We start from the raw sequence: 225,300 nt of genomic DNA on the forward strand, positions 1-225,300 counted from the left end.
CACCCGAACGCGCGAAAGCCCTCCCACCGCAGGTGGGAGGGCTCTCGGCCGGAGCACCGCTCAGCCGAAGCGACCCGAGATGTAGTCCTCGGTCGCCTTCTGGCTGGGGTTGCTGAAGATCTTCTCCGTGTCGTCCACCTCGATCAGCCGCCCGGGCTGGCCGACACCCAGCAGGTTGAAGAACGCGGTCTGGTCGGAGACCCGCGCCGCCTGCTGCATGTTGTGGGTCACGATGACGATCGTGTACTCCTTCTTCAGCTCGGTGATCAGGTCCTCGATCGCCAGCGTGGAGATCGGGTCCAGCGCCGAGCACGGCTCGTCCATCAGCAGCACGTCGGGCTGCACGGCGATGGCGCGGGCGATGCAGAGGCGCTGCTGCTGACCACCGGACAGCCCGCCGCCCGGGCGGTCGAGGCGGTCCTTGACCTCGTTCCAGAGGTTGGCGCCGCGCAGCGAGCGCTCGGCCACCTCGTCGAGCTTCTTCTTGTTCCGCTCGCCCGCGAGCTTCAGGCCCGCCACGACGTTGTCGCGGATCGACATCGTCGGGAACGGGTTGGGCCGCTGGAACACCATGCCGATGGTCCGGCGCACCTGCACCGGGTCGATGGACGAGGCGTAGATGTCCTCGCCGTCCAGCAGCACCTTGCCCTCGACGCGGGCTCCCGGCGCCACCTCGTGCATGCGGTTCAGCGACCGCAGCACGGTGGACTTGCCGCAACCGGAGGGCCCGATGAACGCGGTCACGTTCTTCGGCGGCACGGCCAGGGAGACCCCGTCGACGGCGTGGAACTTGCCGTAGAAGAGGTTGAGGTCCTTCACGTCGATGCGCTTGGCCATGACCGCCCGCTCACTTCGTCTTCGGAGCCAGCCACCGCGAGATCACGGTCGCCAGCAGGTTGAACAGCGTGATGATGAGCACGAGGGTGATCGCCGCGCCCCAGATGCGCTCGAAACCGGCCTGGGTCGGGTTGTTGCGCTCGGACGTCATGAGCAGCGGCAGCGACGCCATCGGGCCGTCGAACAGGTTGTAGTTGATGTACGGCGCGTACGCGGCGAGCACCAGGACCGGCGCGGTCTCGCCCATGACACGGGCGAGGGCCAGCATGATGCCGGTCACGATGCCGGACAGCGCGGTGGGGACGACGACCTTCACGATCGTCTTCCACTTCGGGATGCCCAGCGCGTAGGAGGCCTCGCGCAGCTCGTCGGGGACGATCTTGAGCATCTCCTCGGTGGTCCGCACGATCACCGGCACCATGAGCAGCACCAGCGCGAGGGACACCGCGAACCCGCTGCGGCCGAAGCCGAAGTAGGTGATCCACAGCGTGTAGACGAACAGCGCGGCCACGATCGACGGCACGCCGGTGAGGATGTCCACCATGAACGTGGTGGCCTTGGCCAGCTTCGACCGGCCGCCGTACTCCACGAGGTAGACGGCGACGAACAGGCCGATGGGCACCGAGATGATGCCGCAGACGAGGCCCTGCACCAGGGTGCCGTAGATGGCGTGGTAGACGCCGCCGCCCTGCTGCCGCGACAGCAGCCCGGACAGCGACTTCTGCCACCAGTCGGCGTCGAGGATGACCGGGAAGCCGCGCTGGATGACGACGTACAGCACCCAGACCAGCGGCACGATGGCGATCAGGAACGCCGCGTAGACCAGGGTGGTGGCGACGGCGTTCTTGAACTTGCGCGAGCCGCTGACGCTCTGGAACGTCGGCGGCGTCGCGAGGCGGTCGAGGTCGGCCGCCGTGTCGGTCGTCGTCATTCGTACTCCTTGTGACCGGCGACGATGGACCGGGCGATGGCGTTGACGCCGAACGTGAGCACGAACAGCACGAGACCCGCCGCGATGTAGGCGCCCGCGATGCGCGGGTCGTTGAACTCCGGGGCGGCCAGCGCGATCTTGGACGCGAACGTCGCGCCGCCGTCGAACAGGCTCCACCCGAACATCGCGGCGGTGCCGCTGAGGATGATCGTCAGCGCGATGGTCTCGCCGAGCGCGCGGCCGAGGCCGAGCATGGACGCGCTGACGTAGCCGGCCTTGCCGAACGGCAGCACGGTGGTCCTGACGACCTCCCACTTGGTGGCGCCGAGCGCGATGGCGCCCTCGACGTGGGTGGGGGGCGTGCGGTCGAACACCTCGCGGCTGACCGCGGTGATGATCGGCAGGATCATGACGGCGAGCACGATGCCGGCGGTGAAGATCGTGCCGCCGATCTCGATGCTGACGTTGCCCTCGGCGAACAGGAAGATCCAGCCCAGCTTCGCGGTGAGCCACTCGCCGACGGGCGTGAGCACCGGGCCGAGCACCAGCAGGCCCCACAGGCCGAAGATGATCGACGGCACGGCGGCCAGCAGGTCGATGACGTAGGCGAACGGCCGGGCCAGGCGGCGCGGCGCGTACTGGGTGAGGAACAGCGCGATGCCCAGGGCGATGGGCATGGCGATGACCAGCGCGAACGCTGCCGACACCACGGTCACCAGAAGCAGGTCCAGGATGCCGTAGCGCATGTTGTTGACGTCGCTGGTGGACCACTCGCGGCTGGTCAGGAAGTTGACCTTGTCGAGCCCCAGGGAGGGGATGGCCTGGATCAGCAGGAAGATGCCGATGGCCCCGATCAGGACCACGATGAAGATGCCCGACCCGGTGGCGAGACCGGCGAAGATCCGGTCACCCGGCCGGACGTGCTTTGTGTTCTCGGCTTCCGCGGTCGGGGGAATCGGAGCCTCCGAGTCGGGTCGAGCGGCCGGGACGCCCCCGCGGGCACCGCTGTCAGCGGTGCCCGCGGAGCGCTCGACCACGGTTCGGTCGTTCATCGCCTTGGTGCCTGCGCGGAGTCTGCCGGCCGGATCAGGCGATGGCCTGGATGGCGGTCAGGATCTTGTCCTGGAACGCCTTGGGGAGCGGAGCGTAACCCGCGTCCGCCAGGCCGGCCTGACCGTCGGTCGCCGCGACCGTGAGGAACGCCTTGACGGCCTTCGCGGTGTCGGCGTCGTAGCCCTTCGAGCAGACGATCTCGTAGGTGGCGAGCAGCAGCGGGTAGGCGCCCGCGGTGGTGGAGGCGTAGATGGAGTTCAGGTCGAGGACCAGGTCGTTGCCGCTGCCCTTGATGGTGGCGCCGTCGATGGCCTTGCCGACCGTCTCGTTCGTCAGCTCGACCGGGCCGGAGCCGTTGTCGATCTTCGCGATGGACAGCTTGTTGTCCTGCGCGAAGGACAGCTCGACGTAGGTGATGGCGCCGTCGATGGAGCCCGCCGCCTGCGCGACGCCCGCCGACTTCTCCTTGCCCTCGCCGATGCCGCCCTTGAACTGCTTGCCGGCGCCCTGGGTCCACGCGCCCTTCGAGGCGGCCTGGAGGTAGAGCTGGAAGTTGTCCGTGGTGCCCGACTCGTCGGAGCGGTAGACGACCTTGATGTCCTTGTCGGGCAGCGACGCGCCGGAGTTCAGCGCGGCGATGGCCGGGTCGTTCCACTTCACGACGGTGCCGTTGAAGATCTTGGCGGCGACCTCGCCGCTCAGCGTGAGGTCGGTGACGCCGTCCAGCTTGTAACCGAGCGCGACCGGGCCGAAGACCAGCGGCAGGTTCCAGGCCGGGTTGCCCTGGCAGCGCTCGGCGGCCGCGGCCACCTCGCCCTTGCTCTCGGACAGCGGCGAGTCCGAGCCGCCGAAGTCGACCTGGCCGGCGTTGAAGTTCTTCACGCCCGCGCCGGAGCCGGAGGCGTTGTAGGCCACGTCGGCGCCCGAGCACTTCTGCTGGTACGCCTGGATGAACGTGTCGATCGCGTTCTTCTGCGCGGAGGAGCCCTCTGCGTTCAGCTTGGACTTGCCGCCGCACTCGACGGGCGTGGACGACTCACCGGTCGTCGGCGCCGCGCCCGAGGGGGCGTTCTCGTCGCTGCCACATGCGGTGAGCAGAAGCGCACCGGCCGCGATCAGGCCGAGTACGGCGCCGTGTCGCTTGGTCTTCACCTGGGTCCTCCAGCTGCGAAGCGGATGTCGCGGCGAACCCCCGCCGCTCGACACGGACGGTAGGCAGCGAGGGTGGACAGGCACCCAGGACAGGGTTAACGCAAGGTGAACTCCACACGGGAGGTGACTAGGGACACCGCCTTGTGGGTGATCCCGTGACCTGCACGTATGCAGGGCGTGATGGGTTTGTCACTACCGGGCGTACTGGGCGTCCGAATCCCATCGGGTGAAGCCCAGCCGGTCGTACACGGCCAGTGCCGCGGCGTTGTCGGACTCGACGTACAGCATCACCTCGGTGAGCCCGGCGGCGCGCAGGTGCGCCAGACCGGCGAGGGTGAGGGCCTTGCCCAGGCCACCGCCCTGCGCGTCGGGGTCGACGCCCACCACGTACACCTCGCCGAGGGTCGCCGAGTGCACCTTCGTCCAGTGGAAGCCGAGCAGCCGCTCCTCGGCGTCGACGGCGAGGAGGAAGCCGGTGGCGTCGAACCACGCCTCCCCCTCCTTGTCCCGGAGGTCCTCGATGCTCATGGCGCCCTGCTCGGGGTGCCAGGCGAACGCGCGGTGGTTGACGTAGACGACGGCCGCCTCGTCCCGGCCGGGCATGAACGAGCGCAGCCGGACGCCCTCGGGCAGGACCGGTGACGGCAGGTCGGCGTCGAGGGGGCGGCGCAGCCGCAGCAGCTCGCGGACCTTGCGGTAGCCGAGCTTCGCGGCCAGGGCCTCCTGCTCGGGCCTGCCGCCGTGCGCCCAGACGCGCAGGGGCTCGGCGCGCTCGGCCACGGCGGCGAGCAGCGCGGCGCCGTGGCCGCGACGGCGGTGCGCGGGGTGGACGGCCAGCTCGGCGACCTTGTTGCCGTCGGCGTCGCCGAAGACGTCCAGGTGCAGGTACCCGACCAGCGCGCCGTCGACCCGGGCCAGCAGGTGCGCGCTGCCGCGCGCGCCGGGGCGCAGGCGCAGCACGACGGCCTCGCCCACGGGGGCGACGCCGTCGGCGTCCTGGGCGGCGCGGAGCAGGCCGGTGACCTCGTCGACCTGCGCGGGGGACAGCTCCTCGAACCAGCTCGATTCCACGCCGTGAAACCTACCGGCCACCGAAGCCCCTTCGCGCCGGGTCGACCGCAACCGACCCGCGAGGGGGCACCCCGCGGGCCACTCGCGCAGGCCGACCTCCACGGGCCAACTCCCGCGGGGTGGCCGCGCCGAAGGCGCGGCCACCGAATCCGAGGCGCGGCGATCAGATCCGGTAGCTCAGCTCCGCGTCGTCGATCCGCGGCTCCGGCGCGTCCACGTGCTCCACGCGGCGGGCGCTGCCGGGGCGCGGCGGGCGGACGAACTTGTAGCCCACGTTGCGCACGGTGCCGATGAGCGACTCGTGCTCGGGGCCGAGCTTGGCGCGCAGGCGCCGGACGTGCACGTCGACCGTGCGGGTGCCGCCGAAGAAGTCGTAGCCCCAGACCTCCTGGAGCAGCTGGGCGCGGGTGAAGACCCGGCCCGCGTGCTGCGCGAGGTACTTGAGCAGCTCGAACTCCTTGTAGGTCAGGTCGAGGGGACGACCGCGCAGGCGCGCGGTGTAGGTCGCCTCGTCGATGACCAGCTCGCCGAGCTGGAGGGAGCCGTCGCCACCGGGCTGCTGGGCGCCGCGCCGCGAGCGCACCAGGCGCAGGCGGGCGTCCACCTCGGCGGGGCCGGAGGTCGGCAGCAGGATCTCGTCCACGCTCCAGTCGGAGTTGACCGCGACCAGGCCGCCCTCGGTGACGACCGCCACCACGGGGACGTCCACGCCGCTGGAGTCGAGCAGCCGGCACAGGCTGCGCGCGGCGGCCAGGTCGGTCCTGGCGTCGACCAGGACGACGTCGTGCGGGCCGGCTTCCAGCAGCGCCGAGACCTCCGGGCGCAGCGGGCGGACCTCGTGCGGGAGGAGCGAGAGCGCGGGGAGGACCGCCTCGGGATCGGAGTCGGTGGTCAGCAGCAGCACGTCGATGCTCATCGCGGCACCCTCTCGTTCGGCCGGTGTGCGGTCACCGACCAGGCAGCGCGAAGTACGGTGACCGGGGCCCCGTTGCCTGCGGATGACGGAGACGATACCGGTGCGAGCCACGAAAAACCCAGGTCAGCAGGTCAGAGTCACAGTTGTTTCCACAAGCGTCACGCCTGTTACATCCATGTCACACGACGCCGTCCCCCTGCACGGCGTGCACGTGAGGTCGACACCGCCCGTGGCGGACCTGGCGTTCGTGGTGGGCCACGGCTTCACCAACCACGTGCGCAAGCCGTTCGTGGCACGGGTGCTGCGCCGCTTCGCGCGGCACGGCGGGGTCGTCGCGCTGGACTTCCGCGGCCACGGCCGCTCGGGCGGCGCGTCCACGGTCGGCGGCGACGAGGTGCACGACCTCGCGGCCGGGGTTTCGCTGGCCCGGCGGCTGGGGTACCGACGCGTGGTGACCGTCGGGTTCTCCATGGGCGCCTCGATCGCCCTGCGGCACGCCGGTCTGCACGAGGACCCGCCGGACGCCGTGGCGGCGGTCAGCGCGCCCTCTCGCTGGTGGGTGCGGGAGACCCCGGCGATGCGCCGGGTGCACTGGCTGCTGGAGCAGCCGCACGGCCGCCTCGCCGCCCGCGCGCTGGGCGTCCGCCTCGGCGCCCCGTGGACGACGCCCCCGGAGAGCCCGCTGGAGGTGGTGCACCGCATCACGCCGACCCCGCTGCTCATCGTGCACGGTGAGCAGGACCACTACTTCGGCCCCGCGCACGCCGTGGCGCTGCACCGCGCGGCCGGTGGCGACGCCGAGCTGTGGCTGGAACCCGGCGTCCGGCACGCCGAGTCGGCCATGACGCCGGTCCTGGTGGACCGGATCGCAACCTGGCTGGACCGCCGCACGTCCTCCGAACCCGAGCACCACGCGACAGCAGAAGAAGGACGATGACCGCGACCGAGACCAAGCGCCGCCCCACGCGCGGGCGCAAGCTGATCATCGCCGCCCTGGTGGTCGGCGGGTTGCTGGTCGCCGCCGACTTCGGGTTGGCGGCGGCGGGCGAGTACCAGGTCGCGCAGAAGATGCGGGACAAGTTCCAGCTGAGCGAGGACCCCTCGGTCCGCATCAACGGCTTCCCGTTCATCACCCAGGCGCTGGCCGGGGACTACCGGGACGTCGAGATCAGCGCGTCCGGCGTGCCGGTGGCCGACCAGCTGCGCGACCTGGAGATCCGGGCCAACCTCTACCACGTGCGCATCGGCCTGTCCGACCTGCTGTCGGGCAACACGCGCGACGCCAAGATCGACCAGGTGCGCGGCAGCGTGAAGATCCAGGCGGCCGACCTGAACCGGCTGGTCGACCAGGTGACGCCGTTCTCCGACATGGCGATCGAGCCGGACCGGCGCACCGAGCAGCCCGCGGGTCGGCAGGCGGACCCGACGCGGGCCGCGGTGAAGCTGTCGGGCACCACGACGGTCGCGAGCCGCCAGATCCGGATCGCCGCCTACGGCACGGTGTCCCTGGTCAACGGCCAGGTCGCCATCGCGATCAACGACGTCGAGCTGGACGACACCGCGCTGGCCGGCCTGGACGCCGTGCTGGGCGTGGTGCGCGAGGCGCTGAGCGTCACCATCGACCCGGGCGTGCTGCCCTTCACCGTGACGCCGACCGCGGTGAAGGTGGAGAGCGGCGCGTTCACCGTGGAGGGCACGATCCGCGACATCCCGCTGGACCGGTGATGACCGGCGTCTGGGCCCTGTTGGGCGCGGTGCTGGCGGTGGCCCTGGTCGGCGTGCTGCTGAAGCGGCGCGACGGCCGGGTCCGCACCACCGCCGGCGCCCGTCCCGAGCTGCCCGGGCCGGTGCGCGACCTGCTCGTCCCGGGCACGCCGGTGACCCTGCTCCAGGTCTCCACGTCGTTCTGCGCGGCGTGCCGGCGCGCGGGGGCGCTCCTGGGCGACCTCGCGGACCGGACCGAGGGCCTGCGGCACGTCGAGCTGGACGTGACCGGCCTGCCGGAGGTCGCGAAGGCCCTCGGCGTGCTGCGGGCGCCCACGACCCTCGCGCTGGACGCGTCCGGCGCGGAACTCCTGCGGGTCGGCGGCGTCCCGGAACCGGACGCGCTCACTGCGGCTTTGCGCCCACACCTTCCTGGGCCGAACGGGTGAACCGAGCTTTTTCCCACCAGTTGGGCGGCACTCCCGACCACAGGGACGAGCGGTTACCCTCGCAGCCATGACCACGCTGCTGACCAAGCGACTCGCGGTGGACCTGTGCCGCGTCCGCAGCAGCCTGTGTCGCGCGACGAGCTGACCGGGCGGTTGCCGGCGGTCCGCGCGGCTTGACGCGCGCGCCACCGCGCTCTACCACCGCCTGAGACGGACTACCCGGTCTTGTCCCCGTCAGGAGGTCGTCGCCGTGTCGAAGGATGCCCCAGTTGACCCGCGCGGTCCGCGCTTCAGCGCCTGGATCACCACCGCGATCCTCGCGGTCGTCCTGCTGACCGGCTCGTGGCGGTTGCTCGCCGCGCAGACGGTGCTGTTCGGCCTGTGCGCGTTCATCTCGCTCAAGCTCAACCCGTGGGGCCACGTCTACCGGTACGCCGTCCAGCCGAGGATCACGCCGACGAGCGAGCGCGAGGAGGCCGCCCCGCTGCGGTTCGCGCAGGGCGTCGGCTTCGTGTTCGCGCTGGTCGGCACGATCGGCTACGCCACCGGGCTCACCGCGCTCGGAGTCGCCGCCACCTCCGCCGCACTGGTCGCCGCGCTGCTCAACGCCGCGCTCGGCCTGTGCCTCGGCTGCGAGGTGTTCCTGCTCCTCCGCCGCGTCGCACCCGCCCTCGCCCGACCTCAGTAGCACGAACGAATGAAGATGGAGCAGCTCGATGAGCCGTGAAGAAGTCCTGGTCTCGGCCGCGTGGTCCGAGGAGAACCTCGACACGCCCGGTGTGGTGTTCGTGGAGGTCGACGAGGACACGACCGCCTACGACGGTGGCCACATCCCGGGCGCGGTGAAGATCGACTGGAAGACCGAGCTCCAGGACCCGGTCCGCCGCGACTTCGTCGACCGCGCCGGTTTCGAGGAGCTGCTGTCGGCCAAGGGCATCGCCAACTCGGACACGGTGGTCCTCTACGGCGGCAACAACAACTGGTTCGCGGCCTACGCGTACTGGTACTTCAAGCTCTACGGCCACGACTCGGTGAAGCTGCTCGACGGCGGTCGCAAGAAGTGGGAGCTCGACGGCCGCCCGCTGGACAAGGACGTGGTGCGGCGCGAGCCCACCACGTACACCGCGCAGGACCAGGACCTGACGATCCGCGCGTTCCGCGACGAGGTCGTCGAGGCGATCGGCAACGACAACCTGGTCGACGTGCGCTCGCCCGACGAGTTCTCCGGCAAGCTGCTCGCCCCCGCCCACCTGCCGCAGGAGCAGGCGCAGCGCGGCGGCCACATCCCGAGCGCGATCAACGTGCCGTGGAGCAAGGCGGCCAACGAGGACGGCACGTTCAAGTCGAACGACGAGCTGGACCGGATCTACGGCGAGGCCGGGTTCGACGGCTCGCGCAAGACGATCGCGTACTGCCGCATCGGCGAGCGCTCGTCGCACACGTGGTTCGCGCTGCACGAGCTGCTGGGCCACGGCGACGTGAAGAACTACGACGGTTCGTGGACGGAGTACGGCTCGCTGATCGGCGTGCCGATCGAGCTGGGCGACGGCAAGGGGAACTGACGATGAGCCTGGACGGTTGCGGTGCGCCCCAGCAGGGCGTCGACATCGCGGTGGGTGCGAACGAGGTCGTGCTGAGCGGCAAGGTCAAGTCGGCGGGCGAGCCGGTCGGCGGCGCGTTCGTGCGGCTGCTGGACTCGACCGGCGAGTTCACCGCCGAGGTCGTGTCCTCCCCGGAGGGCGACTTCCGGTTCTTCGCCGCGCCCGGCACGTGGACGGTCCGCGCCCTGCACCGCTCGGGCAACGGGCAGTCGTCGGTCAGCGCGGACGGGCCGGGCGTCCACCCGGTCGAGGTCGCGGTGGCCTGACCCGCGTCCCGCGGGGCTGTTCCCCCGCCGGTCCCGGTGGCGTTCGCCACCGGGACCGGCGGGGTCCGGGGCCGTGGCGATAAACTCGGCTGGTGGAACACTTCTTCACAGGGCTCCTGGTGCTCGTGTCCCTGCTCGTCGTGTGGTTCGCCGGGTACGTCGTGTACCGGCTGTTCTCCGACCAGCGGTGACCGGCCCCCGGATGAACGGCGGGACGCCCGCGCCGGGCAGTGGTGACGCGGCCGTGCAGGCCGCCGCGGCGCGCGCGTCGGTGACCGGTGCGCGCAACCTGCCGCAGTTCGACGACCTGCCGGTGCCGGCGGACACGGCGAACCTGCGCGAGGGCCCTTCGCTGCACGACGCGTGCCTGGCGCTGCTGCCGCTGGTCGGCGTGTGGCGCGGTGAGGGCGAGGTCGTCTACCCGACGATCGACGGCCCGTACCGGTTCGGGCAGCAGGTCACGTTCGCGCACGACGGCCGGCCGTTCCTGTACTACGAGGCGCGGTCGTGGCTGCTCGACGAGGACGGCGGCGTGATCCGGCAGGCGGCCCGGGAGACCGGGTTCTGGCGCCCGCAGCCGGACGACACGATCGAGGTGCTGGTGACGCACAACACCGGGATCGTGGAGCTGTACTACGGCAAGCCGCGCAACCAGACGTCGTGGGAGCTGGGCACCGACGCGGTGATCCGGACGGCGACCGCGAAGGACGTCACCGGCGCGCAGCGGCTGTACGGCATCGTCAACGGCGGCGACCTCGCGTACGTCGAGGAGCGGGCGATGGTGGGCCAACCGCTCCAGCCGCACACGTCCGCGCACCTCAAGCGGATCGTGGGCTGATCACGGCCTGATCGTCGGACGTCCCGCGCGGTGGGACGCCCTCCACTCGGATTGTTCAACAATCCTCATGTAGGACGTAAGCTGTGCCCATGCGGCTGCGGCGTTGCGGCACCAACGCGGTGCTCGTCGAGGTGGACTCGCCCGGCGAGGTGGAGGCGGTGCGCGCCGCGCTGGCGGCGGCCGACCTCCCGGACGTGGTCGAGCTGGTCCCGGCCGCGCGGACGGTGCTGGTCGAGACCCGGCCGGGCGGCCTCGGGGCGGTGCGCGCCGCGCTGGCCGGCGTCGACCCGGACCACCGGGCCGCGACGACGTCCCACGAGGTGGTGATCCCGGTCCGCTACGACGGGCCGGACCTGGACCTGGTCGCCGAGACCGCGGGGCTCACCCCCGACGAGGTGGTCGACCTGCACTCCGGCGCCGAGTACCGGGTGGCGTTCTGCGGGTTCGCGCCCGGGTTCGCCTACCTGGTCGGCCTGCCCGGACCGCTGCGCCAGCCCCGGCTGGACTCCCCGCGCACCAGGGTCCCGGCGGGCTCGGTGGCCGTGGCCGGCGAGTACACCGCCGCCTACCCGAGGGCGACCCCCGGCGGCTGGCGGCTGATCGGCAGCACCGACGCACCCCTCTTCGACCCCCGGCGCCCGGAACCGGCCCTGCTCGCCCCCGGCCACCGCGTCCGCTTCGAGGTCGTCCGGTGACCCGCGCCGTCACCGTCCTGGCCACCGGGCCGCAGGCCCTCGTGCAGGACCTCGGCCGCCCCGGCAACGCGCACCTCGGCGTGCCGCCGTCCGGGGCGCTCGACCCGCCGTCCCTCGCCCTGGCCAACCGGCTGGTCGGCAACCCCGGCGGCGCGGCGGGCCTCGAAGTGCTGCTCGGCGGGCTGGTGCTGCGCGCCGAGACCTCGTGCTCGGTCGCGGTCACCGGACCGGCCACGCCCGCGCTGGTGGACGGCGTGCCGCGCGACTCCCCGCTGCACCTGGCGCCCGGCGACGTGCTCGCCCTGGGCACGCCGGTCGGCGGGCTGCGGTGCTACGTCGCCCTGTCCGGCGGCGTCGACGTGCCCGCCGAGCTGGGCAGCCGGTCCGCGGACCTGCTCTCCGGCCTCGGCCCGGCGCCGCTCGCCCCCGGTGACGTGCTGCCCCTCGGCACGCCGACCGGCGTCCCGGTGGGCGTGGACGTGCTGGTGCCGGTCCGCGTGCCGGACGTGCTGGTCGTGCCGGTGCTGCTCGGGCCGCGCGACGACTGGTTCACCGATCCGGCGGGGCAGCTGCGGGCCGGGCGCTGGACGGTGTCGGACCGCGGCAACCGGGTCGGCGTCCGGCTCACCGGGACCGCGCTGGAGCGCGAGCCCGGCCGGGTGGGGCGGGAGCTGCCGAGCGAGGGGCTGGTCACGGGGGCGGTGCAGGTGCCGGCCGACGGCGCGCCCGTGGTGTTCCTCGCCGACCACCCGACGACCGGCGGTTACCCGGTGATCGGCGTGGTCCCGCCCGACGCCCTGCCGCTGCTCGGCCAGGCGCCACCGGGCACCCCGCTGGTCTTCGCACCGGGCACGCCGGGCCCGGAGCGGCCCGGAGCGGCCCGGTACTCCGACTCGTAGAGCCCGTCCAGCACGGCGTGCAGCCCGGTCGAGTCCGGCAGGGCCTTGCCGTCCAGGGTGTGCACGCGGGTGATCTTGCGGACGCTCGACACGAGGAACACGCCGTCCGCCGGGTACAGCTCCGCCACGTCGACCGGCGCGACCTCGACCGACCACCCCGCGCGCTCGGCGGCCCGGAACAGCGCGGCCTGCGTGGTACCCGGCAGGATGCCCAGCGTCGACGGGGGCGTGGTCAGGGTCCGGCCGCGCGCCATGACCAGCGTGGACGTCGGCCCCTCCAGCACCGAGCCGGACGAGGTGGTGAACACGACCTCGTCGGCGCCGCGCCGTTCCGCCTCGCGCAGCGCGGCCATGTTGACCGCGTAGGACAGCGACTTGGCGCCGAGCAGCAGCCACGGCGCGCGCTCCGCCAGGCCGGGCTCGATCCCCCGCTCCAGGGTGACCGCGGAGATGCCCCCGGCGCGCTGGGCGATCACCTTGGGGGAGATGTCCATGCCGAGCGCGAACCCGGTGGGCGTGCCGTCGCCGCCCTCCACCCCGCGCGTGAAGACCAGCTTCACGGCGATCTCGGGGCCGCCGGACCAGGTGTCGAGCACGAGGTCCACGGCGCGCCGGAACGCCGCGAGGTCCGGTTCGGGCATGTCGAGCATCGCCGCCGAACGCGCCAGCCGGTCCAGGTGGGGCCCCAGCTCGCGGGGCTCGCCGCCGACGACGAGGATCGTCTCGAAGACGCCGTCGCCGCGCAGGAGGCCCAGGTCGTCGACCCGGATCAGCGGGGCGTCGGGGTCGGCCGGTGTTCCGTCCAGCAGTGCCAGCACGCGCATACCGCGAGCCTACTCACGTCCTAACATGGCCTTCGTGGACACCGTCAGCGGCCCCGAAGCCCTGCGCGAGACGCTGCACGACCGCGGCATGCGCATGACGCCCCAGCGCCAGCTCGTGCTCGACGCGGTGCGCGAACTCGGCCACGCGACCCCCGAGGAGATCTGCCGGCGCGTGCGGGTCACCGCGCCCGCGGTGAACATCACCACGGTCTACCGCACGCTCGACCTGCTCGACCGGCTCGGCATGGTCCGGCACACCCACCTCGGGCACGGGGCGCCGAACTACTCGGTCCACGCGCACGAGCACGTGCACCTGGTGTGCCACCGGTGCGGGCGGGTGGACGAGATCCCGTGCGAGCTGATGTCCCCGCTGGGGGGAACACTGGAGGCCGAGTACGGGTTCGAGCTTGATGCGAGCCACCTCGCGCTGTCCGGCACGTGCCGCGAGTGCCTCGCCGCCGGTGGACCGGCCGGCGGACGACCAGAGGAGTCCGAGTGAACTCACCGCTGCTGACCGCGCCCGGCGCCGTCGCGCCGTTCGACGGCAACCCCGACCAGGGCGTGCCGTGGCACTTCGGCGACCCGTTCGCCGAGCAGCGGGCGGCGGTGCGGTCGGCGGTGGTCGTCGACCGGTCGAACCGGGCCGTGCTCGCGGTGTCCGGCGAGGACCGGCTGACCTGGCTGCACTCGCTGACCAGCCAGCACTTCGAGGCGCTCGGCGAGGACCGGGCCACCGAGATGCTGATCCTCGACGTGCAGGGGCGGGTCGAGCACCACGCCGCGGCGGCGAACGTCGGCGGCGCGGTGTACCTCGACACCGGGTCCGAGCGCGCGGGCGACCTGCTGGGCTACCTCACCAAGATGGTGTTCTGGTCCAAGGTGGAGGTGCGCGACGCGTCCGCCGACCTGGCGCTGCTGACGGTGCTCGGCCCGGAGGCCGCCGGTGTCCTCGCCGCGGTGGGCGTGACCGCGCCCGACGCGCCGCACGGCGTGGTGGCGCTGGAGGGCGGCGGGTTCGCCCGGCGCGCGTCGTGGCCCGGTGGGCACGCGGTCGACCTGCTGGTCCCGCGCTCCGAGCTCGCCGACAGGTGGGGCCGGCTGACCGGCGCGGGGGCGCGACCGGCGGGCAGCTGGGCGTTCGAGGCGCTGCGCGTGGAGTCCCTGCGCCCCAGGCTGGGCGTGGACACCGACGAGAAGACCATCCCGCACGAGGCCAACTGGATCGACGAGGCGGTCCACCTGAACAAGGGCTGCTACCGCGGCCAGGAGACCGTCTCCAAGGTCCACAACGTGGGCCGGCCGCCCCGCCGGCTGCTGCTGCTGCACCTCGACGGCTCCCGCGAGGTGCAGCCGGAGACCGGCGACCCGGTCCTGGTCGACGACCGGGTCGTGGGCCGCGTCGGCACCGTCGCCCTGCACCACGAGCTGGGCACGGTCGCGCTGGCGCTCGTGAAGCGCTCGGTGCCGCCGGAGACCGAGCTGCTGGTGGGCGCCGAGGACCGCCGCGTGCAGGCAGCCGTGGACCCCGACTCGGTGCCGCCGGACACCCCCGGCCTGGGCAGGCAGGCCGCGCGCAACCTGGGCCGCTGACCTCGGGCCGTCCGGCACCCGGGCCGGCGCCGGGCGGTGCCGGTGCCGGACGGGTGTCCGGTCCGGAAAACCGGTAACACCCCCGACCTGCGCCGGAGCCGATCGCCGACCCCGCCGGCACGCTGGTCCGGACGGGTTCTGTGCCAGGATCACGGGCATGTCCCGACCCGGTTCCCACGGCACGCTGCTCACCGTCGCCCCCACCGGGGCCGAGCACGCCAAGGCCGACGTGCCCCGGCTCCCCGTCACCCTGGACGAACTGGTCGCCACCGCGCAGGCGTGCGAGCAGGTCGGCGCCGCGATGGTCCACGTCCACATCCGCGACGCGGAGGCGCGCCCGACGCTGGACCTCGGCCTGCTCAAGGAGACCGTGGCCGCGCTGCGGGAGCGCACGGACCTGATCGTGCAGCTGTCCACGGGCGGCGCGGTGACCGACCCGGAGGCCGACCGGCTGCGCGTGCTCGACGCGCTGCCCGACTCGGCGTCCTGCACGATGGGCACGGTCAACTTCGGCGACGACGTGTTCCTGAACCGCTGGGAGTTCATCGTCGCCCTGCACGAGGGCATGCGGGAACGCGAGATCGTCCCCGAGTACGAGATCTTCGACCTCGGCCAGCTCGCCACCCTGCGCAGGCTGCTCGACCGGCACGGCCTCCCCGCCGGCGGCAAGGTGCACGTGGACCTGGTGATGGGTGTGCCGGGAGGCATGCCCGGCGACGCCGAGACGCTCACCGCCGCCCTGCGGCTCCTGCCGGAGGGCGCGTCGTTCTCCGCGACCGGCATCGGGCGGACGTCACTCCCCGTGATGTTGACCGCGCTCGCCACCGGCGGCCACCTCCGGGTGGGAATGGAGGACACCATTTCCTACGCGAAAGGGCAGCCGGTCCGCGACAACGCCCAGTTGGTCGCCCGTGCGGCCGGGTTGGCGAAGATCGCGCAACGCCCGCCGATGCACAGTGCAGATGCACGTGCACTTTTGGGCGTGCGCAGTCCGGTACAGGTTTGAAACAACTTTGGAAGCAGGTTTGTGTTGGCGGGTGGGCAGGAACTACCTCAGGATGAGTACGTGATCGAGGTGCGTCCTGGCGGGCGCCGCCGTATCGACCGGGTGCTCGCCCCCGACTACGCCGAGGGGGTCGAGCGGCTCCCGCTCGCCGACGTGCGGGCGCTGCGCGACGAAGCGGCGCAGGAGGAGACCGACCTGTCGTACTTGCGGCGGCTGCTGCACGCGCGGATCGACATCGTGCGGGCCGAGCAGGAGCGCCGGATCTCGGGCGGCTCGGCCGTGGTGGACCAGCTGGCGACGATCCTGTCGTCGAACGCCGTGGGGCCGGCGACCGGCCTGGGCCGCTACCAGACGCAGGAGCCGTCCCGGGCGGAGGCGCACCGGCGGCACGTCGAGGCGCTGGTTTCGGACGTGGACCTGTCGGACGTGAGCGCGCTGTCGGACGACAAGCTGGGCCTGGCCCTGCGGGTGTTCATCAGCGAGGAGGCGTCGGTCTCGACGCGGCGGCGCGAGGTGCAGGCCGTGGTCGACCGGCTCAACGCCGAGATCGCGGGCCGCTACCAGAGCGGGAGCGCGTCGGTGGACGAGCTGCTGGCCGCCGAGCGCGGGTGGCCGAACAACCCGGGACGTTCCAAGGAGTAGGAAAAGACTCCCGCCATCCGGACGGGCCGCCTAACGTGGCCGGTTGATGGCACAGAGCGGTTCGTCGATCGCCCCCACCCGGTACCGCTGGGTGGTGCTGGCGGTCGGCGCGCTGGCCCAGGGCACCAACGCCGCGGTGTTCCTGGGGCTCCCGGCGATCTCGCCGCAGCTGCGCGACCACTTCGGGCTGTCGCTGCCCCGGGTCGGCCTGCTGCTCGGCGCGGTCAACCTGGGCACCATGCTCACCCTCGTGCCGTGGGGCGCGGCGGCCGACCGCCGCGGCGAGCGGCTCGTGATGACCGTCGGCGGGGTCGGCGCGGCGCTGTGCCTCGCGTCGGCGGCGTTCGACGGGGCCGTGGTCGCCGGGCTGGCGCTGGTCGGCGTGGGGATGTTCGGCGCGAGCGTCAACGCGGCGAGCGGCCGGGCCGTGCTGACGTGGTTCCCGCCGGACCGGCGGGGGCTGGCCATGGGGCTGCGGCAGACCGCCACCCCCCTGGGCGCCGCGCTGGCGGCCGTCGTCCTCCCGGTACTGGCGGTGGGGGCCGGAGTACCGGCGGCGTTCCTCGCCCTGGCCGGGTTCACCGGGTTCGTCGCGCTCGCCGTCGCCGCCCTGGTGCGCGAACCGCCGTGGAACGTGCGGTCGACCGGGCGCGGGCACGGCCTCGTGCTGGGGGACCGCGCCCTGATCCGGCTCTCCGCCGCCAGCGGGCTGCTGGTCGTGCCCCAGTTCACCGCCGCCGCGCTGATGGTCGAGCTGCTGCACGAGCACCGCGGGGTGGCCGTGGGCGTGGCCGCCGGGCTGTTCGCCGCCGCGCAGGTCGCCGGCGGCCTCGGCCGGCTCGCGGTCGGCGCCTGGTCGGACCGCACGCCCACCCGGATCGGGCCGTTGAAGCTGATCAGCGTGCTGGTGGCGGTCGGGTTCGCGCTGTGCGCGGCGCTGGACCGGGCCCCGGTGCCGGTCCTGGTCGCGGCCCTCCTGCCCACGGCGGCGCTGGCGCTGTGCTGGAACGGCGTCGCCATCACCGCCGCGGGGGAGCTCGCGCCGACCGGTCGCACGGGCACCGCGCTCGGCATGCAGAACACCGCCAACTACCTGGCGGCGACCGTGACACCCCCGCTCGCGGGCTGGGTGGCCGTCACGATCGGGTGGTCTTGGGCGCTCCTGCTGGCCGCCGCGGCGGCGGTGGGCGCGCGCCTGCTGCTAACCGTGCCGTTCGCGCCGCGCGAGCTCGCCCCAGAACTCGCGTAGCCGCTCGTAGCGCAGCGCGACCTCCTCCGCGTCCCCCGCCTCCAGGGCGTCCACGATGGCGTTCACGTCCACCGCCGAGGTGTCCTCCAGCAGGTCCTCGTCCTCGACGAGCTGCACCAGGCCGCCGTAGTCCAGCTCCACGGCCGAGTCGGGCGCGAAGTGGTCGAGCCACCGGCCGGTGTCGGCGAGGACCTTGGCGGGCCCCTCGTCGCCCAGGGAGGCGGACACCACGCGGTGCGCCCGCGCCACCCTGGCGCGGGCGTCGGGCATCGCGACCCGCCACGACACCTGACGCTCGGGGTCGTCCCGGGGCGCCAGGACGATCCGCCTCGCCTCCGGCTCGACCAGCGCGAACCACGGCAGCGGCACCGTCCAGGTGGTGGAGATGACGTGCACCGCCCCGCCGGTCAGCTCCGCCATCACGGCCGACGCGCGGGTGCGGACGGCATCCGGTTCCACGGCCACCGCCTCGTCCTGGAGGGGGCCGGTGGAGGTGGCCAGGAAGCCGACCAGGGCGGCGGCCGAGCGGGCGCGGAGGTCCAGCGGGCAGACCAGGGGTCCCGGGCCGACCTCGCCCGGCACCTCGGCGGGGCTGATGGTCATCACGTCGAACGGCGCGTCGGGCGCGGCGCTGCCGTCCGACCGCTCACCGGGCAGGAGGCGGCGCGGCCGGGCGAGTTGTGATCGCAACCACAGCTCCCGTTCGCGCGCGCCGACGTCCGCCCGGCTCAAAGGCCCGTTTTCCAGGGCTTTCCGCACCTTGTCCGCCAACGGTGCGTCAAGAGCCGACAGCGGTTCGTACACCCTGAGGTAGGCGACGAACGGTCTAGGCACCCGCGCATCCTCCCATGGTGAGATTTGGCGGCACGTGTCACGCCTACCGCGTCGCGAGGAACCCCTTCGACACGGTACGGTAGTTACCAGGAACTAGTTGTCGAGACGAGTGGGGCCGCCGTTCCCCCGGCCGCCCCCGTCCCTGTGCGAGGGGGTCGAGCCATGGGGCGCGGCCGAGCGAAGGCCAAGCAGACCAAGGTGGCGAGGGAGCTCAAATACAGCTCTCACAACATCGACGTCGACGCCTTGCAACGCGAGCTGTCCAGCGGCGAGTCCGCCGCGGGTCGCCGAAGCGAAGAACGCTTCGACGACCCGTCGGACGACGAATACGACGACTACCGTCGCTGACGCGTCACAACACCCGCTGCTGAAGTTCGGGCTGCCGGAACACCACCGGCAGCCCGAACTTTGGCACGGACACCTAGAACGCCCTGGCGTACTGCCGTGGCGGGTTGGTCCGCACCCCGAGCTGCCGCGCCGCGTGCAGCGGCCAGTACGGGTCGCGGAGCAGCTCACGCGCCAGCAGCACCAGGTCGGCTGAGCCATCGGCGAGGACCTGCTCCGCCTGCCGGGCGTCGGTGATGAGACCGACCGCCCCGGTGGGCACGTCGGCCTTCCGCCGCACGGTCTCGGCGAACGGCACCTGGTACCCGGGTCCGGTCGGGATGTCGGCCCGCGGCACGTTGCCGCCGGTGGACACGTCGACCAGGTCCGCACCGAGGGCCGCGAGGTCGCGTGCGAGCACGACGCTGTCCTCCGCGGTCCAGCCGCCCTCGACCCAGTCGGTGGCGGAGATGCGCACGAGCACCGGCACGTCCTGGCCCACGGCCTCCCGGACGGCGGCGGTGACCTCGCGGGTGAGCCGGGTGCGGTTCTCCAGCGGACCGCCGTAGGCGTCCGCGCGGTGGTTGCTGAGCGGCGAGAGGAACTCGTGCAGGAGGTAGCCGTGCGCGGCGTGCACCTCGACGACCTGGAAGCCGGCCTCGACCGCGCGGCGCGCCGCGGCGGCGAAGTCGGCCACCACCTGCGCGATCCCGTCGGCGTCCAGGGCCTCCGGCCGGCGGTAGGACTCGTGGAACGCCTCCGCGCTCGGCGCGACGGGCGTCCAGCCGCCGTCGGCGTCGGCCACCCCGCCGCGCCGCTCGGCGAACGGGGCGTAGGTGGAGGCCTTGCGCCCGGCGTGGGCCAGTTGCACGCCCGCGACCGCGCCGTTGGCCTTGACGAACTCGACGATCGGCCGCCACGCCGCGGTGTGCGCGTCGCTCCACAGGCCGGTGTCCTCGGGCGAGATCCGGCCGACGGCCTGCACGGCGGTCGCCTCGGTGAGCACCAGGCCCGCCCCGCCGACCGCCCGCGAGCCGAGGTGCACGAGGTGCCACTCGTTCGGCAGGCCGTCCCGGGCCGAGTACTGGCACATCGGGCTGACCGCGATGCGGTTGGGCAGCGTGACCGATCGGAGGGTCAGCGGGCTGAACAGCTGGCTCACGTGCGGCTCCCTGGGTGGCGCGGGGGCGACGGGCCGTTCGGCGCGTCTACAGGTCCAAGGTCCCGGATCGGACAGGTTGTTCCCGCCTGTGGCGACCGTCCCACCTCGCGGGAGCTGCGCAATTCCATTCGAATCGGTATTGCGCGCGCATTCGCAGGTGATCTTCGAGAGGGGGTCGCTCGGCAAAACGCCGGACAAGAGGGGGCCAGTTACGCCCATTCGGGTGTACTGTCCGCATCAGGTTCGGGGAGACCATCACTTGCCGCCTGACGCAGGTCGGCCCATTCGAAGTCCCGCCGGTGACGACAGTAACAGGACCCCCATGCTGCCCATGCCGACCACCACGTTGACACATGATCCAGCGTGGCCCAGCAACAGCTTGCTGGGTCGCCTACGAGAGAACACCCGCCAGGAGCTGCTGAACATCGGCACGGTCGTGCGGTACACGGCCGACCGCGAGGTCATCGAGCAGGACGCGAAGGACACTCACGTCCTTCTGCTGCTCGACGGCGTGGTCAAGGTGCAGACCACGGACGAGACGGGTGACACCGCACTGCTCGCCATCAGGGTCGCGGGCGACCTCGTCGGCGAGATGGCCGCACTCGACCAGAAACCGCGTTCGGCCACCGTGGTCACGTGCGGCGACGTGGTCGCCAAACTGATCACCAGCGGTGAGCTGATGAGCTTCCTGCACCGCCGGAACGACGTTTTCGTCGAATTGATCGGGATGATCAACGACCGGCTCCGCTGGGCGAACCAACGGCGCCGCGATTTTCTCTCGCACCCCGCCGCGGAACGGGTGGCGCGGGTGCTGGCCGAATTGGTGCAGACCTACGGCCGGGAAGAAGCGCACGGGTGGACGCTGGGAATTCCGCTCACGAAGGTCGAGCTCGCCTCGATCGCGGGAATGAAACCGAGGACCGCCGAGAAGGCGTTCTCCGATCTGCGGAAAGCGGGGGTGGTGGTCAGTCACCTGAGGCGTGACGTGCTGGTGCCGGATCTGGCGAGCTTGCGGAAATTCGCGGGTATCTGAGGCCGGACCGCAGTTCTGCGGTATTGACGCCGATGTCGTACTCCACAGTGACTCTGCGCAGCCGCGTGCACGGTGGCGCCCGTCCCCTGTCCGCTCGTCGAAAGGGCCGAACCCATGAGCCTCCAGCGCGGTCTGCTGGTCTGCTGTGACCTGAAGAGCTACAGCTCGGCCGACGACCGGCTCCAGCGGGAGCTGCAAGAGCTGCTGGTCCGCACCCTGGACCGGGCGGGCGAGGCCGCCGGGCTCGACCGGTCGCAGTGGGTGCGGCAGCCGAAGGGCGACGAGGAGTGGGCCGTGCTGCCCGCGACCACGCCGGAGCACGACGTGGTCGACCGGTACGTGCGCGCCCTGGCCGCCGAGCTGGAGCACGTCAACGCCTACCGCGTGCCGCACGCCCGGTTGCGGATGCGGATGGCGATCCACTTCGGCGTCACCACCGAGGGCGCGAACGGCTACCCCGGGTCCGACGCGGTGCTGGTCAGCAGGCTGCTGGACAGCGAAGCCGCCCGCGCGGGCCTGGAGCAGACCGGGGCCGACCTGGTCGTGGTGCTGTCGGAGGCGGTCTACACGTCGCTCGTGCGGGGCGGCTACACGACGCTGCGGCCCGCCGACTTCCGGCGCGTCGACGTGCGGGTGAAGACCTTCAGCGGGCACGGGTGGATGTGGATCCCGCAGGGCGACGCGCACGCCGTGCGGCTGGAGGACGAGGACGCCACCCCCGTCCCCGCCGCCGCCCCGCCGGCCCACTCGTCCCCGCCCGCCCCGCGGGGCGGGATCACCCAGAACGCGACGGCCGACAACGGCTCGACGGTCGTCCAGGCCGGCCGGGACGCGCACGCGCCGACGCAGCGCGCCGACGTGATCCAGAACTTCGACCGCAACGACCAGCGGGCCTCCCACTTCGGCCCGGTCTACCGCGGGGACGACAGGTCGTGAGGAGCGCGAGGAACCGCTGAGGCTGCTCGCCGGGGCGACCGCGGGCGCACCGGCCGGGGCCGTGGGCACCGGGCTGTGGCCCGGCCTGCGCGCGAGTGGTGCTGCACGACGCGGGTCCCGGCCTGCCCCGGACGGGCTCGCCCGATCACCCCAGGTAGCGGACCCTCCGCGCCCTCCCCTCCACCAGTTCGCCGTGCGCGGCGGCGATCTCCGGGCGGTGGGCGACCTCGGGCACGCCGACCTCCCACCACGCGCCGGCCTCCGTCCAGGCGGACGGGTCCGTGCGGATGACGACGACGGCCGGTCGGTGCCCGGTCGCGGCGGCCTCGCGGGCGGCGCGGTAGGCGGCGCGCAGGTCGTCGAGGGTGTCGGCGCGGAACACGGCGCAGCCCAGGGCCCCGGCGTGGGCCGCGAAGTCGGTGCGCGGCGGCTCCGCGTGGCGGGTGCGGACGTCGGGGTAGAGGTTGTTGAACGCGGCGCCGCCCTGGCCGGTCTGGAGGCGGTCGATCACGGCGTAACCGTCGTTGTCGCAGACCACGGCCACGAAGCCGTGCCCGGCGAACGCGGCCGAGAACAGCTCGGAGTTCAGCATCAGGTACGAGCCGTCGCCGAGCAGGGTGGTGACCACGCCCTCCGCGCGCACGATGGCCGCGCCCCACGCGCCCGCCAGCTCGTAGCCCATGCAGCTGAACCCGTACTCGACGTCCATGGTGGCCTCGCCGACCGCGCGCCAGCCGCCGATCAGCTCGCCCGGCAGGCCACCGGACGCCGTCATCACGTAGTCGGCCGGGCCGGACAGGTCGTTGACCACGCCCACGACCTGCGCGTACGTGGGCGTGCCGGACGGGGCGCGGAGGCGGTCGACGTGCGCGTCCCACGTCGCGCGTTCCCGTGACGCCCGCGCCGCCCAGGCGGGGTCGGCCCGCCAGTCGCCCAGCACGTCGGTCAGCTCGCGCAGGCCCTCGTCGGCGTCGGCGACCAGGCCGAGCGCGCCGTGCTTGACGGCGTCGAAGCGGGCGGCGTTGAGCGCGACGAGCGCGCAGCCGGGGGCGAACACCGTCCACGAGGCGGTGGTGAAGTCCTGGAGCCTGGTGCCCGCGGCGAGCACCGCGTCCGCCTCGGCGGCCAGGGCGTTCGCCGAGGTCGAGCCGGTGACGCCGAGCGGGCCGGCGTGCAGCGGGTGGTCGTGCGGCACGAGGGTGCGGCCGGCGGTGGTCTCCACGACGGGGACGCCGTGCCGCTCGGCGAAGCGCACCGCCCGGCCCGCGGCGCGCGAGTACCGGACGCCGCCGCCGAGGACGAGCAGCGGCCGTTCGGCGCCGCGCAGGACGGCCGCGGCCTCGTGCAGGGCGCGGGTGTCGGGGCGCGGTCGGAGCGGGCGGTGGGTGGTCGTGGCGAACAGGGCGTCGGGGAAGTCGAACGCCTCCGCCTGCACGTCCTGCGGCAGGGCGAGGGTGACGGGGCCGCAGTCGGCCGGGTCGGTGAGGACGCGGGCGACCTGCGGGAGGGTGCCGAGGAGCTGCTCGGGGCGGGTGACGCGGTCGAAGTAGCGGCTGACCGGGCGGAACGCGTCGTTGACCGTGGCGCCGGGGTCGCCGAAGTGCTCGACCTGCTGGAGCACCGGGTCGGGCGCGCGGCTGGTGAACGTGTCGCCGGGCAGCAGGAGCAGCGGCAGGCGGTTGGCGTGCGCGACGCCGGCGGCCGTGACCATGTTGAGCGCGCCGGGGCCGAGTGAGGACGTGGCGACGCCGACCTGGCGGCGGTGGGTGGCCTTGGCGATGCCGACGGCGGCCAGCGCCATTCCCTGCTCGTTGTGCCCGCGCCACACGCGCAGGTGATCCTTGACCTCCTCCAGGGCGTTGCCGAGGCCGAGCACGTTGCCGTGGCCGAAGATCGCGAAGACGCCGGGGAACAGCGGGGCCGCGGTGCCGTCGTCGAGTTCGGTGCGCTGGGCGAGCAGCCAGCGGACCAGGGCCTGGGCGGTGGTGAGCCTCATCCGCGCCTCCCGTCGGCGGTGGTGACGGGGCAGCGCGGGTCCCGGTCCCGGTCCCGCCAGGTGTCGCGGACCCAGCCGTGGGCGGGGTCGTCGCAGAACGCCATGGACCTCTCCGGACCGGGTCCGGCCAGCACGTTCAGGTAGTACAGGGGGTAGCCGGGGGCTGCGACGCACGGACCGTGGTAGCCGCGCGGGACGAGGAAGACGTCGCCGTCGCGGACGACCACGTCCTCGTCGATCGCCCCGTCGTCGGTGTAGGTGCGGTGGAGGGCGAACCCCTCGCGCGACGGCGTGACCTGGTCGCGGCCGGCGACGCGGAAGTAGTAGACCTCCTCGTTGACGACGTCGCAGGTGTCGTCGTGCTTGTGGGGCGGGTAGGACGACCAGTTGCCGTCCGGGGTGATCAGCTCGCAGGCCATCAGCCGGTCGGCGTGGTCCCAGGCGCCGGGGACGCCGAAGTTGGTGACCTGGCGGGTGGCGCCGCCCGCGCCGCGGACCTCGACCGGGACGTCCTCCGCCGGGCCGTAGCGGGGCGGCAGCGCCCGTTCGCAACGGGCCATGGGCAGGGCGACCTCGGCGCCGTCCCGGGTGGACAGCCTCAGCTCGGAGTCCCGGCCGACGTACGCGAAGTCGCTCACCCTGGTGAACACGGACTCCCGCCCGGACAGCTCGAACCGCTCGGTGCCGCTCCCGTGGGCGACGTCGACCGCGCAGTCGCCCGACAGGGGCAGGACGAACGCCTCGAACCCGCCCGTGCGCACGGTCACGACCTCGCCCGGGCGGACCGCCACGACCCGCAGCGCGACCCTCTCCCACCCCGCGTCCGCGGGGGTCAGCCCGATGGGGTGTTCGTCGTCCGCCAGGCTCCCCGCCGGTCGGTGCAGCGTCACGCGTGGACCTCCTCGTCGGTCGGGGACCGCTCGCCCCGGTGGGCGGAGCGGCTCACAGGCGTTCCTCGATCTCCCGGGCGGTGGGCATGGCGTCCGCGCACGCCAACCGGCCCGCGACGACGGCCCCGGCGACGTTGGCGTACCGGGCTGTCCGCTCCGGCTCCCAGCCCGACAGCAGGCCGTGGACCAGGGCCCCGCCGAACGCGTCGCCCGCGCCGAGGCCGCACACCACGTCCACCGGGTGCGGTGGCACGGTCCAGGCGCCCTCGCGGGTCGCGACCAGCACGCCCTCCGCGCCCTTCTTCACCACGGCCAGCTCCACGCCCCGGTCCAGCAGGCGCGCGGCGGCCTCGTCGGGGTCCGCGGTGCCGACCGCCACCTCCACCTCGGCCCGGTTGCCCACGGCGACCGTGACGTGGTCGAGCATCCAGCCGATCTCGCGGCGGGCGGACCCGTCGTCCGGCCAGAACGCCGGGCGGTGGTCCAGGTCCAGCACGGTGTGCGCCCGGCGGGCCCGGTGGCGGAGCACGGCGCGCTGGGTGGAGCGGGCCGGTTCGGCGGCGACGCCCGTGCCGGTCACCCAGAGCAGCGGCACGTCCGCCACCACGTCCCACGGGACGTCGGACGGTTCCAGCGCCAGGTCGGGCGCCAGGGGTTCGCGGTAGAACAGCAGCGGCGGGTCCTCGGGCGGGTCCAGGGCGCAGAACACGACCGGGGTGCGCAGGTGGGGCGCGGTGCCGACGAACTCCGGCGACACGCCGAACGAGGTGAGCGCGGAGCGGACGTACGGGCCGAAGCCGTCCGGGCCGACCTTCGTCAGCACGGCGCTGCGCCTGCCCAGGCGGGCCGCGGCGACGGCGACGTTGGTGGCGGTCCCGCCGAGGGACTTCGCGAACGTGCGCACCTCGGCCAGCGGCACGCCGCTCTGCTCCGGGTAGAGGTCCACGCCGACCCGGCCGACGGTGAGCACGTCCAGCCCGGTCATCCGGTCGCGCCCCGCAGCTCGTGCTCCAGCGCCTCCAACTCGGCGCCGCCCGCCATCTGCCGGGTCAGCTCGTCCAGGCCGATGTCGGCCTTCTCGTGCGACCCGAGCGACCGCCCCCGCTTGAGCAGCAGGAACCGGTCGCCGACGGGGTGGGCGTGGTGCGGGTTGTGGGTGACCAGCACGATGCCGAGACCGCGGTCGCGGGCCTGGGCGACGTACCGGAGCACGACGCCCGCCTGCTTCACGCCCAGCGCGGCGGTGGGCTCGTCGAGGATGAGCACCTTCGCGCCGAAGTGGATGGCGCGGGCGATGGCGACGCACTGGCGCTCGCCGCCGGACAGGGTGCCGACGGGCTGCTCGACGTCGCGCAGGTCGATGCCGAGGTCGGCGAGCGCGCTCCTGGTGGCGGCGCGCGCCCGGCGGCGGTCGAGGAAGCGGAACGGGCCGACGCCGGTGGTGGGCTCGGAGCCGAGGAAGAAGTTGCGCCACACGCTCATCAACGGCACGACGGCCAGGTCCTGGTGGACGGTGGCGATGCCCAGGTCGAGGGCCTCGCGCGGCGAGCCGAACCGCACGGGCTCGCCGGACACGAGGAGTTCGCCGCTGTCGTGCCGGTGCACGCCCGCGAGGACCTTGATCAGGGTGGACTTGCCCGCCCCGTTGTCGCCGAGCACGCAGGTGACCTCGCCGGCGGCGACGGTGGTGGACACGTCGTGCAGGGCGACGACGCTGCCGTGGGTCTTGCCGACGCCGCGGACCTCGATCAGGGGGTGGTCGCTCATCGCCGCACCCTTTCCGCCCGGCGCCGCAGGGCGTTGTTGACGAGCACGGCGGCGAGCAGCATCACGCCGAGGAACAGTTGGAACCAGTCGGAGTTCCAGTTCGCGTAGACGATGCCCTGCCGGGCCATGCCGAAGATGAGGGCGCCGACGGCGGCCCCGACCGCCGAGCCGAACCCGCCGGTGAGCAGGCACCCGCCGATGACGGCCGCGATGATGTACTGGAACTCCAGGCCGATGCCCTGGTTGGCCTGCACGCTGGTGAACCGCAGGATGTTGATCGACCCGACGAGCCACGCGGCGAACGCGGTGGTGGCGAACAGCGCGACCTTCGTGCGGAACACCGGCACGCCGACCGCCCGCGCGGCGGGCGCCGAGCCGCCGACCGCGAAGGTCCAGTTCCCGAAGCGGGTGCGCAGCAGGACCACCGAGGCGACGACCGTGACCAGCACCCACCACAGGATCGACACGTGGAACGCCGTGCCGCCGATCGTGAACGTCGAGGCGAACAGGAACCCGGCGGACGCGTAGCCCTCCGCCGAGCGTATCCCGGACACTTGGACGGTGCCGGTCACCAGGCGCGTCACGCCGAGGTTGAGCCCCTGGAGCGCGAGGAACGTGCCGAGGGTGACGATGAAGCTGGGCAGCCCGGTGCGCATGACCAGCCACCCGTTGAGCACGCCGACGGCGAGCGCGAAGGCCAGCGACGCGAGCAGGGCGAGCCACACGTTCCAGCCGAGCCGGGTGGCGAGGATCGCGGTGACCAGCGCGGTGGACGCGGTCAGCACGCCGGCCGACAGGTCGAACTCGCCGCCGACCATGAGCAGCGCGACGGCGACGGCCATGATCCCGAGCGTGGACGCGTCGTCCAGCCAGGTGGCGACGCCCCCGGTGCTGAGGAACCGCTCGGTCACCACCGAGAAGAACGCGAACACCAGCAGCGCGCCGAGCAGCGAGCCGATCTCGGGGCGGAGGACGAGCCGGTCGAGCAGCCCCGGTGACCCGAGGCGCTCGTCGGTCGCGGCGGGCGCGGTCGTCACCGGGTGCCGCGCTCGGCGTACTCGGCGACCTCGTCCACGTTGGACCGGTCCACGAACCCGGGTCCGGTGAGGACGGGCTTGCCGCCGCCGACCGTGTTGGCGTTGTCGCGGTAGAGCTTGAGCATCACGATCGGCAGGTAGCCCTGCTCGTACTGCTGCTGGTCGACGGCGAACAGCACGTCGCCCGACTTGATCGCGCCGGTGACGTCGGCGTTGAGGTCGAACGTGGCGACGGCCGCCGCCGAGGACGCGCCCTTCACGGCGTTGACGGCGGACACCGCGACCTGCGGGTTGAGCGCGAGGACGGCGTCGACGGAGGTGTCGGTCTGGAGGGCGCCCTTGATGCGGGCCTCCACGTCGGTGGGGTTGTTGATGTCCACCTGGAGCGTGCTGACGGTGCCGCCGAACCCGGTGCGGGCGCCGTCGCAGCGCTGGTTGAGGCCGATGTTGCCGGCCTCGTGGATGACGCACAGCAGCGTGGCCTTGCCCGCGTCCCTGAGCTTCGCGCCGGCCTGCTCGCCGGCGATGCTCTCCTCCTGGCCGACGTGGCCGAGCGCGCCGAACGCGGCGGACCGCTCGGAGCCGGAGTTGATGGTGATGACGGGGATGCCCGCCTTGACGGCGTTCTCCACGGAGGTCTTGAGCGCGTCCGGGTTGGCCATGGACACGACGATGCCGCCGACCCCCTGCGACACCGCGTTGTCGACGAGCGTGGCCTGGCGGCCCGGGTCGCCGTCGGAGTTGTAGTCGACGGTGACGCCGAGCTGCCGGCCCGCGTCGGTCGCCCCGTTCTTCACCACGTTCCAGAAGGCGTCGCCCGCGGTGCCGTGGGAGATGACGGCGACGCGCAGGTCGCCGGTCGGGGCCTGGGCCGCGCCGGTGCCCGTGCCGTCGGCGTTCGTGCTGTCGGTGTTCGTGGCGGTGGGGCCGCTGCACGCGGCCAGCAGCGCGAGCCCGGCCAGGGCCAGGCCGGCGCGCACGGCCGTTCGGGGGGACGTCATCGTCGCTCCAGTTCGGGGATCAGGGTGGTCAGGTGCGCGAGGCTGCGCGCGGCGTCGCGCAGCGGGCCGTCCGCGGGGCCGTCCGGGTCGAGCGCGGTGTCCTGCTCCAGGACGAACCAGCCGTCGTAGCCGGCGTCCCGGAGGGTGGTGACGAGGGCCGCGACGTCCACGTCGCCGTCGCCCAGCGGCACGTACAGGCCCTGGCGGACGGCGGCGGCGTAGGTGGTGGCGCCGGAGCGCACGGTGGCGGCCACGTCGGCCCGCACGTCCTTGAGGTGCACGTGCCCGATGCGGCCGGGGTGGCGGCGGGCGAGGTCGACGGGGTCGGCGCCGCCGATGAGGAGGTGGCCGGTGTCGAGGCAGAGCGGCAGGTCGGAGTCGGCGAGGAACCGCTCGACCTCGGCCTCCCGCTCGACGTGCGTGCCGACGTGCGGGTGCAGCGCGGTGCGCAGGCCGTGCCCTGCGGCCCGGTCGCGGACCAGGGCGGCGGTGGCCACGAGCGTGCGCCACTCGTGGTCGGTGAGGTCGGGGCGGTCGTCGTAGCCGTCGAGGCCGGTGGCGGCGGCCAGCACCAGCACCTCGGCGCCGGCGGCGGCGAGCAGGGCGGCCACCCGGTCCGCCTCGTCGGCGGCGGTCCGGTCGCCGGTGTGCAGCGGCAGGGCGAGGAACCCGCCGGCGAGGGCGAGGCCGTGCCCCACCAGGAGTCCTCTCAGGACGTCCGGGTCGCCCGGCAGGTAGTCGGGCGGGCCGAGTTCGGTGGCGCGCAGGCCGAGCGCGGACATCTGGGCCAGCACGGTGCCCGGGTCGAGCACGCGGCCCCAGCCGGGGACCTCGCACACGCCCCAGGAGATCGGTGCCCCGGCGAGCTTCACGCGACCGCCTCCCGCTCCGGCCGCACGGGCGCGCCGGACCGCCGCGACCGCTCGCACGCCTCGGCGAGCCGGAGGCTGACCAGGCTGTCCCGAACCGGTGACGGGTTGGCCGCCGCGCCCGCCACGACCTGCGTGAACACGGCCACCTCGTTGAGGTAGGCGCGGTGGAAGCGCTCGGCGAAGCCGGGGTAGGCGTCGGCGGCGGCCTTCGGCCCGTCGGGTTCGAGCGAGGTGAGCGGGGTGCGCGGGTCGAGGCCGGCGGTCAGCGAGTCGCGGCTGCCGAGCACCTCGATGCGGTGGTCGTAGCCGACGGGGTCGTGCCGACCGCCCGCCAGCACGGCGTGCGCGCCGCCCGCGAACGTCAGCAGCACCACGGCGTTGTCCACGTCGTCGGCCGCCGCGAACGCCTGGTGCACCAGCACGGACCCGGACGCGTAGACCTCGACCACGGGTTCGCCGACCAGCCACGGCACGGCGTCCAGGTCGTGGATGAGCAGGTCGCGGAAGATGCCGCCGGACTGCGGCAGGTAGGACGGGTCGGGCGGCCGGGCGTCGTTGCCGAGCGCGCGCACCAGGTAGACGTCGCCGACCTCGCCCGCGCGGACCCGCCGGTGCAGCTCGGACACGGCCGGGTCGAAGCGGCGCTGGAAGCCGACCAGCACCTCCACCCCGGACGCCTCCACGTCGGCGACCAGCGCGGCCATCTCGTCGAGGTCGCTCGCGATGGGCTTCTCGCACAGGGCGGGCACGCCCGCCGCGAGGGCCGCGCGCAGCAGCGCCGGGTGCGTGGTGGTGGGCGTCGCCAACAGGACGCCCTCACTCAGGGTCAACAGCGCGTCGAGGTCGTCCACGCTCCGGGTGCCGGGCAGGAGCGCCGAGGCGCGGGCCGCGCGGCCGGGGACGGGGTCGAACAGCAGCACCTCGTGGACGTCGTCGAGGGTGGCCAGGTTCGTGGCGTGCATGGTGCCGATCCGTCCGACTCCGGCAACTCCGATCCGCATCCCGATGCTCTCCGTCCTGGTAGACGCGATCTACCGTTAGAGCGCTCTAATGGCTGGAGCGCCCCCATGCTGTAGCGTGCGTCACACTGGTGTCAAGGCCGTGTTTCCCCCGGCAGGCACGGCGCCGAGGAGGCACCCGTGGCAAGACCCACCATGGAGGACGTCGCCGCCCGTGCCGGGGTGTCCCGCGCGCTGGTCTCGCTCGTCATGCGAGGCTCACCGAGGGTGAGCGACCAACGTCGCGCGGCGGTGCTCCGGGCGGCCCGGGAGCTGGGCTACTCGCCGCACGCCATGGCCCGCTCGCTGGCCAGCCGCACCTCGCACGTGCTCGGCGTGATGGTGTCCGACCTGCACAACCCGTTCTTCGCGGAGGTGGTGGACGGCCTGGACGAGGTGGCCCGGGACCGCGGTTTCGACCTGATCATCAACACCGGTGGCCGCAGCCCGGCGCGGGAGCGGCGCGCGCTGGACAGCCTGCTGTCGTTCCGGCCGGCGGGCCTGGCGCTGCTGTCGCCGGTGGTGCCGTCGGCCGACCTGGGCCGGGCCGCGGACCAGGCGCCGGTGGTGCTCGTCGCCCGCTCGTCCCGGCTGGCCACCGTGGACACCGTGAACGACGACGGCCGGCGCGGCATCGCGTTGGCCGTGGACCACCTGGTGTCGCTGGGGCACCGCGCGATCGCGCACCTGGACGGCGGCGAGGGCACCCAGGCGTCACCGCGGCGGCGCGGCTACCTGGCGGCGATGGCGGCGCACGGCCTGCCGCCGAGGGTGGTGACCAGCGAGTACACCGACGCGGCGGGCGCGCGGGCGGTGCGGGGACTGCTGGCCGACCCGCCCACCGCGATCGTGGCGTGCAACGACCTCAACGCGGTCGGCGCGATCTCCGCGCTGGAGGAGGCCGGGTTGCGGGTGCCCCGGGACGTGTCGGTGGTCGGCTACGACAACACGTCGCTGGCCGCGCTGCGGCACGTGTCGCTGACGACGGTCGACCAGCCGCGCAACGAGTTCGGCCGGCTCGCGGCCGAGGCGCTGCTCCAGCGGGTGCGGGGCGAGCGGGAGGAACCGGTGCGGCACCTGCTGCACCCGTCCCTCGTCGTCCGCTCGACCACCGCGCCCCCGCCGTGACCCGGTGGCGAGGTCGGGCGTCGGGGGCGGACGTCGGGGGCGGACGTCGGGGGCGGACGTCGGGGGCGGGCGCCGCCCTTCGGTCGCCGCAAACGCTTGCGGCGTGCCTCTCGCGGATCACCGGGGGTGCTTTCGTCAGCCGGTCCGGCGGTCAGCCGGTCCGGCGGTCAGTCCCAGTTGCCGCCGCGCCCGCGTCCCTGCTTGGTCTGCGCCCGCCGCTTCTTCTCCGCGATCCGGCGCTCCTGCGACCCCCTCGTCGGCTTGGTCGCCCGGCGCGCCGGGGGCGGCGCGGCGGCGGCGTCGCGCAGGATGCGCGCGAGCCGCTCCCGCGCCGCCGCCCGGTTCTGCAACTGCGCCCGGTGCTCGCCGGCGACCACCGTGAGCACGCCGTCCACCAGGCGTTTCCCCAACCGGCCGAGCATGCGGTCCTTGAGCCGGTCGGGCACCGACGGCGACGACGCCAGGTCGAACGACAGCTCGACCCGGCTGTCCGCCGTGTTCACGCCCTGGCCGCCGGGGCCGGAGGAGCGCGAGAACCGCTCGCTCAACTCGACCGCCGGCACCACCAGCGTCCGCGTCACGACCAGGTCCTCGGGCATGCGTCCAGGTTAGGAGGTCGACCGGGGCCGGGTCGCCCGGTTTACCGGCTCGTCCAGGCCGAGCAGGGGATTCCCGGGTGCCCCGGCACGGGTGGGTTGGCGGCGTTCCGTTCTCACTTCAACCGATGGCGGTAACGGCGTTTCCGTACGTGTTCGGGCCGTTGTTCACCCGATCGTGAGACCGGTTGCGCTGTCGCCGCAGGTCGAGCGCGTTCAGAACCGCGGGTGGTCGCCGACCAGGGAAGCCCGGGGCTCGTCGCCCTCGGCGCGGACCACGTCGCCCAGCACCCAGGCGGGCACGTGGCGGGCGGTCAGGACGGCCAGCGCGCGGTCGACGTCCTCGGGGGCGACGACCGCCACCATGCCGATGCCCATGTTGAAGGTCTTCTCCATCTCCTCGCGCTCGACGCGACCGCGCTGGGCGATGAGGGCGAAGACCGGGGCGGGCGTCCAGGTGTTCCGGTTCAGGTGGGCGCGCAGGCCCTCCGGCAGGACCCGGGCCAGGTTGGCGGCCAGGCCACCGCCGGTGACGTGGGCGAACGTGCGGACCTCGGTCTCGGCGACCAGGGCCAGGCAGTCCTTGGCGTAGATGCGGGTCGGCTCCAGCATCTCCTCGCCCAGGGTGCGGCCGAACTCCTCGACGTGGCCCTCCAGCGGCATGCGGCCGATCTCCAGCAGCACGTGCCGCGCCAGGGAGTACCCGTTGGAGTGGAGGCCGGACGAGCCCATGGCGATCACGACGTCACCGGCGCGCACGCGGTCGGGGCCGAGCATCGCCGACGCCTCGACCACGCCGACGCCCGTGCCGGAGATGTCGTAGTCGTTCGCGCCCATCAGGCCCGGGTGCTCGGCGGTCTCGCCGCCCAGCAGGGCGCACCCGGCCTGCACGCAGCCCGCCGCGATGCCCTCGACCAGCGCCGCGATCTTGTCCGGCACGACCTGGCCGATGGCGATGTAGTCCTGCATGAACAGCGGTTCGGCGCCGCACACCACGAGGTCGTCCACGACCATCGCGACCAGGTCGATGCCGATCGTGTTGTGCTTGTCCATGGCCTGCGCGACGGCGATCTTCGTGCCGACGCCGTCGGTCGAGGAGGCGAGCACCGGCTCCTTCCAGCGGTCGAGCTTCAGCTGGAAGAGGCCCGCGAAGCCGCCGATGCCGCCGAGCACCTCGGGACGCTGCGCCTTCGCCGCCCACGGCTTGAGCTTCTCCACCGCCTCGTCGCCGGCTTCGATGCTTACCCCAGCTGCGGCGTAGGTCGCCTTGGCGCTGTCCGTCACTTCTCTGTGCTCCATGGTGTCGCGGGGTCGGCGTGGCGACGTCCGCGGTCGGCTCGTGGGCTGGTCGTCGGCTGGTCGTCGGCCCGGTCGGACCCGGTCAGGGCCGGCGCAGGGCGTCCTCGGCACCGTACCCGTTCGTCAGAACGGGAGTGGCCGAGCCCGAGACACCGCGGATGCCCTCCAGGAGGTGCTTGCCGATCAGCGCGTCCTCGGGCAGCGGGATCGGGTAGTCGCCGTCGAAGCACGCCGTGCACAGCCGGGTCTTCGGCTGCTCGCTGGCGGCGATCAGCTGCTCCAGCGACACGTAGCCGAGGCTGTCGGCGCCGACCGACCGGCGGATGCCGTCGTTGTCGAGGCCGTTGGCGATCAGCTCGGCGCGCGAGGCGAAGTCGATGCCGTAGAAGCACGGCCACTTCACGGGCGGCGACGCGATCCGGACGTGCACCTCCAGCGCGCCGGCCTCGCGGAGCATGCGGACCAGCGCGCGCTGCGTGTTGCCGCGCACGATCGAGTCGTCGACGACGACCAGGCGCTTGCCGCGGATCACGTCGCGCAGCGGGTTCAGCTTCAGCCGGATGCCGAGCTGGCGGATCGTCTGCGACGGCTGGATGAACGTGCGGCCTACGTAGGCGTTCTTCACCAGGCCCGAGCCGTACGGGATGCCGCTGGCCTGGGCGTAGCCGATCGCGGCGGGGGTGCCGGACTCGGGCACCGGGATGACCAGGTCGGCCTCGACCGGGTGCTCCAGCGCGAGGCGGCGGCCGATCTCGACGCGCGTGGCGTGCACCGAGCGGCCGGCGATCGTGGTGTCCGGGCGGGCCAGGTAGACGTACTCGAAGATGCAGCCCTTGGGCTCGGGGTTGGCGAACCGGCTGGACCGCAGGCCGTTCTCGTCGATCGCGATCAGCTCGCCCGGCTCGACCTCGCGGACGAACGACGCGCCCACGATGTCCAGCGCCGCCGTCTCGCTCGCCACGACCCAGCCGCGTTCGAGCCGGCCGAGCACCAGCGGGCGCACGCCCTGCGGGTCGCGGGCCGCGTACAGCGTCGACTCGTCGGAGAACGTCAGGCAGAACGCGCCGCGCAGCGTCGGCAGCAGCTCCAGGGCCGCCTGCTCGATGCCGATGTCGGCGGCGTGGGCGGCGAGCAGGCCGCACACGAGGTCCGAGTCGGTGGTCGCGCCGTGCTTGGTGTCGACGCCGGCTTCGCGGGCCTTGACCAGCAGCTCGGCGGTGTTCACGAGGTTGCCGTTGTGGCCGAGCGACAGGCCGGAGCCGGTGGCCGTGGTGCGGAACGTCGGCTGCGCGTTCTCCCACGTGGTGGAGCCGGTGGTCGAGTAGCGGCAGTGGCCGACGGCGACGTGGCCGCGCAGGCTGGACAGCACCTGCTCGTCGAACACCTGGCTGACCAGCCCGAGGTCCTTGAAGACGACCACCTGGCTGCCGTCGCCGACCGAGATGCCGGCCGCTTCCTGGCCTCGGTGCTGGAGGGCGTACAGGCCGTAGTAGGTCATCTTCGCGACCTCTTCGCCAGGAGCCCAGACGCCGAACACACCGCATTCCTCGCGGGGTTCGCGCTCTTCCTGTGCTTCGTGGTCGGTGCGGCCGGTTGCGGACTGGTCGGTGACCACCGAGTGCTCCCTAGCGACGAGGTCGGGCTGCACGACCGAGTGTACGGCGAACGGCGGCCCATCCAGGCCCGTCAGGACCCCGGTGACGTGATGAAACGCACCCTCAATCCATCTTGAGGGCGAACCAGATCTGCTCCTCTCCGGTGCGCTTGACCGGCAACCGGCCCCACAGCCCGTAGTGCACGAGCTGCGCTTCACCCGTGATCCTGAGGTCGGTCTCCTCCCCCGGCCACGCCGCGCGCACCTCCGGCACCAGGCCCGGTGTAAACGTCACCACCCACGCCTCGGGAACATCGGTGAGCTGCACCAGGGCGGTGCCCTTGGCGGTCGGCGGCACGTCGGTCGAGTACTTCGCGGCGAGCAGGGTGGTCAGCACCTCGTCGATGCCGTCCACCGCGAAGTCGGCGTCGCCCACGACCAGTTCGCGCAGTGCGGCCTGCGCGTCCCAGCGGCGCAGGTCGATCTTGTGGGCGATCCGCCGGTGCCACACCCAGGCCAGGTCGGGTGCGGCGGGCGAGAACGTCCAGGCGGTCCGGTTGCCGGGGGTCGCCGGCAGCAGCTCGGCGGCCTTCGCCAGCTGCGCGTCGAGGTACTCCAGCGGCGCCACCCCGGCGGGCGGCGGGGGCAGCCGCAGCTGCACGGTGCTCCCGGTGCGCAGGTACTCCAGGGACGTCTCCAGGAATCGCCCGACGTGCAGGGTCAGGTCCGTGAACGTCCAGCCGGGGCAGCTGGGCACCGCGGCGGCGGGGTCGGCCTTGCCGACCGCCGCTCGGAACATCGCCGCCTGCTCGGTGAACACCTCGGTCCACCGCTGGGTGGTCCAACCTCCGGGCACGTCCCGCCTCCCCGCCTCTGTCTCGCCGCTTGCCGTCGCCCGCCGCTGTCGTCGGTAGGCCGGTCGTTCGGTGGGCCAATCGTGCCGCACCACCCGGACCGCCCGCGCCCGAAGCCGCACATTCATGTCGATGCGGAGGGGAACGACGCGAAGAGGACGGATCGCGCAGCAGGACCGGGCCGACTGGGCGTTGTGTGCACACAACGCCGGACAGAGCGGACCGGACGTGACGACGTCCGGTGACGACCCTGGCCAACGGAGGGAATCGAGGACCGCGCAGGGTGCGGGCGCGCTGGGCCACGGCCGCCTCGACAGCGCCAAGCGGGTCGGGAGAGCTGCGGGCTCGCGTAGCCGTTAGCCGGCTCCCACGGTCCGACCTCCCGACCACGCCAGCGCCGGCCGGTGCGCGGGTCGCCTTCGGTTCGGGGCGACGAACAGAGCCAATCGGGTGATGCGCACACGCAACGCTCGGCCGAGCAGAACCGGGCGCGACGGCGCTCGATGCCGACCTCCTGGCGACGGACACAGCAGGTAGAAGGCGTGTGCCAACAGGAAGCGCATTTCCAGGTGGAACGTGCGGAAGGAGGTGGCGCGGCGGTGCTTGGGTCGGGTCATATTCCTATCGTCGAACGAATGTTCGACATGGGCAAGATCACGATCGAGTGATTCCACCTGGGGGAGACACGCGGGTTCCGGATTCACCCGCCTGGCCCCCTGCTCGGCGGGAACCGGCGAAGATGACGGTGCGTCGCACTTCCAGCGGCCGGCGGCACGAAGGGTGGGGAACCGTGTTCGGTGTGCAACCGGAGACGTTGCGCGCGGCGTCCAAGCAGTTCCACGAGGGTGCGGACGCGACGGGCGACGGTGCTGAGCTGATCTCCATGCTCAGGCTGGAGGCGGACGCGCTGGGCCAGGTGCCCGCCGCCGCCGAGTTCGTGGACGCGCTGGCCAGGTGGGCCGGCGAGCAGTCGGACGACCTGCGCCGGGGCAGCGCCTGGTACCGCGACGCGGGCGACGGCCTCAACGAGAACGCCGACTCCTACCAGCGCGCGGACGACGATTCGAACGCCTCGTTCCGCGGTATCGAAGGGGGCATGGCGTGAGCTACACCGACCCCGAGGTCCTGTACGGGCGGCTGGCGAGCGGTGACGCCGGGCGCGTCGCCGCGGCGGCCGACCCCATCACCGGCGCGCGCAGCGCGGTCGGCCGCGCGGGCGACTCCGTGACGGCGGGCGGTTCCACGGCCGGCTCGACGTGGCAGGGCGGCTCCGCCGACCGGTTCCGCGCACGGGCCGAGCTGTCCACGAAGGCCGCGGCCGTCGCGGGCGAGCGCCTCGCCGCCGGTTCGGACATCGTGCAGGCCGCGTCGCGCGCGTACGCCCAGATGCGCGGCAGCGCCGACCAGCTGATCGACTTCTGGCGCGGCCGCTCGCCCGCCCTGGACGAGGCGCAGACCCGGGACCTGGCCAACCGGGTCAACGCGCAGCTCGACAACGTCAAGTCCGGCTACGAGAACGTCCTGCGCAGTTACGCGGGCGCGCTGGCCAAGGTCCGCCCGGGGTTCGAGGAGACGGCGGGCAGGGACGCGGGCTGGGGCACCGCCGTCGCGACCATGCGCACCACGGCCGCCGTGCCGGGGCCGGGGACCGACCCGAAGCAGGTCGCGGCCTGGTGGAAGTCGCTGACCAAGGAGCAGCAGGACGAGCTGCTGCGGACGAGGTTCCAGGAGCTGGGACAGCTCCGCGGCCTCCCGTCCGGTGTCCTGGACCAGGCCAACCGGATGCGCATCGACGACGACGTCCAGAGGTTCGGGGCGCAGCGCGACCAGCTCGACGCGCAGATGCGGGAGCGGGCGCGGGAGCTGGGCCTCGACCCGGACGACTCCGGCGACATGACCAGGCTGCTCAACGACCCGCGGTACGCCTCCCTGCGCGACCAGTGGCAGGAGGCGTCGACCAAGGCCGAGAACGCGCAGAAGGCCCAGGGCAGCCTCGCCCAGGCGATCGACATCGCCGGGAAGAAGGGCTGGCAGGAGAGCGACGTCCGCGTCCTCGCCTACGACCCGTACGGCCCGCGCGGCGACGGCGGCATCGCGGTCGCGTTCGGCGACCCGGACACCGCGGGCAACCTGGCCGTGTGCGTCCCGGGCACGGGGTCGGACATGGGCAGCTTCGGCCTGGACCAGGCCGCCAACCTGCGCGAGCAGATGGGGCCGAACGGCAACGCCACGATCCAGTGGCTCGGCTACGACGCGCCGGGCTGGGCGATCGGCGAGGTCGACAACCCCGCGCAGGCGCGCGAGGGCGGCGCGAACCTGGTCGCCGACGTGAACGGCTACCGGGCCGCCGCCGAGGCGGCGGGCAACCGCCAGCACCTGACGGTGATCGGCCACTCCTACGGCTCCACGACCGTCGGCTACGCGGGCATGAACGGCCTGGCCGCCGACGACATCGCGTTCATCGGCTCGCCGGGTGTCGGCGCGTCGAACGTCGACCAGCTCTCGGTGGGCCCCGGCCACGTGTACGTGGGCGCGACCGAGCACGACCCGGTGGTCCAGGGCACCAGCAACAGCTGGTTCACCGAGGACGGGTCGTCGGTCGGCCCGTACGACGACCGGTTCGGCGCGAAGGTGTTCGGCACGGCCGACTCGTCGATGATCGGCCACGCGCACTCGGCCTACTACGACAGGGGCACCGAGTCGGTGCAGAACCTGGCGCGCATCGCGACCGGCGACGGCGGCTCGGTGACCGGGCAGAAGTGGTACGACGACCCGCTCGGCCCCTCGCTGCCCGGTTCGCACATCCCGGTCGTCGGACCGGTGGTGGACGTGGTCAGCGGCACGGTGGCGGGTGCGGCGGACCTGGTCGGGGACGCCGGGACCGGCCTCTACAACGCCGGCCGCGAGGCCTGGAACGGCAACTGGTCCGAGGCGGGCACCGGTCTGCTCGACACCGGCAAGGAGATCGTCAGCGACGGTCTCGACGTGGTGGTCGGCGGGGTCGGCGACGTGGTCGAGTTCGGGCGCGACGCCGTCGAGGGCGTCGGCAGCGCGTGGGACAAGACCGTCGGTTCGTGGTTCTAGGCGGCGCGGCAGGGACCGACGTCGGTGGTGAGACCGACGCCGTCGAGGCTGTTGTCGTCCCACTGCCGCACCTTGCACACCAGCACGTCGCCGACCGCGGCCCCCTCGGGGGCCTGGTCGGCGGCCACGGACTCGGTGGAGATCTCGGTGACGGAATCCGGCTTCTCCTGGTCGATCTCCAGGATCAGGCGCGGGCCGGTCGTGGTGCCGGGGGTCACCTGCGTCTCGGGGGTGACGCGGGCGACCTTGAACCGGACGTCGTCCTCCCACTCGCTGCCGCAGCCGACGAGCAGGGAACCCACCGCGAGGACGGCGACACACGCCTTCAGCGCCTTCACCCGACCGAGCTTAGCTAGAAGCGCAGCAGCGGGAGGAGGTTCGAGAGGTCTGCCCTGCTGCCGGAGGCGTTGACCTTCGCGCCGGCGAGCGCGTCCACCCAGGACAGACGGCCCACGGCCAGTTCCAGCCAGGTCCGGGGGTCGGTCTCGACCACGTTGGGCGGGGTGCCGCGGGTGTGCCGGGGCCCCTCCACGCACTGCACGGCGGCGAACGGGGGCACGCGAACCTCCACGCTGCGGCCCGGGGCGGCGCGCTCCAGGGTCCGCAGGGTGAGGCGCACCGCGGCGGCCAACTCCGGGCGGGCCGGCGGATCGGCCTCGCCGGTCAGCCAGGGCAGCACGGCTTCCACCGCGGCGCGCACCTCGTGGGGGTCTACGGGCTTGGACGGCACGCCGCCCAGGCTAGCGCCGGGGGTCAGGGCTGCTTCGCGGCCCGCACGGCTTCCCCGAGCAGCTCCTCCACCTGGTGCACGAGCCGGCGCGAGTCGGTGGGGGTGAACGTCGACCACGGCTCGGACCCGTTGGACGCCCGCCGCTGCTGGAGGTAGCGGCCGTCCTCGGTGTCGAAGAACGCGACCACGCGGTCGGGCCGGCAGCGCTTGCCGTACTTGTCCCGGGCCGCCGCGCCGAAGTTCCCGGTGTGCACGAGACCGGTGAACATCTTCACCAGGGTCGTCGCGTCCTCCTGGCGCACGCCGTGCTCGCGCAGCGAGTTCTCCAGCGACTTGGGCGAGCCGTCGGACTTCTTCACGGCCGCTTCGAGGTCGGCGCTGGGCATGGTGACCGAGTGGCCGGACCCGGCGGGGTGCGCGGGCAGCGCGCCCAGCACGGCGGCCGGCAGGCCGGAACCCGCGGCGTGCCGCAGGGTGAGCCGCGAGTCGGTCAGCGTGGCCAGCACGCCGTGGTCGCCGTTCGCCGCGGCCAGCAGGCGCACGCTCCTGCCGATCCACACCCGGCCGTCGACCTCGCGCTCCGGGCGGGAGAGCAGCCGCAGCAGGTAGTCCAGTTCCGGGGCCAGGCCCCGAGGTCCGCCGAGGCCCCGCGCGGCGAGGCCGTCCCACGCGCGCCGCTCCAGGTCGGCCCGCTCCGCGTGCGTCTTCCCCGGCGAGGGCACCTTGACGACCAGTGGCATCTGCCCCAGGTCCAGGCGCTCCCAGAGCACGTCGAACTCCTCGGCGGAGAGCGTGATCGGCTCCCGCTCCGCCGACCCCCCGAAAAAGGTCACCGCGATCCCCGTCCTCGAAGTCGGGCACGGGCCCGCGCCGTGGACGGCGCGGGCCCGTGCACCTCGACCACCACGCTACTGCTGGGGCACTTCCCCGATCACGGGCGGCGCGACGAGCCGGTCGTCGCCGAACACGTCGTTCGTCTCGACCAGGTAGTCGGCTGCCTTGTGCTCGATGTCGTCCTCGCCGTTGGCGCCCTGCCCGCCGACCATGCCACCGGCCACACCGGCGCCACGACCACCCGCGCCGGGAGCGCCGGGCGCACCGGGACGACCGCCCGCCGGACCGCCGGGGCCGCCGGGGCCGAAGCCGCCGGGCATGCCCGGACCACCGGGGCGACCGGCCGCGCCGGGCCCGTGGGGACCGCCGGGCATCCCGCCGGGGCCGCCCGGGACACCGGGCATCCCGCCGGGGCCGCCGGGCATGCCGCGGAACTGGCCGGGGCCGCCGGGCATGCCACCGCGCGGACCGCCGCCGGGACCACCGGGAACGCCGGGACCGGGCAGGCCGGGGCGACCGCCCGTGGGCGGCAGGCCGGGCCGGACACCCGGACCGCCGGGGCCACCGGGCCCCTTGGGCGGGACCGGAACACCGTTGCCGGGCGGCTTCGGCGGGGTCCAGCCGGGCGGGAACGGGCCGCCGACGGGCGGCTTGGCGCCGGGCGGCGGGGTGGGCAGCGACGGCGGCGGCGTCGGCACGGGGTTCGGCGTCGGGTTCGCCCAGGACGGGTTGGTGGTGCCGCCCGTGGGCGGCTGGCCCGGAACCGGGTTGACCGGCGCGACGGGCGTGCCGGTCGACGGCGGCGCCCACGACGCGTGCGTGGTGCCGCCGCCCTGCTCGGGCGGCGTCCACGTCGGCGTGCTGCGGTACCCGGCGCTGGAGCTGTTGAACTCGCCCGCGCCCGCCGGCGGCGGCGTGTCGATGACGACCTTCGGCGGCGGCACGAACTCGCCCAGCGAGCCGCTGTTCCACTCGCTGTTGGACTGGTAGTTGTTCATCACCTCGACGGCCTTGGCCTCGGCGTTGTCCTGCGCCGCTTCCTGCCGCTCGTGGTCCTGCTGCTGCTGGATGACGTGCATCATCCCGATCGGGCCGGTCAGCGCGCCGAGGAGCTTGTCCCCGGTGGACGGGGCCTCGGTGGTCACCGGGACGGGCTCCGGCATCTCCTTGCGGGCGTCCGCGATGTACTCGCCCTGGAGCTGCGCGGACGTCTTCATCACGTCGGAGCCGCGCTGCGCGTCGGTGGCCCACTCGCCCAGCGGCGACAGGGCCGCCCGGGTCTCGGTCGCGCTGGAGCCCTCCCAGCTCGCGCCGAGCTTCTCCAGGCCCTGGTGGATCGACGTGTCGATCTCGCCGAGCGCCTCGGACAGCGCCTTCCACTTGTCCTCGATGGGACGGGAGGCCGCCACGCCCGGACCGGAGTTGATCATGTTGTACAGCTCGGGGTGCGCGTAACCGCGCCAGCGGTGGTCACCCATGGTGCTCGCTCCCCTCGGGTGCGTTGGTCACGGTGTTCACTGGTTCTCGACGCGTCCCCAGGACGCGGTGTTGTCGCCCTCGACGCGGCGGTAGTCGGCCTCGATGGCGGTCAGCTGGTCCACGACGCCCCGCAGCTGCTCGCGGTAGGCCAGGATCGCGGTCAGCGCGGCCGAGTCGCCCGCCTCGAAGGTGTCCTGGTTGAACTTGTCCGCCGTCTCCTGGCTCACCGGGTCGCCTGCCCAGCGACGCGCGCGCAGCGCCGGCTTGGCGTCCTGCAACTGGGCGTCGAGGCGGTCCAGCGCGTCCGTGAACACCTTGCGGGCTTCCGGGATCGCCGAGGGCTGGATGCTCAGCTTCTGCTGCGTCCCGCTGTAGTCCGGGAGCGACTGCGTCGAACCCCCGCCACCACCATCCGCGATGAACACGACTCACCCTCCTCAGTGCCGCACACACCCCACCGTGTGCATTCGGGACGACTCTAGCTCTGATGCGTGACGCCGGTACGCGGTTCCGCCTCCGGAGGGAGTAGTCCTACCCGTTCACGAGCGTCTCGACGACGGCCCCGGCGACCTGCGGCGCGAGCCGGCACAGCTCCTCCTGGGGCGTGCCCTCGAAGCCGGCGACCTGGACGTCGGCCATCTGCCCGTCGGAGACGTCCACCCCCAGGTAGCAGGTCTGGGGGTCCTCCGGCGAGCTGCCGAGCACGGCGGGGAAGCCCGCGACCTGGAGCTCCTGCGCCTCCACGTCGAAGCTGCCGTCGGTGTACCAGGCGATGCCGGTGGTCGTGACGGCGGTGACGCGCACGCCGTACTTCCGGTCCCCGCGCAGGAAGTCGCAGGTCGGCGACTGGTAGACGGTGGACGTGCTCGCCCGCGGCGGGCGGTCGAGGCCGAACGCGGCGCGCTGCGCCTCGGTCAGCAGCGCGCACGGGTCGGACTTCCCGAGGTCGATCGCCTTCGGCCGGTCGGCGGGCTTCCCGGCGCTCGACCCGGAGGTCGGGGCGGCCGAGGTCGGGGCGGTCGAGCCCGACGCGCTCGTCGGGGTGGGGCCGCCGGCGGTCCCGGAACCGCCCGTGGTCTCGGAGCAGCCCGTGAGCAGGGCCAGGGCGGCGAGCAGCGGCACGACACGGCGCATGGGCCGAACGTAGCGGATCGGCGTCACCCACGAGGTCCACTCCCGCCGGTCCCGCTCAGCGGCAGCCCGCGTAGCGGCACGCCACGACGGCCGGCCGCTCGACCGGCGCGCCCGCGTCGATCGACCACGCCAGCCGCACGTACTGGGCGTGCGTCCAGGCCAGCGGTGTGGCCGACGTCGTCCCGCGCCCGCGCCACACCTGCTCGGGCAGCATCCGGCCGGCGTTGGCGGCGGTGGCCATGTCGGCGAGGCGGCCCCGGGCCGCGCGGTGGTCGCCCGCGAGCAGCTCGTACTCGCCGCGCTCGCCCGCGAAGATCGGCCACGTGCGGCCGTACGTGCGGGTGCCGTCCGAATGGATGTTCCACGGGCCGCCGTCGGCGCGCTCGCCGTACCCGTCACCGTTGTAGCGGTGCCAGAAGCGGCCCACCTTCAGCTGCTCGTCGACGACCCGCACGGTGTTGCGCACGACCGGGTCGTCGTGCGGGCGGACGCCGAGGCGCACCAGTTCGAGGAAGCTCGGGTCCACGGCGGCCCGCTGGTCGATCTCCACCGGGTGGTTGTCGCCGGGGTTGTAGGTGGTGCCCGCGTCGGGCTCGCCGTCCTTGGTGAGCCGCAGGTAGTAGGGCTTCGCGGAGAACGGCCCGGTGCGCGTCACCGTCCACTCCTCCACGCGGCGCTCCCACTCGTCGGCGATGCCGAGGTACCGCGCGGCACGCGGGTCGCCCGCCCGCCGGAGCAGGTCGGCCAGGCACACCAGGCCGGCGATCTCGGCGGCGATCGTGCCGGGCGAGTAGCCGCTCTGGTTCTCCCAGCGCTCCTGCTGCGTGAACGGGGCGTCCGGTTGGGACACCATGAACTCCGCCGCCCTCACGAGTCCGTCCAGTGTGGACCGGTCGGTGCGGCCGAGCAGGTGGGCCAGCAGCATCGGCGCGGCCTGCTCGTCCTGCTGGACGTTCGTCCAGTAGGGCTCGCCGGTGACGCGGGTGTTCTGCGGGAGGTGGCCGTCGGGCTGCTGCTGGACCCGCAGCATGAAGTCGAGGGCGCGGTCGGCGGCGGCGCGGTCGCCGGCGGCGAGCAGCGCGCTCGCCACCTGGTACTGGTCGCGCGGCCAGACCAGCGCGTAGGAGCCGAACTCGGGCGCGATCCCCCGGTCGAAGCCGAACGCCCACGGGAAGCCGGGGGAGGCGACGAACGCGCCGGGGTTGCGCTTGTCCTCGGTGGCGGCGAGCACGAGCACCGACGTGTCGTAGAGCGCGCGGTCGGCGGACCTCGGCCGCGCCAGGGACCCGAGGTAGTCCTCCCAGCCCCGGTCGTAGCGGCGGGCGTGCCGGGCGAAGCCCTCCGCCAGCGACGACCGGGCGGTGCCCAGCGCCTCCCGCGGCGTGGTCCCGAACCCCAGGGACAGGGTGGTGCGCCGGTCGCGGACGCCGTCGACGCGCAGGTCGCCGGTCTGGATGACGTTGCCGGTGGTGGACCCGCGCGGGGTGATGCCCTCGTCGGACACCAGGGCGCCGGCGGCGTGGTCGTCCCGGGCGACCAGCGCGTCCGGCTGGTCCACGGCCGAGTCGTCGTCGCCGTCGCGCGACAGGTTCGGGTCGAACACGACCTGCGCGGTGACGGGCCGGTCGGCGTGCAGCTCCACGTCCGCCAGCACCGCGGCGCGGCCCGGGTCGGTGGTCCAGGTGAACGACGCCCGCCACCCCTCGCCCCGGAAGACCTGCCGGAAGCGCAGCCTGCCGACGGGTTCGGTGCGCGGGTCGGCCGCCTCCCGCCCATCGACCACCAGCTTCAGGTCGCGCGTCGCCGGCGTGCTCAGGTCGGGGTAGAAGACCTCGGTGAGGCCCGTGCGGCCGAGGGTGAACCACACCGGGCTCCCGGCCTGGCGGGCCGTGCCGAAGCCCACTTTGTCGGCCGGCGCGTAGGTGGCCGGTGGACCGGGGACGGTCAGCGCGGTGGCCAGCAGCGCCGCGATCGTCGGCGTCACGCCTAACGGGGTCATGGGGGTGGGGTGCGCAGCACCGAGCGCGCTCAAACGGGTGACCGTAACCTCGGCGGCGTGACGGACACGGGACCTGGGCTGATCGAGGACTACGCGCTGCTGTCGGACCTGCGGACCGCCGCCCTGGTGGGGCGCGACGGGTCGATCGACTGGTTGTGCATGCCGCGGTTCGACTCGCCGTCGTGCTTCTCGCGGCTGCTGGGCACGGAGGACGACGGCCACTGGCGGATCACGCCGACGGGCGAGGTCCGGTCGGTGACGCGGTCCTACCGCGACGGCAGCCTCGTGCTGGAGACGGTGTTCGAGACGGTCGACGGCGTGGTCAGGCTGATCGACACGATGCCGCCCGAGCAGGACCACTGGGACGCCGACACGCGTGTCGTGCGCGTGCTGGAGGGCGTGTCCGGGCAGGTCGAGATGACGTTCCGGTGGGTTCTGCGGTTCGCGTACGGCGACTCGGTGCCGTGGGTGCGGCGCGGCGAGCGGGACGGGCAGGAGTGCGTCGTCGCGCTCGCCGGGCCGTCCGCCGTGGCGCTGTACGGCGACCGCCTGCCGTACCGGGTGCCGGGGGTGCGCGCCCACGAGGCCGTGTTCACGGTCTCCGCCGGCGAGCGGCTGTCGTGGGTGATGGAGTTCGCCTACTCGCCGGACGAGCCGCCCGCGCCGGTCGACCCGGTCGCCGAGGTCGCGCGGTCCGAGGCGTTCTGGCTGGACTGGTCCTCGCGCATCGCCTACGACGGGCCGCACGCGGACGCCGTGCGCCGGTCGCTGATCACGCTGAAGGGCCTGTCGTACGCGCCGACCGGCGGGATCGTGGCCGCGCCGACCACGTCGCTGCCCGAGACGCTCGGCGGCGGGCGGAACTGGGACTACCGGTACTGCTGGCTGCGCGACGCCACGTTCACGCTGCTCGCGCTGGACAACTTCGGCTGCACCGACGAGGCGCTGGCGTGGCGGAAGTGGCTGCTGCGCGCCGTGGCGGGCGACCCGGCGGACCTCCAGATCATGTACGGCCTCGGCGGTGAGCGGCACCTCGTCGAGTGGGAGGTCGACTGGCTGTCCGGGTACCAGGGCGCGCGGCCCGTGCGGATCGGCAACGCCGCGTACCGGCAGCTCCAGCTCGACGTGTACGGCGAGGTCATGGACGCCCTGCACCTGGCGCGCGAGCGCGGGCTGGGCGAGACGCCGGACTCGTGGGCCATGCAGCGCGGCATGATGCGGCACCTGGAGACGGTGTGGCAGATGCCCGACAAGGGGCTGTGGGAGGTGCGCGGGCCGGACCGGCACTTCACCCACTCGCGGGTGATGCTGTGGGTGGCGTTCGACCGGGCCGTGCGGGCGGTCGAGGAGTTCGGCCTGCCGGGTCCGGTGGACCGGTGGCGGGAGCTGCGCGACGAGGTCCGCGACGAGGTGCTGGCCAAGGGCTGGAACGCCTCGCTGGGCTCGTTCACCCAGTACTACGGCGGCACGGAGCTGGACGCGGCGACGCTGCTGATCCCGGCCGTCGGGTTCCTGCCCGGCGACGACCCGAGGGTGCTCGGCACGCTGGAGGCGGTGGCGCGGGTGCTCAAGCGCGGCGACCTCGTGGACCGGTACGAGACCGGGCCGGGTGAGTCCGAAGTGGACGGCCTGGCGGGTGTCGAGGGAAGCTTCCTGGCGTGCTCGTTCTGGTACGTCGACGCGCTCGCGTTGGCCGGGCGGCGCGAGGAGGCGCAGGCGATGTTCGACCGCTTGGTGGGGTTGGCGAACGACGTGGGGCTGCTGGCCGAGGAGTACGACTCCTCGTCGGGGCGGATGACCGGGAACTTCCCGCAGGCGTTCAGCCACCTGGCGCTGGTCAACAGCGCGGCCGTGCTGTTCGGCGGGCACACCCGCGAGGAGCGCGACCGCGGCGGCGTCGCGTGAGGGCGGCGGAGGTCGTGCCGGGCGAGCCCGACGAGTCGCGGGTCGTCGACCGGCCGGAACCGGAGGCGGCGGGCGACCTGCTCGTCGAGGGCCTGCTGGCGGGCGTGTGCGGCACGGACGTGGAGATCGTCCGCGACGGCTTCGGCACGCTGCCGCCCGGTCGGGACCGGATGGTGCCGTTCCACGAGTCGCTCGGCCGGGTGATCAGCAGCCCGACGCCGGACTTCGCGCCCGGAGACCTGGTGGTGGGCGTGGTGCGGCGGCCCGACCCCGAGCCGTGCCCGGCGTGCGCGGTGGACGCCTGGGACTTCTGCCGCAACGGCCGCTACACCGAGCGCGGCATCAAGGAGCTGGACGGCTACGGCGCGCAGCGCTGGACCGTGCCGCCGAAGTTCGCGATCGCGCTCGACGCCGGGCTCGGCGACGCGGGCGTCCTCACCGAACCGGCGTCCGTGGTGGCCAAGGCGTGGGCGCAGGCCGAGGCCGCCGCCGCGCGCGCCCACCTGCCGGTCCGCACCGCGCTGATCACCGGCGCCGGCCCGATCGGCCTGCTCGCCGCGCTGCTCGGCGTGCAGCGGGGGCTCGACGTGCACGTGGTGGACCGCGTCACCGACGGCCGCAAGCCCGACCTCGTCACCGCCCTGGGCGCCACCTACCACCCCGACGTCGACCGGGTCGGCGTCGACGTGGACGTGGCGGTCGAGTGCACCGGCGTGGCCCCGCTGGTCTGGGAGTGCGCCCGCCGCGCCTCGGTCACCGTGCTGGCGGGCATCGCGGGCGAGCACGACCCCGTGCCGCTGGACCCGCACGTGTTCGACGAGGTGGTGCTGGGCAACAAGGCGCTGGTCGGCACCGTCAACGCGGGCCTGCCGGACTACCGGGCGGCGGCCGACGCGCTGGCCGACGCGCCGGCGGCGTGGCTGAACGGCCTGATCACCCGCCGCGTGCCGCTGGAGCGCTTCACCGAGGCGTTCGAGAAGGGCGAGGACGACGTGAAGGTGGTCGTGGACCTGGCCTGAACCGGTCCGGCCCGGCGGTTACCGGCGCAGCAGGTCGTCGATCTCCTCGGGCTTCATCGGCTTGGCGAAGAACCAGCCCTGGCCGGTGTCGCAGCCGATCCGGTGCAGTCGCTTGGCCTGCGCCGGCGTCTCCACGCCCTCCGCCGTGACGCCCAGCTGGAGCGCGTGCGCCAACTGGACGAGGGTGGAGACGATCTGCGCGTCGACCGCGTCCTCCTCGTCGGCCGCGCGCAGCCCCTCCATGAACGAGCCGGCGATCTTCAGCTCGTGCACGGGCAGGTGCTTGAGGTAGGCGAGGTTCGAGTAGCCGGTGCCGAAGTCGTCGATGGCGATGCGCACGCCCATGTCCGACAGCGCGCGCAGCGCCTCCAGCGGCTCGTCGGCGGTGCCCATGATCGCGCTCTCGGTCAGCTCCAGCTGGAGGTGGTGCGGCGGCAGGGCGCACTCGTCGAGGATGCGCTTGACGTCGCGCACCAGCTCGGGGTCGCGGGACTGGCGGACGGCGAGGTTCACCGACACGAACGGCGCGGCCTCGCCGAACTCGTCCAGCCAGCGGCGGGCCTGCTCGCACGCCTTGCGCAGCACCCAGCGGCCCAGCGGGACGATCAGGCCGGTCTCCTCGGCCAGCTCGATGAACCGGTCGGGCGCGAGCCGGCCGAACTCCGGGTGCTGCCAGCGCACGAGGGCTTCCACGCCGACGACCGTGCTGTCCTCCAGCCGCACCAGGGGCTGGTAGTCCACGTAGAACTCGTCGCGCTCCAGCGCCGCGGGCATGGTCGCGGACAGCGTGAAGCGGGCGACCTCCTTGGCGTTGCGGTCCGGGTCGTAGAGCGCCCAGCGGGACTTGCCGTCGGCCTTCGCCCAGTACAGCGTGATGTCGGCGTCGCGCATCAGGTCGGCCGCGGTGGTGCCGGACAGGGTGCGCTCGACGATGCCGATGGACGCGGACACGGTCAGCTCGTGGCCGCCGATGCGGATCGGCGACTCCAGCTCGCGCAGCACGCGGTCGGCGACGTCGACGATGTCCTGCGTGTCCCGCGAGCCCTCCACCAGGATCACGAACTCGTCGCCGCCCATCCGGGCCACCAGCTTGCCCTCGCCGGACACCGACAGGTCGAGCCGGCGACCGACCTCGACGAGCAGCTGGTCGCCGATGTCGTGGCCGAGGCTGTCGTTGATCACCTTGAACCCGTCGAGGTCCAGGTAGCACAGGCCGGCGCGCAGCCGGGCGCGGTTGTTGAACACCCGGCCGAGGCGCTCCAGGAACAGGGCGCGGTTGGGCAGGCCGGTCAGCGGGTCGTGCAGCGCCTGGTAGCGCAGGCGGTTCTGGAGCAGGTGGCGGTCGGTGACGTCCTCGATCATCGCCACCTGGTACTGCGGGTCGCCGTGGTCGTCGCGCACCAGCGACAGCGTCAGGTGCGTCCACACCTGCTCGCCGTCGGCGCGGCGGAACCGCTTCTCGGCCCGGTAGTGGTCGCACTCGCCCGCGGTGAGCTGGTCGTACAGCCGCCAGACGCTGCCACCGTCCTCCGGGTGCATCAGGTCGCGGATGTTGTACTGCCGCATCTCCTCGACGCTGAAGCCCAGCATGTCCTGCAACGCCTGGTTCACGTCGAGGATGCGGCCCTCGATGTCGGCGATGCCGATGCCGATGGCCGCCTCGGTGAACATCGCGCGGAACCGGGCCTCGGACGCGCGCAGCGCCGCCTCGGCCTGGTCGCGGGCGTCCAGCACGGCGGCGCGGATCGCCTCCTGCTCGGCGAGCGTGCGCTCGCGCAACGCGCGGGCGTACCCGGCGGCCAGCGCGCCCTGGAGCGCGGCGAGGCGGGAGCGCACCAGCTCGTCGGGCACGACGCCCAGCTCGGTCAGCAGGTCGTCGCCGAGCAGCTGGACCGTGCGGCCCAGCGTGTCGGTGCCGGTGAAGTGCGCCTCGACCAGCCGCGCGCCGATCTCGTAGCCCGGCGCGGTGCGGAACGGGGTCGCGTGCAGCGCGTGCACCAGGACCTCGGTCAGCGCTTGCAGGTGCTCGGCGACCTCGGTCCGGGTCATCGGGACGTAGCTGCTGCCGATGACCGCCGTGGCCCAGGTCCGCGCGAACGACTCCGCCCCGGCCTGTACGGCGGGGTCGAGGTTCGATCGGCCCGGTGCTGCCACCCGATGGTCAACCTGTTCCGTCATGTCCGCCGGCCTACCGCCACACCCGCAGAGGATACGGCCGGTCGCCGACCGGAGTCGACAACACGGTCGGGTGTGCCTTCACCCGTCGGCGCTTCACCCGACGGGGTTACCCCCGCGGCGGCCCCGTCCCCCGGTCCGGCGTCCATCAGGGCTTCCGCCCCACCGCGCCGAAGCCGATGAAGTTGTCGGCGCCCCCGTGCACGTCGTCGGGCGACTCCGGGCGCCACAGCGGCAGCCGCTCCACGCCCGGGGGGACCAGGTCGAACCCCTCGAACAACGCCTCCACCTCCCGCTTCGAGCGGTAGGTGATCTCGCTGACGCCGCGGTTGTAGGTGCTCTTGGCCTCGTCCCACACCGGGTCCCACTCGCCCTCCTCGTACCCCGCGTGCGAGAGGGCGAGGAAGCTCCCCGGCGGCACGGCGTCCCGGTAGGCGGCCACGACCCCGTGCGGGTCGTCCTCGTCCGCCATGAAGTGCAGCAGCGCGACCATGAGCACGCCGACCGGCCGGTCGAAGTCCAACTGGCGGGCCACCTCGGGCGACCGCATCACGCGGTCGACGTCCCGCACGTCGGTCCGGAGGACGCTGACCAGCGGGTTGCCGGTCAGGATGGCCCGGCTGTGCGCGACCGCGACGGGGTCCACGTCGACGTAGACCACGCGCGCGGACGGGTCCACGGTCTGCGCGATCTCGTGCACGTTGCCCACGGTCGGGATGCCGGAGCCCAGGTCGAGGAACTGGCGGACGCCCTGCGCGAGCAGGTGGCGCACCGCCCGGCGCAGGAAGGCTCGGTGGTTGAGGATCACGTTCTTGAGCACCGGCACGTCGGCGAGCACCTTGTCGGCCACCGCCCGGTCGACGGCGAAGTTGTGCGCGCCGCCGAGCCAGTAGTCGTAGACCCGCGCGATGCTGGGGCGACCCAGGTCGATGTTCCCGGGCGCCCAGGTGGGCCGCTCCACGCTCTCCAAGCCCCTGCTCCTCACGCCGCGATTCCCCGCCGTTGCGGTGACCCACACATCATGGGCCAACCCGGTGAGTCGGCACACCGCTCCTTTGCGCCGAGTTCGCGGATCGATCACCTCGCGTCCCGCCGCCGGGGAGAATGACCCCCTTGTGAGGTACCTCTGGATCGTGGGCGCGGTCGCGGTGGCCGCCGCGGCGGTGCTGCTCGTCGTCCGGCAACGCGGCAGGCACAGCCTGCTCGTCCCCACCCTGATCGGGTCGATCGGAGCGTTCCTGCTGGTCGCGGGCTGGTTGTTCGCGGTGGACCCCGGCGCGCCGAAGCACGAGGCGATCAAGACGGGCGGCCTGGCGGGCGGCGCCGTCGTCGCCCTCTACGCCCTGTGGCTCAACGACCGCAGGCGCCGGACGGACGAGGACCGGCAGGCGGTCGAGGTGCGGCGGCAGCAACTGGAGGACCAGCGCGCCGAGCACGACCGGTCCCGCGTCGCCGACGAGCGGTTCGCCCGGTCGGTCGAGCTGCTGGGCCACGAGGCCGAGCAGGTGCGGGTGGGCGCGATGCACGCCCTCGCGGGCCTGGCGCGGTCGCGGGAGGAGTACCGGCAGACCGTCCTCGACGTGCTGTGCGCCTACCTGCGCCGGCCGTTCGCCACCACCGACGCGGGGGACGCGCCGCGCGACGAGCGCGAGCTGGAGGTCCGGCTCACCGCGCAGCGGCTGGTCGCCGACCTGCTGCCGCGCGACGACGAGCCGGACGCCCGGCGCTACGACCTCGACCTGACCAGGGCCTACCTGGAGTACTTCGACATCTCGCACCGCCAGGTCGGCGACCTCGTCGTGCGCGCCGCCCACCTGGCCGAGTCGAACTCGTTCCACCACGTGGTCGTCCGCGGCGGCGCGTGGTTCACCGACTCGGTCAGCGAGGGCCGGCTGTACCTGCACGACACGACCTTCCACGGCAAGGCGTGGTTCAGCCGCTTCACCTGCCGCGACCGGGTCGACTTCGCGCGCACCCGGTTCCTCGGGCCGAACAAGTTCGCGGGCACGCGGTTCACCGCGCCGGTGGGCTTCGCGGACGCCGTGTTCGCGCGCCCCGTCGACGTCACCGGCGCCCGGTTCCTGGGCGGGGTGGACCTGCGGTCGGCCGGGTCGCAGGCCGCGGCCACGATCGGCATGTACGTGGCGCTGGACCACGAGAACGCGCTGCCGGACGGCTGGGTGGTCGAGCGCCGCCCGGACGGCACCGGCCTGGTGAGGAGCTGATGGTGCGCGGTCGCGGGTTGCTGCTGGTGAGCGTGGTCGCCGCGCTGCTGGTGACGGTGGGCACCACCGCCGTGCTGCTGCTGGTCGACCCGAAGCAGCCGAAGGCGGAGGCGATCAAGACCGGCGGCCTGGCGGGCGGCGCGGTCGTCGCGCTGTACGCGCTGTGGCTCAACGACCGCCGCCGCCGCACCGAGGAGGCGCGGCACGAGCTGGAGAGCGAGAAGGTCGCGGACGAGCGGTTCGCGCGCGCCGTGGAGCTGCTCGGCAACGAGGCCGACCAGGTCAGGCTGGGTGCGATGCACGCGCTCGCCGGGCTGGCCTCGGCCGCGCCGCGTTACAAGCAGACGGTGCTGGACGTGCTGTGCGCCTACCTGCGACGGCCGTTCCACCACCCGGCGTTCGGCAAGAGGCCCGAGGACCCGGACCGGGCGTACTCCGGCCTGTCGCACGAGAAGCGCCTGGAGGAGGTGAGCGCCGAGCACGACCTGGAACTGGTGGTGCGGCAGACCGCGCAGCGGCTGATCACCGACCTGCTGCCGTGGGGCGACGACCCCGACGACACGCCCTACCAGGTGGACCTGACGGCGGCGAGCCTCGTGTACTTCCGGCTGACGGGCCGCCGCTTCGGCCGGCTGATCGCCCGGCGCGCCCAGTTCTACGGCATGACCGAGTTCCGGGAGGTCGAGCTGTCCAAGCCCGCTCTGTTCTCCGGTGGAGCGTTCCACGGACGGGTGGACTTCCGGCACGGCAGGTTCTGCGGCGGCATCTCGTTCCAGGACGTCGCCTTCGCCCGCGAACTTGACGTCACCGGCGCGCAGGTCGCCACGTTCCTGCACGTCAGCCCCATGCCACCGGCGAAGGTGATCGGCTCGCTGGAGGCCCTGGCGGACGTCACGTACCGCGTCGCCCCCCAGGGGTGGCCGCTTACCGGCGACGGGCGACCCGCCGTCCTGCCGGACCACGTCCAGCAGGACTGACGCCGCCGCGCCCGCCGAGGGCGGCGGCCACGACCGTCCGCACGGGGGGCGCGTCCACCACCTCGACGAAGGCCACCCGCGTCGACTAGCCCGCGAACGACCGGGGGCACCAGCGCCACGCCCAGGCCGAAGCCGGCGAAGTCGAGCAGCGAGTGGACGTCGTCGACCGCGACCGCGACCCGCCGGTCCACCCCGGCGGTGGTCGGGGCGCGGTCCACCTCGTCGCGCGTGCCCCGGTCCGGGTTGAGGTCCACGAACGGCCGGCCGCACCGACCGGCGCCGCGCGAACTCCGTCCGCCGAACCGCACGCCAGGGCCAGCGGTTCGGCGGACGGGGTCGACAGCTCCAGGTCGTCACCCACCCGGGTGGACGTGACGGAGGCGAGGTCGAGCCGTCCCGCGCGGACCGGGTCCACCAGCTCGGCCGCCCCGGCCTGGCGCAGCCGGATCTCCACGCCGGGGGTGCGGCTCGCGGAACCGGGCCAGCACGGCGGGCAGGTGCACGGCGTGCAGGCACTGGACGCCGTCCGCGGCCAGCGCGCCGCGCAGCAGGTCCCGCACGGCCGCCACCGCGTCGCGGGCCGCGTCGATCGCGCCCAGCGCGCGACGTGCCCCGACCAGCAGCGCGCGGATCGACGCGGACAGCCCCGACCCGGGCGACGCGTATCCGGCGGGCGGCGCGGGTGAAGTGGCACTCCTCGGCCACCGCGACGAAGTGCTCCAGCCGGCGCAGCTCCACGATGGATCACCCGTACTGCTGAACGGCACCGGGTCCTCCTGTTGGACAGCTCACTGCGTTCGGCCCACGCTGGTGGGGAACCACAACGGCACGAAGACGCACAACGGAGGAAGGTCCACGATGTTGACTCGTCGTATCGGAGGTGTCGAGGTCAGCGCCATCGGCCTGGGCGGGATGCCGATGTCGCTGTCCGGCCGCCCCGAGCGCGACCGGGCGATCGACACGATCCGCACCGCGCTCGACAAGGGCGTGACGCTGATCGACACGGCCGACGCCTACTCGGCCGACGACACCGACTTCGGGCACAACGAGGAGCTGATCGCCGAGGCCCTCAAGGGCGTCGACGGCGTCCTGGTCGCCACCAAGGGCGGCCACACCCGCACCCCGGACGGCGGCTGGGGCCTCGACGGGCGGCCCGAGTACCTCAAGGCCGCGTGCGAGGCGTCGCTGCGCCGCCTCGGCGTCGACGCCATCGGCCTCTACCAGTTCCACCGGCCCGACCCGGACGTGCCGATCGCCGAGTCGGTGGGCGCGCTCGCCGACCTGCTCGACGAGGGCAAGATCCGGCTCGCGGGCGTGTCGAACTTCGACCCGGCGCAGATCCGCGAGGCGAACGACGTGCTCGGCGGTCGGCTGGCGAGCGTGCAGAACCAGTTCTCGCCCGCGTTCCGCTCCAGCGAGCCGGAGCTGGAGCTGTGCGCGGAGCTGGACATCGCGTTCCTGCCGTGGAGCCCGCTCGGCGGCATGGGCTCGGCCGGGCAGCTCGGCGCGAAGTTCGCGGCGTTCGCCGAGGTCGGCGAGGCGCACGGGGTGAGCCCGCAGCAGGCGTGCCTGGCCTGGATGCTCGCCAAGGCGCCGCAGGTCGTGCCGATCCCCGGCGCGTCGCGGCCCGCGAGCATCGCCGACTCGGCCGACGCCGTGCACGTCCGGCTGACCCCGGAGGAGCTGCGCCGACTGGACGGGTAGCGGCCCACCCGGTCGCGGCTGCCGGACAGCGGGCCCCGGGATCGGCTCCCGTGATGCGGGAACGGGCGAATGGCCCGACGATCTAGGCCGTACGTACCAGTACCGCCGACCGAACGGGGGCGTCGATGGCGATGCACACCCGTCCGCGCACCCCGACCGCCCGACCGGGTGCCCGACGACCACGAAGCAGCACGGGGGTCGGTGCCGCGCCGCGGCACCGACCCCCGGCACCGACCCCCGGCGTCACCCCTCCTCCCGGGACCGGGACCCGCCCGCGCGCGGGGCGGCTCGGCGGGCGTTGCTCCGTTTTCGTGACCAATTAACACGAACCCTGGTGAATTGGTTAAACGAGCGGCACACTGCCCAACGAGTCAACCCCCTGCACTGGCTCAAGGAGTCCCGATGAAGAACTTCGCCCGCTCCGCCACGACCCTGATCGCGGTCGTCGGCCTGGCCCTGTCCGGCTCGGCCCTCGCCACCGCCGCACCCACCACCTCCGACGCCAGGTCCGCCGACGCGGCACCCGTCGGCGACCACGCCATGGGCTCGCAGATCCGCAAGCACGAGGGCGGGGACGGCCGGAGCGTCGTGATCGACACCGACCCGGGCGCCCAGGCCGTCGTCTACGGCATCGACGTCAGCGGCCACCAGGGCAACGTCGACTGGGCGTACTGGTGGAACCAGGGCAAGCGGTTCGCCTACGTCAAGGCGACCGAGTCCACCAACTACCGCAACCCGTACTTCGCCCAGCAGTACAACGGCTCGTACAACATCGGCATGATCAGGGGCGCGTACCACTTCGCGCTGCCCGACCGGTCCGGTGGCGCGGCGCAGGCCGACTACTTCATCGCCAACGGCGGAGGCTGGTCGCGCGACGGCAAGACCCTGCCGGGCGCGCTCGACATGGAGTACAACCCGTACGGCTCGACCTGCTACGGCCTGAGCAAGGCCGGCATGACGTCGTGGGTCCTCTCGTTCAGCGACCGCTACCACGCCCGCACGGGCCGCTGGCCGGTCATCTACACGTCCACGAGCTGGTGGAACCAGTGCGTCGGCGGCGACTTCAGCTCCACCAACCCGCTGTGGGTGGCGCGCTACGCGACCTCGGTCGGCACCCTGCCGTACGCCTGGCCGATCTACACGATCTGGCAGTACTCGTCCTCGCCCATCGACCAGAACCAGTTCAACGGCGCCTACGACCGGTTGCAGGCGCTGGCCAACGGCTGACGGGCACGCGTTCCGCCCGCCGGTGAGGGGGTCGGCCGGGAGCTCCGCACCCGGCCGACCCCGCCGTCACCTCAGTCGAACAGCGCCGGGAGGGTGCCCTCCCACGCCTCGCGCAGCTCGTCCAGCGGCAGCGCCCCGAGGCCCTGCACCTCCAGCGAGCCGGACTCCGGGTCCACCACGCCGACCTTGCGCCACGGCAGGCCGCGCGCCGTGCACATGTCGGTGAACCGCAGCTCCTCGGTGCGCGGCACGGCCACCAGCACGCGGGCCGTGGACTCGCTGAACAGCTCGGTGAACAGGTCGCCCTCCAGGAACACCCGGGCGCCCACCTCGCCGATCAGGCAGGTCTCGACCAGCGCCTGCGCCAGGCCGCCGTCGGACAGGTCGTGCGCGGCGGACAGCATCCCGTCGCGCGAACCCGCCACCAGCACCTCGCCGAGCAGCTTCTCGCGCGCCAGGTCCACCTTCGGCGGCAGGCCGCCCAGGTGCCCGTGGACGACGTGCGCCCACTCCGAGCCGCCGAACTCCGCGCGCGTCTCGCCGAGCAGCAGCAGCGTCTCGCCGGCCTCCGCGCCGATCCCCGTGGGGATGCGGCGGCGGACGTCGTCGATCACGCCCAGCACGCCCACCACCGGCGTCGGCAGGATCGCCGTCGAACCGGTCTGGTTGTAGAAGCTGACGTTGCCGCCGGTCACCGGGATGCCCAGCTCGGCGCAGCCGTCCGCCAGCCCCTTCACGGCCTGCTCGAACTGCCACATCACGCCCGGGTCCTCGGGCGAGCCGAAGTTCAGGCAGTTCGTCACCGCGACCGGCGTGGCGCCGGACGTGGCCACGTTCCGGTACGCCTCGGCCAGCGCCAGCTGCGCGCCCGCGTACGGGTCGAGCCTGGTGTAGCGGCCGTTGCAGTCGGTGGCCAGCGCCACGCCCCGGTGCGTCGACTCGTCGATGCGGATCATGCCCGAGTCGGACGGCTGGGCGAGCACCGTGCCGCCGCGCACGTACCGGTCGTACTGCTGGGTGACCCACCGCTTCGACGCCAGGTTCGGCGACGCCGCCATGGTCTTGACCAGCTCCAGCAGCTCGCCGTCGGCCGGCTTCGGGAGCCGGTCCGGGGCGTCGGCCTGGAGGGCGTCCTGGTCGGCCGGGCGCTCGATCGGCCGCTCGTACACCGGGCCCTCGTGCGCGACCGTGCGCGGCGGGACGTCCAGCACGACCTCGTCGTGCCAGGTGATGACGAGCCGGTCGCCCTCGGTGACCTCGCCGATCTCCGTGGCGATGACGTCCCACTTGGCGCAGACCGCCATGAACGCGTCCAGGTCCTCGGGCCGCACGACCGCGCACATGCGCTCCTGCGACTCGCTGGACAGGATCTCCGCCGGCGTCATGCCGGTGGCGCGCAGCGGCACCCGCTCCAGGTACACGTGCATGCCGCCGTCACCGGCGCTGGCCAGCTCGGACGTCGCGCACGCCAGGCCGGCGCCGCCGAGGTCCTGGATGCCGACGACGATGCGCTCGGCGAACAGCTCCAGGCAGCACTCGATGAGCACCTTCTCGGTGAACGGGTCGCCCACCTGCACGCTCGGCAGCTTCTTGCGCTTGCCCGCGCCCGCCGTGTCGTCGAACGTCTCGGACGCCAGCACGGACACGCCGCCGATGCCGTCGAGGCCGGTCCGCGCGCCGAACAGGACGACCTTGTTGCCGGTGCCCGAGGCGTGCGCCAGGTGCAGGTCCTCGACCCGCATGGCCCCCACGCACAGGGCGTTGACCAGCGGGTTGCCCGCGTAGGTCGCGTCGAACACGACCTCGCCGCCGATGTTCGGCAGGCCCAGGCAGTTGCCGTAGCCGCCGACGCCCGCGACGATCCCGGGCAGCACGCGGCGGGTGTCCGGCGCGTCGGCCGGGCCGAAGCGCAGCGGGTCCATCACGGCCAGCGGACGCGCGCCCATCGCGAGGATGTCGCGCACGATGCCGCCCACGCCCGTCGCCGCGCCCTGGTACGGCTCGACGTACGACGGGTGGTTGTGGCTCTCGGCCTTGAAGGTGATCGCCCAGCCGTCGCCGATGTCGACCACGCCGGCGTTCTCGCCGATGCCCGCGAGCATCTTCTCGCGCATCTCGTCGGTGGTGGTCTCGCCGAAGTACTTCAGGTGCACCTTGGACGACTTGTAGGAGCAGTGCTCGCTCCACATCACCGAGTACATCGCCAGCTCGGCGTCCGTGGGGCGGCGGCCCAGGATCTCCTTGATGCGGGCGTACTCGTCGTCCTTCAGGCCCAGCTCCTTGTAGGGCTGCTCCTGGTCCGGCGTGCTCTCCGCGTCCTTGACGGTGTCGACCTTGGGGATCTCCGCGGTCATGCCCCCACCACCGAGTCGACGAGGGAGAGGAACATGCCCAGGCCGTCGTCGGTCGGGCCGGTGAGCGCGTCGATCGCGTGCTCCGGGTGCGGCATGAGGCCGACGACCCGCCCGTTCGCGCTGGTGATGCCCGCGATGCCGTTGCGGGAGCCGTTCGGGTTCCCGCCCGCGTAGCGGAACACCACCCGGCCCTCGCCCTCCAGCTCGTCCAGGGTGCGCTGGTCGGCCTGGTAGCCGCCCTCGCCGGACTTCAGCGGGACCAGGATCTCGGCGCCCCGGTCGTACCGGGTCGTCCAGGCGGTCTCGTTGTTCTCGACCGTCAGCCACTGGTCGCGGCACACGAAGTGCAGCTTCGAGTTGCGCACGAGCGCGCCGGGCAGCAGGTGGGCCTCGCACAGGATCTGGAAGCCGTTGCAGATGCCCAGGACCGGCATGCCCTTGTTCGCGGCCTCGACGACCTCCTGCATCACCGGGGCGAACCGGGCGATGGCGCCGCAGCGCAGGTAGTCGCCGTAGGAGAAGCCACCGGGCACGATGACCGCGTCGACGCCCTTGAGGTCGTGGTCCGCGTGCCACAGCGGAACGGCCTCGCCGTCCGCGTACCTGACCGCGCGCTCCGCGTCGACGTCGTCCAGCGTGCCCGGGAAGGTGATGACCCCGATCCTCATGCCTCGACCCGCCTCACGACCCAGTCCTCGATGACCGGGTTGGCGAGGAACGTCTCGGCGATCTTCGCGAGCGTGGCGTCGTCGACGTCGTCGGCGACCTCCAGCTCGAAGTGCTTGCCCTGGCGGACAGTGGTGATCCCGTCGAACCCGAGACGGGGCAGCGCGTTGGCCACCGCTTGTCCCTGCGGGTCGAGGATTTCGGGCTTCGGCATGACGTCGACGACGACTCGGGCCACGACAGGCTGCTCCAAGCTAGGAGGACTGGCGGTACTCGCGAAGGGTACCTGAGCTGGGTGTTCATCGAGTTCACAGGTGGCGGGGGGCACACGTTCACCTCGTTTCACCCGATCGTGATCGATATGCGGGGCCGGAGTTCCGATGACCTTGCATCAGCTTCGGCCCGTAAGCCGAGGAAGTGAGCACGGCACCCGTCCGGACGGTCGGCGGCCGTGCTTCGCGCTTCTCGGGGAAAGTCCAGCCGGATCACCGGGCCGATGATCGGCTCGACCCGACGCGCCCAGTCACCTCCCGCCCCGTGGCTCCAGGCCGCGATGTCGGCCGGCCACAGCAGCGGGTCGCCCGTGCTGTCGAAGTGCTCGTACGTCAGGCCGGCGTCCTCGGCGTGCTTGCCCAGGGCCATGCGAGTGGTGTGGACGTCGTGCTCGTCGCGCCCCGAACGGCTGTCCAGCACCAGCCTGCCGGCCTCGACGTCCAACGAGTCGCCCACCAATCGGGTCAGGCACGCCCTCCTGGTGCCCTCCTCGTCCCGGCGACACCCGGCACCGTAGATGTCGACCCGCACGTCGAGCCCGACCAGCACGGACAGGATCGCCCGACGCCGCTCGGGCTTCTCGTGCTTGAAGTGCAGCCCTCGCCGACCGGGCAGGAGCAGGCCACGCAACCGCCTCCGCAGCGCGGTCGGATGTCTCGGGTCCACCACGGCCGAAGCGAGGTAGTACGTGTCGTTGCGCCGTGCTTCGTCGACGAAGGCGTGCACTGTCACGGCCGTTCATCGGCACCCGACCGGTTGGCCTGCACGAACGCCGCCCGAACGTGTGTTCACGTGTTCGCTTTCGGCTGACCCGCTGGCGGTCGCGCCCCGGCGGTCCCAGGGTGGGGCCATGCGGATGCTGGTGCTCGGCGGCACGGTCTTCCTCGGCAGGGCGACGGCGACCGAGGCGGTGCGGCGGGGGCACGACGTGGTGTGCGCGGCGCGCGGGGAGTCCGGGGCGGTGCCCGCGGGGGCCGTGCACGTGCCCGTCGACCGGAACGCGGGGCTCGGCGAGCTGGAGGGCACGCACTTCGACGCGGTCGTGGACGTGGCCACCATGTCGGTCGGCTGGGTGCGCGGCGCGCTGTCCTCGGTGGGCGCGGACCACTGGACGTTCATCTCCAGCTGCTCGGTCTACGCCGACCACGCCACGCCCGGCAGCACGGAGACGTTCGCGCCGCTGGAGGACGACCCCCGCGCGCCGATGTCGCCCGAGCGGTACGGCGCGGTCAAGGTGGCCAGTGAGAACGCCGTCCTCGACGCCGTCGGCGACCGGGCGTTCATCGTCCGCGCCGGCCTGATCACGGGTCCCGGCGACCGGAGCGACCGGTTCGGGTACTGGCCGAACCGGCTCAGCCGGGGCGGGCGGGTGGCCGTGCCGGACGCGCCCGACCAGCCCGCGCAGCACGTGGACGTGCGCGACCTCGCGGCGTGGGTGGTGGACGCGGCCGAGCGGCGGCTCGCCGGGACCTACGACGCGGTCGGGCCGAGCAACCCGTTGAGCCTGGTCCTGGGGGAGGTCGCGGGCGCGGTGGCGCCGCCGGGCACCGAGCTGGTGCGCATCCCCGGGGAGGTCCTGGCGCGGCACGGCGTGGAGCCGTGGGCGGGGCCGCGGTCGTTGCCGCTGTGGCTGCCGGCCGACCACCGGTCGATGATGTTCCGCGACGCGGGTCCCGCGCTGGCCGCCGGGCTGCGCGTCCGGCCGACCGCCGAGACCGCCGCGGACGCCCTGGAGCACGAGCGGGGACTGGGCCTGGACCGCGACCGCCGCGCCGGCCTGCCGCCGGAGGTCGAGGACGAACTGCTGCGCGCGGTCGGCTGAACCGGGGTAGAACGGTGCGGTGAGGAGGCCCACCACGGAATCGTCCACTTCGGACACTCCTGCCTGCTGGTCGACACCGGCTCCGCGCGCGTCCTGTTCGACCCCGGCACGTTCTCGTCCGGCTTCGAGCGGGTGACCGGGCTCGACGCGGTCCTCGTCACGCACGAGCACGCCGACCACCTCGACCCCGACCGGCTGCCCGCCCTGCGCGAGGCCAACCCCGGGGCGGCGCTGTTCGCGCCGTTCGACCTGGCCGGCGCGCGACGGGCCGAGCCGGGTGCGGTGCTCGCGTTCGGCGGCACGTCCGTGCGCGTCGTCGACGCGCCGCACGAGGTCGTCCACCCGGCGATCCCGCTGCCGGCGAACGTCGGCTACCTCGTCGACGACGGCGCGTTCTACCACCCGGGCGACTCGCTGGCCGTGCCCCGGCAGCGGGTCGACGTGCTGGGCCTGCCGACGGCCGCGCCGTGGATGAAGCTGTCCGACGCGGCGGACTTCCTGGCCGCCGTCGGCCCGCGCAAGGCGGTGCCGATCCACCAGGCGGTCCTGGCCGACCCGGCGGTGTACTACCGCGTCCTGACCGGCACGGCGCCCGACGGCGTCGAGGTCGTCGTGCCGCCCAGCGGGGAGGGGTTGGCCCTGTAGGTGGTCGGCGCGGCCCCGTGGTGCAGGGCCAGGTCCACGGCCTCCAGCAGCACGGGCGCGAGCCGGTCGAGCGACGCGGCGTCCACGCCGAGCCGCACCAGGCCGCCGCGCCGGGCCGACCTGCCGACCGCGAGCAGGTGGCTCCAGTGGTCGACGGCCATCCGCACCCGGCCGGGCCGCACGTCGCCGGTGCGCAGGTCGCGCACGCCCGCCATGTCCGCGCACACCGCGAACCGGTGCCGGCGCAGCGCGACCAGCGTGCCCGGTGACGCGAGCCACGACGGCGGCGCGAACAGGTCGGTGGCCAGGCCGAGCCGCTGGAGGCCGGCGCGCGCGGCGACCAGCCGCAGGCCCGCCTCGTGCGCGGGGAGCGCGGAGAACTCGGCCCGGCGGCGCAGCGACACCGCCCGGTGCGTCGGGTCGGCGGCGTGGTCGAACCCGTGCAGCACCAGCGCGTCACCCGCGGCGACGCGCGTGCGGACCCAGTCGGGGACCGCGCCGGGCACGGCCTTGCGCGGGGCCAGGAGCAGGGACAGCGGCACGTGCCGCCGGTCCAGCGCGTCGGCCAGGTCGGCGCACCGGTCGAGCGTGTCGGAGCCGATGCCGGACAGCGAAACCACGAGGTGGGCGGCCATGGGTCCAGTGCGCCGCACCGGCGTGTCGCCCGCTTGGCGACGAGGTGACGCGCCGGTGCGGATCGGGCGAAATCACGAGTTCCGGCGTGCCCCGCTCAGGACGTGCCGGACGGCCAGTCGGCGAAGGACAGCCCGGTGATCCGCTCGTACGCCTCGACGTACCGGGCGCGGGTGGCGGCCACGACGTCGTCGGGCAGCGGGGGCGGCGGGGTGTCGGACGCGCGGTCCCAGCCCGAGGCGTCCGAGGTCAGCCAGTCGCGGACGTACTGCTTGTCGAACGACGGCTGCACGCGGCCGGGCGCGTAGCCGTCGGCGGGCCAGTAGCGCGACGAGTCGGGCGTCAGCACCTCGTCGCCGAGGACCAGCGCGCCCGAGCGGTCGAGGCCGAACTCGAACTTCGTGTCGGCCAGGACCACGCCCCGGGACCGGGCGTACTCGCGGGCCGCGCCGTAGATCGCGAGCGTCGCGTCCCGCAGCCGGCCGGCCAGGTCGGCGCCCACCTGCGCCACGACGTGCTCGAACGACACGTTCTCGTCGTGCGCGCCGATCTCGGCCTTCGTCGCCGGGGTGAAGATCGGCTCCGCCAGCTCGGACGCCTCGACCAGGCCCTCGGGCAGCTCCACGCCGCACACCGCGCCGTCCCGCCGGTACTCGACCATGCCGGACCCGGTGAGGTAGCCGCGGGCGACGCACTCCACCTGCACCATGTCGAGCCGGCGCACGAGCAGCGCCCGGCCGCGCACCTCGTCGGGGATGCGCGGGTCGTCCCACGCCACCAGGTGGTTGGGCGCGAGGTCCGCGAACCTCTCGAACCAGAACACGCTCATCGCGGTGAGCACGCGCCCCTTGTCGGGGATCTCCGTGGAGAGCACGTGGTCGTAGGCGGAGATCCGGTCGGAGGCGACGAACAGGAGCAGGTCGTCGTCCACCTCGTAGACCTGGCGGACCTTGCCTGCGGCGACCTGCCGGTAGTCGGCGAGCTTGGGCACGATCCGAAGCCTACTTCGTCCCGCTCCGTGGGCACCCCTTCCCACCTGCGGCAAGATCTCCCCCATGCGTGCACCCGGAGTGATACTCGCCGTCACCGCCCTCTTCGCGGTCACCGCCTGCGCCCCCGAGGAGCAGGCCGCGCCGCCCACCAACCAGGTCGACGGGGTCGCCTGCGACAAGGCGAACCTGGCGACGCTGACCCCGGGCAAGATCACCTTCGGCACGGACCAGCCGGTCTACGAGCCGTGGTTCGTGGACGACGACCCGACCAACGGCAAGGGCTTCGAGTCCGCGGTGGCCTACGCCCTCGCGGGTGAGCTGGGGTACTCGAAGGAGGAGGTCGTCTGGACGCGGGTCCCGTTCAACGCGGCGATCCAGCCCGGCAGGAAGACCTACGACGCCAACCTCACCGAGTTCTCCATCACCGAGGAGCGCAGGCAGGCCGTCGACTTCTCCGCGCCGTACTACGACGTGGACCAGGCCGTGATCACGCTGGAGTCGTCCAAGGCCGCCTCGGTGAAGACGCTCGCCGAGCTCAAGCAGGTCAAGGTCGGCGCCCAGGTCGGCACGACCAGCTACGACGCCGCCAAGCGCCTCCAGCCGGCGCAGGACGTGGCCGTCTACAACACCAACGACGACGCCAAGGCCGCCCTGCGCGCCGGGCAGATCGACGCGCTGGTGGTGGACCTGCCGACCGCGTTCTACATCACCTCGGCGGAGCTGGAGGACGGCGTGATCGTGGGCCAGATCCCGGCCGGCGACGGCAAGCCCGAGCAGTTCGGCATCGTGCTGGACAAGGGCAGCCCGCTCACCGCGTGCGTGTCCACCGCGGTGGAGAACCTGCGGGCCGACGGCACGCTGGCGAAGATCGAGCAGGAGTGGCTGTCGGCCGCGGGCACGGCACCCGAGCTGAAGTGACGAGCGAGCTGCAACGGGAACGCCTGGCCTACCGGCGTTCCCGCTCGCGGCGGTCCACGCTGGTCGCGCTGCTGTCCACGGTGGTGTTCGCCGCCGCGGCGGTGGCGACCACCACCACCGCGCCCGGCTGGCCGCGCGTCCGGGACTCGTTCTTCGACGTGGAGGTCGCGTGGCGGTCGCTGCCCGCGATCCTCGACGGGCTGTGGCTGAACCTGCGCGTGCTGGCCGTGTGCGGGGTGCTGATCCTCGTGCTCGCGCTGGGCGTGGCGGCGCTGCGCACCCTGCGCAGCCCGGTGTGGTTCCCGCTGCGCGCGCTGGCCACGGTGTACGTGGACCTGTTCCGCGGGCTGCCGCTGATCATCCTGCTGTACCTGGTCGGGTTCGGGTTGCCCGCGCTGCGGCTGACGGGCGTGCCGAACGACTACGTGGTGCTCGGCGGCCTGGCGCTCGTGCTCGCCTACACCGCGTACGTGGCCGAGGTGTTCCGCGCGGGCATCGAGTCGGTGCACCCGTCGCAGGTGGCGGCGGCCCGGTCGCTCGGGCTGCCGCCGCGCAAGATCATGCGGCTGGTCGTGCTGCCGCAGGCGGTGCGGCGGGTCATGCCGGCGCTGCTGAACGACTTCGTGGCGCTCCAGAAGGACTGCGGGCTGATCTCCGTGCTGGGTGCGGTGGACGCGGTGCGGGCGGCGCAGATCGAGCAGTCCCGGGCGTTCAACTTCACCCCGTACGTGGTGGCGGGGCTGCTGTTCGTGCTGCTCGCGGTGCCGACGGCCCGGTTCGCCGACGCCGTGGGCCGCCGGGTGGAACGCCGACAGGGGGGACGATGACCGAGCCTGTGCCGTCCGATCCGGTGCTGTCCGATCCGGTGCTGTCCGTGCGCGGGCTGGTGAAGCGCTACGGGGTCCGCACGGTGCTGGACGGCATCGACCTCGACGTGCGCGAGCACGAGGTGGTGGCGCTGATCGGGTCGTCGGGGTCGGGCAAGTCGACCCTGCTGCGGTGCGTGAACCTGCTGGAGGAGGTGGACGACGGCCAGGTGCTGCTCGACGGCGTGGACGTCTCCGACCCGAGGGTGGACGCCGACGTGGCGCGGCGGCGCATGGGCGTCGTGTTCCAGGCGTTCAACCTGTTCCCGCACATGACCGTGCTCGACAACGTCACGCTCGCGTCGCGCGTCGTGCACGGCGTGCCCCGGGCCGACGCGGAGCGGAGCGCGCTGGAGCTGCTGGCCCGCGTGGGCCTGGCCGACCGCGCCCGCGGTTACCCCGAGCAGCTGTCGGGCGGCCAGCAGCAACGCGTCGCGATCGCCCGCGCGCTGGCCCACGTGCCGCGCCTGCTGCTCCTGGACGAGATCACCAGCGCGCTGGACCCGGAGCTCGTCGGCGAGGTGCTGGAGCTGGTCAGGGAGCTGGCGGGGCAGGGGAGGACGATCCTGATGGCGACCCACGAGATGGGGTTCGCCCGCCAGGTGGCCGACCGGGTGGTGTTCCTCGACGGGGGGAAGCTGGTCGAGTCCGGCCCGCCCGCGCAGGTCCTGGGCGACCCGGAGCACCCGCGCACCAGGCAGTTCCTGAAGAGGATCATCGACGCGGGCAGGCTGTAGCGCTACTCCGTGCGTGCGTCCGCGACACCGCCACTTGGGGTACCGGACCCGCTACCCCTACTCTGCTCCCCGTGGTCCATCGGAAGGCGCCAGTGGCCGTCGTCGGGGGGAGCTGCCTGCTCGCCCTGCTGCTCACGGGCGCGTGCGGCAAGCCGACGGCCGTCCCGGAACCGGTGGAGGTGCCCACCGTCGCCACCAGTTCCCCGACGGCGCCCCCGTCCGTCCCGGCGGTGGCCAGCATCTCCGTGCGCCCGGTCACCACGACGCCGCCACCACCCACCGTGCGGGCGACCACCGAAGCCCCGCCCCCGCCGCCGGTCGACGTCCAGCCGCCGCCCGCGCCGGAACCCACGACCGTGGCGCCGACGACGACCGAACCCGGGTTCGACGAGGTGGCGATCGAGGGGTTCCCCTGCGAGGAGCGGGGCGCGACGGCGGTGGACCCGGCGGGGCGGGCGCTGGTCTGCGAGCCCGGCCGGCGTCAGCGCCTGCGCTGGGAGCGCGCCCGCTGAGCGGTCCGGGCGCGCTCCGCGCCGGTCAGAGGATCGGCTCCGGCACGTAGCCGGCCGCCGCCGGGAACGCCTTCAGCACGTCCTCGACCTGCGCCACCACGTCGGCCACCTGCTGCTCCGCCACGCCGGTGAACGACAGGCGGTCGGCGAGCAGGGCGTCCAGGGCGGCCCGGTCGAGCGGCAGGCGGTCGTCGGCGGCGAGGCGGTCCAGCAGGTCGTTCTCCGCCAGGCCCTGCTCGCGCATCGCGAGCGCCACCCCGACCGCGTTCTCCTTGATCGCCTCGTGCGCGGTCTCCCGGCCCACACCCGCGCGCACGGCCGCCATCAGCACCTTCGTCGTGCCGAGGAACGGCAGGTAGCGGTCCAGCTCGCGGGCCACCACGGCCGGGTAGGCGCCGAACTCGTCGAGCACCGTCAGGAACGTCTCCAGGAGCCCGTCGAGCGCGAAGAACGCGTCCGGCAGCGCGACCCGGCGCACGACCGAGCACGACACGTCGCCCTCGTTCCACTGGTCGCCCGCGAGTTCGCCGACCATCGACAGGTAGCCGCGCAGGATCACCGCGAACCCGTTGACGCGCTCGCACGAACGCGTGTTCATCTTGTGCGGCATGGCGCTGGAGCCGACCTGGCCGGGCTTGAAGCCCTCCGTCACCAGCTCGTGGCCCGCCATCAGCCGGATGGTCTTGGCCAGCGACGACGGCCCGGCCGCCAGCTGCACGAGCGTCGACACCACGTCGAAGTCGAGCGACCGCGGGTACACCTGGCCGACGCTGGTCAGCACCCGCTCGAACCCGAGGTGCCCGGCCACCGCGCGCTCCAGCCCGACCAGCTTGTCCCGGTCGCCGCCGAGCAGGTCGAGCATGTCCTGGGCGGTGCCGACGGGACCCTTGACGCCACGCAGCGGGTACCGCGCGATCAGCTCCTCCAGCCGTCGGAACGCGACGAGCACCTCGTCGGCGGCGGTCGCGAAGCGCTTGCCGAGGGTGGTGGCCTGGGCGGCGACGTTGTGGGACCGACCGGCCACGACGAGGTCGGCGTGCTCGGCGGCGCGGCGCGCGAGGCGGCCGAGGACCGCGGCGGTCTTGCCCCGCACGTGCTCCAGCGAGCGCAGGACCTGGAGCTGCTCGACGTTCTCGGTGAGGTCGCGCGAGGTCATGCCCTTGTGCACGTGCTCGTGCCCGGCGAGGGCGTTGAACTCCTCGATGCGCGCCTTCACGTCGTGCCTGGTGACCCGCTCGCGCTCGGCGATGGACGCCAGGTCGACCTGGTCGACGACCCGCTCGTAGTCGGCGACGGCCTCCGCCGGCACGTCGACGCCCAGTTCGGCCTGCGCCCGCAGCACGGCGAGCCACAACTGCCGCTCCAGCACGACCTTGTGCTCGGCGGACCACAGCGTGGCCAGCTCCGCTGAGGCGTAGCGACCGGCGAGGACATTGGCGATGCGGGGCTTGACCGTCACGTGACCAGCATATTTGCCGGCCGGCCGGGGCCGGGAACCGGGCACGTCAGAACAGGGCCACCTTCGGGTCCATGGCCAGCCGGACCAACTGCTCCGGCGACAGGGGCACGGTGCCGCGCAGCGTGCCGCCCTGCGCCGGGTCGTAGTTGTAGGCGTTGACCTGCACCACGGTGCCGTCGACGCGGAAGTGCGCCGCCGACAGCACGGCCGTGCCCTCCGGGCCGCCGTCGCCGGTGGCGACATCCACGCGGCTGCCGTCCGGCTGCTCCTGGGACATCACGCACGTGACCGTCCTGCAGAACTCGACCGGGCTCATCGCCGACGCCCCGCCGCCGAGCTGCACCGACACCCCGCTGGTGCCCTCGGCGTCGCGGAACTGGAGCAGCCCGCTGACGAACCGGGCGTCACCCTGCCCGCCGTTGTCGTCGAAGGCCACCTCGACCACCTTGGTCCCCGGCACGACCCGGCCGAACAGGGCGCCGAAGTGCTGCGCCAGGAACACCTCGGTCCCGCTGCGCCGGGGCTCCCCGGTCACGGTGGTGGCGGGCGGCCCCCACCGCGACGGCCGGAGGTCCCGGTCGCCGTCCGGCGCGACGGGCGGCGCCGTCACCGACGACGACGGGGGCGGCTGGACCGTGGTCGTCAGCACCGGTCCCCCCGAGGCCACCTCGACCGCCGCATGCCGGTCGAGCACACCCGGCAGCGACAGCACCGTCCCGGTCAACACCAGCGTCGCCGCGCCCACCGCCACCAGCGCACGACGCCTCTTCCGGGCGTGCCGGGCGCGGGCGATCAGCTCGTCCGGGTCGAAGTCCAGGGGCGGCTCGTCCCCGACCGCGGCGCGCAGCCCCTCCCTGATCTCCGCCTCGCTCACGAGGCCACCACCGCCCCCCGCTCCAGTTCCTCGACGGCGGCGCGCAGCGCCACGAGCCCGCGCGCGGTCTGGCTCTTGACCGTGCCCTCGGTGCACCCCATCGCCACCGCGACCTCGGCCACCGGCAGGTCTTCGAAGTAGCGCAGCACGAGCACGACGCGCTGCCTCGGCGGCACGTGCAGCAGCGCCGCGTGCACGAGGTCGCGCGCCCACAGCCGCTCACCGGCCCGGTCCGGGTCGGCCGACGTGTCCGCCACGTCCGGCACCTGGCCGTCGCGCTGCTCCGCCCGCCGCCACGGCCGGCGCTTCTCGTCGAGCCACGTGCGCAGCAGGACCTTGCGGGCGTAGGCCGAGGCGTTGTCGCGCCACTCGATGCGGTGCCACGCCTGGTAGAGCTTGAGCAGGCTCGCCTGCATCAGGTCCTCGGCCATGTGCCAGTCACCGCAGAACAGGTACGCCGTTCGCCGCAGTGAGGCCGCGTGCCCCACCGCGAACTCCCGGAACCCCTGCTCCTCGGCCTTGCGCATGCCATCCCCTTCCGCGCCCCCACCTCCTGAACGCGGTCGGGGGTCACCGGGGTTGCATCGACTTCTCGAGCATGCGCCGGGCGGCGGCGCGCGGGTCCGGGCTGATCTCGATCAGGGCGTTCACGACGGCGCCGTCGACCAGCGCGATGAGCTCCTCGACCCGCTCGCGGGTGACCGGCTGACCGGTGCGGGTGAAGATGTCGAACAGCAGGTCGTGCAGCTGCACGGACATCCGCCGCATCAGCGGCCGGAGGTAGGGCCGCCGGCCGGTGGCCACGAGGCGCTCGTAGCGCAGCAGCACGGCCTCCGCGTCGCCCTCGCCGACCGGCCCGAGCAGCAGGTCGAGCACCAGGTCGATGAGCGCGTCGCCGTTGCAGCCCCCCGGGTCCAGCTCGTCGAGCCGGGCCTTGCCGTAGGCCAGCTCGGCGTTGCCGTGGTGCTCCAGCGCGGCGGTGACCAGGTCCTCCAGCGAGTCGAAGTAGTACGTGGTCGAGGCCAGCGGCAGCCCCGCGCGCTCGGCGACGGCGCGGTGCCGGATCGCGTCGAAGCCACCGGTGGCCAGGAGGCCGGCGGCGGCCTCGACCAGCGCCTGGCGGCGGCGTTCGCCCTTCGGCGTAGCGGCTGTCATTGCAGGGAAGGTACTAGTGCCGCCCTAGGACCGGTCCCCGAGCCGCTGCGCCAGCGACGCCAGCTCGTCCGCGAACGGCGCGACCGCCGACCCCGCCGCCGGCTCGCTGAGCACGTACAGCTCCTCGCCGCCCGGCGTGGGCGAGCTCTGGAACCGCACCGACGGGGCCACCGCCAGGTCGGACGTGCCCGCGGGCGCGACGACGACGGACACCGTGCCGGTGGTCCCGCCGTCGCGGACCAGGTAGCTCGCGCCGCGCGCGCCCACCGGGCAGTTCGCGGCGGCCGGGGCGGGCTGGAGGCCCCGGGCGACCGGGAGCTCGTCGGCGAGGGCGACGGCGAGCTCCCGGTCCACCTCGACGCACCCACCGGGGGTGCGGCCGACCGTTGGCCGGTCGGCTGTCCCCAACGGCTCGTCCCCCTGCGTGGACGGGTCGTCGGGGACGCTCCTGGGCGGCATCCCGCCGCTCCGGTCCGGTGCGGCGTCCTCGGGCAGCGCGGGCGCCTGGGCTTCACCGAACCGGGTGACGTCAGGGGACGGGACCCCCTCCGCGGACACCGCCGCGGCGGTGTCGCCCGCGGTGTTCTCGAACAGGTTCGCCGAGACGACGACGCCGCCGAACACCAGCACGACGGCGAGCGCGGAGCCGAGCGCCACGGCCGACCTGCGCCGCGCGGTCGCCCGCGCGGACGCCGCCCGGACCTCACCCACGTCGAAGGACGCGGGCGGCGCGTCGCGGGTCGCGTCGCGGAACAGCTCCGAGAGCTTCTGCTCGTCCACCTACCTCCACCTCCCGTTCACGACGCGGGCCGCAAGTCGTCGATCGCATCGCCGAGCGCTTCGCGCAGGGCTTCCAGTCCCCGGGAGGTCTGGCTCTTGACCGTGCCCTCCGAGCACCCGAGCGCCTCCGCGGTCGCCGAGACGTCCAGGCCCTCCAGGAACCTGAGCACGAGCACCGCCCGCTGCCTGGGCGGCACCCGCCGCAAGCCCGCGACCAGGGTCTCGCGCGTCGCCACCGAGTCGGCGACCTCGCCGTCGGTCGCGGGCGTGTCCGGGACCTGGTCCACGAACCGCTCCCGCCGCCACGGCCGCCGGGACTCGTCGATCACCGCGCGCACCACGCTGCGGCGGACGTAGGCGTCCAGGGCCTGCTTGTCCCGGACCTTCCGCCACCTGCGGTGCAGCGCGACGAACGCGGTCTGCGCGAGGTCGTCCGCCCGGTGCCAGTCACCACAGAGCAGGAACGCCGTTCGGCGCACGGCCTCCCGGCGAGCCACGAAGTACTCCGCGAACTCCTGCTCGTCGCGCTGATCCACGCGGACTCTCTCCGCTCGTCGTGCTTGCACCTACCGGACGGAACCGGGACGGCCAACGGTTGCACGCCCGTCGACCGAGACTTGCGTCACCCCCCATCGTCGTACCGCCGACGCGGCTGGGTGGGGACTTGCCCGGTGTGATGTGATCCATTCGTGACCACGCTCCCGCCGCTGGACTTCCGGTCGGACACCGTGACCCAACCGGACGAGGCCATGAGACTGGCCATGTCGCGCGCCGAGGTCGCCGACGACGTCCTCGACCACGACCCGACGATGAGACTGCTGGAGGACCGCGTCGCCGAGCTGCTCGGCGTGGAGGCGGCGCTGTGGGTGCCCACGGGGTCCATGGGCAACCTCATCGCGCTCACCGTGCACCTGCGGCCGGGCGACCGGTTCCTGGCGCCGCGCGGCGCGCACGTGCTGGACAGCGAGCTGGGCACGGCCGCGTTCATCGCGGGCGGGATGCCGCACCCGCTGGAGTGCGACGCCGGTCCGGGACGCGCGTCGCCGGACGCGGTGCGCGCCGCGGCGGGCGCCTCGGGGCCGTACTACGCGCTGCGCACGACCCTGTTGTGCCTGGAGAACACGCACAACTCGGCGGGTGGCTCGGTCACCCAGCCCGACGAGCACGCGCTGCTGGTGTCGGCCGCGCGCGAGACCGGGCTGCGGGTGCACCTGGACGGCGCCCGGCTGTGGAACGCCGCCGTCGCCCTGGGCCTGCCGCCCGCGGCGCTGGCGGTCGGCGTGGACACCGTGCAGGTGTGCCTGTCCAAGGGGCTGGGCGCGCCGGTCGGGTCGGTCGTCGCCGGGTCGGCGCTGTTCGTCGCCGAGGCGCGGCGGGTGCGCAAGATGCTGGGCGGCGGCGTGCGGCAGGGCGGCGTGCTGGCCGCCGCGGGCCTGGTCGGGCTGGACCGGGTCGACGACCTCGCGCAGGACCACGCCAACGCCAAGGCGCTCGCCAAGGGCCTCGCCGAGCTGGGCTGGCAGGTGGACGAGCCGGAGACGAACATCGTGCTGGCGGGCGTGCCGGACCTGGACGTGACGCTCGCCGGGCTGCGGCACCTGGGGGTGCACGCGGGACCGATGTCGGGCAAGGTGAGGTTCGTGACGCACCGGGACGTGGGCGCGGACGACGTGGTCGAGGCGCTGCGGCGCATCGGGTCGGCGAGCTGACGTGCGCTGGGTGGTGTTCGACTACGGCGAGGTGATCTCGCAGCCGACCGGTGCGCTGCCCGAGCTGGCGTCCCTGCTCGGGGCGCCCGTCGAGGACTTCGCGGCGGCCTACTGGGAACCGCGCCACGACTACGACAGCGGCGCGCCCGACCTGGTGTACTGGCGGGCCGTGGGCGCGCTGCTGGGCGTCGAGGTGGACGAGGCGATGTCCGCGCGGTTGACGGACGTGGACGTGCGCGGCTGGCTGCGGCCGGACCCGTCGGTGCTGGAGCTGCTGGCGGACCTGGCGTCGGAGGGGGTGCCGCTGGCGCTGCTGTCGAACGCCTCGGCGACGTTCGCCCGGGTGGCCGAGCGCGAGCCGTGGACCCGGCACTTCCGGCACCTGGTGTTCTCCGGCGACCTGGGCGTGGCGAAGCCCGACCCGCGGATCTTCGCCGCGCTGGCCGAGCGGATCGGCGCGGACCCGCGCGACTGCGTGTTCTTCGACGACCGGCAGGTCAACGTGGACGGGGCGAACGCGGCGGGGCTGACGGGCGTGCTGTGGCAGGGCAGCTCACACGCCCGGTCGGTGCTCGGCCCGTAGCTCCTCGCGCAGTTCCTCGCGCAGCGCGGCCAACTCCGCCCTGACCTGGCGGAGCTCGGTCGCGGCGGCCTGCTCGGCCGCGGTGACCGACTCCTCGACGCCGCTGAGCCGCTCGACGATCCAGGACGCGATGGTGCCCGTGACGACACCGATCAGGGCGATGCCGCCGACCATGAGCAGCGCGGCGACCAGCCGTCCCTCCCAGGTCACGGGGTAGCGGTCGCCGTAGCCGACGGTGGTGATGGTGGTGAGCACCCACCACGCGGCGTCGCCGAAGGTGGTGATCGAGGCGTCGGGGTGGCGGCGCTCGGCGTCCAGGACGGCGAGCGAGGCGCACAGGCCGACCAGGGTCGTGACGGCCGCGACGTAGACGCCGATGCGCTGCCGGACCCGGCCCGCGTACCGGCGGTTGAGCAGCTTGAGCACGGTGAGCAGGCGCAGCACGCGCAACTGGCGGACCACCGGCAGCACCACCGCGAGCAGGTCGAAGAGGTGGGTGGTCACGAACCTGCGCTTGTCGACCGCGATCACGAGCCGCGCCAGGTAGTCGACCGCGAAGACGAGCCACACGAACCAGAGGACGACCTCCAGCGCGCCGTGCAGGCCGGGGGTCGCGCGGTCGTCGAGGACCTGCCAGGCGTAGGCCACCAGGAACAGCACGGCGAGGCCGGTCAGGGGCCACTCGACGCGCCGCTCCCAATGGGCGAGGCGGCGCTCATCAGTCTCCGACACCGCACCATGGTGAACGCCGGTTCGCTGTTTTACCAGTTACCGGGGAGCTACGGCCCCTTGATGCCCTTGCGGCGGTTGGTCTTGATCGCGCCGTACGCGGCGGTGCCGAGGAACAGCACGCCGCCGATCACGGCGAGCCAGAAGACGCCCTCGATGACCGCTCCGGCGATCGTGATCACGACCCAGGCGGCGAGCAGCCACAGGATTATTCGACCCATGCCACACGAACGAGCCACACCGGCCGCGAGTTCCCCCCACCGGCCGGCCCCACGGGTACAACCGTCGTCATGACGACGACAACCACCCGCCGATCCGCCGCAACGCCTCCTCGATGTCGTGGCCGGCCCCGGCGAAGGACATCCGGATGAACTCGTGCCCGCGCACGGGGTCGAAGTCGATCCCGGGCACGATCGCGACGCCCGTGTCGTCGAGCAGGCGGCGGCAGAAGTCCATCGAGTCGGTCGTGAGGTGCGAGACGTCGGCGTAGGCGTAGAAGGCGCCGTCGGCGGGGGCCACCTCGTCGATGCCGAGGTCCGCCAGGCCCTTGAGCAGCACGTCCCGGTTGAGGCGGTACCCCTCGACCAGGCGTTCGGCCTGCGCGTACGACTCGGGCTCGAACGCCGCGACGGCCGCGTGCTGGGCGAGGGCGGGCGGGCAGAGCGTGAAGTTGCCCGTGAGCCGGTCCACGGCCCGACGCAGGTCGGGCGGCAGCAGCATCCACCCCAGCCGCCAGCCGGTCATGGCGAACGCCTTGGAGAAGGAGTTGACGACGATGGTGTCCCGGGAGGTCTCCCACGAGCAGGCGAGGGGCGTGCCGTAGCTGATGCCGTGGTAGATCTCGTCGCTGACGAGCCGCACGCCGCGCCCCGCGCACCACTCGGCGAGCCCGCGCAGCTCGTCGGGGGCGAGCACGGTGCCGGTCGGGTTGGCCGGGCTGGCCACGACCAGCCCGTCGAGCCGCCCCGCCGCCTCCAGCATCGCGACGGTCGGCTGGAAGCGCGTCTCCGGCCCGCACGGCAGTTCGACGACCTCACAGCCCAGTGCCCGCAGGATGTTCCGGTAAGCGGGGTAGCCGGGTCGCGCGAGCGCCACCCGGTCACCCGCGTCGAAGGAGGCGAGGAAGGCCAACAGGAAGGCCCCGGACGAGCCGGTCGTGACGACCACGTCGTCGGGCGACACCGCGAGCCCGTACTGCCGGTCGTAGTGCCCGGCCAACGCCTCGCGCAGCTCGGCGATGCCGAGCTGCTCGGTGTAGCCCAACGGCTGCTCTCGCAAGGCCCGCTGCGCCGCCTCCAGCACGGGGGTCGGCGCGGGGCTGGACGGCTGCCCGGCGGCCAACGACACGACGTCCCCGTGCGTCCGCTGCCGACGCGCGGCGGCCGACAGCACCTCCATCACGTGGAAGGGAGGAACATCCGCACGAGCCGCGACACCCACCATGCGAGCCAGGCTAACCCCTGCCGCCCGGGGCCCTGCCATCCCAGGACCCCGGTCACACCCGCGCCCTCGGCTACTCGCGGAATTCGTCCAGCAGCCCGGCGATCCTCCGGCGCAACCCGCCGGCGTCCACCGGCCCGTGGAAGTCGACCACGTCGGTCGCCCGGCGTCGCCGCCCGGTCCGGTCGATCGCCGCGGCCCCGAACTGGCCCCGCAGGTCCGGCGCGCCGACCGTCCCGTCCGGCTGCCGGGGCAGCAGGCCGACGAGCGCGGTGGACAGGTCGTGCCCCGCCTCGCGCACGGAGAGCAGGTCCCCCCTGAGCACGGCCAGCAGCGAGCCGGTCCCCGTGGACGCGGCGAGCGCGCGCACGGCCGTGCTGCCGATCCCGAGCCGCAGGTCCACCGATCTCGGCGGGTAGGCGAGCAGTTTGAAGGCGGCCCCCAGCCACGGGTCGAGTTCCGCGCCGCGGGCCAGACCCTGCGCGGTCAGGTGGCTCCACGGTGCGGGGTCGTCCTGGACGTGCAGGACGATCGGCATGGCGCCGAGGTCGAGGTGTTCCCATGCCGTGCGGAACGCGGTAGCGCTGAGCGTAGCGTTGGTCACCGAACGTCACTCCCGAAGGACGGCGGGCAGTGCTTGGCCCCCCAGGCCCGCACCCGATTGACGTCACGTGGAACGGGGAGGTTCCACCGGACACCCCCCTGGAGCACCCCCAGTACCCCCCTGGAAGCGCTCAGACCTCCTGGAGCAGCTCCCAGACGCAGGCCGCGAGCCGGGCGTTGTCGATGGGCGTGATCGTGCTCCACTCGCGCCCGTCCGAACTGGGCCGCACCAGGTGCAGGTACCGACCGGACGGGGTGTCGTGCCACGCCACCACCCGCGAGGCCCGGACGGGGGGTCCACCGGGCCGGGCGCGTTCGGCGCCGAACTGGCCGCGCGTGCTCATCCCGTCGCACATGGCGGCCAACTCCTGCGCCTCGTGCAGCGGCAACCCGTGCCGCTCCAGCGACAGCACCAGCTTCTCGGCGTCCCGGCCGGCCTCGTCGGACGCCTTGCGCAGCACGTCGTTCGGCAGGCTGATCGACCGCCCGTACCCGGCGGGCACCTCCCCGGCGACGGACACGGCCGCCTCGGCGAGCGCACTGGCGCGCGCCTCGATCAGCCACACCTCGTCGCCGTCGACGACGGCGAGCAGCCCGTCCTCACCGGCGGACGCCGCGAGCCCCTTGATCTTGCGGCGGTCCACCCACACCCACAGGTCGATCGACACCTGCGGGTTGGCGAGCAGCGCGAACGCGTCGGCCAACTCGGGCGTCAACCGCCGGTTCGCGGCCAACCCGCGTGCGGCGAGCGACTGCCAGGCCCGGTCCACCAGCGCGGCCCGCTCGGTGTGCGTGACACCGGGACTGGGCACGTCCAGCGCGACACTGCGCCTGGCGAGCCGCTCGCCTTCCCACGCGACGTCGAACTCCAGGGTCGACAGGACGACCGTGCTCACTTCACTTCTTCTCGGGCTCGTCGCCGATGACCGACTGCACGACCATCCGCTCGTCACCGAAGACGTCGTCGGAGTCCACGCCGTACTTGCGCACGTGCTCCTCGTCCTCCTCGCCCTGACCACCCCTCGCGGTGGCGGCGGGCTGCATCATCCCCGCGCCGACGCCCTTGCCCGCGCCTGCACCCGCGCCTGCACCCGCGGCGCCGGGACGACCGGGCGCGCGCTCGTCCGGGTCGATCATGCCGATCGTGGCCGAGACACCGGGCTTGCCGGTCAACGCGCCACCGGGCACACCGGGCACACCGCCCTTCGGGACGGAGCCGGCCCCGCCGGAACCGCCCTTCCCGCCGGCCGCGCCCTCGGGCACCTTGGCCCCCGCGGGCACACCGCCGCCGGACGGGTTGCGCACGACCCGCGCCCCGCGCGCGGCACCGGCCGCCAACCCGAGCGCCGCACCACCGGCGAGGCCCAACCCGAGCCCCAGCCCGAGGTTCGACCCGCCGACCTTGCCCAGCCCGGCGGGCGGCAGCACCGCCGAGCCGCCACCGGGCACGGTGGGCGCGATCCCCGTGACAGCACCGCCGGGAAGACCACCGGGCAGGCCACCACCGGGCAGGCCACCACCGGGCAGCTGCGGCGGCAACCCGACCGTGCCACCGCCGGGCACACCGCCGACCCCGCCACCGGGCAGCGCCCCGGGCACGACCCCCGGCACACCCGCGATCCCGCCACCGGGCTGGATCGCCGGCGCCACCGGCGTGCTGACGCTGGACGCGGACGTCACGTCGAACTGCGGCGGCTTGTTCATGCCCTGGTACTGGTTGAGCGCGTCGCGGCTCGCCTCGGTGTACTGGTCGAGCCCGCGGATTGTCTGCTCGCGCGCGGCCTGGGTCGCCTTGACCTCTTTCGCGTGGTCGGTCTCGTACCCGAAGAAGCCGCCCGCGTCGTCCCAGAAGTTCGTCTCCGTGTCGCCCTGCAACGTGGCGGGCTCCGGCATGCTGTTGCGGGTCTGGCTGTAGTTGGCCCCCTGCACGGCGGTGGCCTTGGAGTTCTGCTTGGCGGCATCGGTGCCGGACGCGGCCACGTCAGCCGACACGGTGACCGCCTTCCCGGCGTTGTCACCGGCCGCACCCTGCCAGTTGATGCCGAGCTTCTTCAGCTCGTTGCGCAACGTCTCGTCGGTCTCGTCCAACGTCGCCGCGAGCTGGCGCAACGCGTGCGAGGCATCGCTGAACCGCTGGGCCGCGTCGCCGCTCTGAAACTGCTGGACCAAGCCGGCCAACGCACCGTTGCTGTATCCCTCGAAGCGGTGGTCGGTGATCTGCTTGAAGCTCATGCCTCCCCCTTACTTCAAGGTCTGCAACGTCGTCAGGGCCATTTCCGCACCCTTGGCCGCGTTCTCGCACATCTGGTCCTGAGTGAACCCCTCGCCGATGGGCAGGAACGAGACGAACAACTGCTGCCCGTCAGCCACGTCCACCGCCAAGGCGCAGTCGAACTTGGAAGTGCCTGCCAGCCGGACTTCGTAGGCACCGAACCCGGCAACGGTCTTCTGCTCGATCTCGAGATTGCTCGGGCCTTCCCAGTACCCGATACCCTCGTCGGCGATCAGCGTGACCTCGTAGCTGAACAACGGTCGGGAGTTGCCCTGGAAGCTGCACCCCGGCGAATCCTTGCCATCGATGACGTCTTGGGGCTCACTGATCGCTTCGTCGATCTTCAGCTGCTTTTGTTGTTCCGCAGTGAGTGACTGACAGGCGTCGGCAACGTCATCGAGCTTGATCTCGACCGGTCGAGCCGGAAATTCGACGGTCGGCTTCGACGAACCGGATGTCGACCCGGAGGAACCACCGGTGGGTGTCGGTTGCGGACTCGGATCACCAGGTTCTTCGGCCGTGCAGCCGGAGAGAAGCGCACCGACCGCGACGATCGCGACGAGAGCTCTACTGCTGCGATGCACCCGCTGCCCCCATAGCCGCCACCACTTCTTCTTCGGTGTGCCCGTACTGCTTCGCCGTGGCGCGCAACTGCTCCACGAGACCGCTGAGGCTGTCGATGTACATCTGAACACGCATCGCGTACGAATCATCGTGATCGACCAGTCGGTCGTTCCAGGCTTCGGCGATGTCCTTGTTCAGCTCGTCGAGGCCCCCGAGGCGAACCCTGAGGTCACGTCCGGCCGCCCGGTAACTGGTGCGCAACACATCGATCTGATCATTGATGATCTTGCCTGCCTGAAGGACCGTCTCCTTGGAGACCTCGAACTTCTGGCTGGAGCCGGGGCCCGAGGCCATCGTGTCGCTCAGGCGCTTCTCCGCCGCGAACACCTCGCCGACCGCCTTGCCGATGGCTCCGCCTATGCCGGCGACGGCACCCAGTAGGCCGTTCTCCTCTGCCACGACGTCCTACCCCCGTACGGTCGGTGACTGGTCGGTCCCGGTCCGAGGCTACCAACGACCGCGTGAACCGGGCCTGAGGTTGGACGAAGCCGCACCCCTGTCGGTTCCCGCTGGATCAGACGTCCCGGACACCGGCCTTGACGGTCTCGACAAGCCGCGCGAAGGCCGCGACCGGGACGACCAGTGTCCCGGCGGTGGGGGCTTTGCTGTCGCGGACGGCCCGACCTCCGGATACGACCGCGCACTCGACGCACTGGTTGCTGCCGCCGCTGCGACTGCTCTTGCGCCATCTCGCATCCGCCCCGGTCATCACGCCTCCAGTTCTCGCCTGATGACGCGCAACAGGTCCGCAGTGTCGCGCGGCCCCAGCGCGGCCCTGACCAACGACGCGAACACTATCCGAAACTTCTCCACGTCCGAGGGATCGTCCATGATCGCCTCACCACCCGCGTACTCCAGCCCGATGAACGGGGCGTCCAACGGATCACCGAACCGGAGGATGTTCACCGCTCCGCCCATCGTGGGGTACTCGCCGGCCCCGAAGGGGAGCACCTGGACGGTGATGTTGTCCCGCTCGGCCAACTCCAGCAGGTGGTCGACCTGCTCGGCCATCACCTCCGCGCCACCGACGACGCGTCGCACGGCGGCCTCGTCCAGTACGGCGTGCACGACCAGGGGGTCCGGCCCGGCGATGCGCCGCTGCCGCGCCACCCGCGACTCGACGAACTTCTCCGCGTCGACCACGCCGCCGATCGACGCGCCGTTCCGGGTGATCGCCAGCGCGTACCGCCGGGACTGGAGCAGGCCGGGGACGAGTGTCGGGGAGATGATGTCGAGCGCCACCGCCTCGGTCTCCATCCGCAGGTACGCCTGGAACTTCTTCGGCACCGCACCGGCCAGCGGGAGCCGCGTGCCGTCCTGCTTGGCGTCCTCCCACTTCTGGAGCGCGTGCTCCCGCTCGTCGTCCGAGGCGTTGTAGTAGGCGAGCAGCACCTCGACCTCGGCGAGGCTGGGCAGGGTCTGCCCGGACTCGGTGCGGCTGATCGTGGACTGGGCCTTGCGGATGCGTCGGGCCGCGTCCTCGGCGGAGAGGCCGGCGCGCTCGCGGAACTGCCGCAGCAGCGAGCCGACCCGTCGCTTCCGCGTCGTCTGGTACGGCACGGTGATCCTTTCCGAACGACTTCGAGCACCTTAGTGGCGTCCACCGGCCAACCATGTCACTCAATCGTGTAATACCGACTGTGGATATCCAGAGGATAAGTTCCCTTACGTGAGTGCAGAGACCACGCAGGGCGGTATGTGGGTGGCAGTGGCCGACGACGGTCCGATCACGCTCGGCGTCGAGCCGGAAGCGCGAAGGGCCGAGATCACGTTCTTCGGGTCGTTCGAGGTCAGCCTCAGCCTGAGCGAGCGGTCCATCTTCCGGTGCCAGGCCCTCTGCGCCGAAGCCCTGCGCGAGATGCGCGCCGTCGGCGACGACCCGGAGCGCTCGTGGATGCAGCCGGCCGCGCCGTCGGGGTGACGGTGGCACCTCGGAGGGGAAGGCCGTCGTTCTCGCGGCGGTCCTGGTGCCGGTGGCGGGTATCGCTCAGTCCGGACGAGCGCTGGGCCGGCACCGACCCCGACGAGTTCGGTCGGGAGTTCGCGTCCGCCGCGGAGCGCCTCGCCGACGAGGTGCGGGAACGCTTCCGACACCGCTCGATGAAGTCCGCGGATGCCTTCCCGTGCGGAGCCGATCCGCGACGCCCAGGACCTGGAAGCCTCTCTCGACGAGTCCCACACACACGAGCGCGACGAGATCCTGCTGGAAGCCGCCGAGGCGTGGCGGGCGGCGGGCCAGCACGAGCGCGCCCTGGCGTTGCTGGGCGAGGCCGTCGACCAGGGTGGTGGGAGCGGCGCCGAGGCGAGGGTCGCGCTGTTCGACCTGGGCCGGGTCGAGGAGTCCGAGGCGGCGTCGGAGGAGCTGGGATTCCTGTCGATCGCGCACGGCGTCGTCACGGGTCGACGGCGGGTCCGGGAGGCGTTGGGTCTGCCGCCGGACCGGTTGGACGAGTCCGCGACCACCTCCGACGAGGTTCCGGACGTGTTGGCGCGGCTGGCCGACCGGCTCACGCCCGCTCCGCCGCGGGCGGCGAGGTCGCCTGGCCGCCCGCGCGCAACGACAGGTGCTGGTGCGGTTCGGCCGCCGAGTACGAGAAGTGCTGCGGCCGGCCGTGACCTACGGGACCTCGACCACGCCCTCCGCCGCGCGCAGCGCGATGTCGGTCCGGTGGTGCGAACCGGTCAGGTGGACCGCCTCCACGCGCCGGTAGGCGTCGGAGCGGGCTTCGGCCAGGGTGGCGCCCGTGCCGACCACCGACAGGACCCGGCCGCCGGTGGAGACGACCGCGCCGTCCTCGCGGCGGCGGGTGCCGGCGTGGAGGACGCCCTCGGCCTCCGCCCCGCCCACCACGTCGCCGGTGCGCGGCCGGCCGGGGTAGCCCTCGGCGGCGACCACGACGGTCACCGCGTAGCCCTCGGACCAGTCCAGCGGGGGGGCCGCGGCCAGTTCGCCCACCGCGGCGGAGTGGAAGAGGCCGGCCAACGGGGTGCGCAGCAGTGCGACCACGGCCTGGGTCTCCGGGTCGCCGAAGCGGCAGTTGAACTCGATGACCTGGGGGCCCGTCGAGGTCAGGGCCAGGCCCGCGTACAGCAGGCCGGTGAACGGGGTGTCGCGACGGGCCAGTTCGTCCACGACCGGCTGCACGCAGGTCGACACGATCGTGTCGACCAGGTCGGCCTGGGCCCACGGGAGCGGGGCGTAGGCGCCCATGCCGCCGGTGTTCGGGCCGGCGTCGCCGTCACCCACCCGCTTGAAGTCCTGCGCGGGCAGCAGCGGCACCACGGTGGCACCGTCCACCAGGCAGAACAGGGACACCTCGGGGCCGTCCAGGAACGACTCCAGCAGCACCGGGTGGCCGTGGTCGAGCAGGGTCATGGCGTGGGCGCGGGCCACGGCGCGGTCGGCGGTGACGACCACGCCCTTGCCCGCGGCCAGGCCGTCGTCCTTCACGACCCACGTGGGGCCGAAGCGGTTGAGCGCCGCGTCGAGGCGGGCCGGGTTGTCGACGACCTCGGACGTCGCGGTGGGCACGCCGGCCGCGGCCATGACGTCCTTCGCGAACGCCTTCGAGCCCTCGATGCGGGCCGCCGCGGCGGACGGGCCGAAGCAGGCGATGCCCGCGGCGCGCACGGCGTCCGCCGCACCCGCCACCAGGGGCTGCTCCGGCCCGACCACGACGAGGTCGGCCTTCCACTCCTGCGCCAGCGCCGCGACGGCCGCGCCGTCGGTGACGTCGACCCCGTAGGTCTCCGCCACCCCGGCGATGCCGGCGTTGCCGGGCGCGCACGCCAAGGCGATCACCGAGGGGTCCCGCGACAAGGCGAGGACTAGGGCATGTTCACGGGCGCCAGACCCGATGACCAGGACACGCACGGTGCGGAAGCCTAGATGACCCGGCCGGTCACCCGCCCAGTGCGTCCAGCGAGCCGGGGTGCAGCGGCACGGGACCGGTCTCGCGGGCCTGGTCCCGGGAGATGTCCTTGACGGCCGGGTGCACGGCTTCCAGGTCGGCCTTCCGGTCGAACAGCAGCTTCGTCACGGCGCACGCGTCGCCCCGGGGGAAGTCCTCCCGCACGAGCAGCACGTTGGGCACCACGACCGTCGGCACGTCGGCCGGCTGCCCGTAGGCGGCGGCCGGGATGACGCCACGGTCGTACACCTCGTTGACCTCCTTGAGCGCGTCGAGCTGCGGCGTGATGTCGAGGAACCGCACGTCGTCGCCCAGCGACGTGGTCAGGTCGGTGATCTGCGCGGTCGGCAGGCCGCCGGACCAGACGAGGCCGTCGAGGCTGCCGTCCTTCATGCCGTCGGCGGTCTTGGCGAGGTCGAGGCGCTGCGCCTGCACGTCGGTGTCGATGTCGAGCCCGGCGGCCTCGAGCAGGCGGGTCGCGATGACCTCGGTGCCGGATTTCGGCGAACCGGTGGAGATCCGCTTGCCGCGCAGGTCGGCGACGGAGGAGATGCCGGCGTCGGCGCGCACCAGCACCTGCGTGTAGTTCCGGTACAGCCTGGTCAGGGCCTGCACCTTCTGCGGCTTGCCGTCGAACGCGCCCTTGCCGGCGACGGCGTCGGCGGCGGTGTCGGCGAGCGAGAACGCCACGTCGTAGTCGTTCGCGACGAGCTGCTGGATGTTCTGCACCGACGCGCCGGTCTCGGCCGCGGTGGCCTTGAGCGCGGTGTTGTCGCTGATCAGCTTGGCCAGGCCGCCGCCGACGACGTAGTACACGCCGCCGGAGTTGCCGGTGGCGATGGTGATGCGGCCGTCGCCGGCCTCGCAGGCGGCCCCGTCGGAGCCCGCCGAGGCGTCCGGGGTGCGCTTGCCGCCGCACCCGGCGACGACGAGCCCGACCGAGAGCACGCCCACGACGGTCTTGAACGCCCAGCTACGCATGCTGTTCCTTCCTCCTCCGGACGAGGTGCACCACCACCGCGGCGGCCAGGAAGCCCAGGCCGACGGCGACGGTGACCGGTTGCAGGTAGAGCAGGGCGAGTGCCCCGAGCGCGCACAGCGCGCGTTCCGGCCACCGCGCGGGGCCGAACAGCCAGCCGCCGGTGAGCACGGCGAGCGCCGCCACCCCGAGGGCCGACGCGACGAACACCCAGAGGGCGTCGAGGAGCGGGGTCCGCAGCAGCAGGCCCGCGCCGTTCTCGGTGAGCACGAACGCGAGCGGCACGAGGAACGCGGGCAGCGTGTACTTCCAGGTCCGCCACATGGTCTTCACCACGTCGCCGCCGGTGATGGCGGCGGCGGCCACGGCGGCGAGCGCGGTCGGCGGCGTCACCTCGGACAGCACCGCGTAGTAGAAGATGAACATGGCCGCTTCCTCGCGGGCCACGCCCAGTTGGGTCAGCGCGGGCCCGATCACGACCCACGCGATGATGAACGACGCGGTCACCGGCACGGCGAGCCCGAGCAGGCTCACCGCGACCGCCGCGAGCACGGCGGTGACCACCAGCACCGCGGTCGGGTTCGAGGAGATCGCGCCCGCGACGTCGACCAGCGCCGACGCCAGCACCTGGCCGAGCCCGGTCTTGGTGATGGTGGACGTGATCACGCCCGCCGCGGCGCACACGGCGATCACCGGCAGCGCGGACCGCACGCCGGTGGCCAGCGAGTCGGCCAGGTCGAGCAGCCACCCGCGCACGTCGCCGCGCCGGGCGATCAGCGCGAACGCGGCGGCCACGCCGGTGGCGTAGACGACGGCCGAGTAGACCGGGATGTCCAGGGCGAGGAACAGCACGATCACGCCGAGGGACAGGAAGTGGTAGCCGCCGCGCTTGAGCAGCACCCACGGGCCGGGGGCGTCGATCTCCACCGGCTTCGCGCCGAACCGCCGGGCGTCGACCTCCACGGCGAGCGCGATGCCCAGGTAGTACAGCAGCGTCGGCAGGATCGCCCACACCAGCACCTGGAGGTACGAGGTCTCCAGGTACTCGGCGATGATGAACGCCGCCGCGCCGAGGGTCGGCGGGGACAGGATCGCGCCGATGCCGGACGCGGCGAGCAGGCCGCCCGCGTTCTCCCTCGGGTAGCCGGCCTCGCGCAGCATCGGCCACGTCACCGCGCCGAGCGACACGGTGGTGGCGGTGCCCGAGCCGGACACGGTGCCGAGCAGGAACCCGGCGGTGGCGGCGGTGCGACCGGGCGCGGTGCGCGACTTGCGGAACGCGGAGAAGCTGATGTCGACGAAGAACGCGCCCGCGCCGGAGGCGTTGAGCACCGAGCCGTAGATGGTGAACAGCACGATGTACGTGGCGGCGACGTCGAGCGGCGTGCCGTAGAACCCGGTGGCGTCGTTGTAGAAGCCGTTGATGATCTGTCCGAAGTCGACGCCCGCGTGGGAGATCGCCCAGGACGGCGGCAGGAACCCGCCGTAGTAGGCGAACGCGATGAACGCCAGGCACACGACGGGCAGCACCCACCCGGTGGTGCGCCGGCACGCCTCCAGGACCAGGACCAGCAGCAGCGTCCCGGCGAGCACGTCGAGGTCGGTCAGCTGCCCCTGCCGGTCGAGGAACGCGTCGAAGCCCCCGAACAGCGGGTACGCGCCGACCGCGAACGCCACCGCGGCGAACGCCCAGTCGAGGGGACCCGGGTCGTCGCCGGCCGCCGGGTCGCGTCGGTCGCCGTCGCGCCGGTCGCCGTCACGTCGGGCGCCGTCACGCCGCCCGCGCGGCCGGTAGCACAGGAAGACGAGCGGCAGCGTGACCGCCAGGAACACCACCAGGTAGTACTGGCCGCCCTTGGCGAACGGCCAGAACACCTGCTTGAGCACGAGCAGCGCGACGGCGAACCCCGCCACCCGCACGCCCAGGTCCCACCGACGGGACAGGGCGCGCGACGGGCGCTCCTCGTCGTGCTCGGCGATCAGCCGGTCGACCTCTGCGGTGCCGGTGGCGGCGTCGCCCCCCGGCTGCGGCTTCGTGGACACGCGCACCCCTTCGTGTCGCGCTCGATCGAGCGCTCCCGAAGCTATCCGTGTCGCGGGTCACAGCCATAGGTCGACCGGCTAAAGGGACTGTAAAGCCGTCACACGACCCGGTTGTCCACGTAGCACCAGCGCCAGTCCTCGCCCGGCTCGAACGACCGGATCACGGGGTGGTGCTCGGCGCGGAAGTGCGCGGTCGCGTGCCGGCGCGGGCTGGAGTCGCAGCACGCCACGTGCCCGCAGCCCAGGCAGATCCGCAGGTGCGCCCAGGTGCGCTCCCCCGCGGCGAGGCAGTCCGCGCACCCGTCGGCGCTGTCCGGCGACACCTCGGCGGGCAGGTCCGACACGTGAGGACAGGTCATACGCGCCATCATCGCGCAGGATTGCGGCATGCACGGACCCGCGTTGCTCCTGTTGCTCGTCGGCGCGCTGCTGGTGACGGCGGTCGCCAAGCGGCTGGGCTGGTCGTCGCCGCTCGTCCTCGTCGGCGTCGGCCTCGCCGTGTCGTTCATCCCCGGGCTGCCGGAGTTCGCCCTGGAACCGGAGCTGATCCTGGTCCTGGTGATCCCGCCGCTGCTGTACTCGGCGGCGCTGGACAGCTCGTACCACAACTTCCGCGCGAACCTGCGGCCGATCGGGCTGCTCGCGGTGGGGCTGGTGCTGGCGACCACGCTCGCGGTCGGCTGGGTGGCGCACCTGGCGCTGCCGGGGCTGCCGCTGTGGTCGGCGCTCGCGCTGGGCGCGGTGGTCGCCCCGCCGGACGCGGTGGCGGCGGTGGCGGTCGGGCGCAGGCTGAACCTGCCGCGCCGCACCATGACCCTGCTCACCGGCGAGAGCCTGATCAACGACGCGACCGCGCTGACCGCGTACAAGGTGGCCGTCGCGGCGGCGGCCGGCGCGACGGCCACGTGGGCGTCGGGCGCCGGCACGTTCCTGGTCAGCGCGGGCGGCGGCGTGGTCGTCGGGCTGGTCGTCGGGGTGGCCGTGCGGTGGGTGCGCGACCGGTTGGACGACGGCGTGCTGGGGAGCGCGCTGGGCATGCTGGTGCCGTTCGGCGCGTACCTCCTCGCCGAGGAGCTGCACGCGTCCGGCGTGCTCGCGGTCGTCGTGGCCGGGCTCTACGTCGGGCACTACGCGCCGCGCGGCTCGTACTACACGCGCCTGCAGGACACGGCGGTGTGGCGGTCGGTGGACGTGCTGCTGGAGTCGTTCGTGTTCGCCCTGATCGGGTTGCAGCTCAAGACGGTCGTGGCCGCCGTGGACGTCACGCCCGCGCTCGTGCGGGGCGCGGCGGCGGTGCTGGGGGCGACGGTCCTCGTGCGGTTCGCCTGGATGTACCCGGCCGCGTACCTGCCCCGGTTGCTGTCGCGGCGCGTCCGGGAGCGCGAGCCCGCGCCGGGGTGGCGCGGCGTCACGGTGATCTCGTGGGCCGGGATGCGGGGCGTGGTGTCGCTGGCCGCCGCGGCGGCGCTGCCGCTGGACCTGCCGGGCCGCGACGTGATCGTGTTCTGCGCGTTCGCGGTCACCGTGGGGACGCTGCTGGCGCAGGGCACGACGCTGCCGTTGGTCATCCGCGTGCTGGGCCACCGGGGCGACGAGGCGCGGGCCGACGCGCTGGCCGAGGCGCAGGTGCAGCACGCGGCGGCGCAGGCGGCGGTGGCCCGGCTCGACGAGGTGACCGGCGACGGCGACACCGCGCCCGAGCACGTCGTGGAGCGGCTGCGGGTCATGGCCGAGCAGCGGGGCAACGCGGCGTGGGAGCGGCTCGGGCGGCAGGACGACGAGTCGCCCGCCGCGTCGTACCGGCGGCTGCGGCGGACCATGCTCGACGCCGAGCGCCGGGTGTTCGTCGAGGCCAGGGACGAGGGCCGGATCGACGACGAGGTGCTGTTCCGGGTGCTGCGCGAACTGGACCTGGAGGAGGCCGCCATCTCCCGGGAGTGACGGCGGGAGCCCGAGGCGTTCACCGTGACGTGATCTCCGGTTCGCCCTACGGTGACCGGGACGTCGCGGTGCGCGACGAGGCTGCCGCGCGTCTGGGTTCTCTACGGGAGGTCGGCGATGGTGCGGACGAGGTTCGTCGGGGCGGCGCTCGCGGCGCTGGTGGTGGCCGGGGTGGCGGCAGTGCTGCCCACCGGCTCGGCCAGTGGCGACGACCGCGTGGAGGTGTCGCGCAAGGGCCCGCTGGTGATCGGCCACCGCGGCGCGTCGGGCTACCGCCCGGAGCACACGCTGGCGGCGTACGAGCTGGCCGCGCGGATGGGCGCCGACTACGTGGAGCCGGACCTGGTCGTCACCAGGGACGGCAAGCTCGTCGCGCGGCACGAGAACGAGATCGGCGGCACCACCGACGTCGCCGCGCACCCGGAGTTCGCCGCGCGGAAGACCACCAAGGTCGTCGACGGCGTGCCGATCACCGGCTGGTTCACCGAGGACTTCACGCTCGCCGAGCTGAAGACGCTGCGCGCGGTGGAGCGCATCCCGGACGTCCGACCGCGCAACACGCTCTACGACGGCCGGTTCGAGATCCCCACCTTCGAGGAGGTGGTCGAGCTGAGCCGGCGGCTGTCCCGCGAGCTGGGGCGCGACATCGGCCTCTACCCCGAGACCAAGCACCCCACGTACTTCCAGGACATCGGCCTGCCCCTGGAGCCGCGCCTGGTCGACGTGCTCAACCGCAAGGGCCTCAACCGGCACGGCGCCAAGGTGTACGTGCAGTCCTTCGAGGTGGCCAACCTCAAGGCGCTGAAGCGCGAGCTGCGCGTGCCGCTCGTGCAGCTGGTCAGCGGCTCCGGTGCGCCGTACGACTTCGTGAAGGCCGGCGACAAGCGCACCTACGGCGACCTCGTGACCCCCGCGGGCCTGCGCGAGATCCGCACGTACGCGTCCGGCATCGGCGCGGAGAAGAGCCGCATCATCCCGCGCGACGCCGACGGCCGCCTGACGACGCCGACGACCCTGGTGCGCGACGCCCACACGCGCGGGCTGGTCGTGCACGCGTGGACGTTCCGCAACGAGAACGCGTTCCTGCCGGCCGACTTCCGCACCTCCGCCGACCCGGCCGCCTACGGCCGCGCGTTCGGCGAGTACGCGGCGTTCTACGCCACCGGCCTCGACGGGGTGTTCGCCGACAACCCGGACACCGCCGTGGAAGCCCGCAAGGGCTGACGGCCGCCCCGACGGGAGGGCCCCGGCGCACCGCCGGGGCCCTCCCGCGCTTCAGGAGCCCTCGACCGCCACCGCGCCCGCCCGGGCCGGCACGTCGACGTCCACCGGCGCGGCGCGTCCACCGGGCCGGGCGAGCAGGCCCCGCGCCGCCAGGACCGGCCGGACGCCCTCGCCGAACCAGTACGCCTCCTCCAGGTGCGGGTGGCCGGAGAGCACGAACTCGTCCACGCCGAGCGCGTGGTACTCCTCGACCAGGTCCGCGACCTCCTCGTGGCTGCCGACCAGGGCCGTGCCCGCGCCGCCGCGCACCAGGCCGATGCCGGCCCACAGGCCCGGGTGCACCTCCAGGCCCCGCACGCCCCTCGACAGGTCGCCGCCGTGCAGGGCGGCCATGCGCTGCTGCCCCACGGACCCGGAGGCGCGCAGCTGCCGCTGGGCCCGCGCCACCTGCGCCGGGTCCAGGGCCTCCAGCAGCTTCTCCGCCTCCCGCCAGGCCTCGGCGGACGTGTCGCGGCTGATCGCGTGCAGCCGGACGCCGAACCGGATGGGGCGGTCGCCCGCCAGTTCGCGGACGCGGCCGATCTTCTCCGCCACCTGCGCCGGGGGTTCGCCCCAGGTCAGGTAGACGTCGGCGCGCCGGGCGGCCACCGGCAGGGCGGCGTCGGACGAGCCGCCGAAGTAGATCGGCGGCACGGGGTCGGGCACGCCCATGACCGTGCCGCCCGCGATCCGGTAGTGCGCGCCCTCGAAGTCGACCGGCCGGCCCGACCACGCGGCGCGCACGACGTGCAGGAACTCGTCCGTGCGGGCGTAGCGCTGGTCGTGGTCGAGCCAGTCGCCGAACCGGCGCTGCTCGACCTCGTCGCCGCCGGTCACCACGTTGAGCAGCAACCTGCCCCGCGAGATCCGCTGGTAGGTCGCGGCCATCTGGGCGGCCAGGGTCGGCGAGAGGACGCCGGGCCGGAGGGCCACCAGGAACTTCAGGGTGGACGTGCGGGCGATCAGCGCGGCGGTGGTGAGCCACGCGTCCTCGCACCACGTGCCGGTGGGCGTCAGCACGCCCTCGAAGCCGTTGCGCTCGGCCGCCTGCGCGACCTCGGCCAGGTAGTCGATGTCCGGGTCGCGCTGGGCGGCGGCGGCCCCGGGCGAGCTGTTCGCGTGGAAGCGCTCGACGACCGTGCGGCCGTCACCGGACGTGGGCAGGAACCAGTGCAGTGCGACGCTCATGGCAGCTCCCCCGGGAAGCGGGTGCCCGCGAAGTCCTCGAAGTCCACCTCGCCCGGCACCGTGCCGTCCGCACGCGTGGTCGGGCGCTGATCGGCGGACCCGAGTTTTCGTCGTGCCCCGGGGGAAGTCAACGCGTCCCGGATCGTGAAAGCGCCTCCGCCCCCGATCGCTTCGGGGGCGGAGGCGCTTTTCGCGGAAGGGGATCAGATGATCCGGTGCCGCACGATGGTCTGGTCGCGGCCGGGGCCGACGCCGATCGCGGACATCCGGGCGCCGGAGATCCGCTCCAGGTGCTCGACGTACGCGCGGGCGTTCGCGGGCAGCTCCTCGAACGTCCGGCACGCGCTGATGTCCTCGAACCAGCCCGGCAGCTCCTCGTACACCGGCACGGCGTGGTGCACGTCGGTCTGCGTCATCGGCATGTCGTCGACGCGCTCGCCGTCGATCGTGTAGCCGACGCACACCGGTACCTTCTCCAGCCCGGACAGCACGTCCAGCTTGGTGAGGAAGTAGTCGGTGATGCCGTTGACCCGGGCCGCGTAGCGGGCGATCACGGCGTCGAACCAGCCGGTGCGCCGCGAGCGGCCCGTGGTGACGCCGAACTCGCCGCCGGTCTTGCGCAGGTGCTCGCCCATGTCGTCGTTCAGCTCGGTCGGGAACGGGCCCGAGCCGACGCGCGTGGTGTACGCCTTGAGGATGCCGATGACCGTGGTGATCCGGGTCGGCCCGATGCCCGAGCCCGCCGAGGCGCCGCCCGACGTCGGGTTGGACGAGGTCACGAACGGGTAGGTGCCGTGGTCGACGTCCAGCAGGGTGCCCTGCGAGCCCTCCAGCAGCACGGTCTCGCCGCGCTCCAGCGCCTGGTTGAGCAGCAGGCGGGTGTCGGCGATGCGGTTCGCGAACTTGGAGCCGTGCTCCAGCACGTTGTCCACGATCTCGTCGGCGTCGAGCGCCTTGCGGTTGTAGACCTTGACCAGCACCTGGTTCTTGAAGTCCAGGGCGGCCTCGACCTTCTGCCGCAGGATCTTCTCGTCGAGCAGGTCCTGGGCGCGCACGCCGACGCGGGCGATCTTGTCCTGGTAGCACGGGCCGATGCCGCGGCCGGTGGTGCCGATCTTGGCCTTGCCCAGGTAGCGCTCGGTGACCTTATCGATGGCCACGTGGTAGGGCATGATCAGGTGCGCGTCGGCGGAGATGATCAGGCTGCTGGTGTCCACGCCCTGCGCGTCCAGGCCGGCCAGCTCGTCCAGCAGCACGGCGGGGTCGACCACGACGCCGTTGCCGATGACGCTCGTCACACCGGGCGTGAGGATGCCGGACGGGATCAGGTGCAGGGCGAACTTCTGCCCGTCGGGCAGCACGACGGTGTGCCCGGCGTTGTTGCCGCCCTGGTAGCGCACGACCCACTGCACGCGGTCACCGAGCAGGTCCGTTGCCTTGCCCTTGCCCTCATCGCCCCACTGGGCACCGATCAGCACGACGGCCGGCATGTGAAACTCCAAGCGGTAGGACGGATGGTTTCAAGGGCAAGAGCGAATGCCGGTGCTTGAGGGTAGACCAGGAGATGAACGTGCGCGGAATCGTGCTGGCCTGCGGAAACTCGCAGTCGCCAATGATCACTGACGGTGACCGCCTGGAGGTCCGCCGTACGGCCGCACGACCGGGGAAGTCCGAGGTGGACCCGGTTGTCGCCGAACTGGGTGACGCCCGTCTCGTGGTGCACGGCACGGACGCGGACCTCAACGCGGTGGTGCTCCGACTGCTGAGGACCGAACGGCTGGCGGACACCCCGGTGGGGTACGTGCCTTCGGACCCGGCTTCGGAGGTGGCGCGGCTGTGGGGCCTCCCGACCGACCCGGGCCGGGCGCTCGACCTCGCCCTGGCCGGCGACCCCGATCGGGTGCCCCTCGTGCGCAACGACGTCGGCGGCGTGCTCGTCGGCCTCGGCTCGCTGGGCCCGGTCCGCGGCGTCGGCTACGGCGACGACACGGTCGTGCTGCGCGGGCAGGCGAGCCGGATCGAGGTGACCCCCGACCCCGACGGCGGCCTCGGCCTGCTCGTGCACGTGGTCCACAAGCGGCTGCTCACGCGCAAGGTGAGGACGACGTCCGCGCGGGCGTTCCAGCTGGGCTGCCTGCCCGTGCAGGTGGAGTCCGACGGCGTGGCGCACCCGCGCCCGATGGGCAAGTGGACGTGGTACCGCCACACGGAGGATCTCCGGCTCGTCCGCGGGGTGCGGTGACGGAGGAATTTCCCCATTCGCCGTCCGGGTGTCACGGGAAAGCGTTGTATACGGCCGACTGATTACTCCAAGGTAATTCCGACAGCTTCCACACCAGGAAGGTCGGAATTATGTCAACGGTCAAGAGAACCGCACGATTCTCGATCTTTTCCCTGCTCCTGGCGAGTGCGCTGGTCCTGGGTCTGGCGAACTCCGCGCAGGCGACGCCACCGGGTATTCCGAGCACCGGCACCGCCCTGTCGGAACTGGCCGCGCTCACGGTGGCGGCCGAGGGGTCGTCCTCGGGCTACTCGCGGGACAAGTTCCCGCACTGGACCACCGTCTCGGGCGCCTGCAACACCCGTGAGCAGGTGCTCAAGCGCGACGGCACGGGCGTGGTCACCGATTCGAGCTGCGCCGCCACGTCGGGCCGCTGGTACAGCCCGTACGACGGGGCGACCTGGACGGCGGCCTCCGACGTGGACATCGACCACGTCGTGCCGCTCGCCGAGGCGTGGCGCTCGGGCGCGTCGTCGTGGACCACGGCCAAGCGCCAGTCGTTCGCGAACGACCTGGGCGGACCGCAGCTCATCGCCGTCACGGACAACGTCAACCAGGCGAAGGGGGACCAGGACCCGGCCCGGTGGAAGCCTCCGCTGAGCTCCTACTGGTGCACCTACGCCAAGATGTGGACGCGGTCGAAGCACAAGTGGGGTTTGACGGTGGACTCCGCGGAGAAGTCTGCGTTGCAGAGCATGCTCGGCGGGTGTTGATTTCTGGGAGCTGATCCGGGTGGCCGAACGCTCGTCCCCGTTCGTGGCGGGTCCCGGTGGCGTGATGACCGACGAGGTCGGCGTCGTCACCGGTGACCTCGAACTGCGCACCACCCTGGAACGCGGCGCGCTGCGCGCCGAGGTCCGCTACGAGGGCGCGGAGGAGTGGTACGCCGTGACCGGCGCGTCGTGCCGCCTCGCGGACCCCCGCGACCACGACGCCGTGCACGCCGTCCTGCTCGGCGTGCTCGACCGACCGGAGGGCTGAGCCCGCCGCCGCCCCTGACGCGCGTCAGTCCTCGCGCGTCAGGGGCGGCAGCGACTCCACCGCCTCCGCCCGCGACAGGCCGGTGGCCTGGAGCAGGTCCACCGCGACCGACCGGACCTGGGCCAGCACCACTCTCGTGGAGAAGCCCTCGCCGCCCAGCACGTGCGTCGTGCTGCCGGCCGCCGCGCACACCGCGGTCCGGGCCCGCACCGGCTCGTCACCGCGTTGCAGCTCGTCGCGCAGCACGTCGACCGCCTCCGCGTACCGCCGCAGCACGTCGGGCAGCACGTCGGGCACGGGCTCGTCGTCGCGCAGCGCCGCCAGCGCCCGGCGGGCGAGCACGCGGGTGTTGCGCAGCGCGTAGTCCACCGGCGTCGCGGCCGTCCCGTACCGGCCCAGCTCGTGCCGCCGCCGGCGGCGGATCGGCGCGATGGTGGCGATCTCGCCACCGGTCTTGAGCGCGTCCCTGAACTCGTCCACCGCGTCCTGGCTGTCCCGCAGCCGCGCCAGCACGCCGGCGGCCCGCACCGCGTCCCGCCCGGCCACCGCGTCCGCGACGCCGCGCAGGGCGGTGGACAGCTCGCCGAGCACGACCTTCGCCTGCCGGTGCGCCACGGTCAGCGGGTTCGCGGGCAGCAGCGCCGTCACCGCGAGCCCGACGAGCCCGCCGACCAGCGCGTCCACCATCCGGTCGAGCCCGCCGCCCGCGCTGGGCGGCAGCAGCGTGGCCACCAGCACGGCCGACGACCCGGCCTGGAGCGCGATGACCGCGCCGCCGTCCAGCAGCACGGCGGCGGACATCGCCAGGGCGACGACCAGGGCGATCTGCCACGGTCCGGAGCCGATGAGCGAGATCAGCACGTCGCCGACCCCGACGCCCACCGCCACGCCCACGACCAGCTCGACGACCCGCCGCAGCCGCTGCCCCAGCGAGACGCCGAGGCAGACGACGGCGGCGATCGGCGCGAAGAACGGGCGGGGGTGGCCGACGACCTCGGTGGCGACCAGCCAGGAGAAGCCGGCGGCGAGCGCGGCCTGCGCGATCGGCAGGGCCGTGCTCCGCCACCGCCGCAGCCTGCGCGCCACCTCGTCGCGCACGGCCCCCACGCCGTCAGGCCAGGCCGAGGGCGGCGGGCGCCGCGGGGTCGCTGTCGGCCAGGAACTCCCGGCACCGCTTGTGCTCGTCGGCCTCGCCGATCTCGTCCGCGGCACGGGCCAGCGCGGCGAGGGCGCGCAGGAAGCCCTGGTTGGGGCGGTGCGACCAGGGGATGGGGCCGTGCCCCTTCCACCCGGCGCGGCGCAGCTGGTCGAGGCCGCGGTGGTAGCCGGTGCGCGCGTAGGCGTACGCGGCGACGGGGTCGCCGGTCTGCAGCGCGCGCTCCGCGAGCAGCGCCCACGCCTCGCTGAAGTCGGGGTACGCGCGGACGATCTTGGCCGGGTCGGTGCCGGCCTCGGCGGCGGCCTGCGCCTCCGGCCGGTCGGGCAGCATCGCGGGGGCGGGACCTCCGAGCAGGTTTTCCATGCGGTCAGGATAGGAACACCCGGGCGACCGCAGCGACCAGTGCCAGCACGAGCGCGGCCACGACGACCCCGGCCACGACCCTCTTGCCCATCTCGACGCTCCAGGACTCTCAGCGGGGGCACCTTCCCGTGCTGGGCCGAGCAGAGCAACGAAACTCACCTGTTAGGGTCAATTCGCGAGGGAAAGCGCAGCTCACATTCACCCCTAGGGGAAACCACCAGCATGAAACCGGGGGACAGCACCCTTCCGGCGACACCGGCCGGGCCGCATCATGGGCGGGTGAACACGGGGGTCATCGAGCGCGTCACGCAGTTCCGCGACCAGTACTGGGAGCGCGGCGAACCCGGCCGCGGCACCCCGCCGCGGCTCGCCGCGGCCCTGTACCACCTGTGGCTGGGCGGCCTGCTGCTCAAGCTGCTCGGCTCGTCGTGGGACGTGGCGTGGCACTTCAAGTGGCTGCGCGACGAGCTGGCCCCGCCGCACATGCTCAACACGGCGGGCACCGTGATCGTCGTCGCGCTCACCCTGTTCCACACCTACACGGGCTACGGCGCGGACCGCACGGCGCTGCGCCTGATGCAGTGGGGCACCGGCGTCTTCCTCGTCGCGCTGCCGATCGACCTGATCAACCACCGGGTCAACGGCCTGGACATCACGTCGTGGAGCGGCTCGCACGCCCTGCTCTACCTGGGCACCGCGATCATGCTGGCGGGCGCGATCCGCGGCTGGCTGCGGCTCTACCCGGACACCCGGTGGCGCCTGCCCGGCCTCGCCGCGCTGTGGTTCTTCTTCCTGGAGAACGCCTGGTTCCCCAACCAGCACCAGGAGTACGGCGTCCTGGAGATCGCCTCGTGGGACCGCGGCGACCCGTACGCCGAGCCGATCCTGCTCCAGTTCGCCGCCGACCAGATCGGCCGCCCGGTGGACCGCGCGTCGATCGTCCAGTTCTCGCTGCCCATCGCGGACTGGGTCTACCCGGTGTGGGGCCTGGTGGCCGCCGCGCTCGTGCTCCTCGTCGCCCGCCGCACGATCGGCAGGCGCTGGGCCGCCACCGCCGTCGCCGCGGGTTACGTGGCCTACCGCTGCCTGATCTGGCCGCTGCTGGCCGGCGCCGACTTCCCGCTGTCCGCCGTGCCGCTGTTCCTGGTCCTGATCGGCCTGGCCGTCGACGCCGCCCACCTCGGCCGCGTGCCGGCGCCGGTGGCCGCCGTCCTGGGCGCCGCCGCCGTCACCGGCCTCGGCTACGGGGGCATCTGGCTCCAGCAGTCCCTCGACGCGGCGCCGCCGATCCTCTACCCCTCGGCCTTCGCGACGTTCGCGCTGCTCGCGGCGCTGTGGGTGGCGGCGGACCGGTTCCGGGTGGGACGGGTCGCCGGAAGCCCCTCGTGACGGCCTGACCGCGCCCGACCCCGGCACCCCGACCCCGCCCGCGAACCCCGAACGGCCCCCTCCACACCGCGTGGAGGGGGCCGTTCGGGGTTCGCGGGGAGCGGTCAGCCGGCGATCATCCGACCGGACGACTTCAGGTGCTCGCACGCCTGGGCGATGCGGGCGGCCATGCCCTGCTCGGCGGCCTTGAGGTAGGAGCGCGGGTCGTAGGCCTTCTTGTTGCCGACCTCGCCGTCCACCTTGAGCACGCCGTCGTAGTTCTGGAAGAAGTGACCCACGATCGGACGGGTGAACGCGTACTGCGTGTCCGTGTCGATGTTCATCTTGATGACGCCGTAGGTCAGCGCCTCGTGGATCTCCTCCAGCAGCGAGCCGGAGCCGCCGTGGAAGACCAGGTCGAACGGCTTCGAGCCGGCCGGCAGGCCGAGCTTCTCGGCCACCACGTCCTGGCCCTGCTTGAGGATCTCCGGGCGCAGCTTCACGTTGCCCGGCTTGTAGACGCCGTGCACGTTGCCGAAGGTCGCCGCCACCAGGTAGCGGCCCTTCTCGCCGGCGCCGAGGGCCTCCACCGTCTTGAGGTAGTCCTCGGGGGACGTGTAGAGCTTCTCGTTGATCTCGTGGGCGACGCCGTCCTCCTCGCCGCCGACGACGCCCACCTCGATCTCGAGGATGATCTTCGCCTTGGCGGTGAGGTCGAGCAGCTCGGCGGCGATCTTCAGGTTCTCGTCCAGCGGCACGGCCGAGCCGTCCCACATGTGCGACTGGAACAGGGGGTTGAGGCCCTTGTCCACGCGCTCCTGGCTGATCGCGACGAGCGGGCGGACGTAGCCGTCCAGCTTGTCCTTGGGGCAGTGGTCGGTGTGCAGCGCGATGTTCACCGGGTACTTCTCGGCGACGACGTGCGCGAACTCCGCCAGCGCAACCGCGCCGGTCACCATGTCCTTGACCTTGGTGCCCGAGGCGAACTCGGCACCACCGGTCGAGACCTGGATGATCCCGTCGCTCTCGGCCTCCGCGAAGCCGCGCAGGGCCGCGTTGAGGGTCTCGGACGAGGTGACGTTGATCGCGGGGTAGGCGAACTCGTTCGCCTTCGCGCGGTCGAGCATCTCGGCGTAGACCTCGGGGGTTGCGATGGGCATCGGTGGGTCCTCCTCGGGTGCCCGGAACGCGGTGTCGGCAGCATCCTACGGGCACCGCCCGGCGAACGAAGATGATCACCGGCATAGTGGGTGCATGGCGATCGCACGGTGGAACGGCGAGATCATCGCCGAGAGCGACAAGACCGAGCTGGTGGAGGGGAACCACTACTTCCCCGCGGAGTCCGTCCACATGCAGTTCCTCCGGCCGTCGGAGACGACGTCGGTCTGCTCGTGGAAGGGCACGGCGAACTACTACACCCTGCACGTCGGGGGGCGGGACAACCCCGACGCCGCGTGGTTCTACGCGGAGCCCGGGGAGGCCGCGGCGAACATCAAGGGGCACGTCGCGTTCTGGCGCGGCGTCGAGGTGTCGGACTAGGTCCGACCCGTCGGGCTACCGCAGCGCCTCGGCGATCTCGCGGTACGCGTCCCGGCCCGGCGAGGCGCCGACCACCTGCACGGCGACGTGGTCGGCGCCCGCCAGCCGGTGCTCGCGCAGCCGGGCGGCCACCCGCTCGACCGGGCCCCAGGCGACCAGCGCGTCCACCAGGCGGTCGCTGCCGCCGTCGAGCAGGTCCTCCTCGGCGAACCCGTGGCGCAGCCAGTTGCGCGTGTAGTTCGGCAGTCGCAGGTAGGGCGACAGCGCCTCGCGCCCCAGGCCGCGCGCCGTGCCGGGGTCCTCCTCCAGCACCACGTGCTGCTCGGGCGCCAGCAGCGCGCCGGAGCCGACCGTCTCGCGGGCCCGCGCCGTGTACTCGGGCGTCACCAGGTAGGGGTGCGCGACGGACGTCCGCGCCACCGCCAGCCGCAGCACCCTCGGCCCCAGCGCGGCCAGCGCCAGCCGGTCGCGCGGCACGTCCAACTCGTCCAGGTAGTGGACCAGCTTCTGGTAGGGGCTGTGGTACACCTCACCCACGATCTCCCGGTGCCCGACGCCGATGCCGACCAGGAAGCGGTCCGTCCAGGCCAGTTCCCGGTACCCGTCGTTGACCTCGGCGGCGGGCGTCGCCCACACGTTCAGGATGCCGGTGGCCACGACCAGCTTGTCGGTGGCCGACAGCAGGTCGGCCACCGTGGCGAACACCTCCGACCCGGGCGACCCGCCGAGCCAGAGCGTCCCGTAGCCCAGCTCCTCCAGCTCACGGGCGCGCTCGCCGCCACCGACCCACCGCGGCGCCATCTCCCACACGCCGTACCCGCCCAACTCGACAGACATTTCGCCTCCCTGCGAACCAGCCCTCGAACAGCAGCAACCCCGTCCTCCCACGATTTAGTCCTGACTGGCCCGTTCGGCGCGAGTCGACCACCTGCGGTTGGGTTCGCGGCATGACGAAACTGGGAACCAGCGACCTGGACGTGTCGCGCCTCTGCCTGGGCGGGAACGTCTTCGGCTGGACCGCCGACGAGGAAGCGTCGTTCGCCGTGCTGGACGGCTTCACCCGGGCGGGTGGCAACTTCGTGGACACCGCCGACTCGTACTCGATGTGGGCCGAGGGGCACGTCGGCGGCGAGTCGGAGCGGGTCATCGGCCGGTGGCTCGCGTCCCGGGGCAACCGCGACGAGGTCGTCGTGGCCACGAAGGTGGGCATGCTGCGGGGGCTGGACGGCCTCGGGGCGGACACGGTGGAGCGCGCCGCCGAGGACTCGCTGCGCCGCCTCGGGGTCGACCACATCGACCTGTACTACGCGCACCGGGACGACCCGGGCACCCCGCAGGAGGAGACCCTGGCGGCGTTCGACCGGCTCGTGCGGGCGGGCAAGGTCCGGCACGTCGCGGCGTCGAACTACACCGCGGAGCGGCTGGCGTCGGCGCTGGAGGTGTCGCGGCGCGAGGGCCTGGCGTCGTTCGTGGCGCTCCAGCAGCCCTACAACCTCGTGGACCGCGCCTACGAGGGCCCGCTGCGCGACGTCGTGGCGTCGGCCGGCCTCTCGTCCGCGCCGTACTGGGGCCTGGCCAAGGGCTTCCTGACCGGCAAGTACCGCCCCGGCGCGACCGTCGAAGGCCCGCGCGCGGCGGCGGCGTCGAAGTACCTCGACGAGCGCGGCCTGCGCGTCCTGCGGGCACTGGACGAGGTCGCCGGGGCCCGCGGGACGACCCAGGCGGCCGTGGCCCTGGCGTGGCTCGCGGACCGGCCGACGGTCGCCGCCCCGATCGCCAGCGCCCGCAGCGCCGAGCAGCTGGAGGCCCTGCTGCCCGCGCTGGCGCTGGAGCTGACGGCCGCGGAGCGGGACGCGCTCACCGCCGCGAGTGAAGCTTAACTCTCCAGTAGCTTACTGGCGGTAAGTTGCGTTACGGTGACCTCCTCCGACCCCGAGGAGGTCACCGTGGACGTTGCGGGCAAGGTCGTCCTGATCACCGGCGCGGCGAGGGGCATCGGCGCGGAGGTCGCGCGCCGCCTGGCCGCCAAGGGCGCGAGGGTCGCCCTCGTCGGCCTGGAGGGCGAGCAGCTGCGCGAGGTCGCCGAGCAGTGCGGCGGGCGGGCCTGGGAGGCGGACGTCACCGACTGGGACGCCCTGGAGGCCGCCGTCGCCGGCGTCGTCGAGCACTTCGGCGGCATCGACGTGCTCGTGGCCAACGCGGGCGTCGCCGCCACCGGTTTCATCCGGTCGATGGACCGGGCGGCGTTCGAGCGGGTCGTCGAGGTCAACCTGCTCGGCGTGTGGCGCACCGTGCGCACGTGCCTGCCGCACCTGGTCGCGAGCCGCGGCTACTGCCTCGTGGTGTCGTCGCTGGCGGCGATCGTGCACATCCCCGGCAACGCGGCGTACTCGGCCGCCAAGGCGGGCTGCGAGGCGTTCGCCGACAGCCTGCGCGCCGAGGTCCGCCACCTCGGCGTGGACGTGGGCGTCGCGTACTTCTCGTGGATCTCCACGGACATGGTCGACAGCGCCGACGAGCACCCCGTGTTCGGCCCGCTGCGCCGGGGCATGCCGGGGCTCGCGAGCAGGAAGTACCCGGTGTCCGACGTGGGCAGGGCCGTGGTCCGCGCCGTCGAGCGGCGGTCGAAGGCCGTGCACGTCCCCGGCTGGGTGGGCGGCCTGAAGCTGTTCCGGGCGTTCGCCCCGGCCGTGGTCGCGCGGCAGACGCCGAAGTCGATGGCCGCCGCCGACCGCGAGATGGCCGCCGACGACACGTCGGGCCTGGTCGGCCCGGGCGGCACCGCGGCCGGGAAGCCCCCGGCGGGCGAGTCCTGAGCCGGGGCCCGAGCCGCGGGTCCCGAGCCGGCGGTCTAGGCCCAGGCGCCCGTCAGCGTCTGCCACTCGTGCACGCGCGTCGCGGCCACCACGCCGGCGGGCGTGTACGGGTCGGCGGCGAGCACCTCGCGCAGCTCGGCCTCGTCGGCCACCTCGTAGACCAGCAGGGCGCCGGTCTGGTCCGCCCACGGACCCGCCACGAGCAGGACGCCCTTCTCGACCAGCCCGGCCAGGTACTCGCGGTGGGCGGGCCGCACCGCCAACCGGGCCTCCTGGTCGTCCCCGAACACCAACTCGACCGCGAACCTGGCCACTGGACACCCCTCCGTTGCACGACGCCGCGCCGAAGCTACCCCGTGACGCGGTAACGTCTTTTCCGTGGTCGGTCCGGAGCAGAACAGCGGTGGCATCGCGCGCGTGCAGGACACGCTGACGAACCTGCGCATCCAGGATGGCGCGGCACCGGCGCCCGCGGGTCCGCTGACCCTGGAGGACCTCTACCGCCAGCACCGCATGCGGCTCGTGCGGCTGGCCCTGCTGCTGGTCGACGAACCCGCCACGGCGGAGGACGTGGTCCAGGAGGCGTTCACCGGCCTGCACCGCAACTGGTCCAACCTGCGGGACGCGCAGGCCGCCGTCGGCTACCTGCGCACGGCCGTGGTGAACGGTTCGCGCAGCGTGCTGCGCCGGCGCAAGACGGCCCGCGACTACACCCCGCCGCACGTGGCGAACGCCCGGTCGGCGGAGAGCCTGGCCATGCTGACCGCCGAGCACCAGGCGGTCGTCGCCGCGCTGTCCCAGCTGCCGCCGCGCCAGCGCGAGGTGCTGGTCCTGCGCTACTACGGCGACCTGTCGGAGGCCGAGATCGCCGAGGCCACCGGCATCAGCAAGGGCACGGTCAAGAGCACCGCGAGCCGCGCGCTGGACGCCCTCCAGAAGATCATGGCCGGTCGCTGACGCGATCCCACCCGCACGTCGGGCGGCCCTGCGCGCCCGCAGGTTGTTGAACAATCCGACAAGGTCAAGTCTTGGCGTCCGTCTGCCCCAATTGGGCACTTGGTATAGACCAATGGCGTCGCATGCCGCACTATCGACCCTCGTGGCGCGCACCAGACACGCAATAGCCGTCGACGTCGGCGGGACCGGGATGAAGGCCGCCCTGGTCTCCGGCACCCCGGACGGGGTCGCCCCGGTGGAGCAGCGCCGCCGCCCGACCAGGCCGGGCGGCGACGCCGTGGTCGAGGACGTGGTCGCCCTCGTGGACGAGCTGCGCGCGGTCGCCGGGCCCCCGGTCGAGGCGGTCGGCCTGGTCGTCCCCGGCATCGTCGACGAGGCCGCCGGCACCGGCGTGTACTCCGCCAACCTCGGCTGGCGCGACCACCCGTTCCGCGCCGCCGTCGAGGCCGCGACCGGCCTGCCCACCGCGTTCGGCCACGACGTGCGCGCCGGCGGCCTCGCCGAGCTGCGCCTGGGCAGCGCCCGCGACCTGACCGACGCCGTGATCATGCCCATCGGCACCGGCATCGCCGCCGCGCTCGTCCTGGGCGGTCGCGTCTCACCGGCGCCCGGCGAGGTCGGGCACGTCGACGTCGGCCACGGCGACCCGTGCGGCTGCGGCCAAAGGGGGTGCGTCGAGGCGCGCGCGAGCAGCGCCGCCATCGCCCGCCGGTACGCGGAACGCGCGAACCGCCAGGTGAGCGGTGCGGCGGAGGTGGCCCGGCTGCTCGAGGCGGGCGACCCCGACGCGGCGGTGGTCTGGGAAGAGGCGGTTGACGCCCTCGCGCGGGGCATCCTGCTGGTGGCGGCCCTGCTGGGCCCGGAGGCGGTGGTGCTGGGCGGTGGCCTGGCACTGGCGGGGCCGTTGCTGACGGACCCGCTGGGCGAGCGGCTGGACGAGCTGATCACGTTCCAGCGGCGCCCGGAACTGCGGTCGGCGGCGTTGGGCGACGAGGCCGGGTGCCTCGGCGCCGCGCTGCTGGCCATCGACATGCTGGAGGACAGATGAGCACGTGGGGTGGGCCCGTGGACGTGACCCTGACCGGTGGTCGGGTCGTCACGCCCGACGGGGTGCTCGACCGGGGCTGGGTCGCGGTGCGCGACGGCCTGATCGCCGCCGTCGGCGACGGGGCGCCGCCGGACGGCCCGACGACCGACCTGGGCGGGGGCTGGCTGGTGCCGGGCTTCGTCGACATCCACTGCCACGGCGGCGGCGGCGAGGCGTTCACCAACGCCGACCCGGCCCGCGTGACCAGGGCGGCGAACGCGCACCGCAGGCACGGCACCACCACGATCGTCGCCAGCCTGGTCTCCCGGCCCGTGCCGGAGCTCGCCGACCAGGTCCGGGCGCTGACCGAACTGGTGCAGGACGGGGTGGTGGCGGGCATCCACCTGGAGGGTCCGTTCCTGTCCGCCGCGCGCTGCGGCGCGCACGACCCGGCCATCCTGTGCCCGCCGGAGCGCGGCGCGCTCGACCTGCTCCTCGCCGCCGGCGCCGTCCCCACCGGCCGGGACGCCGTCCGGATGGTCACGATCGCCCCGGAGCTGGAGCACGGCGTGGACGCCGTCCGGCACCTGGTCGACCGGGGCGTGCTGGCCGCGATCGGCCACACCGACGCCACCGAGGCGCAGATCCGCCCGGCCGTCGAGGCCGGCGCGACCGTCGCCACGCACCTGTTCAACGGCATGCGCCCGCTGCACCACCGCGAGCCCGGCCCGATCGGCGCGCTGCTGGACGACGAGCGGGTCACCGTCGAGCTGATCTGCGACCTCGTCCACCTGCACCCGACGGCGGTGCGGCTGGCCGCCCGGCACGCGGGGCGCGACCGCACCGTCCTGGTCACCGACGCCATCGCGGCGGCGGGCGTGGGCGACGGGGTCTACGACGTCGGCGGGCTGGAGGTCCGCGTGGTGGACGGCGTGCCCACGCTGGCCGGCGGCGCGTCCCTGGCGGGCAGCACGCTCACCATGGACGCCGCCTTCCGCAACGCCGTCACCTCGTGCGGCCTGACCGTGGAGGAGGCCGTCGCCGCCACCTCCGCCCGCCCGGCGCGCCTGCTCGGCCTGGCCGACGTGACCGGCGAGCTGCGCGCGGGCCTGGCCGCCGACCTCGTCGTGCTGGACGCCGAGTTCAGGCCGCGCGACGTGATGAGCCGGGGCGCCTGGGTCAAGGACTGACACCGGGGCGGCCGCGCCGGGACCGGTGGGAGACTGGCCCCGTGCCCGAGGACCACGAGAAGCTGGTGACCGACGCCCTGCGCGCCCAGGCCACCAGCTCCGGCGCGCACCCGCACGTCCCGGCCCGGCCGGTCCGGGACGCCCTCGGCGCGGGGTGGGTGCTGCTGCTCGCCGTGCTGCTGGGTCTCGCGGCCGGAGCGGTCGTGGCGGTCATCACGCTCCGCTGAGCCTGTACGGTGGGCCGCGTGACGGTCACGCCCCTCGCCCTCGGTCCCGACTGGCTTGACCCGCAGGTCCTGCTGGCAGGACTCGGGCCGTACATGCTGGTCGGCCTCTGCTTCATCGTCTTCGCCGAGTGCGGCCTGCTGGTCGGGTTCTTCCTGCCCGGCGACTCGCTGCTGTTCACGGCGGGCATGTTCGTGGCGACCGGCCTGCTGGACTACCCGCTGTGGCTGGTGTGCGTGCTGCTCACGGCGTGCGCGATGCTCGGCAACGTCGTCGGCTACTACATCGGCTACCGGGCCGGGCCGGCGCTGTTCAGCAAGCCCGAGTCGAAGATCTTCAAGAAGGAGTACGTCGACAAGACGGAGGAGTTCTTCGACAAGTACGGCGCGCGGGCGATCGTCATGGCCCGGTTCGTGCCCATCGTGCGCACGTTCATCACCGCGATGGCGGGCGTGGGCCGGATGGACCGCCGCAAGTACTTCACCTACTCCTTCATCGGCGGCATCGCCTGGGCCGCCGGCATCACGGTCCTCGGCTACTTCCTCGGCCAGATCCCGTTCGTGCGGGACAACATCGAGATGATGCTGATCCTGATCGTGCTGATCTCGGTCGTCCCGATCGTCATCGAGGTGATCAAGGCGCGGCGCGAGAAGAAGTCGCTGCTCGCCCAGGAGGTCGAGGACGTCACGCAGGTCATCGAGCGCGTGGACGACTTCGCCGAGGAGCACCGCTTCGCCGACGACCGCACCCAGCAGATCCGGCGCATCGACTAGCGGCGCCCGCCCGGCGGGACACGCGGTAACGCCCGTCCGGTCCGTCCACGATGGACCGGACGGGCGCCGGACACGGCGCCCTCACCTGATGAGGGGTCTGCATGAAGCTGCTCCGGCGTGCCCTCGCCACGCTGCTCGTCACCGCCGTCGCCGTGCCGGTGGGGGCCACGCCCGCCCAGGCGGGTCACCGGTTGGAGAGCGTCGCCTCCACCGCGCTCTCGTACACGGACCTGCGCACGCCCTTCCAGACCCACACCGGCGGCGACGCCCCCGTCGGCGCCTGGCGCGACCAGGGCGGCCGGCTGCACGTGTCCGAGGCGTACTACCGGGTCGACCTGGCCCCGTACCGCGACGCGCACCTGTTCACCGCCACGGCCTGGGTCTCCGAGACCGCCGCGAACGACTGCGCGGTCCCCCGCTCGACCGAGCTGTGGCTGACCGAGGACGCCGACCGGCCCACGTTCGCCCGGCAGCCCCGTGAGCTGGTCCGGCACCCGTACGCGGGCAGCGCCCCCGCCTGCGTCTCGGGCTACGTCGCGTTCGACGTCACCGCGACCCTGAACGACGCCCTCGCCGCGGGCCGCACCGCGGTCACGTTCGCCCTGCGGATGCCCGGGGGCAAGCAGTGGCAGGTGCCGTTCGGCCGCCGCTACGACGACGTGCTGCACGTGAACCTGGACTTCAACCGCCCGCCCGGCGCCCCGACCGGCATCACCGCGCACGGCGCGCCGTGCGGCTCGGTGATCGGCGGAGCGGCCCCCGAGCTGACGGCGGACGTCACCGACCCGGACGACAACTGGCTCAGCGGCACGTTCTTCGTGCGCGACCTCGGCGAACCCGACGCGCCGGCACGGGAGTTCACGGTCGAGCGCGCACCCGCCCGCCAGCTCCGCCGGACCCTCCCGGCGGGCACGCTGGCCGAGAACCGCGCCTACGAGGTGACCGCGCGGACGGACGACGGCGACGCCACGTCGCCGATGAGCGCCCCGTGCCGGTTCGAGACGGACTTCACCCCGCCGCCGCGGCCGACCGTGTCGTCCACCGACTACCCGGAGGACGGCGGTTTCCCCGGCACGGGCGGCGGGGACGTCGCGGGCTCCTTCACGTTCACCGGCTCGGCGGACGTCGCCGAGTTCGAGTACCGCGGGGCGGCGACCGCCGGCCGGGTGCCGGCGGTCGGCGGCACGGCCACCGCGGTGCTCAAGCCCGGCGTCGAAGGCCCCCAGAGCCTGGAGGTGTGGGCCCTGGACCGGGCGGGCAACCGCTCGCCGGCGCGGACCTACGGGTTCCGGGTCGCCTCGACCGCGCCGTCGGTCACCGCGACGCCGTACTCGGCGGTCGCGGGCACGCCGCGCGAGGTGCTGGTGACGCCGTCGGAGCGCATCCCCGGCGTCGTCGAGTACGACCACCGGCTCGACGGCGGGGCGTGGACGACGATTCCCGCCGCACCGGACGGCACGGTCCGGTTCACCGTCCTCACCGAGGCCGTGAACCCGCACAGGGTGGACGTCCGGGGCCGCACGGCCGCCGGCGTGACGACCGGCGTGGGCAGCGCGTACTTCGTCGTCGACCCCGGTTCCACGTCCGTGACCAGCGCGGACTTCCCGGAGGAACAGGACGCCGGCGCGGTCGGCGTGCCGGGTGTGTTCGAGCTGCGGACCACGAACCCGGCCGTGGCGGCGTTCAGCTTCGAGGTGGACGGCGCGGCGCCGGTCCTCGCGCCCGCCACCGCCGGCGCGGCGTCGGTGACCTACACCCCCACCTGGTCGGGCTTCCACATGCTGGTCGTCCGGAGCCTCGACGCGCACGGCGGACAGGTCGTGGACGACGCCTACTACTTCTTCTCCGTGGCCGGCTGACCGGCCGACCGGGCCGACCGGTCAGGGCGAGAACATCGACCCCGGGTTGAACAGGTTCTCCGGGTCCAGCGCGCGCTTGACGTCGCGGTGGACCCGGAGGCCGACCGGGCCGATCTCCTTCGCCAGCCACTCGCGCTTGACCTTGCCGACGCCGTGCTCGCCGGTGACCGTGCCGCCCAGCGCCAGGCCCAGCCCCAGGATCTCGTCGAACGCCCGCTCCGCCCGCGCGAACTCGTCCTGCGACGACGGGTCGTAGACGATCGTGGGGTGCATGTTGCCGTCGCCGGCGTGCCCCACCACGGCGACCCGCAGCCCGACCTCGGCGGCGATCCGCTCGCACCCGGTGATCAGGTCGGCGATCCGCGTGCGCGGCACGCACACGTCGTCGGTCAGCCACGCCCCGTAGACCTCCAGCGCGGTGAGCACGGCCCGCCGCGCGGTCAGCAGGTCGCGACCCTCGGCCAGGTCGTCCGTCGCGTACACCAGCTCCGCGCCCGCGCCGACGCACGCCTGCTCGATCGCGGCCAGCTCGCGCCGGGCCGCCTCGCCGCCGGAGTCCGACTGGCACAGCAGCAGCGCCGCGCCCGCGTTCAGGTCGGTCCTGAGGTGCTGCTCGACCGCCCGGATCGACGTGCGGTCCATGATCTCCATCAGCGACGGCACGACGCCCTCGGCCACCACCCGGCTGACCGCCGCGCCCGCCGCCGCCGTGCTGCCGAACGTCGCCACCAGCGTCGACGGGGCCTGCGGCAGCGGGCGCAGCGCCAGGGTGGCCCGGGTGATCACGCCGAGCGTGCCCTCGCTGCCGACGAACAGCTTGGTCAGGTCGTACCCGGCCACGCCCTTCACCGTGCGCCGCCCGGTCCGCAGCAGCTCGCCGTCGGCGAGCACGACCTCCAGCCCGAGCACGGAGTCCGTGGTCACGCCGTACTTCACGCAGCACAGGCCACCCGCGTTGGTGGCCAGGTTGCCGCCGATCGTGCACCAGTCGTAGCTCGACGGGTCGGGCGGGTAGAACAGCCCGTGCTTCTCCACGGCGGCGCGCAGGTCCAGGTTGACCACGCCCGGTTCGACCACGGCGAGCCGGTTGTCCGGGTCGATCTCCAGGATCGCGTCCATCTTCGTGGTGACCAGCACCACGCAGCCCTCGACCGCGTTGGCCGCACCGGACAGCCCGCTGCCCGCGCCGCGGGGCACGATCGGCGTCCCGGCCGCCGCGCACGCCCGCACCACGGCCCGGACCTGCGCGGTGGACGACGGCAGCACGACGGCCAGCGGCTGCCCGTGCGGCGCGAGCGGCATCATGTCGCGCCGGTAGCCCGCGGTGACGTCGGCGTCGGTGAGCACCGCGCCGGCGCCGACGGCGGCGCGGAGTTCGGCGAGCAGGGACTCCATCCCCCCACGCTAACGCCGTTCGACGCGAAGGCAACGACTCCGTTGCGTAGCCACCACCCACCTCGCGGTCACCACTCCGAAGGTTCCACCACCTGTTGACCCCAAGTCGCCCGGTCGACGCCGCGGTCCCACGTACCCTGCACGGGTGGTGTTGTCCGCTTCGTCCGAAGCCATGTCGTTCGGCTCACTCGATTCCGCAGGTCCCACGGCCGTGTGGTTGATCACGCTGAGCTTCATCTTCTTCGAGTGCGCGTTCATCTTCGGGCTGTTCCTGCCCGGCGACTCCCTGCTGTTCGCCGCCGGTGTCGTGCTCGCCTCGCACGACGGCGAACTGTCGGCCTGGCTGCTGTCGCTGGCCGCGTTGATCGTGGCCGTCGTCGGCAACCAGATCGGCTACTACATCGGTCGGCACACCGGCACCAGGCTGCTCGCGCGGCGCGGTGGCAAGGTGCTGAACCGGCAGAACCTCGACAAGGCCCGGGACTTCCTGGACCGGCGCGGGTTCTGGGCGGTCGTGCTGGCCCGCTGGATACCGTGGGTGCGCACGCTGGCCCCGATGATCGCCGGCGCGGCCCGGATGGACCCGCGCAGGTTCATGCTGGCCACGACGATCGGCGCGATCGCGTGGGTGCCGACGCTGGTGCTGGCCGGCTACTACGGCGCGGGCCTGCTGTCCGCCGTGCCGTGGCTGGAGACGGTCGCGGTCGTCGTCAGCGTCGCGTTCTTCGTCGTCGGCACGGCCTACGGCGTGTACCGCTACCGGCAGGAGATGAAGAAGCCCGTGGACGAGGAGGCCTCCCTCCCCGCCGGCGGCTAGACCACCTCGCCGATCAGCAGGTCGGCCGCGCCCTTCGACGCGTTCACCATCAGCGCGTTGACGTGGTCGCTGCCGCGCAGCACCCGCTCGCGCGCCTCCTCCACCGACCGCCCGTACCGGACGTGCCGGTCGACGAGCCGCTCCACCCGCAGGTCCTCGTCGAGGTCCAGGAACCACGCCTCGTCGAGCACCAGCGCCACGTGCTTCCACCTGTCGTACTGCATCAGCAGGTAGTTGCCCTCGGTCACGACCAGCGGCACGGACGGGTCCACCGGCACCGCGCACGCCACCGGCTCCTCGATCTCGCGGCGGAACTCCGGCGCGTACACCACGTCCGGCCCGCGCGCCTTGAGCCTGGCCAGCAGGTCGACGTAGCCGGGCACGTCGAACGTGTCCGGCGCGCCCTTGCGCCCGGCGATGCCCAGCCGCTCCAGCTCCCGCTGCGCCAGGTGGAAGCCGTCCATCCCCACCAGCGCCGCGTCCGCCGGTCCCAGCGCGTCGACCAGGCGACGCGCGAGCGTCGACTTGCCCGACCCGGGCGCGCCGCCGATGCCGAGCAGCCTGCGCTCCCCGGTGTCGACCAGCAGCCGCGCCCGGTCGACCAGCTCGTCGAACCTCACCGACCGTCCCGCCACCGCCCCACCCCCTCCACCCAGTCGCCCGCTCCGTGCCGCACGCGCACCGCCGCGACCTCGTTCGCCCAGCGCACCGCCGGTCCGACCTCCTGCCCGAGGGCCAGGGCCACCGCCAGCGCGCCGTGCCACACGTCGCCCGCGCCGTTGGTGTCGCGGACCTGGACAACAGGTACCTCCTGCGAGCCCGTCGCACCACCTCGCGACCAGGTGACGGGACGCGGGCCGCGCGTGCGCACGACCAGCGGCACGCCGCGCGCGTGCAGCTCCGCCTCGGACAGCTCGAAGCCCTCGGCGCACGCCGCCACGTCCACCAGCGGCAGCAGCTCGTCCAGCACCGGTTTCCAGCTCCCGCCGTCCAGCAGCACGGGCACGCCGACCCGCCTGGCCTCGCGCGCCACCGCGACCGCCGCCGCGCCGAGGTGGCCGTCCACGAGCACCACGTCCGCCCCGGCGACCAGCGCCGGGTCCGCGGTGGACACCGCCACGTCGACGGCGTTGCGCGACACCACCGTGCGCTCCCCGTCCCGGTCCCGCACGACCACCGCGCTCACCGCGGGCCCCTCGCCGACCGAGTGCACCTCCACCGGGTGCAGCCGCTCGCGCGCGAACCCGCCCAGGTCGCCGTCCACGGCGGTCACCAGCACGGCCCGGTGGCCGAGCGCGGCCACGGCGCGCGCCGCGTTCGCCGCCGGACCGCCCGGGGTCACCTCGACGCCCAGCGACTGCACCTTCAGCCCCGGTCCGGGGAACTCGGCGACGCGCTGCGTCACGTCCACGGTCGTCAGCCCGACACACAGCACGCACACCACGGCACGTCCCCCAGACGGGTAAGGTCCCACGCAATCGCTTGCGCACAGGCCCGAACGGGGACGAGTCCATGGTCACCATGCGGGAGGTCGCCAGTCTCGCCGGCGTCTCCATCACCACGGTCTCACACGTGATCAACGAGACGAGACCCGTCGCGCCCGGCACCAGGGAACGCGTCCTCGAGGCGATCGAGGAGACCGGCTACACCGGTGACGCGATCGCCCGCTCGCTGGTCACCGGCGGCACGAAGTCGCTCGGCCTGGCCGTGTCGCTCGTGTCGCACCCGTACTTCGCCGAGCTGATCGCGGCGATCGAGGGCGAGGCCACCCGCGCCGGGTACTCGCTCGTGCTGATCGACACCCGCGGCGACGCCGAGTCCGAGCAGGCCGCCGTGCGGATGCTGCGCTCGCGCCGCGTGGACGGGGTGCTGCTCACGCCGACGTCCGGTTCGGCCGCGCTGCCCGAGCTGCGGCGGCTGGAGGTGCCGACCGTGCTGGTGGACCGGCTGACCGTCGCGCAGGACACCGACCAGGTCGGTCCGGAGAACGTGCAGGCGACGTCCACGCTGGTCCGGCACCTGGCCGAGCTGGGCCACCGGCGGATCGGCCTGGTCAGCGGCACGCCGGGCCTGGCCACCACCGACGAGCGCGTCCTGGGCTACCGCCTGGGGCTGGGCCGCGCCGGGCTGGCGTGGGACGAGTCGATCGTCGCCCCCGCGCTGGACCCGCTGCTCGGACGGGTCACCGGTGTCGTGGTGGGCGGGCACCAGGTGCTGGTGGAGGTGCTGCGCACGGCCCGCGCGCACGGCGTGCGGATCGGCTCGGAACTGGCGCTGGTCACCTACGACGAGGTGGAGTGGGCCGAGCTGGTCGACCCGCCGCTGACGACGATGGCGCAGCCGGTCGAGGAGATCGGCCGCACCGCGGTGCGGCTCCTGCTGGACCGCATCGGGGACCCGACCCGGCCGCCCCAGACGATCCGGCTGCCGCCGACCCTGCTGCACCGGCGGTCGTGCGGCTGCCACTAGCGCCGCCCGACCCCGTCGCGCTCCAGGAGGGCGGCCGCCTCCAGCGCCATCCACCCGCCCAGTTGGACGGACAGGTCGCGCTCGGGCGCGTCGCCCGCCGGCGACCGCGCGGGCCGCGCCCAGTCCGGCCCGAACACCGGGCCGCCGGCCGCCGCGGTCCGGTTCGCCCACACCGCCTCCGCGGACCGGAGCACCAGGTCCGCCGCGCGAGCCGCCTGCGGCCGGCGCAGCCGCAGCGCCGCCTGCGCCAGGTAGCGGGCCAGGATGCCGCCGAACAGCCCTCCGTCACCGCCGCCGTGCCCGCGCAGCACTCCGTCGACCGCGAGGTGGTCGGCCACCGCGTCGACGATCCGCGCCGCCCGGTCGTCGTGCGGGCCGGCCAGCTCGACGCAGGCGCCCAGCACGACGCCCTGGCAGTAGGTGTAGAGGTTGCGCTCCACCTCGCGGACCGTCCCGTCGGGGTGGACGTGCAGCCCGTCCCACAGCAGGCCGGTCCCCTCGTCGCGCAGGTGCTCCTCGATCCAGTCCACGGTGGCCGCGGCGCGGTCGGGCTCGCCGAGGCGGGCGAGGAGGATCGCGGCCGGCCCGTTCGCCGGGACGTTCTTGAAGTCGTCGTCCACCTTCCACCAGATGCCGCCGCCGGCGTGGTCGGTCCACGCCCCGCGCAGCCGCCGCGCGATGGTCGCCAGCGCGCCCGGCCGCGAGATCCCGACCTCCCGCTCGGCGCGCTGGAGCGCGAGCCCCAGCCACGCGATGTCGTCGTAGTAGTCGTTGACCCAGCCGCCCGGGTTGCGCAGCCGGATGCCGCGCACGAGCCGCCCCGCCAACGCGACCCGCCGCGCGTCCGGCGCGCGGAGCTGCGCGTCGAGGACGCAGTCGAGCAGGTGCGCCTGCCACCAGTAGCCGAACCGGACGTGCGCGCGCCCCGCCAGGCCGACCGGCCACCGGGTTACGCCGAGCGCCGTGCCCGGCAGTCCCCAGAGCCGGCGGACGTGCCGCGACAGCACGGCCCGCTCCGCCGCTCCCGCCCGTGCCGCGTGGATCTCCGCTGTGCTCACCCCACCAGGGTGCCCACTGCTCACCGATCCCGCCGGAACAGCTCCCAGTGGTAGAGGGCCATGGCCACGCTGGTGGTCAGGTTGTAGCTCGACACGCCCGGTCGCATCGGCAGCGACACCACGACGTCCGCCCGCCCCCGCACCGCGTCCGACAACCCGTGCCGCTCGGAGCCGAACGCCAGCACGGCGTCGTCGGGGACGCGGAAGTCGCGCACGTCCACCCCGCCCGCGTCGAAGGCGACGACCGGCCCGTCGACGTCCTCCAACCCACCGGTCAACCGGGCCACGGGCACCGCGAAGTGCAGCCCGGCCCCCGCCCGGACCACCGTGGGGTGCCACGGGTCCACGTCCCCGGTCGACCACACGCCACCGGCCCCGAACCCGGCGGCCACCCGCACGACCGCGCCGAGGTTGCCGAGGTTGCGCGGGTTGTCCAGCAGCACGACGGGCGCGTCCCGCCGGACCTCCGGCCCGACGGGCCCGGCGGCCACGCCGCCCACCCCGGTCGGGTGGGTCCGCCCGACGACCCGCTCGAACTCGGCCACCGGGACCACCTCGGCCGCCCCGAACACGGCGACGAGGTCGGGCGCGTGCGACCGCGCGAGGCGGAGCGCCGAGTCCCGGTCGAGCACGACCACCCGCTCCACGCGGGCCCCGAACCGGACGGCGTGCTTGACCGCGTGGAAACCCTCCAGCTTGACCTGGGGCACCCGGGGATCGTAGTCGGGTCGGCGCAGGGGCGGTGTCGGACTCCGCGCCGGCCTCCCGGTGGCCCGGCAGGCCGAGCAGACCGTCGGGCCGGTTCAGCGGCACGTCTCCGGCGTGCGCGCCGACGTGGTGTTCCCCGTGCGCCGCCTCAGGTAGTAGCCGACCCACGACGTGATCACCACGAGCGCCACCAGCACCTGCACGAGGCGGGCGGCGGAGTCGGGGTACAGCACGCCGTCGATGTAGGTGTCGATGAAGCCGCTGGCGAGCGGCGGTTGGCCGGACGCGGTGCGGAAGCCGTTCTCCAGCCACGTCAGCGGGCAGGCGATCGGGAACAGCACGACCAGCAGGCCCCACGTGGCCATCGCCAGGTGCCAGTACAGGACCCGCGGCCAGCGCCAGGCGAGGAACCCGCCGACCACGAGGAAGAGGAGCACACCGAAGTGCGCCACCATGACCAACTCGGCGAACGCGCGCGCGACCACAGCTGCACCTCCCTGCACCAGGGTAGGCCCGCGGGCGGCCGCGCGCGCGGAAAACACGAAGGGTGTTCAGCCCCTGGGCAGGGCCTGCCACGGCACGTTGCCCGCGAGGTCCAGCAGCAGGTCGGCCAAGTGGCCCAACGGCGCCTGGAGCAGCGGCGCCGGCACGGCGGCGGCCAGGGCGTGCTCGTCGAACGCGATGGCGACGCCCTGCGCGCGCGGGTCCTGGAGCAGGGCCTGGGTGAGGCCCGAGGACAGCAGCGCGCCGGCGAACGCGGGGTTGCGGCGGCGCACCTCGTACCGGGCGTCGAAGTTCGGGTCGCCCGACGGCACGAACTGCTCGAACAGGGTCCACGCGCTGTCCTCGCGCGGGCTGATCAGCACCCACGGACCGGGCATGGGGCGCGGCACGACGACGACCGAGTAGGTGCGGTACGCCGACGTGGCGACGTCGTCCGTCCGCAGCACGACCTCGACCGCCAGCACCGGCACGCCGCGCCAGTGGCCGACGAGCTGGAACTTCACCCGGCTCCGGTCCGCCTCCAGCATCCGGCCGATCTGCGGGACGCGTTCCTGGAAACCCTGGTCCTCGGCGACGAACCGCCACCCGAGGGACGCCTCCAGCGCGCGCATCCGCTGTTCCCACTCGGTCACGAACGCCTGGTCCGTGAACGGGTTCCGCTTCCGGCGCGACAACCCCACGGCGACCCCGGCACCGAGGATCGCCACGATCACCAGGAGCAGGACCAGGGCGGTCATGTCAGGCCAGGCCCAGGTCCGCGAGGTCCAGCAGGTACCGGTACGGCAGCCCCGCCTCCTCGACGACCTCGCGCGCGCCCGTGCCGCGGTCCACGACGGTGGCGACGCCGACGACGGTCGCGCCGTGCGCCTTCAACGCCTCCACGGCGGTCAGCACGCTGCCGCCGGTGGTGGAGGTGTCCTCGACCGCGAGCACGCGCCGCCCGGCGACCTCGACGCCCTCGATCTGCCGCTGCATGCCGTGCTGCTTGGCGGACTTGCGCACGACGAACGCGTCCAGCACCTCGCCGGACGCCGCGGCGGCGTGCATCATCGCGGTGGCCACCGGGTCCGCGCCCAGCGTCAGACCGCCCGCCGCGACGTAGTCCCAGTCGGCCGTGAGCTGCCGCAGCAGCCGGCCGATCAGCGGCGCGGCCGCGTGGTGGAGCGTCGCCCGGCGCAGGTCGATGTAGTAGTCGGCCTCCTTGCCGGAGGACAGCGTGACCTTGCCGTGCACCACGGCCAACTCGTTCACCAACCGCGCCAGCTCGGCCTTGGCGGCGGCGTCCAGAACCACATCAGTTCGCACGGGTCCCAAGACTGTCACACCGGGCCGTACGCTGGCACACCGTGACCCTCCCCGGCGCCCACACCCTGTTGCTGGAACAACCGTGGACGGCGCGCAGCCTGTTCCTGCGCACCCGCTTCCGGATGGACGTCCGCGACGAGCGGGGAACCCCGTTGGCGACCGTCGCCGAGCGCGCGGGCCTGGGACCGCTGCGCAGGCTGCTCCGCGCCACCGGCTTCTCCGGCCGCACCAGGTTCGACCTCGTCGTGGCCGACCGCGGGCACCCGGTGCTGCGCGTCACCAAGGGCGCCGGCCGTCCCCCGGTCCAGGTCTTCGCCCCCGACGGCGCGCTCATCGGGTCGGTCCGCAACGAGGGCCGGGGCGCGGCGGGCCTCTACGGCGCGAACGGCGACCGCCTCGCCTCGCTGGGCGACGCGGCCGGCTTCACGACCCGCCGGATCACCGAGCGGGAGGGCCGCAAGGTCCGCCGCGACACCGTCCGCCTCCGACCGGGCACCCCGGAACCCGTGCGCTCCCTGGCCATCGCCGCCGCCATCGCCCACGACGTGGTGCGCGGCGTGGGCACCAACCACGCCGGTGGCGGCCCGATCGACCTGCCGTTCTGACCGGACGGCAGGTCGGTCCGCGCTACCAGGCGTCCTCGGTGAACCTGCCGGGCTCGTCGTCGTCATCGCCCCGGCCACCGGGGCGCGGCGACCCCGCCGACACGACGTCCTCCGGGTCGTCGCCCTCCTGGATCGCGGTGTAGGCGCGCCGGAGGTCGGGGACACCGGCCTGGAGCGCCCGCTGCACGCCCTCGTCGTCGACCGCCCGCCCGGAGGCGACGTCCTCCCAGGACATCTCGCCCGCGTCCACGCGTCGCGCCAGCTCCTTCAGCTCGCGGGGCGCCCCCGGGCTGTTCGCGAACCGGGAGATCTCCGCGAAGTCGGCCTGCGTGAGGCCGCGCGAGCGCAGCTGCACCCGGCTCGCCTCGCGCGCGGTCCGCTCGACGGCCGCCATCCGCGCCTCCACGTCGGCGACGAGCCCGTCGAGCCGCGCCCGGTCGTACGGGAACGTCACTGCCCGCCACCCCCGGCGCCCGACTCGGCCGGCACCGGGGGCGGTGCCGACGGCGGCGGCTGCTGGTAGCGGCCGTTCGCCGCGGTGCCCGCCTTGCCGAGCGAGTAGGCGCCGAGCCCGACGCCGATGGCGCCGGACTTGGCGGCCGACGCGCCGTCGTCGTACTTCTGCCTGCCGTCCTGGTAGTCGTCGACCACGTCGAGCAGGTCGTTGACGTCGCGCACGTCCTTGAGCTTGGTCAGCGCGGTGCCCATGGCGACGATGCCGTCGACCATGCCCTTGACGCCCTCGATGAGCGTCTCGATGGAGATGATGATCTTGCGGATGGCGTCGACGATCTGGATGGCGTCGTAGACCATCCACACCGCGCGGCCCCAGCCGACGACGGGGATCCACGCCGTCATCGCGGCTTCCATCAGCTTGCCGACGAGCATGTCGAGCAGGGTCAGCGCCAGGCCGCACGCGGTCCGGCACGTCTGCGCGGTCGACTGGAACTGGTTGCCGATGATCCGCGCGACCTGCGAGTCGGCCTCGATGGCGACGGCCCACATCGTGCCCATGCGGGTCTCGAACGCCTGCGCGGCGTCACCCTCCCAGTGCGGCCCGAGCTGACCGACGCCCGCGCCGACGTTGTTGCGCACCGCGTCCAGCGCCTTCGCGACGCCGTCCCACGCGGTGGCGTTCGCGTCGATCTTCTCGAAGTCGCCGAGCAGCGGGTTGATCAGCGACTCGACGAGGTTCTCGCCGGTGACCTTCTCGTAGATCCAGTTGACGCCCTGGATCTTCCACCCGGCCTTCTCGATCAGCTCCCTGGTCGACTGGCGACCGGGCCGGTCCTCCGCGGCCGCGTTGAGCGCGACCGACGGGTCCTCGACGTCCGCGTAGGCGGTCACCTGCCGTCACCACCCAGCACCGGCACGGGCGAGACCTCGGCCAGCCGCTCCAGCACGCGGTCGAGGTGGCTCATCGCCATCTCCTCGCTCCGCTCGTACATGTCGGCGGCCTCGGCGAGGCCCTCGGCCTCCTTGACCATCATCCGGTTCGCGAAGTCCAGCGTCTCGCCGTAGAGGTCGGCGACCCCGGTGACGATCGGCTGGAGCAGCGAGAGCAGGCCGGTGAACCCGGAGGTGTCGCCGCCCTTGGCGATCGCGTGCTCCTTGATGGTCGCGAAGTGCTGCGCGTTGCGCGTCAGCAGCTCCCCGTACCCGCGGAGCTCTGCCGGCTCCACCTTGAACTGTTCACCCACGGACGGTTCCTCCCCTGTTCACCTCGTCGTGTCCGACGGGATGAACGGCGTCCGGGTTCCACGCGATCTAGGTGCGTCCCCGACCACCGGCCACGCGGGACGCCAGCCTGCGCAGCAGGGCGCGCGGGATCAGGCGCGCGGCCAGCGTGATGGCCTTGTACTGGGCACCGGGGATGGACAGCTGCTTGCCGGCCCGCAGGTCGGCCAGGGCGTCGTGCACGAGCCGCTCGACGTCGACGTAGAGCAGGTCGGGCGTCGTCGACATGTCGATCCGCGCCCGCTGGTGGAACTCGGTGCGCACGAACCCCGGGCACAGCGCCATCACGCGCACGCCCGTGCCCGCGGTGGCCATGCCCATGCCCTCGGAGAACGCCGTCACCCACGCCTTGTCGGCGCTGTAGGTGGTGCCGCGGCCCGGCAGGAAACCGGCCACGCTGGACACGTTGACCACCGAACCCCGGCCGCGCGCCACCATGCCCGGCAGCGCGGCCCTGGTCAGCCGCAGCACGCTGCGGACGTTCACGTCCAACTGGGACTCCAGCGCGGCCGGGTCGGCCTCCAGGAACTCGGAGGACAGCGCGAAGCCCGCGTTGTTGACCAGCAGGTCCACCTCGTGCGCGGTGAGGAAGTCGGCCACGGCGGCGCGGCCCGCGTCGGTGGCGAGGTCGGCGGGCAGCACCCGCGCCCGCACGCCGTGCGCGGCGCGCAGCTTGGCCGCCGTCTCCTCCAGCCTCGCCTCGTCGCGGGCGACGAGCACCAGGTCGTGGCCCTCGGCGGCGAGGCGGCGCGCGAACGCGGCCCCGATGCCCGAGGACGCACCCGTGACCAGGGCGGTGGGCGGTGTCACGACTTCCCCCCGAACTGCGGTCGGTGGATCTCGGCGCCGGGCTCGTCCTCGGCGTCGAACGGGTCGACGACGTCGGCCAGCTCGCCGAGGTCGCGCAGCAGCCGCTCGATGCGGGCCGGGGTCGAGCCGGGCGGCGCGGCGGCCATCACCCAGTCGTTCTCCAGCCACACGACGGTGACGTCGGCGCCGATCTCCTCGGCGGCGTCCACCAGGTCGGGGGTGATGAGCTTGCGCGCGGCGGGCAGCTCGCTCACGAACGCGTACCGCGAGCCGACCGGTCCGAGCAGGTCGGGCATCTGGTCGCGCTGGAACGGCACGCTGGGCAGCCACAGCTCGACCACCACCGGCAGCGCGCGCCGGCAGCGCACGCCGACCAGCACCGAGTTGACCTTGCCCCCGGTCTCGTGGTCGAGCACGTAGACCTGGCGGCGGCCGTCCGCGGTGAAGGTCGAGCCCGCCACCACGTCCTTGGCCACGCCCGCGCCGTAGTAGGCGATCGCGCCGCTCTCCCACCGGGTGGGCAGCACGTGGTCGGTCTCCTCGAACTGCCAGCCGCGCAGCGCCGCCCATCTGCGACGTTCACGGTTACGCGCGGTTCGTTGCGCCCGGTCGGTGGCGAGCAGGGCGAACCCCGCGACGCCCGCGACCGCGGCGACGGTGAACCAGACCCACGCCGGTATGCCCACGGTGGGAGCGTAGCGGGACGCGCCGCCAGAGCGAAGATCACCGGCGGCGCGGCACGCGCAAACGGATCAAGCTGTTACCCGGATGGCCCCACCGGGGCGTGGATCACACCCCGGTGGGGTCGGGGTCCGGTCCGGGCTCAGCCCCGGCCGACGATCAGGCCGGACTGGTCGGCGACCACGTCGACCTTGACCACGTCGCCGTCGCGCACCTCGCCGGCCAGCAGTTCCTTGGCCAGCTGGTCCCCGATCGACGACTGCACGAGCCGCCGCAGCGGGCGGGCGCCGTACACCGGGTCGAAGCCGTTGAGCGCGAGCCAGTCGCGGGCCGCCGGGGTGACCTCCAGGGTCAGCCGGCGCTGCGCCAGGCGCTGCGCGAGGCGTTCGACCTGGATGTCCACGATGGAGGTCAGCTCCTCCGTGGCCAGCGAGTGGAACACCACGACGTCGTCGAGCCGGTTGAGGAACTCGGGCTTGAAGTGGCCCCGGACCACGCCCATCACCGCGTCGTGGCGCTGCCGCTCGTCCAGGGTGACGTCGGTCAGGGCGTGCGAGCCGAGGTTCGAGGTCAGCACCAGGATGGTGTTGCGGAAGTCGACCGTGCGGCCCTGGCCGTCGGTGAGGCGGCCGTCGTCGAGCACCTGGAGCAGCACGTCGAACACGTCCGGGTGAGCTTTTTCCACCTCGTCGAGCAGCACCACGCTGTACGGGCGGCGGCGGACGGACTCGGTGAGCTGCCCGCCCTGGTCGTAGCCGACGTAGCCGGGGGGCGCGCCGACGAGCCGGGCCACCGAGTGCTTCTCGGAGTACTCGCTCATGTCGATGCGGATCATCGCCCGCTCGTCGTCGAACAGGAACTCCGCGAGCGCCTTGGCCAGCTCGGTCTTGCCGACGCCGGTCGGGCCGAGGAACAGGAACGAGCCGGTCGGGCGGTCGGGGTCGGCGACGCCCGCGCGGGTGCGGCGGACGGCGTCCGACACGACCCGCACCGCCTCGGCCTGGCCGACGACCCGCTTGCCCAGCTCGTCCTCCATGCGGAGCAGCTTCGCCGTCTCGCCCTCCAGCAGGCGGCCGGCCGGGATGCCGGTCCAGGCGGAGACCACGTCGGCCACGTCGTCCGGGCCGACCTCCTCCTTGAGCATCACGGCGGCGTCCTGCGTGGTGCGGGTCGCCTCCTCCAGCTCCTTCTCCAGGGCCGGGATGCGGCCGTAGCGCAGCTCGGCGGCACGGCCGAGGTCGCCGTCGCGCTCGGCCCGCTCGGACTCGCCGCGCAGCTGCTCCAGCTGCTCCTTGAACTCGCGGACCTTCTCGATCGAGCCCTTCTCGTTCTGCCAGCGCGCGGTCAGGCCGGCCAGGGCCTCGCGCTTCTCGGCCAGCTCGGCGCGCAGGGCGGCGAGGCGCTCGACCGAGGCCGCGTCCGACTCCTTGGCCAGCGCCATCTCCTCGATCTCCAGCCGGCGCACGGCGCGCTCGACCTCGTCGATCTCGACGGGCCGGGAGTCGATCTCCATGCGCAGCCGCGACGCGGACTCGTCGACCAGGTCGATCGCCTTGTCCGGCAGGAAGCGGGCGGTGATGTAGCGGTCGGACAGGGTCGCGGCGGCGACCAGGGCGGCGTCGGTGATGCGCACGCCGTGGTGCACCTCGTAGCGCTCCTTGAGGCCGCGCAGGATGCCGACGGTGTCCTCGACGGACGGTTCGCCGACGAAGACCTGCTGGAAGCGGCGCTCCAGGGCCGGGTCCTTCTCGATGCGCTCGCGGTACTCGTCCAGCGTGGTAGCGCCGACCATGCGCAGCTCGCCGCGCGCCAGCATCGGCTTGATCATGTTGCCCGCGTCCATGGCGGACTCGCCGGTCGCGCCGGCTCCCACGATCGTGTGGAGTTCGTCGATGAACGTGATGACCTGGCCCGCGGAGTCGGTGATCTCCTTCAGGACGGCCTTCAGCCGCTCCTCGAACTCGCCGCGGTACTTCGCGCCGGCGACCATCGCGCCCAGGTCGAGGGCGACCACGCGCTTGCCCTTCAGGGACTCGGGCACGTCGCCGGCCACGACGCGCTGCGCCAGGCCCTCGACGATCGCGGTCTTGCCGACGCCGGGCTCGCCGATCAGCACCGGGTTGTTCTTGGTGCGCCGGGACAGCACCTGCACGACGCGGCGGATCTCGGTGTCCCGACCGATGACCGGGTCCAGCTCGCCCTTGCGGGCGCGCTCGGTCAGGTCGACGCCGAACTTCTCCAGCGCCTTGTAGGTGCCCTCCGGGTCGGGGCTGGTGACCCGCGCCGAGCCGCGGACCCGGGTGAACGCCTCGCGCAGCGCGTCCGGGGTGGCGCCGTGCCGCTTGAGCAGGTCGGCGACCTGCGCGCCGTGCTGGGCCAGGCCGACCAGGAGGTGCTCGGTGGAGACGTACTCGTCGCCCATCCCGGTGGCCAGCTCCTGGGCCTTGCCCAGGACGCGGAGGGCGTCGCGCGACAGCTGCGGGGCGGTGACCGACGAGCCGCTGGCCGCGGGCAGCGACCGGGAGAGCTGCTCCAGCTCCTTGTGTACCTGCTTCGGGTCCGCGCCGACCGCGGAGAGCAGGGGCGCGGTGAGGCCGTCGCCCTGGGCGAGCAGGGCGCCGAGGAGGTGGATGGAGGTGACGTCCGGGTTGCCCCCGACGGTCGCCGCCTGCACGGCGGCGGAGACGGCCTGCTGGGTCTTCGTGGTCGGGTTGAAAGCGTCCATTCCTCACCTCGGTCGGGTGTTCCTGCGCCGGGGCCGGTGGCGCGCACCGGTTCTCATCCTGATCAACGTCAGAAAAGTTGAGCCTGTTCCGCTCAACCTAACCGAAGTGGGTGACGTGGGCCACGCCGGTAGGGCCGACCCGGAAATCCGGTGCGGCGCACGGGCACGGGCGTGATGATCTCCGCATGACCTCCCTCGTGCACCACATCACCGTCGACTGCCGGGACGCGTACGGGTTGGCCCTGTTCTGGAGCGCCGTCACCGGGCGGCCGGTGGGCGACGACGACGAGCCGGGCGACCCGGAGGCGCTGGTCGAGCTGCCGTCCGGGCCGGGGCTGCTGTTCATCCAGGTGCCGGAGGAGAAGGCGGTGAAGAACCGGCTGCACCTCGACCTCCAGCCCGACGGGCCGCGCGACGCCGAGGTCGAGCGGCTGCTGGGCCTGGGCGCGACCCTGGTCGACGACCGGCGCACGCCCGACGGCAAGGGGTGGGTCGTCCTGGCCGATCCCGAGGGCAACGAGTTCTGCGTCGAGCGCAGCGCGGCCGAGCGTGAGGACCCGGCCTGACGCGTCACCCGGATGTCGCAGGCGGTTGTCCACATCGTCACGCGATTTGTCCACAATCCGCAGGTGGGAATCCACAGGGCGGGTCGGGAACCGTGTCCGGGCGGGCCGGCTTCGGCCGGTCCGGTGATCGTCCGCGCTCCGCCCGGTCCCGCGTCCCGGCGCGGGTTCGGTGCGCGCCGCGTCCGAACCGCGCGTGAATGCCCTACCCGGAAGAGTGGGCCGGAAGCCCCGCGTTCGGTATAAGTGAGGGGGAATGGCCACCCGTTGGCCGGAGCGGTTGACGACTGTTGGTAATCGCACTGCACTCGAAGGTGGCATCAAGGAGTCAACGAGCCAGTCGACGGGTTAGGGTCCCCTCGTCGGGGATGGAAGCTTGACGAGGTAGCGCCTTGCTGGCGCCGCTGGAAACGTGGAGACTGCGCCCGGACCATGACTGCGAACGCTGTGTTGAGCCCCATCCCGAGCCCTCCGCACCGAGAACCTCCTCCTGGCGTCACCGCGATGGTGCGGATGATCCGGGAGAGCTTCGCGGTGGTGGAGCCGCGCCAGGAAGAGGTCGCGAAGTTCTTCTACGGCATGCTCTTCAGCCTGGCGCCCGCGACCCGCGAGATGTTCCCCGCGAACATGGAGGTCCAGCGGAGCCGGTTGCTGCGCGCGCTCGTCCACGTCGTGCAGATGGTGGACCGGCCGGACGACCTGATCCCGTTCCTGCGCCAACTGGGCCGTGACCACCGCAAGTTCGGTGTCGTCAACGTGCACTACGAGTCGGTCGGCACGGCGCTGCTCGCCGCGGTGAAGAAGTTCGCCGGCCCCGCGTGGACGCCGCAGGTCGAGATGGCCTGGGCCGAGGCGTACACGATCATGGCCCGCGCGATGCAGGAGGCCGCGGCGGCGGACGACGGCCCCGCGTACTGGCACGCCACCGTGCTGGAGCACCAGCGGGTGAGCTGGGACCTGGCCGTGGTGCGGCTCCAGCCGGACCACCCGGTCAACTACCGGGCCGGGCAGTACGTGAGCGTCGAGACGCCCCAGCGCGCCCGCCTGTGGCGCTACTTCACGCCCGCCAACGCGCCGCGCGACGACGGCATCATCGAGTTCCACATCCGCTCGGTCGAGGGCGGCTGGGTCAGCCGGTCCATCGTCGGCCACACCCAGCCCGGTGACGTCTGGCGCATCGGCCCGCCCATGGGTCGGCTGTCCGTCGACCGCAAGGCCGGGCGCGACGTGCTGATGGTCGCCGGCGGCACGGGGGTGGCGCCGATGCACGCGATCATCGACGAGATGGCCAAGTGGGGCGAGAACCCGCGCGTGCACCTGTTCATGGGCGGTCGGACGCGGGAGGACCTGTACGACCTGGACAACCTCCAGCGGTTCGCGATGACCAACCCGTGGTTGACCGTCGTGCCGGTGCTGGAGTCCGACCCGGGGGCGCGCGGGGTGGAGCAGGGCACGCTGGCCGATGTCGTCACCCGGTACGGGACGTGGCAGGAGCGGGACGTGCTGGTGTGCGGGTCGCCCTCGATGATCCGGGCGACGGTGTCGCGCATGCTGGTGGCCGGGACGCCGTTGGACAGGATCAAGTACGACCCGTTCACGCTGGACTGACCGGTCGGCCACGTCGGCCGGTCACGTCGGCGACCACGGGCGGGAGCCCCTGCCTCCGCGTGCCGACGGCCAGGCGGTCAGGCGGCAGGCGGTCAGGCGGTCGACGGCGGAGCGGTCGACGGCGGGCGATCCGCGGTCGAGCGGTGCGCGGTGGGGCGGCCGGGTGGTCCGTCGCGGGGTTCCTCATGTGCAACCGAGTCGCGAGACCCCCGTTCACGTACATGTCCGGGGAGATGATCACCCGATCGTGTCGCAGCCCGGGGCCTGATCAGCGCTTCCGGTTCGGCTTCCAGACCACCAGGGCCGTCTCGTGCCGGACCGGCACGAGGTCGCGCCGGTAGGAGGCGTGCACCGACGCCGCCGCGTGCTCCGCCGCCGCCAGCGCCTGGGACAGTTCCTCGGTCAGCTCCTGGACCTTCGCCCGCAGCGCGCCGACCTCGTTCTCCAGCTCGATGATCCGCTTGACGCCCGCCAGGTTGACGCCTTCCTCCTGCGACAACCTCTGCACCTCGCGCAGCAGCACGATGTCGCGCATCGAGTACCGCCGCCCGCCCCCGGACGTGCGACCGGGGGACACCAGGCCCATCCGGTCGTACGCGCGCAGGGTCTGGGCGTGCAGGCCCGACAGCTGGGCGGCCACGGAGATGACGAAGAACGGGGTGTCCTCGTCGGTGCCGGGCGGGAACGGGAAGCTCACACCGACCTCTTCTCCAACAGGGCGTTGAGCTCGGCACGGGGGTCGTGCTGGGCGGTGGCCGAGGCGTAGTTCTCCAGTGCTTCGCGGGCGGTGCCGTCCATGTTGTTGGGCACGGCCACCTGGAGCGTGATGAGCAGGTCGCCGACCTGGCCGTCGCGCCGGGCGATGCCCTTGCCCTTGGCCCGCAGCACGCGTCCGCTGGCGGTGCCGGCGGGCACCTTCAACGTCACCTTGCCGTCCAGCGTGGGCACCGTCAACGTGGTGCCGAGCGCCAGTTCCGGGAACGTGACGGGCACGGTGAGGGTCAGGTCGTTGCCGGTGCGGCCGAACACGGGGTGCGGCGTCACGTGGACGCGCACGAACAAGTCGCCCGCCGGACCGTTGTTCCGACCGGGTTCGCCCTGGCCGGCGAGCCGGATGCGCTGGCCGTCGTCGACGCCTGCCGGGATGCGGATGGTCAGGGTGCGGGTCTTGGTGCTGACGCCGTCGCCGCCGCACTCGGGGCACGGGTCGTCGATGAGCCGACCGGTGCCGCGGCAGTCGGTGCACGGCTCGCTGAACGCGAACGCGCCCTGGCTGCGGGTGACGAGGCCGGCGCCGCCGCAGTTGGTGCAGGTGCGGGGGGACGTGCCGGGGCGCGCGCCGGAACCGGCGCAGGTGCCGCAGGTGGCGGGGCTGGCGAGGCGCATGGGGACGGTGGCGCCGCGCACGGCTTCGGTGAAGTCGATGCGCACGTCGGTCTCGACGTCCTCGCCGCGCCGGGGGCGGGTGGCGGACGCGGTGCCGCTGCGGCGGTTGAACAGCCCGCCGAGGAGGTCGCCGAGGCCGCCGCCCATGCCGCCGGCCTGCTGCTGGCGGTTGAACAGGTCGCCGACGTCGAACCCGCCGCCGCCGGTGCCGAAGCCGCCGGGGAACCCGCCGCCCCCGGCGAAGAGGCGGCGGGCTTCGTCGTACTGCTTGCGCTTCGCGGCGTCGGACAGCACGCCGTACGCCTCGGAGACGGCCTTGAAGCGCGCCTCGGCCTTGGCGTCACCGGGGTTGGCGTCGGGGTGGAGTTCCCGCGCCAACTTCCGGTACGCCTTCTTGATCTCGTCGGCCGAGGCGTCGGAGGAGACGCCCAGTTCGCGGTAGAAGTCCTTCTCAATCCAGTCCCTAGCGCTCATCGGACGCCGCCCCCTTTCCTCAGTCCTGCTGCTGGTCGTCCGCGGCCGGTTCGGCCGCGGGCTCGTGGTCGGTCACCGCGACCATCGCGGGCCGCAGCACGCGCTCGCCGAAGCGGTAGCCGCGCCGGAGCACGGCGGTCACGGTGGGTCCGCCCACGTCGGGGGACGTGCTGTGCTGCACGGCCTCGTGCACGGCCGGGTCGAACTCCTCGCCCTCGTGCCCGAACGGCTCCAGGCCGGTGCCGTGCAGGGCGCTGACGAGCTTGTCGGCCACCGCCTTGAAGGCGCCGGTCAGGTCGCCGTGCGCGCCGGCCCGCTCGATGTCGTCGAGCACGGCGAGCAGTTCACCGGCCACCTGCGCCTTGGCGTTGGCGACGACCAGTTCGCGGTCGCGCTCGATGCGCTTGCGGTAGTTGGCGTACTCGGCGGTGAGCCGCTGGAGGTCGGCGGTCCGCTCGTCGAGCTGGGCCTTCAGCGCGACGGCCGGGTCGTCGGCGACGGCCTCGCCGGCCGGGGCCGTCGAGGTCTCCGGGGCCTCGGGGACCTCGGTGACGTCGGCCGCCGGGACCTCCTCGACGTCCAGGGTCCCGGACGCCGGGGCGTCCTCGGGGGCGGCGTGCCTGCCGCTCCCGGTGGACGCCTCGGCCTCGTCGGCGGCCGGGGGGCGCACCTCGCCCGTGTCGGGGTCGATGCGCCGCCGGTCGTTCACCACCACTCGGGGCTGCTCTTCGGACTGGGTCACTTCTTCTCGTCCTCGTCCACGATCTCCGCGTCGACCACGTCGTCGGCCTTGGGGGCGTCGCCGGCGGACTGGCCACCCGCGGCGCCCGCGGCACCGGCGGCGTCACCGGTGGGCGCGCTGTTGGCGTACAGGGACTGGCCGATGGCCTGCGACTCGGTGGCGAGCTTCTCCACGGCGGTGCGGACCTTGGCGATGTCCTCGCCCTTCAGGGCCTCGGTGGTCTCCGCGATGGCGGCGCTCACCTTGTCCTTGACCTCGGCCGGGATCTTGTCCTCGTTCTCCTTGAGGACCTTCTCCGTCTGGTAGACCAGCGTCTCGGCCTGGTTGCGGACCTCGGCCTCCTCGCGGCGGCGCTTGTCCTCCTCGGCGTGCGCCTCGGCGTCCTTGATCATCTGCTCGATGTCGTCCTTCGGCAGCGCGGAGCCGCCGGTGATCGTCATCCGCTGCTCCTTGCCCGTGCCCATGTCCTTGGCGGACACGTGCACGATGCCGTTCGCGTCGATGTCGAAGGTGACCTCGATCTGCGGGACGCCGCGGGGCGCGGGCGGCAGGCCGGTCAGCTCGAACATGCCGAGCTTCTTGTTGTCGGCCGCGAAGTCGCGCTCGCCCTGGAAGACCTGGATCTGCACGGACGGCTGGTTGTCGTCGGCCGTGGTGAAGATCTCGGAGCGCTTGGTGGGGATGGTCGTGTTGCGCTCGATGAGCTTGGTCATCACGCCGCCCTTGGTCTCGATGCCCAGGGACAGCGGGGTGACGTCGAGCAGCAGGACGTCCTTGACCTCGCCCTTCAGCACGCCGGCCTGGAGGGCCGCGCCGACGGCGACGACCTCGTCCGGGTTGACGCCCTTGTTGGGCTCGCGGCCACCGGTCAGCTCCTTGACCAGCTCGGCCACGGCGGGCATGCGGGTCGAGCCGCCGACGAGCACGACGTGGTCGATGTCGCCGACGCTGATGCCGGCGTCCTTGATCACGTTGTTGAACGGGGCGCGGGTGCGCTCCAGCAGGTCGTTGGTGATCCGCTGGAACTCGGCGCGGGACAGCGTCTCGTCCATGAACAGCGGGTTCTTGTCCGAGTCGACCGTGATGTAGGGCAGGTTGATGGAGGCGTTGTTCGAGCTGGACAGCTCGATCTTCGCCTTCTCCGCCGCCTCGCGGATGCGCTGCAGCGCCATCTTGTCCTTGGTCAGGTCGATGCCGTTGCTCTGCTTGAACCGGTCGACCAGCCAGTCCACGATGCGCTGGTCCCAGTCGTCGCCGCCGAGGTGGTTGTCACCGGAGGTCGCGCGGACCTCGACGACGCCGTCGCCGAGCTCCAGCAGCGAGACGTCGAACGTGCCGCCACCGAGGTCGAAGACCAGGATGGTCTGCTCCTTCTCGCCCTTGTCGAGGCCGTAGGCCAGGGCGGCGGAGGTGGGCTCGTTGACGATGCGGAGCACGTTGAGGCCCGCGATCTGGCCGGCCTCCTTGGTGGCCTGGCGCTGCGAGTCCTCGAAGTAGGCGGGGACGGTGATCACCGCGTCGGTGATCTCCTCGCCCAGGTACGCCTCGGCGTCGCGCTTGAGCTTCATCAGCACGCGCGCGCTGATCTCCTGCGGCGTGTACTGCTTGCCGTCGATGTCGGAGGTCTTCCAGTCCGTGCCGATGTGCCGCTTCACGGACCGGATCGTCCGGTCGACGTTGGTCACCGCCTGGTTCTTGGCGGGCTGACCGGTGAGCACCTCGCCGTTCTTGGCGAAGGCCACGATGGACGGGGTCGTCCGCGAGCCCTCGGAGTTGGCGATCACCGTCGGCTCGCCACCCTCGAGAACCGCGACGACGGAGTTGGTCGTCCCCAGGTCGATGCCGACCGCTCGCGCCATTTGGATTCCTCCTGGTAGTGCGTCTGTGTGAGCCCCGCATTGAGCGGTCCCGGCTCAAGTTTGCCAGGTCTCCCGGACTTGAGTCCAGTCGGCTCAACCTTCCTGCCAGTCCAACGACCGGGGCGATCCCGGTGTTCCCGCCGGGACGTGATCCGCACCACCCGCCACACCGGCGGACCACGGCGAACGGCCCCGACCGGCCGGAGCCGATCGGGGCCGGGAGGCCGGGGACCGCTACGCGGCGCGCACCGTGACGTCGCCGCTGCCGCTGCGCAGCACCAGTTCGGCCGATGCGCCCGGGTCGTCCTCCACGTCGACGGCGCGCGTGCCGCTGTCCACCTGCACGTCCACCCGGTAGGCGCCGCGCGGCACGCGGACGGTGACGTTGCCGCTGTCCGCGTCGGCGCGCACCGAAGCCACGGCCGCCATCTCCACGTCGATGTCGCCGGAGCCGTTCTCGACGGCCACCGCGCCGCGGATGCCCGACAGCCGGGCGTTGCCGGAGTCGACCGACCCGGCGAAGTCGCCGCCGATCGAGGCCGCCTCGACGTCACCGGAGCCGTTGTCCACCCGCACGGCGCCGCTGACGTCCCGCACGACGGCGTTGCCGGAGTCGACCCGGACCTCGACGGCGGCGACCCCCTCCAGCCGCACGTCGCCGGAGCCGGCGACACCGGAGACCCGGACGTCCGCCGACGGCACGAGGACCTCGTAGTCGACGCTGCACTGGTCGCCGCACCCGCCGAGGACCAGCTTCGAGCCCTCCGCGCGGTGCGTCGCGCCGCTCGGCTTGTCGGTCGTGCGCGGGTACCGCACGTGCCGCCGGACCTCGGTCTCCGACGCGCCCGGGCGGCTGCGCACGACGACGTTGCCGGAGCCGTTGTCGAAGGCGACCTCGGTGATCCCCCCGGTCACCACGTGCCGATCGTCGAAGCTCTCCTGCACGAGCCGCACGCAGGACGTGAGCGGCACGGCCGCCGCCACCGCCGCGACGGCGACCCACGCGATCCCCTTGACCACGACTCCCCCTCGGACATCACCTGTTGTTGCCACCACGCTAGGGCGGCGCGGCGGGCCGCCACACCGGGAAGACCCCCGAGGTCGTCCGGGGGTTGTCCCTACCCCGCCTCGGGGCCGGGCCGCGCTCCGGGCTCAGGCCAGGTCCTCCACGACGGCGCGCAGCGCGGGCGCGCTGCGCGCCGGGTCGCTGAGGAAGCGCTGCGAGGCGATGACGTGCGCGTCGGTCGTCCGCTCCCACACCACGCCCTGCACGGGCACCTCGGTGATCACCAGCCGGAACGGGCGGACGTGGCGGCCGAGCCGGTTCTCCACGCCGCGGACCACCTCGCCGACGGGCAGCGCGCCGCGCGTGGTGGCGTGCCGGTCGCCGTGGTCGAGCACGGCGGGGCCCAGGGCGAGCACGGCGGCGCGCAACGCGGGGCGGACCGTCAGGGACCGGCCCGCCGGGTCGGCGGGCGACTCGGCGGGCAGTTCGGCGCGCGCGTGGTCGAGGACGTCCGCCCACCAGCCCAGCCACTCCTCGGCCGCCGCGGCGCGGTCGACCCCCGACGGGACGACGACGGGCACGGACGGGTCGAGGCCGGGCAGCTCGGGCACGGTGTCGACGGAGAGCGCCAGGGTGTCGCGCAGGAACAGCGCGGTGTTGACCGCCCGGTTGGTCCCGTGGGAGACCTGCCACGACTCACGACCGGCGAACCTCATGGGCCCAGTGTGGCGCGAGGAGGTCGCCGACCGGGCATCAGAAGGGACACGACCGGCTCGAACTCCCGCGCCACCGGGGGGACCTCCGCGATCAGGCCCTGGATCAGCAGCCCGTCGAGACCGGCGAGCAGCGCCCGCAGCGCCACCGGTTCCCCCGGCCCGACCGCCTCGGCGACCAGGTCGAGCCACCGGCGCGCGGCGGGGCGCAGCTCCGGTCGCCGCGCGGCGAGCAGGTACAGCTCGTACTCGGCCATCGTCCGGCCGCGGTGCGGGCCCACGGCGTCGGCCAGGAACCGGGCGAACGCCGCCGGAGTCGGCGGCAGGCTGCGGAAACTCGAAGCCATCTCCTCGGCCGACCACGTGAGCGTCGCGATCAGCAGGTCGTCGAGGGTCGCGTAGTAGTAGGTGGCCGACGTCGCGGGCACGCCCGCCTCGCGCGCCACGGAGCGGTGGCCCACGCCCGCCACGCCGTCCCGCTCCACGACCCGCAGCGCGGCTTCGAGCAGGGCCCGCCGCCGCCGCTCGCCGCGCGCCCGCCGGCCGTCAACCACGACCGGCGCTGCCCAGCTCGATGGTGACGACGCCGGCGATGACCAGCAGCAGGCCCGCCACGACGGTCGCGTTCAGCGGCTCCCCGAACAGCACGGCGCCGACCGCGGCCACCGCGGCGATGCCGAACGCGCACCAGGTCGCGTACGCCACGGCGATCGGCATGCCCAGCTGGAGGGCCTTGCCGAGGGCGCCGAACGCCACCAGGTACCCCACGACCACCACGATCGAGGGAATCGGCTTGGAGAACCCCTCGGACAGCTTCAGGAACACCGTGGCGACCACCTCGCCGACGATCGCCACCGCGAGAGCCGCGTAGACCAGCAACGGAGCCACTCCCCGAACAAGTTGAACAAGTGTCCCAGAAGTGTAACCGCGTATGTGATGCCACACGTCCAAGTGGTTACCGGTCAGTAATCGGGCGTAGGCTGCCCAGCCAGGAGAACGGACGAGAAAGGCCGCCACCCAATGGGAGCCCTCCAGCTCACCCTCGGCGCCATCGGCGTCGCCGTCAGCGTGTACGCCTGGGGTCTGTTCGTCGCCGGTGTGATGCGGATGATCAGGATCATCCGCCTCGGCCAGCCGGACTCGACGCGCAACGGCCCGTTCTGGCCGCGCTTCAAGACGCTCGTCGTCGAGTTCGCCGCGCACACCCGCATGGCGAAGTTCCGCAAGGTCGCCCCCTGGCACTGGATGGTGATGTGGGGCTTCCTCATCGGGTCCGTCGTGCTGTTCGAGGCGTACGGCGAGGTCTTCTACCCCGGCTTCCACTGGCCCGTCATCGGCACCTGGTCCGCGTGGGCCCTGCTGATCGAACTGCTCGGCCTCGGCACCGTCGTCGGCGGCGTCGCGCTGGCGGTCATCCGGCAGCTCAACCACCCGCGCCGCGCCGACCGGCTGTCCCGCTTCGCGGGCTCCAGCTTCAAGTCCGCCTACTTCGTCGAGGCGGTCGTGATCATCGAGGGCCTCGGCATCCTCGGCGTGAAGGCGTTCAAGCAGGCCGCCGGCCTGGAGGACCCGCCGCTGTGGTCGTCCTTCGTCACCGCGCCGCTGTCGACGATCCTGCCGTCGAACCCGGACTGGGTCTCGGTCATGGCGATCATCAAGCTGCTCTCGGCGATGGTGTGGCTGGTCGTGGTGGCCAAGAACCTCACCATGGGCGTCGCCTGGCACCGGTTCAGCGCGTTCTTCAACATCTACTTCAAGCGCGAGGACGACGGCGGCGTCGCCCTGGGCGCCCTCAAGCCGATGATGAGCGGCGGCAAGGTCCTCGACCTGGAGGAGGCCGACCCCGACACGGACGTGTTCGGCGTCGGCAAGGTCGAGGACTTCTCCTGGAAGGGCTGGCTGGACTTCAGCACCTGCACCGAGTGCGGCCGCTGCCAGTCCCAGTGCCCCGCGTGGAACACCGGCAAGCCGCTGTCCCCGAAGCTCGTCATCACCCAGCTGCGCGACCACGCGTTCGCCAAGGCCCCCTACCTGATGGCCGGCGGCAGCCGCGACATGGCGGGCGACGAGGTCGGCCTGGTCGAGGACAAGTACGAGGACTACAAGAAGCGCCTGGAGTCGATCGACGTCCTGGCGATGGCCGAGTCCGAGCGCCCGCTGATCGGCGGCGTGGACGAGATGGGCGTCATCGACCCCGAGGTGCTGTGGTCCTGCACCACGTGCGGCGCGTGCGTCGAGCAGTGCCCCGTGGACATCGAGCACGTCGACCACATCGTCGACATGCGCCGCTACCAGGTGCTGATCGAGTCGAACTTCCCGTCCGAGCTGGGCGGCATGTTCAAGAACCTGGAGAACAAGGGCAACCCGTGGGGCCAGAACTCCAAGGACCGCCTCGCGTGGACCGAGGGCCTGGACTTCGACGTGCCGGTGTTCGACGGCGAGCTGGGCGACACCGAGTACCTGTTCTGGGTCGGCTGCGCGGGCGCGTTCGAGGACCGGGCGAAGAAGACCACGCGGGCCGTGGCCGAGCTGCTGCACACCGCGGGCGTCAAGTACACCGTGCTCGGCCCGGAGGAGTCCTGTTCCGGTGACCCGGCGCGGCGCGCGGGCAACGAGTTCCTGTTCCAGATGCTGGCGCAGCAGAACGTCGAGGTGCTCAACACCGTGTTCGACGGCCGCGAGCCCGGCCGGCGCAAGATCGTCGTGACGTGCGCGCACTGCTTCAACACGCTCGCCAACGAGTACCCGCAGGTCGGCGGCCAGTACGAGGTCGTGCACCACACGCAGCTGCTCAACCGCCTGGTCCGCGAGCGGCGGCTCGTGCCGGTGGCCGAGGTCGCCGAGGACGTCACCTACCACGACCCGTGCTACCTGGGCCGCCACAACAAGGTCTACGAGGCGCCGCGCGAGCTGGTCGGCGCGTCCGGCGCCACGCTGCGCGAGATGCCGCGGCACGGCGACCGGTCCATGTGCTGCGGCGCCGGTGGCGCCCGCATGTGGATGGAGGAGCGCGTCGGCAAGCGGATCAACGTCGACCGCGTGGACGAGGCGCTCGGCACCGCGCCGTCGAAGATCGCGACCGGCTGCCCGTTCTGCCGCGTGATGCTCACCGACGGCGTGACGGCCCGCCAGAACGAGGGCGTCGCCGGGCCGCACGTCGAGGTCGTGGACGTGGCCCAGCTGCTGCTGACGTCCGTGCGCCGCGGCCTGGACCGCGAGGCGCAGGACGTGCCGACGGACGAGGCCCCGTCCGGCACCCCGCTGCCGGACGAGGACAAGGCCTCGACCAACTAGTCCCGCGAACGCCGAACGCCCCCTCCCGACGCGGGAGGGGGCGTTCGGCGTTCCCGCTCAGCCGCGGTCGGCGACGCGGTCGTAGACGAGGTTCAGCACCCAGCTCGCGAGGGCCACGATGATCGCGCCGAAGAACGCGGGCCAGAAGCCGCCCACCTCGAACGGCAGGCCCAGCTCGCCCGCCAGCCAGCCGGTGAGCCAGAACAGCAGGGCGTTCACGACGAGGCCGATCAGGCCCAGCGTCACCAGGTAGAACAGGCAGCCGAAGAACTTCACCAGCGGCTTGACCACCGCGTTGACCAAGCCGAACAGCAGCGCGACGCCGATCAGCGTGCCGACCTTCGCGGGGGTCGAGGCCCCCGCGTCCAGGTCGATGCCCGGGATGACCGTGGCGACCCAGACCGCCACCGCCGTCAGCAGTACGTGCACGAGAATGCCCATGCTGCCGCAGGCTAGCGGTGGCGGTCGTCCGAACGGGTCAGGCGCGACGGCGGCGGCGTGCCGCCAGGAGGACCAGCGCACCGCCCCCGAGGAGCAGGAGGCCCGTCAGGGCGATCCCGAGCGGCGCCGCGCCCGTGCTCGCCAACCCGCTGCCGCCGGTCGCCGCCACGACCGCCGCGGCCCCCGGCGTGGTCGTGGCGCCGGGCGCGGGCGACCCCGTCGCACCGGGCCCCGGCGTGGTGGTGGGGGTCGTGGTCGCCGTCTCTCCGGGCAGGTACGCCAGGGACACGATCGCGTGGTTGTCGTCGGCGTTCACGTCGACCCGCCCGAGCTTGCTCACCGGCCGCACGAACAGGTGGATCCGCCCGATCGCCGGGTCGTCGAGCCGGTAGGTCAGGCGGACCTCGGTGGTCTCGCCCGCCCCCAGCGGCTCGCGCAACCCGAACTCGATGCCCATCGGGTCCGTGACCTCCAGGTTGTCGCTCGCGCGGACGAACTCCGGGACGTCGTCGAACACCGTGAACTCCGGCACGTCGGCCGCCTCGCCGCGGTTGGTGACCGACGCGACCAGGGTCACCTCGTCACCGATCCGGTGGGCTTCGCGCGCGGGCTCCAGGCGGACCCCGTCCACGGCGAAGTCCGCGTCCAGCCGGGTGTAGCGGACGTCGGCGCGGTGGGCGTCGGCCTCGACGACGTGGAACCACTTCTGCCGGGTCGTCGGGTCCACGTCGTGCCCACTCGCGGTCGGGGCGATCTTGAAGTCGGGCCACCGGTCCTGCGCGAGCAGCATGTGCCTGCCGAAGGCGAGGTCGTGGTACGCGTACGTGCCGTCCTCGCGCCACTCCGGCGCGCGCAGGATCACCATCGCCCCGTCGCCGTAGAACAACCGGACGGTGTCGCCGCCGGTCACGGCCTTCTCGTGGGGCTGCTTCACCCCGTCGCGGTCGGTGTCGACGAACGCCGAGCCGGTGAGCGTGCCGCCGCGCACGCCGAAGTCGTAGGTGCCGCCCCCGACGTCGTGCAACTGGTCGGGGGTGGTGGTCTCGTAGTGGGAAGCGGCGCGGTTGTAGATCGCGAACCCCGTGCCGGCGGGCAGGCCGCTGATCCGGTAGCGGCCGTCGGCGTCCGTGGTGGACTCGCCGAGCCACTGCTTGGTGCCCTCGTCGAAGACCTGGACCGCGGTCCTGCTCGACCACAGGAGGGGCGGCTCGCCCGCCTCGGGCGAGCCGTCCGCGTCGCGGTCGAACCACACGCGGCCCTCGATGGTGACGGTGCCCTCCTGCGCGTTCGCCGGGACGGCGCCCAGGACGACCGCGCCCAGGGCTAGGCAGGCGGCTGCCGCTCTTCTGGTCCTGCTCGACACGTGGAATCCCCCTGAGGTCGAATGCTCCACCTTGTCGTCGCGATGCGAGCGGTGTTCGTTTCGAGACCCCGGTCACAGCGCTGCGAGCGGGCGGGCTCGGGCCTGGCGTTCACCCCCTGCCCGAGCAGTCCGCGAAGCACGGCGGCGGGGAGAGCACGCTCATCACGCGTGCTGGCCAGGTACGGCGACCTGGAGCTCTAGCGCTCCGTCGGGGAGCGGTGGAAGTTCAGGTAGGCGCGCGACGGCGTGGGGCCGCGCTGGCCCTGGTAGCGCGACCCGGCCTGCTGCGAGCCGTACGGGAACTCGGCCGCGCTGCTCAGCCGGAACAGGCAGAGCTGCCCGATCTTCATGCCCGGCCACAGCGTGATCGGCAGGTTGGCGACGTTCGACAGCTCCAGCGTGATGTGGCCGGAGAAGCCGGGGTCGATGAAGCCCGCCGTCGAGTGCGTCAGCAGCCCGAGGCGACCGAGGGAGGACTTGCCCTCCAACCGGCCCGCCAGGTCGTCCGGCAGGGTGACCAGCTCGAACGTGGAGCCGAGCACGAACTCACCGGGGTGCAGCACGAACGGCTCGTCGTGCACGGGCTCGACCAGCGAGGTCAGGTCGTCCTGCTGGACCGAGGGGTCGATGTGCGTGTACCGGGTGTTGTTGAAGACCCGGAAGAACCGGTCCAGGCGGACGTCGATGCTGGACGGCTGCACCATGACGTCGTCGAACGGCTCCAGGACCAGACGTCCGGAGTCGACTTCCTTGCGCAGGTCGCGGTCGCTCAACAGCACGGCGACAGCCTAGGTGGGGAGACGCGGTACGCCCCGCCGGGGTGCTTGTGTATGATCGGTGACGCACCGCAGGCGGGTGTAGTTCATTGGTAGAACGACAGCTTCCCAAGCTGTAGAGGCGGGTTCGATTCCCGTCACCCGCTCAGCGAGTCGAAGGCCCAGGTCAGCGCCGGTTCAGCCGGACGACCTGGGCCTTCGTCGTAGTCGACCGGGAACGTCACCGTGCAACCGGCGTGCAACTACCCCACCGGCACCAGCGCGCCGGCCGTGCCGTCGTCGTCATGCGGCAGGAACGCCGCCCACCGTTCGGGCATGGCCGCAGCGAGCCGCCGCACGACCTCCCGCTGTTCCTCGGTGAGGTCCCACCAGAGGGACGAGGTCTCCCCGGATCGGGGACAAGCTCCCCTCCCTCTCCGAGCTGCAAACCCAGTACGGCCGCGCCGTGATGACGTTGCAGAAGGCACTCGACGTGCTGCGCGGTGAAGGGCTGGTCGTCTCCCGGCAGGGCGAGGGGACGATCATCGTCAAAAACCCGGAGCCCATGCGGAGGAGAGCGTTCCCTCACCGCATGGGCTCCGGCAGATGTTCGAGCGCATCGACAGCGCCCTGGACGATCTCAGCCAGCGTGTTTCCGCTGTCGAGGTTGAGTTGTTCGGCCCCACGTCAGACGATCCTCGATCCGGGTCGACCACCTCCCGGTGGAGTTCCGCCACGTCCGCCAAGAGGTCCGGCATCGGCAGGCCCCAGCACTTCGCAGTACATGGCCAGGCTCGCCGGACTCGCCGCGCGGCGCCCGTTCTCGACCTTGATCAGCAGCGCTTGCGACACGTCGAAGTGCGCCGCGATCCTGGCGGTCGAGACGCCCCGCCGCTCCCGCAACTTCCGCAGGTGCGCGCCCAACACCACGTGGTGGAGCGCCCGCCGCGCCGGTCGACGCCCGGTCATCCGCCGCCCGACCTCACCGGCCGCCTCGACCTCCTCACCCACGGCGGTCACCGGGCGCGCTCCTCGGTCGTGCTGGACTCGGTGAACGCCTCCGCGTCGATCGTCGACGGCTTGTCGTTCTCCCGTTCCGCCGCCTCGGCGACCTCTTCGGGAGCCGTGCCGAGCGTGGCCGCCAAGGCCTCGAAGTCCAACAGCGCGAGCCTGGTCAACGCCTCGCACCGATCGGCGAACGTTCCCGCGGCTTCCGCCAGCCGGCGCGCGAACCGGATGGCCATCTCCGCGCCACCCTCGCGCCCGGCGATCTGCACCGTCATCCGCGCATCGCCCGACGAGACCACCAAGGACGGGTGTCCCTGGGCGCGCTCGACCACGCCCGCGCCCGCGTCTTCCTCCGGCTGGAGAAGCACGTACAGCCCCATCGGCCTCACCTCCGCGTACACCTGGGACCTGCTCGTCCAGGTTCGCGCGCGGAAGATCACAGGACGGGCAGGTCTTCAGGATGGCGGGGAGCATCATCGGCCGCCGGGCCGTTCGGTGCCAGAGCGCCATCCCGACGACCTTCGAAGGACGATCACACTGCCGTTAGGGGCAAGCTCTTGCGTTCGGTGGCAGATTGCCCCTGGCGGCAGCGTGATCGGGCTGCGCCAGGTCGAGTATCACTACTGCTATAGTGCAGACCTTCCTTCTGTCTCGCCACTTATTTCATTTACCCAGGCGAGTACGCGCAGTGATCCCCTCAGTTCTTTTTGGTGTACTTGCGGTCGCACTTGAACCAATTCGCGACGGATGGCCACTGCTTCAGTGATGGCTTCCAGCGCCTCCTCACGCCGCCCGAGGCCTCCCAAATGAATCGACTGGTTGTTCAGGCTCATGGCAAGATCGGGCAGAAAGGCCTCAGGTCGCACTCGTGCCAGTTCGCGGTAGACTTCGACCGCTTCAGTGGCGACTCCCAGCGCCTCCTCACGCCGCCCAATCTCACCAAGACGACCCGACTGGTTGTTCAGGCTCATGGCAAGATCGGGCAGAAAGGCCTCAGGTCGCACTCGTGCCAGTTCGCGGTAGACCTTGACTGCTTCAGTGATGGCTTCCAGTGCCTCCTCACGCCGCCCGAGGCCTCCCAAATGAATCGACTGGTTGTTCAGGCTCATGGCGAGGTCGGGCAGGAAGGCGTCGGGTCGCGCTCGCGCCAATTCGCGGCGGATGGCCACTGCTTCAGTGACGGCTCCCAGTCCTTCCTTGTACCGCCCGAGGCCGCCCAGACGAACCGACTGGCTGTTCAGGCTCATGGCGAGGTCGGGCAGGAAGGCGTCGGGTCGCGCTCGCGCCAATTCGCGGTAGACTTCGACCGCTTCAGTGGCAACTCCCAGCGCCTCCTCACGCCGCCCGAGGCCTCCCAAATCGATGGACTGGTTGTTCAGGCTCATGGCGAGGTTGGGCAGGAAGGCGTCGGGTCGCGCTCGCGCCAGTTCGCGGTAGACTTCGACCGCTTCAGTGGCAACTCCCAGCGCCTCCTCACGCCGCCCGAGGCCTCCCAAATGAATCGACTGGTTACTCAGACTCGTAGCGAGGTCGGGCAGGAAGGCGTCGGGTCGCGCTCGCGCCAATTCGCGGTAGACCTTGACCGCTTCAGTGGCGACTCCCAGCGCCTCCTCACGCCGCCCGAGGCCTCCCAGCTGGATCGACTGGTTGTTCAGGCTCATGGCGAGGTCGGACAGGAAGGCGTCGGGTCGCGCTCGCGCCAATTCGCGGCGGATGGCCACTGCTTCAGTGACGGCTCCCAGTCCTTCCTTGTACCGCCCGAGGCCGCCCAGACGAACCGACTGATTACTCAGACTCGTAGCGAGGTCGGGCAGGAAGGTGTCGGGTCGCGCTCGTACCAGTTCGCGGTAGACCTTGACTGCTTCAGTGATGGCTTCCAGCGCCTCCTCACGCCGCCCGAGGTCACCCAGACGAATCGCCTGGTTGTTCAGACTTGTAGCGAGGTATGGCAGGAAGGTGTCAGGGTCTGTTTGCACCTGTTCGCGACTAGTGTGGAGTAAGCGCTCACCGAGTTGGGCCGCCCAATCGGCCAACCGGTGACTGAACAACGGGAGGCGGTCGTAAAGGGCGGCAAGGAGGTCGAAGCTGGTGTCGAGTGCCTCGCTGATCTGAAACAACGCCTGCAACAACGGCTGTGGGTATTCGACTTGGGTGACCACGGTGATCACGTCGCCACCCAGATGCCGGATGTGGCGGACGCACAAGGCGCTCAGACCGTCGTTCAGGAGGCCGGCGAACACCGTGTGCCCCGCGGCTCGCGAGTAAATGGTCAGCAGGCGTTCGGCTTGCTCGGGTGAGGTACCAGGTATGAGGCGGTCGGCCAGTTCTGCACGCGCTTGCAGGTGTCTGCCCACGAATCGTTCGGCCAGCCGGTCCGGTTGCGGCGCGCCGAACGGGATGCCGCCCGCTCCCGGATACAGGCTGGCGATCCACTGCACCACCGCATCACGGCGGTCCCGTTGCTGATCGGCCAGGCCTGCGATCCTGCACAGCAGCGCATCAGCCTGTTCGCGATCGTCTGCGCCGACCAGGACCGCAGCGGCCATCGCGTCGTGCAGCGTCGAGCGTGCCAGATCCAGACGTGCCGACGGCAACGCGGCAGCCTGGTCCCAGTACCGCTGCTCATGATCCAGCAGACGGTCCTCCACGTCCCCCGCCGGCGTGGGCTCATCCGGTGGCGCTCCGACATCCAACAAGTCGGCCAGCGCGGTCATATGCAGCGTCAACGCCCCCAGTTGGCCCGTCCCGGGAAGTGCTTCCCGTGACACACGCGACGCGATCTGCTCCCATGCCTGACCGGGCAGGCCCCGCACTCGCAACAGCGCTGTGGAGAAGCCCTCCACGGCTTCCCGGTAGGCATCCACTCGACCTCCGTCCTCGGACTCCAGGGGTGCCAGGGCGATCACCGGTGATCCGTCCAGCAGCAGCGAGGCGGTGCCCGACGACACGCGCAACCGCTCCCACCACTCACCGGCGGTACGGGCCAGCAGCAGCACTTTCAACGGTGTACCGCCGTCGTGGTCGGCGGCTGCCCGTACCAGCGCCTCCACCTGGCCGGTCCGGGTCTCGGCGTAGTCCACGACCACCAGCGTCGGCACCGCCGCGTCCGCGATCACGGCCAAGTCGTCCTCGGCGCGGCGGTGGTCGAGCCACACCACCGCCCAACCACCGCCCAGCTCCTGGCCGAACTGCCGGGCCAGGCGGGTCTTGCCCTGACCACCCGGACCGTGCACCAGGCACGCCCCGAACCCCTCGACCGCAGCCCACGCGCCCAACCGGTCGAGTTCACCGCGCCGCCCGCGGAACCGCACCACCTCCAACGCCGGGTGCAGCAACCAGCCCGGCGACGGCAGCAGAGCGGGCAAAGGCAGTGGGGGCTCCGCCAGCCGGGCGAACTCCACCGGCCGCAGACCTGCCGCCCCGCCACCGTGGTCGGCCAGCACGGTCCGAAAACCCTCATCGTGGTGCAGCACGTACGACGGCACCGCGACCAGCCGGGTATGACCGCTGTCCGCCTCGTCCGCCATCACCACACCGATCAGCAGACCTTCGCTGAACAACGCACCGCCCGACAGCCCACCCCACGGTGACCCGCCCTCATCAGGGCGGTGGCCCTGGACGGCCATGACGTGGCGGTTGGTGATGCGCAGGTCATCCGGGTTCAGCGTGCCCGACAACTGCCCCGTGTCCACCGGCTCACCCGGACGCTGCGCCCGCTCCGGCACGCCCCTGACCTCGCACTTCAGCCCTGGCAGCTCCGTGACCACCCGACCCCAGACCACGTCCTTGCCCGACGGCGGCAACCACGACCGGGAGTCGATCCGGACCAGCGCCGCGTCGTCACGACCGGCCGACGTCCCACACCACACCACCACGCCCTCATGCGTGTCGCTGCCGCCCGGACGGAACACCCGCACGGTCGCACCCTTGTGGCCGACCACGTGTGCCGAGGTCAACACCAGGTGTGGACCCACCACGTAACCGGAGCCGCGCTTACCCGCCGCAGTCACCGCGACCACGCGCGTTCGGACCACACCCACCCCTCACCAGTGGCAGTCGGACGGGTCAGGGCTCGATGTAGCCCGACACATCCCCCGGGCCTTCCGGATGCGGTTCCGAGCCGCTGACCAGAAGGTCCTTCCCGCTCTTGTCCTTCGGGGTCAGCGACACCCTCACCCGGTGGGTGGCCACGCGGCCCACGCCCGCTTCCACCTCGGCCGCCACCACCCACGCCTTGAACCCGCCCTTGGCCTTCGCGTCGGCCTTGAGCTCCACCCCGAACTCCAACTCGATCGGACCCACCACGAAGTTGACGTCCTGGCCGCGCCCGTAGACCACCGCCTCCAGCAGTTCGTCCCGCAGCGCCGCCACGGCCTTGGCCAGCTCGATCTCCATACCCACCCCCGTCGACCGACAGCCGCGTGCTGCTACGCCACCCGCAGCCCTACCCGAACAAGCCGGGCAGCACCCCGCACATCTGCGGAACCACGTCGAAGAAGAAGAGCAATTCGAACGATCCGCAGTCGGATGCGGACACGACACCCCAGCCCGGCAACACTGTAGGTGACCTCATTGCCGACGGTTCCGGAAGTGGACCGGTCGTTTGCTGCCACCGGCTGGACGGGGGCGCGTACGTGGAGGTCTCGACGCTCCAGGCAGGCACTCGCGGCACCGTCGACGTCCCCGGCGGTGGGACCGTCCCCCTCGATCCTGCCGACCTGATCGGCTCACGCCGCCCCAGGTCGTGATCGGGACCTGTTCCCACCGAGACGAGTCCCGAGATGGCTCCGTGCGACTTCTGTGCGACGAGCATTGGTCGACAGCGGGCTACACCCGTCCTTCAGGACCTCCCACCGCAGCAGGTCAACGCCCCGGAGCAGGGCTGGTGGGACCGGGTTCCCGAGCTGTGGGGGCGGGTTCGATTCCGGCCACCCGCCCCTGTCGTGTCGATCCGAGGGGGATCACGTGCGCGAGACCGCTGTCGCGGTGCCGTCGGACTGCCGCGAGGCGTCGGACCCGTGACGACCTACTTGCGCTTCCAGGGCACGGAACGCCACGAACGCGGGTTCTTCCCCGGGATCTTCATGCTGGTCGACAGGCTGGCGCGGGAGGGGCTGCTGACGGACGAGCAGGAGCGGTTCCGGCGGGTCGACAACGACTGGCACGACGCGGCCTGCGTGACGCCGTCGCACGTCGACCCGACCGTGTCCGACCGGGAGGTCGACCCCGGCGCGGTGGCCTGGTTCAAGGTCGACGGGGCGGGCCACCTGGTCGAGCGGATCGGCGGCTACCCGGAGATCCTGACCGCGCACGGCATCGGGTGGGAGCGGGTCGAGTCCTGCGACCCCGGCCGGGTCGTCTACGAGGACGAGCACCAGGTCGTGGTGGTGCCGCGCGATTAGCGCAGCCAGGCCCACGTGCCCGGGTCGTGCGCAGCCGCCGCACCGGGTGCGAGGCGCCCCGGTACCGGGACGTGGTCGAGCACCGTGCCGAGGTCGAACGCCCGCGCCACCGCTTCCACGGCGGGCGCGCCGGCCGAGGCCGCGTCCGGTCAGGACCCGTTTTCCGGCGTGCGCCAGACCGCCCGGTAGCGCTCCTGGTCGCGCTCGGTCCGCGCGCGCCGCACCTCGGCCGCCGCGCCGCGCGGGTAGCCGTACTTGGTCATCCGGTGGTCGGTGCTCTCGATCGCGTACGACACGCCGAAGTAGACGCCCACGATCAGGCCGAGCGAGCCGCACGCGACGGCCAGCGGCCACGGCGAGCCGAGGCCCAGCACCAGGGCCAGGGTGATCGCGATGGTCAGCGGCAGGACCTGGAGGAACATCCGCATGCCGAACCAGAGCAGCCACGACGGCTTGGTCGCCTGCTGGAAGACCCACTCGCGGTGGTGCTGGGGCAGTCGCCCGCCGAGCAGGTACCAGACCCGCAGCGGCAGCCCGGGCTTCACGTGCGCTCCGCGGCGGCGATGACGCGCGTCAGCACGCCGTGCAGGTCGCGCAGCTCGTCCAGGGACATGCCGAGCTTCGCCACGATCGCGGGCGGGATCTCCAGCGCCCGCTCGCGCAGCGCCGCGCCCTCCGGGGTCAGCGCCACGGCCAGCATCCGCTCGTCGGCCGCGTCGCGCGACCGGGTCACGTAGCCGACCGCCTCCAGCCGCTTGAGCAGCGGGGACAGCGTGGCGGGTTCGAGCGCCAGCATCCGGCTCAACTCCTTCACCGACAGGGGGGCCCGACCCCACAGGGCGAGCATCACCAGGTACTGGGGGTGCGTCAGGTTCATCGGGTCGAGCAGCGGGCGGTAGAGCGCGACCACGTTCCGCGAGGCGATGGACAGCGCGAAGCAGACCTGCCGCTCCAGGTCCAGCGGGTCCTCGGCGTTTAGTGCACTAATCATTAGTGCCCATACTACTTGGACGGATGACGTCCGGGGGTGCGACGACCACCACAGGACCTGGTCACCCGGCCTCCAGCTCGGCCCACCCGCCGCCCGCGGCGAGCAGCGCCCGCACCGACGCGGCGTGCTCGGCCACGCCCGCGAGGTCGCTGTGCAGCAGCGCGGCCCGGTCCGCGTCGACCGGCACGTGGTCGTCGCGCCACAGGTCCACGGGCAGGCCCACCACGAACACCACGGAGTCGACCAGTCGCAGCACGGCCGCCAGCGGGTCGCCGGGGTAGGTGCCGCGGATGTCGGCGCACTCGGCGAGCAGGTCGGCCAGTCCGCGCACGGCGGTCGACGGCACGCCGTCCCAGTCCGGCGCCGGCCAGACGCGCGTGCTCAGCGCCATCCAGAGCCGCCACCCGGCGTGCGACTCGGCCTCGTCCCGCGGCTGCCAGGCACCCATCCTCCCGCTGTGCGGGTGCGCGACGGCACCCGCACAGCGGAGGTGGTGCTTCACACGGATCAGGCGCGCACGGACTCGCGCTCGTCGTCGGACTGGAGCGAGTCGACGAGCGCCGCCCGGTCCGCCGACGGCTCCGGTTTGATCACCAGGCCGATGAGCAGGTACAGCACCAGCGACACGAGCAGCGGCCAGGACACGATCACCGCCTGCGTGACGAACTCGCTCTTGTTCAGCTGCATCACGTACAGCACGGCCCACGTCAGCAGGCCGCCGATGGTGGAGCTCATCGCCGCGGTCGGCCCGACCCGCTTGAACCACGGCAGCATGCCGAGCATCAGCGGGATCGCGATCGGGCCCATCGTGGCCGCCACCAGGGCGATCACCACCTTGAGCACGAAGCCCTTGGTGTCGGCGGTGAGCGCGATCGTCATGCTCAGCCCGATGAACAGGAAGGTGGTGATCCGGGCCAGTTGGAGCTGGGACGCCTCACCGAGCCTGGTCGCCCCCTTCCACAGCCTGGGCAGCATGTCCCGGGTGATGACGGCGGAGATCACGTTGGCGTCCGAGGACACCATCGCCATGGTGTGCGAGAAGAAGCCCGCCAGGACCAGGCCGACCATGCCCGCGGGGAGCATGGCCTTGCCCATCTCCACGTACGCCTGCTCGGCGTTGGCCTCCATGCCGGGCACGATCAGCGGCGCCGCCCACATCGGGAAGAACAGGATCAGCGGCCAGACCAGCCACAGGAAGCTGGACAGCAGCGCGGACCGCTTGGCCGCGGCCCCCGTCGGCGCGGCCATGTAGCGCTGCGCCAGGTTCCACATGCCGCCGTTGTACTCCAGCGTCTTGATCAGGAACAGCGCCATGAAGAAGATCATCGTGTACTGGCCGGACAGCGGGTCGGAGTGCGACTCGGGCAGCTGGTCCCAGATCTCCCACATGAAGCTGATGCCGCCGAAGTGCGCCGCGACCGCGACGAACATGGCGATGCCGGCGAGGCCCTGGATGATGAACTGGCCGAAGTCGGTGAGGGCGTCGGCCCACAGGCCGCCCATCACCGAGTAGACCATCGTGACGACGCCGACCAGCGCGATGCCGAGCCAGATCGGCACGCCCGCGAAGCCCTGGAGGAGCAGCGCGACGGCGACCCACTTGGCGGCGATGTCGACGACCTTCAGCGCCGCGCCGGCCCACGCCATGATCTGCTGCGTCGGCACGTTGTAGCGGCGGGCCAGGTACTCCAGCGGCGATTTCACGCCGTGCTTGGAGCGCAGCCTGTTCCAGGTCCCGGCCCACAGGAACGCGCCGATGCCCACGCCGACGCCGATGGTGAGCGCCCACCAGATGTAGACGGTGAGCCCGAGGCGGTACGCCTCGGCGGCGAAGGCCACGAACATGACCGCGCTGTAGCCGGACATGTGGTGCGAGATGCCGGAGAGCCACCACGGCATCCGACCGCCCGCGGTGAAGAAGTCCGCGATGTTCTTGATCCGCCCGCGTGACCAGTAGCCGATGGCCACCATCACGAAGAAGTACCCACCGACGACGACCCAGTCGAGGGTGCCCATGAGACCTCCACGAGTGCTCCGGCCCACGGGGTGGCTGCGCGATCTTGCGGGCGGCGGTGCGCGACGCCCCACATGGGTGTGTGACGTACGTCTTACGAGGGTGTTGCCCCGTGCGGAAGGTCACAGGAGGTCATTGAGTCACATTCGTGACTCTTGTTCATATATGTGACGCGGAGGAGCGCGAAGTTTTTTCATGGAACCGCGTCATAGGGGACACCCGAGCGTGTCGCATGGTCATGCGAACCGGTGTCAACGCGCGTCCGCCCTCGGCGGGTGGCGATCGGCGTGCCGCGGGACCGGGGATCGCCCTGGTCGACCCCGTGCCGCTGTACCGCGAAGGGGTGGCGGCCGTGGTCAGGCGCACGCCCGGCCTGCAGTGGCTCGGCGCGACCGGCCACCCGCACTCGGCCGTGCGCCTGCACGAGCGCCTGCGGCCGGACGTGCTGCTGATCGACTCGGTCCTCGACCCGCAGGGGCAGCTGGCGACCCTGCTGGCGGGCAACGACCCGGCGCTCGTGGTCGTCTCGCTGGTGCGCGAGCCGCACCGCACGGCGAAGTACGTGCGGGCGGCCCTGTCGGCCGGCGTGCACGGCCTCGTGCCCAGGGCGGGTGAGATCGGCGAGGTGCTGCAGGCGATCGTGCGGGCGCACGCCGAGCGCGTGTACGTGGACCCGACCCTCGCCCCGCTGGCCGCGGGCTTCACGCCGACCGCCGAGGCCGGTTCGCGGCGGTCGCTGTCGCGGCGGGAGTACGAGGTGCTCCAGCTCATCGCGGACGGGTTGGAGAACCAGGCCGTGGCGGGCGAGCTGTACGTGTCGGTCGAGACCGTGCGCACGCACGTGAAGAACATCCTGCGCAAGCTGCGGGCCCGCGACCGCACCCACGCGGTGTCGCTGGCCTACCAGGCGGGGTTGCTGGCGAGCGGGACGAACGCCCACCCCGCCGGCTGACCCCACCGGGAGTCCAACCCCCAGAACCCCTGAGTTCCACGTTCGACCACCGGGTTGGCGACCTGGACGTAGAACCCAGGGGTCCTGGGGGTTGGACTCCCGGGACCTGGGTTGGACTCCCGGGTCAGGTCAGAACGACGCCTCGTCCACGTCCATGAGCGAGTTGTCCGTCGTCTCGGTGATCCTGCGGCGCGCGGTCAGCTCGGGGAGCACGCTCTTCGCGAAGAACGACGCCACGGCGACCTTGCCCTCGTAGAACGCCTTGTCGCGCGCCGACACGGTGCCGTCCAGCTTGGCCAGCGCCACGTCGGCCTGGCGCAGCAGCAGCCAGCCGACCAGCACGTCACCGGCGGTCATCAGCAGGCGGACGCTGTTCTGGCCGACCTTGTAGAGGTTGCGCACGTCCTCCTGCGAGCTGGTCAGGAACCCGACCAGCGCGCCGAGCATGCCCTGGAGGTCCTCCAGCGCCTGCTTGAGGAGGGCGCGCTCCTCCTTGAGCCGGCCGTTGCCGCCCTCGTTGTCCAGGAACGCCTGGATCTCGCCGCTGAGGAAGCCCAGCGCCTGGCCCTTGTCCCGGATGATCTTCCGGAAGAAGAAGTCCAGCGACTGGATGGCCGTGGTGCCCTCGTACAGCGAGTCGATCTTCGAGTCCCGGATGTACTGCTCGATCGGGTACTCCTGGAGGAAGCCCGAGCCGCCCAGGGTCTGGAGCGACTGCGCGAGCTGCTCGTAGGCGCGCTCCGAGCCGACGCCCTTCACGATCGGCAGCAGCAGGTCGTTGACCTTCTCGGCCAGCTCCTTGTCGGGGCCGCCCAGGGCGATCTTGTCCTGCTGGGTCGCGGTGTAGAGGTAGACCGCGCGCAGGCCCTCGGCGTACGCCTTCTGGAGCATCAGGCTGCGGCGCACGTCCGGGTGGTTCGTGATGGTCACGCGCGGCGCGGTCTTGTCCGTCATGCGGGTCAGGTCGGCGCTCTGCACGCGCTCCTTGGCGTAGGCCAGGGCGTTGAGGTAGCCGGTGGACAGCGTGGCGATGGCCTTGGTGCCGACCATCATGCGCGCGTACTCGATGACCTGGAACATCTGCGCGATGCCGTTGTGCACCTCGCCGAGCAGCCAGCCCTTGGCCGGGACGCCGTGCTGGCCGAACGTCAGCTCGCACGTGGTCGAGACCTTGAGGCCCATCTTGTGCTCGACGTTGGTGACGAAGGCGCCGTTGCGCTCACCGGTCGACTCGCCGGTCTGCGGGTCGAAGTGCCACTTGGGCACCAGGAACAGCGACAGGCCCTTGGTGCCGGGCTTCGCCTCGATGCCGGGGCCCTCGGGCCGCGCCAGCACCAGGTGCATGATGTTCTCGGTCATGTCCTGGTCGGCGGACGTGATGAACCGCTTCACGCCGTCGATGTGCCAGGTGCCGTCCTCCTGGAGCACGGCCTTGGTGCGGCCCGCGCCCACGTCGGAGCCGGCGTCGGGCTCGGTCAGCACCATGGTGGCGCCCCAGCCGCGCTCGATCATGATCTCGGCCCAGCGCTTCTGCTGCTCGGTGCCGTTGCGGTGCACGACGGCGGCGAAGTTGGGGCCGGCCAGGTACATGTAGACGGCGGGGTTGGCACCCAGGATCAGCTCGGAGGCCGCCCACTGCACCGACGGCGGGATGCCGAAGCCGCCCAGCTCGTTGGGCAGGGACAGGCGGTACCACTCGCCGTCCCAGACCGCCTGGTAGGACTTCTTGAAGGACTCCGGCAGGGTCGCCGAGTGGGTCTTCGGGTCGAAGACCGGGGGGTTGCGGTCGGCGTCGGCGAAGGACTCCGCCAGCGGACCGACCGCCAGGTTGTTGAGCTCGGCAAGCACGCCGCGCGCGGTGTCCTCGTCGGACTGCTCGAACGGCCCCGTGCCGAGGTGGTCCTGCACGTTGAAGACCTCGAAGAGGTTGAACTCGAGGTCCCGGACGTTGCTCTTGTAGTGACCCATCTCGTCGCTCACTCCATGCTGGTCGGGGCGGTCCCCTACTGACCGGTAACAACAGGGTATTACCTGTCAGTAACCCCGGCAAGGCCGCTTGACCGGGTTGTGGCCAACCAGACGCCCCGCGGGTGCCGTCCGACCGTGGCGCGCACCCGGGAACCGGTGGCGCCCGGACCCGGTGACAGCACGGGGCCGGCGCCCAGGAGGAGGTGGGCGCCGGCCCCGATGACCTGGCGGCGGGTCAGACCTTGTGGGCCTTGGCCGCCGCGAAGCAGTAGAGGCCGAAGCCGAGGAAGCCCAGCGCGATCACGGCCAGCAGGAAGACCCCGTACGGCTGGGCCGCCAGGGTGTGCAGCGCCTTGTCCAACCCGCCGGACTCCGACGCGTCGGCGTTGAGCGCGGCCAGGCCGACCAGGACGCCGATCAGGGCGTACGCGATGCCCTTGCCGATCCAGCCGATGCGACCGGTGCGCTCGACCCACTTGCGGCTGCCCGCGGGCAGCTCGGACATGTCCAGGTCGCGCTCGAAGGACTTCTTCACGCCCTTGCGCGCCACCATGAAGCCCAGGGCGATGATCGCCAGCGCCGCGATGCCCACGATGACCTGGCCGAACGGCAGCGCGAGGAACTTCGCGGTCCACTCCTGGGACTGCTGGGTGGAGTTGCTCTGCGACGAGCCGGTCGCGTAGTTCACCGCCGCGATCCCGATCGCGGTGGCGGTGATGGCACGCCCCACCGAACCGAACCGGTGGTAGACGCGCTTGCGCTTCTCGGTCTCCCAGCTGTAGCCGGAGACGGCCATGGTGACCTGCCACACCGCGAAGGCGAACAGGCCGATCGCGATGACCCACAGCAGGAACGGGCCGAAGCCGGTCTCGGCGAGGAGGGCCACCGCGCCCTTCTGGTCGGTGCGCTCACCGGAGTCACCGAACACGACCTGCGCCGTCAACGCCGCCAAGAGCACGTGTACGACCCCGTAGCAGACCATCCCGGCGCGTCCGAGGACCTGGACGGCGGGATGTCTCCGCACTTCCGAAGCAGTGGTAGCCACGATCGGGTGACTACCCGATCGTGGCTACCGGCGAAACCCAGGGGGTCAGCCCTCGCAGATGATCTTGAACTGCGGGTCGTACCGGACCGTCCGCGACTCGCTGCGCGACTGGCCCGTGCGGCGGTCGGTGATCGTGCGGGTGTCGGTCACCGAGAAGCCGGGCGCCCCGTTGCTCGGGCTGCACGGCTTGGTCGTGACCTTCTTCTCCTGCGGCGGCGTCGGGTTGAACTCGGCGCTGGTGGAGCCCGTCACGTCGTAGTTCTTGGTGCCCCACAGGACGATCTTGATCGACGAGGGGGTCCAGATCGTCTGGATCGCCACGCCCGTCTCGTCCGGGTTGGTGAACTTGATGTCGATCAGGCTGTTGCCGGCGTTGTCCATGAACACGGTGGCCTCGCGCCCCTTCGGGTAGCGCGTGATCCAGTAGCTGTGCTCCTTGTGGCCGGCGTCCTTCATGCCCGCGTTGTAGTAGGCGTTGTAGAGCGTCGTGGCGAACTGCGAGATGCCGCCGCCGACCGCGCGGCCGGGGATGCCGTTCTCGATGATGCCCGCCTCGACGTAGCCCTGCGCCGTGCCGCGCGGCCCGGTGTAGCCGTTGAGGCTGAACGTCTCGCCCGGCTTCACGATCGCGCCGTTGACCTTCTCGGCCACCACGCGGATGTTCGTGCCGGAGTCGGGCGCGAAGCCACCGGTCTGGAACTCGCCGATGACCTCCTTGATGCCCATCTTGTTCGCCTGCTCGGTGGTGACCTTCGCGGGCGTGTGCTTGTACTCGGCCTTGATCGCGCGGTCGTCGCCGCGCTTGAGCACGTCCATGAAGGTGGCCAGGGACTTCTCCCAGTCGACGCCGAGGCCGTCGACCGACTCCTTGACGGTGGGCCGGCCGCCCTCGAACACGATCTCGGCGTCCTTGCCCTCCTTCTCGGTCTCCTTGAGCTGCGGACCGGCGTGCTCGACGACCTTGTTGTTGTCGACCTTGGCGTTCAGGCTGCCGTCGTCGGCGGGCTCGAACACCAGCACCGTGCCGAGCTGCTCGGGCGTGAGCGTCGCGTCCTTGCCCTCGCCCTTGATGATCACCGGCGCGGCGACGGCGGGCTTGGCGACCTCGTCCAGCGTCTTCTCGACGCCCTCCTTGGTCGTCTTCACCGGGGTCGTGGCCACCGGCAGCTCGACCGTGCCGCCGTCGGCCCAGGAGGCGAGCATCGCCTCCGACGCGCCGGGCACGTCGAGCTTCTGGCCCTGCTTCGGGTCGACCGCGACGGCGTTCGCGCCCTCGAAGCGGATCGTGCCCTCGGCCGGGTCGTGGTCGGTGGTGCCGCGCAGGCCCTCCAGCGCGGCGGTGAGCTTCGCGTCGTCGTTCTTGGTGGCGAAGCCGACCTCGTGCGAGGTGAAGAACGAGGTCAGGCGCGTGATCGGGGACAACGGCTGGCTGCCGGCCTGGTCGAGCGTCTTCGCCCAGTCCAGCTCCAGGCCCGCGGCCTTCGGGTCGACCTCGACCTCCACGTCGCCCGCGCGCGCCTTCACCGGCGCGGCCAGGCGCGGACCGATCTCGTCGCGCAGCTTCTGCTCGGCTTCGCCGTGGCCCATGCCGCCGACGTCCACGCCCGCGACGGTCACGCCGCGCGGCACGTTGCCGGAGGAGATCAGGATGTCCAGCCCGTAGAGGACGACCAGCACGCCGATCGCGGCGGCGGCGATGAGGCCGGTCCTGCGCAGGCGCTTGCGCTTGGCCTCGGCCTCGTCGGCCCCGGCGCGCTCGTCGACCATGACCGGGCCGTACACGCCGGAGTCGTTCGGCTCGGGCGCGGTGACCGGGGTGGCGAAGACCGTGGTCTGCTCCGACGGCGACGGCTGCCGGCCGAACCCGCCGGGCGGGGTGTGGATGGCGCGGGTCTGCTCGCCCGCCGCCGGCGGGGGCGTGACCGGCGGCGACGCCATCGCGCGCGTCTGCTCGGCCGGGATGGCCCGCGTCTGGTCGACGGGCATCGCCCGGGTCTGCTCGGCCGGGATCGCGCGGGTCTGGTCGGCCGGGATCGTCCGGGTCTGCTCGGCGGGCTTCCGGTCACCGCCGGGGTCGCGCGCCTGCTCGCCGTTCAGGTTGCGCGTGGTCTCGCCGGACAGGGCGCGGGTCACGTCGGTGGGCGGCGCCGGCCGGGTGGCGGCCGGCAGGGGCAGGCCCTTGGGCGGCGTGACGTTCCGGACCGTCGCCGCGGGATCGGGCTCGGCGTCCGGCTCGTCCTGCGGCCACGCGGCCTCCTGCACGGAGGACGCCTGGATGTGCGCCGTCCGTTCGGATGCGGTGCCCGACGGGCGGACCGGCTCCATGGCCTTGGTCCGCTCGGCGTCGTACTCCGGTCGCTGGTTCTCCGGCACCGCTCCCCCTCTTGCCTCTCCGCAAGCTCCTGGGACTGATTACCCGACCGTCGTCACGCGACGATCACGGTCGGGCGGTTCACTGGTAAAACCCGTCACAGGTAAAGCCCGGTCCCGTGGTCCGTCCGCTCGGTGGCGGTGGCGTGCACGTCCCGTTCCCTCATCACCAGGTAGGTGTTCCCCTGGACCTCGACCTCGAACTGGTCCTCGGGGTTGAACAGCACGCGGTCGCCGACCTTGACGTGCCGCACGTTCGTGCCGACCCCCAGCACGTCCCCCCAGGCCAGGCGCTTCGCCATCTGGGCGGTCGCCGGGATCACGATGCCGCCGCTGCTGCGGCGTTCGCCGTCCTCCGGCGAGATCCGCACCATCACGCGGTCGTGCAGCATCTGGATCTCGAGCTTGACATCGGGCACCAGCGGAGTCTAGATGCCCTCGTCGAGGCCACCCATCATCAGGGGTAGCCTGTCCGGTCCGCCGGTCTCGACGCGCACGGGCACCCCCCAGTCCTGGCGGGCCAGCTTGCACACCGGGTGCTCGACGGCCGGGTCGTCCGTGCAGCTCGCCGCCTGCGCGACGACGTGCAGCACGCCCTCGGCGAAGCCCTCCGCGACCACGATCCGCCGGACCAGGTCGGTGCCCGTCCCCGCCCCTTCGAGCAGCAGTCCCGGCGGGGAGCTGGTGACCTCCAGGCGGGTGGACGGGCCGAAGCGGTCGTCGAGCTTCTGGCCGGTCGGCGGGGTGAACACGACGGCCAGTTCGACCTCGCCGGGCGCGATGACCGACGGCGGGCGCTTGACCCGGTGCGCGTCGCCGCCGACCAGTCGCACGCCGGGCGCGACGGGCCGTTCCAGGCGGTGCGCGGCGGAGGCCACGACGACCAGCTCGCCGTCGACCAGGACCGCGTCGGACGGTTCGGCGACGTCGGTGACCAGGGTGGACACCTCGCCGGTGGCCGGGTCGTAGCGGCGGACCGCGCCGTTGTAGGTGTCGGCGACGGCGACCGCGCCGTCCTGCAGCACGGTGACGCCCAGCGGGTGCTGGAGCAGGGCCTGGTCGGCCGGGCCGTCGCGGTGGCCGAAGTCGAACAGGCCCTTGCCGACGACGGTGTGGACGGTGAGGTCCGCGTCCAGGTAGCGCAGCGCCGAGGTCTCGGAGTCGACCAGCCACAGCCGGTCGCCGTCGGCGGCCAGGCCGGAGGTCTGCGCGAAGAACGCCTCCGCCGCGGGGCCGTCGTGCAGGCCCTCGACGGTGGTGCCGGCGAGGCGTTCGACGCGGTCCTCCAGCGGCTTGAACAGGCCGAGGGTGTGGTTGCCGGCGAGCGCGACGACGACGCCGCCGGCGGGCTCCCACCAGGCGACGTCCCACGGGCTGGTGAGGTCGATCGCGCCGGCCGGGCCGTCCGCGTCCCCGCCGCGCCACTGCTCGCCGGTGCCGGCGACCGTGGTGACCTCGCCGGTGTCCAGGTCGAGGCCGCGCAGCAGGTGGTTGACGGTGTCGGCGACGACCGCGTGGTAGCCGACCCGGGCGGCGACGTGGTCGGGCAGCAGCGCGATGCCGGCGGGTTCGGAGAACGTGGGGCGCGGGCCGTCCGCGCGGCCGCGCGCGCCCGTGCCGATGCGGCGGAGGACGGTCTCGCCGTCGGTGTCCAGCTCGACCAGGGAGTGGTGCGCCGAGTCGCTGACCAGGAGCGTGTTCGACGGGGTCAGGACGGCCTTGGCGGGGAAGCGCAGCTCGGTCGCGGCGGGCGGCGGCGCGACGTACGGGCCGTCACCGCGGTGCAGCGTGCCCTTGGCGTCGTGCTCGGCGACGACCTCGGACACGACCTGGCGCAGCGCGTCGAGGTGACCCTCGCCGGCGGCGACGTGCACGACGTAGCCCTCGGGGTCGACCAGGACGAGCGTGGGCCACGCCTTGACGGCGTAGTTCTGCCAGGTGGTCAGCTCGGGGTCGTCCAGCACGGGGTGGTCCACCTGGTAGCGCTCGACGGCGGCTTCCAGGGAGGCGGCCTCGGCCTCGTGGGCGAACTTCGGCGAGTGCACGCCGATGGTGACCAGGACGTCGTGGAACTCGGACTCCAGGGGGCGGAGCTCGTCCAGCACGTGCAGGCAGTTGATGCAGCAGAAGGACCAGAAGTCCAGGAGCACGACCTTGCCGCGCAGGTCGCTGAGCCTGATCTCCCGGTTCCCCGTGTTGAGCCAGCCGCGCCCCACCAGCTCGGGGGCGCGGACACGGGCGCGGCGGCGTTGAGCGGTCGTCACGTCGGGAGTCAACACGACATCAGGGGCGGATTGTTTCCCCGTCCACCATGTGGATGACATACCTTTCGTTTTGTTCGTTTCGAGCTACGCTTGAGGTATGACAGCGATCATGGGAGAGCGCACGTTGCTGCCGCCTACCAGTCTGGAGAGCTTGTCGTCCTTCGTCGCGGCACTGGCCAGACCCGGTGACGGGAACGCCGCACTGCTTGCCCCGGACGGCACCCGGCTGGACCTTCCCGCCGAGGTGTTCGACGTGCTCCGCAGCGTGGTGGCCGCCATGTCACAGGGGCTGGCGATCACCGTGGCTCCTCAGCACACCGTGCTGACCACGAGCGAGGCCGCGCATCTGCTCGGCGTCTCGCGCCCCACCCTGGTGCGCCTGCTCGAAGCGAAGAAGATCCCCTACGACCAGCCGAACCGGCATCGGCGGGTGCGCCTCACCGATCTCCTCGCATACCGGGAGCGGGCTCGCCGGGCCCGGGCGACGGGCCTGGACGAGATGGTCCGGGACGGCGAGGACGACGGCCTGTACGACCTGCCCTTGGACACGCCGTTCGAGCGGATGCCGAACGACGAACACAAGTGATCCTTGTTCCCGCCTTCTCGGACACTTGCGTCCTGCTCAAGCCATACCTGTGCGACACGCCCCTGAGCATCGCCGAGTGTCGGATCCACCGGCCGCTGTGGTCCGCGAGCGTGCTCGACGAACTCGATCGCAACCCGCGCAAGCGCGGTGCGACAGCGGAAAGGCGGCCCATCGGATCGACCGGATGAGCCGCCACTTCCCCGACGCGCGGGTCTTGGGGTACGAGCATTTGATCGACTCGATGGAAACCACCCGAAGGACCGGCACGCGCTGGCCGCAGCCGTCCGAGGAGGAGCCGAGGTACTGGCCACCGAGAACCTGAGGGACTTTCCGCAGACCGCGCTCGAGCGGTATGACATCGTGGCCCTCCACCGGGACGACTTCCTGCAGGACCGACTCGAACTGTCCCCGAACGCGGTCCACTCGGCGTTGCGGCGGCAGGTTTCCCGCTACCGGCGCGCCCCGCGGTCGATGACCTGCTCGACGTGCTCGCGAGCGAGGGACATGGCCGTCCCGGGTTCGCGGAAGCCTGTCGGCGGGACTTCAGCGCGTGGAGGAGTTGACCTACCGGCAACAGAAGGGACGGGTGCGACGCGGGACCCGCCAGCGGACCGAGCGGGGGCCCACGACGGCCGCGCCCAGCGCTTCCACGCGCAGCCGCAGCGCGCGGTCCGCGGTGGCCACCGCGACCGGGCGGTCCGCGCCTTCCGCGCGGACGACCGCGACGACCTCGTCGTCGCCGTCGCCGGTGGCCGGGACCACGCGGACGCCGGGTACCGGTGCCACGTGCCTCGCCTTGCCCTCGACCACCAGGACCACTTCCAGCGGGCCTGGAAGAGATGGCAGGCCGTGTTCGGCTACACCCACGAGGTTGTCCCTCAAGCGGGTGGTGGCCCCTGCCCGGTCGCGCCACCAACCGTCGGGCACCGAGCCGACCACGTTGGCCGCGTCCACGACCAGGAGCGGGAGCCTCATCACCTCATGCCCCCAGCGGACGCGCGGAAATTGTCGGACCGCGCCGGCACGATGGTGTCGTCCATGGGGGACAAGGGAAACACAGGGGGAACAAGTGATGATCGGGCGTGCCCGCAGGGCGGACGACACCTGGAACGGTTCGGCGACGGCCAAGTAGCCGGACATGGGAAACCCCGCGGTGCTGCCAGGTCGGGGGTCCGACAGCACTGCGGGGTCATCTGGGACATCGAGACCCGATCGTGGACTGTTACATCGCCTATCGGGTGTGACGCAGATCATGTCCTGGATGTGACGAAGCCCTGCCGCGCGGGAGGTGCGGCAGGGCTTCATTCCTCCCCCTGGCCGGCGTGGACGACGGGGCGGCGCGCCCGCGTGTCGTCGGGCGGTCGTCACACGGACCGGCAGGTCCTGCGCCGCGTCAGCGGAGCGAGGTCACCTGGCTCTGGGCGATCGCGATCAGCTCGTGGCGCATCGCGGGGGTGGACGCCATGTCGATCGCTCGGGCCACGGCCTTGCGGTTGCGAGCCTCGACACGACGAGCGCGGAGCTTCGCAGTGAAGTTCACGGGGTTCATCCCTCTCAACGTCTTCTCGGTGATGTGCCTCAAGTATGCACCTTCCAGCCGCGCGATGCACCCGATTATCCGGTGAGTTGGCGCACACGCCGGCGAATCATCGGTAGCTACGCCTAAGTGTCCGACGATTCGCCTGTAGGACATCTGCTGGGCCGGACGTGGCAACGAAGACCGCCCGACCCGGCGGCGGAAGGGCGGGGCACGCCGGGCACCGCCTCCCCGCCGGTCGGGAACGGGCCCGGGGAACGGCACGGCCGGTAGCGTGGCGGTCGTGGCTGAGGTGGTGACGAAGGGTGTCGGCCGGGTCGAGCGGACCGCCGACCGGGCCGAGGTGCAGGTGAGCTTCGAGGCGACGGGCTCGACGCGCGCCGAGGCGGTGGACCGGCTGACCGGGCGGGTCGCCGCGCTGGAACCCGCGTTCGCGCGGCCGGGCGTCGAGGTGCGGTCGCGGCAGCTCACCGTCAACGACAACTGGGACGGCTCGCGCCGCTCCGGCGGCCGGGCGAGCCAGAACTACGTGGTCCGGGTCGACGACGTGACCGTGCTCGACGAGCTGCTGGCCACCGCGGTCGCCGCCGAGCCGACGTGGCTCGGCGGCCCGAACTGGCAGCTCTCGGACGACGCCGAGGCCGTGGCGGAGGCCCAGGGTGAGGCCGTGGCGGACGCGCGCCGCCGGGCCGAGGGCTACGCGCGCGCGCTGGGCGCGCGGCTGGGTCCCCTGCAACGGCTCGCCGACGGCGACGCCGAGACGCAGTGGGCGGTCGAGTCGCGCGCGGCGGTGGCCGGGTACGGCGGGTCGCCGGGCGTGCCGCCGCAGGTCGACCAGCTCTCCCTGGAGGCGCAGCGGATCACGGTGACGGTGCGGTGCACCGCCACCTGGGCGCTCCTGGACTGAGGACCCGGCTCAGCCGCTGACCCGCGGCGCCACCAGCTCCACCACCACCGACCGGTTGCGCGCCGCCGCGCCGGGCACCAGGTCGCCCGCGGTGTCGAGGTCGACGTCGAGCGGCGAGCCGAAGCCCGCACCCACCACCTCGACGAACGCCGACCGGCTCACCCCGAGGTCGACCAGCGCCGACACCACGCGCTGGGCGCGGCGCCGGGTGAGGTCCGCCGCCTGCTCCGCCGACGCGGACGTGGCCGTGCGCACGACGACCCGCGCCGTGGTGCGCCCGTCGAACTTCTCCGCCACCTGCCGCAGCACGTCCTCCGCGCCGGGTGCCAGCTCGTCGCCGCCCGCCTTGAACACCACGGAGCTGGGCACGTGCACGAGCGCGTCCCGGTTCTCCACCTGCCCCAGGTCCACCACCGGCACCTCGCCGCGCGCGATCGGCCCGCCGGCCGGAGCCGGTCCCGGGTCGTGGGTGCAGCTCGCCGCGTCGAACTCGCGGCAGATGCCCAGCCACAGCTCGACGAGCGCCTCCTGGGCGCCGGGCGGCAGCGGCGGCTGCGGGCCGGCCACCTGGCCGAGGCCGGAGAAGACGACGTCCTTCCCGGTGAGGGCGGGCAGGGCGTCGTCCGGCACGGCCGCGACCGCGGCCGCCACGTCGAGGTCGAGGCCGAGGCGGGTCAGGTCGAGCGGGTCCGTGGTCTGCAACCCGCTGCTGTGCAGCACGAGCAGCGCCGGACCGGGCGCGGCGGCCATGTCGGCGAGCACGGACAACGGGTCGAGCCGGCCGGTCGTGCCGCCGATCTGCGCGAGCTGCCCGTCGAGGCGGAACAGCCGCTCCCGCACCTCGGCGTCGTCGGCGGCCGACAGGACCTCGTCGGAGTACGCGGTGCCCGCGTCCTCGCCCTCGCGGTAGACGACGACCCGCGTCTGGCCGCGGGTGAGCGCGGCCGTGAGCCGGTCGGTCACCTGCGAGGTGAGGCCGACCCGCGGTTCGTTGGCGGAGGCGGTGACCCCGATGCGCACGGTCGTGGGGTTGCCGGAGTCCTCCCCGCAGGCAGCGCAGGCCGCCACCAGCACGACTGCGGCGAAGAGCCGTGAGTGGTTCATGTCACATGAAGCGGTAAATCGCTCCGTTCCGTTACCGATCTCACCCGTTCGGAGTAACCCGAAAGGTTCAGCGCTCCACGATCGCCGTAACGCCCTGGCCACCCGCCGCGCAGATCGAGATCAGGCCGCGCCCGGAGCCCTTCTCGGCCAGCAGCTTGGCGAGCGTCGCCACGATCCGCCCGCCGGTGGCCGCGAACGGGTGGCCCGCGGCCAGCGACGAGCCGTTGACGTTGAGCTTCGAGCGGTCGATGGCGCCCAGCGGCGCGTCCAGCCCCAGCCTGCCCTTGCAGAAGTCGGCGTCCTCCCACGCCTTGAGCGTGGCCAGCACCTGCGACGCGAACGCCTCGTGCACCTCGTAGAAGTCGAAGTCCTGGAGGGTCAGCCCGGCGCGGGCCAGCATCCGGGGCACGGCGTAGGCGGGTGCCATGAGCAGGCCCTCGCCGCCGTGCACGTAGTCGACCGCCGCCGTCTCGCTGAACGTGAGGTAGGCCAGCACCGGCAGGTTCCGGGCCGCGGCCCACTCCTCCGAGGCCAGCAGCACGGTGGACGCGCCGTCGGTGAGCGGCGTGGAGTTGCCCGCGGTCATCGTGGCGCCCTCGCCCCGGCCGAACACCGGCTGGAGCTTCGCGAGCTTCTCCACCGACGAGTCCGGCCGCAGGTTCTGGTCGCGGGTCAGGCCCTGGAACGGGGTGACCAGGTCGTCGAAGAACCCGCGGTCGTAGGCGGCGGCGAGGTTGCGGTGGCTGGCGGCGGCCAGCGCGTCCTGGTCCTCGCGGGCGATGCCCCACTCCTTCGCGGTGATCGCGGCGTGCTCGCCCATCGACAGGCCGGTGCGCGGCTCGCCGTTGCGCGGGACGGACGGCACGACGTGCCGGGGGCGCAGCTTCAGCGCGGCGCGCAGCCTGGCTCCGGCGGTCCGCGCCCGGTTGAACTCCAGCAGCACGCCCCGCAGGTCCTCGTTCACCGCGATGGGCGCGTCGCTGGTGGTGTCGACGCCACCGGCGACGCCGACCTCGATCCGGCCCAGCGCGATCTTGTCGGCCACCGCGATGACGGCCTGGAGGCCCGTGCCGCACGCCTGCTGGAGGTCGTGGCCGGGGGTCTCGGCGGACAGGGCGCTGCCCAGCACGCACTCGCGGACGAGGTTGAAGTCCCGGCTGTGCTTGAGCACCGCGCCCGCGACGACCTCGCCCAGCCGTTCGCCCTGGAGCCCGAACCGGCTGACCAGGCCGTCCAGCGCGGCGGTGAGCATGTCCTGGTTCGACGCCCCGGCGTACGGGCCGTTGGAGCGCGCGAAGGGGATGCGGTTGCCGCCGAGGATGGCAACTCGGGCCATGTCGTCCTCCAGGGTGAGGGGCGTGTCCCGCCCATCTTATCTACCGGTCAGTAGACTTACTAGCGAGTAGGGAGTGTGATGTGGGCATGGATCGGTACCAGGCGTTCGCCAACTCCGGTGTCGGGCGGTTCGTGGTGGGCAAGCTGGGCCTGCCCTCCCCGTACCCGCTGCGCAGGCACTCACCCACCCGGCCCCCGCTCGACGGCCCCGTGCTGCTCGGCGGTGGCGGGCGGCTCGTCGGCCCCCTTCGCGCGGTCCTCGGGGCCGCCGGGCTGGACGTGGCGTCCGAGCCGGCGCGCGCGGAGGAGCGGTACGGGGCGCTGGTGTTCGACGCCACCGGGATCGACTCGGTCGAGGGGCTGCGCGGGCTGCGCGCGTTCTTCCAGCCGGTGATCCGGTCGCTCGGGCCGTGCGGCCGGGTGGTCGTGCTGGGCACGCCGCCGGAGCTGACCGGGTCCACCGACGAGCGGATCGCGCAGCGCGCGCTGGAGGGGTTCACCCGGTCGGTCGGCAAGGAGCTGCGGCGCGGCGGGACGGCGCAGCTCGTGCACGTCGCGCCGGGCGCGGAGGACGCGGTCGAGTCGACGCTGCGGTTCCTGCTGTCCGGGCGGTCGGCGTACGTGTCCGGCCAGGTCGTGCGCGTCGGCCCGGCGGAGGTCGAGGCGCCGCGCGACTGGGACCGGCCGCTCGACGGGAGGGTCGCCCTGGTCACCGGGGCGTCGCGCGGCATCGGCGCGGCCATCGCCGAGGTGCTGGGCCGCGACGGCGCGCACGTGGTGTGCCTCGACGTGCCCGCGCAGGGCGAGGAGCTGTCGCAGGTCGCGAACCGGGTGCGCGGCTCGGCGCTCCAGCTCGACGTCACGGCGGCCGACGCCCCGGCGCGGATCGTCGAGCACCTCACCGGGCGCCACGGCGGCGTGGACGTCGTCGTGCACAACGCGGGCATCACGCGGGACAGGACGCTCGCCCGGATGGACGCGGACCGGTGGGACGCGGTGGTCGCGGTGAACCTGGCGTCGCAGCAGCGGGTCAACGAGGCGCTGCTCGCCGAGGGGGGCGGGGTCGGCGCGCTGCGCCCGAACGGCCGGATCGTCGGCGTGTCGTCCATCGCGGGCATCGCGGGCAACGTCGGCCAGACCAACTACGCCACCACCAAGGCGGGCGTGATCGGCATGGTCGACGCGCTGTCCGAGCGGCTCGCCGGTCGGGCCACGGTCAACGCCGTCGCGCCGGGGTTCATCGAGACGGCGATGACCGCCGCCGTGCCCCTGCTCATCCGCGAGGCGGGCCGGCGGATGAACAGCGCGTCCCAGGGCGGACTGCCGGTGGACGTCGCCGAGACCATCGCCTGGTTCGCCCACCCCGCCTCGTCCGGCGTGAACGGCAACGTCGTGCGCGTGTGCGGGCAGAGCCTGCTGGGCGCGTGATGGCCAACCTGACGCTGCTCTACGCCAAGGCCGCCCTGACCGGGTTCGCCCGGCGCGGCTCCGCGCTGCCGTCGTCGTCGCTGGACGCCGAGCTGACCGTCGACCGCGCCCACCTCGACGCCTACCGGGCGGTGTGCGGGTTCGGGGTGCGCGACGAGCTGCCGATCACCTACCCGCACGTGCTGGGCTTCCCGCTCCAGATCGGGCTGATGACCGCGCGCGACTTCCCGTTCCCGCTGCCCGGCCTGGTGCACGTGGCGAACCGGATCACGCGGACCCGGCCGCTGCTCGTCACCGACCCGCTGTCGGTGCGCGTGGAGCTGGCCGACCTGCGGCCGCACGAGCGCGGGCGGCAGTTCGACGTCGTGACGACGGTGTCGAGGGGGGGCGAGGAGGCGTGGGTCGACGTGTCGACATATCTCCGCCGCGACGGCGGCTCCGGCGGGTCCAGTGGCTCCGGCGGGTCCGGCCGGTCCGGTTCCGCCGGGAGGGGCGGGCGCGCCGAGGCGCCCGAGCCGACCGCGGTGTGGCGGCTGCCCGGCGACCTGGGGCGGCGGTACGCGGCGGTGTCCGGCGACCGCAACCCCATCCACCTGCACGCGCTGGCCGCACGGGCGTTCGGCTTCCCCCGGGCCATCGCGCACGGCATGTGGTCGAAGGCGCGGGCGGTGGCGGCGTTCGAGGGGCGCCTGCCGGACGCGTGCGAGGTCGACGTGCGGTTCAAGGCGCCGATCCCGCTGCCGGGCCGGGTCGACTTCTCGACCACGCCGACCGGTGACGGCCGGCGGTTCGCGGTCTGGTCGGATCGACCGCACCTGGAAGGCGTGATCAGGGGCTGAGCCGGACGTGAGCACCGCCACGGTGTCCACGCCCCCATTTACCTTGTGCGCAAGTTACTTGGAGGCTAGCTTTTTGGTTGTCGGCCGGACGACCCGGCCAACGCCCGAAGGAGCCCGAGATGACCGTCCTGGAGCCCGCCGCCGCGGAGTTCGCCGCCGCGACCGCCAACCCGCCGTACCTGTTCGACCTGGGTCCGGTCGAGGGCCGCAAGACCGTCGACGCCGTGCAGTCCGGCGAGGTGGCCAAGCCCGAGGTCGACGAGGAGATCGTGAACGTCGGCGAGGTGCCGGTGCGGATCGTCCGCCCCGCCGGCTCGACCGGCCCGCTGCCCGTCGTGCTCTACGTGCACGGTGCCGGCTGGGTGTTCGGCAACGCCCACACCCACGACCGCCTGGTCCGCGAACTGGCCGTCGGCACCGGCGCGGCCGTCGTGTTCCCCGACTACAGCCTCTCGCCCGAGGCCAAGTACCCCACCGCGGTCGAGGAGAGCTACGCCGTCGCGCGCTGGGTCGTCACCGAGGGCGCCGCGAAGGACCTGGACGGCTCGCGCCTGGCCGTCGCGGGCGACTCGGTCGGCGGGAACATGGCGATCGCCCTGACGCTGCTCGCCAAGGAGCGCGGCGACGTCGCGTTCGCGCAGCAGGTGCTGTTCTACCCGGTGACCGACGCGGCGTTCGACACCCCGTCCTACCACGAGTTCGCCGAGGGCTACTTCCTGCGCCGCGACGCCATGCAGTGGTTCTGGGACCAGTACACGACCGACGAGGGCGAGCGCGCGCAGATCACCGCGTCGCCGCTGCGCGCGTCGACCGGGCAGCTCGCGGGCCTGCCGCCGGCGCTCGTGATCACCGCCGAGGCCGACGTGCTGCGCGACGAGGGCGAGGCGTACGCGGACAAGCTGCGCGAGGCGGGCGTGCCGGTGACCGCCGTCCGCTACCAGGGCGTGATCCACGACTTCGTGATGCTCGACGCCCTGCGCGGCACCCACGCCGCCGAAGCCGCGATCACCCAGGCGATCGGCGTGCTGAAGAAGGCCCTGGCCCAGTCCTGACCCGAGCCGAGCCTAGTCGCCCCCCTGCTCGGTACCGACCTTCTGCTCGGCGCGCCTCGACGGCGGGTGCCACACGTCGCCCGCCACGAGGTCGCCGAACCCCATCCAGACGAGGTTCATGAGCCGGGCGGCGACGACGCCGGCCGGCTCGGCGGGGTTGTCGAGCCACCAGTCCGCGAGGGACTCGCCCGCGCCCACCAGCGCCGCGGCCAGCGACTCGGCCTCCTTGTCACCGGCCCGCGGCACGTCGCCGGAGTCCGCCGAGTGCACGAGCAGCGCCGCCACGAGGCTGATCGCCCGGCCGCGCATGTCCGCCAGCTCCTGGGCGAACGGCCCGCCCTGCGACGACGCCTGGCGGTGCAGCACCTGCCAGCTCGCGCGGTTCTCGCCGACGAACCCGAAGAACGCCCGGAGCCCGCTCCACAGCTGGACGTCCGGCGGCTCCTCGGCCTCGACGCCGTTCGCGATCGCCTCCATCATCCGGGTCGCCTCGCGTCGGATGCAGGTGGCGAACAGCTCCTCCTTGGAGCCCAGGTACGCGTACAGCATGGGTTTCGAGATGCCGGCGACCTCGGAGATCTCGTCCATCGACGCGGCGTGGAACCCCAACCGTGAGAAGACGTCCACCGCGGCGTCCATGATCTGCCGTTCGCGCACCTCGCGCGGCAGCCTCTTGGCCCGACCGGTGCGGACCGGTTGCTCTGCGTGCATCGCACCCCCTGGATTGCCGGCACAAGATTACTCCGAGGGCCTTGCCCGCTTACCTACTCGCCAGTAGATTTACCGCCGAGTAGGTATCGGAGGTGCCACCATGACCATCGACCTCACCACCGAGGCGATCGCGAAGCTCAGTCCCGGCGAGCTGATCTCAACGCTCAAGCAGGTCGATCCTGCCGATCCGGCGCTCGCCGGCGTCGACATCGACGTCATCGCGCGCGCCATCGACCCCAGGAAGCTCGGCAAGGACGAGTTCGCCGACCTGCTCGGCGCGCTCGGCGACCTCGCCGACGGTGGCGCAGACCTCGACCTGGCGACGATGGACGCGCAGAACTTCGCCCGCATCGTCTCGCGCGCCTCCAAGGACCAGATCGACGCCGTGACGTCCCGGCCCGGCCTGCGCGAGCGCGTGCTCGACGAGGTGTTCCGGCGCATGGAGGCCCACTTCCGCAGCGACCGCTCCGGCGCGACCCGCGCCGTCGTGCACTTCCGGCTCACCGGCGCCTTCACCGACTCCGGCGAGGACGTGTACGAGGCCGTCATCGAGGACTCGACGTGCACGATCAACAAGGGCGGGACCCGTGACCCGCGTGCCACTGTGACGTTGGGCCCGGTGGAGTTCCTGAAGCTGGCGACCGGCAACGCGTCGGCGCCGGTGCTGTTCATGACCGGCAAGCTCAAGGTCAAGGGCGACCTGGGGTTCGCCGCCGGGTTCATGAGCCTGTTCGACATTCCGAAGGCGTGAGGGGACCATGGGTGGTTTTTCGCTGGAGCTGAACGAGGACCAGGTCGACCTGCGGGAGTGGGTCCACGGCTTCGCGAAGGACGTGATCAGGCCGGCGGCGTCCGAGTGGGACGAGCGCGAGGAGACGCCGTGGCCGGTGATCCAGGAGGCGGCGAAGATCGGCCTGTACGGGTTCGAGTCGCTGGCCACGTGGTTCGCCGACCCGATCGGGCTGTCGCTGCCGATCGCGACCGAGGAGCTGTTCTGGGGTGACGCGGGCATCGCGCTGGCGCTGATGGGCACCGGGTTGGCGGCGGCGGGCATCTTCGCCTCCGGTGAGCCCGAGCAGCTGGCCGAGTGGGTGCCGGAGTGCTTCGGCACGGAGGACGACCCCAAGCTGGCCGCGTTCTGCGCCTCCGAGCCGCAGGCCGGGTCGGACGTCGCCGGGTACCGGACGCGGGCGGTGTACGACGAGGCGACCGACGAGTGGGTCATCAACGGCCAGAAGGCGTGGGCCACCAACGGCGGCATCGCGAACGTCCACGTCGTGACGGCGGTGGTGGACCCGGCGCTGGGGTCGCGCGGCCAGGCGGGCTTCGTCGTGCCGCCCGGGACGCCGGGCGTGTCGTCGCCGGGCAAGATCAAGAAGCACGGCATGCGGGCGTCGCACACGGCCGACGTGTTCTTCGACGACGTGCGCGTGCCGGGCCGCTGCCTGCTGGGCGGCAAGGAACGGCTGGAGAAGCGGCTGGCGCGGGCGCGCGAGGGCCTGAAGGCCGGCGGGCAGGCCGCGATGGCGACGTTCGAGACGACCCGGCCGACCGTGGGCGCGATGGCGATCGGCGTCGCGCGTGCGGCCTACGAGTACTCGCTCGAGTACGCGAAGGACCGCGAGGCGTTCGGCCGGAAGATCATCGAGAACCAGTCCATCGCGTTCGACCTGGCGAACATGAAGATGGAGATCGACGCGGCCAGGCTGCTCGTGTGGCGGGCGGCGTGGATGGGGCGCAACAACGTCCCGTTCACGGCGGGCGAGGGGTCGATGTCGAAGCTCAAGGCGGGCGAGGTGTCCGTGTGGGCGACGGAGCGCGCCATCCACATCCTGGGCGGGGCCGGGTACACGCGCGAGCACCCGGTGGAGCGCATGCACCGGGACGCGAAGATCTTCACCATCTTCGAGGGGACGTCGGAGATCCAGCGGTTGGTCGTGGCCAGGGCCATTTCCGGCATGCACATCAGGTGAGTCGGGTTCCCCGGGCCGCCGGCAGGCCGTTCGGGGCGGGGCGGGGCGGGGTCTTCCGGGACGCGGAGAAGACCCCGCCCTTCGCTTCTCGGCAGCGCACCGATCACCCCGAGAGTGGACACGCATCGTCGATTCGATCGTCGAAGACGAGTCGGAACACATCTCAACCGGAGATCGAAGCACGGTCGACCAGGTGCGCACATGCGGTTTCAGCTTGGTCCCGCTTGAACAGTTCTCGTTTGCGCGGTGACCAATCACCGACACGTTGAACCACGAAGTCGATGCTACGTTCAGGTTCCGGTGCTCGCGCCGCGAAAAATCCCGGGCGGATTCTCGATGTGAGTGAAGTGCATGATGGCCGTTTCGCCGTGTTCACTCGCCATGCACCACTCCCGTGTTCCCTTCGCCGTCATCGCGGACGCATCACGTCAGGGCACACCGACAGTCTCGGTGGGGCAGGTTCAGACGGTGGAAGCATCCGCTTCGAGGAGTTCGGTGAATACCTCGCTGGGTTTTCTCCAGTCGTGGATCTTACGGGGTCGGTCGTTGATCTCGGCGGCGATGGCGGCGAGGTAGCGGGGGTCGGACGGGATGTCGACGCCCTTGGGCAGGAACTCCCGGACGATGCGGTTGAGGTTCTCGTTGCTGCCGCGTTTCCACGGTGAGTGCGGGTGGGCGAAGAACACCGGCAGCCCGGTGGCGGTCACCTGCTCGTGCAGAGCCATCTCCGAGCCGCAGTCCCAGGTCAGGGAGCGTTTGACCGATGGAGGGAGGTCGCCGACGGCGGCGATGATCGCGTCGGTGACCGTCAGCGAGTCGCGCCCGCGCAGCGGGACCAGGACCAGGAAGCGACTGGTGCGCTCGACCAGCGTGGCCACCGCGCTGCGACCGCCCTTGCCGATCACCAGATCCCCCTCCCAGTGGCCGGGCACGGCCCGGTCGTCGGCCTCGGCGGGACGTTCGTCGAGGTAGCGGGGCTCGCGGATACGCGGCGCCGGCGCCGGACGTGGGCCGCGCCTGCCCGTGCGGCCGGTGCGCAGCGAGATCAACTCTTGCCGCAGTGTGGCGACCGGTTGGGCGTAGACCCACTGGTAGATGGCCTCGTGACTCACCTTCCCAGCGTTCCGGACCGGCCCGTCGCGTGCCAACCGGCCGGCGATCGACGCCGGTGACCAGCCCGCCCGCAACAGCCCGACCACCCGTGAGCGCAGAACCGGGTTCCGGTCCACCGCCAGTGGTTTCGGCCTCGCCCGGGCCGTCCCCGCGGCCCCGTCGGCGGCCACCGCCCGGTATCCGTCCCTGCCACCGTGACGGTTCACCTCACGGGACACGATCGAGGCATCACGCCCGATCCGGACAGCGATTTCCTTGTATCGCAACGACTCGGCCAACCCACGGGAGATCTCCTCCCGATCGGCCAAGGTCAACATCCGACGCACGGTGGGCAATCCTTCCCCACCGAACACCACGATCAGATGCTACGACCGTCTGAACCTGCCTGGCTGTGACAGTAGGTGCACGGCGGACCACCCGCGATGGCGCAGCGGTAATCCACACGTCCGGCCCGTTTCACGCGGTGACCGGTTCCCGACCCTTAAGCTCATTCGAGTGATCGGTGCGCTGCAGTGCGTCGTGGTCGACTGCCCGGAGCCGGGGGTGCTGGCCGAGTTCTACCGGCGGGTCCTCGGGGGTGAGGTGGACCGGCCGGACCGGCGGTGGTCGGTGGACGACGACTGGTCCACGCTGCACACCGGCGGCGGCGTGGTGCTGTGCTTCCAGCGGGTCGGTGACCACTCCCCTCCGGACTGGCCGGAGCCGGGGCAGCAGTTCCACCTGGACGTGGGCGTCGAGGACCTCGACGCGGCCGGGGCCGAGGTCCTCGACGCCGGTGGGCGGCTGTTGGACGGCTCGAACGAGCGGTGGTGGGTGTTCGCCGACCCGGCGGGACACCCGTTCTGCCTCGTCCGGGAGTGAGCTAGCGGCCGGCTTCGGCCAGCCAGGCGCGTTCCGCCGTGGTGTCCGGGACCTTCGGCCAGCCGTTGATCGCGGCGATCAGCGCCCAGTAGCGCTCGGCCCTCGGGTCGCCGAACTCCTCCAGGCGGCGGGCGAGCTCGGGACCGACCGGCGTGCCCGTCACCGCCGCCCACTTCTCGTCCACGCGCGCCACGACGGCCCCGGCCTCCGGCGAACGCGGGTCCACCCCGGCCTCCAGCGCCTCGCGGGCCTGGGCGACGGCGTACTGGAACGCCTCCAGCTGCCCCGGGTCGCCGGAGCCGGACAGGTCGGCACCCTCGGCCTTCATCTCCTGGTGGCGTTCGGACATGCGCCGGATCGACGCCCGGAAGCCCGGGTCGCGCACCAGGTTCGCCAGCTCGACCCACGCCTCCAGCTGCTCGGTCGTGGGATCGTCCGGCAGTTCGACCCGGACGGACCTCATGCCCTGCACGAAGCCCGGTTCCATGTCCAGCCCGCCGAAGACCTCGTCGAAGAAGTCGTCCAGGATGGCCCGCCGCTCCTCCTCGGACAGCCTGGCCAGTTCGTGCACCATCTCCACCTCCCCGTTCCGCGCCACCACGCGCAGCACGGCCCGGCGCAGCCGGAGCACGCGCATCTGCGCGTCGATGGCGTCCGCGTGCGTCCGGGCCACCTCGGCCACGGACACCTCGCTCGCCAGCACCCGGCGCGCGGTGGGCAGGTCGACGCCCAGGTCGCGCAGGGTGCGGACGAGCCGGAGACGCGCCAACCCGTCGACGTCGTAGGCGCGGAACCCGCCGACCGTCCGCCCCGCCACGGGGACGAGGCCGGAGTCGGAGTAGAACCGGATCGTCCGCGTGGACAGCCCGGTCAACCGCGCCAGGTCGCCGATCGAGTAGTGGTGCGTCACGGGACCACCTTGGGATCTCCAGTCACTGGAAGTTCAACCCGATCGACGTGCGGAGGACCGGAAAGCGGAACGCCGGGAGCCGGTGAGGGCTCCCGGCGTCCGCCGAGCGGTCGAGCCGGGGGATCAGTAGGTCATCGCCACGGCGGGGTCGGCGAGGAGCGCGCCCACGTCGGCCAGGAACTGCGAGCCCTGCTGGCCGTCGACCACGCGGTGGTCGAAGGACAGGGCCAGCTGGCAGACCTTGCGCGGCACGACCTGGCCGTCCACCACCCACGGCATGTCGCGGATCGCGCCCAGGGCCAGGATGGCGACCTCGCCCGGGTTGATGATCGGCGTGCCGGTGTCGACGCCGAAGACGCCGACGTTGGTGATGGTGAACGTGCCGCCCATCATGTCGGCCGGCGACGTCCTGCCGTCGCGGGCCGTGGTGGCCAGCTCGTCCAGGGCTACCGCGAGCTCCTTCAGCGACATGCCGTCGGCGTCGCGGACCTTGGGCACCACCAGGCCGCGCGGGGTGGCGGCGGCGATGCCCAGGTGGACGTAGTCCTTGTAGACGATCTCCTGCGCCGCCTCGTCCCACGTCGCGTTGACGTCGGGGGTGCGGCGGGCGGCGAGCAGCACGGCCTTCGCGGCGAACGCGAGGGGCGTGAGCTTGACGTCCCGGAATTGCGGGTGCGACTTCAGGCGCGCCCGCAGCTCCATCATCGGCGTCACGTCGACCGTCAGGAACTCGGTGACGTGCGGAGCCGTGAAGGCGCTGTCCACCATCGCCTGGGCGGTGGCCTTGCGGACGCCCTTGATCGGCACGCGGCGCTCCCGCGAGCCGGTGGCGACCGCCGCGGCCGGTGCGGCGGCGGGTGCCGGGGCGACCGCCCGTTCGACGTCCTCGCGGGTGATGACGCCGCCGGGGCCCGAGCCGGAGACCGCGTAGAGGTCGACGCCCAGGTCCTTGGCCAGCTTCCGCACCGGCGGCTTCGCCAGCGGCACGTAGCCGCCCCGCGAGGTGGCCGCCGGTTCGACGACCGCCGGGGCGGGCGTCGGGGCCGGGGCGGGGGTGGCCACGACCGGGGGCGGGGGCGAGGTCTGGACGGCGGCGGAAGCGGCGGGAGCGACCGGCGCGGCCTTGCGGGTGCGGCGCTTGGCCGCGCCCGACTTCGGGCCGTAGCCGACGAGGGTGGCGATCCGCCCGCCCGGCATCTCCTCGCCGATCTTGCCGTTGGTGGCGGGAGCGGCGGCGGGAGCCGGGGCGGGAGCGGTGGCGGCCCCGGACGGGTCCAGGTCGATGGTGATGATCGGCGCGCCGACCTCCACCGTCTGCCCCACCTCGGCCAGCACCTCGGTGACCACGCCGTCCCACGGGCACGGCAGCTCGACGGCCGCCTTGGCGGTCTCGATCTCGCAGATGATCTGGTTGACCTTGACCGCGTCACCGGGCTTGACGTGCCAGGTGAGGATCTCGGCCTCGGTCAGCCCCTCGGCCGTGTCGGGCAGGGGGAACTGCTTGAACTGCGGCACAGCTCTCCCCCTACCAGGCCAGCGAGCGGTCGACGGCGTGCAGCACCCGGTCGAGGTCGGGGAGGAACTCCTCCTCCAACTTCGACGGCGGGTACGGGGTGTCGAACCCGGTCACCCGCAGCACGGGCGCCTGGAGCGAGTAGAAGCACTCCTGCTGCACCTTGGCCGCGATCTCGGACGAGATGGACGACTCGGACGGCGCCTCGGTGACCACGACCAGCCGGCCGGTGCGGCGCACCGACTCGTACACCGGCGCGAGGTCCAGCGGGGACAGCGTGCGCAGGTCGATGACCTCCAGCGACTTGCCCTCCTCCTCGGCCGCCGCCGCGGCGTCGAGCGAGGTGCGCGTCATCGGGCCGTACGTCACGAGGGTGGCGTCGGTGCCGGTGCGCAGCGTGCGGGACCGGAACAGCGGTCCGGGCGCTGCGGTGGTGTCGACCTCGCCCTTCTCGTAGTAGCGGCGCTTGGGCTCGAAGAACAGCACCGGGTCGTCGCAGTCGATGGCCTGCTGGATCATCCAGTAGGCGTCGGCCGGGTTGGAGCAGGAGACGACCTTGAGGCCCGCGGTGTGCGCGAAGTACGACTCGGGGGACTCGGAGTGGTGCTCGACCGCGCCGATGCCGCCGCCGAACGGCACCCGGATGACGATGGGCAGCTTGATGCGGCCCTGGGTGCGGTAGTGCAGCTTGGCGACCTGCGACACGATCTGGTCGAAGCCGGGGAAGATGAAGCCGTCGAACTGGATCTCGCACACCGGCCGGTAGCCGCGGATCGCGAGGCCGACGGCGGTGCCGATGATGCCCGACTCGGCGAGCGGGGTGTCGAGCACGCGCTGCTCGCCGAAGTCCTTCTGGAGGCCGTCGGTGATGCGGAAGACGCCGCCGAGCTTGCCGACGTCCTCACCCATCACGATGACCTTGGGGTTGGCCTCCATCGACGCGCGCAGGCCGTTGTTCAGCGCCTTCGCGATGGTCGTCGTCTGCACCGCGGCGGGCGCGGTCGACGCGGCGCGGTCCATGGTCGGAGCGGCCATCAGTGCTCACCTCCGGCGAACCCGGCGTGGTACGCCAGGAACTCGTCGCGTTGCGCCTCCAGGACGGGGTTGCCCTCGGCGTAGACCTCGCTGAAGATCCGCTCGGCCGGCGGGTCGGGCAGGTTGACGCAGTAGTCCCGCAGTTCGACCGCGATCTGCTCGGCCTCGGCCTCGATCGACTCGAAGAAGGCCTGGTCGGCCCACTGCTGCTTGACCAGGTGCACCTTGACGCGCTCGATCGGGTCCTTGAGCTTCCACAGCTCCAGCTCGTCGGAGAGCCGGTAGCGGGACGGGTCGTCGGACGTGGTGTGCGCGTCCATGCGGTAGGTGAACGCCTCGATCAGGATGGGGCCGTTGCCCTGGCGGCACTCCTCCAGCGCCCAGCGGGTGACCGCGAGCGTGGCGAGCACGTCGTTGCCGTCGACGCGGATGCCGGGGAAGCCGTAGCCGCGGGCCCGCTGGTAGAGCGGGAGGCGCGACTGGCGCTCGGTGGGCTCGGAGATGGCCCACTGGTTGTTCTGGCAGAAGAACACGAGCGGCGCGTCGTAGACGGCGGCCCACACGAAGCCCTCGTGCACGTCGCCCTGGCTGGTGGCGCCGTCGCCGAAGAAGCAGATGGTGGCCTCGCCGTCGGCGTCGCCCACCTTGCCGTCGAACTTCTGGCCCATCGCGTAGCCGGCGGCGTTGAGGACCTGGTTGCCGATCACGATGGTGTAGGGGTGGAACCGGTGCTCGACCGGGTCCCACGTGCCCATGTCCGTGCCCCGGAAGATGCCCAGCAGGTCGGTCGGCTTGATGCCGCGCGTCCAGGCGATGCCGTGCTCGCGGTAGCTGGGGAACGCCATGTCGGTCGGGCGCAGCGCGCGGCCGGCGCCGATCTGCGCGGCCTCCTGGCCGAGCAGCGGGACCCAGATGCCGAGCTGGCCCTTGCGCTGGAGGGCGTTCGCCTCGCGGTCGACGCGGCGGACCAGGACCATGTCGCGGTACAGGCCGCGCAGCTCCTCGGCCGTGATGTCGATGTCGAAGTCCGGGTGCGTGACGCGCTCGCCCTCGGGGGTGAGCAGCTGCACCAGGTCCGCGCCGCCTTCGTCTGTCGCTCGCAAGCCGGCGATCACCTGTTCAGGGGTCGGTGTCGCACCGGTGGCCGGAGGGGCGTCCGGCCCTGGGTGCGTCCATTCTTCGGGGGACGACATGCGCCTGTCTCCTCGTCTACGAGGCCGCCCGGTCGCTCGTGACGACTCTGCGCGGCTGCACCGCCAGTCGCCGTCGCCCCTGGGTGTGGGGAATCGGCAACCGTCGGCGCTGACGGTGTGTTCTCATCCACATCCTGACATGGCCCCTGCCGTATTGGTGTGCCCCGTCCCAGTTCGTGACAGAGAGCGCAGGCCCCTCACCTGCGGTAACGGTTGGACGGCCAATCTTCGGCCGTCCGAGCACGGCGTCCGCTCACCGGACGCCCACGTCCCGGTTACCGATCGTTAACGGCCGCCCGTCGTCTTCGGGGTGCGTCCGGTCGGCGGCAACCGCCCACGTGGGGGGTGGACCGGTTCGATGGACTACCGACCATCGGGCCGACTGGGCATTTCCACCCTGCGAAACCGCCGCGCGACCGCCTGACCGCGCGGCGGGCCGTGACAGGATCGGGACGTGGACCGTTCAGCACTGACCAGCACCGTTCGCGGGCTGTGGGACGACGACATCCTCCCGAGCCTCTCCGCCCTGGTCGCGATACCCGCGATCTCCCCCGCCTTCGACCCCGCGTGGGCGACCAGCGGCCACCTGGCCGCCGCGGTCGAGCACGTGCGCGCCTGGCTCGCCACCCGCGACCTGCCGGGCACCACCGTCGAGGTCGTCCAGCTCCCCGACCGCACGCCGCTGCTATTGGTGGACGTGCCCGGCACGGCGGTGTCCGACGACACCGTCCTCATGTACGGGCACCTGGACAAGCAGCCCCCGGTCGGCGGCTGGTCGGAGGGCCTCGGCCCGTGGACCCCGGTCGTGCGCGACGGCCGCCTGTACGGGCGCGGCGCGGCCGACGACGGCTACTCGGGGTACGCGGCGGTGGCCGCGATCGAGGCTGTGCGGGCGAACGGCGGGACGCACGCGCGGTGCGTCGTGCTGCTGGAGACGGGCGAGGAGTCGGGCAGTCCCGACCTGCCCGCCTACCTGGAGCACCTGAAGCCTCGGCTGGGCGACGTGTCGCTGGTCGTGTGCCTGGACTCCGGCGGCAACGACTACGACCGGATGTGGCTGACCTCGTCCCTGCGCGGTCTCGTGCAGGCGACGATGACGGTGCGCGTGCTGGACGCCGGCCTGCACTCGGGCACGGGCAGCGGCGTCGTGCCCTCGTCGTTCCGCATCGCCCGGCAGCTGCTGGACCGGCTGGAGGACTCCGCCACCGGCGAGGTGCTGGTGCGCGAGATGCACGTGGACGTGCCGGAGCACCGGCTCGCCGAGGTGCGCGACGCGGTGACCGCCGCGCCGGGTTCCATCACCGGCCCCGTGGCGTGGGCGGGTGGCACCCGGCCGGTCGTCGAGGACGAGGTCGAGCTGGCCCTGAACTCGGGCTGGCGGCCCACCCTGTCGATCACCGGCGCGGACGGCCTGCCGTCTCCGGACGACGCGGGCAACGTGCTGCGGCCGTTCACCACGCTCGTGCTGAGCTTCCGGCTGCCGCCGACGGCCGACTCGGGCGTGGCCCTGGAGGCGGTGCGGCGGCTGCTGACGACCGACGTGCCGTACGGGGCGACCGTCGAGCTGTCCCGCGTCGAGCACGCCACCGGCTGGAACGCGCCGGCGCTCGCGCCGTGGCTGCGCGACACCCTGGACGGGGTCGGCGAGGAGGTCTTCGGCGCGCCGTGGCGGAGCATGGCGCTGGGCGGCTCGATCCCGTTCATGGGCCTGCTGGCCGAGGCGTACCCGGAGGCGCAGTTCCTGGTCACGGGCGCGGTCGGGCCGGACTCGAACTGCCACGTGCCCGACGAGTGGCTGCACCTGGAGCAGGCGGCGCGCATCACCGCGGCGGTGGCCTCGGTGCTGGACGCGCACGCCTCCCGCTAGAGGGTCAGGAGCCGGTCGACCTCCGCGGCCAGGGCGTCGCGGAGGTCGTCGTGCCGCGGGCCGAGCGCGTGGCGCGGGTCGGTCCACACCTCGGGCGGGTAGAGGTGGACGGGGTGGCCGACCCGTTCAGGTGGTTCCCACTCGTACCGGGCGCGCACGTGGGCGTGCAGGAACGGGTCGGTGTTGCCGAGGATCTCGATGTTCACCCGCCGGAACCGCTCGTCGCGGCGGGCGCACACCACCTCGACCGCCTCGGCGAGCAGCTCGACGTCCGCCAGGAACCGCAGGCGCCTGGGCCGGGGCAGGTCCGTCAGCCGCCCGACCGCCGGGTCGTCGGTGAGCAGGACGCAGTAGCCGGGCAGGAACTGGACGTCGCCGATGACGGCGAAGCCCGCGTGGAGCCGGCGCAGCACGGACGGGTTCTCGCCGCGGAGCGCCGAGCCGACGCGGTCGTCCTGCCAGGTCACGTGTCCCACCTCCGGGTGATGTCGTCGAGCAGCGCGGGGCCGGTGGTCGGGTCGGTGCCGCGGCACCGGCGCGCGCGGGCGAGCTCGTCGAAGTCCACGGTCTGCATCCTGGCCCCGTCCGGGTCGTCGGTGAAGATCTTGACAGCGGTCGGGGGAACGCGGCGCGGCCCGGCGCGCCGATCGCGATGATCACCCGTCCGTGGCCCGGACCGCCTCCCGGCGGACAGCGCGACGACCACCCGTGACGGGCAGTCCCGCGGCCCTGTCACGGCCCCGGGCGGGTGAGCGGCCGGCCGGGGTCCGCGCCGTCCGCCGACCGTGCCCCGGACGGCGCCGCGCGGTGCTCGCCGGTCGCCCCACGGGGGTGGGTCGTCCACGGAGAGTGAGCGTGACACGCCTGTGCAAGACCTTTCAGAGCTGTGACCTAACCCGCGAGTAACCGCTTTACTGGATCGATGCCGCACACTGGCCGCGTGAACGAGCACAGCCGGCAAGCCGAGCGAGCGCGACTGGCGGAGTCCGACTCCCCCACCGCTCCGTGGCGCCTGTGGGGCCCCTACCTGGCCGGACGGCAGTGGGGGACCGTTCGGGAGGACTACTCGGCGGGGGGCGACGCGTGGACGTCCTTCCCGTTCGACCACGCCCGCTCGCGGGCCTACCGGTGGGGTGAGGACGGCATCGCGGGCATCTGCGACGTGCACGGCTTCCTCAACCTCGGCGTGGCCCTGTGGAACGGCCGGGACCCGTTCCTGAAGGAGCGGTACTTCGGGCTCACCAACGACGAGGGCAACCACGGCGAGGACGTCAAGGAGCACTGGTGGGTGACCGACGGCACGCCCACCCACTCGTGGATGCAGGTCGTCTACCGGTACCCGCAGTGCGAGTTCCCCTACGCCGAGCTGCGCGAACGGGCCCGCGTCGCCGGGCGCAACGAGCGCGAGCCGGAGCTGTCGGACACCGGCGCGCTCGACGGGAACCGGTTCTTCGACGTGGCCGTGAGCTACGCGAAGGCGAGCCCGACGGACCTGTGCGTCGAGATCACCGCCACCAACCACGGCCCGGACCCGGCGCCGCTGCACCTGCTCCCGCAGCTGTGGTTCCGCAACACGTGGTCGTGGGGCCGGGACGCGCGCAAGCCGTCGCTGGTCGCCCGCACGAACGACGGCTGGCGCCGGGTCACCGCCGAGCACGGCGCGCTGGGCCGCTACACGCTGCACGTCGAGGGGACGCCGACGCTGCTGGTCACCGACAACGAGACCAACGAGGTCGAGCTGTTCGGCACCGAGCGCAACCCCGGCGAGTACACCAAGGACGGCGTCGACCGGTACGTGGTCGGGCGCGACGCGCGGGCCTGCCGGGTGGTCGGCCCGGACGACACGAGCGAGCCGGGCACGAAGGTGGCGGCCTGGTACTCGTTCGACCCGGTGGAGCCGGGCGAGTCGGTGACCGTGCGGCTGCGGCTGGTGGAGGGGGACGGGCACCTCGACGCGTTCGGCCCGAGCTTCCAGGACACCGTGCAGCAGCGCCGCTGGGAGGCCGACGAGTTCCACGCCACCGGCCTCGACCCGCGCCGGGCCGCGGTGGTGCGGCGGGCGCTGGCGGGCCTGATGTGGACCAAGCAGCACTACCGCTTCCGCACCCGCGAGTGGCTGGACGGCGACCCGGCGCAGCCCGCGGCGCCCAAGTCGCGGACCACGCCGCACGCGCGCAACGCGCACTGGCGGCACTTCGACGTGGCCGACGTGATCTCCATGCCGGACGAGTGGGAGTACCCGTGGTTCGCCGCGTGGGACCTCGCGTTCCAGGCGGTGCCGTTCGCCCGGGTGGACCCGGCGTTCGCCAAGGAGCAGCTGCTCCTGCTGTGCCGGGAGTGGCTGATGCACCCCAACGGCCAGCTCCCGGCCTACGAGTGGGAGTTCGGCGACGTGAACCCGCCGGTGCACGCCTGGGCGGCGCTCCAGGTGTACCGGTCGGAGGAGGTCCCGGACCGGAAGTTCCTGGCCAAGATCTTCCACAAGCTGCTGCTGAACTTCTCCTGGTGGGTGAACCGCAAGGACGCCGACGGCAGCTACCTGTTCGAGGGCGGCTTCCTCGGCATGGACAACATCGGTCCGGTGAACCGGTCGGAGCCGATGCTCGGCCAGTGGCGGCTGGAGCAGTCCGACGCCACGTCGTGGATGGCGGCCTACAGCCTGCACCTGATGCAGATCGCGCTGGAGCTGGCGCGGCACGACGACGCGTACGAGGACGTGGCCACGAAGTTCGTGGAGCACTTCCTGAGCATCGCGGACGCGTCCACGCAGTTCGGCTCGGGCGGGCGCGGGATCTGGGACGAGACGGACGGCTTCTGCTACGACGCGGTGACGCGGCGGCTGCCGGACGGCTCGACGGAGTCCAAGCCGGTGCGGGTGCGGTCGATGGTGGGCCTCATCCCGGTGCTGGCGTGCGCGACGCTGGAGCCGTGGGTGTTCCAGGAGCTGCCCGACTTCACCCGGCGGCTGGAGCACCTGCTGTCCAAGCGGCCGGAGCTGAAGCCGTTCGTGAGCAGGCGCGGCGACCGGGCGATGTTCAGCCTGCTGGACGAGCGCAAGCTGCGGCTGGTGCTGACCCGGATGCTCGACGAGGGCGAGTTCCTGTCCCCGCACGGCATCCGCAGCCTGTCCGCGGCGCACCGCGAGGGCCTGGAGGTGCAGGTCGCGGACCAGGAGCACCGGATGGGCTACGAGCCCGGGGAGTCGCGCACGCCGATGTTCGGCGGCAACTCGAACTGGCGCGGACCGGTGTGGTTCCCGACGAACGCGCTGCTCGTCGAGGCCCTGCGGACGGTCGAGGAGTTCCACGACGGTTCGTTCCACGTGGAACTTCCCACCCGCTCCACGCGACACGTGACGGCGGGCCAGGCGGCGGACGAGCTGGTCAGGCGGCTGGTGTCGCTGTTCCTGCCGGACCACGACGGCCGCCGCCCGGCGGACGGCAAGCGGATCGAGTCGACGGACTCGCCGCTGTGGCGCGACCACGTCACGTTCAGCGAGTACTTCGACGGCGACACGGGCGAGGGCCTCGGCGCGACGCACCAGACGGGGTGGACGGCACTGGTGGCGTCGTTGATGACGGACCGTCGCCAAACGAGCGCACCCGGTACATGAATTGTGTGACCTGACCCAACCGGCCGAACATTTTGCGGTTCCCCACCGCATGTGACACAGGAATCGTGCCCACCGAAGGTCTGTAACACGCACGTGCTGTCCACCGTGTCACCCAAGTGGCAGTATGCCGAACACTCGACCGACACAGTTACGAGGAGTGACACCGTGGCCCGTCGTACCAGGCACGCTGCGCTCGCCCTGTTCCCCGTGCTCGCCCTGGCGGCCACGATGACGGCGTGCGCGACCAAGGTGAACACCGGTTCCACGGATGCCGGCTCCGGTATCACCCTGGTCCAGAGCGGCAAGCTGGTCACCTGCACCCACCTGTCCTACAAGCCCTTCCAGTTCTCCGAGGGCGACAAGACCGTGGGCTTCGACGTCGAGCTGGTCGACCTGGTGGCGAAGGAGCTGAACGTCACCCAGGAAATCTTCGACACCCCCTTCGAGACCATCACCTCCGGCGAGGTCTTCAACACCGGCAAGTGCGACCTCGCCGCCGCGGGCATGACGATCAACGACGCCCGCAAGGAGGCCATCGACTTCTCGGAGCCGTACTTCGACGCCTCGCAGGCGCTGCTGGTCAAGAAGGACTCCGGCATCACCGGTCTGGAGAGCCTCAACGGCAAGAAGATCGGCGTCCAGCTGGAGACCACCGGCGAGGAGTACGCCAACGAGAACGCGGCGAAGTTCGGCTACACCGTCGTCCAGTTCGAGGACCTGCCGCTGATGGAGACCGCCGTGCGCACCGGCGCGGTGGACGCGGCCATCAACGACAACGGCGTGCTCTACGACTACGCCAAGGAGTTCCCGGACACCGAGGTGACGACGGAGTTCGACACCGGTGAGCAGTACGGGATCGGCGTGAAGAAGGGCAACACCGCCCTCAAGGCCAAGATCGACGAGGTCCTGAAGAAGGCCAAGGACAACGGCGAGTACGACAAGATCTACGAGAAGTGGTTCGGCAAGAAGCCGGAGTCGAAGTAACCGGCTCGACGGCGGGGCCGGTGCTCACGAAGCACCGGCCCCGCGCCTTGTCCACCCCACCCACGAGGTAACCCACACATGGCACTCTCCAAGCGACAGCGGGCGAAGGCGTTCCGCGGCGCCCAGTACGCGCTGCTGGTCGTGATCGCGGTCGTCCTGGCGCTGGTCGCCGACTGGCGCGAGATCCAGCGCAGCTTCTTCAACCTGGACATCGCCGCGGAGATGTTCCCCAACGTCATCACGGTGGCGTTGAAGAACACCCTCGTCTACACCGCGCTGGGCTTCGGCTTCGGCCTGGTGCTCGGCCTGGTGCTGGCCCTGATGAAGCTGTCGCCGGTCGCGCCCTACCGGTGGATCGCCACGATCTACATCGAGTTCTTCCGGGGCGTCCCCGCCCTGCTGGTGTTCATCGCGCTCAGCTTCGGCGTGCCGCTGGCGTTCGGCCTCCAGTTCGACATCTACTCCACGGTCATGCTGGCGCTCGGCATCGTCGGCGCCGCGTACATGGCGGAGACGATCCGCGCGGGCATCCAGGCCGTGCCGAAGGGCCAGATCGAGGCGGCCCGCTCGCTGGGCATGTCCCAGGGCCGGACCATGGTCACGGTCGTCATCCCGCAGGCATTCCGGATCATCCTGCCGCCGCTGACCAACGAGCTGATCCTGCTCACCAAGGACTCGTCGCTGATCTACATCATCGGCCTGGCCCGCGACCAGTACGAGCTGACCAAGTTCGGGCGCGAGACGCTCAGCCGGTCGCCGTCGCTGACCCCGATCCTGGTGGTCGGCCTGTGCTACCTGCTGATCACGCTGCCGCTCGGCTACCTGTCGCGGTACCTGGAGCGGCGCACGGGCGGCAAGAAGATCAGCACACCGGAGTCGACCGGGTTGGGGGTGTCCTCGTGAGCGAGGCGGTTGTCGTGGAGACCGGACCGGCGGTCGAGATCGTCGGGTTGAAGAAGTCGTTCGGCCCGCTGGAGGTGCTCAAGGGCATCGACGCGCGGGTCGAGCGCGGTGACGTGGTGTGCGTCATCGGGCCGTCCGGCTCGGGCAAGTCCACGCTGCTGCGCTGCGTGAACCTGCTGGAGGAGCCGACGGCGGGCAGGATCGTCGTCAACGGCACCGAGCTGACCGACCCGGACGTGGACATCGACGCCGCGCGCACCCGCATCGGCATGGTGTTCCAGGGCTTCAACCTGTTCTCGCACCTCAACGTGCTGAACAACCTGATGGTCGCGCAGCGCAAGGTGCTCAAGCGGGACCAGAAGACGGCGCAGGAGGTCGCGCTGCGCAACCTGGAGCGGGTCGGGCTGGGCGAGAAGGTCAACGCGATGCCGGCCCAGCTGTCCGGCGGCCAGCAGCAGCGCGTGGCCATCGCGCGGGCGCTGTCGATGGACCCGGACGTGATGCTGTTCGACGAGCCGACGTCGGCGCTGGACCCCGAGCTGGTGGGCGACGTGCTGGGCGTGATGCGGCAGCTCGCCGACGAGGGCATGACCATGCTCGTGGTGACGCACGAGATGCAGTTCGCCCGCGAGGTGGCCGACCGGGTGCTGTTCATGGACGGCGGGTACGTCGTCGAGGAGGGGCCGGCCGAGCAGGTCATCGGCGCGCCGCGGCACGAGCGCACGCAGTCGTTCCTGGCGCGCGTGCTCGACCCGACGCACCAGGGGCCCTCCGCGTAGCCCGTTTCCCCGTTCCCTTGCGCGGGGGCGCCGGGAACCCGCATTGTCGATCACATGACCGAGGTGGGGGCGCGGGGGCTGGACGTGTTCGACCCCAGCCCGCCGCGCTCCGCCCGCGTGGCGGCGGCCGACGTGCTGCGCGGCGCGGGGATCGGCGAGGCGGACGGCACGTGGCGGTTGCCGCGGCGGCGCGCGGGCGTGCCGCCGGTGGTGCGGGTGGCGGACAAGTTCGTGACCGGGGTGCTCGACCTGCGCGCGGTGGAGTTCCCGTACGTGCTGGAGTTCGTGCGCTGCCGGTTCGAGCAGCCGCCGGACCTGCGCCAGGGCAAGCTCGCCGGACTGGAGTTCGCGGGCTGCCACCTGCCCGGCCTGCTCGGGCGGAACCTGTCCGGCGCCAACGAGATCTCCCTGGCCGGCAGCACCGTCGAGGGCCTGGTCGACCTCGTGGACGCCGACATCGCCGGGTCCCTGTCGTTGCGGGACGCCGCGCTGCTCGCGCCGGGCGGCATCGCGCTCCACGCCGACCGGCTCACGCTGGCGGGCGGCCTGCTGGGGCAGCGCGTGCGGGTCACCGGCGAGCTGCGGATGGCGAGCGCCCACGTCGGCGGCTACTGCAACCTCACCGGCGGGTCGTTCGACAACCCCGAGGGCCACGCGCTCAACGGCACGGGCCTGCACGTCGGCGGCACCCTGCTGCTGGCCGGCTGCACGGTCCTCGGCACGGTGCTGCTGGCGGGCGCGCGGATCGACTCGGCGCTGACCATGCGCGGCGCCGGGGTGTCGCGGGGGCGGGCGGCCGACGACGCGCTCGACCCGCACTCCGACCCGAGCGCGACGCTGGTGTTCGACCGCCTCACCGTGGACGGCGACGTGCAGCTCGACCGCGGTTTCCGCAGCACCGGCACGGTCCGCATGGTCAACGCGGCGCTCGGCGGCACGCTGTCGCTGTCCGGCGGCGCGTTCGACGCGGGCGGCCCCGAGCTGGACGAGCCCACCGGCTACGGCCGGGCCGTGCACGGCAACGCCGAACCCACCGGGCACGGCCGGGCGCTGCACCTGGACGGCGCGCAGGTCGGCGGCGACGTCATCGGCCGCCAGTGCCGGGTGCGCGGCCAGCTCCGCATGGTGGACCTCCAGGTCAAGGGCAGCCTGATCCTGGACGGCTCGGCGCTGGACAACCCGCGCGCCGACGCCGTGCTGGGCAACCGGTCGCGCATCGGCAGCAACCTGGCCGCCCGCGAGGTCGAGGTGGCCGGCGGCCTGGAGCTGCGCGGCGTGCACGTCGGCGCGAATGTCGACCTGCGCGGCAGCCGCATCACGAAGCCGGGCCGCTACCGGCACCAGCCGGCGGGCAAGCCGTCGCTCGACGTGGGCGGCGCGGTCATCGGTCGCGACCTGATCTGCGCGCGCGGCGCCCGGGAGTTCGTCGCGCACGGCGGGGTGCGGGCGCGGCGGGCGCAGGTCGGCCGGATGGCGACGTTCGACGGGGCGGTGCTCGGCGACAAGCTCGACTCGCACGCGCTCAACGTGCTCGGCATGCAGGTCCAGGAGCTGACCCTGACCCCGGTCACCGCGCCGCGCGGCGACGTGACGCTGCGGCAGGTGCGCTGCACCTCGTTGGACGACAACGAGAACTTCTGGTCCGCGACCGGCTGGATCGACCTGGAGGAGTTCCGCTACGACTCGCTGCGGCACCCGATCGACCTGCGCGACGACGACGAGGTGGAGCGGCGGCTGCGCTGGCTGCGGCAGGCGATGCGGCGCACCTACCGGCCCGGCCCGTACGACCAGTTCGCCGAGATGCTGCGGGCGTGCGGCAACGACGAGCACGCGGCGACCGTGCTGGTGGAGAAGCAGCGGCTGCGGTACCGGACGATCGCCGAGGGCCGCCGTTGGCTGCGCCCGCTGGTGCTGCTGTGGAGCTGGTCGCAGCGCGCGATGGTGGGCTACGGCTACCGGCCGGCGCGGGCGCTGGGCTGGCTGGTGGTCACGTGGCTGCTGGGCAGCGCGTGGTTCGCCGCCGGGCCGGAGCTGGTGGAGATCAACGACGACGACCACCTGCCGTGGAACCCGTGGCTGTTCACCATCGACCTGGTGGTGCCGATCGTGGACTTCGGCAACAAGAACCGCTGGCAGACGCCGGGCGCGTCGCAGTGGATCGCGTCCGGGCTGATCGTCATGGGCTGGGTGCTGGCCACCACGGTGGCGGCCGGCCTGACCCGGATGCTCAAGCGCTGACCGGCTGCTCGATCGCGCCCCGGTGGTGACCTAACCTGATCGGGTGACGGACCTGGTGCTGGCACTGGACGTGGGCGGCACCAAGGTCGCCGGCGCCCTGGTGGAACGCGGTGGCGCGGTGCGGCGCGCGGTCCGGGCCGGGACGCCGCTCGGGGACGCCGAGGGGACGTTCGCCGCGGTGGCGTCCGTGGTGGACGAGGTGCTGGCCGGCGAACCGGTCGCCGCGGTCGGCATCGCCTGCGCGGGGCCGGTGGACGCGACCGCCGGGACGGTGAGCCCCATCAACGTGCCGGGGTGGCGGGCGTTCCCGCTGCGCGACCGGGTGGGCGCGCTGGTGCCGGGGGTGCCCGTCGAGCTGGCCGGTGACGGCACGTGCATGGCGCTCGGCGAGCACTGGCTGGGCGCGGGCCGGGGCAGCCGGTTCATGGTGGGGCTGGTGGTCAGCACCGGCGTCGGCGGCGGGCTGGTGCTCGGCGGGCGACCGTTCGGCGGGCGCACGGGCAACGCCGGGCACGTCGGGCACGTCGTGGTGGAGCCGGACGGCGAGCCGTGCACGTGCGGCGGGCGCGGCTGCGCGGAGACCGTGGCGGGCGGGCCGCGGATGGTGGCGTGGGCGCGGCAGCGGGGGTGGCAGGCGCCCCGGGGCGCGGACGCCGCGCTGCTCGCGGCGGCGGCGCAGGCCGGCGAGGACCTGCCCCGGGCCGCGTTCGAGCGGGCCGGGCGGGCGGTCGGCATGGCCATCGCGGCCACGGCGGCCGTGGTGGACCTGGACCTCGCGGTGGTGGGCGGCGGTGTGGCGCAGGCGGGCGAGCTGCTGTTCGACCCGTTGCGCCGCACCGTCGCCGAGCACTGCGGGCTGTCCTACCTGGACGGGTTGCGGGTCGAGCCCGCCCGGCTGGGTGGCCGGGCGGGTCTCGTGGGCGCCGCCGCCCTCGTCCTCGGGGGTCCGCTCGGGGATCAGTGAGCGGAGGCGACCGGCTTGACGCGCGGGTTGTCCTCGTCGACGTGGTAGTCGTCGCCGTCGGTCTCGTCGGTGCCGTTGAACCAGCGCGCCTTGCGGGCGACCAGCGTCACGAGGACCGCCACCAGCAGGTTCGCCACGACGGCGAGCGCGCCGACGTAGATCTGCACGGTGGACCCGCCGAGCGGGTGCCAGCCGAACAGCGACAGGTCGCCCAGCGGCAGCGCGGAGCCGGCGAAGTGCGCCTTGCCGACGGCCGGGTTGCCGATGCCGTAGAGCAGCCACATGCCCCAGCCCATGCCGACGACCCAGCCGGCGATCAGGCCGTACAGGTGGAACCAGCGGGTGTAGAGCGCGATGGCCACGGCGGGCAGCGTCTGGAGGATCATGACGCCGCCGATGAGCTGGAGGTCGATGGAGAACTGCGGGTCGATGAACACGATGAACGCGACCGCGCCGAACTTCACCACCAGCGACGCGAGCTTGGCCTGCTTGGCCTCCTGCGCGGGCGTGGCGCCCTTCTTGAGGTACTCCTTGTAGATGTTGCGCGTCCACAGGTTCGCCGCCGCGATCGACATGATCGCCGCCGGCACCAGGGCGCCGATGGCGATGGCCGCGTAGGCCACGCCCGCGAACCAGGCCGGGAACTCCTGGCCGAACAGCACCGGGACGATGGTGTTCGTGTCGGCGCGGCCGGTGGCCTGGTTGGTGATCGGCTTGACGCCGGCCGAGATCGCGACGAAGCCGAGCATCGCGAGCAGGCCGAGCAGCAGCGAGTACGCGGGCAGCGCCACCATGTTCCGCTTGATCACGTTGCGGCCGCGCGAGGCGAGGATGCCGGTCAGCGAGTGCGGGTACAGGAACAGCGCCAGCGCCGAGCCGAGCGCCAGCGTGGCGTACTGGAGCTGGTTGTTGGCGGTGAGCAGGATGCCGTCGGTCTTCGCGGGCGTCGCGTCGTACTTGGCCTGCGCGGTGTCGAAGATCGTGCCCCAGCCGCCGAACTTGCTCGGCAGGTAGATCACCGCGACCAGGATCACGATGTAGATCAGCGTGTCCTTGACGAACGCGATGAGCGCGGGCGCGCGGAGCCCCGACTGGTAGGTGTAGAGCGCGAGGATGACGAACGCGATGAACAGCGGCAGGTGGCCGAGGATGCCGGAGCCGTTGAGGCCCATCGTGCGCAGCACGGCCTCCAGGCCGACGAGCTGGAGCGCGATGTACGGCATCGTCGCGATGATGCCGGTGACGGCGATGATCAGTGCGAGCCAGTGCGAGCCGTAGCGGCCGCGCACGAAGTCGGCGGGCGTCACGTAGCCGTGCACGCGGGACACCGACCACATCCGCACCAGCGGCAGGAAGACGATCGGGTACAGCACGACGGTGTAGGGCAGGGCGTAGAAGCCCAGCGCGCCCGCGCCGAACACCAGGGCGGGCACCGCGACGAAGGTGTACGCGGTGTAGAGGTCGCCGCCGACGAGGAACCAGGTGATCCAGGAGCCGAACTTCCGGCCGCCGAGACCCCACTCGTCGAGGTGTTCGAGGGTGTCGCCCGCCTTCCACTTCGCCGCGACGAAGCCCAGGACGGTCACCACCAGGAACAGGAAGCTGAAGACCACCAACTCGGTCCACTGCACGGCTACTTCGCCCCCTCGTCCAGGTCGTCGACCCCGAGCAGGTCGGGCTTGCCGGTGACGACGGGCTCGTCCTTCGTCTTCACGTACACCAGGCCGACGCAGAGCACGCCGACCGGGACCCAGGCGAACTGGTACCAGTAGAAGAACGGCAGCCCGAGCACCCTCGGTCCGTCGGTGTTGAACCACGACGTGACGAGCATGAGCAGCGGGACCAGCAGCAGCAGGTTCCAGTTGCTCCAGCGGAGGCTGGATTGTCGAGCTGACGGCATTGTGCGCCCTCCGTACGGCCCTGTGACTGGTGTCGCGCGATGCTAGGCCCGGAGGACGAGCCCCGTCACCATGTCAGGTTGAGCACCTACCGGTGACGTGTCTGGATCGTGACCTCTTCACGCGCCGCGCAGGCCGGTCGTCAGCTGTTCCTCGGCGCGTTCGAGGTACGCGACGAGGGCCGCCTCGGCCCCGGGCACGTCGCGGTCGGCGTCGAGCCGGGCCACCAGCGCGCCGTGCAGCGGCAGGTAGTCGCGGTGGAACGCCTCGGGGTCGCCCATGACGTGGAAGGCGAGGCGCAGCTCGGCGAGCAGGCGCTTCATCTCCTCGTCGAGGCGGGCGCTGCCGGCGAGGGCGGTGACGGCCCGGTGGAACCCGATGTTCGCGGTGCCGACGCCGGTCCAGTCGCCGGCGGCGGCGCGTTCCCGCCCGGAGGAGACGGCGTCGCGGACGGCCTGCCTGGCGGCCTCGGGGGCGTCGTCCCACCGGCGGAGGGCGCCGCACTCGATGACCCGGCGGGCGGCGTAGAGGTCGGCGACGTCGGCCGCGTCGGGGCGGCGGACGAAGACGCCCTTGCTGTACTCGTGGACGAGCAGCCGCTCGTGGGTGAGCAGGCGGAACGCCTCGCGGAGCGTGTTGCGCGAGACGCGGAGGGCGTCGCCCAGGGCCTTCTCGTTGAGCTGCTGGCCGGGTTTGATGTCGCCGTCGAGCACGCTGGCGCGCAGCTTGTCGGCGACGCGTTCCGCCGTGCTGGAGCGGTCGATGTCCCCGCGGTCCTTGGCCAGCGCGCTCAGCCAGTCGCCGGCGTCGACGGTCGTCATGTCGAACGACCTTACTCCTCGAATGGAGTATTGTTGAACAATCGTGCCGGACGGGTGAGGTGCGCCGGGGTTGCGCGTCCGCCGCCGGACTGCCCCGGAGCACCCCGGTTCCCGTCCGCGGAGGACGGGGGCCGGTCCACGGGTTCCGCGTTCGCCCCGGGTCCGGGAGCATCCGGGTGTGATCAGACGACTCCGCACCGTGATCCCGCTCGCCCTCGGGCTGTCCCTGCTCTCGCTGCCCGCCGTGGCGCGGGCGCACCCGGTGGCCTGCTTCGACGAGAGCGCTCCCATCACCGTCGAGGAATCGCGCCTCGGCGACCGGTTGACGCCGGACGGCCCCGCCGTGGGGCCCGAACTGGCCCGCCTCGCGGGCTTCGAGGACGACGTCAGCTCGTTCACCGCCCGCCTGTGCGAGACGCGCTCCCGGAGCCGGGCGCAGCAGCTCGCCGCCACCGCGGGCACCGGGCTGTGGCGGGCCGCCGTCGACCGGGCCCGGACCGCGCAGGCGTGGGACGCCTACGACGACCGCCCCCTCTACTGGGCGCGGCTCCAGGCGACCCGGGCGCTGCGGCAGTGGACGCCCCGGTTCACGCTGTCGACGGGCGACCGGGCACGCCTGGTCGGGGCGTTCGACCTGGGCTCGCGCGGGGTGACCGACCTCGCGTTCGCCGACGGCGCGAGGCGGGTCGCGGTGACCGGCTTCGACCCGTTCCAGCTCAGCGGCACGTCGGTGCGGCGCAGCAACCCGTCCGGCGCGGCCGCGCTCCGGCTGGACGGGAAGGTCGTCGACACGCCCCAGGGGCGCGTCGTCTTCCAGGCGGCCGTGCTGCCGGTGCTGTGGGGCGCCTTCGACCAGGGGATCGTCGAGCGGTTCCACGGCGGGGCGCTGGGGCAGGGGGCGCAGGCCGTCGTCACGGTCAGCCAGGGCCGCCCCGGGCAGTTCGACGTGGAGCGGTGGGCCGGCCGGTGGCGCGGCGGGTTCCCGGACAACAACGACCTCTCGTCGGTCGGCCCTGCCCCGGACGCGGCGGGGTGGCCGCAGCCCGCGCACGAGTTCATCGAGACGACGCTGCCGCACGAGCGGATGGTCGGCGCGGGCACGACCCCGTTCCCGGTGCTGTTCAACCGGTCGTTCTGCGAGTGGCCCGTGGGCACGGTCCCCGGCGAGGGCTTCCCGGACTGCCGCTCCGACGAGCCGACGCCGGGCGCGGCGGCGGCCGAGGGCAGCGGCGGCGACTACCTGTCCAACGAGTCGATGTACCGGGCGAACCGGCTCCGCCTCGGCCTGGGCGCCACCGGCGTCGCGGGCGGCCACCTGCACACCCCCGTCCTGGGGCAGCCGGCCGACCCGACCGCGCTCACCGACGCGACCTTCGAGCGCGAGCGCCGCGCCATCGCCGACCAGGTGGTCGCCCTGGTGTCGGTAACCTGACCGGGTGAGGTGCTGGCGGGCGGCGGTCGTGGCACTGGCCGCGCTGTCGCTCGCCGCCTGCACCGCCCGCGTGGCGGGGACGCCGGACGCGCAGGTCGTCCGCCCCTCGATCACGCCGACGGTCGACGAGCTGCCGGAACCCGGCCAGTGCACGACCACCGGTGTCGAGGTGCTGGACTGCGCGCAGCGCCACGACGCCGAGGTCACCGAGGTGGGGGAGCTGCCGGAGCTGGGCTCCGCGTACCCGGACGACCGCGACCTGCGCCGCGCCGTGCTGCCGCCGTGCCGCGCCGCGCTGACCGCGTACCTGGGCAGCGCCGACCACGACGCCACCCGCCTCCAGGCGCACGCGTTCTGGCCGAGCCGCGACGGCTGGGCGCGCGGCGACCGGTGGCGGGTGTGCGCGGTGGTCGAACTGGCGCCGGACGGGTCGCGGGCGCCGCGCACGGGCAGCGCCAGGGACCTCCTGAAGGCGGCCGGGTTCAGCACGGTGCAGCTGTGCGCGGCGGCGTCGCCGGGGGTGGACCGGGACGCGGCGATCACGGGCTGCGACCAGCCGCACCGGGCCGAGGCGGTGCCCGGCGTGCTGTCCCTGGGCGCTCCCGGCGACCCCGCGCCCTCCCTCGAACAGGTGAACGCGAAGGCGGCGGACCACTGCGCGCGGGCCGTCCGGAGCTACGTGGGCGCGGATCGGCCGGACGTGTTCGCGTCGTGGCGGGCGTTCGGCAGCCAGGCGTGGTCGGAGGGCTTCACGTCGGCGGTCTGCTACGCCGAGGCGACGCGCCCGTTCACCGGGCGGCTGTGGGGCCTGGGCTCGAACCCGATGCCGGCCTGACCCTTTCGTCAGGGAGTCGTCACCCGGTCGACCCACAGGCTGTGCACAGCTTCATCCACAACCTGTGGACAACTACCTCCGGCGGAACGCCAGAACGATCAGCAGGACGCCCGCGAAGATCGGTCCGCCGCTGCCGAAGACGGGCTTGAGCACGGGCAGGAAGGCCACCGACCCCAGTTCGGCGACCACCGAGCCGGTCAGGGCGAGCACCCCGGCGGTGAGGGGCGCGGCTGGGGACAGCCTGCCGAGGCACACCAGTCCCACCAGGAGCCCCCCGAGCCCCATGGCCACCAGCCCGCGCAGCCGGACCTCGTCGAACTGGTCGATCCCGTAGCCCCAGGCGAAGACCGCGACGAGCGCGGCGAGGGCACCCAGGACGACGCCGCCCACGTGCCACCACGCCGGTACCCGTTCGCGGGGCGGTTCACACCGGTTGCCCGCCGGGTAGTGGCGGACGACACCCGCGGTGGGTCCCACCCGTGGTTCGGACGGGCGGTCGTAGTGCAGTCCACCGAGGAAGTCGTCCTGCTGGGTCACCCTTCCTTGGTACGCCCGACCGGAGGGTAAATCACGCTGGGCAACCAAAAAGAGACCCCGGTGGACGCCGTTGGCCACCGGGGTCTCGCACTGGGGGTGATCAGCCGAGGCGGAGCTTCAGCGCCTCCAGCTCGTCGCGCAGCGAGGTCGGCACCTTCTCGCCGATCTTCGCGAACCACTCCTCGATCATCGGGATCTCGGCGCGCCACTCGTCGGCGTCGAACGCCAGCGCCGCCTCGACGTCCTCGCGCGACGCGTCGAGGCCGGTCAGGTCCAGCTCGTCGGCGGTCGGCACGTGGCCGATCGGGGTCTCGACGGCCGCGGCCCTGCCCTCGATGCGCTCGACGGCCCACTTCAGCACGCGCGAGTTCTCGCCGAACCCGGGCCACAGGAAGCGCTTGTCCTCGCCGCGGCGGAACCAGTTGACGTAGAAGATCTTCGGCAGCTTGTCCGCGTCGGCCGACTTGCCGGTGTCGATCCAGTGCTGGAAGTAGTCACCGGCGTGGTAGCCGATGAACGGCAGCATCGCCATCGGGTCGCGGCGCACGACGCCGGTCTTGCCGACGGCCGCCGCCGTGGTCTCGCTGGACAGGGTGGCGCCCATGAACACGCCGTGCTGCCAGTCGCGCGACTCGGTGATCAGGGGGATGGTGGTGGCGCGGCGACCGCCGAAGAAGATCGCCGAGATCGGCACGCCCTTCGGGTCCTCCCACTCCGGCGCCTTGATGTCGCACTGGGCGATCGGCGTGCAGTAGCGGGAGTTCGGGTGCGACGACGGCTCGTCGTCGTCCGGCGTCCAGTCCTGCTTCTTCCACGAGGTCAGGTGCGCCGGGGGCTCGCCCATGCCCTCCCACCACACGTCGCCGTCGTCGGTGAGGGCGACGTTCGTGAACAGCGAGTTCCCCTTCTCGATGGTGCGCATCGCGTTGGGGTTGGTGTGGTAGTCGGTGCCGGGGGCGACGCCGAAGAAGCCGTTCTCCGGGTTCACCGCGTACAGCCGGCCGTCCTCGCCGAACCGCATCCAGGCGATGTCGTCGCCCAGGGTCTCGACCTTCCAGCCGGGGATGGTCGGCTCCAGCATCGCGAGGTTGGTCTTGCCGCAGGCGCTGGGGAACGCCGCCGCGACGTAGTACGACTTCCGCTCCGGCGAGGTGAGCTTGAGGATCAGCATGTGCTCGGCGAGCCAGCCCTCGTCGCGCGCCATCACCGAGGCGATGCGCAGCGAGTAGCACTTCTTGCCCAGCAGCGCGTTGCCGCCGTAGCCCGAGCCGAACGACCAGATCATCCGCTCCTCGGGGAACTGGGTGATGTACTTGGTCTCGTTGCACGGCCAGGCGACGTCCTCCTGACCCGGCTCCAGCGGCGCGCCGATCGAGTGCAGCGCCTTGACGAACGGCGCGTCGTCGCCGAAGCGGGCGAGGGCCCTCGTGCCCATGCGGGTCATGATGTGCATGGAGACGACGACGTACTCGGAGTCGGTGATCTCCACGCCCAGCATCGGCTTCTCGGCGTCGAGCGGACCCATGCAGAACGGGATGACGTACATCGTCCGACCGCGCATGCACCCGCGGTACAGGTCGGTCATCGTCGCCTTCATCTCGGCGGGGTCCATCCAGTTGTTCGTGGGGCCGCAGTCGGCCGGGTCCACGGAACAGATGAACGTGCGCTCCTCCACGCGGGCCACGTCGGTGGGGTCGCTGGCCGCCCAGAACGAGTTCGGCTTCTTCTTCAGCGGGACGAACGTGCCCGCGTCGACGAGCTTGGCGGTCAGGCGGTCCCACTCGTCCTGGGAACCGTCGGCCCAGACGACCTCGTCGGGGCAGGTCAGTTCGGCGACCTCGTGCACCCAGGCGAGCAGGTGCGGGTGGTCGGTGGGTGCCTGGTCGAGACCGGGAATGGTCACTGCCGTCATCTCGTCTCGTCTCCTAGCTGAGCGCCAGCCCACGGTGGACGCCGGTGTCCGGGTGGGACGTCCTCGGGAATGGCTCCGCCCGCCCGGTGGAGGGCGTGCCGGTCAAAGGGATAGACGGAGGTTAGCCGGGTTAATCCCCGGTAACACACATCCACCCTGTCGGCTGCCTCACAAAACCGATTCTGGAATCGATTCAGCACCCGATCACTCTAAAAGTCCGGGTGACCCGCTCTTTAGTCGCGAGAATGCAAGGGCGCGACGGTGCGTCGATCACCACACCGCCAAGTGTCCAGGTCCACCGCTTGTGAGAGCGCTCCCACGAGCGGATGGAAGAATTGCTGCACCGAAAAGTCCGTATTTCTCGAAGGATTCAGGAACGGTCGGCGGACACAACCGGCAGCACTGCCGACGAGGTTGTCGGGCGGTGCTACCGGTTGTGCCGCAAGGGATTCCGGGCGATCAGGCGGACCGCACCGGTTGGCGCAGCAGCGTGCGCGGCGACGGGTCGTCGAAGGGGGTCAGGTAGACCTCGTGGTGCGGGCCGTTGGGAACCAGCCCGTGCTCGGCCATGAACCGGGCCACGACCTCCAGCGACCGGTGCTCCTCGCTGAACGGGCCCTCGTGCAGCAGCTCCACGCACCGCCCCTCGGTGACGGTGGTCAGCCGCACCCGGTCCACCGCCGGGCACGACGCGCGGCCCGCCTCGCGCGCCCGCTCCACCGCTCCGGCGGCCGGCGGCGCGACGGGCAGCAGCAGGTGCCAGCGCCACTGCTCGCGCGGCGCGCGGCGGCCGTCCGGCACGCCCTCCGCCCACCACTGCCCCTCCAGCGGGCCGTGGTCCGCGCCGAGGGCGGCGGCCACGGTGTACAGGCCGGTGACGGCACCGGTGTGCTCGCTGCCACCGGGTTCGCCGAGGCCGGTGACGCTCAGGCAGGTGACGGGGCCGTGCGTGGTGATCGTCGGGGTCACGGGCGCTCCTCCAGGGGGATCATCAGGTGGGTGACGAGCCGGTCGGGCTCGGTGGTCGCGGGATCGGAGACGTAGACCTCGCGGATCGGCCCGCGCAGCGGGTGGCCCCGCTCGGCGCACCAGGCGAGGAGGGCGTGGGCGGTCAGGGGGATCTGGTCGTAGGGGCCGACGTGGGTGGCGCAGGCGAACTCACCGCCGGGCAGCGGTTCCGCCTCCCACTCGGGTGCGTCCCGGCCGGACGGGTGCCGCTCCGACGGGCCGCGCCCCACCACCACCGCGACCCGCACCTCGAAGGCGTCGTCGTCCAGCTCGACCGGGAACAACCCGATCAGCTCCGGCGGACCGGCGGGCGGCACCTCGCGCAGCACCCGGGCGACCGCCGCCGAGGTGGCGCGGGAGACGTCGGCCGGCCCCGCCGCGACCTCGCGGACCACGGCCACCGACCGGGCCGGTTCGGCGACCACCCGCACCGGCGTGGCCGGCAGGCCCTCGACCATGACGCGCTCCAGTGCGGCCAGGGCGCTACGCCGCCGGACCAGCTCCGCCTCGTGCTTCGCGCGCACCTCGTCCAGGACGCCCGGCGCGCCCGAGAGCACGGCGGCGACCACCGGCAGCGGCACGTCCAGCGAGCGCAGCAGCCCGATGGACAACGCCTGCCTGGCCTGCGCGCGCCGGTAGTAGCGGTAACCGGAGGCGGCGTCCACGTGCGCCGGGACCAGCAGCCCCAGCTCGTCGTAGTGCCGCAGTTGCTTGACGCTCAGCCGGCTCAGCGCGGCGAACCGCCCGATGGGCAGGAGATCGGTTTCCACCGGGCCAGCATGGGGTCTCCGGCGGTGGGAGGGTCCAGCGCCGGCGGTTCAGGCGTTCAGCGGTCGAGCCGCTTGTAGTACTGGACCTGCGGGAACGGGGTGAAGCCCGCCTTCTCGTAGGTGGCGCGGGCGGCGGCGTGGCCGGGGTCCCCGCCCGTGCCGACGACCGCGAGGAGCACCCCGGCGGCGCGCAGCCGTTCGACGGCGTAGCCGGTCAGGGCGGTGCCGATGCCCCGGCGCTGGTGCTCCGGGTCGACGGCCAGCATGTGGATCTCGCCGTCGGCGACGCGCACCCCGACGAACCCGACGGCGCGGTCGCCCACGTCGGCGACCCACACCGCCGTGCGCTCCTCGCGGCAGACGTCCTCGACGGCCTTCGCCTGGGCGGTCCTCCACTCCGGGAACAGCGCCTCGTAGACCGGCTCGCCCAGGACGGCGCGGAACGACGCGAAGACCGGGGCCCACGCGCGCAGCGAGAACTCCACGACGACGGGGACGTCGTCGGCCGTCAGCGGTCGGACCAGGGGCGGCGTCGGCACCCCGCCATCATCGCGACACGCGGACCGCTTCCGCACGCGGGTTGTCGAGCGGCCCGGCGGCCAGGTCCGCTTCGGCACGGGCGATGGCCGCGTCGGGGGCGGCGCGGAAGGCCGCGATCTCGACTTCCTCGAGGCTGAAGCAGAACCGGTCGTCCGGGCCGACGCGGCAGACCGTCGAGCGGCTCCAACTCGGCTTGACGCTCGCTAGCCTGCGCCACCAGGCACGCAGGTCGCAGGGCGAAGCCGGAGCGGTGATCGGACGGACAGCGGGCCGCATCAGCCACGTCGAGAACGGGAAGGGCGGCTTCGGCACCGAGGAGTTGACCAGGCTGCTCGACTTCTACGGCGCATCCGACCAGGAGCGGGAAACGGTCCTGGCCTTGGGTTCCGCAGCCCGGCGGCGGGCACCCCGGAGGGGATACGTCGACAACCTGCCGGAGCCCTTCCAGCGCCTCGCCGAACTCCAGGCGGCCTCGGCGAAGATCAGGTGGTACGAGTGCGGAGTCATCCCCGGCCTCGTGCAGTCGCCCGAGTACGTCAGGGCGCTGATGGCGCTGTCGAACGCGATCTACTGGTCGGACTCGGAGGCGGAGACCGTCGAGCGCACCGAATTCCGCCTGGAGCACCAGAGGCGGGTGCTGGAAGCCGGCACCCCCAAGCGCATCGAGGTGGTCTTCACCGAGGACGCCTTGGACAACGTGATCGGGAGCGAGTCGGTGATGCGCGGCCAAGTGCTGCACCTGCTGCAACTCCCGGAGCGGCAACCCGGGCTCGGCATCCGGGTGGTCCCGCGGGGCACTCCGGACAACCCCGCCCTGGGCGGCGGTCTGGTGGTGCTGGACTTCCCCCGGGCACCGGGGGTGGGCTTCGCGACCGTTCTGCACGGCGCGGCCACCTACTACGATCAAGCCGAAGACGTCGAGCCCATGCAGCGGATCTTCGAGCGGGTCGGGCAGTTGGCGCTGGGCCGCGAGGACACCCGGGCACTGCTGATCGACCGGCTGAAGGGGGCCAGATGACCGCCCAGTGGTTCACGAGCAGTTACAGCTCCGGTGGCAGCAACGCCTGCGTCGAGGTGGGGTTCGCCGGCGCGACCGTGGGCGTGCGGGACTCCAAGAACACCGCCGGCCCGGCCTTCGCGTTCTCCGGCCGGGCCTGGCGGGCGTTCGTGCGGCGGGTCAGTTCGGGCTGATCCACTGCCCCGTCACGGAGTCGATGCGCACCACGCCCGACACGGTGACCTTCTGCTCCGCCGGGTCCGCGTCAGCCGCCCAGACCTCGTCGGCGTCCGGCTCGTACTTGCCGTCCGGGCCGATCCGGCCGTGCTCGACCTCGGTCCACTCGTCCTCGCCGGTGTGCTTCGACACCGTGACCTCGCCGTCCCGCGTGATCTCGGTGGCGATGTCGGCGCTGCCGTCCCCGTCGGAGTCGGTGAACAGCCAGGTGTCCCCGTCCTCGTCGCGCACGACCGCCGTGTCGGCCCGGCCGTCGCCGTCCGTGTCCTCGGTGGCGGGGCCGACCTCCTGCACGCCGCCGTCCTCGACGTCGACGGTCATCGACTTGCCGTCGTTGCTGTTGGTCTGCTGGTCGCGGTCGTCCGCGGGGTCGACGGCGACCCAGTCGCCGGACTCCTCGTCGAACGTCGCCTGCGAGGTCAGCTCGCCGTCGGCGTCGAACGTGCTCATGAGGTCGGCGTCGCCGTCGCCGTCGGTGTCGCTGAACGCGAGGTGCCCGCCGTCGTCGGTCTCCACGACCGCGCTCTCGTCGACCCCGTCCTCGTCGAGGTCGTAGGTCGCCTCGGCGGTGTACTCCTCGTCGCCGACCGTGACCTTCAGCTCGCCGTCAGCCGCGCCTGTCTCGTCGATGTACACCGTTCCCACCCTCCCGCGTTCGTGCTGGTTGGACTCACGTTATGCCCGTTCGGTTCCGCCCGGGTAGTTCTCGCCGCACCGACACCCGGACGCCGGTCGCCGCCGTGCCGCACCGCGACGACGGCGTCACGCGCGGTCGCGCACGGCCCTGATCCGGGCCAGCAGCTCGTCGACCTTCGCCCGTCCGGCGGTCAGCTCGGCCAGCCGCTTCGCCACGGCCTGGAGCGCCCGCGTCCGCTCGCCGGCGCCCATCCGCAGCGCCTTGTCGACCTCGCGCAGCTCGGCCTCGATCGCGTCCACCCGCTTGCCCAGCGCGTCGTCCAGCGCGAGCGACAGCTGCTGCTCGGCCTCGATCAGCTGCTCGGCCACCAACTGGTCCAAAGTGGACCGGGCGTCGGCGATGGCGTCGGACAGCCACTGCTTGAGGTGCTGCTTGTCGGCCGAGTGCTTGCGGGTGCGCGCCATCCACCAACCCGCGCCGAGCCCCAGCACCAGCGTCACCGGCAGCACGACGGGGTTCAGCGCGGCCACGCCGAGGCCCGCCAGGGGCAGCGCCGCGAGCCGGCCCGCGCCCAGGCCGCCGGACACGCCCATGAACACCAGCAGCTTGTCCTCGGCGGTCGGCGCGCGCTTCTCCGGTGGCCGCAGCACGACCGGCGGCGTCACGCCGCGCGCGAACTGGCCGCGGATCACGGCCAGCTCCTCCGGGGAGAACAGGTCGGCCAGGGCGGCATCGGCGACCCGCGCCAGCCGGGTGCCGAGACCCGCGCTGATCCGCCCGGACACCAGCTGCAACGAGGTGTCCACCTCCTGCGGCAGCGCGGCCAGCCGGTCGCGGTCGGCCGCGTCGATGGCCGTGCGGAACCACGTCTGGAGGTCGCGCACCTGCCTGCTGACCTCGTGCGAGCCCTCCACGCGGGCCCGCTGCACCTCGCTGCGCAGCCTGACCTGCCAGCTCCGGGTGGACGACCGGCGCTGCGAGTTCAGCTCGTCGCGCCGCCCGCGCAGCGCCTCCGCCTCCTCCTCGCCGGACGACAGGGCGCGCTTGTCGGCCTCGCCGCGGGCGATCAGCTCGTCGAGCACGGTGGCCAGCGCGCGCAGGCCGTTCGCCTCGCCGAGCATCGCGGCCCGGCCGACCACCAGCTCCTGGAGCGCCGCCTGGAGCTCGCCGACGCCCGACCGCTCGCGCAGCATGGCCGCCGCGTCGGGGTTGGGCGCCTGGGCCGCCAGCTCGAACATCCGCGACGACACGGGGTGGAACACCGCGCCGCGGAACCGGGGCGCGTGCTCGGCGAGCAGCGCCTGGTCGGCCTCCAGCACCTGCCGCCAGCCGCGGAACCGGTCGACCTTGGTCAGCGCGAACACGACGGTCTCGACGCGTTCGCCGACCGTGCGCAGGAAGTCCAGCTCACCGCGGGTGAACGGGGCGGAGGCGTCGACCACGAACAGCAGCGCGGTGGCCGTGGCGGCGGCCTCGGCGGCCAGCTCGCCGTGCGCCGAGTCGAGCCCGCCGACACCGGGCGTGTCGACCACCGACAGGCGCTCCAGCAGCGGGATCGGGGCCTCCACCTCCACGTACCGGGGCGGCAGCATCCCCTCGGGCAGCTCGTGCGCGGCGGACACCCAGTTGACCATCTCGGACCGGTCGAACGGCACCGGCGACATCGACCCGGCGTAGCAGGCCCGCCCCGACCACTCCGCGCCGTGCCGGAACACCAGGTACGTCGCGGTCGCCACCTCGGCGTCCACCGGTGACAGGCCCGGCGTCGCGAGCAGGGCGTTGACCAGGGACGACTTCCCGCGGTTGGTCTCACCGACGACGACCACGGACGCGGGGCCGCTCCGCTTGGCCTCGACGAACGACGCCGCCGCGGGGTCGAGCGCCCGGACGAGCGCGGTCAGCTTCTCCCTGGTCTGCCGCACCACCTGCGGGAGGCTCGTCATCGCGACGTGTAGACCGTGACGACCGGGGCGCGCAGCGTCCGCCCGCGGTCGGCGAACCCGACCACCTCGGTCTCGGCGACGACGCCGTCGAGCGACACGTCCTCCGTCGGCACGGTGCCACCCGCCTCGTGCCGCGACGGGTCGAACCGCTCCCCGTCGGGGCGCAGCGCGGTCACGCCGATGCCCGCCAGCCCCTCTTCGAGCCGTTCCACGACCCCGGAGCTGCGGGCGCGGTCCAACGCGTAGAGGCAGAGCTGCACGAGCGCGCGCCGCTCTGCCAGCGCCTGGTCCAGCAGCTCACCGGCGATGAGGGTCTCCACACCGTCGTCCGACGCCGCCGAGCCGCCCTCAGTTCCGTTCCCCCCCGGTCCGATTCCCCCTGGTCCGGTCATCGCCGCCCCCGCAGTTGTTGCCACATCAGGAAGTACGCCCGGTGCACCACGTGCGCCACCCGGCTCTGCGCGGGCGTGGCGCCGAACGAGGCGAAGGACCGCCACCAGCCGGCCCGCTCCAGCGCGTACGCGATCAGCTCCTGGTGGGGCCGCCCGCGCATGCCCAGCTGCTCGGCCAGGTCCGGCGAGCTGCCGAACCTCAGCACTTCCTCCACCAGGTCGTTCGGCATCGCCACGGCCCCGGACGCGACGAGCGTCAACGCCTCCAGCAGCCGCAGCTGGTGCGCCTCCGGCTTGGCCAGCAGCACCTCGATGGCGTCGTGCACGCGCTGCCGCTCGCCGGGGTCGCCCGAGGCGGCGGCCAGGGCGGTGACGGACGCCAGCGCGGCGGCGGCCTTGATGCCGTCGGCGCGCGACCGGAACACCGCGTTGAGCTTGGCGCGCACGCCGTGCAGGCCGGACGAGTCCAGCAGCGTGCGGCGCAGCGCCCCGGCGGTGATGCCCGGTTCGGCGTCGAGCGCTTCGAGGGCCTTGCCGATGCCGTACAGGTCGAGCTTCTCCAGCAGCCGGGCGCGGGTGCCGGCGGGCACGTCGCACTCCCAGGTGGTGAACAGGTCGGCCGAGATCAGCATGGTCCCGCGGGTGGCGTCGTCCAGCTCGGCGAGCTTGCGCAGCGCGTCGGCGTCGGCCGAGGTGAAGCCGCCGGTCTCGGTGGACTCGGCGATCAGGCCGATCACCGGCAGCACGTCCGCGACGCGGGGCTTGAGGGTGAGCGCCTGCCGCTCGGCGAGCAGCACGGCCGCCTTCCACGTGTCGCCGTCCGCGCCCTCGACGGTCTCCGGGGCGATCGTGTCGGCCTTGTTCAGCACGGCGATCGCGTTGACCGGCCCCGCCTCGCGGCTGGCCGTGGCGGCGGTGAACGCGGCCAGCGCCTGCTGGTCGTCCTGCCGCACGCCCTGCGTGACGACGTACAGCACGGCCTCCGCTCCGGCGACGGCGTTGCGCGACACCGGGTCCAGCTCGCCGCTCAGCAGCGCCTCCGTGCGGGCGACCGACGCGGCGTCGAGCGAGCCGAGGCCCGGCGTGTCGATCACCGTCAGGTCGCGCAGCACCGCGTTGGTCAGGTAGGCCTCGACGTGCGACACGCGCTCGACGTCCACGCCCAGGTCGGGCGGGATGGAGCCGTCGGCCTGGAACGGCAGCACCTGCTTGCGGCCGTCGGTGAACACGACCTCGACGCGGTCCACCGTGCCGTACTGGAAGCGGGTCACCAGGCGGGTGCACTCGCCCACGTCCGTCGGCGCGACCCGCCGGCCGATCAGCGCGTTGACCAACGTCGACTTGCCGGACTTGATCCGGCCGGCGACGGCGACCTGCAACGGCGCGGACAGCCTGCGCAGCACCTCGCGGAACCCGGCGGCGGTCGCCGGGGACACCTGCGGCCCCAGGCCGACGCAGAGGTTCGCGACGGCCGCCGAGAGCGGGCCGGCGAGCTGCTGGGCCTGGGCTGTCACGCCGGGAATCGTGCCACGTGCGGGTGACCACCGGTTTGTGAACGTCCCTTTCAGGGTATTTCCGGCGCTGACGAGGGAGGTCACGTCATGGAACAGGGCTATGCGGTGTTCCTGCTGCTCGGCGTGGTGCTGGTGCTGATCGACGGCCAGTTGATCTACCGCAGCGGCAAGGGCTACATGAACCGCGCGTACGGCGATCCCGAGGCGGCCAGGTCGATGACCCGCCTCGCCACCGTTCTCTTCCACCTGGTGGTGCTCGGCATGCTGGCGCTCGTGTCGATGATCTCCGTCGACACCGGCGACCCGGTCAAGAACGTCGTGATGAAGCTCGGCATCATGCTCCTGGTGCTGGCGCTGGTGCACGCGGTGACCATGGTCATCCTGGGCCGCATCCGCGACCGGCAGCTCCAGCAGCAGCTGGCCGACGAGATGGCCGAGGACCACCGGCAGTTCGACCAGGCGCACCGGGTGCCCGCGCAGAGCCGGGCCGAGCCGCTCGCCTACCCGACGACGACGTCGCCGGCCGCGGGCGCGCCGACCGCCACCCCGGTGGACCCGCCCGCGGCGAGCGCGCCCCTGGCGACGCCCGCCCCCGGGACCACCGCCACCCCGACCGCGGCGCCGACCCCCGAGCAGCAGGTCGACCCGACGCAGGTCAAGACGATCCGGTAGGCGGGACCTCCCGGCGTCGCCCGCTCGTGCCCGGTCCTCCAGGCGGCTCATCCCCCTGGAGGACTAGGCGCGGTCAGCCCGTGGCGCGACGCGCGCGAGTTCGTCGGATACCTAACCTGGTCCAGTGCGACGGCTGAGCCTGTGGATGCGAGCGCACCCGGTGTTCGGGGACTCCCTGATCGCCGGGGTGCTGTTCGTGTTCGACCTGGGCGTGGTGGCCGCCGCGTCGGACTTCGTGCCGCCGTCCACGCTCCTGTTCGTCGGGGCCGTCCTGATCGTGCCGATCGTGTTCCGGCGCAGGTACCCCCTCGGCGCGGCCTACACCATCCTCGCCGGCGGCGTCCTCCAGCTCCTCACTCACGGGGACGTGCACAACGGCGGCATCCCGTTCCGCGGGGGCGACTTCGCGCTGGCCGTGGCGCTCTACACGGTCGTGGCGTACGTGGGGCGCAGGCAGGGCCTGCTGTACGCGATCTGGTTGGCCGTCGGCACGTTCACGTGGGCCTCCTGGCGCATCGGCGGCGGCATCGACACCGCGTTCATCGTGTTCGTCATCGCCGTCGTGTTCGGGTTCAGCTGGGCGATGGGCGAGTTCGTCGGCGCGCGGCGGGCGTACCACTCGGAGCTGGAGCAGCGGCTCAAGCTGCTGGAGACCGAACGCGACCAGCAGGCGCGCATCGCGGTCGGCGCGGAGCGGTCGCGCATCGCGCGCGAGCTGCACGACGTGGTCGCGCACGCGGTGAGCGTGATGGTGGTGCAGGCCGACGGCGCGGGGTACGCGATCAAGACGAACCCGGAGCTGGCCGAGGCCGCGATGAGGACCATCTCCGACACCGGTCGGCAGGCGCTGACCGAGCTGCGGCGGCTGCTGGGCGTGCTGCGGTCGGAGGACCAGTCGAGCACGCAGTGGGCGCCCCAGCCGGGCGCGGGCGAGCTGCACGAGCTGGCCGAGAACCTGCGCGCGGCGGGGCTGCCGGTGCGCCTGGAGACGGCGGGCGACCTGAGCGCGCTGCCCGCCGGCCTGGGGCTGGGCGTCTACCGGATCGTGCAGGAAGCGCTCACCAACACGTTGAAGCACGCGGGCTCGGGCGCCTCGGCGACCGTCCGCGTCACCCAGGCGGGTGATCACGTGGACGTGGAGGTGTCCGACGACGGGTTCGGCACGCCCCACGACCTCGTCGCGGTGTCCGGCGGCAACGGGCTGATCGGCATGCGCGAACGCGCCGGCGTGCTCGGCGGCACGCTGGAAGCGGGCCCCAACCCCGGCGGCGGGTGGCGGGTTCGCGCGGTCCTCCCACTGGTGCCGTCATAGGGTGGTTTCGTGATCCGGGTGCTGCTCGTCGACGACCAGGAACTCATGCGCATGGGCTTCCGGATGGTGCTCGGCGCACAAGAGGACGTGGACGTGGTCGGCGAGGCCGGCGACGGGCTGGACGCCGTGCACATGGCGGCCTCGCTGAGGCCGGACGTGGTGCTGATGGACGTCCGCATGCCCGTGCTCGACGGCGTGGAGGCGACCAAGCGGATCGCCGAGGCGGGCACCGCGAAGGTGCTCGTGATGACCACGTTCGACATGGACGAGTACGCGCTGTCGGCGCTGCGGAACGGGGCGTCCGGCTTCCTGCTCAAGGACACGCCGCCCGGTGACCTGGTGTCGGCGCTGCGCGCGGTGGCCAGCGGCGACGCGGTGGTCTCGCCGTCGGTGACGAAGCGGCTGCTGAGCCGCTTCCTCGGCGACGGCGGCGGCGAGCTGCGGGACGCCTCGGTGCTGGAGGCGCTGACCGAGCGGGAGCGGGAGGTGCTCGTGCTGATCGCCAAGGGGCTGTCGAACACCGAGATCGCGCGGAAGCTGTTCCTGTCCGAGGCGACGGTGAAGACGCACGTCGGGCGCATCCTGGCGAAGCTGGAGCTGCGGGACCGGGTGCAGGCCGTGGTGCTGGCCTACGAGACGGGGCTGGTGCGCCCCGGCGACGTGTGAGTCGCCGGCGTTCGATCCCCGGCGTTCGATCCCCGGTGTCCGCTCCCGGGCGCGTCAGTCCGTGAACCGGGCGGGCGCGGCCCGGCGGCGGTCGACGGCCAGGTCGAAGACGTCCGGCCGGCCGAAGCGGGTCGCGTGGTCCTCCCGCTGCCGCCCGCCCCGCACCACGACGGGGTCGACGTCGGCGATCACCAGCCGCTCCTCGCCGGCGACCGGTTCGACCAGCCACCGGCCGTCCGGCCCGGCGATGGCGGACCCGCCGTCGTAGGGCGACGCGCCACCCGCGGCGAGGACGTCGTCGCGCAGCGGGAAACCGGCCGGGACGTCGGCCCGGTCGAGCAGCGCGCCGGCCGCGAGCGAGTACACGCCGCCCTCCCGCGCGACGAACCGGGTGATGTCGCCGGTCAGCCGCGTGGAACCCGGCCAGACGGAGACGTGCAGGTCGGGGGCCTGGGCGTAGAGGGAGTGCCGGGCCAGGGGCGACCAGTTCTCCCAGCAGCACAGGCCGCCGACGCGCAGGCCGCCCGCGTCGTGGACGCGCAGCCCGTGGCCGTCGCCGTCGGCCCAGACGAGCCGTTCCTCGGCGGTCGGCACGAGCTTGCGGTGCACGCCGACCACGCCGCGCGCCGGGTCGATGGCGAGCAGGGTGCAGTGGACGGCGCGGTGCACGGGGTCGCGCTCGGCGATGCCCAGGTAGGTGAAGACGCCGTGGTCGCGGGCGGCCTCGGTGATCAGCCGCACCTCGGGACCGGTCACCTCGACGGCGGCCTCCTGGTAGGCGGCGTGGGCGAGCCGCTGGCGCGGGTCGTCGAGCGGGACGCCACCGGGCTGGGTGAGCCAGAACGGGTAGCCGGGGAGGAAGGCCTCCGGGAAGGCGACGAGGTCCACGCCCCGCGCCGCCGCCCGGCCGACGAAGTCGACGACCACGCGGACGCCCGCGGCCACGTCGAGCCACGGGCAGCGGACCTGGGCGGCGGCGACGCGGATCACGCCGACACGCTATCCGGCGGGTCCCGCCGGATCGGGTCGTCCGCACCCGATCCGGCGGCGACCGCGCCTCAGCGGTACTCCGAGGCGTCCGCCGTCGTCGGGTCGACCCCCGCCTTGAAGACCTCCTCGTACCACCGGCCCCAATCGGGCCGCGAACCGTCGAGGTCGGTGAAGCCGTACTCCCGCATGAGGGTCCACGACGCGAGCGCCCGGCCGGTGAACCGGTGCCGGTCCGGGTCGGCCGCCAGCGCCGCGATGCCGCGCCCCACGTAGTGCGGCGTCTCGGACATCGCGTAGTGCGGCTCCTTCGCGATCGCGTCGCGCCAGTTCTCCTCGGTCACGCCGAAGTGCTCCAGCATCTGCTCGGACCGCAGGAACCCGGGCGTGACGGCGACCGACGTGCCGCCGAACGCCTCCAGCTCCTTCGCCATCACCGTGCCGAACCGCCGGATCGCGACCTTGACCGAGTCGTAGGCCAGCGACTGGGCGTAGTACTCGTCGTCGTCGCCGTCGGTCACCTCGACCAGCAGCCCGCCGGGTCGGCGGATCAGCAGCGGCAGCAGGCGGTGCAGGGTGACCAGGTGCGCCTGGACGCTGTTCCGCCACATCCCCAGCTGCTTCTCCAGGTCCTGCTCCCAGAAGACCCCGAATCGGGTGTCCTGCTCGCCGCCCCACACGTCGTCCACGAGCACGTCGAGCCGCCCGTCCGCCTCCGCCTCGACGCGGTCGCGGAACGCGTCCACGTCGGCGGGGTCGGTGAAGTCGCAGCGGACCGCGACGCCCCGCCCGCCGGCGGCCGTGACCAGCTCCGCCGTCTCCTCGATCGTCTCGTCCCGGTTGATCGGGGACTTCCGCTCCCGCGTCGACCGGCCGCCGACGAACACCGTGGCGCCCGCCGCGCCCAGCTCCACCGCGATCGCCCGCCCCGCGCCCCGGGTCGCCCCCGTCACCGCGGCGACCTTGCCCTGAAGATCGGCCATCATCTCCCCTTCCACGCGTCCAGCACCGCGTCCACGTCCTCCGCCAGCCGGTCGACCAGCGCGCCGCGCGGCCGGACCGACCAGTCCATCGACACCCCGTAGACCAACCCCGTGAGCACCCGCGCCGCGCGTTCCGGGCCCGGGCCGCGCGGCAGGTCGACCCGGCGGGTCAGCTCCAGCACGGTCTCCCCGGTCACCTCGTACAGCCGCGCGAGCAGCGCCCGCAGCTCCGGGTCGATCAGGTCGACGCCGAGCTGCGCCAGGTGGTTCTGGGCCTCGGCCGGGTCGCTCATGCCGTCGAGCCAGGTGAGCAGCGCCGCGCGCAGGCCGGCCAGGGGGTCGAGCCCCTCGGCCGCCTCGTGCATCCGCCGGACGACGTGCTCCGTCGTCTGCCTGGTCAGGGCCTGGAGCAGGCCCGACTTCGAGCCGAACCGCTGCGCCACCGTGCCCACCGACACACCCGCCCGCGCGGCCACCTCCGCGATGGTGAAGCCCGGCCCCCGGAGGCCGATCACCTCGGTCGCCGCGGTCAGGAGGCGCTCGTCCGTGATCGTCTTCGGTCGTGCCACGCGGTTATTGAACCACGGTTCATTAATTGTCGGCCAGTAGGGTGGTGACAGTGACCTGGAGACCGCGGCTCATCGCCCTCGACATCGACGGAACGATCACCCCGGTGGGCCGCGAGGAGGTCGCGCCGGCCGTGCGCGCCGCGATCCACCGGGCCGTGGACCGCGGTGCCCACGTGGTGCTGTCCACCGGGCGCAGCCTGATCGGCACCCGGCCGATCGTCGACGACCTCGGCCTGCGCGGCACGACCGCGATCTGCTCCAACGGCGCGGTGTGGTGGGACACGACGTCCCGCGAGGTGGTCCGCAAGGTCGCGTTCGACCCGGGCCCGTCCGTGCGGCGGCTGCGGGCGCTGCTGCCCGACGCGGTGTTCGCGGCCGAGGTGACCGGCGTCGGCAACCTCTCCCTCGGCCGCTTCCCGGACGGCGACCTGTGGGGCGACGTGCGCGAGGTGTCCCACGACGAGCTGGTCGCCGAGCCCACGCCGCGCCTGGTCGTGCGGTGGGTCGGCCGCACGCCCGAGGAGCTGGCGCTGCGCCTGGTGGACGTCGAGCTGCCGGGCGTCACCGCCTCGCACGACCACACCGAGCCGTGGCTCACCCTCACCCCGCCCGGCGTGACGAAGGGCGCGGCCCTGGAGGACCTGCGGCGCGCGCTCGGCGTGGCGGCCGGGGACACGCTGGCCATCGGCGACGGCGACAACGACGTGGAGATGCTGCGGTGGGCCGCGCACGGCGTGGCGATGGGGCAGGCGCCGGTCGCCGTGCGGCAGGTCGCGGACGCGGTCACCTCGACCGTCCTGGAGGACGGCGCCGCCGCCGTGCTGGACCGGTACTTCGCGGCCTGACCGGCGGGTCGGCCCGACCGGCCGCGTCGACCGCACACCGCGGGGCCTCCCTGAGAGCGGCCGGACATCGACCCTGGGTACGACTCAGGGTGATCACGGATTACTACAACCGAGGTAGCGGTCACGATAAGACTGAAGTCGCACCCACGAGTCAACTACAGACCGATGCGTAAGACCCCCTGGACCGGGCAAGGTTCTACCCGAACTCGGGGGATGTGTCCGTCCAGGGGAGAGAACATGATCGAGGCTGTCGGCCTCACCAAGCGCTACGGGAAGACGGTGGCGGTGGACAACCTGTCGTTCGCCGTCGAGCCGGGTCGGGTCACCGGCTTCCTCGGCCCGAACGGCGCGGGCAAGTCCACCACCATGCGGATGATCCTCGGCCTCGACCGGCCGAGCGCGGGCAAGGTGCTGATCGGCGGCAAGCCGTACCAGCAGCTCGACCGGCCGCTGCGCACCGTCGGCGCGCTGCTCGACGCCAAGTGGGTGCACCCGAACCGGTCGGCCAGGGCGCACCTCCAGTGGCTCGCCAAGTCGAACGGCCTGCCCGACCGGCGGGTGGACGAGGTGCTCGACCTGGTCGGCCTGACCAAGGTCGCCAAGCGCCGCGCCGGGTCCTACTCGCTCGGCATGTCGCAGCGCCTCGGCATCGCCGGGGCCCTCCTGGGCGACCCGAAGGTGCTGCTGTTCGACGAGCCGGTGAACGGCCTCGACCCCGAGGGCATCCTCTGGATCAGGCAGTTCATGCAGGGCCTGGCCGCCGAGGGCCGCACCGTGCTGGTGTCGAGCCACCTGCTCTCGGAGATGGCGGTCACCGCGCAGGACCTGGTGGTCATCGGGCGCGGCAGGCTGATCTCGCAGTCCACCACGACGGAGTTCATCGAGCGGTCGACCGAGAACACCGTCCGGGTGCGCAGCCCGCATGCCGACAAGCTGGGCGCGATGCTCGTCGACAAGGGCTTCACGGTCCGCGAGGACGCCGACGCGTCGCTCACCGTGTCGGGCGCGTCCAGTGACCAGATCGGGGACATCGCCGCCGCCAGTGGTGTCGTCCTGCACGAGCTGAGCCCGCAGCACGGCTCGCTCGAACAGGCCTTCATGCAGCTCACCGGTGACTCCGTCGAGTACCACGCCGAGATCGCCCAGGGGAAGTGACACCGCGATGACTCTGCTCGCCGTTGAACGGATCAAGCTGTTCTCCACCCGCTCGCCGTGGTGGTGCATGCTGCTCGCCCTCGGGTTGACCGTGGGCCTCACCGCCCTGATCTCGGCCAACTGGACGGGGCCGCTGCCGGTGATCGGCGCGGTGTTCACGCACACGTTCGGCCTGTACGTGATCATGGTGATGGCCGCGCTGGCGGTCACCACCGAGTACCGCTTCGGCACCATCAGGTCGACGTTCCAGGCCGTGCCGGACCGCATCTCGCCGATGATCGCCAAGGCCGTCGTCGTGATGCTGCTCGCCGGCCTGGTCGGCGAGGCCGCCGCGTTCGGGTCGTGGGGCCTGAGCTGGCTGCTCGCCGACGACACCTCGCAGCTCGCGCTGACCTCGGCCAACGACTGGCGGCACGTCGCGGGCGTCGGCCTCGTCTACGCGGCGGGCGCGCTGCTCGCCCTCGGCGTGGGCGCGCTGGTGCGGCAGACCGCGGGCGCCGTGTCGATCATCCTGGTGTTCGCGCTGGTCCTGGAGAGCGTCGTCGGGTTCATCCCGAACATCGGCGACGACATCCAGAAGTGGATGCCGTTCACCGTGGTCAGCAAGTTCATCTTCGGCGACCCGGACCCGAGCGCCATCCCGGACGGGGCCGGGCCGCCCGCCATCGGCGAGCTGAGCCCGTGGGGCTCGCTGGCCTACTTCGCCGGCATCGCCGTCGTGGTCTACGTCATCTCGCTGGTGGTCGTGAAGCGGCGGGACGCGTAAGGGGGAGCGGGCGGCGCGGTCTTCGGGGGTCGCGCCGCCCGGCACGGGGGAAGGGGGGAACCCGGGTCGCCTTTCGGGGAGGTGGCCCGGGTTCCCCCCGCTCTGTTCCCGCTGTGTGGTTCCGCCCGCCGTGTTCCCCCGCTGCGCGGCACCACACCGCTCCAGGTTCGGCACAAGCCCAGATCGGACGGGGAGAAGTCATGATCGAAGCGACCGGCCTCACCAAGCACTACGGGAAGACCGTGGCCGTGGACGACCTGTCGTTCACCGTCGAGCCCGGCCGGGTCACCGGCTTCCTCGGCCCGAACGGCGCGGGCAAGTCCACCACCATGCGCATGGTCCTCGGCCTCGACACCCCCACCCGCGGGCGGGTCACCGTGAACGGCCGGGACTACCGGTCGCTGAAGCAGCCCCTGCGGGTCGTCGGCGCGCTGCTCGACGCCAAGTGGGTGCACCCGAACCGGTCGGCGCACGCCCACCTGCACTGGCTGGCCAAGTCCAACGGCATCCCGCTCGAGCGGGTCGACGAGGTGCTGGAGCTGGTCGGCCTCACCCAGGTCGCCAAGCGCCGCGCCGGGTCCTACTCGCTCGGCATGTCCCAGCGCCTCGGCATCGCGGGCACCCTGCTCGGCGACCCCGACGTGCTGCTGTTCGACGAGCCGGTCAACGGCCTCGACCCCGAGGGCATCCTCTGGATCAGGCAGTTCATGCACCGGCTGGCCGACGAGGGCAAGACCGTGTTCGTGTCGAGCCACCTGCTCTCGGAGATGGCGCAGACCGCGCAGGACCTCATCGTCATCGGCCGCGGCAGGTTGATCGCCCAGACCAGCACCGCGCAGTTCATCAAGGAAGCCACCGAGGACACCGTCCGCATCCGCTCGCCGCACCTCGACCGCCTGCGCGAGCTGCTCGGCGACAGGGCCCGCCTCACCGACTCCGCGACCGGGGACGGCGCGCTCGTGGTGCACGGCGTCGAGGCGGCGGCCATCGGCGAGCTGGCCGCGGCGAACGGCATCACGCTGCACGAGTTGAGCCCGCAGCTCGGTTCGCTGGAAGAAGCCTTCATGCAGTTGACGAAGGAATCAGTGGAATACCACGCGGCCGAATAGGCCGGCGCGTTCGGAATTCACCTCCCCGGACCGGCGTCCCGCCAGAAGTCGTCGTCCGGCGGCGGGATTTCGGTGACCACCGGGACCGGGCCCCGGCGGATTCGGTTCCGCCGCGCCACGACGAGCGCCACCGACACGAGGACGGCCGCCACGAAGGTGGTCGCCACGACGAGGACGGCCGTGCCGGTGCGGACCTCGTCCCCCGCCGGTTCGGTCGGGCTCGGGGCGGCCGCCGGCTCGTCCGACGTGGCCCCGGTGGTGGCCGGGGGCGGGGCCAGCGGGTTGTGCCCGACCAGGGGGACGTCGGCGGTCAGCGCGGCGACCGCGTCCACCTGGCCGAAGCCGGTCGCGTCGTCCCGGCCGGGCGCCTGGAGGTCGGTCGCGGTCGCGACGAGGCGGTTCACCACGTTGCCCGCGTCGAGGTCGGGGTAGCGGGACCTGACCAGCGCCGCGACGCCGGAGACCAGGGCCGTCGCGGCGCTCGTGCCGTCCACGGCGGCGTACCCGGAGGCGGCCTTGGCCAGGGGCAGCGCGGTCACGACGCCCTGCGCGGGCGCGGCCAGCACGGTCTCCGGGCCGATGTTCGAGCCGGTCCACGGCGCACCGCCGGGGACGGTGCCGGACACGGCGACGACGCCCTTGATGTTGGCCGGCGCGCCCACGTGCAGCACGCCCTCGTTGCCGGTGCCGGCGACCACCACGACGTCGCGGTCCAGCGCGTCGTTGACCGCGCGCAGCAGGTCGGGCGTGAGCGTCGCGACCGACGTCAGCGACAGGTTCACCACGTCCGCGCCGTGGTCGACGGCCCAGGTCACACCCTCGGCCACGGACGTCGTGGTGAACCGGTCGCCCTCGGCCCCGACCGACACCGGCAGCACCTTCGCCGCCGGGGCCACGCCCAGCGCGCCGCCGTCCACGCCCCGGCCGGCGATCAGCGCGGCCATCGCGGTGCCGTGGCCGTCGTTGTCGCGCGTGCCGTCCGTGCCGCCCGCCGAGCCGAAGCCGGCACCGGGCAGCAGCGCGCCCGCGAGGTCGGGCGCGGTGGCGTCCACGCCCGAGTCGACGACGGCGACCACGACCCCCTCGCCGCGCGTGGTGGCGTGCGCGGTCGGCACGCCGAGCGCGGCCAGGTGCCACTGCCGCTCCTGGATCGTCTGCGCGCCCGCCGGCGCGGGCGCGCACAACGCGATCAGGACCGCGGTGAGAACCGCTCTGCCCAGCACCCAATTCCCCCTGTGGTCGGCATCACAAATATTCCATGTCGGTCATGTTTCACGGATCTCGGTTGAGGCAACCGGAGCAATCCGTTCGTTAAGAGGTCGTGAACTCCGGCACAGGCCCATGACAAACGCATCGGAAACGGGTCAGATGTAAAGCAACGAATCGTGAGGTGGGTGCCACCCGCACGCGAATTCGGATACCCCCGTCAAGGAACCCCCCGGAGGTGAACCCGTGACGGTGCTTGATCCGGACCTGAACGCCGACCAGTCGGCGACCGGGCCGAAGGAGCTGCCCGGGGAGAAGATGCCCAGGCAACGCGACCACGCCCTCCGCGTCGAACCGATGCTGGCGCTGGAATGGTCGCACGCGATCGAAGCCGCGGGAGCGGTCGGGATCGCGGACTCGCCCGCACAGGCCCGTCGGGCCTGGATCCACCGGGCCGACGAACGACAGGTCCTCACCCTCTTCCGCGCAGTCGGGTCCGACGCCCCCGCCCCCTGGTGGCTGAGGGCACTGGACCGGGGCAGGATCGCCTCGCGCGCGGCGGCCTACGCGATCGAGGACGAGGTGACCCGCCTGCTGGCCCACCGGCCGGGGTGGGTGTTCGTCCCGTGGGCCGACGAGGGCGAGGTCGGCTACTGGGAGTTCGTGCCGTCGGAGAGCGGCGTGTACGGCCCCGCCGAGCCCACCACCGTGCAGTTCACGGACCGGCACCCCGGTTTCGTCGACCTGCTCCCGGCGCACCGGGGCCCCGGTCGGCGCCAAGCCATCGAGTTCACCCCGGCCGAGCTGCGCGAGCAGATCGAGGACCTGGAGAACATCGCCTAGCGCACCACCTAGGCTGTACGCCCGTGACGTCCAGCCAGCAGCGACCGCCCCACCACCGATCCGTCGTCAGCTACGTGCAACGCGGTGAACGGATGACGGTGGGGCAGCAGCGCGCATGGGACCGCCACTGGGAGCGCTTGGGCCAGGAGGTCAAGGCGCTCCCGGCCGGTCCCGTGCACTTCGCCGACTGGTTCGGCCGCGAGGCGCCGGTGGTGCTGGAGATCGGGTCCGGGATGGGCGAGACGACCTCGCAGCTGGTCGCCGCCGCGCCCGAGCTGAACTACGTGGCCGTCGAGGTCTACAAGCCCGGCCTGGCGCAACTGCTGCTGCGCGCCGAGGCGCTCGGCGTCGAGAACCTGCGGGTCCTGCGCGGTGACGCGGTCGACCTGCTCACCGACCACGTCGAACCCGGTTCGCTCGCCGGGGTGCGGATCTTCTTCCCCGACCCGTGGCCGAAGAAGAAGCACCACAAGCGGCGGCTCGTGCAGCCGGAGTTCGTGCGCCTGGTCGCCACCCGCCTGCGGCCCGGCGGCACGCTGCACCTGGCCACCGACTGGGAGTCGTACGCCGAGCAGATGCTGGAGGTCTGCTCCGCCGAGCCGCTGCTGCGCAACCTGCACGACGGCTGGGCCCCGCGCCCGGACTGGCGGCCGGTGACGAAGTTCGAGCAGCGCGCCGTCGAGGAGGACCGGATCAGCCACGACCTGATGTTCGAGCGGAACGAACTCACCTGACCGTGTACTGAAGACACGTCGTCGGGTCGTCGAGACGACGACCCGACGTGGTTCCCTCACCCCTTGGTGTGGTGTTTGTCGATCACCCGTCGTGCCCCGTCCGGCAGTGACGGGTGACCGCGTTCCGCAACTACGGTTGCCGTCCGTGACCTCAGCAGACAACGAACCGGCACCGCTCGACGTGGACGCGGCGGAGGGCTTCCTGCGCATGTTCCACATCGCGCACCCGGAGGCGGGGCCCGTCGGCCCGAGGCTGTGCCGGGTCCGCGACGAGATCGCCGGAACCGGCACCTACCGCCACACCCCGGACGAGCTGGCGTACGGGGCGCGCATCGCCCTGCGCGACAGCGGCTGGTGCACCAGCGGCGTGCCGTGGCGCCGGCTCAAGGTCCGCGACCTGCGCGGCTTCCGCAACGCCGCCGCCGTCGCGGGCGAGTGCGTCGAGCACCTGCGCCTGGCCACCAACGGCGGCGCGATCCGCCCCCTGATCACGGTGTTCGCCCCCGACGCGCCGGGCGCGCCCGGCCCGTGCATCTGGAACGAGCAGCTCGTCCGGTACGCGGGCCACCCCGACGGCACCGGCGACCGCCGCTACACCGCGTTCACCGCGGCGGTGCGGGAGATGGGCTGGCGACCGCCCGGCGAGCCCGGCCGGTTCGACGTGCTGCCGCTGGTCGTGGAGACCGCGCACGAGGGTGCGAAGCTGTTCACCGTGCCGCCGGACGTCGTGCACGAGGTGTGCCTGGAGCACCCCGACCTGCCCTGGTTCGGGCGGCTGGGGCTGCGCTGGCACGCCGTGCCGGTGATCACCGGCATGCGGCTGTCCATCGGCGGCGTCGACTACCCCGCCGCGCCGTTCAACTCGTGGTTCGTCGGCTCCGAGATCGGAGCGCGCAGCCTCGCCGACGAGAACGCCTGCGGCGCCGCCCGGCCCGTGGCGGAGGCGCTGGGCCTGGACACGACGACGGAGCGCTCGCTGTGGCGCGACCGCGCTGTCGTCGAGCTGAACCGGGCCGTGCTGCACTCGTTCGACCTGGCCGAGGTCACCATCACCGACCACCACGCGGAGGCGCTGCACCGCCTGTCCTGGCTGCGCTCGCGGCAGCGCTCCTCGGGCGGCAGGCCCGCGTTCCGCCTCGACCCCGGGGCCGCCCGCCGGGCCCGCGCCGGCGGCCCCGGCCGCTTCGCCCCGGCCCCGGCCGAGACCACCGCCCCCCAGTCGCCCGGCCGCCTCGCCGAACTGCTCCGGCGGCGCGCCGGGGTCTGAGGTCCGCCCCGTCCTTTCGTCAGCGCTGGGAGTCGACCAGCACACCGGCGAGCGCCATCAGCACGAGCACCAGGAGGCCGAGCACGGCTCCCGCCCACGTCATCACCACTCCGAACATGAGGTTTCTCCGTTCCCCGACTTGTGCCTCAAGGGTCGCCCCGCGTTTCGTCATCCGGCATCGGCCACCGGGTGTGTTTCGGCGGGCATTCGGGTCAGCCTCCCGGCGGATGGCCCGCCCGACCGGGGGCGGACGCGCGATCCACCCCGAGGACCTACGGTGGTGTGCCGTGGAGAGCACTCACCTGGGGTGGCGCGCGCTGGCCCGCCGCCAGTGGCCCCTGGCGTGCGCGTTGCTCTTCTTCCTCGGCACGGAGCAGGTCGGCGACGCGGGCTGGTGGCAGCTCCCGGGCACGGCCGTGGTGTGCGCGCTGGCCGTGCTGGCGCCCCGGCGGCCGTTCGACGCCGCGCTCGCCGCCGCCACCGCCGTGCTCGCCGGGTCCGCGGTGCTCAGGGCCGCCGGGCAGTCGCCCGCGCTGCCCATGGTCACCGGCCTGGCGATCTCCGAGACGGCGGCCGTCATGGCGATCGTCGCCGTGGCCGTGCGGCAGTCCCCGTGGCCGCGCGCGGTGGTCGCGGTGGTCGCGCTCGTCGCGGCGGCGGCGGTGTCCGGGCCGCTGCGGCCGAACTACTACCTCCAGCACTGGCCCGACACCGGGTACGCGGGGCCGGAGGTGTGGCAGCAGGTCCTGGGCGGGTCGGTGCTGCTCGCGCTGTCGATCGGCACCGGGCTGTACTTCCGGGCGCGGGACCGGGAGCGCGCGACGGCGGTGCGCGCCGAGGTGGCCGCGGCGCAGCACGCGGAGCGGATGGCGCTGGCGCGCGAGCTGCACGACGTGGTCGCGCACTACGTCACCGGGATCGTGGTGCACGCGCAGGCGGCGCAGGCCGTGCCGGCGGCGGCGCAGGAGGTGCTGCCGGTCATCGTGGACAGCGGGAACGAGGCGTTGACCGCGATGCGCCGGCTCGTGGGCACGCTGCGCGGCGCGGAGGCCGAGGCGCCCTCGCCGGCCGCGACCAGCGACCTGGCCGACGACGTGCGCGGGGTCGTGGAGCAGTCCGGGCAGCCGGTGCGCCTGCACGTGGACCTGCCCGACGCGGTGCCGCCGTCACTGGGCCGGTCCGTGCTGCGGCTGGTGCAGGAGTCGCTGACCAACAGCCGGAAGCACGCCGAGGGCGTGACGGCGGTGGACGTGTCCGTGTCCGTGTCGGAGGGGCGGGTGCACGTGGTGGTGGCCGACGACGGCCGTGCGGTGAGGACCGCCCCGGTGGGCGGGTCCGGCGGGTACGGCCTGGTGGGGATGCGGGAGCGCGTGGAGCTGCTGGGCGGCCGGTTCAGCGCGGGCGGGCGGGCGGGTGGCGGCTGGGAGGTCCGCGCCGAGCTGCCGGTGGCCGAGTGAGCCGGGCGGTGGCCCCGGGCCACCTGATCCGGGCCACCTGATCCCGGCTACCTGCTCCCGGTCCTGGGTTCGGGCAGGTCTGCGGGCAGCGGGTAGGTGAACGCCCGGGCCGGGTCGTCGAGCGCCAGGTGGTGTCCGGTGAGGTGCCGGCGGGGGCGTTGGGCGGGGATGGTGACCCCGGCGGCGGCGATGGCGGCGCGCAGGTCGCCGACCAGCCCCTCCAGCTCGGCGATGCGGGCCTCGTAGCGCGCCTGGGCGTCGCGGTGGGCGCGGACGACGGTCCAGAGCAGCTGGTAGCTGCTGCGCTCCGGATCTGCCTGCGCGGGGGCGGGTGTCGGCTCCGGTGTCGGCACGGGTGTCGACGCGGGTGTCGACGCGGGTGTCGGCACGGGTGTCGGCACGGGTGTCGACGCGGGTGTCGGCACGGGTGTCGCGACCAGGGTCACGGCGCCTTCGGCGGCGACCGGCTCGACGGCTGCCTGCTCGACAGGCGCCGACTCGATGGCGATCGGCTCGACAGCAGCCGGCTCGACGGACGGCGACCCGGCCATCGGCTCGGGGGCGGTCGGCGCGGGAACCTGCCCGGCGGGGCGCAGGCGGTGCTTCCTCGCCCACTCCGGACCGCCGATCAGGGCCGTGCTCACCTCGCCCACCCCTGGCCGGAGCCAGGCCGGCCGCGACCGCGGGTCCGGGGTGCCGCCCGACGCCAGCGTGTGCAGGTAGCGGGCGGTGGCCAGCACCTCCGGCGCCCTCTCCGGGTCCACCGCCGCCCTGATCACCGCGGCCACCCGGTTCCACGGCGGCCGGCCACCGGGCCGCGCGCCGGGGCCGATCCAGCGGCCCACCTCGGCGCGCACCGCGCCCAGCGAGCGGTTGTGCGCCCAGTGCCTGCGGTCCCGGGCGGCGTGCTTGAGGACCCTCCGGTACGCGGAGCTGAGCCGGCCGTGCCCGTCCGCCAGCTGCACGACCAGGTACAACGCCAGCCAGCGGTGCTCGCGGGACAGGTTCGGGTCGGTGAAGTCCGCCTCCGACCGCAGTACCGCCACCACTCGCTGCTCGCGGGCACCGGTTCCGGCGCCGCCACCGTCCTGAGCCACCACCGTCGCCCCTTCCACGCATCCGTCGAGACCGCTTTCGGACGCTACGGCCGATCCCGGCGACGCACGCGCCCAGACGGTCAAACCCCCTTTTCGTGTCACCCGGCCACGCGAGCGCCGGCGCTGGGTGTCAGCCGATCAGGTGAGGCAGGATCACCCCCATGTCGTTGCGCCTGCACGCCCCCGTCGTCCTGCCCTGCGATCCCGGCTGCTCCGTCCTGCGCGATGCCGTGGTCGACGTCGTGGACGGCCGGGTGGTGTTCGTCGGTCCGAGGACCGACGCCCCGGAGTTCACCGGCGAGGTCCGCGAGCTGACCGGCATCCTGCTGCCCGGCCTGGTCAACGCCCACGCGCACAGCCCGATGGTGGTGCTGCGCGGCCTCGGCGGCGACCTGCCGCTGCTGCGCTGGCTGCGCGAGGCCATGTGGCCGGCCGAGGCGAAGATGAAGCCCGAGGACATCGGGGCGGGCATGCTCCTCGGCGCGGTGGAGATGCTCCGCAACGGCGTGACGACCAGCGCGGAGATGTACTTCCACGGCGAGCAACTGGTGGACGCGGTGCTCCGGGCCGGGTCCCGGGTGCTGTTCGGCGCGGCGATCATGGACCTGCCGGGCATGCCGTGGCGGCCGATGACGGACGAGATCACCCGGTGGATCGATGCCGACGGCCTGCGGTTCGGCCCGGACGAGCGGATCGAGCTGAGCTACGGCCCGCACTCCGCGTACATCCTGTCGCCGGAGGCGCTGGGCGAGGTGGCGGGCGAGGCCCGGGAGCGCGGCGCGCTGCTCCAGATCCACGTGGCCGAGTCGCCCGAGGAGGACGTGGCGCAGCGCGAGTCGCACGGTTCGGTCCCGCGGCTGCTGGAGCAGGCGGGCGTGCTCGGCGGGCGGGTGCTGTCCGCGCACTCCGTGCACCTGTCGCCGGAGGACGTCGCGATCTACGCGAAGCACGGCGTGGGCGTGGCGCACTGCCCCGGCTCGAACACCAAGCTCGCCTCCGGCATCGCGCCGATCCGGTCCTACGTGGACGCGGGCGTCAAGGTGGGCCTGGGCACGGACGGCCCGGCGTCCAACGACGACCTCGACCTGTTCGAGGAGGCCCGGCTCGCGGCGCTGCTGGCCCGGGTGACCGCGCTGGACGCGACCGCGATGCGGGCGGCCGACGCGCTGCTGCTGGCCACCCGGGGCGGCGCGGCGGCGCTGGGCCGAGACGACCTGGGCGCGCTGGAGCCCGGCCGGTGGGGCGACGTCGTGCACGTCGACGTGGACGACCCGGCGTTCGCGACCGGCCTGGACGCGCCGGACGAGCAGGTGCTGGCGAACCTGGTGTGGGCCTCGGGCACGCGGCGCGTCAAGGACGTGTGGGTGGCCGGCAGGCAGGTCGTGGCCGACGGCGAGACCACCGACGTGGACCGGCACGAGGCGCAGGCCGGCGTGCGCGCCGTGTCCGAACGGCTCCGCTAGGCAACAGATCGACCCCCGGTGGCGTCTTGGAGGAGACGGCCGCACCCCACCGGGAGGACGCACGATGCCCCGCAGGACGTTGACCGGCAGGACGTCGGCCGCCGCGCTCGTGCTCGCCTCCCTGGTCGCGGGCGCGACGCCGGTGGTCGAGGCGTCGGGGGCGGCGCCCCCGCGGGAGGCGGCGGCGCGGTTCGCCGAGCGCCAGGTTCTGCTGGTCCGGCGGTTGGTGCCCGGATCGGCGGACGTGGTGGTCGGCGCCCGCACCCGCGGCTCGGGGCACGTCGCCACCGAGGTGCGCTTCACCACCCCGCGCGGCCCGGACGGGCTGTCCGTGCGGGTGGACGCGCCGGGCCGGTCGACGCCGGCCGGGGTGTGCGCGGCGGCCCGGTGCACGGGCGCGGTCGGTCAGCACGACGGCGGCCTGGTGGTGTTCGCCGTGGGCGCGCGCCGGCGCGCCGCCCACGGCTTCCGAGGCAACGGCGAGGTCGTGTCCGCGTCGGTGGCCGCGTCGTCGTCGGTGGCGGACCGCGCCCTCGCGTGGTTCGCCACCGACCGGGTGCTGACCTTCGCCGACCAGCCGGTCAGGGCCGGGGGCGCGGCCGCACCACGACCTCGGTGACGTGGGCGTCCTCGCCCGCGAGCACCGCGCCGAGCACGGCGGCGGCCACGGACTCCGCCCGCAGGTACAGGTTCGGCTCGTAGTCGCCGCTCTCCTGCTCGCGGACGCCGCGCTGCATGGGGGTGTCGACGCGACCGGGGTGGACCGACGTCACGCGCACGTCCTCCTCCTCGGCCCGCAGCACGTCGGCGTAGGCGCGCAGCGCGAACTTGCTGGCCGCGTAGGCGCCCCAGTTCGGGTTGGCCCGCAGGCCCGCGCCGGAGTTGACCAGCACGACGTGGCCGCGCCCGGCGCGCAGGAGGGGCAGCGCAAGCCTGGTCAGCTCGGCGACCGCGACGACGTTGAGGTCGAACGTGCGGCGCCACACGTCGGCGCCGGTGTCGGCCAGCGCGCCGAGTTCGGCGATGCCCGCGCTGTGCACGAGGACGTCGAGGCGGTCCAGCGGGGACACCGCGCCGGCGAGCGCGTCCGGGTCGGTCAGCTCGACGGGCCACGGCCGGGCACCGCCCAGCTCGTCTGCCAGCGCGGCGAGCGCGTCGGTGTCCCGGCCGCCCAGGAGCAGGTCGTGCGTCGGCGCGAGGGCGCGGGCGGTGGCCGCGCCGATGCCGCGCGACGCACCCGTGATCAGGGCAACGGGTCGGGTCATGGGAGGACATTAACGGGCAGGGGTCCGCGCCACCGCGTCCACGTCCGCACCTCTCGGGCGCGGACCCCTGCCCACCCCCGGATCAGCCGCAGATGCGGCCCTTGTCCTTCTTCCACGCGGCCACGACCGCGGGTCGCGGCTGGCTCGCGCCGCCGTCCGGCCAGTGCGACAGCGGGGTGTCGGCGGACGCGCCGTCGATCTCGCCCGGGTGCTGCACGGACACCAGGACGAAGTCGTCCTCGACGACCGGGCCGCACGTCTCCGCGCCGCGCGGCACGGTGAGGAACTGCTTCACCCGACCGCGGTACTTCCCCTCGACCGGCACGGCGAACAGGCCGTCGTTGGAGCCGAGCGCGTTGCCGTCGGTGGAGATCCACAGGTTGCCGCGGCTGTCGAACGCCACGTTGTCCGGGCACGAGATGGGCGAGACCTGCGACTTGTCGTAGCCGCCGAAGTAGGTGTCGGCGGCGTTCGGGTCGCCGCAGACCAGCAGCAGCTTCCAGGAGAACGCGGTCGCGGTGTTGTCGCCGCGGCGCTCCTCCAGCTCCAGCACGTGGCCGTGGCGGTTGTTGGGGCGCGGGTTGGGCTCGGTCGCGCCCTCCTTGCCCGCCTTGCCGCGGTCGGTGTTGTTGGTCAGCGCGGCGTACACGCGGCGGTTGCGCGGGTTCGGCTCGACGTCCTCGGGGCGGTCCATCTTGGTCGGGCCGACCTTGTCGGCGGCCTGCCGGGTGAAGACGTACACCTCCTCGGCGGTGAACCCGGGCACGAACGAGCGGTTCCCGGCGGCCAGCGGGATCCACTCGCCGGTGCCGTCGAACTCGCCGTCGGACGGCAGCGCGCCGGTGCCGGGGATCTCGGCGGCCGGGCTGTCGCCGGTGAACTTCGCGACGTACAGCGTGCCCTTGTCGAGCAGCTTCTTGTTGTGCTCGCGGGCGTGCTTGCTGTTGCCGGGCTTGTACCTCTCGTCGGAGACGAACTTGTACAGGTAGTCGAAGCGCTCGTCGTCGCCCATGTACGCGACCACGCGGCCGTCGCGGGCGATGATCACGTTGGCGCCCTCGTGCTTGAAGCGGCCGAGCGCGGTGTGCTTGACCGGCGTCGAGGTCGGGTCGAGCGGGTCGATCTCGACGACCCAGCCGAAGCGGTTGACCTCGTTGGGCTCCTGCGCCACGTCGAAGCGCTTGTCGAACTTCTCCCAGCGGCGGCCGGAGGCGCCGCCGGACAGGCCGTAGCGGCTCAGGCGGGCCTTGGCGACGGGGTCGGTGACGGTGCCCGCGTTGGCGAAGTACTGGTTGAAGTTCTCCTCGCCGGACAGGACCGTGCCCCACGGGGTCACGCCGCCGGCGCAGTTGTTCAGCGTGCCGAGGACCTTCGTGCCGGACGGGTCCGCGCTGGTCTTGAGCAGGTCCGAGCCGGCGGCCGGGCCGGTCATCCTGAACTCGGAGGTGACGGTGACGCGCCGGTTGTACCGGCGGTCGACCTTGGCTGTCAGCCTGCCGCTGCGGCGGTCGCGCTCGACCAGCACGACGGACATGCCGTGCGCGGCCCACGCGATCTCGACCTGCTCGCGGGTGGTGGAGTCGGCCCGCCAGCCGCGGAACATGGCGTCCTCGGTGCTGTACTCGTGGTTGCTCACCATGAGCCAGCGGTCGCCGGGGCCGCCGAGCGGCACCAGGCCGCAGAAGTCGTTGTTGTAGCCGAACTGCTTGGCCTGCGCGGCGGCGGTCTGGCGGTCGAAGTCGAAGGCCGGCGCGCCGGGCAGCACCGGGTCGCCCCAGCGGATCACGACGGACTGGTCGTAGCCGTCCGGCACGACGACGCGGTCCTCGGTGTTCGGGGTGACGGCGGTGAAGTTCAGGCCGTCCTTGCGGCGACCGGCCCCCAGGTCGAGGTCCGCGTCGGTGTTCCCGCGCGGCGCGGCGGCGGCCGTGCCGGAACCGAGGAGGCCGGCGCCCGCACCCGCGACGGCCAGCACCGCACCGGCCTTGAGCAGGCCGCGGCGACGCACGACGTCACCGACGACGTCACCGAAGTAGGCGTTGTCCGAGGTGTTGGGCGCCTCGTGGGCGCACGCGTCTCCGCAGCGGAACTTGCAGGTCATCGCCGACCGCCCGAGGGGGTGGTTGGGCAGCAGGGGCAGCAGGCGCCGACCCCGATCGGTGGATGAGGACACGCGGACCTCCGATATCGCTCAGTGGGAACTGGCCGAACGTAGGAGTGCAATCCCACGTGGAGCGGACTTCGAGGTGAACGCGGGGCGAACACCTCGAAGTCCCCACCGATCGAAATCACCTGGTCACCCGGGGTCACTCCCCGATGCGACGGCCCTCCCGCCACACCGCGACCACCGACGGGCGCGGCTGCGAGTCGCCGCCGTCGGGCCAGTGCGACGCCGGGTTGTCCGCGCTCGCGCCGTCCACCTCGCCGGGGTGCTGCACGCACACCGTGACGACGCGCTCGCCGATCACCGGACCGCACGTCTCCGCGCCGCGCGGGACGGTGAGGAACGCCGTGAGGTGGCCGCGCTCCCGCCCGGCGACCGGCACCGCGTACAGGCCGTCGTTGAGGCCGCCGAGGGCGCCGCCGGAGTCGCTGGAGATCCACAGGTTGCCGTGCCGGTCGAACGCCACGTTGTCCGGGCTGGAGATCGGCGACACCCGCGACTTGTCGTAGCCCGCGAAGTACGTGTCGGGCGACGCCGGGTCGCCGCACACCAGCATCAGGTTCCAGGAGAAGGACAGCGCGAGCGCGTCGCCGCCGCGCTCGGTCAGCTCCAGCACCTGCCCGTGCTTGTTGTCCACGCGCGGGTTCGGCTCGGTGGCGCCCTCCTTGCCCTCCTTGCCGCGGTCGACGTTGTTGCTCAGCGCGCAGTAGACGACGCCGGTGTGCGGGTGGGTCTGGATGTCCTCGGGGCGGTCCATCTTCGTGGCCCCCACCCGGTCGCCGGCGAGGCGGGTGAAGACGTAGACCTCCTCGGCGGTCATGCCGGGCACGAACGACCTGGTGCCGCTCGCCAGCGGCACCCACTCGCCGCGCCCGTCGAACCGGCCGTCGGACGGGAGCCTGCCGGAGCCGTCGATCTCGGCCGGCGGGCTGTCACCGGTGAAGCGGGCGACGTAGAGCGTGCCCTCGTCGAGGAGGGTCATGTTGTGCCGGCGGACGGACCTGCCGCCGCCGCGCCGCACCTTCTTCCGGGAGATGAACTTGTAGATGTACTCGAAGCGCTCGTCGTCGCCGGAGTAGGCGACCACGCGGCCGTCGCCGGCGATGCGGATGTTGGCGCACTCGTGCTTGAAGCGGCCGAGCGCGGTGTGCTTGACCGGCGTGGAGTCCGGGTCGTGCGGGTCGAGCTCGACGACCCAGCCGAAGCGGTTCGCCTCGTTGGGCTCCCGGGCGAGGTCGAAGCGCTCGTCGAAGCGCTCCCACTTGCGGGTGGTCGGGTTGTCCTTGATGCCGTAGCGGGTTTCGCGGGGGTCGCCGGTGGCCGCGAAGTACTGGTTGAAGTTCTCCTCGCCGGACAGGACCGTGCCCCACGGCGTGACGCCGCCCGCGCAGTTGTTGAGGGTGCCGAGGACGCGCGTGCCGGTCGGGTCGGCGCCGGTCTTGAGCAGGTCCGAGCCGGCTGCGGGACCCCGCAGCTCGAACGGCGTGGTGGCGGTGATGCGGCGGTTGCGCGGGGAGAACCGCGGGGTGAGGCGGCCGTCGCGGTCCTGGTCGACGCGGAGCACGGACAGGCCGTGCGCGGCCCACGCGACCTCGACCTGTCCACGGGTCGGGTTCGCCTCGTCGTAACCGCGGAACATGAACGGCTCGCCGGTGTACTCGTGGTTGGTGACCAGCAGGTTCGTCCGACCGGTCGGGTCGAGCGGCAGCAGCGCGGCGAAGTCGCAGTTGTAGCCGAACTGGCGGGCCTGCGCGGCGGCGGTCTGGCGGTCGAAGTCGAACGCCGGCGCGTCCGGGAACAGCGGGTCGCCCCAGCGGATGACGACGGCCTGGCGGTACCCCTCGGGGACGACGACGGCGTCGAGGGTGTTGGGCTCGACCGGCCGGAAGTCCAGGCCGCGGGCGGGGTGCCGCTCGGCCCCGGTCCCGTCGGCGGCGGGCGCGGCGTCGGCGGCGACCGTCGCGCTCGTCGCGGTGAGGGCGGCGCCGAGGACGACACCGGCCTTGATGGCGCTCCGGCGGTCGAGCAGGTCGCCGAAGTACGGGTTGCCCGAGGTGTTGGGCACGTCGTGGAAGCACGCGTCGCCGCAGCGGTACCGGCAGGTCACCGCCGCGCGACCGGGGGAGTGGTTGGCGAGCAGGGGCAGGTGTCTCACTCGTGCGCCTCCTACGGTCGATCCGGGACCAACCGACCGTAGGCCGGCGTTCACCGGTTGTTAACCCACGAGTTCCCCGGCGGCCGGCACGGCGTCGACGGGCCGCCCCGACATCCGGTCGGCGCGGTGGAGCGGCCGCGCTCGCACTACGGTCGGCGGTGTGGATGCGGTGGTGTTCGACCTGGACGGCGTGCTCGTGGACTCCGAGACCGTGTGGGACGAGGTGAGGCGGGCGTTCGCGACGGCGCACGGCGGCACGTGGACCCCGGCGGCGACGCGGGCGATGCAGGGCATGAGCACCCCCGAGTGGGGCGCCTACCTGGTCGAGGAGGTCGGCGTCCGGCTGTCCCCGGAGGACGCGGCGGCCGGCGTGATCGCCGAGATGGACCGCCGCTACGAGGCCGGTCCCCCGGTCCTGCCGCACGCCGTGGACGTGGTGCGCGCCGTCGCCGCGAGGTGGCCCGTGGCCATCGCCAGCTCGTCGCCGCCGAGCCTGATCGAGGCGTTCCTGCGCGCGACGGACCTGACCGGGGTCGTGCCCGTGGTGGTGTCCAGCGAGGCGGCGGGCGCGGGCAAACCCGCACCGGACGTGTACCTGCTGGCGTGCGCGGGGCTCGGCGTGGAACCGACCCGCAGCGCCGCCGTGGAGGACTCGACGAACGGCCTGCGCGCCGCCCTGGCCGCCGGGATGGCGGTGTACGCGGTGCCGAACCCCCACTTTCCGCCCGCCCCGGAGGTGCTGGCGGAGGTGACGGTGCTGCACGGGATCGAAGACCTGCCGGGCGCGCTGGGGGTGCCGCGGTCCTAGCGTTCACCCCATGGACCAACGGGTAGCGGTGGTGACCGGGGCGGCTCAGGGGATCGGGGCCCGGGTGGCGGCGGTGTTGCGGGCGGACGGGTACGAGGTCGTCGGGTTCGACCTGCGGGAGACCCCCGGCGGGGTGGTGGGGGACGTGACGTCGCCCGACGACGTGGCCCGGGTCGCCGACCGGGTCGGCGGTCGGGTCGACGTGCTGGTCAACAACGCGGGCATCTCGGGGATCGCGCCGTTCGAGGACGTGCCGCTGGAGGACTGGCAGCGGATGCTGGCGGTGAACCTCACCGGGCCGTTCCTGCTCACGCAGGCGCTCGGACGGGTGATGCTGGCGCGGAACAGCGGGTCGGTGGTCAACATCGCGTCCGTCGCCGGGCTGCGCGGCGTGGCGGACCGGGCGGCCTACAACACGACCAAGCACGGGCTGATCGGGATGACGCGCACGCTCGCCGTCGAGTGGGGCGGCCGGGGTGTGCGGGTCAACGCGGTGTGCCCCGGCTGGGTGAAGACCGAGATGGACGTCGCGGACCAGGCCGGCGGGCACTACTCCGACCAGGACATCACCGACCACGTGCCGATGGGCCGCTTCGCCTCCCCGGACGACATCGCGCAGGCCGTGTCGTTCCTCGCCGACCCCGCGCGGAGCGGGTTCGTCAACGGGGTCGCGCTGCCCGTGGACGGCGGGTGGACCGCCGACGGGTCCTGGCAGTCGCTGCGCCTCGGCAAGAGGTGAGGCGAGAGGCGTGATCCGCGCCACACCGATGTGCCCGCAGGGTGGTGGTCGCGTCCTACTCCGTGATCCGGTCGACGGGGAACAGGGGGACGCGTGAGCGGGACGTGGGTGCGCGGGACGGCGGCGGTGCTGGCCGCACTGGTCGCGGCGACGGCGCTGGTGGGCTGCTCGTCGAACTCGAGGGCGAAGGGCGGGTCGACCACGGTCAAGAGCACCAAGGGCGCGAACAGGACGAGCAGCGCCCGGAAGGCCGCCGGGAAGTGCGCGGACCTGGAGGTGTCCACCGGTCCGGGGTCGCCGGCGGAGGACGGTCGGCAGGTGCTGCTGATCGTGTTCACCAACCGCGGCACGGCCGAGTGCACCCTGGCGGGCTACCCCGGCGTGCGGCTGGACGGCGCGGACGGGCTCGGCTGGGACGTCGTGCGCAGGCAGGGCGCCGACTCCCCCGCGCTGACCCTGCGCCCGCGGGGGAAGGCGGCGGCCACGCTGACCTACGCGCCGCAGCCCGACGGCTGGGAGGTGCGCAGGCTGCTGGTCACACCACCGGACACCACCGCGACCCGGGAACTGGCCTGGCCCGCGGGCCGCGTGCTGCTCCAGAACGGGGCGACGCACCCGGCCACCCACGTCGGGCAGGTCGTCGCCCACGGCTGAGCGGTCCACGGCCGGCCCCCGGGGACCGGTGGCCTCCCCGCGCGGGGAGGCCACCGGTCACGAAGTGCGTCAGCGCTCCACGTCGCCGCGGATGAACGCCTCGACGGCCTCGTGCGCCGCGGAGTCCGAGTACTGCTCCGGCGGGGACTTCATGAAGTACGACGACGCCGACAGGATCGGGCCGCCGATGCCCCGGTCGAGGGCGATCTTCGCGGCGCGCACCGCGTCGATGATGATGCCCGCGGAGTTCGGGGAGTCCCAGACCTCCAGCTTGTACTCCAGGTTCAGCGGCACGTCGCCGAACGCGCGACCCTCCAGCCGCACGTACGCCCACTTGCGGTCGTCCAGCCAGGACACGTAGTCCGACGGGCCGATGTGGACGTTGCGCTTGCCCATGTCGCGGTCGACCTGCGAGGTGACGGCCTGGGTCTTGGAGACCTTCTTGGACTCCAGGCGCTCCAGTTCCTTCATGTTGAGGAAGTCCATGTTGCCGCCCACGTTCAGCTGCATGGTGCGGTCGAGCTGGACGCCCCGGTCCTCGAACAGCCTCGCCAGCACGCGGTGCGTGATGGTGGCGCCGACCTGGGACTTGATGTCGTCGCCGACGATCGGCACGCCCGCGGCGCGGAACTTCTCCGCCCACTCCGGGTCGGAGGCGATGAACACCGGCAGCGCGTTGACGAACGCCACGCCCGCGTCGATGGCGGCCTGCGCGTAGAACCGGTCCGCGTCCTCCGAGCCCACCGGCAGGTAGGAGACCAGCACGTCGACCTCGGCCTCGCGCAGCGCCGCGACGACGTCCACCGGCTGCTCGTCGGACTCCTCGATGGTCTCCCGGTAGAACCGGCCGAGCCCGTCGAGCGTGGGCCCGCGCTGCACGGTGACGCCGAGCGGCGGAACGTCGGCGATCTTGATCGTGTTGTTCTCGCTGGCGCCGATGGCCTCGGACAGGTCCGTGCCGACCTTCTTGGCGTCCACGTCGAACGCGGCGACGAACTCGACGTCGCGGACGTGGTAGTCGCCGAACCGGACGTGCATGAGACCCGGCACCTTGGTGTTCGGGTCGGCGTCGCGGTAGTAGTGGACACCCTGCACCAGCGACGCCGCGCAGTTGCCGACCCCGACGATGGCCACTCGAACGGTGCGGCGGTTGTCGCCCATGCCGAGTCCTCCTTCTTGTTCTGCTTGGTTCATTCGTCCCGCTCGCGCTGTTCGGCCTGTTCGGTCGCGATCAGCTCGTTCAACCACCGCACCTCGCGCTCGGAGCTCTCCAGCCCGAGCCGGTGCAGCTCCCGCGTGTAGCGGTCGATCCGCTCACTGGTCGCCGATAATGAGGTGCGCAGCCCCTCGCGGCGCTCCTCGACCCGCCTGCGGCGGCCTTCGAGGATG

Annotated in this window: 230 protein-coding genes, 1 tRNA gene and 3 pseudogenes (1 of these 234 only partly in view); 98 read left to right on the forward strand and 136 right to left on the reverse strand. The window is 72.8% G+C overall.

The genetic code is table 11. The features are described 5' to 3' along the window. Positions 1-60 precede the first annotated feature (60 nt). The 6 genes from pstB to CKY47_RS02095 form a co-directional block, all read right to left on the reverse strand. Complete coding sequence (gene pstB, locus CKY47_RS02070; protein WP_306743860.1) at positions 61-837, reverse strand: phosphate ABC transporter ATP-binding protein PstB; 777 nt, start codon at positions 835-837, stop codon at positions 61-63. Between the two features lie 10 nt (positions 838-847). After that, positions 848-1,768, reverse strand: a complete 921-nt coding sequence (pstA, locus tag CKY47_RS02075; RefSeq protein ID WP_306743861.1) for a phosphate ABC transporter permease PstA — start codon at positions 1,766-1,768, stop codon at positions 848-850. Then, the gene (pstC, locus tag CKY47_RS02080) at positions 1,765-2,820 is read right to left on the reverse strand and encodes a phosphate ABC transporter permease subunit PstC (RefSeq protein WP_306743862.1); all 1,056 of its coding nucleotides are present in this window, start codon (positions 2,818-2,820) and stop codon (positions 1,765-1,767) included. Before pstC ends, pstA begins: the two co-directional genes overlap by 4 nt. A 34-nt stretch (positions 2,821-2,854) precedes the next feature. Beyond that, a complete protein-coding gene (gene pstS / locus CKY47_RS02085; RefSeq protein WP_306743863.1) occupies positions 2,855-3,973 on the reverse strand; it encodes a phosphate ABC transporter substrate-binding protein PstS in 1,119 nt (372 codons plus the stop codon). Positions 3,974-4,165: 192 nt separating this feature from the next. Beyond that, the gene (gene mshD, locus CKY47_RS02090) at positions 4,166-5,044 is read right to left on the reverse strand and encodes a mycothiol synthase (protein ID WP_306743864.1); all 879 of its coding nucleotides are present in this window, start codon (positions 5,042-5,044) and stop codon (positions 4,166-4,168) included. Positions 5,045-5,207: 163 nt separating this feature from the next. Next, positions 5,208-5,960 carry a response regulator transcription factor gene (locus CKY47_RS02095; protein ID WP_306743865.1) on the reverse strand — a complete coding sequence of 251 codons (753 nt, stop codon included), beginning with the start codon at positions 5,958-5,960 and terminating at the stop codon, positions 5,208-5,210. A gap of 175 nt (positions 5,961-6,135) precedes the next feature. Between CKY47_RS02095 and CKY47_RS02100 the strand changes: the two genes are divergently transcribed. From CKY47_RS02100 to CKY47_RS02140, 9 genes and pseudogenes are all read left to right on the forward strand, one after another. Next, positions 6,136-6,897: an alpha/beta hydrolase family protein gene (locus CKY47_RS02100; protein ID WP_306743866.1), complete on the forward strand. Its 762-nt coding sequence runs from the start codon at positions 6,136-6,138 to the stop codon at positions 6,895-6,897. Next, positions 6,894-7,685 carry an LmeA family phospholipid-binding protein gene (locus CKY47_RS02105; protein ID WP_306743867.1) on the forward strand — a complete coding sequence of 264 codons (792 nt, stop codon included), beginning with the start codon at positions 6,894-6,896 and terminating at the stop codon, positions 7,683-7,685. Before CKY47_RS02100 ends, CKY47_RS02105 begins: the two co-directional genes overlap by 4 nt. Continuing rightward, a complete protein-coding gene (locus CKY47_RS02110) occupies positions 7,685-8,113 on the forward strand; it encodes a TlpA family protein disulfide reductase (RefSeq protein WP_306743868.1) in 429 nt (142 codons plus the stop codon). Before CKY47_RS02105 ends, CKY47_RS02110 begins: the two co-directional genes overlap by 1 nt. A gap of 250 nt (positions 8,114-8,363) precedes the next feature. Continuing rightward, the gene (locus tag CKY47_RS02115; RefSeq protein ID WP_306743869.1) at positions 8,364-8,801 is read left to right on the forward strand and encodes a DUF4395 domain-containing protein; all 438 of its coding nucleotides are present in this window, start codon (positions 8,364-8,366) and stop codon (positions 8,799-8,801) included. A 28-nt stretch (positions 8,802-8,829) separates the two neighbouring features. Beyond that, positions 8,830-9,675, forward strand: coding sequence for a sulfurtransferase (locus CKY47_RS02120; RefSeq protein WP_306743870.1), 846 nt, complete (start codon positions 8,830-8,832; stop codon positions 9,673-9,675). A gap of 2 nt (positions 9,676-9,677) precedes the next feature. Then, positions 9,678-9,980, forward strand: a complete 303-nt coding sequence (locus CKY47_RS02125) for a DUF1416 domain-containing protein (RefSeq protein WP_306743871.1) — start codon at positions 9,678-9,680, stop codon at positions 9,978-9,980. A gap of 202 nt (positions 9,981-10,182) precedes the next feature. Continuing rightward, entirely contained in the window at positions 10,183-10,818 is a 636-nt protein-coding gene (locus CKY47_RS02130) for a heme-binding beta-barrel domain-containing protein (RefSeq protein ID WP_306743872.1), read from the forward strand. A gap of 89 nt (positions 10,819-10,907) precedes the next feature. Continuing rightward, positions 10,908-11,513: a 5-oxoprolinase subunit B family protein gene (locus tag CKY47_RS02135; RefSeq protein ID WP_306743873.1), complete on the forward strand. Its 606-nt coding sequence runs from the start codon at positions 10,908-10,910 to the stop codon at positions 11,511-11,513. Beyond that, positions 11,510-12,361 (forward strand): annotated as a pseudogene (locus CKY47_RS02140) (5-oxoprolinase subunit C family protein); the annotation flags it as partial. The gene CKY47_RS02135 and the pseudogene CKY47_RS02140, both read left to right, overlap by 4 nt. Here the strand turns inward: CKY47_RS02140 and CKY47_RS02145 are convergent. Then, positions 12,277-13,236, reverse strand: coding sequence for an aminodeoxychorismate lyase (locus tag CKY47_RS02145; protein WP_306743874.1), 960 nt, complete (start codon positions 13,234-13,236; stop codon positions 12,277-12,279). The pseudogene CKY47_RS02140 and the gene CKY47_RS02145 sit on opposite strands and share 85 nt — an antisense overlap. 34 nt (positions 13,237-13,270) lie before the next feature. Here CKY47_RS02145 and CKY47_RS02150 point away from each other — a divergent pair, with 34 nt between their 5' ends. The 5 genes from CKY47_RS02150 to CKY47_RS02170 all read left to right on the forward strand — a co-directional run bounded on the left by CKY47_RS02150 (position 13,271) and on the right by CKY47_RS02170 (position 17,723). After that, positions 13,271-13,735 carry a Fur family transcriptional regulator gene (locus CKY47_RS02150; RefSeq protein WP_306743875.1) on the forward strand — a complete coding sequence of 155 codons (465 nt, stop codon included), beginning with the start codon at positions 13,271-13,273 and terminating at the stop codon, positions 13,733-13,735. Next, positions 13,732-14,826, forward strand: a complete 1,095-nt coding sequence (ygfZ, locus tag CKY47_RS02155) for a CAF17-like 4Fe-4S cluster assembly/insertion protein YgfZ (RefSeq protein ID WP_306743876.1) — start codon at positions 13,732-13,734, stop codon at positions 14,824-14,826. The genes CKY47_RS02150 and ygfZ overlap by 4 nt, the downstream gene beginning before the upstream one ends. 157 nt (positions 14,827-14,983) lie before the next feature. Next, a complete protein-coding gene (locus CKY47_RS02160; RefSeq protein ID WP_306743877.1) occupies positions 14,984-15,832 on the forward strand; it encodes a beta-keto acid cleavage family enzyme in 849 nt (282 codons plus the stop codon). A 60-nt stretch (positions 15,833-15,892) separates the two neighbouring features. Next, positions 15,893-16,474 (forward strand): RsiG family protein, encoded by a 582-nt coding sequence (locus CKY47_RS02165; RefSeq protein ID WP_306743878.1) that lies wholly within the window; start codon positions 15,893-15,895, stop codon positions 16,472-16,474. Positions 16,475-16,520: 46 nt separating this feature from the next. Further along, positions 16,521-17,723, forward strand: a complete 1,203-nt coding sequence (locus tag CKY47_RS02170; protein WP_306743879.1) for an MFS transporter — start codon at positions 16,521-16,523, stop codon at positions 17,721-17,723. Here CKY47_RS02170 and CKY47_RS02175 read toward each other — a convergent pair. Next, the gene (locus tag CKY47_RS02175; RefSeq protein WP_306743880.1) at positions 17,676-18,557 is read right to left on the reverse strand and encodes a DUF8083 family protein; all 882 of its coding nucleotides are present in this window, start codon (positions 18,555-18,557) and stop codon (positions 17,676-17,678) included. The genes CKY47_RS02170 and CKY47_RS02175 overlap by 48 nt on opposite strands. 162 nt (positions 18,558-18,719) lie before the next feature. Here CKY47_RS02175 and CKY47_RS02180 point away from each other — a divergent pair, with 162 nt between their 5' ends. Continuing rightward, positions 18,720-18,905, forward strand: a complete 186-nt coding sequence (locus CKY47_RS02180) for a DUF3073 domain-containing protein (RefSeq protein WP_306743881.1) — start codon at positions 18,720-18,722, stop codon at positions 18,903-18,905. Positions 18,906-18,978: 73 nt separating this feature from the next. Here the strand turns inward: CKY47_RS02180 and CKY47_RS02185 are convergent, their stop codons facing one another. Continuing rightward, positions 18,979-20,043: an NADH:flavin oxidoreductase/NADH oxidase gene (locus tag CKY47_RS02185; RefSeq protein ID WP_306743882.1), complete on the reverse strand. Its 1,065-nt coding sequence runs from the start codon at positions 20,041-20,043 to the stop codon at positions 18,979-18,981. Between the two features lie 322 nt (positions 20,044-20,365). Here CKY47_RS02185 and CKY47_RS02190 point away from each other — a divergent pair, with 322 nt between their 5' ends. Together CKY47_RS02190 and CKY47_RS02195 are read left to right on the forward strand one after the other, a co-directional pair. After that, the gene (locus CKY47_RS02190) at positions 20,366-21,076 is read left to right on the forward strand and encodes a Crp/Fnr family transcriptional regulator (RefSeq protein ID WP_306743883.1); all 711 of its coding nucleotides are present in this window, start codon (positions 20,366-20,368) and stop codon (positions 21,074-21,076) included. Between the two features lie 114 nt (positions 21,077-21,190). Beyond that, complete coding sequence (locus CKY47_RS02195) at positions 21,191-22,012, forward strand: nucleotidyl cyclase domain-containing protein (RefSeq protein WP_306743884.1); 822 nt, start codon at positions 21,191-21,193, stop codon at positions 22,010-22,012. 145 nt (positions 22,013-22,157) lie between these two features. Here CKY47_RS02195 and iolD read toward each other — a convergent pair whose 3' ends face one another. Genes iolD through CKY47_RS02235 form a run of 8 tightly spaced genes read right to left on the reverse strand, consistent with a single transcriptional unit; the run spans position 22,158 to position 30,576 of the window. Continuing rightward, positions 22,158-24,008, reverse strand: a complete 1,851-nt coding sequence (iolD, locus tag CKY47_RS02200) for a 3D-(3,5/4)-trihydroxycyclohexane-1,2-dione acylhydrolase (decyclizing) (RefSeq protein WP_306743885.1) — start codon at positions 24,006-24,008, stop codon at positions 22,158-22,160. Continuing rightward, a complete protein-coding gene (gene iolB / locus CKY47_RS02205; protein ID WP_306743886.1) occupies positions 24,005-24,898 on the reverse strand; it encodes a 5-deoxy-glucuronate isomerase in 894 nt (297 codons plus the stop codon). The genes iolD and iolB overlap by 4 nt, the downstream gene beginning before the upstream one ends. A 52-nt stretch (positions 24,899-24,950) precedes the next feature. Beyond that, entirely contained in the window at positions 24,951-25,883 is a 933-nt protein-coding gene (gene iolC / locus CKY47_RS02210) for a 5-dehydro-2-deoxygluconokinase (protein ID WP_306743887.1), read from the reverse strand. Beyond that, entirely contained in the window at positions 25,880-26,665 is a 786-nt protein-coding gene (locus CKY47_RS02215) for an ATP-binding cassette domain-containing protein (protein ID WP_306743888.1), read from the reverse strand. Before CKY47_RS02215 ends, iolC begins: the two co-directional genes overlap by 4 nt. Then, positions 26,662-27,702 (reverse strand): ABC transporter permease, encoded by a 1,041-nt coding sequence (locus CKY47_RS02220; RefSeq protein WP_306743889.1) that lies wholly within the window; start codon positions 27,700-27,702, stop codon positions 26,662-26,664. The genes CKY47_RS02215 and CKY47_RS02220 overlap by 4 nt, the downstream gene beginning before the upstream one ends. Beyond that, positions 27,699-28,703, reverse strand: a complete 1,005-nt coding sequence (locus tag CKY47_RS02225; protein ID WP_306743890.1) for a sugar ABC transporter substrate-binding protein — start codon at positions 28,701-28,703, stop codon at positions 27,699-27,701. Before CKY47_RS02225 ends, CKY47_RS02220 begins: the two co-directional genes overlap by 4 nt. Next, a complete protein-coding gene (locus CKY47_RS02230) occupies positions 28,700-29,575 on the reverse strand; it encodes a TIM barrel protein (RefSeq protein WP_306743891.1) in 876 nt (291 codons plus the stop codon). Before CKY47_RS02230 ends, CKY47_RS02225 begins: the two co-directional genes overlap by 4 nt. Next, entirely contained in the window at positions 29,572-30,576 is a 1,005-nt protein-coding gene (locus CKY47_RS02235) for a Gfo/Idh/MocA family protein (protein ID WP_306743892.1), read from the reverse strand. The genes CKY47_RS02230 and CKY47_RS02235 overlap by 4 nt, the downstream gene beginning before the upstream one ends. Positions 30,577-30,714: 138 nt before the next feature. Here CKY47_RS02235 and CKY47_RS02240 point away from each other — a divergent pair, with 138 nt between their 5' ends. Then, positions 30,715-31,701: a LacI family DNA-binding transcriptional regulator gene (locus tag CKY47_RS02240; RefSeq protein ID WP_306743893.1), complete on the forward strand. Its 987-nt coding sequence runs from the start codon at positions 30,715-30,717 to the stop codon at positions 31,699-31,701. A gap of 167 nt (positions 31,702-31,868) precedes the next feature. Here the strand turns inward: CKY47_RS02240 and arfB are convergent, their stop codons facing one another. The 4 genes from arfB to CKY47_RS02260 form a co-directional block, all read right to left on the reverse strand. Continuing rightward, positions 31,869-32,300, reverse strand: a complete 432-nt coding sequence (arfB, locus tag CKY47_RS02245; protein ID WP_306743894.1) for an alternative ribosome rescue aminoacyl-tRNA hydrolase ArfB — start codon at positions 32,298-32,300, stop codon at positions 31,869-31,871. 213 nt (positions 32,301-32,513) lie between these two features. Next, on the reverse strand, positions 32,514-33,596 hold the full coding sequence (purM, locus tag CKY47_RS02250; protein WP_371320598.1) for a phosphoribosylformylglycinamidine cyclo-ligase: 1,083 nt from the start codon (positions 33,594-33,596) through the stop codon (positions 32,514-32,516). Between the two features lie 82 nt (positions 33,597-33,678). After that, on the reverse strand, positions 33,679-35,211 hold the full coding sequence (gene purF / locus CKY47_RS02255; protein ID WP_306743895.1) for an amidophosphoribosyltransferase: 1,533 nt from the start codon (positions 35,209-35,211) through the stop codon (positions 33,679-33,681). A gap of 103 nt (positions 35,212-35,314) precedes the next feature. Beyond that, positions 35,315-36,046 (reverse strand): maleylpyruvate isomerase N-terminal domain-containing protein, encoded by a 732-nt coding sequence (locus CKY47_RS02260; RefSeq protein WP_306743896.1) that lies wholly within the window; start codon positions 36,044-36,046, stop codon positions 35,315-35,317. Between the two features lie 402 nt (positions 36,047-36,448). Between CKY47_RS02260 and CKY47_RS02265 the strand changes: the two genes are divergently transcribed. From CKY47_RS02265 to CKY47_RS02275, 3 genes are all read left to right on the forward strand, one after another. Next, positions 36,449-36,712 carry a hypothetical protein gene (locus CKY47_RS02265; RefSeq protein ID WP_306743897.1) on the forward strand — a complete coding sequence of 88 codons (264 nt, stop codon included), beginning with the start codon at positions 36,449-36,451 and terminating at the stop codon, positions 36,710-36,712. A 122-nt stretch (positions 36,713-36,834) separates the two neighbouring features. Further along, positions 36,835-37,149, forward strand: coding sequence for a DUF2563 family protein (locus CKY47_RS02270; RefSeq protein ID WP_306743898.1), 315 nt, complete (start codon positions 36,835-36,837; stop codon positions 37,147-37,149). Then, positions 37,146-39,128: an alpha/beta hydrolase gene (locus CKY47_RS02275; protein ID WP_306743899.1), complete on the forward strand. Its 1,983-nt coding sequence runs from the start codon at positions 37,146-37,148 to the stop codon at positions 39,126-39,128. The genes CKY47_RS02270 and CKY47_RS02275 overlap by 4 nt, the downstream gene beginning before the upstream one ends. Here the strand turns inward: CKY47_RS02275 and CKY47_RS02280 are convergent. The 7 genes from CKY47_RS02280 to CKY47_RS02310 all read right to left on the reverse strand — a co-directional run bounded on the left by CKY47_RS02280 (position 39,125) and on the right by CKY47_RS02310 (position 45,304). Next, complete coding sequence (locus CKY47_RS02280; RefSeq protein ID WP_306743900.1) at positions 39,125-39,466, reverse strand: hypothetical protein; 342 nt, start codon at positions 39,464-39,466, stop codon at positions 39,125-39,127. The two genes, CKY47_RS02275 and CKY47_RS02280, sit on opposite strands and share 4 nt — an antisense overlap. Before the next feature lie 14 nt (positions 39,467-39,480). Beyond that, on the reverse strand, positions 39,481-39,858 hold the full coding sequence (locus tag CKY47_RS02285) for a sterol carrier family protein (RefSeq protein ID WP_306743901.1): 378 nt from the start codon (positions 39,856-39,858) through the stop codon (positions 39,481-39,483). Positions 39,859-39,881: 23 nt separating this feature from the next. After that, positions 39,882-40,691, reverse strand: a complete 810-nt coding sequence (locus CKY47_RS02290) for an ESX secretion-associated protein EspG (protein WP_306743902.1) — start codon at positions 40,689-40,691, stop codon at positions 39,882-39,884. 75 nt (positions 40,692-40,766) lie between these two features. Continuing rightward, a complete protein-coding gene (locus tag CKY47_RS02295; RefSeq protein ID WP_306743903.1) occupies positions 40,767-42,170 on the reverse strand; it encodes a PPE domain-containing protein in 1,404 nt (467 codons plus the stop codon). 36 nt (positions 42,171-42,206) lie between these two features. Next, positions 42,207-42,596, reverse strand: coding sequence for a transcriptional regulator (locus CKY47_RS02300; protein WP_306743904.1), 390 nt, complete (start codon positions 42,594-42,596; stop codon positions 42,207-42,209). A 106-nt stretch (positions 42,597-42,702) separates the two neighbouring features. After that, a complete protein-coding gene (locus CKY47_RS02305) occupies positions 42,703-43,305 on the reverse strand; it encodes a DUF3558 domain-containing protein (RefSeq protein WP_306743905.1) in 603 nt (200 codons plus the stop codon). 55 nt (positions 43,306-43,360) lie between these two features. Beyond that, entirely contained in the window at positions 43,361-45,304 is a 1,944-nt protein-coding gene (locus tag CKY47_RS02310) for a glycoside hydrolase family 15 protein (RefSeq protein WP_306743906.1), read from the reverse strand. A gap of 57 nt (positions 45,305-45,361) precedes the next feature. Here CKY47_RS02310 and CKY47_RS02315 point away from each other — a divergent pair, with 57 nt between their 5' ends. Both CKY47_RS02315 and CKY47_RS02320 read left to right on the forward strand, forming a co-directional pair. Beyond that, positions 45,362-47,209 (forward strand): glycoside hydrolase family 15 protein, encoded by a 1,848-nt coding sequence (locus tag CKY47_RS02315; RefSeq protein WP_306743907.1) that lies wholly within the window; start codon positions 45,362-45,364, stop codon positions 47,207-47,209. Beyond that, complete coding sequence (locus CKY47_RS02320) at positions 47,206-48,228, forward strand: alcohol dehydrogenase catalytic domain-containing protein (RefSeq protein WP_306743908.1); 1,023 nt, start codon at positions 47,206-47,208, stop codon at positions 48,226-48,228. Before CKY47_RS02315 ends, CKY47_RS02320 begins: the two co-directional genes overlap by 4 nt. A gap of 18 nt (positions 48,229-48,246) precedes the next feature. Here the strand turns inward: CKY47_RS02320 and CKY47_RS02325 are convergent, their stop codons facing one another. Next, positions 48,247-50,406, reverse strand: a complete 2,160-nt coding sequence (locus CKY47_RS02325) for a putative bifunctional diguanylate cyclase/phosphodiesterase (RefSeq protein WP_306743909.1) — start codon at positions 50,404-50,406, stop codon at positions 48,247-48,249. 145 nt (positions 50,407-50,551) lie between these two features. Continuing rightward, entirely contained in the window at positions 50,552-51,388 is an 837-nt protein-coding gene (locus CKY47_RS02330; RefSeq protein ID WP_306743910.1) for an SAM-dependent methyltransferase, read from the reverse strand. Between the two features lie 130 nt (positions 51,389-51,518). Here CKY47_RS02330 and CKY47_RS02335 point away from each other — a divergent pair, with 130 nt between their 5' ends. Together CKY47_RS02335 and CKY47_RS02340 are read left to right on the forward strand one after the other, a co-directional pair. After that, a complete protein-coding gene (locus CKY47_RS02335; RefSeq protein WP_306743911.1) occupies positions 51,519-52,628 on the forward strand; it encodes a pentapeptide repeat-containing protein in 1,110 nt (369 codons plus the stop codon). Further along, entirely contained in the window at positions 52,628-53,605 is a 978-nt protein-coding gene (locus tag CKY47_RS02340) for a pentapeptide repeat-containing protein (protein ID WP_306743912.1), read from the forward strand. Before CKY47_RS02335 ends, CKY47_RS02340 begins: the two co-directional genes overlap by 1 nt. Positions 53,606-53,730: 125 nt before the next feature. Here the strand turns inward: CKY47_RS02340 and CKY47_RS36810 are convergent. Beyond that, a pseudogene (locus tag CKY47_RS36810) lies at positions 53,731-53,913 on the reverse strand (hypothetical protein); the annotation flags it as partial. A 63-nt stretch (positions 53,914-53,976) separates the two neighbouring features. On the opposite strand from CKY47_RS36810, the gene CKY47_RS02345 reads away from it, so the two are divergent. The 3 genes from CKY47_RS02345 to CKY47_RS02355 all read left to right on the forward strand — a co-directional run bounded on the left by CKY47_RS02345 (position 53,977) and on the right by CKY47_RS02355 (position 56,536). Next, the gene (locus CKY47_RS02345) at positions 53,977-54,291 is read left to right on the forward strand and encodes a hypothetical protein (protein WP_306743913.1); all 315 of its coding nucleotides are present in this window, start codon (positions 53,977-53,979) and stop codon (positions 54,289-54,291) included. A gap of 172 nt (positions 54,292-54,463) precedes the next feature. Next, entirely contained in the window at positions 54,464-55,309 is an 846-nt protein-coding gene (locus CKY47_RS02350; protein WP_306743914.1) for an aldo/keto reductase, read from the forward strand. A 402-nt stretch (positions 55,310-55,711) separates the two neighbouring features. Next, on the forward strand, positions 55,712-56,536 hold the full coding sequence (locus tag CKY47_RS02355; RefSeq protein WP_371320599.1) for a lysozyme: 825 nt from the start codon (positions 55,712-55,714) through the stop codon (positions 56,534-56,536). A 71-nt stretch (positions 56,537-56,607) separates the two neighbouring features. Here CKY47_RS02355 and purL read toward each other — a convergent pair whose 3' ends face one another. The 4 genes from purL to CKY47_RS02375 form a co-directional block, all read right to left on the reverse strand. After that, positions 56,608-58,890 carry a phosphoribosylformylglycinamidine synthase subunit PurL gene (gene purL, locus CKY47_RS02360; RefSeq protein WP_306743915.1) on the reverse strand — a complete coding sequence of 761 codons (2,283 nt, stop codon included), beginning with the start codon at positions 58,888-58,890 and terminating at the stop codon, positions 56,608-56,610. Then, entirely contained in the window at positions 58,887-59,558 is a 672-nt protein-coding gene (gene purQ / locus CKY47_RS02365) for a phosphoribosylformylglycinamidine synthase subunit PurQ (RefSeq protein WP_306743916.1), read from the reverse strand. Before purQ ends, purL begins: the two co-directional genes overlap by 4 nt. Further along, positions 59,555-59,794, reverse strand: a complete 240-nt coding sequence (gene purS, locus CKY47_RS02370) for a phosphoribosylformylglycinamidine synthase subunit PurS (RefSeq protein ID WP_306743917.1) — start codon at positions 59,792-59,794, stop codon at positions 59,555-59,557. Before purS ends, purQ begins: the two co-directional genes overlap by 4 nt. Before the next feature lie 104 nt (positions 59,795-59,898). Next, on the reverse strand, positions 59,899-60,561 hold the full coding sequence (locus tag CKY47_RS02375; RefSeq protein ID WP_306743918.1) for a hypothetical protein: 663 nt from the start codon (positions 60,559-60,561) through the stop codon (positions 59,899-59,901). A 118-nt stretch (positions 60,562-60,679) separates the two neighbouring features. Here CKY47_RS02375 and CKY47_RS02380 point away from each other — a divergent pair, with 118 nt between their 5' ends. Together CKY47_RS02380 and CKY47_RS02385 are read left to right on the forward strand one after the other, a co-directional pair. Next, on the forward strand, positions 60,680-61,651 hold the full coding sequence (locus CKY47_RS02380) for an NAD-dependent epimerase/dehydratase family protein (protein ID WP_306743919.1): 972 nt from the start codon (positions 60,680-60,682) through the stop codon (positions 61,649-61,651). Between the two features lie 39 nt (positions 61,652-61,690). Beyond that, complete coding sequence (locus CKY47_RS02385; RefSeq protein WP_306744526.1) at positions 61,691-62,296, forward strand: MBL fold metallo-hydrolase; 606 nt, start codon at positions 61,691-61,693, stop codon at positions 62,294-62,296. On the opposite strand, the gene CKY47_RS02390 is transcribed toward CKY47_RS02385, so the two are convergent. Further along, positions 62,218-62,931 (reverse strand): DUF2334 domain-containing protein, encoded by a 714-nt coding sequence (locus tag CKY47_RS02390; protein WP_306743920.1) that lies wholly within the window; start codon positions 62,929-62,931, stop codon positions 62,218-62,220. The two genes, CKY47_RS02385 and CKY47_RS02390, sit on opposite strands and share 79 nt — an antisense overlap. 95 nt (positions 62,932-63,026) lie before the next feature. Further along, positions 63,027-63,920, reverse strand: coding sequence for a phosphoribosylaminoimidazolesuccinocarboxamide synthase (locus tag CKY47_RS02395; RefSeq protein ID WP_306743921.1), 894 nt, complete (start codon positions 63,918-63,920; stop codon positions 63,027-63,029). Between the two features lie 64 nt (positions 63,921-63,984). Here CKY47_RS02395 and CKY47_RS02400 point away from each other — a divergent pair, with 64 nt between their 5' ends. The 4 genes from CKY47_RS02400 to CKY47_RS02415 all read left to right on the forward strand — a co-directional run bounded on the left by CKY47_RS02400 (position 63,985) and on the right by CKY47_RS02415 (position 66,954). Continuing rightward, positions 63,985-64,839 (forward strand): ABC transporter substrate-binding protein, encoded by an 855-nt coding sequence (locus CKY47_RS02400; protein ID WP_306743922.1) that lies wholly within the window; start codon positions 63,985-63,987, stop codon positions 64,837-64,839. Beyond that, positions 64,836-65,666 (forward strand): amino acid ABC transporter permease, encoded by an 831-nt coding sequence (locus CKY47_RS02405; RefSeq protein ID WP_306743923.1) that lies wholly within the window; start codon positions 64,836-64,838, stop codon positions 65,664-65,666. The genes CKY47_RS02400 and CKY47_RS02405 overlap by 4 nt, the downstream gene beginning before the upstream one ends. Beyond that, entirely contained in the window at positions 65,663-66,442 is a 780-nt protein-coding gene (locus CKY47_RS02410) for an amino acid ABC transporter ATP-binding protein (protein WP_306743924.1), read from the forward strand. Before CKY47_RS02405 ends, CKY47_RS02410 begins: the two co-directional genes overlap by 4 nt. 71 nt (positions 66,443-66,513) lie before the next feature. Next, positions 66,514-66,954, forward strand: coding sequence for a hypothetical protein (locus tag CKY47_RS02415; protein ID WP_306743925.1), 441 nt, complete (start codon positions 66,514-66,516; stop codon positions 66,952-66,954). 25 nt (positions 66,955-66,979) lie between these two features. On the opposite strand, the gene purB is transcribed toward CKY47_RS02415, so the two are convergent. The 6 genes from purB to CKY47_RS02445 are packed head-to-tail and all read right to left on the reverse strand — an operon-like array spanning position 66,980 to position 71,758. Beyond that, a complete protein-coding gene (purB, locus tag CKY47_RS02420) occupies positions 66,980-68,413 on the reverse strand; it encodes an adenylosuccinate lyase (protein WP_306743926.1) in 1,434 nt (477 codons plus the stop codon). 46 nt (positions 68,414-68,459) lie between these two features. Continuing rightward, positions 68,460-69,287 (reverse strand): hypothetical protein, encoded by an 828-nt coding sequence (locus tag CKY47_RS02425; RefSeq protein WP_306743927.1) that lies wholly within the window; start codon positions 69,285-69,287, stop codon positions 68,460-68,462. Beyond that, positions 69,284-69,814 (reverse strand): RNA polymerase sigma factor, encoded by a 531-nt coding sequence (locus tag CKY47_RS02430; RefSeq protein ID WP_306743928.1) that lies wholly within the window; start codon positions 69,812-69,814, stop codon positions 69,284-69,286. The genes CKY47_RS02425 and CKY47_RS02430 overlap by 4 nt, the downstream gene beginning before the upstream one ends. Positions 69,815-69,857: 43 nt before the next feature. After that, positions 69,858-70,442 carry a TetR/AcrR family transcriptional regulator gene (locus tag CKY47_RS02435; RefSeq protein WP_306743929.1) on the reverse strand — a complete coding sequence of 195 codons (585 nt, stop codon included), beginning with the start codon at positions 70,440-70,442 and terminating at the stop codon, positions 69,858-69,860. A 24-nt stretch (positions 70,443-70,466) separates the two neighbouring features. Further along, positions 70,467-71,222, reverse strand: coding sequence for a hypothetical protein (locus CKY47_RS02440; protein WP_306743930.1), 756 nt, complete (start codon positions 71,220-71,222; stop codon positions 70,467-70,469). 17 nt (positions 71,223-71,239) lie between these two features. Beyond that, positions 71,240-71,758 (reverse strand): SigE family RNA polymerase sigma factor, encoded by a 519-nt coding sequence (locus tag CKY47_RS02445; RefSeq protein WP_306743931.1) that lies wholly within the window; start codon positions 71,756-71,758, stop codon positions 71,240-71,242. A gap of 153 nt (positions 71,759-71,911) precedes the next feature. Here CKY47_RS02445 and CKY47_RS02450 point away from each other — a divergent pair, with 153 nt between their 5' ends. After that, positions 71,912-72,931, forward strand: a complete 1,020-nt coding sequence (locus CKY47_RS02450; protein WP_306743932.1) for a threonine aldolase family protein — start codon at positions 71,912-71,914, stop codon at positions 72,929-72,931. 1 nt (position 72,932) lies between these two features. Continuing rightward, positions 72,933-73,514 carry an HAD family hydrolase gene (locus CKY47_RS02455; RefSeq protein ID WP_306743933.1) on the forward strand — a complete coding sequence of 194 codons (582 nt, stop codon included), beginning with the start codon at positions 72,933-72,935 and terminating at the stop codon, positions 73,512-73,514. On the opposite strand, the gene CKY47_RS02460 is transcribed toward CKY47_RS02455, so the two are convergent. The 10 genes from CKY47_RS02460 to CKY47_RS02505 form a co-directional block, all read right to left on the reverse strand. Next, complete coding sequence (locus tag CKY47_RS02460) at positions 73,485-74,246, reverse strand: potassium channel family protein (RefSeq protein WP_306743934.1); 762 nt, start codon at positions 74,244-74,246, stop codon at positions 73,485-73,487. The genes CKY47_RS02455 and CKY47_RS02460 overlap by 30 nt on opposite strands. Positions 74,247-74,293: 47 nt before the next feature. After that, positions 74,294-74,464: a hypothetical protein gene (locus tag CKY47_RS02465; protein ID WP_306743935.1), complete on the reverse strand. Its 171-nt coding sequence runs from the start codon at positions 74,462-74,464 to the stop codon at positions 74,294-74,296. Between the two features lie 67 nt (positions 74,465-74,531). Beyond that, positions 74,532-75,686, reverse strand: a complete 1,155-nt coding sequence (locus CKY47_RS02470; protein WP_306743936.1) for a pyridoxal phosphate-dependent aminotransferase — start codon at positions 75,684-75,686, stop codon at positions 74,532-74,534. A gap of 70 nt (positions 75,687-75,756) precedes the next feature. Further along, positions 75,757-76,287, reverse strand: coding sequence for an ESX secretion-associated protein EspG (locus tag CKY47_RS02475; protein ID WP_306743937.1), 531 nt, complete (start codon positions 76,285-76,287; stop codon positions 75,757-75,759). 130 nt (positions 76,288-76,417) lie between these two features. Further along, positions 76,418-77,182, reverse strand: coding sequence for an ESX secretion-associated protein EspG (locus CKY47_RS02480; RefSeq protein WP_306743938.1), 765 nt, complete (start codon positions 77,180-77,182; stop codon positions 76,418-76,420). A 1-nt stretch (position 77,183) separates the two neighbouring features. Beyond that, the gene (locus CKY47_RS02485; protein WP_306743939.1) at positions 77,184-78,518 is read right to left on the reverse strand and encodes a PPE domain-containing protein; all 1,335 of its coding nucleotides are present in this window, start codon (positions 78,516-78,518) and stop codon (positions 77,184-77,186) included. A 9-nt stretch (positions 78,519-78,527) separates the two neighbouring features. Further along, a complete protein-coding gene (locus CKY47_RS02490) occupies positions 78,528-79,142 on the reverse strand; it encodes a DUF3558 domain-containing protein (protein WP_306743940.1) in 615 nt (204 codons plus the stop codon). Next, positions 79,126-79,581 (reverse strand): hypothetical protein, encoded by a 456-nt coding sequence (locus tag CKY47_RS02495; protein WP_306743941.1) that lies wholly within the window; start codon positions 79,579-79,581, stop codon positions 79,126-79,128. Before CKY47_RS02495 ends, CKY47_RS02490 begins: the two co-directional genes overlap by 17 nt. Positions 79,582-79,696: 115 nt before the next feature. Continuing rightward, a complete protein-coding gene (locus tag CKY47_RS02500) occupies positions 79,697-79,891 on the reverse strand; it encodes a DUF397 domain-containing protein (RefSeq protein WP_306743942.1) in 195 nt (64 codons plus the stop codon). Next, positions 79,891-80,742, reverse strand: coding sequence for a helix-turn-helix domain-containing protein (locus tag CKY47_RS02505; RefSeq protein ID WP_306743943.1), 852 nt, complete (start codon positions 80,740-80,742; stop codon positions 79,891-79,893). Before CKY47_RS02505 ends, CKY47_RS02500 begins: the two co-directional genes overlap by 1 nt. Positions 80,743-80,851: 109 nt before the next feature. Here CKY47_RS02505 and CKY47_RS02510 point away from each other — a divergent pair, with 109 nt between their 5' ends. Both CKY47_RS02510 and CKY47_RS36815 read left to right on the forward strand, forming a co-directional pair. Continuing rightward, positions 80,852-81,103, forward strand: a complete 252-nt coding sequence (locus CKY47_RS02510; protein WP_306743944.1) for a hypothetical protein — start codon at positions 80,852-80,854, stop codon at positions 81,101-81,103. A gap of 179 nt (positions 81,104-81,282) precedes the next feature. Continuing rightward, on the forward strand, positions 81,283-81,798 hold the full coding sequence (locus CKY47_RS36815) for an SEC-C metal-binding domain-containing protein (RefSeq protein ID WP_371320615.1): 516 nt from the start codon (positions 81,283-81,285) through the stop codon (positions 81,796-81,798). A gap of 1 nt (position 81,799) precedes the next feature. Here CKY47_RS36815 and purD read toward each other — a convergent pair whose 3' ends face one another. The 4 genes from purD to CKY47_RS02530 form a co-directional block, all read right to left on the reverse strand. Beyond that, on the reverse strand, positions 81,800-83,056 hold the full coding sequence (gene purD / locus CKY47_RS02515; protein WP_306743945.1) for a phosphoribosylamine--glycine ligase: 1,257 nt from the start codon (positions 83,054-83,056) through the stop codon (positions 81,800-81,802). Positions 83,057-83,084: 28 nt separating this feature from the next. Next, a complete protein-coding gene (locus CKY47_RS02520) occupies positions 83,085-84,074 on the reverse strand; it encodes a TAXI family TRAP transporter solute-binding subunit (protein WP_306743946.1) in 990 nt (329 codons plus the stop codon). Further along, positions 84,067-86,115, reverse strand: a complete 2,049-nt coding sequence (locus CKY47_RS02525) for a TRAP transporter permease (protein ID WP_306743947.1) — start codon at positions 86,113-86,115, stop codon at positions 84,067-84,069. Before CKY47_RS02525 ends, CKY47_RS02520 begins: the two co-directional genes overlap by 8 nt. 98 nt (positions 86,116-86,213) lie before the next feature. Further along, complete coding sequence (locus tag CKY47_RS02530; protein WP_306743948.1) at positions 86,214-86,474, reverse strand: UBP-type zinc finger domain-containing protein; 261 nt, start codon at positions 86,472-86,474, stop codon at positions 86,214-86,216. A 28-nt stretch (positions 86,475-86,502) separates the two neighbouring features. Here CKY47_RS02530 and CKY47_RS02535 point away from each other — a divergent pair, with 28 nt between their 5' ends. Next, a complete protein-coding gene (locus CKY47_RS02535; protein ID WP_306743949.1) occupies positions 86,503-88,056 on the forward strand; it encodes a Na+/H+ antiporter in 1,554 nt (517 codons plus the stop codon). 117 nt (positions 88,057-88,173) lie between these two features. Beyond that, the gene (locus CKY47_RS02540; protein ID WP_306743950.1) at positions 88,174-89,280 is read left to right on the forward strand and encodes a glycerophosphodiester phosphodiesterase; all 1,107 of its coding nucleotides are present in this window, start codon (positions 88,174-88,176) and stop codon (positions 89,278-89,280) included. Between the two features lie 51 nt (positions 89,281-89,331). On the opposite strand, the gene CKY47_RS02545 is transcribed toward CKY47_RS02540, so the two are convergent. Continuing rightward, positions 89,332-90,507 (reverse strand): LLM class flavin-dependent oxidoreductase, encoded by a 1,176-nt coding sequence (locus tag CKY47_RS02545; RefSeq protein WP_306743951.1) that lies wholly within the window; start codon positions 90,505-90,507, stop codon positions 89,332-89,334. 203 nt (positions 90,508-90,710) lie between these two features. After that, on the reverse strand, positions 90,711-91,997 hold the full coding sequence (locus tag CKY47_RS02550) for an adenylosuccinate synthase (RefSeq protein ID WP_306743952.1): 1,287 nt from the start codon (positions 91,995-91,997) through the stop codon (positions 90,711-90,713). 74 nt (positions 91,998-92,071) lie between these two features. Here CKY47_RS02550 and CKY47_RS02555 point away from each other — a divergent pair, with 74 nt between their 5' ends. The 3 genes from CKY47_RS02555 (at position 92,072) to CKY47_RS02565 (ending at position 93,769) form a co-directional block, all read left to right on the forward strand. Continuing rightward, positions 92,072-92,749 (forward strand): hypothetical protein, encoded by a 678-nt coding sequence (locus CKY47_RS02555; protein ID WP_371320600.1) that lies wholly within the window; start codon positions 92,072-92,074, stop codon positions 92,747-92,749. Positions 92,750-92,859: 110 nt separating this feature from the next. Further along, a complete protein-coding gene (locus CKY47_RS02560) occupies positions 92,860-93,501 on the forward strand; it encodes an HNH endonuclease family protein (RefSeq protein ID WP_306743954.1) in 642 nt (213 codons plus the stop codon). 19 nt (positions 93,502-93,520) lie between these two features. Next, positions 93,521-93,769, forward strand: coding sequence for a hypothetical protein (locus CKY47_RS02565; protein WP_306743955.1), 249 nt, complete (start codon positions 93,521-93,523; stop codon positions 93,767-93,769). A 24-nt stretch (positions 93,770-93,793) separates the two neighbouring features. Here the strand turns inward: CKY47_RS02565 and CKY47_RS02570 are convergent, their stop codons facing one another. Beyond that, positions 93,794-94,876 (reverse strand): FUSC family protein, encoded by a 1,083-nt coding sequence (locus CKY47_RS02570; RefSeq protein ID WP_306743956.1) that lies wholly within the window; start codon positions 94,874-94,876, stop codon positions 93,794-93,796. A gap of 4 nt (positions 94,877-94,880) precedes the next feature. Then, complete coding sequence (locus CKY47_RS02575) at positions 94,881-95,291, reverse strand: DUF3151 domain-containing protein (protein WP_306743957.1); 411 nt, start codon at positions 95,289-95,291, stop codon at positions 94,881-94,883. A 279-nt stretch (positions 95,292-95,570) separates the two neighbouring features. On the opposite strand from CKY47_RS02575, the gene CKY47_RS02580 reads away from it, so the two are divergent. Then, positions 95,571-96,680 (forward strand): hypothetical protein, encoded by a 1,110-nt coding sequence (locus CKY47_RS02580; protein WP_306743958.1) that lies wholly within the window; start codon positions 95,571-95,573, stop codon positions 96,678-96,680. Between the two features lie 104 nt (positions 96,681-96,784). Here the strand turns inward: CKY47_RS02580 and fbaA are convergent, their stop codons facing one another. Further along, entirely contained in the window at positions 96,785-97,819 is a 1,035-nt protein-coding gene (gene fbaA, locus CKY47_RS02585) for a class II fructose-bisphosphate aldolase (RefSeq protein WP_306743959.1), read from the reverse strand. Between the two features lie 94 nt (positions 97,820-97,913). On the opposite strand from fbaA, the gene CKY47_RS02590 reads away from it, so the two are divergent. Next, positions 97,914-98,198 (forward strand): DUF427 domain-containing protein, encoded by a 285-nt coding sequence (locus CKY47_RS02590; protein WP_306743960.1) that lies wholly within the window; start codon positions 97,914-97,916, stop codon positions 98,196-98,198. Between the two features lie 15 nt (positions 98,199-98,213). Here CKY47_RS02590 and CKY47_RS02595 read toward each other — a convergent pair whose 3' ends face one another. Continuing rightward, entirely contained in the window at positions 98,214-99,035 is an 822-nt protein-coding gene (locus CKY47_RS02595) for an LLM class F420-dependent oxidoreductase (RefSeq protein ID WP_306743961.1), read from the reverse strand. A 110-nt stretch (positions 99,036-99,145) separates the two neighbouring features. On the opposite strand from CKY47_RS02595, the gene CKY47_RS02600 reads away from it, so the two are divergent. Both CKY47_RS02600 and CKY47_RS02605 read left to right on the forward strand, forming a co-directional pair. After that, positions 99,146-100,078 carry an aldo/keto reductase gene (locus CKY47_RS02600; protein ID WP_306743962.1) on the forward strand — a complete coding sequence of 311 codons (933 nt, stop codon included), beginning with the start codon at positions 99,146-99,148 and terminating at the stop codon, positions 100,076-100,078. A 36-nt stretch (positions 100,079-100,114) separates the two neighbouring features. Beyond that, positions 100,115-101,014: an SDR family oxidoreductase gene (locus tag CKY47_RS02605; RefSeq protein WP_306743963.1), complete on the forward strand. Its 900-nt coding sequence runs from the start codon at positions 100,115-100,117 to the stop codon at positions 101,012-101,014. A gap of 35 nt (positions 101,015-101,049) precedes the next feature. Here CKY47_RS02605 and CKY47_RS02610 read toward each other — a convergent pair whose 3' ends face one another. Continuing rightward, a complete protein-coding gene (locus CKY47_RS02610) occupies positions 101,050-101,328 on the reverse strand; it encodes a YciI family protein (protein ID WP_306743964.1) in 279 nt (92 codons plus the stop codon). A 64-nt stretch (positions 101,329-101,392) separates the two neighbouring features. On the opposite strand from CKY47_RS02610, the gene CKY47_RS02615 reads away from it, so the two are divergent. The 6 genes from CKY47_RS02615 to CKY47_RS02640 all read left to right on the forward strand — a co-directional run bounded on the left by CKY47_RS02615 (position 101,393) and on the right by CKY47_RS02640 (position 107,045). Next, on the forward strand, positions 101,393-101,971 hold the full coding sequence (locus tag CKY47_RS02615; RefSeq protein WP_306743965.1) for a SigE family RNA polymerase sigma factor: 579 nt from the start codon (positions 101,393-101,395) through the stop codon (positions 101,969-101,971). A 190-nt stretch (positions 101,972-102,161) separates the two neighbouring features. Continuing rightward, positions 102,162-103,019 (forward strand): ROK family protein, encoded by an 858-nt coding sequence (locus CKY47_RS02620; protein ID WP_306744527.1) that lies wholly within the window; start codon positions 102,162-102,164, stop codon positions 103,017-103,019. After that, entirely contained in the window at positions 103,016-104,188 is a 1,173-nt protein-coding gene (nagA, locus tag CKY47_RS02625) for an N-acetylglucosamine-6-phosphate deacetylase (RefSeq protein ID WP_306743966.1), read from the forward strand. The genes CKY47_RS02620 and nagA overlap by 4 nt, the downstream gene beginning before the upstream one ends. 41 nt (positions 104,189-104,229) lie before the next feature. Next, positions 104,230-104,415, forward strand: coding sequence for a hypothetical protein (locus tag CKY47_RS02630; RefSeq protein WP_306743967.1), 186 nt, complete (start codon positions 104,230-104,232; stop codon positions 104,413-104,415). Between the two features lie 9 nt (positions 104,416-104,424). Beyond that, on the forward strand, positions 104,425-105,186 hold the full coding sequence (locus CKY47_RS02635; protein WP_306743968.1) for a DedA family protein: 762 nt from the start codon (positions 104,425-104,427) through the stop codon (positions 105,184-105,186). A 101-nt stretch (positions 105,187-105,287) separates the two neighbouring features. Then, positions 105,288-107,045 (forward strand): hypothetical protein, encoded by a 1,758-nt coding sequence (locus tag CKY47_RS02640; protein WP_306743969.1) that lies wholly within the window; start codon positions 105,288-105,290, stop codon positions 107,043-107,045. Positions 107,046-107,066: 21 nt separating this feature from the next. Here CKY47_RS02640 and CKY47_RS02645 read toward each other — a convergent pair whose 3' ends face one another. Next, positions 107,067-108,440: an FAD-binding oxidoreductase gene (locus CKY47_RS02645; protein ID WP_306743970.1), complete on the reverse strand. Its 1,374-nt coding sequence runs from the start codon at positions 108,438-108,440 to the stop codon at positions 107,067-107,069. Between the two features lie 172 nt (positions 108,441-108,612). Here CKY47_RS02645 and CKY47_RS02650 point away from each other — a divergent pair, with 172 nt between their 5' ends. Further along, positions 108,613-109,257 carry a DedA family protein gene (locus CKY47_RS02650; RefSeq protein ID WP_306744528.1) on the forward strand — a complete coding sequence of 215 codons (645 nt, stop codon included), beginning with the start codon at positions 108,613-108,615 and terminating at the stop codon, positions 109,255-109,257. Here CKY47_RS02650 and CKY47_RS02655 read toward each other — a convergent pair. Next, positions 109,254-109,877: a nucleoside/nucleotide kinase family protein gene (locus tag CKY47_RS02655; RefSeq protein ID WP_306743971.1), complete on the reverse strand. Its 624-nt coding sequence runs from the start codon at positions 109,875-109,877 to the stop codon at positions 109,254-109,256. The genes CKY47_RS02650 and CKY47_RS02655 overlap by 4 nt on opposite strands. Further along, positions 109,874-110,692, reverse strand: a complete 819-nt coding sequence (locus CKY47_RS02660; protein WP_306743972.1) for a PfkB family carbohydrate kinase — start codon at positions 110,690-110,692, stop codon at positions 109,874-109,876. Before CKY47_RS02660 ends, CKY47_RS02655 begins: the two co-directional genes overlap by 4 nt. A gap of 77 nt (positions 110,693-110,769) precedes the next feature. Here CKY47_RS02660 and CKY47_RS02665 point away from each other — a divergent pair, with 77 nt between their 5' ends. Continuing rightward, on the forward strand, positions 110,770-111,726 hold the full coding sequence (locus tag CKY47_RS02665) for a LacI family DNA-binding transcriptional regulator (protein ID WP_306743973.1): 957 nt from the start codon (positions 110,770-110,772) through the stop codon (positions 111,724-111,726). Here the strand turns inward: CKY47_RS02665 and CKY47_RS02670 are convergent. The 5 genes from CKY47_RS02670 to pyrE all read right to left on the reverse strand — a co-directional run bounded on the left by CKY47_RS02670 (position 111,723) and on the right by pyrE (position 115,289). Continuing rightward, positions 111,723-112,784: a glycoside hydrolase family 76 protein gene (locus CKY47_RS02670; protein WP_306743974.1), complete on the reverse strand. Its 1,062-nt coding sequence runs from the start codon at positions 112,782-112,784 to the stop codon at positions 111,723-111,725. The two genes, CKY47_RS02665 and CKY47_RS02670, sit on opposite strands and share 4 nt — an antisense overlap. Positions 112,785-112,804: 20 nt before the next feature. Beyond that, positions 112,805-113,494 carry a TrmH family RNA methyltransferase gene (locus CKY47_RS02675; protein ID WP_306743975.1) on the reverse strand — a complete coding sequence of 230 codons (690 nt, stop codon included), beginning with the start codon at positions 113,492-113,494 and terminating at the stop codon, positions 112,805-112,807. Between the two features lie 93 nt (positions 113,495-113,587). After that, positions 113,588-113,977, reverse strand: coding sequence for a DUF2784 domain-containing protein (locus tag CKY47_RS02680; protein ID WP_306743976.1), 390 nt, complete (start codon positions 113,975-113,977; stop codon positions 113,588-113,590). A 66-nt stretch (positions 113,978-114,043) separates the two neighbouring features. After that, a complete protein-coding gene (locus tag CKY47_RS02685; protein WP_306743977.1) occupies positions 114,044-114,733 on the reverse strand; it encodes a hypothetical protein in 690 nt (229 codons plus the stop codon). A gap of 1 nt (position 114,734) precedes the next feature. Next, positions 114,735-115,289 carry an orotate phosphoribosyltransferase gene (gene pyrE, locus CKY47_RS02690; protein ID WP_306744529.1) on the reverse strand — a complete coding sequence of 185 codons (555 nt, stop codon included), beginning with the start codon at positions 115,287-115,289 and terminating at the stop codon, positions 114,735-114,737. 53 nt (positions 115,290-115,342) lie between these two features. Between pyrE and CKY47_RS02695 the strand changes: the two genes are divergently transcribed. After that, positions 115,343-115,906: a hypothetical protein gene (locus CKY47_RS02695; protein WP_306743978.1), complete on the forward strand. Its 564-nt coding sequence runs from the start codon at positions 115,343-115,345 to the stop codon at positions 115,904-115,906. Between the two features lie 22 nt (positions 115,907-115,928). Here the strand turns inward: CKY47_RS02695 and CKY47_RS02700 are convergent, their stop codons facing one another. From CKY47_RS02700 to clpB, 6 genes are all read right to left on the reverse strand, one after another. Beyond that, complete coding sequence (locus CKY47_RS02700) at positions 115,929-116,360, reverse strand: hypothetical protein (RefSeq protein WP_306743979.1); 432 nt, start codon at positions 116,358-116,360, stop codon at positions 115,929-115,931. Continuing rightward, on the reverse strand, positions 116,357-117,253 hold the full coding sequence (locus CKY47_RS02705) for a WXG100 family type VII secretion target (protein ID WP_306743980.1): 897 nt from the start codon (positions 117,251-117,253) through the stop codon (positions 116,357-116,359). Before CKY47_RS02705 ends, CKY47_RS02700 begins: the two co-directional genes overlap by 4 nt. Continuing rightward, positions 117,250-117,606 (reverse strand): hypothetical protein, encoded by a 357-nt coding sequence (locus CKY47_RS02710; RefSeq protein ID WP_306743981.1) that lies wholly within the window; start codon positions 117,604-117,606, stop codon positions 117,250-117,252. The genes CKY47_RS02705 and CKY47_RS02710 overlap by 4 nt, the downstream gene beginning before the upstream one ends. 67 nt (positions 117,607-117,673) lie before the next feature. Next, entirely contained in the window at positions 117,674-118,453 is a 780-nt protein-coding gene (locus CKY47_RS02715) for an SDR family NAD(P)-dependent oxidoreductase (protein WP_306743982.1), read from the reverse strand. Next, positions 118,450-119,139, reverse strand: coding sequence for a TtfA family protein (locus tag CKY47_RS02720; RefSeq protein ID WP_306743983.1), 690 nt, complete (start codon positions 119,137-119,139; stop codon positions 118,450-118,452). Before CKY47_RS02720 ends, CKY47_RS02715 begins: the two co-directional genes overlap by 4 nt. Positions 119,140-119,276: 137 nt before the next feature. Beyond that, positions 119,277-121,859 (reverse strand): ATP-dependent chaperone ClpB, encoded by a 2,583-nt coding sequence (gene clpB, locus CKY47_RS02725; RefSeq protein WP_306743984.1) that lies wholly within the window; start codon positions 121,857-121,859, stop codon positions 119,277-119,279. A gap of 185 nt (positions 121,860-122,044) precedes the next feature. Between clpB and CKY47_RS02730 the strand changes: the two genes are divergently transcribed. Together CKY47_RS02730 and CKY47_RS02735 are read left to right on the forward strand one after the other, a co-directional pair. Continuing rightward, the gene (locus CKY47_RS02730) at positions 122,045-122,425 is read left to right on the forward strand and encodes a VOC family protein (protein ID WP_306743985.1); all 381 of its coding nucleotides are present in this window, start codon (positions 122,045-122,047) and stop codon (positions 122,423-122,425) included. Between the two features lie 501 nt (positions 122,426-122,926). Continuing rightward, the gene (locus CKY47_RS02735) at positions 122,927-124,030 is read left to right on the forward strand and encodes an FAD-binding oxidoreductase (protein WP_306743986.1); all 1,104 of its coding nucleotides are present in this window, start codon (positions 122,927-122,929) and stop codon (positions 124,028-124,030) included. Positions 124,031-124,298: 268 nt separating this feature from the next. On the opposite strand, the gene CKY47_RS02740 is transcribed toward CKY47_RS02735, so the two are convergent. From CKY47_RS02740 to CKY47_RS02775, 8 genes are all read right to left on the reverse strand, one after another. Then, complete coding sequence (locus tag CKY47_RS02740; RefSeq protein ID WP_306743987.1) at positions 124,299-124,727, reverse strand: heat shock protein transcriptional repressor HspR; 429 nt, start codon at positions 124,725-124,727, stop codon at positions 124,299-124,301. Further along, positions 124,724-125,890: a molecular chaperone DnaJ gene (dnaJ, locus tag CKY47_RS02745; RefSeq protein ID WP_306743988.1), complete on the reverse strand. Its 1,167-nt coding sequence runs from the start codon at positions 125,888-125,890 to the stop codon at positions 124,724-124,726. Before dnaJ ends, CKY47_RS02740 begins: the two co-directional genes overlap by 4 nt. Positions 125,891-125,909: 19 nt before the next feature. Further along, on the reverse strand, positions 125,910-126,632 hold the full coding sequence (gene grpE, locus CKY47_RS02750; protein ID WP_306743989.1) for a nucleotide exchange factor GrpE: 723 nt from the start codon (positions 126,630-126,632) through the stop codon (positions 125,910-125,912). Next, entirely contained in the window at positions 126,629-128,491 is a 1,863-nt protein-coding gene (dnaK, locus tag CKY47_RS02755) for a molecular chaperone DnaK (protein WP_306743990.1), read from the reverse strand. Before dnaK ends, grpE (CKY47_RS02750) begins: the two co-directional genes overlap by 4 nt. Before the next feature lie 234 nt (positions 128,492-128,725). Beyond that, the gene (locus CKY47_RS02760) at positions 128,726-129,511 is read right to left on the reverse strand and encodes a DUF4097 family beta strand repeat-containing protein (RefSeq protein WP_306743991.1); all 786 of its coding nucleotides are present in this window, start codon (positions 129,509-129,511) and stop codon (positions 128,726-128,728) included. Between the two features lie 132 nt (positions 129,512-129,643). Further along, entirely contained in the window at positions 129,644-130,213 is a 570-nt protein-coding gene (locus tag CKY47_RS02765; RefSeq protein ID WP_306743992.1) for a hypothetical protein, read from the reverse strand. Then, positions 130,210-130,764, reverse strand: a complete 555-nt coding sequence (locus tag CKY47_RS02770; protein ID WP_306743993.1) for a TetR/AcrR family transcriptional regulator — start codon at positions 130,762-130,764, stop codon at positions 130,210-130,212. The genes CKY47_RS02765 and CKY47_RS02770 overlap by 4 nt, the downstream gene beginning before the upstream one ends. After that, entirely contained in the window at positions 130,757-131,089 is a 333-nt protein-coding gene (locus CKY47_RS02775) for a DMT family transporter (RefSeq protein ID WP_306744530.1), read from the reverse strand. Before CKY47_RS02775 ends, CKY47_RS02770 begins: the two co-directional genes overlap by 8 nt. Positions 131,090-131,230: 141 nt before the next feature. Between CKY47_RS02775 and CKY47_RS02780 the strand changes: the two genes are divergently transcribed. Then, the gene (locus CKY47_RS02780; RefSeq protein WP_306743994.1) at positions 131,231-133,504 is read left to right on the forward strand and encodes a (Fe-S)-binding protein; all 2,274 of its coding nucleotides are present in this window, start codon (positions 131,231-131,233) and stop codon (positions 133,502-133,504) included. Positions 133,505-133,561: 57 nt separating this feature from the next. Here the strand turns inward: CKY47_RS02780 and CKY47_RS02785 are convergent, their stop codons facing one another. From CKY47_RS02785 to dcd, 3 genes are all read right to left on the reverse strand, one after another. Beyond that, positions 133,562-133,945: a phage holin family protein gene (locus CKY47_RS02785; RefSeq protein WP_306743995.1), complete on the reverse strand. Its 384-nt coding sequence runs from the start codon at positions 133,943-133,945 to the stop codon at positions 133,562-133,564. Between the two features lie 37 nt (positions 133,946-133,982). Continuing rightward, the gene (locus CKY47_RS02790) at positions 133,983-135,308 is read right to left on the reverse strand and encodes a hypothetical protein (protein WP_306743996.1); all 1,326 of its coding nucleotides are present in this window, start codon (positions 135,306-135,308) and stop codon (positions 133,983-133,985) included. A 197-nt stretch (positions 135,309-135,505) separates the two neighbouring features. Then, positions 135,506-136,087: a dCTP deaminase gene (dcd, locus tag CKY47_RS02795; protein ID WP_306743997.1), complete on the reverse strand. Its 582-nt coding sequence runs from the start codon at positions 136,085-136,087 to the stop codon at positions 135,506-135,508. A gap of 72 nt (positions 136,088-136,159) precedes the next feature. Between dcd and CKY47_RS02800 the strand changes: the two genes are divergently transcribed. Next, a tRNA-Gly gene (locus tag CKY47_RS02800) sits at positions 136,160-136,230 on the forward strand. 520 nt (positions 136,231-136,750) lie between these two features. Here CKY47_RS02800 and CKY47_RS02805 read toward each other — a convergent pair. The 4 genes from CKY47_RS02805 to CKY47_RS02820 form a co-directional block, all read right to left on the reverse strand. Further along, on the reverse strand, positions 136,751-137,083 hold the full coding sequence (locus CKY47_RS02805; RefSeq protein ID WP_306743998.1) for a helix-turn-helix domain-containing protein: 333 nt from the start codon (positions 137,081-137,083) through the stop codon (positions 136,751-136,753). Further along, entirely contained in the window at positions 137,080-137,451 is a 372-nt protein-coding gene (locus tag CKY47_RS02810) for a hypothetical protein (RefSeq protein WP_306743999.1), read from the reverse strand. The genes CKY47_RS02805 and CKY47_RS02810 overlap by 4 nt, the downstream gene beginning before the upstream one ends. A gap of 246 nt (positions 137,452-137,697) precedes the next feature. Continuing rightward, positions 137,698-141,105 carry a tetratricopeptide repeat protein gene (locus CKY47_RS02815; RefSeq protein WP_306744000.1) on the reverse strand — a complete coding sequence of 1,136 codons (3,408 nt, stop codon included), beginning with the start codon at positions 141,103-141,105 and terminating at the stop codon, positions 137,698-137,700. A 31-nt stretch (positions 141,106-141,136) separates the two neighbouring features. After that, the gene (locus tag CKY47_RS02820) at positions 141,137-141,466 is read right to left on the reverse strand and encodes a trypco2 family protein (protein ID WP_306744001.1); all 330 of its coding nucleotides are present in this window, start codon (positions 141,464-141,466) and stop codon (positions 141,137-141,139) included. A gap of 623 nt (positions 141,467-142,089) precedes the next feature. On the opposite strand from CKY47_RS02820, the gene CKY47_RS02825 reads away from it, so the two are divergent. Next, positions 142,090-142,473, forward strand: a complete 384-nt coding sequence (locus tag CKY47_RS02825; protein WP_306744002.1) for a hypothetical protein — start codon at positions 142,090-142,092, stop codon at positions 142,471-142,473. 149 nt (positions 142,474-142,622) lie between these two features. Here CKY47_RS02825 and CKY47_RS02830 read toward each other — a convergent pair whose 3' ends face one another. The 4 genes from CKY47_RS02830 to CKY47_RS02845 all read right to left on the reverse strand — a co-directional run bounded on the left by CKY47_RS02830 (position 142,623) and on the right by CKY47_RS02845 (position 145,480). Continuing rightward, the gene (locus tag CKY47_RS02830) at positions 142,623-143,018 is read right to left on the reverse strand and encodes a DUF5313 family protein (RefSeq protein WP_306744003.1); all 396 of its coding nucleotides are present in this window, start codon (positions 143,016-143,018) and stop codon (positions 142,623-142,625) included. Continuing rightward, the gene (locus CKY47_RS02835; protein ID WP_306744004.1) at positions 143,015-143,464 is read right to left on the reverse strand and encodes a MarR family winged helix-turn-helix transcriptional regulator; all 450 of its coding nucleotides are present in this window, start codon (positions 143,462-143,464) and stop codon (positions 143,015-143,017) included. The genes CKY47_RS02830 and CKY47_RS02835 overlap by 4 nt, the downstream gene beginning before the upstream one ends. Before the next feature lie 61 nt (positions 143,465-143,525). Then, positions 143,526-143,912 (reverse strand): hypothetical protein, encoded by a 387-nt coding sequence (locus CKY47_RS02840; RefSeq protein WP_306744005.1) that lies wholly within the window; start codon positions 143,910-143,912, stop codon positions 143,526-143,528. A gap of 59 nt (positions 143,913-143,971) precedes the next feature. Then, a complete protein-coding gene (locus CKY47_RS02845) occupies positions 143,972-145,480 on the reverse strand; it encodes a sodium:solute symporter family protein (RefSeq protein WP_306744006.1) in 1,509 nt (502 codons plus the stop codon). A gap of 320 nt (positions 145,481-145,800) precedes the next feature. On the opposite strand from CKY47_RS02845, the gene CKY47_RS02850 reads away from it, so the two are divergent. Continuing rightward, positions 145,801-146,430, forward strand: coding sequence for a LuxR C-terminal-related transcriptional regulator (locus tag CKY47_RS02850; protein WP_371320616.1), 630 nt, complete (start codon positions 145,801-145,803; stop codon positions 146,428-146,430). A 129-nt stretch (positions 146,431-146,559) separates the two neighbouring features. Here the strand turns inward: CKY47_RS02850 and CKY47_RS02855 are convergent, their stop codons facing one another. The 5 genes from CKY47_RS02855 to CKY47_RS02875 all read right to left on the reverse strand — a co-directional run bounded on the left by CKY47_RS02855 (position 146,560) and on the right by CKY47_RS02875 (position 154,137). Then, complete coding sequence (locus CKY47_RS02855; protein ID WP_306744008.1) at positions 146,560-148,398, reverse strand: acyl-CoA dehydrogenase; 1,839 nt, start codon at positions 148,396-148,398, stop codon at positions 146,560-146,562. 235 nt (positions 148,399-148,633) lie between these two features. After that, positions 148,634-149,380 (reverse strand): DUF1206 domain-containing protein, encoded by a 747-nt coding sequence (locus CKY47_RS02860; protein ID WP_306744531.1) that lies wholly within the window; start codon positions 149,378-149,380, stop codon positions 148,634-148,636. Positions 149,381-149,488: 108 nt separating this feature from the next. Further along, a complete protein-coding gene (locus CKY47_RS02865) occupies positions 149,489-151,210 on the reverse strand; it encodes a VanW family protein (RefSeq protein ID WP_306744532.1) in 1,722 nt (573 codons plus the stop codon). A 701-nt stretch (positions 151,211-151,911) separates the two neighbouring features. Further along, positions 151,912-152,205: a GroES family chaperonin gene (locus CKY47_RS02870; protein ID WP_141984069.1), complete on the reverse strand. Its 294-nt coding sequence runs from the start codon at positions 152,203-152,205 to the stop codon at positions 151,912-151,914. 36 nt (positions 152,206-152,241) lie between these two features. Continuing rightward, entirely contained in the window at positions 152,242-154,137 is a 1,896-nt protein-coding gene (locus CKY47_RS02875) for an NHL domain-containing thioredoxin family protein (RefSeq protein ID WP_306744009.1), read from the reverse strand. A gap of 37 nt (positions 154,138-154,174) precedes the next feature. Here CKY47_RS02875 and CKY47_RS02880 point away from each other — a divergent pair, with 37 nt between their 5' ends. Both CKY47_RS02880 and CKY47_RS37240 read left to right on the forward strand, forming a co-directional pair. Next, on the forward strand, positions 154,175-154,663 hold the full coding sequence (locus CKY47_RS02880; protein WP_306744010.1) for a helix-turn-helix domain-containing protein: 489 nt from the start codon (positions 154,175-154,177) through the stop codon (positions 154,661-154,663). Between the two features lie 360 nt (positions 154,664-155,023). Next, positions 155,024-155,092: pseudogene (locus tag CKY47_RS37240) on the forward strand (hypothetical protein); the annotation flags it as partial. Between the two features lie 135 nt (positions 155,093-155,227). Here CKY47_RS37240 and CKY47_RS02885 read toward each other — a convergent pair. Together CKY47_RS02885 and CKY47_RS02890 are read right to left on the reverse strand one after the other, a co-directional pair. After that, on the reverse strand, positions 155,228-155,638 hold the full coding sequence (locus CKY47_RS02885) for an NYN domain-containing protein (RefSeq protein WP_306744011.1): 411 nt from the start codon (positions 155,636-155,638) through the stop codon (positions 155,228-155,230). A 418-nt stretch (positions 155,639-156,056) separates the two neighbouring features. Further along, positions 156,057-156,245: a hypothetical protein gene (locus CKY47_RS02890; RefSeq protein ID WP_306744559.1), complete on the reverse strand. Its 189-nt coding sequence runs from the start codon at positions 156,243-156,245 to the stop codon at positions 156,057-156,059. Between the two features lie 238 nt (positions 156,246-156,483). Between CKY47_RS02890 and CKY47_RS02895 the strand changes: the two genes are divergently transcribed. Further along, complete coding sequence (locus CKY47_RS02895; RefSeq protein WP_306744012.1) at positions 156,484-157,107, forward strand: SIMPL domain-containing protein; 624 nt, start codon at positions 156,484-156,486, stop codon at positions 157,105-157,107. A gap of 9 nt (positions 157,108-157,116) precedes the next feature. Here CKY47_RS02895 and CKY47_RS02900 read toward each other — a convergent pair whose 3' ends face one another. After that, a complete protein-coding gene (locus CKY47_RS02900) occupies positions 157,117-158,211 on the reverse strand; it encodes an OmpA family protein (protein WP_306744013.1) in 1,095 nt (364 codons plus the stop codon). Positions 158,212-158,278: 67 nt separating this feature from the next. Further along, a complete protein-coding gene (locus tag CKY47_RS02905) occupies positions 158,279-159,547 on the reverse strand; it encodes an acetyl-CoA C-acetyltransferase (RefSeq protein WP_306744014.1) in 1,269 nt (422 codons plus the stop codon). Between the two features lie 86 nt (positions 159,548-159,633). Here CKY47_RS02905 and CKY47_RS02910 point away from each other — a divergent pair, with 86 nt between their 5' ends. From CKY47_RS02910 to CKY47_RS02920, 3 genes are all read left to right on the forward strand, one after another. Continuing rightward, positions 159,634-160,974 (forward strand): 3-oxoacyl-ACP reductase, encoded by a 1,341-nt coding sequence (locus tag CKY47_RS02910; RefSeq protein WP_306744015.1) that lies wholly within the window; start codon positions 159,634-159,636, stop codon positions 160,972-160,974. Further along, the gene (locus CKY47_RS02915) at positions 160,974-161,813 is read left to right on the forward strand and encodes a MaoC/PaaZ C-terminal domain-containing protein (RefSeq protein WP_306744016.1); all 840 of its coding nucleotides are present in this window, start codon (positions 160,974-160,976) and stop codon (positions 161,811-161,813) included. The genes CKY47_RS02910 and CKY47_RS02915 overlap by 1 nt, the downstream gene beginning before the upstream one ends. Positions 161,814-161,932: 119 nt before the next feature. After that, positions 161,933-162,865 carry an alpha/beta hydrolase gene (locus CKY47_RS02920; protein WP_306744017.1) on the forward strand — a complete coding sequence of 311 codons (933 nt, stop codon included), beginning with the start codon at positions 161,933-161,935 and terminating at the stop codon, positions 162,863-162,865. 12 nt (positions 162,866-162,877) lie between these two features. On the opposite strand, the gene CKY47_RS02925 is transcribed toward CKY47_RS02920, so the two are convergent. Further along, the gene (locus CKY47_RS02925) at positions 162,878-163,576 is read right to left on the reverse strand and encodes a TetR/AcrR family transcriptional regulator (protein ID WP_306744018.1); all 699 of its coding nucleotides are present in this window, start codon (positions 163,574-163,576) and stop codon (positions 162,878-162,880) included. A gap of 100 nt (positions 163,577-163,676) precedes the next feature. Here CKY47_RS02925 and CKY47_RS02930 point away from each other — a divergent pair, with 100 nt between their 5' ends. Next, positions 163,677-164,327, forward strand: coding sequence for an SCP2 sterol-binding domain-containing protein (locus CKY47_RS02930; protein ID WP_306744019.1), 651 nt, complete (start codon positions 163,677-163,679; stop codon positions 164,325-164,327). Between the two features lie 7 nt (positions 164,328-164,334). Then, positions 164,335-165,549, forward strand: a complete 1,215-nt coding sequence (locus CKY47_RS02935; RefSeq protein WP_306744020.1) for an acyl-CoA dehydrogenase family protein — start codon at positions 164,335-164,337, stop codon at positions 165,547-165,549. A 461-nt stretch (positions 165,550-166,010) separates the two neighbouring features. On the opposite strand, the gene CKY47_RS02940 is transcribed toward CKY47_RS02935, so the two are convergent. After that, positions 166,011-166,979: an IS30 family transposase gene (locus CKY47_RS02940; protein WP_306744021.1), complete on the reverse strand. Its 969-nt coding sequence runs from the start codon at positions 166,977-166,979 to the stop codon at positions 166,011-166,013. A 178-nt stretch (positions 166,980-167,157) separates the two neighbouring features. Between CKY47_RS02940 and CKY47_RS02945 the strand changes: the two genes are divergently transcribed. Further along, positions 167,158-167,523 carry a VOC family protein gene (locus CKY47_RS02945; protein ID WP_306744022.1) on the forward strand — a complete coding sequence of 122 codons (366 nt, stop codon included), beginning with the start codon at positions 167,158-167,160 and terminating at the stop codon, positions 167,521-167,523. Position 167,524: 1 nt separating this feature from the next. Here CKY47_RS02945 and CKY47_RS02950 read toward each other — a convergent pair whose 3' ends face one another. The 4 genes from CKY47_RS02950 to pdhA form a co-directional block, all read right to left on the reverse strand. Next, on the reverse strand, positions 167,525-168,433 hold the full coding sequence (locus tag CKY47_RS02950) for a MerR family transcriptional regulator (protein WP_306744023.1): 909 nt from the start codon (positions 168,431-168,433) through the stop codon (positions 167,525-167,527). A 123-nt stretch (positions 168,434-168,556) separates the two neighbouring features. Further along, a complete protein-coding gene (locus tag CKY47_RS02955; protein ID WP_306744024.1) occupies positions 168,557-169,948 on the reverse strand; it encodes a dihydrolipoamide acetyltransferase family protein in 1,392 nt (463 codons plus the stop codon). Positions 169,949-169,958: 10 nt separating this feature from the next. Beyond that, positions 169,959-170,981, reverse strand: coding sequence for an alpha-ketoacid dehydrogenase subunit beta (locus CKY47_RS02960; protein ID WP_306744025.1), 1,023 nt, complete (start codon positions 170,979-170,981; stop codon positions 169,959-169,961). Then, the gene (pdhA, locus tag CKY47_RS02965; protein ID WP_306744026.1) at positions 170,981-172,174 is read right to left on the reverse strand and encodes a pyruvate dehydrogenase (acetyl-transferring) E1 component subunit alpha; all 1,194 of its coding nucleotides are present in this window, start codon (positions 172,172-172,174) and stop codon (positions 170,981-170,983) included. The genes CKY47_RS02960 and pdhA overlap by 1 nt, the downstream gene beginning before the upstream one ends. Before the next feature lie 454 nt (positions 172,175-172,628). Between pdhA and CKY47_RS02970 the strand changes: the two genes are divergently transcribed. Next, complete coding sequence (locus CKY47_RS02970; protein ID WP_306744027.1) at positions 172,629-174,041, forward strand: M20/M25/M40 family metallo-hydrolase; 1,413 nt, start codon at positions 172,629-172,631, stop codon at positions 174,039-174,041. Here the strand turns inward: CKY47_RS02970 and CKY47_RS02975 are convergent. After that, a complete protein-coding gene (locus CKY47_RS02975; RefSeq protein WP_306744028.1) occupies positions 174,038-174,508 on the reverse strand; it encodes an HIT family protein in 471 nt (156 codons plus the stop codon). The genes CKY47_RS02970 and CKY47_RS02975 overlap by 4 nt on opposite strands. A gap of 473 nt (positions 174,509-174,981) precedes the next feature. Between CKY47_RS02975 and CKY47_RS02980 the strand changes: the two genes are divergently transcribed. From CKY47_RS02980 to CKY47_RS03005, 6 genes are all read left to right on the forward strand, one after another. Beyond that, positions 174,982-177,654, forward strand: coding sequence for an MGH1-like glycoside hydrolase domain-containing protein (locus CKY47_RS02980; protein ID WP_306744029.1), 2,673 nt, complete (start codon positions 174,982-174,984; stop codon positions 177,652-177,654). A 165-nt stretch (positions 177,655-177,819) separates the two neighbouring features. Next, a complete protein-coding gene (locus tag CKY47_RS02985; protein WP_306744030.1) occupies positions 177,820-178,638 on the forward strand; it encodes a transporter substrate-binding domain-containing protein in 819 nt (272 codons plus the stop codon). A 78-nt stretch (positions 178,639-178,716) separates the two neighbouring features. Beyond that, on the forward strand, positions 178,717-179,541 hold the full coding sequence (locus CKY47_RS02990) for an amino acid ABC transporter permease (RefSeq protein WP_306744031.1): 825 nt from the start codon (positions 178,717-178,719) through the stop codon (positions 179,539-179,541). Beyond that, the gene (locus CKY47_RS02995) at positions 179,538-180,320 is read left to right on the forward strand and encodes an amino acid ABC transporter ATP-binding protein (protein WP_306744032.1); all 783 of its coding nucleotides are present in this window, start codon (positions 179,538-179,540) and stop codon (positions 180,318-180,320) included. The genes CKY47_RS02990 and CKY47_RS02995 overlap by 4 nt, the downstream gene beginning before the upstream one ends. Positions 180,321-180,374: 54 nt before the next feature. Next, a complete protein-coding gene (locus CKY47_RS03000) occupies positions 180,375-182,558 on the forward strand; it encodes a bactofilin family protein (RefSeq protein WP_306744033.1) in 2,184 nt (727 codons plus the stop codon). 43 nt (positions 182,559-182,601) lie between these two features. Next, positions 182,602-183,522: an ROK family protein gene (locus tag CKY47_RS03005; RefSeq protein ID WP_306744034.1), complete on the forward strand. Its 921-nt coding sequence runs from the start codon at positions 182,602-182,604 to the stop codon at positions 183,520-183,522. Here CKY47_RS03005 and mctP read toward each other — a convergent pair. From mctP to CKY47_RS03020, 3 genes are all read right to left on the reverse strand, one after another. Further along, the gene (gene mctP / locus CKY47_RS03010) at positions 183,516-185,153 is read right to left on the reverse strand and encodes a monocarboxylate uptake permease MctP (protein WP_306744035.1); all 1,638 of its coding nucleotides are present in this window, start codon (positions 185,151-185,153) and stop codon (positions 183,516-183,518) included. The two genes, CKY47_RS03005 and mctP, sit on opposite strands and share 7 nt — an antisense overlap. Positions 185,154-185,155: 2 nt before the next feature. Further along, positions 185,156-185,422, reverse strand: a complete 267-nt coding sequence (locus tag CKY47_RS03015; protein WP_306744036.1) for a DUF3311 domain-containing protein — start codon at positions 185,420-185,422, stop codon at positions 185,156-185,158. 117 nt (positions 185,423-185,539) lie between these two features. After that, positions 185,540-186,241 (reverse strand): GntR family transcriptional regulator, encoded by a 702-nt coding sequence (locus tag CKY47_RS03020; RefSeq protein ID WP_306744037.1) that lies wholly within the window; start codon positions 186,239-186,241, stop codon positions 185,540-185,542. 178 nt (positions 186,242-186,419) lie between these two features. Between CKY47_RS03020 and CKY47_RS03025 the strand changes: the two genes are divergently transcribed. Further along, positions 186,420-187,673 carry a PA0049 family protein gene (locus tag CKY47_RS03025; RefSeq protein ID WP_306744038.1) on the forward strand — a complete coding sequence of 418 codons (1,254 nt, stop codon included), beginning with the start codon at positions 186,420-186,422 and terminating at the stop codon, positions 187,671-187,673. A gap of 4 nt (positions 187,674-187,677) precedes the next feature. After that, entirely contained in the window at positions 187,678-188,508 is an 831-nt protein-coding gene (locus CKY47_RS03030) for a septum formation family protein (protein ID WP_306744039.1), read from the forward strand. A gap of 72 nt (positions 188,509-188,580) precedes the next feature. Here the strand turns inward: CKY47_RS03030 and CKY47_RS03035 are convergent, their stop codons facing one another. The 6 genes from CKY47_RS03035 to CKY47_RS03060 form a co-directional block, all read right to left on the reverse strand. Beyond that, positions 188,581-189,045, reverse strand: coding sequence for a hypothetical protein (locus CKY47_RS03035; RefSeq protein ID WP_306744040.1), 465 nt, complete (start codon positions 189,043-189,045; stop codon positions 188,581-188,583). 100 nt (positions 189,046-189,145) lie between these two features. Then, on the reverse strand, positions 189,146-190,957 hold the full coding sequence (locus tag CKY47_RS03040) for a phosphoenolpyruvate carboxykinase (GTP) (RefSeq protein ID WP_306744041.1): 1,812 nt from the start codon (positions 190,955-190,957) through the stop codon (positions 189,146-189,148). Positions 190,958-191,416: 459 nt separating this feature from the next. Then, positions 191,417-191,926, reverse strand: a complete 510-nt coding sequence (locus CKY47_RS03045; protein WP_306744042.1) for a GyrI-like domain-containing protein — start codon at positions 191,924-191,926, stop codon at positions 191,417-191,419. Beyond that, complete coding sequence (locus CKY47_RS03050; RefSeq protein WP_306744043.1) at positions 191,923-192,735, reverse strand: MerR family transcriptional regulator; 813 nt, start codon at positions 192,733-192,735, stop codon at positions 191,923-191,925. The genes CKY47_RS03045 and CKY47_RS03050 overlap by 4 nt, the downstream gene beginning before the upstream one ends. Before the next feature lie 56 nt (positions 192,736-192,791). Further along, on the reverse strand, positions 192,792-193,274 hold the full coding sequence (locus tag CKY47_RS03055; RefSeq protein ID WP_306744044.1) for a GNAT family N-acetyltransferase: 483 nt from the start codon (positions 193,272-193,274) through the stop codon (positions 192,792-192,794). Between the two features lie 7 nt (positions 193,275-193,281). Then, on the reverse strand, positions 193,282-193,551 hold the full coding sequence (locus tag CKY47_RS03060; RefSeq protein ID WP_306744560.1) for a hypothetical protein: 270 nt from the start codon (positions 193,549-193,551) through the stop codon (positions 193,282-193,284). Here CKY47_RS03060 and CKY47_RS03065 point away from each other — a divergent pair. Both CKY47_RS03065 and CKY47_RS03070 read left to right on the forward strand, forming a co-directional pair. Then, positions 193,469-194,293: a helix-turn-helix domain-containing protein gene (locus CKY47_RS03065; RefSeq protein ID WP_306744045.1), complete on the forward strand. Its 825-nt coding sequence runs from the start codon at positions 193,469-193,471 to the stop codon at positions 194,291-194,293. The two genes, CKY47_RS03060 and CKY47_RS03065, sit on opposite strands and share 83 nt — an antisense overlap. Continuing rightward, a complete protein-coding gene (locus CKY47_RS03070) occupies positions 194,290-194,466 on the forward strand; it encodes a DUF397 domain-containing protein (RefSeq protein ID WP_306744046.1) in 177 nt (58 codons plus the stop codon). The genes CKY47_RS03065 and CKY47_RS03070 overlap by 4 nt, the downstream gene beginning before the upstream one ends. On the opposite strand, the gene CKY47_RS03075 is transcribed toward CKY47_RS03070, so the two are convergent. The 4 genes from CKY47_RS03075 to CKY47_RS03090 form a co-directional block, all read right to left on the reverse strand. Further along, entirely contained in the window at positions 194,453-195,145 is a 693-nt protein-coding gene (locus CKY47_RS03075; RefSeq protein ID WP_306744047.1) for a hypothetical protein, read from the reverse strand. The genes CKY47_RS03070 and CKY47_RS03075 overlap by 14 nt on opposite strands. Positions 195,146-195,271: 126 nt before the next feature. Then, positions 195,272-197,089 carry a dynamin family protein gene (locus tag CKY47_RS03080; RefSeq protein WP_306744048.1) on the reverse strand — a complete coding sequence of 606 codons (1,818 nt, stop codon included), beginning with the start codon at positions 197,087-197,089 and terminating at the stop codon, positions 195,272-195,274. After that, positions 197,086-197,505 carry a nucleotide exchange factor GrpE gene (gene grpE / locus CKY47_RS03085; RefSeq protein WP_442638261.1) on the reverse strand — a complete coding sequence of 140 codons (420 nt, stop codon included), beginning with the start codon at positions 197,503-197,505 and terminating at the stop codon, positions 197,086-197,088. The genes CKY47_RS03080 and grpE (CKY47_RS03085) overlap by 4 nt, the downstream gene beginning before the upstream one ends. After that, the gene (locus CKY47_RS03090) at positions 197,478-198,995 is read right to left on the reverse strand and encodes a dynamin family protein (protein WP_306744050.1); all 1,518 of its coding nucleotides are present in this window, start codon (positions 198,993-198,995) and stop codon (positions 197,478-197,480) included. The genes grpE (CKY47_RS03085) and CKY47_RS03090 overlap by 28 nt, the downstream gene beginning before the upstream one ends. Before the next feature lie 87 nt (positions 198,996-199,082). Between CKY47_RS03090 and CKY47_RS03095 the strand changes: the two genes are divergently transcribed. From CKY47_RS03095 to CKY47_RS03105, 3 genes are all read left to right on the forward strand, one after another. Next, complete coding sequence (locus CKY47_RS03095; RefSeq protein WP_306744051.1) at positions 199,083-199,667, forward strand: hypothetical protein; 585 nt, start codon at positions 199,083-199,085, stop codon at positions 199,665-199,667. A 145-nt stretch (positions 199,668-199,812) separates the two neighbouring features. Next, positions 199,813-200,979, forward strand: coding sequence for a sensor histidine kinase (locus CKY47_RS03100; protein ID WP_306744533.1), 1,167 nt, complete (start codon positions 199,813-199,815; stop codon positions 200,977-200,979). A gap of 9 nt (positions 200,980-200,988) precedes the next feature. Next, positions 200,989-201,645, forward strand: coding sequence for a response regulator (locus CKY47_RS03105; RefSeq protein ID WP_306744052.1), 657 nt, complete (start codon positions 200,989-200,991; stop codon positions 201,643-201,645). Positions 201,646-201,699: 54 nt separating this feature from the next. Here CKY47_RS03105 and CKY47_RS03110 read toward each other — a convergent pair whose 3' ends face one another. The 3 genes from CKY47_RS03110 to CKY47_RS03120 form a co-directional block, all read right to left on the reverse strand. Then, complete coding sequence (locus tag CKY47_RS03110; protein WP_306744053.1) at positions 201,700-202,635, reverse strand: carbon-nitrogen hydrolase family protein; 936 nt, start codon at positions 202,633-202,635, stop codon at positions 201,700-201,702. A 68-nt stretch (positions 202,636-202,703) separates the two neighbouring features. Next, positions 202,704-203,615 (reverse strand): SDR family oxidoreductase, encoded by a 912-nt coding sequence (locus CKY47_RS03115; RefSeq protein ID WP_306744054.1) that lies wholly within the window; start codon positions 203,613-203,615, stop codon positions 202,704-202,706. Further along, positions 203,615-204,184, reverse strand: coding sequence for a TetR/AcrR family transcriptional regulator (locus tag CKY47_RS03120; protein ID WP_306744055.1), 570 nt, complete (start codon positions 204,182-204,184; stop codon positions 203,615-203,617). Before CKY47_RS03120 ends, CKY47_RS03115 begins: the two co-directional genes overlap by 1 nt. A gap of 50 nt (positions 204,185-204,234) precedes the next feature. Between CKY47_RS03120 and CKY47_RS03125 the strand changes: the two genes are divergently transcribed. The 4 genes from CKY47_RS03125 (at position 204,235) to CKY47_RS03140 (ending at position 208,059) form a co-directional block, all read left to right on the forward strand. Further along, positions 204,235-205,029: an HAD family hydrolase gene (locus CKY47_RS03125; RefSeq protein ID WP_306744056.1), complete on the forward strand. Its 795-nt coding sequence runs from the start codon at positions 204,235-204,237 to the stop codon at positions 205,027-205,029. 237 nt (positions 205,030-205,266) lie between these two features. Next, positions 205,267-206,184, forward strand: a complete 918-nt coding sequence (locus CKY47_RS03130; protein WP_306744057.1) for an ABC transporter ATP-binding protein — start codon at positions 205,267-205,269, stop codon at positions 206,182-206,184. Between the two features lie 7 nt (positions 206,185-206,191). Next, complete coding sequence (locus CKY47_RS03135) at positions 206,192-206,950, forward strand: hypothetical protein (protein WP_306744058.1); 759 nt, start codon at positions 206,192-206,194, stop codon at positions 206,948-206,950. A 200-nt stretch (positions 206,951-207,150) separates the two neighbouring features. Next, positions 207,151-208,059: an ABC transporter ATP-binding protein gene (locus CKY47_RS03140; RefSeq protein ID WP_306744059.1), complete on the forward strand. Its 909-nt coding sequence runs from the start codon at positions 207,151-207,153 to the stop codon at positions 208,057-208,059. A gap of 17 nt (positions 208,060-208,076) precedes the next feature. Here the strand turns inward: CKY47_RS03140 and CKY47_RS03145 are convergent, their stop codons facing one another. Beyond that, on the reverse strand, positions 208,077-209,282 hold the full coding sequence (locus tag CKY47_RS03145) for a S8 family serine peptidase (RefSeq protein ID WP_306744060.1): 1,206 nt from the start codon (positions 209,280-209,282) through the stop codon (positions 208,077-208,079). A gap of 229 nt (positions 209,283-209,511) precedes the next feature. Between CKY47_RS03145 and CKY47_RS03150 the strand changes: the two genes are divergently transcribed. The 4 genes from CKY47_RS03150 (at position 209,512) to CKY47_RS03165 (ending at position 213,566) form a co-directional block, all read left to right on the forward strand. Continuing rightward, positions 209,512-210,108: a hypothetical protein gene (locus tag CKY47_RS03150; RefSeq protein ID WP_306744061.1), complete on the forward strand. Its 597-nt coding sequence runs from the start codon at positions 209,512-209,514 to the stop codon at positions 210,106-210,108. 92 nt (positions 210,109-210,200) lie between these two features. Further along, complete coding sequence (gene trmB, locus CKY47_RS03155; protein ID WP_306744062.1) at positions 210,201-210,842, forward strand: tRNA (guanosine(46)-N7)-methyltransferase TrmB; 642 nt, start codon at positions 210,201-210,203, stop codon at positions 210,840-210,842. 145 nt (positions 210,843-210,987) lie between these two features. Then, positions 210,988-212,109 (forward strand): nitric oxide synthase oxygenase, encoded by a 1,122-nt coding sequence (locus CKY47_RS03160; protein WP_306744063.1) that lies wholly within the window; start codon positions 210,988-210,990, stop codon positions 212,107-212,109. 287 nt (positions 212,110-212,396) lie between these two features. Further along, positions 212,397-213,566, forward strand: a complete 1,170-nt coding sequence (locus tag CKY47_RS03165) for a sensor histidine kinase (protein ID WP_306744064.1) — start codon at positions 212,397-212,399, stop codon at positions 213,564-213,566. A gap of 47 nt (positions 213,567-213,613) precedes the next feature. Here CKY47_RS03165 and CKY47_RS03170 read toward each other — a convergent pair whose 3' ends face one another. Then, a complete protein-coding gene (locus tag CKY47_RS03170; RefSeq protein ID WP_306744065.1) occupies positions 213,614-214,612 on the reverse strand; it encodes a hypothetical protein in 999 nt (332 codons plus the stop codon). Positions 214,613-214,824: 212 nt separating this feature from the next. On the opposite strand from CKY47_RS03170, the gene CKY47_RS03175 reads away from it, so the two are divergent. Together CKY47_RS03175 and CKY47_RS03180 are read left to right on the forward strand one after the other, a co-directional pair. Further along, the gene (locus CKY47_RS03175) at positions 214,825-216,126 is read left to right on the forward strand and encodes an amidohydrolase family protein (protein WP_306744066.1); all 1,302 of its coding nucleotides are present in this window, start codon (positions 214,825-214,827) and stop codon (positions 216,124-216,126) included. Between the two features lie 64 nt (positions 216,127-216,190). Beyond that, positions 216,191-216,745, forward strand: coding sequence for a hypothetical protein (locus CKY47_RS03180; RefSeq protein WP_306744067.1), 555 nt, complete (start codon positions 216,191-216,193; stop codon positions 216,743-216,745). Here CKY47_RS03180 and CKY47_RS03185 read toward each other — a convergent pair. The 3 genes from CKY47_RS03185 to CKY47_RS03195 all read right to left on the reverse strand — a co-directional run bounded on the left by CKY47_RS03185 (position 216,708) and on the right by CKY47_RS03195 (position 221,710). Continuing rightward, on the reverse strand, positions 216,708-217,391 hold the full coding sequence (locus CKY47_RS03185) for an SDR family oxidoreductase (RefSeq protein ID WP_306744068.1): 684 nt from the start codon (positions 217,389-217,391) through the stop codon (positions 216,708-216,710). The genes CKY47_RS03180 and CKY47_RS03185 overlap by 38 nt on opposite strands. 82 nt (positions 217,392-217,473) lie before the next feature. After that, positions 217,474-219,492, reverse strand: a complete 2,019-nt coding sequence (locus CKY47_RS03190; RefSeq protein WP_371320617.1) for a PhoX family protein — start codon at positions 219,490-219,492, stop codon at positions 217,474-217,476. Between the two features lie 205 nt (positions 219,493-219,697). After that, positions 219,698-221,710 carry a PhoX family protein gene (locus CKY47_RS03195; protein WP_306744070.1) on the reverse strand — a complete coding sequence of 671 codons (2,013 nt, stop codon included), beginning with the start codon at positions 221,708-221,710 and terminating at the stop codon, positions 219,698-219,700. A gap of 160 nt (positions 221,711-221,870) precedes the next feature. Here CKY47_RS03195 and CKY47_RS03200 point away from each other — a divergent pair, with 160 nt between their 5' ends. The 3 genes from CKY47_RS03200 to CKY47_RS03210 all read left to right on the forward strand — a co-directional run bounded on the left by CKY47_RS03200 (position 221,871) and on the right by CKY47_RS03210 (position 223,911). Beyond that, the gene (locus tag CKY47_RS03200; protein WP_306744071.1) at positions 221,871-222,518 is read left to right on the forward strand and encodes an HAD family hydrolase; all 648 of its coding nucleotides are present in this window, start codon (positions 221,871-221,873) and stop codon (positions 222,516-222,518) included. Positions 222,519-222,528: 10 nt separating this feature from the next. Beyond that, positions 222,529-223,257 (forward strand): SDR family NAD(P)-dependent oxidoreductase, encoded by a 729-nt coding sequence (locus CKY47_RS03205; protein ID WP_306744072.1) that lies wholly within the window; start codon positions 222,529-222,531, stop codon positions 223,255-223,257. Between the two features lie 93 nt (positions 223,258-223,350). Next, a complete protein-coding gene (locus CKY47_RS03210; RefSeq protein WP_306744073.1) occupies positions 223,351-223,911 on the forward strand; it encodes a DUF4232 domain-containing protein in 561 nt (186 codons plus the stop codon). A gap of 69 nt (positions 223,912-223,980) precedes the next feature. On the opposite strand, the gene CKY47_RS03215 is transcribed toward CKY47_RS03210, so the two are convergent. After that, complete coding sequence (locus tag CKY47_RS03215; protein WP_306744074.1) at positions 223,981-225,072, reverse strand: inositol-3-phosphate synthase; 1,092 nt, start codon at positions 225,070-225,072, stop codon at positions 223,981-223,983. 29 nt (positions 225,073-225,101) lie between these two features. After that, positions 225,102-225,300 carry the end of a PadR family transcriptional regulator gene (locus CKY47_RS03220; RefSeq protein ID WP_306744075.1) on the reverse strand. The gene runs 347 nt beyond the window's last position, so only the last 199 of its 546 coding nucleotides appear in the window; its start codon lies beyond the right edge, outside the window — the gene reads right to left on this strand; the stop codon is at positions 225,102-225,104.

This window comes from Saccharothrix longispora (genome assembly GCF_030852425.1).
In the GTDB taxonomy this organism is placed as follows: Bacteria; Actinomycetota; Actinomycetes; order Mycobacteriales; family Pseudonocardiaceae; genus Actinosynnema; species Actinosynnema longispora.

Bases quoted from the DNA above. Each gene is read 5' to 3' on its own strand.
- pstB (WP_306743860.1), bottom strand. From the start codon at position 837: ATGGCCAAGCGCATCGACGTGAAGGACCTCAACCTCTTCTACGGCAAG.
- pstA (WP_306743861.1), bottom strand. From the start codon at position 1,768: ATGACGACGACCGACACGGCGGCCGACCTCGACCGCCTCGCGACGCCG.
- pstC (WP_306743862.1), bottom strand. From the start codon at position 2,820: ATGAACGACCGAACCGTGGTCGAGCGCTCCGCGGGCACCGCTGACAGC.
- CKY47_RS02095 (WP_306743865.1), bottom strand. From the start codon at position 5,960: ATGAGCATCGACGTGCTGCTGCTGACCACCGACTCCGATCCCGAGGCG.
- CKY47_RS02100 (WP_306743866.1), top strand. From the start codon at position 6,136: ATGTCACACGACGCCGTCCCCCTGCACGGCGTGCACGTGAGGTCGACA.
- CKY47_RS02105 (WP_306743867.1), top strand. From the start codon at position 6,894: ATGACCGCGACCGAGACCAAGCGCCGCCCCACGCGCGGGCGCAAGCTG.
- CKY47_RS02110 (WP_306743868.1), top strand. From the start codon at position 7,685: ATGACCGGCGTCTGGGCCCTGTTGGGCGCGGTGCTGGCGGTGGCCCTG.
- CKY47_RS02120 (WP_306743870.1), top strand. From the start codon at position 8,830: ATGAGCCGTGAAGAAGTCCTGGTCTCGGCCGCGTGGTCCGAGGAGAAC.
- CKY47_RS02125 (WP_306743871.1), top strand. From the start codon at position 9,678: ATGAGCCTGGACGGTTGCGGTGCGCCCCAGCAGGGCGTCGACATCGCG.
- CKY47_RS02130 (WP_306743872.1), top strand. From the start codon at position 10,183: ATGAACGGCGGGACGCCCGCGCCGGGCAGTGGTGACGCGGCCGTGCAG.
- CKY47_RS02135 (WP_306743873.1), top strand. From the start codon at position 10,908: ATGCGGCTGCGGCGTTGCGGCACCAACGCGGTGCTCGTCGAGGTGGAC.
- CKY47_RS02145 (WP_306743874.1), bottom strand. From the start codon at position 13,236: ATGCGCGTGCTGGCACTGCTGGACGGAACACCGGCCGACCCCGACGCC.
- CKY47_RS02160 (WP_306743877.1), top strand. From the start codon at position 14,984: ATGTCCCGACCCGGTTCCCACGGCACGCTGCTCACCGTCGCCCCCACC.
- CKY47_RS02170 (WP_306743879.1), top strand. From the start codon at position 16,521: ATGGCACAGAGCGGTTCGTCGATCGCCCCCACCCGGTACCGCTGGGTG.
- CKY47_RS02180 (WP_306743881.1), top strand. From the start codon at position 18,720: ATGGGGCGCGGCCGAGCGAAGGCCAAGCAGACCAAGGTGGCGAGGGAG.
- CKY47_RS02190 (WP_306743883.1), top strand. From the start codon at position 20,366: ATGCTGCCCATGCCGACCACCACGTTGACACATGATCCAGCGTGGCCC.
- CKY47_RS02195 (WP_306743884.1), top strand. From the start codon at position 21,191: ATGAGCCTCCAGCGCGGTCTGCTGGTCTGCTGTGACCTGAAGAGCTAC.
- iolD (WP_306743885.1), bottom strand. From the start codon at position 24,008: ATGAGGCTCACCACCGCCCAGGCCCTGGTCCGCTGGCTGCTCGCCCAG.
- iolC (WP_306743887.1), bottom strand. From the start codon at position 25,883: ATGACCGGGCTGGACGTGCTCACCGTCGGCCGGGTCGGCGTGGACCTC.
- CKY47_RS02215 (WP_306743888.1), bottom strand. From the start codon at position 26,665: ATGAGCGACCACCCCCTGATCGAGGTCCGCGGCGTCGGCAAGACCCAC.
- CKY47_RS02225 (WP_306743890.1), bottom strand. From the start codon at position 28,703: ATGACGTCCCCCCGAACGGCCGTGCGCGCCGGCCTGGCCCTGGCCGGG.
- CKY47_RS02235 (WP_306743892.1), bottom strand. From the start codon at position 30,576: ATGCGGATCGGAGTTGCCGGAGTCGGACGGATCGGCACCATGCACGCC.
- arfB (WP_306743894.1), bottom strand. From the start codon at position 32,300: ATGCCCGAGGACCTGGTCGTGACGCGGACGCTGGTGGTGCCGGCGGTC.
- purM (WP_371320598.1), bottom strand. From the start codon at position 33,596: ATGGAGCACAGAGAAGTGACGGACAGCGCCAAGGCGACCTACGCCGCA.
- CKY47_RS02295 (WP_306743903.1), bottom strand. From the start codon at position 42,170: ATGGGTGACCACCGCTGGCGCGGTTACGCGCACCCCGAGCTGTACAAC.
- CKY47_RS02305 (WP_306743905.1), bottom strand. From the start codon at position 43,305: ATGCGCCGTGTCGTGCCGCTGCTCGCCGCCCTGGCCCTGCTCACGGGC.
- CKY47_RS02310 (WP_306743906.1), bottom strand. From the start codon at position 45,304: ATGACCCCGTTAGGCGTGACGCCGACGATCGCGGCGCTGCTGGCCACC.
- CKY47_RS02325 (WP_306743909.1), bottom strand. From the start codon at position 50,406: ATGACGGAACAGGTTGACCATCGGGTGGCAGCACCGGGCCGATCGAAC.
- CKY47_RS02340 (WP_306743912.1), top strand. From the start codon at position 52,628: ATGGTGCGCGGTCGCGGGTTGCTGCTGGTGAGCGTGGTCGCCGCGCTG.
- CKY47_RS02350 (WP_306743914.1), top strand. From the start codon at position 54,464: ATGTTGACTCGTCGTATCGGAGGTGTCGAGGTCAGCGCCATCGGCCTG.
- CKY47_RS02355 (WP_371320599.1), top strand. From the start codon at position 55,712: ATGAAGAACTTCGCCCGCTCCGCCACGACCCTGATCGCGGTCGTCGGC.
- purL (WP_306743915.1), bottom strand. From the start codon at position 58,890: ATGACCGCGGAGATCCCCAAGGTCGACACCGTCAAGGACGCGGAGAGC.
- purQ (WP_306743916.1), bottom strand. From the start codon at position 59,558: ATGAGGATCGGGGTCATCACCTTCCCGGGCACGCTGGACGACGTCGAC.
- CKY47_RS02380 (WP_306743919.1), top strand. From the start codon at position 60,680: ATGCGGATGCTGGTGCTCGGCGGCACGGTCTTCCTCGGCAGGGCGACG.
- CKY47_RS02390 (WP_306743920.1), bottom strand. From the start codon at position 62,931: ATGGCCGCCCACCTCGTGGTTTCGCTGTCCGGCATCGGCTCCGACACG.
- CKY47_RS02400 (WP_306743922.1), top strand. From the start codon at position 63,985: ATGCGTGCACCCGGAGTGATACTCGCCGTCACCGCCCTCTTCGCGGTC.
- CKY47_RS02410 (WP_306743924.1), top strand. From the start codon at position 65,663: ATGACCGAGCCTGTGCCGTCCGATCCGGTGCTGTCCGATCCGGTGCTG.
- CKY47_RS02430 (WP_306743928.1), bottom strand. From the start codon at position 69,814: ATGCGCAAGGCCGAGGAGCAGGGGTTCCGGGAGTTCGCGGTGGGGCAC.
- CKY47_RS02435 (WP_306743929.1), bottom strand. From the start codon at position 70,442: ATGACAGCCGCTACGCCGAAGGGCGAACGCCGCCGCCAGGCGCTGGTC.
- CKY47_RS02465 (WP_306743935.1), bottom strand. From the start codon at position 74,464: ATGGGTCGAATAATCCTGTGGCTGCTCGCCGCCTGGGTCGTGATCACG.
- CKY47_RS02470 (WP_306743936.1), bottom strand. From the start codon at position 75,686: ATGGTGGGTGTCGCGGCTCGTGCGGATGTTCCTCCCTTCCACGTGATG.
- CKY47_RS02485 (WP_306743939.1), bottom strand. From the start codon at position 78,518: ATGAGCTTCAAGCAGATCACCGACCACCGCTTCGAGGGATACAGCAAC.
- CKY47_RS02500 (WP_306743942.1), bottom strand. From the start codon at position 79,891: ATGACCGGGGCGGATGCGAGATGGCGCAAGAGCAGTCGCAGCGGCGGC.
- CKY47_RS36815 (WP_371320615.1), top strand. From the start codon at position 81,283: ATGAAGTCCGCGGATGCCTTCCCGTGCGGAGCCGATCCGCGACGCCCA.
- CKY47_RS02520 (WP_306743946.1), bottom strand. From the start codon at position 84,074: ATGCGTAGCTGGGCGTTCAAGACCGTCGTGGGCGTGCTCTCGGTCGGG.
- CKY47_RS02530 (WP_306743948.1), bottom strand. From the start codon at position 86,474: ATGACCTGTCCTCACGTGTCGGACCTGCCCGCCGAGGTGTCGCCGGAC.
- CKY47_RS02535 (WP_306743949.1), top strand. From the start codon at position 86,503: ATGCACGGACCCGCGTTGCTCCTGTTGCTCGTCGGCGCGCTGCTGGTG.
- CKY47_RS02540 (WP_306743950.1), top strand. From the start codon at position 88,174: ATGGTGCGGACGAGGTTCGTCGGGGCGGCGCTCGCGGCGCTGGTGGTG.
- CKY47_RS02545 (WP_306743951.1), bottom strand. From the start codon at position 90,507: ATGAGCGTCGCACTGCACTGGTTCCTGCCCACGTCCGGTGACGGCCGC.
- CKY47_RS02550 (WP_306743952.1), bottom strand. From the start codon at position 91,997: ATGCCGGCCGTCGTGCTGATCGGTGCCCAGTGGGGCGATGAGGGCAAG.
- CKY47_RS02555 (WP_371320600.1), top strand. From the start codon at position 92,072: ATGAACGTGCGCGGAATCGTGCTGGCCTGCGGAAACTCGCAGTCGCCA.
- CKY47_RS02560 (WP_306743954.1), top strand. From the start codon at position 92,860: ATGTCAACGGTCAAGAGAACCGCACGATTCTCGATCTTTTCCCTGCTC.
- CKY47_RS02575 (WP_306743957.1), bottom strand. From the start codon at position 95,291: ATGGAAAACCTGCTCGGAGGTCCCGCCCCCGCGATGCTGCCCGACCGG.
- fbaA (WP_306743959.1), bottom strand. From the start codon at position 97,819: ATGCCCATCGCAACCCCCGAGGTCTACGCCGAGATGCTCGACCGCGCG.
- CKY47_RS02590 (WP_306743960.1), top strand. From the start codon at position 97,914: ATGGCGATCGCACGGTGGAACGGCGAGATCATCGCCGAGAGCGACAAG.
- CKY47_RS02595 (WP_306743961.1), bottom strand. From the start codon at position 99,035: ATGTCTGTCGAGTTGGGCGGGTACGGCGTGTGGGAGATGGCGCCGCGG.
- CKY47_RS02600 (WP_306743962.1), top strand. From the start codon at position 99,146: ATGACGAAACTGGGAACCAGCGACCTGGACGTGTCGCGCCTCTGCCTG.
- CKY47_RS02620 (WP_306744527.1), top strand. From the start codon at position 102,162: ATGAAGGCCGCCCTGGTCTCCGGCACCCCGGACGGGGTCGCCCCGGTG.
- nagA (WP_306743966.1), top strand. From the start codon at position 103,016: ATGAGCACGTGGGGTGGGCCCGTGGACGTGACCCTGACCGGTGGTCGG.
- CKY47_RS02640 (WP_306743969.1), top strand. From the start codon at position 105,288: ATGAAGCTGCTCCGGCGTGCCCTCGCCACGCTGCTCGTCACCGCCGTC.
- CKY47_RS02645 (WP_306743970.1), bottom strand. From the start codon at position 108,440: ATGGAGTCCCTGCTCGCCGAACTCCGCGCCGCCGTCGGCGCCGGCGCG.
- CKY47_RS02650 (WP_306744528.1), top strand. From the start codon at position 108,613: ATGTCGTTCGGCTCACTCGATTCCGCAGGTCCCACGGCCGTGTGGTTG.
- CKY47_RS02665 (WP_306743973.1), top strand. From the start codon at position 110,770: ATGGTCACCATGCGGGAGGTCGCCAGTCTCGCCGGCGTCTCCATCACC.
- CKY47_RS02685 (WP_306743977.1), bottom strand. From the start codon at position 114,733: ATGACCGCCCTGGTCCTGCTCCTGGTGATCGTGGCGATCCTCGGTGCC.
- clpB (WP_306743984.1), bottom strand. From the start codon at position 121,859: ATGGACGCTTTCAACCCGACCACGAAGACCCAGCAGGCCGTCTCCGCC.
- CKY47_RS02730 (WP_306743985.1), top strand. From the start codon at position 122,045: ATGACCTCCCTCGTGCACCACATCACCGTCGACTGCCGGGACGCGTAC.
- CKY47_RS02735 (WP_306743986.1), top strand. From the start codon at position 122,927: ATGGTGCGGATGATCCGGGAGAGCTTCGCGGTGGTGGAGCCGCGCCAG.
- dnaJ (WP_306743988.1), bottom strand. From the start codon at position 125,890: ATGAGCGCTAGGGACTGGATTGAGAAGGACTTCTACCGCGAACTGGGC.
- dnaK (WP_306743990.1), bottom strand. From the start codon at position 128,491: ATGGCGCGAGCGGTCGGCATCGACCTGGGGACGACCAACTCCGTCGTC.
- CKY47_RS02765 (WP_306743992.1), bottom strand. From the start codon at position 130,213: ATGAGGTTCGCCGGTCGTGAGTCGTGGCAGGTCTCCCACGGGACCAAC.
- CKY47_RS02780 (WP_306743994.1), top strand. From the start codon at position 131,231: ATGGGAGCCCTCCAGCTCACCCTCGGCGCCATCGGCGTCGCCGTCAGC.
- CKY47_RS02785 (WP_306743995.1), bottom strand. From the start codon at position 133,945: ATGGGCATTCTCGTGCACGTACTGCTGACGGCGGTGGCGGTCTGGGTC.
- CKY47_RS02810 (WP_306743999.1), bottom strand. From the start codon at position 137,451: ATGGGGCTGTACGTGCTTCTCCAGCCGGAGGAAGACGCGGGCGCGGGC.
- CKY47_RS02820 (WP_306744001.1), bottom strand. From the start codon at position 141,466: ATGGAGATCGAGCTGGCCAAGGCCGTGGCGGCGCTGCGGGACGAACTG.
- CKY47_RS02835 (WP_306744004.1), bottom strand. From the start codon at position 143,464: ATGATTAGTGCACTAAACGCCGAGGACCCGCTGGACCTGGAGCGGCAG.
- CKY47_RS02840 (WP_306744005.1), bottom strand. From the start codon at position 143,912: ATGGGTGCCTGGCAGCCGCGGGACGAGGCCGAGTCGCACGCCGGGTGG.
- CKY47_RS02845 (WP_306744006.1), bottom strand. From the start codon at position 145,480: ATGGGCACCCTCGACTGGGTCGTCGTCGGTGGGTACTTCTTCGTGATG.
- CKY47_RS02855 (WP_306744008.1), bottom strand. From the start codon at position 148,398: ATGGGTCACTACAAGAGCAACGTCCGGGACCTCGAGTTCAACCTCTTC.
- CKY47_RS02860 (WP_306744531.1), bottom strand. From the start codon at position 149,380: ATGGTCTGCTACGGGGTCGTACACGTGCTCTTGGCGGCGTTGACGGCG.
- CKY47_RS02865 (WP_306744532.1), bottom strand. From the start codon at position 151,210: ATGGTCGACGAGCGCGCCGGGGCCGACGAGGCCGAGGCCAAGCGCAAG.
- CKY47_RS02870 (WP_141984069.1), bottom strand. From the start codon at position 152,205: ATGCTGCACGACCGCGTGATGGTGCGGATCTCGCCGGAGGACGGCGAA.
- CKY47_RS02875 (WP_306744009.1), bottom strand. From the start codon at position 154,137: ATGTCATCCACATGGTGGACGGGGAAACAATCCGCCCCTGATGTCGTG.
- CKY47_RS02880 (WP_306744010.1), top strand. From the start codon at position 154,175: ATGACAGCGATCATGGGAGAGCGCACGTTGCTGCCGCCTACCAGTCTG.
- CKY47_RS02885 (WP_306744011.1), bottom strand. From the start codon at position 155,638: ATGAGGCTCCCGCTCCTGGTCGTGGACGCGGCCAACGTGGTCGGCTCG.
- CKY47_RS02900 (WP_306744013.1), bottom strand. From the start codon at position 158,211: ATGAACCACTCACGGCTCTTCGCCGCAGTCGTGCTGGTGGCGGCCTGC.
- CKY47_RS02905 (WP_306744014.1), bottom strand. From the start codon at position 159,547: ATGGCCCGAGTTGCCATCCTCGGCGGCAACCGCATCCCCTTCGCGCGC.
- CKY47_RS02910 (WP_306744015.1), top strand. From the start codon at position 159,634: ATGGATCGGTACCAGGCGTTCGCCAACTCCGGTGTCGGGCGGTTCGTG.
- CKY47_RS02915 (WP_306744016.1), top strand. From the start codon at position 160,974: ATGGCCAACCTGACGCTGCTCTACGCCAAGGCCGCCCTGACCGGGTTC.
- CKY47_RS02920 (WP_306744017.1), top strand. From the start codon at position 161,933: ATGACCGTCCTGGAGCCCGCCGCCGCGGAGTTCGCCGCCGCGACCGCC.
- CKY47_RS02925 (WP_306744018.1), bottom strand. From the start codon at position 163,576: ATGCACGCAGAGCAACCGGTCCGCACCGGTCGGGCCAAGAGGCTGCCG.
- CKY47_RS02930 (WP_306744019.1), top strand. From the start codon at position 163,677: ATGACCATCGACCTCACCACCGAGGCGATCGCGAAGCTCAGTCCCGGC.
- CKY47_RS02935 (WP_306744020.1), top strand. From the start codon at position 164,335: ATGGGTGGTTTTTCGCTGGAGCTGAACGAGGACCAGGTCGACCTGCGG.
- CKY47_RS02940 (WP_306744021.1), bottom strand. From the start codon at position 166,979: ATGTTGACCTTGGCCGATCGGGAGGAGATCTCCCGTGGGTTGGCCGAG.
- CKY47_RS02960 (WP_306744025.1), bottom strand. From the start codon at position 170,981: ATGGCCGCTCCGACCATGGACCGCGCCGCGTCGACCGCGCCCGCCGCG.
- pdhA (WP_306744026.1), bottom strand. From the start codon at position 172,174: ATGTCGTCCCCCGAAGAATGGACGCACCCAGGGCCGGACGCCCCTCCG.
- CKY47_RS02990 (WP_306744031.1), top strand. From the start codon at position 178,717: ATGGCACTCTCCAAGCGACAGCGGGCGAAGGCGTTCCGCGGCGCCCAG.
- CKY47_RS03000 (WP_306744033.1), top strand. From the start codon at position 180,375: ATGACCGAGGTGGGGGCGCGGGGGCTGGACGTGTTCGACCCCAGCCCG.
- CKY47_RS03015 (WP_306744036.1), bottom strand. From the start codon at position 185,422: ATGCCGTCAGCTCGACAATCCAGCCTCCGCTGGAGCAACTGGAACCTG.
- CKY47_RS03020 (WP_306744037.1), bottom strand. From the start codon at position 186,241: ATGACGACCGTCGACGCCGGCGACTGGCTGAGCGCGCTGGCCAAGGAC.
- CKY47_RS03040 (WP_306744041.1), bottom strand. From the start codon at position 190,957: ATGACGGCAGTGACCATTCCCGGTCTCGACCAGGCACCCACCGACCAC.
- CKY47_RS03060 (WP_306744560.1), bottom strand. From the start codon at position 193,551: ATGCGGCCCGCTGTCCGTCCGATCACCGCTCCGGCTTCGCCCTGCGAC.
- CKY47_RS03070 (WP_306744046.1), top strand. From the start codon at position 194,290: ATGACCGCCCAGTGGTTCACGAGCAGTTACAGCTCCGGTGGCAGCAAC.
- CKY47_RS03080 (WP_306744048.1), bottom strand. From the start codon at position 197,089: ATGACGAGCCTCCCGCAGGTGGTGCGGCAGACCAGGGAGAAGCTGACC.
- CKY47_RS03095 (WP_306744051.1), top strand. From the start codon at position 199,083: ATGGAACAGGGCTATGCGGTGTTCCTGCTGCTCGGCGTGGTGCTGGTG.
- CKY47_RS03100 (WP_306744533.1), top strand. From the start codon at position 199,813: ATGCGAGCGCACCCGGTGTTCGGGGACTCCCTGATCGCCGGGGTGCTG.
- CKY47_RS03115 (WP_306744054.1), bottom strand. From the start codon at position 203,615: ATGGCCGATCTTCAGGGCAAGGTCGCCGCGGTGACGGGGGCGACCCGG.
- CKY47_RS03130 (WP_306744057.1), top strand. From the start codon at position 205,267: ATGATCGAGGCTGTCGGCCTCACCAAGCGCTACGGGAAGACGGTGGCG.
- CKY47_RS03135 (WP_306744058.1), top strand. From the start codon at position 206,192: ATGACTCTGCTCGCCGTTGAACGGATCAAGCTGTTCTCCACCCGCTCG.
- CKY47_RS03140 (WP_306744059.1), top strand. From the start codon at position 207,151: ATGATCGAAGCGACCGGCCTCACCAAGCACTACGGGAAGACCGTGGCC.
- trmB (WP_306744062.1), top strand. From the start codon at position 210,201: ATGACGGTGGGGCAGCAGCGCGCATGGGACCGCCACTGGGAGCGCTTG.
- CKY47_RS03175 (WP_306744066.1), top strand. From the start codon at position 214,825: ATGTCGTTGCGCCTGCACGCCCCCGTCGTCCTGCCCTGCGATCCCGGC.
- CKY47_RS03180 (WP_306744067.1), top strand. From the start codon at position 216,191: ATGCCCCGCAGGACGTTGACCGGCAGGACGTCGGCCGCCGCGCTCGTG.
- CKY47_RS03185 (WP_306744068.1), bottom strand. From the start codon at position 217,391: ATGACCCGACCCGTTGCCCTGATCACGGGTGCGTCGCGCGGCATCGGC.
- CKY47_RS03190 (WP_371320617.1), bottom strand. From the start codon at position 219,492: ATGACCTGCAAGTTCCGCTGCGGAGACGCGTGCGCCCACGAGGCGCCC.
- CKY47_RS03205 (WP_306744072.1), top strand. From the start codon at position 222,529: ATGGACCAACGGGTAGCGGTGGTGACCGGGGCGGCTCAGGGGATCGGG.
- CKY47_RS03215 (WP_306744074.1), bottom strand. From the start codon at position 225,072: ATGGGCGACAACCGCCGCACCGTTCGAGTGGCCATCGTCGGGGTCGGC.